Below are 230686 nucleotides of genomic sequence, written 5' to 3'. Positions count from 1 at the left end.
AACGTATCGATAACATTACCTACCGGTTACTAGGTATACCGATCATACTTCGAGGTAGATGCCCGCGCTTCAGACGAACAAGGGAGTCGACCGACATGGCGAATCACCGAGCCGACCGCGAGGCAGTGGTCGAAAAGGCATTGGCCACACTGGATCTGGATGCCCGTTGCCGACTGCTCGCCGGACAGGACATGTGGTCTCTGCCCGCGATTCCGGAGATCGGGTTGGCGTCCATCGTGATGTCCGATGGTCCGATCGGTGTGCGCGGTGTGCACTGGAGTCCGGAGGATCCCTCGATCGCCCTGCCGAGCCCGACCGCGCTAGCCGCCAGCTGGGATCCGAGCCTGGCCCGGCGAGCTGGGCAGCTGCTCGCGCAGGAGGCACGACGCAAGGGCGTGCACATACTGCTGGCTCCGACACTCAATCTGCATCGAAGCCCATTGGGCGGCAGGCATTTCGAGTGCTACTCCGAGGATCCGCTGCTGACCGGGGCAATCGGTGCGGCCTATGTGACCGGTGTGCAAGAGGGTGGTGTGGCCGCGACGCCGAAGCACTTCGTGGCCAATGATTCCGAGACCGACCGATTCACCGTTGACGTGCAAGTATCCCAGCGGGCATTGCACGAGCTGTATCTCGCGCCGTTCGAAACCGTGATCGAGCAGGCTTCCCCGTGGGCATTGATGGCGGCCTACAACAGCGTCAACGGAGTCACGATGACCGAGCACAATGCGTTGCAGAACGAAATCCTGCGGGCACGTTGGGGTTTCGACGGCGCCATTGTTTCGGACTGGACGGCGGCCCGCAATACTGTCGGCGCCGCGCGCGGCGGACTCGATATCGCGATGCCGGGACCACGGAGCGTCTTCGGACACGCGCTCGCCGAAGCGGTTCGCGCAGGTGATGTTCCGGCCGAGACGGTCGAGCAGATGGCACGGCATGTGCTTCGCCTCGCCGCTCGGGTCGGCGCGTTGGCCGGGGCACCACCAGAAGTCGCGACCGTACCTGCGTCGATCAACGGCGACGCACTGGCTCGCGAGATAGCGCAACGCTCGATTGTGCTGCTACGCAACGAGAACAACGTCCTGCCGCTCGGTAAGATCGGCCGAATCGCGCTGATCGGCCAGACCGCTGACCAGCCAAGGGCACTCGGCGGCGGGAGCGCCCAGGTGTTCCCGCCGCATACCGTCTCGCCACTGGAGGGCTTGCGGGCGGTACTCGATGCGGATACCGAATTGGTCTATGCCGTCGGTGCTGATCCCCGAGTCGAAATTCCCGCCGCCGAGGAGGGTTTCGATCTGCGGGTCCAGCTCTACGGCGCAGGTGACCAGCTGCTCGGCGAACATGCGCTGCCGCAGGCCGCGATCGAATGGATCGGTGAATTCCCGGACGGTATCGCGGTCGGGGAACTGCATCGGGTTGTTGTCACCGGCACCTTCACCCCGCGGGCGACGGGAACGCATACCTTGGCCATCGCGGGCATCGGGCCGTTCCGGCTGGCGGTCGGCGATACAACCTGTTTCGACGACACAATCATCCCGGAGGGCGATCCCCTGGCCGCCTTCCTGCACCCGCCGGAGACACTTTTCGAGGTCGAACTCTTTGCGGGACAGCGGGTTCCGGTACACCTGACGCATACCGTTACCAGGTTGCCCGAGATGCCCATCGCCTTCGAGAAGTTCTCGCTCGGCCATCAGGAGCCGAATATCGACCCCGATGCGCTCATCGAAGAAGCGGTCACCGCGGCGGCTTCGGCCGATGTGGCGGTGGTAGTCGTCGCCACTACTTCGGAGGTGGAGAGCGAAAGCTTCGACCGCACATCGCTTTCACTGCCCGGCCGACAGGATGAGCTCGTCGCACGGGTCGCCGCCGCCAATCCGCACACCGTGGTCGTGGTGAATACCGGCTCACCCGTGCACATGCCGTGGTGTGCGGATGTCGCGGCGGTCCTGCTCACCTGGTTTCCGGGGCAGGAAGGCGGTGCCGCACTCGCTGATGTGCTCATGGGCCGGGCCGAGCCGAGCGGGCGGCTGCCTACCACATGGCCCGCGCATCAGGACGATGCGCCGGTACTGAATGTCACGCCCACCGAAGGCGCCCTTGCCTACGAGGAGGACATTTACATCGGATACCGTGCGTGGCAGCGACTTTCGACCGCGCCGGCGTACTGGTTCGGGCACGGAATCGGTTACACCACCTGGGAATACGAGAGCGCTGCATTCGCTCCGGACCCGGTGTCCGGTCTCGGCACGCTAACCGTGACGGTTCGCAATACGGGCGATCGTCCCGGCCGCGAAACGATCCAGACGTATATCGCTCATTCATCCCAACCGGACCGCCGACTGGCCGCCTTCGCGGTCGTCGAATCCGAGCCGGGCCAGACGGCCGAGGTGGCGATCCCGATTCCCCGTCGAGCAGCCGAATCCTGGGATGCGGCAACCGAAACCTGGGTACTGCCCACCAACGGCTACGACCTGCTCACCGGTCGATCGGCTGCCGATATCCGGCTGACCACCTCCATTCAAGGCCCGAACGCATGAGATCACCCCGAATCACCCTGTCCCTCATCGGATTTACTCTATGCGCCACAACGATGCCGGTGGCCGTTGCCGAGCCGGGGCCCTATCCGACAGCTACCTGGGAGCAGGTGCAGGACGAGGAAACCCGCTGGGCACAGGAGGGCAAGGTCGAAGCGCCCACGCCGCCCGGAGTCAACCGGTACGATTGCGTGCCGACCGTGCCCGGCGCGGTTCCCGTTGTCGTACTCCATGGTTTCGCGGGCGACGAGTACCGGGCCTGGGGCTATCTCGGACCGACGCTAGCGAATGCGGGTCTGTGCGTCTATTCCTTCTCCTATGGCGGCAGCAATGCCATGCAGGGCGGCGGCAATGGTCCGCTCGCCGACTCGGCGGTCGAGGTCGAGCAGAAACTGACCGCGCTGACCGCCCGGCTCGGCGTCTCGAAGGTCGACCTGATCGGTCATTCCGAGGGCGGCATCATGGCGCAATATATCGTGAAAACCGACCCGGATATCGCCAGTGGCGTCCGTTCGGTCACCACCATCTCCTCGCCGACACACGGCACGCTGGGCGATCTCGGCGCGACCCTACTCGATACTGGTAACCTCCGCGACGAACTTCCGGTCCCGCCAGCGGTGAAGGATCTACTCGCCGGATCGGCCTTCCTGCAGGAACTGAACTCCGGCCCCATCACCGTCCCCGGCGTCGCCTACACCACCATCAGCAGCCGCTTCGACCCGATCTCGTCCTTCGGTCAGAACGAGGCCATACTCGCCGAACCCGGTGTCGACAACTACGTCCTCCAAAACCTCTGCCCCGGAAGCAAAGCCGGACACAACGGCACCGCCTTCTCACCCACCACTGCCGCACTCGTGCTCAATGCCCTCGATCGTTCGACAGTGCGCCCGATTCCATGCCAGGACGACTCAACCGGCTAGTTCACGAGTGACGCCTGTGCACCAACGGCATCCAGAGCGCTCGTATCGGCGGTGGCGAGCGCCGCCGGTGTCGGGAAAAGGTAGAAAAGGCCGAACTGCCGCAGACCGCCCATGGGCGTGCCATAGGCGGTGACGAGATCGTCGAGAACATCGCTGCCCACGATGCCACGTATGTCGTCCTCGAATGGATCCCACGGCTGGCCCGCGAGCAGCCGCTGGACCCTCGACACGAGGTGGATCAGTCCTTCGATATGCGGAACGTGCACGACGAGTCGCACGGCATCTGTTGTGGCCGAGTAGATTTCGATGACGCCCGGATCACCGTCCATGACAATTGTGCGCCGATAACAAGTCGGTGTGGCGCTTTCGACACCGGCGATCGCGGTCTGCGCGAGCTGCGCCAATCGCCGCTCGATATTCGTCCCCTCGGCCACCGGCACCCGCAGCGCGAGACCACCGTCGGCGACAAGGCGGTCCGCACGTCGCCGACGTTTGCGCAGCTCGCTGGGTGTTGCGCGAAATATCGCGACCATCACCCGGTTGAACTGACGCAGGCTGCCGAATCCAGCGGCAAAGGCGATATCGGTGACCGACAGATCGGTATCGTCGAGCAGTCGTCGCGCGAAATGCGCACGCCGCGAGCGCGCCAGCTGATCCGGCGTCGCACCGACTTGCTGATGGAACATCCGCCGCAGATGACGTTCCGAAACCGCGAGCCGCGCGGCGAGTTCCACCTCATCGCCGTCATCCAATGCCCCGCCCGCAATGAGATCGATAGCGCGACATACCAATTGGGATGCACTCGCGGGCTTTCGGTCACCGCGATATGGCCGACAGCGGTGACAAGCCCGAAATCCTGCCGCCTCGGCACCCGCAGCCGAGCTGAAGGTGATGACATTTTCCGCCCGCGGACGTCCAGGACACGGCGGCAGACAGTAGATGCCGGTCGTGACGACGCCTTGGAACGATCCCATACCCCGAGTCTGCGCGTCGAACCGAACCCCTACCAGCCATATCCGGACGCGACCTGTCCGGATATGGCGTGATCGGCGGCCGTGCCCCACCCCAGGATTGGCCGCATGGACGCACAGACGAGCAAAGATGTGATCATCCGGGCCTGGCGCGAATTCGCGACGCAGGATCCCGATCGCATCGCCGCAGTATTCACTCCGGACGCCGAATGGCTCGCGCCGCCACGAAACGCCACCGCCCGCGCCATCGACGGCACCCATCACCTCGTCGGCCGTGACCGCATCGTACGCTTCCTGGCCAGCGAGTTTCCGACCGTCTTCGTTTCGGATCGAAGCGTGGAGTTCATCGCCATCGTGGCCGAGGGCACGACGGTTGTCGTCGAGGAGCGGATGCGCGCGACATTGATGAATGGCAATCACTACGACAACGACTACTGCTTCGTCTTCGAATTGCGTGACGGCCTGATCCGCCGCGTGCGCGAGTATATGGACACCCGCCGCGCGGAGGAAATGTTCAGCGCCACCGACGGAGAGCGTCGCCTCAGCTGACGAATGAATTGACCGGAAACTGTTGCAGCGCAGTGGAAAATACACAGTACAGCTCGCTACGAGTTCCGCAGCCGGATGGTAGGAACCCGGATCCCTTCGGGTGGCAGCGGAACCGGTTGTCCCGCTGCCGGTTCCTCCGGCGGCTCGGCGACCGTGACCGCGGTCGTCGCGATCGGTGCGATGGCCGTGACTCCGGCCGAGAACATGATTCGCCGGGCACGACCCGGCAGTGGATTGATCGAACTCCAGCCCTTTCGCATACTGTGAGGCCCACTCCGTCTCACCTGCCGGGGGCTATGGCACAGACGTGATGTGCGGCGCAATAGCGGTCGCAGTAATGGGCAGAAATGGACCCGATTTGCCGACTCGATGTGCCGAGCGGCCGAAGATGCCGTAACTTTCGGTTCACCGAACCGGCCGGTTGGTGCCGGACAGCTTGCTGGGGAAGCTCCGAGGAAACATGCACGTGCTCAATGAACCGGTCTCGACGGTTCTGTATTACGCCTTCTTGCTCTTCTATGGCGCACAGGATGTGCTGGGCAGATCCTTCATCCTGGGCTGACCGAGTCGTCGTAGCACATCGAGCAGTCCGCTGCGGCTGCTCGGATACCGTGCTGCCTGTGATCGAGAGCAGGCAGTAGGTCGGCCGCGCGGAAGGCCGAACGACGGCAGCGCTTCCTGATAACCCGGCGGCAAGCGCACTCATCGGCGTCGCGCACGAATGGGTCCTGGCCGACCCGCGCCCGCCGATCACCCAACTGGTCGAGGTACTCGCCCCATCGCCACCTCGCTGATCGTCACCGAGGAATAGCGCGCCGGGCAGCGCCCACGTAGGTTCGGAGTATGCAACTCGGTCAGCCAAGTCGCACCGCCCTGGCCACCGCCTACGCGCGCGCTTACCACCAGACCGCGAGAGAGCCACGCATCTTCACCGATCCGCTGGCCGTGCGAATCGCGGGCGTCACACCGGATCAACTGGTCGATCTGGAGACCGCGACATTTCAGGACGACTCCGATATGCGCCGCCGACGCCGCCTGTTCCTGGCCGCCCGCGCGCGCTTCGCCGAGGACACCGTCGCCGACGCGGTGGCGACGGGCACCCGACAGGTGGTGATTCTCGGTGCCGGACTGGATACCTTCGCCTATCGCAACCCGCACCCGGATGTGCGGGTACTCGAGGTCGATCACCCCGATACCCAGGAGTGGAAGCGCCAGCGGCTCGATGCGGCGGGCATCGAACTTCCGGCGTCATTGACCTTCGCCCCCGTCGACTTCGAAAGCCAAACACTCGCAGCCGGATTGGCTGCCGCCGGATTCGATCGGACTCGACCGGCCGTATTCGTCTGGCTCGGCGTCATCATGTACCTGACCCGGGACACGATCCTGGACACCCTACGGTTCGTCGCGGGCCAAGCGACACCGGTGCGGATGGTATTCGACTACCTCTATCCCGCTTCGGCATCCACGTCCGAGGAGATGGACCAGCGCACCGCGCGAGCCGATCTGGTGGCGTCGATAGGCGAGCCCTGGCTGAGCTTCTTTACTGCCGATGAGGTCGCGAAACTCCTGCGGGACAAGGGATTCGATCAGATAGACGACCGCGCCGCACCGCACCTCATCAGCGGCTACCTCGGTGTCGCGCCGTTAAAGGTTTCCGCCGTTGCACCACATGTGCTGTGTGCCATGCGTACCGGGTAGATCAGCAGCCGAGTTGGTCTGCGAGATCGAGGAAGTCGGTGGCGTTGATGTCGAAATCTTCGTCGAAGGAAACGTCCACGTCACCACCTTTGCCGAACTCGAGCGGACGTGCGACGAAGGCAGTGCGGAAGCCCAGTGCGCCCGCCGCCTGAATGTCGTACTTGTGGCTGGCGACCATCATGATCTCGGACGGCTCCAGTCCCAGATACCGGGCGGCCATGCGATACACCGTGGGGTCGGGCTTGAACGCGCCCGCCATCTCGGCGGTGAACACCGCATCCCATGGCAGTGCGGCGCGCTTCGACATATTCACCACTGCGGCGACATCGGCGTTCGACAATGTCGCGATCGTGAATTTGCTTGCGAGCCTCTTCAATCCGGCGACGACATCGGGCCAGGGTTCGAGTCGCTGCCAGGCGAGGGTGAGATCGGCGCGTTGGTCGGGCAATAGGTCGATGCCGTAGTCACCCAATAGGCCGTCCAGCGCGTTGGCGTAGACCGAATGCACGGTGACCCAGTTGTCTCGGGCGGGCTTCGCCTTCCGCAGAATGGCGAAGTACTCAGCACGCCAGTGGTCTACGAAACCGGGCCAATCGATGTGGCGGTATCGAGTACCACCGATGCGTCGCGCTTCGGCGCAGACGGTCGAATGAAAGTCCGTCGCCGTACCCTGTACATCGAAAAGCAATGCTCGCAACACAATTCGCACCTTTCACACTTCCTACGCGCGCCGGACGATCAGGTAGCTGCGCCGACTCGGATGTTCGGTGTCCGGATGCGGTTCACGGTCCAGGCGCGCCTCCAAGACCAGACCAGTCCTCGCCAAGGCCTCGGATTCCTTCGCCGGGTCCAGGTAATGAAAGGTGAGGTCAACCTGGTGGCCCCACCAATCCGTCAGCGTCTTGGTTCCGCCAACCGGAATGTCCGCATCGCTGGTGTGGAATGCGATGAGCGCGTGACCACCCGGCCGCAACACCCGCGCGAACTCCGCATAGGCCGCCGCACGCTGCCGCTCATCCAAATGAATCACCGCATACAGACAAACCAACCCCGTCAACGATTCCGCCCGAACCGGCAGCGCAGTCATATCGCCCGCACCAACCGCCACCGAATTAGCCTGCCGCGCCACCCCGCACATCGCGGGCGAAAGATCCATCCCAATCACCCGCGCCCCACGACCCGCAAGATACGCGGTGATATGCCCAGGCCCACAACCGATATCCGCAACCACACCTTCGTTGGCGAGTTCGGCGACCACCTGCAACAGCCCCCGATCCAACGGCTTCCCCCGCAACTCATCGCCGAGTTCATCGGCATAACGCTCGGCCACCAGGTCGTAACTGTGTCGCGCGCCGATCATCCAGCCAGCGTAGTTCGGACCCGAACCCCGCGCCTGCCGTGAAGGTGGACTGCCGCAGTCCGCATCCACGGCGACGCCCACGGGCGGAGAACGCCACAACCACTGCGCAACACGATGCCCGACCAGCGGTGTGATCGTCGTGGCGGCACGCCGCGACCGGAGTCGCCGAGTATCCACCGCTCACACATTCGACAACTGGGTGTGGGCCGGTTTATGCACACTGGTAGGGCTTGAACAGGACCGCATCTTTTCCAGCGCTCACTCGAAGCTGCGCGCGGTCTCTACCAGAAGGCCGCCCGCATCGCCGATTCCGGCAACACCACGGCGACAAGCTGGGGCAGTTCCAGCAGTTGCGTGACGGAAGACCGACAGCTCCCGACAGCGCCGACGGCTCCCGCCGATTGGTGCGGGCGCCCTGATGCGCTACAGCCGCTGTCCAGTAGAGCTCGACGGTTGCGGCGGCTCCGGTTGCGTCATCACCGCCGCTCGCGCTATCACCACAGGCGCGGACAGCACAGTCGGGCCGGGCACAGACCGGGCCAGGTTGGTGAGACCGAGGTCTGCGCCAAGCCGACCCCCGTCGATTCACCGCACACACGACGCCAACCGCCACGGCCCACAGTGTGACGACCATGCATCACATTCCCGCACCCGCAAACAGCGAACCAGTACCACCGCCGCGCAGTCGCCCCGGCGTAGACACCACAGACATCCACAACGTCGGCTGTGCGGCAAGGCCCGCACAGCCGACCGGCTGAGCGTGCGCCGGATTCACCGCCACGGCCCACACCGTGACGGCCGCGCATCGGATTCACCGCACTCGAAAACGGCGAGCCAGCACCACCGCCACGCAGTCGCGCCGGCGCGGACAGACATCCACAACGTCGGCTGTGCGGCAAGGCCCGCACAGCAGACCACCTGAGCGCGCGTCGGATTCACCGCACGCCCACGACGCGCAGTCGCCACGCCGCACACCGTGACGACCGCGTGTCACATTCACCGCACCCGAAAAACAGTGAGCCGCCAGTCCGATGAACGGGTGCGGGCGATGCGGGCGGCGATGGCGAAGTGTTGGCGGCCGCGGTCGTAGGAGGCGAAGACTTCCGCGGTCGAGGCGTCGACCATCATGAGGCTCGCGCGGTATAGCACGGCAACGCCGAGCGTGCGGCCTGGTGCGAGGTCGGCTCGGACTATGGTCCGCACCGCGGAGACCACGGCGGGCGTGGCCATCCTGGTGAGTTGGGCGACAGGGCGGCGGTGGTCGAGTATCTCGAGTGCCAACCGCAGCGCTCGTTCGATGAACTGCTGTGCCGTCGAATCCAATTCGACGACCGGAGGCAACTCTGCATGCCCGGCACTGATCGCCCGCCGCACACCCGGCGGACCGGATCGTCCAGTCTGATCATTCCGCGGTAATGGCGTACGGCAAGGCGACGCACGCGGCGGATCATCGAATTCCGCGCGGCTCCCAGCCGGACGGTACGGCAACAACGGCGGCTCGGTCCTCGGCGCATACGAAAGCCCCGACGAATGCCTCTCCATACAACACCCCCATTGAATTCGAACTAACACCCCCAAGCTCGGACCCCGCCAGCATTCCACGAATATCACCCCAGGTAAACCACCCAAGCGACCGCTCCGCCGCAACGCACGATCAAGATCAGGTGGCATTGGTAGCGGAGGCTTCTCGGCCGATGCCTGCACAGTTTCCACTTGATCTTGATACGAGTCAGGGGGAGATGCGGGCTAGGGTTTGGAGGGGGTCGGTTAGGACGTCGGCGAAGGCTAGTTCGGCGGCGCCGATCAGGGGGGCGTCGTCGGCTAGGGCCGAGGTGCGCAGGCGGACCCGCTCGCGTACTGCGAGTAGGCCATTCACTGCGAGTCTGCTGCGGACCTGCGCCGCGGAAGCAAGATAGATCTCGCGGAGCACGCCACCGAACACGACCATCGTCGGATTGAAGATATTGACCAGGTTGGCGACGCCGTACCCGAGCCAATCCCCAACCTGGTGCAAGGCATCTCGGGCCGTGGCATCCCCGCGCGCGGCAGCATCCACGATCGCCTCCACCGCCGCACGCCCGGTGAGATCCGTCCGCCGGGCGGCCGCAATCAACGCGAGCTCGCCCGCCTCAGCCTCCAAACAGCCATGCGACCCGCAGGTACACGCCCGCCCACCCGGATTGACGATCATGTGCCCGACCTCGCCCCCATAACCACCCTCACCGCCGAGCAGCTTGCCGCCCATGATGATTCCGCCCCCGATACCGACCTCGCCATGCAGATAGATCATGTCCGCGACCCCGACGCCGACACCGCGCTCCCGTTCGGCAAGGGCACCGAGGTTGGCATTATTACCAACCACGACGCGCAACCCGAGACGCTCCGAAAGCAGCGCCCCGACCGGCACATCCACCCACCCGATATTCGGCCCGTACCGTACGACCCCGTCCTGCTCACGCACCATCCCGCAGAACGCGACCCCCACACCCACACATACGGTCTCGGGCCCGGATCCGCGAATCATGTTCTCCGCGAGGTCCACCAACGCGCCGATCACATCGTGCGGATCGAACGCGCCACTGGGACGGCGCGTCTCCCGCCGATCGAGAATCACGCCCCCCAAACCGACCCGAGCCACCGCGAGCCGATCCGCCCCGACATCCAGCGCCACCCCATAAACCCGCTCCGATTCCGGCCGCACTACCAGCGACGGCCGCCCCGCCTTCCCTGTCTGCCCCGGCAACTCCTCGCTGATCAGACCGGCCGCGGCGAGGTCGGCGGTCAGCGCCAGAATGGTGCTGCGATTGAGCCCCATCCGCTCGGCGAGCGTCGTCCGCGACATGGGTCCGCTCGAATGGACATGCCGCAGCAGCACGGCGAGATTCTGCCGCCGGATCTCGTCCGGGGAAGGTGCAGCTCTCATTCGGGCGAACCTCCTCCCGGTCGCTAGCGACTGCTTGCAGGTCGCTCGAAATAATCAGTTGGTCAACTTCCTGGCAACGCACGCTTGCGCGACAGTGCATCCACTCCCGCTGCCAACAACAGAACGAATCCTGTCACAACGAATTTTGTGCCCGCGCTGTAGCCCATCAGGCCCATTCCGTTATTGATCACCGCGACCACCGCCGCACCGAGCACCGCGTCGAGCATCCGACCGCGCCCGCCGAACAGACTCGTACCACCGATCACGGCCGCTCCGACAGCGGTCAGCAACACATCGCTGCCGCCGGTATTCGGATCGACGGAGTTGGCCCGCGATGCCGCGATCAGCCCACCCACCGCCGCCATTGTGGAACACAGTACGAAGGCACTGATTTTGATCCGATCGACCGGAATGCCAGCTCGCCGAGCCGCTTCGGCACTGCCACCAACCGCGTAGATATGTCGACCGAAGGAGGTGCGGTTGAGTACGAACGTCCACAGCAGCAGTAGCGCAACGATCAACGGAACCACGATCGGCATGCCCTCGAGCGAGTTGATCGCAGGGTTGCGGCTGCGCTCCTCATTGAGGATCAGCACCGCCGCACCCGCGACCACGGCGACCGCCACGATCCGCAGTGCGATCACCGGCGCGGTCTCACCGGTGAGCCCAAGCTTGGTGCGCGCCCGCAACTTTCGGTATTGGATTACCGCGAAGCCGGCCAGCAGCACCACGTACATGATCCAGCCGAGCCAAGGCGGCACATTCTTATTGGCGATCGCGACGATCGTCTCATCGTGGATCGAGATATTGCGCCCGTTATCCATGATCTTCAGCGCGACACCTTGCAAAGCCAGGAACGCCGCCAGTGTCACCACGAACGAAGGGATTCCGATCTTCACCACGATCGTGCCGATGGTCAGCCCGATCGCAACCCCGGTGAGCAGCGAAACTAGAACCGCTGCATACCAAGGCCATCCCTTATCGGTGAGCAATACCGCGAGCACCGCAGCACACACACCGCTGGCGAATCCGGCCGACAGATCGATCTCACCGAGTAGCAATACGAAGATCAGTCCCATGGCGATCACCGCAATGGCCGCGCCCTGGGTCAGGAGATTCGCGAAATTGCCCTGCGTCATGAATACCGGCCGCGCGATCCAGAACACCACCGACAGCACCGCAAGCGCGATAATCGATGGCAGCGCGCCCATATTCCCGCTGCGTACCCGTCCGACATACGAGTTGACCAGCTCGGTCACCGGCGAGGACGTGGCCTCGAACTTATCCGTAACCGCGGCGCTCATACACTTGCTCCATTTCCGAGGCCGAGACTTCCGCTGCGCCCTGCGGTGATCAATTCGACGACTTGCGCGTGCGTCACGTCGGCGGTAGGTACCTGCGCCGCCATCCGTCCGAGATACAGCGCGGCGATCCGATCAGAGACCGCGAAAACATCGTTCATATTGTGCGAAATCAGCACTACCGCAAGGCCTTTATCGGCAAGTCGACGAACCAACTCGAGCACCTGCTGCGTCTGCGCGACACCCAGCGCGGCCGTTGGCTCGTCCAGAATCACCACTTTGCTATTCCACAGCACGGCTTTCGCGATCGCGACCGTCTGACGCTGACCGCCGGACAAACTGGCGACCCGCTGTCGTACCGACTTGACCGTCCGAACCGATAAGCCCGCCAACGTCTTTCCGGCCAGCTCCTCCATCCCGTATTCGTCGAGGACCAGGCCGTGTTTCTTCTCCCGGCCGAGGAACATGTTCTGCACGATGTCGAGGTTGTCGCAGAGCGCGAGATCCTGATAAACGATCTCGATCCCGAGATCGGCGGCGTCGCGCGGACTGTGCACCCGCACCGGCTTGCCCTCGAACAGGAATTCACCCGAATCGATCGGATGGGTGCCGCCGATGCACTTGACCAGGGTGGACTTGCCCGCGCCGTTATCGCCGACCAGCGCCGTCACCTCACCCGAGTATGCGGAGAACGCGACCTCGTGCAAGACATGGACGGGACCGAAACTCTTGTCTATCCCGCGTAATTCGATGACCGGGTTATCCGGCATGGGTGCAGCTCCTCAAGTTGGGGCGCCCCTTCCGCGGTCCCCTCATCGAATCGCGGAAGGGGCGAGGTAACACGATCAGCGGACCCCGTTATCCGCGCAGAGCTTGGCGAATTCGCCGGTGCACAGCTCGGCCTTGGTGACATAGCCGTCCGCGACGACGTCGTTCACGTTCTCCTTGAAGATCGCCTTCGGTTCCAGCAGCACCGCAGGCACCTTCGCCTTGGCTTCGGGATCGTCGACGCTGCTGTTCGCCTCGCCCTTCTCGCCCTTCGCGAGTGCGATCGCCAACTTCGCGCCCGCATCGGCCTCCAACTCAATGGCCTTGTAGACGGTCATGCACTGATCGCCCGCGAGCACGTTCTGCAGGCCTTGGACCGTGGCATCCTGGCCGGTCACCGGGATCTGGCCGTTCAGCTTCTGCTTCTTCAGTACCGCGATCGCGGCGTTGCCGAGCCCGTCGTTGGCCGCGACCACGCCGCCGAGGTTCGGTGTGCCGGTAAGCATTTGCTCGAAAATGGTGCCCGCTTTGGTGTTATCCCACTCCGGCACCGCCTGATCCGGCCCCTTCGCATACTCACCGGAGTCGAACTTCGGCTTCAGCACGCTGTCGTAGCCGTTCTTGAACAGCGTCGCGTTGTTATCGGTCGGGCCACCATTCAGATACGCGACGATCGGATTGACCGCCTTCTTATCGGTGAGGCACTTGGCCAGCCCGTCGCCCATCAACTTGCCGACCTTGACATTGTCGAACGACACATAGAACGGTGCCCCGCCACCGAGAGTCAATCTGTCGTAATCGATTACGGTCACACCCTGCGACTTCGCCTTCTGGATCACCGCCTTGCCGGTCCCGCTGTCGAGGTTGGTGATCATGAGCACCGAGGCGCCATTGGTGATCATCTGATCCGCGATGGTCTGGAAGGCATTCTTATCCCCCTGCGCATTCTGGATATCCGCCTTGATCCCCGCCGCGTCGAACGCCGCCTGCAGATACTTCCGATCGGCGGTCTCCCACCGGGCCGACGTCTTACTGTCCGGCAGGATCACCCCGATCTTGGCGCCCCCACCCCCGGAGTCCTTGTTGTCGTCCCCGCAGGCAGTGAGCGAGGTGAGAAGCGCGACCGATACGGCCGCAATGCCGAGGATCCCCTTACGCATGAGGGTGAGCCTTTCGTCGAACCACCGCCCGATCAGACCGGGCAGTCGAGCAAGAGCGAATGTTGTTCGACACAACATATTGCACTGTGACCCGAAGCACAGCCGTTTCGCAAAGATATTTGTTGTTTGCGATAACAATCGGGTTTCGGCGGGCCACGCTTCGGCGCAGCGCCCCATGCACCACCGCCGCGAGACCCGCTCGCAGCGACCAGCAATCCCAAGGTCGGGCAGAAACCGCTGTATCTCATTGCGCTAGGGCCAGCGTCACCGGTCGGGTCGACCACACTGTCGCGGCGTTCCTCCGCGCACGCGGCTGACGCTTCGAAGGCATGCCGCTGGCGGCGGGAGCGCTACTTCATTACTTCAGGGAAGCGTTCGAGTGCACAGGGCTGCCGTTGGGACGCGGAATTGGCCACGCGTCACGCCGAATGCGGACGCGTTTGCCCAAGCCGTGCCGCAACGCGGGCCCAGCAACTGATCAGCAAGGCCGCCTCAAACGATGACTACACCATCCTTACCATCGCTTAATATTACAAACAATGGTAAGATTTTATATATCGACGTTTAATGGCCATAAGGAGCGCCATGAGGTGGCCCCAGCACCGACAAGAGGAGCGCGCCTGGAATCCCCGCCAGCGGCAGGGTTCACGGGCTGACCGCACCCTCGATCGCATTACGGTATCGATTCCGGCTCCGATCGCCGACCTGCAGTACGACACCATAGGCGCTGTCGCCCGCACCCATGAAGCCGCGGTGATCGCTATCGCCCGCCTCGAGGCCGGCTTCGGAGAACATCTCGCTCCCTTAGCTGATTTCCTGCTGCGCAGCGAGTCCGTCGCATCTTCGAAGATCGAGCACATCGATGCCGGTTGGCGGGCCTTCGGCAAAGCACTCGCCGGAGGCAAGGCGAGTGACGAAGCGAAGTCACAGTTGGCAGCGGTCAAGGCGCTGATCGCCATGGTCAATGCCGCCGGGACCGGACCGATCACCCTCGACAGCCTCCTCGCCGCGCACCGGCTGCTGATGGCGCCCGACTACTACAGCGCCCGCGACGCAGGGCATTTCCGTGATGTGCAGAACTGGATCGGCGGCAGCGACTACACGCCGATCGACGCGCTGTATGTCCCGCCACCGCCAGAACTCGTATCCGAATTAATGGATGACCTTCTGGTATTCGCCAACCGCACCGACCTGCCGATCCTCGCGCAAGCCGCGATCGCGCACGCACAATTCGAATCCATCCATCCGTACACCGACGGCAACGGCCGCATCGGCCGCGCGCTCATCAGCGCCATCCTGCGCCGCCGCGGCCTGACCCAGCGGGTCACGGTCCCCCTTGCGTCGGTCATGCTTGCCGACACCGGGCGCTACTTCGCACAACTGACCGGTTATCGAGAGGGGCGCGCGGACGAATTCGTCGAGTACGTCGCCATCGCCGCGATCCATTCCAGCGAAGCTGCAGCAGATTCCGCCCGAGCGCTGGCCGAACTGCCTGCGCACTGGCGCGCGGTCGCACGCCCGAGAGCGAATTCGGCAGACGAGTCGCTCATCGCCGCTCTACTCGACACTCCGATCTTCAACGCGGACACCGCACAACAGATCACCGGCACCACCGACACCAATGCCTACAAGGCACTGGCCCGCCTGACCGAGGTCGGCATTCTGGAAGTCCTGTCGGCCGGCAAGCGGGATCGGATTTGGGCCGCGACGGACGTGCTGGCCGAACTCGACGCCCTCAACGCCGCCATCGGCAAACGCACTGCTGAGCATCGGTGATCATCGGCAGTGCCGACACGCGGCCCGAACACTGTGGCGCGAACAGATACATCGCGCGCCGCGTCGGCGAGTAGCGTAATTCCATTCGATGCCGACGCGGAGGACACCACCGATGACCATCGGAATCACCAAGATCCGCCAAGTGAAGCTGCCCGTGACCGACCTCGAGAAGAGCGTCGCCTGGTACCGGGAACTCCTAGATCTGGTACCCGCCTTCGAGTTCTTCGAGAACGGCGCCGTGCGTGGTGTCGTCCTCCTCGAGCCGAATGCCGACCTGCACATAGCGTTACGTGAACGCCTCTACTGCGCCAGTCGCCCCCACTTGAACGACTTCGACGCCTTCGCCCTCCGAGTCGACTCACTCGTCTCCTTCACGAAGCTGATCGAACGTGCCGACCGCCTAGGCGCATCACATAGCGAGATCCACGACCGCGGTCCGTACGGCGCGGCACTCGACATCAGCGACCCGGACGGCACGGTGATCCGTTTCCTCTACGAACCCGATGACTACCCCACCGGCTTCGCCGGACTGGAATTCGGCCCCGATGGCACGCCGAGCGGATACCGGGAGCCGCGCCTCGGCAGCGATCCGTAATCAGCGATCGGGCAGGGACCGAACTCGCCGCTGCACAGACGATCAAAATTACCGGCGGAGAATCGCCTGGTGACATAGCCGGAGACGGGGGACGTTCCAGGCTTGTCCGACGCAATATCGTCGAACAGGTGGTAGGGAGGACACGTGGTGGATAAGTGTTCGGTTGGGACCTCTGGTCGAGCTCGGTGGCGGGAGCATGGCGAGTGGCGAGGGGTGGTTCGGAGGGAACTTCCTGGCGGGCAACCTGTTTGGGTGGTCAGTGGGTACGACGAGGTGGCGGGGCTGCTGGGGGATGCGCGGCTGAGTGTGGATAAGCGGTATTCGGGGGGTGGGTATTCGGGGTTTTCGTTGCCGCCGGTGTTGGATCGGAATCTGCTGAATTCGGATGGGTCCGAGCATGGGCGGCTGCGGCGGCTTGCGGCTCCTGCGTTTTCGCGGAGGTCATCCGATTCGCTTCGGAAGATGGTTCAGCGGATCAGTGCGGCCACGTTCCAGAAGTTGGACGAAAAGGCGGGTGGCACAGTCGATCTGTTGCAGCAGCTCTGTGTTCCGGTGCCCGCGCTTGTGATCGGTGAGTTGCTCGGTGTGCCCGCTGATCGGTATGGCGATTTGCGGGATGCCGCTACTGCGATGGTGACGTTCGATGCCTCGTCGAAGGAGTCCGCGGTTCGGCTGGCGGAGGCGGTCGAGTGGCTGGCGGGGACGTTCACGAGGGTGGTGCGCGCCAAGCGGGATGAGCCGGGGGATGATCTGATCAGTGGGTGGGTGCGGGCTCGGGATGACGCGGATCTGTTGTCCGAGGATGAGTTGGTTTCGCTGGCATTTTTGATGATGTTGGCGGGTCTCGAGAACGCGGTTCATTTGTGCGGCAACATATTTGCCGCACTGCTTGGAACGGATGATCCGTTGGCGATCTGGTCGGCGCGGCGGGCGGATACCATGGCGGCTGCCAATCCCCTGCCGTTCGCGATTCGGCGGTTCGCGGTAGAGGATCTGATGATCGGCGGCCGCTCGATTCCCAAGGGCGACACCGTGTTGCTGTCGCTGTTCGGGGCGGATTCGGATCCTGCCCGCGCAGGGCGGCCAACCCTGATGTTCGGGCGTGGGCCGCACTATTGCTTGGGCGCGCAGGTCAGCGACATGATCGTCGATGCCGTCGTACCGGGGTTGTTCAAAAGGTTTCCGCGAGCGCGGCTGGCGATTCCGGAGCCCGAGTTGGAGTATCGCGCGTCTTGGCGCTCGCATGGGCTGGTCGAGTTGCCTGTGCGGCTTCGGGATTGACGACGCGGAGCTGTCTGGACCAGTGCCGTGGACGATCTCATCGCGACCGTACTTACCGCTGGCGAGCGGGGCGCACTGGGCAGCGAAGCATCCGTGGCCGCATCAAGCTGTCGTGTCCGGAACAGCCACTGCGAGATCAGAAACTGCATCGCTGGAATGCGTGAATCAGCGTCCAGCGCTGGAACTTTCACACCGACCGGGCCCGATGTTCCGCGACATGAACCCGATTCGAACACCGCGTCGAGCAGAACCGACGTCGACCATTGCGTGACGTATCGACGAAAACCGAACCGCATCCCTCGCGAGCGCAGCGCCCGATGCGGCCGGGATCCTCACAGAAGAGCTCCGCGAGCCCGGCGGCGGTATACGCCTTGACGCGCTCGTCGATCGGGGCCTCCTCGCGGGCGTAGTGCAAGTGGGGCGCGCGGCCGTCGTGGGTGGAGATGTAGGGCTGGCTGGTGGTCTCGGCCAGTAAGGCGTTGAGCAGGTCGACGCTCGGTTCGGTGAAGACCTCGCCGAGCCGCACTATCCAGCGGCGCAGTTCGGTGGTCTGGCGGGCGTTGAGGGTGCCGAGTGGCTTGTATCCGGAATCGGCGAGCAACTGCAGCAGGTCGTGCCGCGGGTGCGCGTTGACCAGGCGTACGGCGAGTTCGGCCGCCGCGCCTCCGTAAGGGTTGAAATGCACTAAGTCATTACATCAGGCTGGATGCATGATCGCTACCTGCCCGTCTTGCTTCTGGTCGTCCCCTACCCTCGTGTCGTCGCACGGCGCGATCAGCTACCTGCGCTGCATCTGCGGGCGGTGGCTGATCAGTGAGAACGGGTCGGTGGTCGCACTGGCGGGGACCAGCACGATGGGCCTAGCTGCCCGCCCGCCACGCGGGGGCCAGCACTGACCAGACCTCCACATCGAGGCGCTGTCCCCGATGTGGGTAAAACTCCCGCAGCACACCGTCTTTGGTCATTCCCAACCGCCGCGCCACCGCGATGCTGGCGCGATTCGGCGACGCCACCAACCACTCCACGCGGTGGATGCCGCGCTCCTGGATTGCCCAGTCGATGATCACCCGGGCGGCCCGTGTGGCCAAGCCACGGCCCGCGGCCGAGGGCTCGAGCCAACAGCCCGCCTCGGCGACGCCGAGCGCGAGATCCATCGTCCGGAACAGGACGCTGCCGACCAACTCGCCGTCCAGCCGGATCCCAAGGATCCGGCCGGTGTCGGCCACCGCTTTCTCCGCATATTCGCGCAGGTAGGTGCGGCTCGATTCTAGATCCGTTACGGCGTCGGCAACTTTGATGTATTGCCCGATGGAGTCCCGCCCCCGGTCCATGTGTTCCAGGAACTCCGCGGCATGCCGCGGTTCGAGCGGTGCCAGTTCGGCGCCGTCCGCGCCGAGGGATATCGCGAACATCGTTGACCTTCCGTGGTAGCTAATGCCGGACCCGGCGCCCTCCCGTGGCTTTGTCGCGGTACATCGCGGTGTCGACGGCGTGCATCATTTCATCGATGTCGGTGGGGCGGTCTTCGGCGAAAACCATTCCGATGCTCGCGCCTACGACCACGGGCCGTCCGGACACCTGCATCGGCGTGGCGAGGCTGTCGCGCAAAAGCGTGGAAATTGTCTCCAATTGCTCTGTGCCAGTGCACTTCTCGACGAGCACGATGAACTCGTCGCCGCCGATTCGCGCGACCAATCCGCCAACGGGTTCGACGGATGCCCGAAGTCGATGGGCGACGTCGCGCAGCACCCGATCCCCTACCGTATGCCCCCACACATCGTTCACTTCTTTGAACCCGTCGAGGTCCAGATAGCAAACACCAACTGGCGGAATGGCATTGGCCAGTCGATTGAAGAACAGGACGCGGTTGGGTAAGCCGGTCAGGCTGTCGTGGTTGGCATCGTGCCACAGCCGGTCGGCCAGTTGTTTGCGTTCGGTGACGTCGACGGCGACACCGATCAGGAAGCGGACCTGCCCACTGCTGTCGCGGACCGCGGACATGGACAGGTCGATGCTGGTGATGGTGCCGTCGCGGCGGAGATGGTCGGTTTCGAGGCGAAATCTGTCCGTCCGACCGCTGAGCAGGTGCTCCAAATTTGCGTATGCGTCACCGATATTCGCGGGACCGAGCAATTCCGCGACCGACCGACCGGGCATCATCGCCGCGGGTAGTCCGAGCATATCGGCCATGGCCGCGTTCACCTCCAGTACCCGACCGGTGACGTCGACCGTCCCGATCCCCACCGACGCTCCCGCGAAGACCGCTTCGAACCTGGCCTCCGACAACTGCCTTCGCACCTCGGCCTCCTGCGCGGCCGAAAACGCCGCTGCGAGTGTGGTTTCCTGCTCCCCTAACGCCGCGTTCCGCAGCGCTGAGGTGAAGCCAGCGGCGAACTCGGCAGCGACAACTATTGCACGCTCGCGAACTACCAGGTAATCGGATTCGGTTCCGATTGGGCAGATTTCACGAACCATATCCCGGCAGATAACCAGAACCGAACGGCTGACAGCGATCTGATCACGATAGTTGGCCGCGACGAGCACCGCGGCGGCGTCCTGGGCAACCGTGATCTCCCGCACCCCACGCAGGGCCGCGACCAGCACATCGGCGAGTTCGGCTAGGAGAGTTTCGATTTGGCTTCGGGTGAGGATCGGAGCGACAGCGCCGTCGAGCGCATCCGCCCATCGCATTGCCAGCTCACGCGTCCCCACACCAACCCCCTGCCACGGCTCCGGTCAGACCTTCCGGCCGACGCCCGCCAGGCCGAGCGATCGGCCCGGCGTCTCGTATAGGTCGCGTTCGGATTCCGGTCGCCAGGCGGGTAGCTCGACGACGCCGGGCTCGACAAACTCCCACCCGTCGAACATCGCGGAGATGGCGTCCTTCGAGCGGAAGTGAATGCCGACGTGGGTCACATCGGCCGCATTGCGACCGAGCTTGCCCGCATCCTCGGGGCGCAGCTCCGATGTCAGGTGCGAGATCGCGACGTAGCTTCCGGCGGGGACGGCCGCATGCAGCGCGCGAACCTGCTCGACCGGCCGGTCCTCGTCGGATAGCAAGTGCAGCACCGCAATCAGCAACACCCCGACCGGTTGCTCGAAATCGATGAGGCCGGTCGCGCGGACGCGGGCGAGCAGCGTGTCGGGCTTGCGCAGGTCGGCTTCGATGGCGGCGGCCTTGTCGTTGTCCACCAGAATCGCGCGGGCGTGGGCGACCGCGACCGGATCGATATCGGCGTAGAGCACGCGGATCTCCGGATCCACCGACTGTGCGACCTCGTGCACATTGCCCGCGGTCGGAATGCCCGATCCGATATCGAGGAACTGCCGCACCCCGCGGTCTGCCAGGAAGCGGACCGCACGGCGCAGGAAGGCCCGGTTGCTCAGCGCCAGGCGGGGCAGGTCGGGCACCAGTTGTTTACCGGCCTCGGCGGCCTTGCGATCGATATCGAAGTTGTGTGAGCCGCCCAGCAAGGCGTCATACATCCGTGCCGGGCTCGCCTGTTTCATATCGACGCTTTCGGGCGCCCATGCCGGCCTGTCCATCGCATCCCCTCTGCACTCACCATCGGACCAACCCATCCAGGTCCGCACCGCCGGATACCGCGTTGTTGATCACCGAATGGTGCAGTCCGCATAGTAGTCGGGCCGGTCGGTCCGAATGATCACGAATTCGCCACTGTTGATCTGGGCCTACGACGGGTGAGCCATATTCACACATGCGCATGAGTGCAATATCGGCTACGCTGTCGAACGCCAGCAATATCAAGCGAAAGGGGCGTTCGACTATGGGCGAGCAGTGCGTGTCGCCGAAGCGGTCGGCAGCGGTGGTCAGCGAGGCTGAACCCATGGATCATGACCGCTCGCATGACCCCGCACACTCCGGCCATTCGGACAAACACGGCCACAGCCACGACCACGGCGTGGCGGCGGATTCGAATCCGCGCTGGCTGGCCATCGCACTCGGCTTGATTGTCGCGTTCATGGTGGCCGAGGTGGTCGTCGGCCTACTGGCGCAATCGCTCGCACTGATCTCCGATGCGGCGCACATGCTCACCGATGCCGCCTCCATCGTGCTCGCGATGATCGCGATCCGGCTGGCTCGACGTCCAGCGCAGGGACGATATACCTACGGGTTCAAGCGGGTCGAGATCCTTTCGGCGCAGGCCAATGGCATTACGTTGCTGCTGCTCGCGGCCTGGTTCGTATACGAGGGCATCAATCGGCTGATCAATCCGCCGGATGTCGAAGGGCCGCTGGTATTGCTCACGGCGCTGGTCGGGATCGTGGTGAATATCGCCGCCGCGTGGAGCATCAGCCGCGCCAACCGGACCAGCCTCAATGTCGAGGGCGCATTCCAGCACATCCTCAACGACCTCTACGCCTTCATCGGGACCGCCATCGCGGGCGCGGTGGTGTGGCTGGCCGGGTTCGCCCGCGCCGATGCAATCGCGGCGCTGGTGGTGGCGGCATTGATGATCAAGGCGGGCTGGTCGTTGGTTCGGGAATCGGGGCGGATATTCCTCGAGGCCGCGCCAGCCCATCTGAATCCAGATGCCATCGGAGCGCGCATCGTCGCGGTCCGGCAGGTGCGCGAGGTCCACGACCTGCACGTCTGGCAGATAACTTCCGGACAAGCCTCGCTGTCGGCGCATGTCCTCGTCGACGATGCCGCCGACTGCCATGCGATTCGTTCGACGATCGAGACCGTGCTGCACGACCAATTCGGGTTGGAACATACGACTTTGCAGGTGGATCACTCATCGGACCTGAAGGTTTCCGCCGATGATGCGCACTGCGCTGAAGCACATGGGCCGGTGCATCGGTCCTGATCGCCCGTTTGACCTTCGAGCTACCTGAGACTCCATGATGAGCGGGTGACAGGCGATGGGTTGATCACGATCGGCGGGTTGGCGCGAGCCTGTGGGCTAACGGCCAGTGCGCTGCGGTTTTATGACGATTGCGGGTTGCTGGTTCCGGTTCGGGTGGATGAGGTGACCGGATATCGCTACTACAGCGACGCGCAGATCGATCGCGGGGTGATGATTCGGCGGCTGCGGGGAATCGGGGTGCCGCTCGAGGTTGTTTCGGAGATTTTGAATGCCGACGGGGCGCGGGCCGAGCGGTTGCTCGACGAGCATGTGGCGGAGCTCGAGTGGCGGGCTCGGGAGGCGGCCGCGGTTGCGCGGGTGATCAAGGAGGAGATCGGGGCGGGCGTGGTGTTGTCGGCGGCAGTGTTGGCGGCGGCCATCGAGCAGGTGCGGTCGGCGGCGGCCTCGGATCGCGACATACCGGTGCTGGCTGGGATTTTGGTGGAGTCGGGTGCCGATTCGGTGACGTTGACGGCCACGGATCGGTATCGGCTGTCGACGCGGGCGATGGCGCCGGTGCGGCCGAGTGGTGGGGCGTGGTCGGTGGTTGCCGATGCGGCTGAGTTGGATGGAATCGGTTCCTGGCTGCGGGGATCGGATGAGGTCACCGTGCGTACTTTGGACGATGCGCTCGTCCTGACCGATGGTAGCTCCGAGCGTCGGTGCGGCACCATCGATGCGGCGTTTCCGGATTATCGGGCGATGTTGGCGGGGCTGGGTGCGGTTCGGACGCGGGTGGTGACGGGGCGGGATGCGTTGCTCGCAGTGCTCGAGGCGGCCGGTTCGGCGTCGGTGTTCTTCGCCGTCGATCAGTCCGGGCTCTTTGCGACCTGCGATGGACAGCTCAGTTCGGCCGGCTATCCCGAGCGACTTGCGCGCCTGCACATTCCGGCAACCGTTACCGGGCCGGGTATCGAACTTGCCTTTTCCCCCAGGACATTACGTCCCGCATTGGTGAGTGCGATCGGTCCGGAAATCATGGTCGATATCGTTGCGGCCGACGCACCCGTGGTCTTTCGTTCCGCGACGGACGGTGAGTTGACCACGCTCGTTATGCCGACTGCCATTACGAATTCGAAGGAGTACGGCGCATGAATGCCGCTGGTGCAACCATGGCCGCCATCACAGAGGCGGTCGAGCTCGGGCGAACAGGCTCGCCGGAGGTCGCACGGGAGGCGCTGCTCGGGATATGGGCGGCGCTCGGTCCGCAGGGTGATCCATTGCACCGGTGCATGTTGGCGCACTATCTCGCGGATCTGTATGACGATGCGGCACAAGCGCTTTGCTGGGATGTTCGGGCGCTGGACGCGGCCGACAGTCTGACCGATGAGCGGTTACGCCGCCACGATGCGAATCTGGACGTGCGGGGTTTCTACCCGTCGCTGCATTTGAATCTGGCGGACAACTATCGGCGGCTCGGGTCATTCGATGCGGCGCGGCGCGAGATCGACGCGGCGCGCGGGTGTGTGGATGCGCTCGGCGATGACGGTTACGGGGCAATGATCCGCGCCGCCATTGATGAAGTCGCCGAAGCGATTCGCATACGAACGACCGTTCGACGTCCCTCCGCTCCGAATGGACGTCGGTAGCAGGAACCGCCGGACTGAACGCCATGGGTACCGGTTTTCCGTGCCCGCAGCCGGGAGCATCGTGTCGTTTGCTGTGCAAGACTGCACTGGTGGCCGAGACCGCTGAACTAGTTACCAATGTTTCCGACACCGCCCGCTGGGTGGCCGCCTTCCGTGCCACCGAATCCGCGCGCCCGGACGCCCTCTTTCACGATCCCCTCGCCGACCGAGTCGCCGGGGAGAGGGGCCGCGCCATAGCCGCCCACACACCGCGCTTGATGCTCAATGGCTGGAACCTGGTCACCCGGACCAAACTCATCGACGACCTGATCCTGAAGACCATCGCGGAGGGCTGCGATCGGGTGGTCAATATGGCCGCGGGGATGGATACCCGCCCGTACCGTTTGGATCTGCCCAGCGAATTCCCTTGGATAGAGGCCGATCTCCCCGAGTTGGTCGCCGAGAAGAACGAGCTGCTGAACGGAGAGTCGCCGCGCTGCGCGCTCACCCGCAAGGCGGTGGACCTCGCCGATCCCGAGGTGCGGGGACAGTTCCTGGACGAGGCCCTCGCGGGCGCGCAGCGTGCGCTGGTGCTCACCGAGGGGCTGATCTACTACCTCTCCGACGACGATGTCGTCAGCTTGGCCGCCGCGCTGGCTCGTCCTGAAATCGCTTGGTGGGCATTGGATGTCAATAACCAGGCGATTGTGAAGCGGATGAGTAAAGCCACCACCAAACTGCTGGCCAATGCCCCTTGGCAGTTCGGTCCGGTCGACCCGCTTGGCTTCTTCGCCGACCTCGGCTGGACGGCCGACGAGGTGGAACCTCTGGCCTCGGCGGCACACCGGTTCCACCGGCTGCCCTGGTTCATGAAGCCGACCACACTCTTCCCGCAGCCGGATCCACGCAAGCCGCTCGAAAACTCCTGGAAGCCTTGGAGTTCGGTGGTGCGGCTAACCCATGGATAGTAGCTGGCTACGTCGCCTGTCCCCCGCGTCGGCGACTGAATCTCATAAACTGATTTGTTTTCCGCATGCCGGCGGCTCCGCCATATCGTTCGGCCCATTGGCCGAATGCGTCGGGCCGGAGTACGAGGTTTTCGCTGTCCAGTATCCGGGGCGACAGGACAGACGACGTGAACCGCTCGTGGGAAATATTCCGGACCTCGTCGACGGCCTGCTTCCCGGGCTGATAGCAACAGTCGGGGACGCCGAGGACTTTTCCTTGTTCGGGCACAGCATGGGGTCTGTCGTCGCTTTCGAGGCATGCCGGCGGATCGAGCACGAATCGGGAGCGAGCCCTCGGGTACTGTTCGCCTCCGGTCGGCGCGCGCCTTCGGCAGCGCAGCCCGAGCTACGGGTGCACCTGCTGAACGATCGGGAACTCGGTCAGCAGCTACTGCGGTTCGGCGGTACACCTGCGGCGTTGCTCGAGGATCCCGAATTCCGACAGCTGATCCTGTCGATCGTCAGGAACGACTATCGAGCCATCGAGACCTACGAGTGCGGTGCGGACGCGATGGTCAGCAGCCCTATCGTCGCGATTGCCGGCGACCGTGACCCCGATGCGAGTCTCGCGGAAATCGAGGTATGGGGCTCGCACACCACTGGAAGCTTCTTCGCGAAATCATTTCCAGGCGGTCATTTCTTCATCGATGCGAATCGCCACCCGATAGGACAGCTGATTCGCGATCATTGCGCCCGAACGCTCTCGAACTAGAGCCGCAACGACCGGGTGAGCGCTCGCCCACCCGGTCGTTGTTCCTAGCTCTCGAGCCAGCCCTCGATCGCTTCGGCAACATCGGCTGAACCGTCCTCCAGGATCGAGAAGTGGTTAGCCGGTACCGAAACAACGGTGTGCATCGAATCCCACGGTTCGGCCTGCCAGTCCACGCGATCCGATGAGCTCCCCAGGAAGCTCTCGGCGCACTGGATGAACAGCGTGGGCGTGGCGACGGAGCCGGGCATCATCTGCTGTAGCAGCTGCACGTACCGCGCCATACCCGTCAACCGATCCCGGTCGAAGCGACCAAATATGGCTTCGTTCGACACCATGTGGTCGGCCATCGCTCGCAGCAGCCATTCGCTGTCATCGTGCACCTTGTAGGTGTCCAGCATGACCACGCCGGCGGGCGCTGGGCCACCGGCCGCTTCCAGGTGCTCGGTGATGCGGTAGGCCAACAGGCCGCCCGAGGAGTAACCGAGCAGTACGAACGGATCGCCCTGCGCCGCCTCGAGGACGGAGCGCGCCAATGCTTCGGCGGCCGCCGTCGACGTCGCCGGAAGTGGCTCTCCCGTCCGGCAACCGATCGGAGTCAGCGCCGAAATGTCACGGGCGGTGCGCACATGCGAGGCGATCCGGGCGTACTGATGCGCGCCGCCGGTGGCCAGCGGCGGGGCGAGGCAAATAATGCGCGGCAGGGTGGGACCCGCGCCGAGTCGGGTGGGCACCGGCAGTCGGTCCAGTTCATGTGCCGAGGAGAATTGCTCGCGCAGCTCCGCCGCCGCACGCAACAAGGCGAAGCCCTTCCCGGACTGGCCGGCCGCTACCGCGCCACGGAACATGCCGTACAACGAATCATCCTCGCCGACTTGCTCGTTGCCGCTTCGTGAGCCTTCGCTGAGCTCCTTCCACAGGTATCGAGCCAGCGCCGCCGGCGTCTTGTGGTCGAAGATCGCGGCCGTCGGCAGCGTCAGACCGGTGGACGCGTTGAGCGTGGTCCGCAGCTCCATGGCTGCCAATGAGTCGAATCCCGATTCGAGGAAATCACGCTCCGGATCGAGAGCATCGACGCTCTCGTGACCCAGCAGCCTGGCCGCGGTCTCGAGAATGTGCTTGCGGAGCCACTCTTCCTGTTCGGACTCTGGCACCTGGGCCAGCTGCCGGCGCAGTGCGCCCGCGTCCTGGGCCCCGGCGCTCTGCCGCCGCCCGGCTCGCTTGGCCAGGTCGCGCAGTAGTGCGGGCACCGCGTCCCGAGCCCGGAGGGCGGGCAGGTCGATCTCGGTCAGGATGCTCGCCGGAGTCTCCGCAGCTACTGCGGCATCGAATAATTCGAGTGCCTTATCGGCGGCCAGTGGTGGCAGGCCCTGGCGGCGCATGCGCTGCCGGTCGGCCTCGCTGAGCCACTGCGACAGGCCCGTTTCGATATCCCACAGGCCGTAGGCGAGCGCGGTGGCCGGCAGACCTTCGGCGTGCCGGTGGGTGGCGAGGGCGTCTAGGAACACGTTGGCCGCCGCGTATCCGCCCTGGCCGGCGGGCAGGATGGACCCGGCCACCGAGGAGATCAGCACGAAGGCGGACAGCCCGGCGGCCCGGGTGAGCTCGTGCAGATACCAGGCCGCGTCGGCCTTGGCGCTGAGGGAGTAGTCGATCTGCTCCGGCGTCAGGGTCTCGACCATCCCGTTGTGGGCAACGCCCGCCACGTGCACGACCGCACCGAGCGGATGCTCGGCCGGAACCGAAGTGAGCAGTTCTCGCAACGCATTTCGGTCCGCGACGTCGCAGGCGGCCACGCGCACCCGGGCACCGAGGTCGGTCAATTCCGCGATGAGATCCGCGGCGGCATCCGGTCCGCGGCGGCCGGCCAGCAGCAGGTGCCGCACACCGTGCTCGCTCACCAGATGCCTGGCGAGGTGACGACCGATGCCGCCGGTGCCACCGGTGATCAGTACCGTCCGTTCCGGATCCCAGGGTGCCCGCGGGTCCGACTCGGGCAACGCGGCCCGCACGAGCCGCGGCACCTCTGTCCCGTCCGCCCGGACGGCCAGTTCCGGTTCACCCGACATCGCCGCGGCGGCAAGGTGATCCGGGGTGGACTCGGCCGCGGCCTCCACGAGCACGATCCGCCCGGGATGCTCCGACTGCGCCGCACGCACCAGGCCCCACACCGCAGCCGTGGCCGGGCCGGCCGCAGCGTCGGTGACCACAGCCAAAGTGCTCGCCGCGTAGCGATCCTCGCGCACGAACTCCTGGACGACGCCGAGCGTGCGGTGCAACGCGGTGCGCAACCGGACCGGCACGTTGTCGCCGTCGACCGGGACGCGGAACAGGACGACCGAGGCCGACTCGGCCGACCCCCATTCGGCCCACGAACCCGCCGAGCGCAGTTCCGGACCGAGCCGCCAGCTGAGCTCGTACCGCCCGTCCGGCGCGGATCGGGTCGCGGCCGAGAGCAGTTCGAGCGACATCGGGCGCAACGCGAGCGACCCGACGGACAACACTGGCGCCCCACCGGAATCGGTCATGGTTAGGGCAACCTCGCCCTGGTTCAGCCAGGACAACCGAACCCGAACCCGCCCTGCCCCGTCGGCGTGCACCCGCACCGACGACCAGGCGAACGGCACCAGGGTCGGCCGCTCGGCCTGCTCGTCCACGCCCTGCGGGAGACCGAAGGACAGCGCGTGCATGGCCGCGTCCAGCAACGCCGGATGCATGCCGTAGCCCTGGGCAGCGGTCGGCTCGGGCAGCGCCACCTCGGCGAAGAGGTCCTCACCGCGTCGCCACAGGGCTTCCAGTCCGCGGAAGGCGGGCCCGTAGTTGTAGCCGTGGTCGGCGAGTATGTCGTAGGCGCCGGCCAACTCGATGTCCGTGGCACCGGCCGGTGGCCACTGCGTGAAGTCCGTCCAGCCGTCCGGTGTTTCGGTGTCCCGGCTCGGGCTGACCGTGCCCTGCGCGTGGTGCGTCCACGGCACCGACGGATCGTCGTCGTCCCGCCGGGAGTAGATGTCGAGCCGTCGGCGACCGGTATCGTCACCGTCGCCGACGATCACCTGGACATCGATGCCGCCCTGCCCCTGGAACACAAGTGGCGCCAGCAGGGTGAGTTCCGCAAGCTCCGGGCAGTCGACCTGGTCGCCGGCGTGGGCGGCCAGTTCGACGAATCCGGTGCCCGGCAGCAGCACCGTGCCGAGCACGTCGTGATCGGCAAGCCAGGGATGGGTGTTCGTGGACAGGCGGCCGGTGAATCGGACGCCGCCGCTCTCCGGCTGTGCCACCACGGCACCCAGCATCGGGTGGTCAGTGGACCGCAGGCCGAGTGTGTGCGCCTCGCCGGTGTGCAGCGGGCCGGTGGACCAGAAGCGGCGGTGCTGGAAGCCGTAGGTCGGCAGGTCGATCCGCACGCCGCCGGTGCCGGTGTAGTAGGTCGTCCAATCCACCGTCGCACCCGAGACGTGCAGTCGGGCGAGGCCGGTCAGCACGATCTCGGAGTCCGCTGCGTTTCGTTTGGACAACACGATAGCCGTTGCGGTGTCCAGGGTTTGGGCGATCATCGGGGTCAGCACCGCGTCGGGGCCGACCTCGGCGAACCTGGCTACACCCAGGTCCGCCATTGCCGCGACGGCATCGGCGAACCGCACCGTGTCCCGAACCTGCCCCACCCAGTACGCCGGATCCGACATCTCGTCGGCGACCCGGACTCGGGTCACCGTCGAAACCAGTGGGATACGCGGGCGCGCGAACGTCAAACCTTCGATCGCCGTGGCGAATTCGGCCAACATCGGGTCCATCAGCGCCGAATGGAATGCGTGCGAGACCCGCAGTCGGTGTGTGCGCCAACCATGTTCGGCACAAGCCTCGGCGACAGCCACGACATCGGCTTCGACACCCGAGAGCACCACCGACGACGGGGCGTTCACCGCCGCGATCGAAACCGCGCCGGTCAGCAGCGGCCGCACATCGGCCTCGGAGGCACCCACGGCGACCATCGCGCCACCGGCAGGCAACGCCTGCATCAACCGACCACGCGCAGCCACCAACACACAGGCGTCCGCCAGCGACAGCACTCCGGCCACGTGCGCGGCAGCGACCTCACCGATCGAGTGACCGGCTACGACATCCGCGCGTACGCCCCACGATTCGAGCAGCCGGAACAGTGCCACCTCGAAGGCGAACAGACCCGCCTGCGCGAACACGGTCCGGTCGACCAGATCGTCGTTCGCCAATGCCGTGCTCAGCGAAACAGGCTGTTCCAGCAGCGGATCGAGCTCGGCGACGATCGCATCGAAATGGTTGCCGAAGACCGGGAAGGCCGCGCATAGTTGCGTGGCCATGCCGGCCCACTGGGCACCCTGACCCGAGAACACCACACCCGTCGAACCCGCCAGCACACGGCCGGTCAACACACCGGGTGCCGGCGCACCGGCCGCCAAGGTCCGGACGCCTGCCAGCAGCCCCGCACGGTCGCCGGCCAACACAACAGCACGATGTTCGAAGACACTGCGCGTCGATGCCAGCGAGAAGCCGACATCGATCGGATCGTGTTCGCCCACATGCGATGCCAGGCGGACGGCCTGAGCGGTGAGAGCCTCGGCGCTGCGGGCCGAGACCACCCATGGCAGCAACCCGCCCGCCGGCGCGGACTTGACCACCGGCTCCGGCTCCACCGTCGGCACCGGGGCCTGTTCGATGATGACGTGCGCATTCGTGCCGCTGATACCGAACGAGGACACACCCGCACGACGCGGCCGATCCACCTCCGGCCACGCCACCGCCTCGGTCAGCAAACGGATATGACCTTCGGACCAATCAACTTTCGTGCTGGGCGCATCGACATGCAGCGTCTTCGGCAACAGTCCTCGGCGCATCGCCATGACCATCTTGATCACACCACCGACACCAGCAGCGGCCTGAGCATGGCCGATATTCGACTTCAACGACCCCAACCACAGCGGACGATCCGCATCACGACCCTGCCCGTAAGTAGCCAAAAGGGCCTGGGCCTCAATCGGATCGCCCAGAGTCGTACCCGTGCCGTGGGCTTCCACCACATCGACATCGACCGGCGAAACCCCCGCATTCGCCAGCGCCTGGCGAATCACCCGCCGCTGCGACGGACCATTCGGCGCGGTCAAACCATTCGACGCGCCATCCTGATTCACCGCCGAACCAGCAATCACCGCAAGCACATCATGACCATTGCGACGCGCGTCGGACAACCGCTCCAGCACCAACATTCCGGCGCCCTCGGACCAGCCGACACCATCGGCCGCATCGGCGAACGACTTACACCGGCCATCCGGCGACAACCCGCGCTGCCGACTGAATTCCACCAGAGTTTCCGGAGTCGCCATCACCGTCACGCCACCGGCCAAGGCCAGATCGCACTCCCCGGACCGCAGCGACTGCGCCGCCAAATGCATTGTCACCAAGGACGACGAGCACGCCGTATCCACCGACACGGCCGGGCCCTCCAATCCGAGGGTGTAGGCGATGCGACCGGACACCAGGCTGCCGGCCGCGCTGTTACCGGTACCCTGGGCGTAGTCGTGGTACATGACGCCGGTGAAGACGCCGGTCGAACTACCGCGCAGCACCGCCGGATCCACACCTGCGCGCTCCAGCGCCTCCCACGTGGTTTCCAGCAGTTGCCGCTGCTGCGGATCCGTCATCACGGCTTCGTTGGGACTGATCCCGAAGAAGTCCGCGTCGAAATCGGCAGCCGTGTGCAGGAATCCGCCCTCTCGGGTGTAGGACCTACCCGCACGGCCGGGTTCCGGATCGTAAATGCCGTTGAGGTCCCAGCCGCGATCGACCGGGAACGTCGATACCGCGTCCCGGCCGGTGCGCACGAGTTCCCAGAGTTCTTCCGGGGACGTCACCCCTCCGGGGTAACGGCAGGCCATGCCGACCACGGCGATCGGGTCGTCATCGACAGCCTTGACGGCGGTGACCTCGACATCGCGGCTCGTCCCGGCGAACTCGTCGGCCAGATACCGCGCCAAAGCCTGGGGCGTGGGGTAGTCGAACACCAAGGTCGCGGGCAGCGGGAGACCGGTGGCGGCCTTCAGGGCATTACGGAATTCGACAGCGGTGATCGAATCGAAGCCCAGCTCGTTGAAGGCCCGGTCCGCTGTCACCGCGTTCGTGTTCTCGTGGCCGAGGACGGTGGCGATCTGACCGCGCACGATCTCCAGCAACACATCGAAACGCTCGCTGTCGGGAGTGCTCGACAGCCGAGCACGCAACGCCGCGGACGCACCGGAGGCCGCTCTGCGGCGCTGCGGGATCAGTGCGGAAAACAATGCGGGCGCGGCGAATCCCGCAGAACGCATGGCATCCAGATCCACCCGGGCGAGGACGAGGGCCGCCGTGTCCATTCCCGTCGCGGCGTCGAACAGGGCCAGACCCTGGTCCGCCGATAGCGGTAGCAGGCCCGACCGGGACATCCGACGCCGGTCGACGTCGCTGAGTTCCGCGGCCATACCCCCGTCCGTGCTCCACAGACCCCAGGCCAGAGATATACCGGGCAGCCCGGATGCGCTGCGGTGCGCGGCCAGCGCGTCGAGGCAGGCGTTGGCCGCGGCGTAGTTGCCCTGGCCGGGGCTACCGAACGCACCGGCGACCGAGCTGAACAGCACGAACGCCTTCAAAGGCAGGTCGGCGGTGAGCTCGTGCAGATGCAGCGCGGCGTCGACCTTCGGGGCCAGCACCGCGTCCATCCGCTCCGGACTCAGCGACGCGATCGCACCGTCATCGAGCACACCGGCGAGGTGGAAGACGCCCGTAAGCGGTTGTGCGGCAGGAATAGTGGCCAGCACCTCGGCCAGCGCGCCGCGGTCGGCGACATCGCATGCGACGAACTCGACCTCGGCACCGATCTGCTGCAACTCTTCTCGCAGTGCTGTTACGCCGGGGCCGGATTCACCGCGCCTACTGAGCAACAGCAGACGGCGCACGCCATGGGCGTTCACCAGGTGCCGGGCGAACAGCCCACCAAGGAAGCCGCTGGCACCGGTGATCAGAACCGTGTCGCCCGGATCGAAGGAACCGGTCGACGGAGCATCGGTGGAGACGACCCGGCCGAGTCGCGCTCTGTACACCTGCCCATCACGCACCGCCACCTGCGGTTCCTCTGACGCCAGAATCCCGCCCAGCAGAGCGTCGAGTCCGGAATCGGTATCCACCAACACGATCCGGCCGACACCCTCGGCCTGTGCCGAACGAACCAGACCGCCCACCGCGGCACCGGCCAAGTTCGAAATGTCCTCCCCGGCCACCGATACCGCACCACCGGTCCGAACCACCAGCACCGACTCACCGAACCGAGGCTCGCCGAACCAGGACTGCAACGCCTGCAACACACCGTGAGTAGCGGCACGAACAGTGACGGGATCATTGCCCGTCGGGCAATCCAGCACCACCACCTGCGGGACCCGCTCACCCATCTCACCGAGATCCGCCCACGCCACCGCGGCAACCTCGCCCTCGGTCACCGTGATCGGCGCCCAGCTCACATCGAACACAGCGGTACGAGAAATCGCAGTGCCTGCGGTGAGCTGCGCGGGATCGATCGGCCGGGAGGCCAAGTGCCGCACCGTCGCCACCGCGGCACCGGTCGAATCCGCCAGATCCAGCGCAACGCCACGCTCACCGATACGGGTCAGCCGAACCCGCAACGCATCAGCCCCCGCCGCATGCACAGTGACACCCGACCACTCGAACGGCAACGCCAGCCCAGCACCATCCGACGCAGCATCATCGGCAAAACGCAATGCATGCAACGCCGCATCCAGCAACGCCGGATGCACACCGAATCGCTCCGCCTCGCCTCGCGCCGCCTCGGGTAACTCGACCTCGGCATAGAGCCCATCCGATCCACGCCATGCCGCCCGCAATGCCTGGAAGACCGGACCATAGTGATAGCCCTGCGCATCGAGAGAGTCGTAGAGGCCCTCGACCGGGACCGCGGTGGCGTCGGCGGGCGGCCACTGCGCCAGGTCCGCCGGTGCGCCGTCGGTTCCCGGCACGAGGACGCCTTCGGCATGCAAAGTCCACGACGCCACCGAATCGGCATCGTCGTCGGGGCGGGAGAATATCCGCACCCCACGACGCCCCTCGTCCGCACCGCCGATCATGACCCGCACCGCGACACCACCGGACTCCGGCAACACCAGCGGGGCACGCAGAATCAGCTCCTCCAGGCTCGAACAGCCCACCCGCTCACCGGCGTGCAGGGCGAGTTCGACGAGACCGGTGCCGGGGAACAACACGGTGTCCATGACCCGGTGGTCGGCCAGCCAGGGCTGCGTCTGCACCGACAATCTGCCGCTGACGGCGACCACATCGGAATCCGGTTGCGACAGCACTGCCGACACCAGCGGGTGCCCGGTCGCGACGAGCCCCATCGACCGGGCGTCACCCTTGCCGGCGGAACCTTCGGGTATCCAATAGCGCCGGTGCTGGAAGGCATAGGTGGGCAGGTCGATTCGCCGCGCCCCCGTCCCGGCGTAGTAACCGGCCCAGTTCACCTCGGCACCGGCCACGAACAACCCGGCCACCCCACCCAGCACGGCGGACGCGTCGGCACGGTCACGACGCGCCAACGCCACCACCACCGCGGCCTCGTCGTCGAGAGTCTGCGCGATCATCGGGGTCACCACCGCATCGGGGCCGACTTCGGCGAATCGGGACACACCCAGATCTGCCATCGCCGCAATAGCATCCGCGAACCGGACGGTGTCCCGGACCTGACCGACCCAATACGACGGATCACCCATCTCGTCGACGACCTGGGCACCCGTCACCGTCGACACCAACGGGATGGTGGGCCGGCCGAAGGTCAAACCCTTCACCACCGAAGCGAACTCAGCCAACATCGGCTCCATCAGAGCCGAATGGAAAGCATGCGAAACCCGCAATCTGCGTGTACGCCAACCACGTTCGGTGCATTCCTCGACAAGAGCGGCGACTGCGTCCTCGACACCGGAGAGCACCACCGACGACGGACCGTTCACCGCCGCGACCGACACCCCATCGACCAGCAGCGACGTCACCTCGAGTTCAGAGGCACCCACAGCAACCATCGCCCCACCAGAAGGCAACGCCTGCATCAACCGACCACGCGCAGCCACCAACACACAAGCATCCGACAGCGACAACACACCAGCCACATGCGCAGCAGCGACCTCACCAATCGAATGACCAGCCACCACATCCACACCCACACCCCACGACTCGAGCAGCCGAAACAACGCCACCTCGAACGCGAACAAACCCGCCTGCGCAAACACCGTCCGATCCACCAGCTCACCATCCGCCAACGCCACGCTCAGCGAAACCGACTGCCCCAGCAGCGGATCCAACTCGGCGACGATCGCATCGAAGTGATCGGCGAACACCGGGAATGCCGCGCGCAGTTCCGTAGCCATACCAGCCCACTGCGCACCCTGACCCGAGAACACCACACCCGTCGACCCCGGGGCCACGCGGCCGGTCACTACACCCGGAATCGTTTCGCCGCGCCCGAGCGCCTGGATGCCGGCCCGCAGGGCGTCGTCCTCGGGCGAGAACGCCACGGCCCGATGCTCGAACAACGCTCGCGAGGTGGCGAGCGAGAATCCGATGTCGATCGAATCGTGGTCGCCGACACAGGAGGCCAGCCGCCGAGCCTGCTCGGCCAGTGCCTCGCCGCTCCGCGCAGAGACCACCCACGGCAACACCCCGCCCGCCGGAAGGGTTTTGGCCACCGGAGCCGGGTCCGCCGCGGGCGCCTGTTCGACGATCAGGTGAGCGTTCGTGCCGCTGAGGCCGAACGAGGAGACACCCGCACGACGCGGCCGATCCACGTCGGGCCACGCCACCGGTTCGGTCAGCAGGCGGATATGGCCTTCGGACCAATCAACTTTCGTGCTGGGCGCATCGACATGCAGTGTCTTGGGCAGCATGCCGTTCCGCATCGCCATGATCATCTTGATCACGCCACCGACACCGGCCGCCGCCTGGGCATGACCGATGTTGGACTTCAATGATCCGAGCCACAGCGGACGATCGGCATTCCGATCTTGGCCATAGGTCGCGAGCAGCGCCTGGGCTTCGATCGGATCGCCCAGCGTCGTACCCGTGCCGTGCGCCTCGACCACATCCACCTCGGTCGGCGACACACCAGCATTGGCCAACGCCTGCCGGATCACCCGCCGCTGCGACGGACCATTCGGCGCGGAGAAACCATTCGACGCACCATCCTGATTCACCGCCGAACCAGCAATCACCGCAAGCACGTCATGACCATTGCGACGGGCATCGGACAACCGCTCCAACACCAACATTCCGGCACCCTCGGACCAGCCCACCCCATCGGCCGCATCCGCGAACGACTTACACCGACCATCCGGCGACAAACCCCGCTGCCGACTGAACTCGACGAGCATCTCCGGGGTGGACATCACCGCCACACCACCGGCCAACGCCAGATCACATTCGCCCGACCGCAGCGACTGGGCGGCCAAGTGCATGGCCACCAGCGACGACGAACACGCCGTATCCACCGATACCGCAGGACCTTCCAAGCCCATCGTGTAGGCGATGCGACCGGAGACCAGGCTGCCGGCGACGCTGTTGCCGGTACCGGCGCCCAGCGCGTAGTCGTGGTACATCACGCCGGTGAAGACACCGGTCGAACTACCGCGCAGCACCGCCGGATCCACACCGGCCCGCTCCAGCGCCTCCCACGAGATCTCCAGCAACATCCGCTGCTGCGGATCCATCACCAAAGCCTCGTTGGGACTGATCCCGAAGAAATCCGCATCGAAATCGGCTGCGGAATACAGGAATCCACCCTGACGGGTGTAGGTCTTGCCCGCCTTACCGGGTTCCGGATCGTAGATGCCCTCGATATCCCAGCCACGGTCCGCGGGCAGATCACCTGTGGTGTCCATGCCGTCGGCAACCAGGTTCCACAGGTCTTCGGGAGAAGCGACACCACCCGGGTAGCGGCAACTCATCGCCACCACCACAATCGGATCGTCGCCGGCCACCCTACTGGCAGTGACCGCGACATCCTGGCTCGTGCCGGTGAGTTGGGAATCGATGAACTCGGCGACAACCTGCGCGTTCGGATAGTCGAAAACCAGCGTCGCCGGCAGCTGCAAACCCGTCGCGGCATTCAACTTGTTACGGAACTCGACCGCACTCAACGAATCGAAACCAAGCTGCTGAAAAGCCTGCTGCGGCTCAACAGCATCCACCGACACATGCCCAAGAGTCGCGGCAGCCACCGAACGAACGAGATCAAGCAGAGCACGCGCACGATCCGCATCCGACAAGCCGGCCAGCTTTCGGGCGAAAGCCTGACCTGCCGCGCTTCGGTTGGTGCGGCGCAAGGGGATCGGTGCGAGCGCACGGACCAGGGCCGGGATCAACTCGCCCCGCGTCCGGAGCACCGCCGGATCGACCCGCAACGCCACCAGCTGGGCCGAATCGGTGGCAATCGCCGCATCGAACAGCGCAAGACCCTCGGCCTCGGAGATCGGCGGGAAGCCCTGCCGGCGCAGCAGATCGAATTCGGCCTCGGACAGCTCGACACCGAGCCCGGTCGATCGTGCCCACAACCCGTAGTCGATAGCGGTTGCCGGCAATCCCAGGCTGTGACGATGCGCGGCAAGGGCATCGAGGAAGACGTTCGCCGCGGCGTAGTTCGCTTGACCGGCAGCCAGCACCAATCCGCCCGCCGAGGACACCAAGACGAACAACGACAACGAGGCATCACGAGTCAACTCATGCAAATGCCACGCCGCATCCACCTTGGGCCCGAACACATAATCGACTCGCTCGGCCGTAATCGATTCGACCAGACCGTTGTCCGCTGTTCCGGCCGCATGCACCACACCGACCAGCGGATGTTCAACCGAAATACCCTCCAGCAACGCCGCCAGCGCAGACCGATCCGACACATCACACGCGGCAACGGTCACCTCGGCGCCGAGCTCGGTCAGCTCCGCACGCAGTTCCGCCGCACCCGGAGCATCCGGGCCACGCCGAGACGTCAAAAGCAGATGGCGCACACCGTGTTCGGCCACCAAGTGCCGGGCTATCACGCCACCCAGACCGCCGGTCCCACCGGTCACCAGCACGGTGCCCGGCTCGGACAACCGAACGATCGAACCGAGGGCGTGACGACTCAATCGCGGCACGAGCAAGGTCGCACCGCGCAGCGCAGCCTCGGGTTCCAGCGCAGCGGTCGCGGCCGCAGCGGCGATAGCGAGCGCGTCACGATCCTCATCCTGATCCAGGTCGAGCAGCTGGAATCGGCCCGGGTGTTCGGCCTGCGCGGCGCGCAGCAGACCCCACACCGGCGCCTGTCCCAGGTCCACCTGCTCCGCATCGGCAACGGCCACCGCACGTCTGGTCAGCGCCACCAGACGTGAACCGGCGAAACGCGGTTCGGCCAGCCAGCCGCGCAGAGTGTCGAGCACACCGATCGCGATCCGGCGGGCGGCCTCCGGCGGCGCACCGTCGTGAACGGGGATTTCCCACAACACGATCTCCGGAACAACCGGATCCTGGGCCGCGTCCAACTCGATGATCAACGCCGCGAGATCACCATTCAGTACCGCCACCCGGCCCGGCTCGACGCTCTCCGCCGACGGCGCGGCAGCGACCCACTCCACGCCGAAGAGGGCGTCATCCACCCGATCCGACTGCAGGCGATCGGCCGACACCGGCCGAGAAACCAAGGCCCCCACCGACATCACCGGCCGACCCTGCTCGTCGGCCAGCTGGAGCGCGAACCGGGTGCCCTCGACCACGATGCGAACCCGGACGGCGCTCGCGCCGGCCGCGTGCAACACCACCCGGTTCCAGGTGAACGGCAGTGCCGGGAAACCCTCGACACCGCCACGCAGACCGTGCACGATCCCGGCGTGCAACGCCGCGTCGAACAGCGCCGGATGGATGCCGAATCCCTTGCCGTCCTGCGGATCCGGCAGGGCGACCTCGGCGAACAACTCGTCACCACGCCGCCACACCGCCTGCAAACCCTGGAAGAACGGGCCGTAGCCATACCCGATATCGAGCAGCTCGTCATAGACGCCGTCGATGTCCAAGGACTGGGCACCGGCCGGCGGCCACGCGGCGAGATCGAAATCGGCAACCACCTCATCGGGGACGAGCACACCTTCGGCGTGCAGCAACCACGGCCCCTCGGCGGTCCGCCGCGAATGCACACTCAACCGCCTGCGACCGGCCTCGTCTGCCGCGGTCACCACGACCTGTACCGCGACGCTGCCCTCGGCCGGCACGGTCAACGGGGCCTGCAGGACCAGCTCGTCCACCACGGCACAACCGAGCACACCACCGACGTAACTCGCCAGCTCCACGAACCCGGTGCCCGGCAGCAATACGGTGCCGAGCACGCTGTGGTCGGCCAGCCACTCGACCGACTCCACGGTCCACCGGCCGGTGAAACTCACGCCACCCGAATCCGGATGCGGCACCACCGCACCCAGCAGCGGATGCTCCACCACATCCAGCCCGAGCGAGCCGACCCCGCCCAATTCGGCGCCCAGCCACGACAGGGCCAACGCCTCCTTGGGATCCAGCCAGAAACGCTGATGCTGGAAGGCATAGGTGGGCAAGTCGATTCGCTGACCTCCAGCATGCAGACCGGCCCAGTTCACCTCGGCGCCTGCCACGAACAACCCGGCCACCCCGCCCAGCACGGCGGACGCGTCGGCATGGTCGCGACGCGCCAACGCCACCACCACCGCGGCCTCGTCGTCGAGAGTCTGGGCGACCATCGGGCTCAGGACCGCGGCCGGGCCGACCTCGGCGAACCGGGACACCCCCAGGTCCGCCATTGTGGCAACGGCATCCGCGAAACGGACGGTGTCCCGGACCTGACCGACCCAATACGACGGATCGGTCATCTCATCCGTGATCCGCGCACCGGTCACCGTCGACACCAACGGGATGCTCGAACGACCGAACACCAAACCCTCGATCACCGAGGCGAACTCGGCCAACATCGGCTCCATAAGAGCCGAATGGAAAGCATGCGAAACCCGCAACCGATGCGTCCGCCAACCACGCTCGGCGCACTTCGCGACGACCGCGAGCACATCGTCTTCGATGCCGGAGAGCACCACCGACGACGGACCGTTCACCGCCGCGACCGACACCCCATCGACCAGCAGCGACGTCACCTCGAGTTCAGAGGCACCCACAGCAACCATCGCCCCACCAGAAGGCAACGCCTGCATCAACCGACCACGCGCAGCCACCAACACACAAGCATCCGACAGCGACAACACACCAGCCACATGCGCGGCAGCGACCTCACCGATCGAATGACCAGCCACCACATCGGTCCGTACGCCCCACGATTCGAGCAGACGAAACAACGCCACCTCGAACGCGAACAACCCCGCCTGCGCAAACACCGTCCGATCCACCAGCTCATCGCTCACCAGCGCGGTGCCCAGCGAAACAGGCTGCCCCAGCAGCGGATCCAGCTCGGCGACGATCGCATCGAAGTGATCGGCGAACACCGGGAATGCCGCGCGCAGTTCCGTAGCCATACCGGCCCACTGCGCACCCTGACCCGAGAACACCACACCCGTCGACCCCGGCACTACCCGGCCGGACACCACACCCGGAAGGGATTCGGCCCGCCCCAACGCCCGCATACCCGCCAGCAACCCCTCACGGTCCCCGGCCAAGACGACCGCACGATGATCGAACACCGCACGCGTGGACGCCAATGAGAAACCGACATCCACCGGATCCAGGTCCTGATCAACGACACGAGACGCCAAGCGGACGGCCTGCGCGGCCAACGCCTCGCCACTGCGCGCCGAGACCGCCCACGGCAGCAACCCACCCGCCGGCACGATCTCGGGCGCCGGAGCTTGGTCCACCGCCGGTTCGGACACCGGAGCCTGCTCGATGATGACGTGCGCGTTCGTACCGCTGATACCGAACGAGGACACACCCGCACGACGCGGTCGATCCACCTCCGGCCACGACACCTGCTCGGTCAGCAGCCGGACCTGCCCTTCGGACCAATCCACCTTGGAACTGGGCGCATCGACATGCAGCGTCCGCGGCAGCACCCCGTGCCGCATCGCCATCACCATCTTGATCACACCACCAACACCAGCCGCCGCCTGAGCGTGACCGATATTGGACTTCAACGATCCGAGCCACAGCGGACGATCCGCAGCACGCTCTTGCCCGTAGGTGGCCAGCAGCGCCTGGGCTTCGATCGGATCACCCAACGTCGTACCCGTGCCGTGCGCCTCGACCACATCGACATCGACCGGCGAAACCCCCGCATTCGCCAGCGCCTGGCGAATCACCCGCCGCTGCGACGGACCATTCGGCGCGGTCAAACCATTCGACGCACCATCCTGATTCACCGCCGAACCGGTCAGCACCGCAAGCACCCGATGACCATTGCGCTGGGCGTCGGACAACCGCTCCAACACCAACATCCCGGCACCCTCGGACCAGCCGACACCATCGGCCGCATCGGCGAACGACTTACACCGGCCATCCGGCGACAAACCCCGCTGGCGACTGAATTCCACCAGCGTCTCCGGAGTCGCCATCACCGCTACACCACCGGCCAACGCCAGATCACACTCACCCGACCGCAGCGAGGCCGCGGCCGAATGCATGGCCACCAGCGACGACGAACACGCCGTATCCACCGTGACCGACGGCCCCTCCAGACCGAACACGTACGAAACCCGGCCCGAGGCAATAGATCCCGTATTCGCGTTCGCCGGATAGTCGTGATACATCATGCCGACCCACACACCGGTCCGGCTGCCCTTCAACGAACCCGGATCGACACCCGCCCGCTCGAACGCCTCCCACGAAGTCTCCAACAGCAGAAACTGCTGCGGATCCATCAGCGCGGCCTCATTGGGGCTGATATTGAAGAACGCCGGATCGAATTCACCTGCGGTATGGAGGAATCCACCCTCACGCGTATACGCGGAGTTCGGCGTCTCACCGGTCGGGTCATACAAGCGTTCGGTGTCCCAGCCGCGATTCGCCGGGAACTCCGACGCCGCGTCGGTCCCAGCGGAAACCAGGTTCCACAGCTCCTCCGGCGAACCGACTCCACCCGGATACCGGCACGCCATACCCACGATCGCAATCGGCTCACGAAGCGACGACTCGAGCTTGCGGTTGCGGGCACGCAACCGCTCGGTCTCCTTCAGCGAGACACGGAGGGCCTGAGCCAGCTTCTGAGTATTTTCATCGGGCTTGGTCATCAATCGGTCCTTCAGTCCTCGGAGGAGTTGTTGTAGGCGAGGTCGATCAAGCCGTCGATATCGAGCTCGTCGATCGACTCATCCGTGACGGTCTGATCGGTGTCGTCCTGGCCGTCCTGCCCGTTCGTGAGCCTCATGAGGGCCTCCAGCAGGCCCGCGTCGCGTAGACGGGCGAGCGGGATCGTCTGGAGGGCGTTGCGAATACTGTTCTCCGACAGATCCGTTGCCGGCTCCGCGTCCCCATGGCCGCCGAGCTGGCCGGCCAGATATTCCGCCAGCGCCTGCGGTGACGGATAGTCGAACACCGCGGTCGCCGGCAACCGCAGACCTGTCGCGGTCGCGAGAGCATTACGGAACTCGACAGCGGAGATCGAATCGAAGCCCAGCTCACTGAAAGGCCGGTCGGCTGCGATCACATTCGCATTCCGATGACCCAGAATCGCCGCGACCTGACCACGCACGATCTCCACCAGAACTCCGAGGCGTTCACCGTCGGGAGTGCTCGCCAACCGCGCTCGCAGCGCCGCCGACGCACCCGAGGCTGCCTTCCGGCGCTGCGGGACCAGCCCGGAAAGCAGTACGGGCACTGCGGATCCCGCCCGACGCATGGCATCGAGATCCAAGCGGGCGAGGACGGGGGCCGCCGTGTCCAGCCCGGTCGCCGCATCGAACAGCGCCAGGCCCTGCTCCTGCGACAGCGGCAGCATGCCCGACCGGGACATCCGGCGCCGCTCGGTGTCACCGAGCTCCGCCGCCATACCGCCGTCCATACTCCACAGACCCCAGGCCAGCGAGGTGCCGGGGAGCCCGGATGCCCTGCGGTGCGCCGTCAACGCGTCCAGGCAGGCGTTGGCCGCGGCATAGTTGCCCTGGCCAGCGTTGCCGAATGCACCTGCCGCCGAACTGAACACGACGAACGCCCGCAGCGGCAGCTCGGCGGTCAGTTCGTGCAGGTGCAGGGCGGCATCGACCTTCGGCCCGAACACCGCATCCATGCGAGCCGGAGTCAGCGAAGCGATCGCACCGTCATCGAGCACACCGGCCAGGTGGAACACGCCGGTCAGCGGGTGCGCGGCAGGCACGTCGGCCAGCACCTGCGCCAGCGCGGCACGATCGGCGGCGTCACACGCGACGAACTCGACCTCGGCACCGAGCTGCCGCAGCTGGTCCCGCAGTTCGGTTACGTCGGGGGCGGATTCACCGCGCCGGCTCAGCAACAACAGACGGCGGACGCCGCGCGTGGCCACCAGATGCCGGGCGAACAACCCACCGAGGAAGCCGCTGGCACCGGTGATCAGAACGGTGTCGCCCGGATCGAAGGAACCGGTCGACGGAGCGTCGGTGGAGACGACCCGGGCGAGTCGCGCGACATGTACCCGCCCGGCGCGGACGGCCACCTGTGGTTCCTCGGCAGCAAGAATCCCGCCCAGCAGACCGTCTATGCCGGAATCGCTATCGATCAGCACGATCCGGCCAGGATGCTCCGACTGTGCGGCCCGAACCAGGCCGCCGACAGCGGCACCGGCCAAGTTCGAAATGTCCTCCCCGGCCACCGATACCGCGCCACCGGTCCGAACCACCAGCACCGACTCACCGAACCGAGGTTCGGCAATCCAGGACTGCAGTGCCTCCAGCACACTATGAGTAGCGGCGCGAACGGACGCAGGATCATTGCCCGCCGGGCAGTCCAGCACCACCACCTGCGGGACCTGCCCACTCACGTCACCGAGATCCACCCATGCCACGCCGGCGACCTCGTTCTCGGACACCGTGATCGGTGTCCAGCGGACATCGAAGACAGCAGTGCGCGTAATGGGTGTGCCTGCGGTGAGCTGCGCGGGATCGATCGGCCGGGACGCCAAGTGCCGCACCGTCGCCACGGCCGCACCGGTCGAATCCGCCAGATCCAGTGCGACTCCGCGTTCACCGATGCGAGTGAGCCGAACCCGCAACGCATCGGCCCCCGCCGCATGCACAGTGACGCCGGACCATTCGAACGGCAACGCCAGCCCGGTTTCCTCCGACACGGTGTCATCGGCAAAACGCAAGGCGTGCAAAGCCGCATCCAGCAACGCCGGATGCATGCCGAACCGCTCCGCGTCCGCTCGCGCCGCCTCGGGCAACTCGACCTCGGCGTAGAGCCCGTCGGATCCACGCCAGACCGCGCGCAGTCCCTGGAACACCGGACCGTAGTGATAGCCCTGCGCATCGAGGGCGTCATAGACACCGTCGATATCCACCGCGACCGCGTCCGCGGGCGGCCAGGACACCAGATCCACTGCCGCGCTGTCGCCTTCCGGCGCAAGCCCGCCCTCGGCGTTCAACGTCCACGGCGCATCGACACCATCGTCGGAGCGGGAGAAGATCCGAACCCCGCGACGACCGGCCGCGTCCTCGGCATCGACCACGACCCGCACGGCGACCCCTGCCGAATCCGACAGCACAAGCGGCGCCCGCAGCACCAACTCCTCCAGCATCGTGCAGCCGAGCTGTTCTCCGGCGTGCAGGGCGAGTTCGACCAGACCGGTGCCGGGGACCAACACGGTGTCCATGACCGCATGGTCGGCCAGCCAGGGCTGCGTCCGCACCGACAATCGGCCGCTGAGCGCGATCGCGTCGGACTCCGGTTGCGACACCACGGCCGAGACCAGGGGGTGGCCAGTGGCCGCGAAACCCATCGACCTGGCGTCACCACCGGCGGCGGACCCGGCGGCCATCCAATAGCGCTGACGCTGGAAGGCATAGGTGGGCAGATCGATGCGCCGAGCTCCGGTACCGGCGTACAGGCGGGCCCAATCGACGTGAGCGCCGGTGACGAACAACCCGGCAGTTCCGGCCACCACGGCGGACGCGTCCGCCTGGCCCCGACGTGCCAGCGCCACCACCGTCGGGGCCGCGGTCACCGTCAGCTCCTCGACGATCTGGTCGACCATCGGGAAGAGCACGGCGTCCGGTCCGATCTCGGCGAACCGGGATACACCCAGATCTGCCATCGCCGCAACAGCATCCGCGAAACGGACGGTGTCCCGGACCTGACCGACCCAATACGCCGGATCCGACATCTCATCCGTGATCCGGGCACCGGTCACCGTCGACACTAACGGGATGCTTGGACGACCGAACACCAAACCCTCGATCACCGAAGCGAACTCGGCCAACATCGGCTCCATAAGAGCCGAATGGAAAGCATGCGAAACCCGCAATCTGTGTGTGCGCCAACCACGCTCGGCGCACTTCGCGACGACCGCGAGCACATCGTCTTCGATGCCGGAGAGCACCACCGACGACGGACCGTTCACCGCCGCGATCGACACCTCGCCGGGCAGCAACGACAGCACGTCGGCCTCGGCGGCGCCGACAGCGACCATCGCCCCACCGGAAGGCAACGCCTGCATCAACCGGCCACGCGCGGCCACCAGCACACACGCAACCTCGACCGACATCACCCCGGCGACATGCGCCGCGGCGATCTCACCGATCGAATGACCAGCCACCACATCCGCACGCACACCCCACGACTCGAGCAACCGGAACAACGCCACCTCGAACGCGAACAACCCCGCCTGCGCGAAGACCGTCCGATCGACCGAATCCTCATCCGACAGCGCCACATCCAGCGAAACCGGCTGCCCCAGCAGCGGATCCAGCTGCCCGACAATCGCATCGAAATGCTCGGCGAACACCGGATACACCGCACGCAACTCAGCCGCCATACCGGCCCACTGCGCACCCTGACCCGAGAACACCACACCCGTCGACCCCGGCACCACCCGGCCGGACACCACACCCGGAAGGGATTCGGCTCGGCTCAGCGCTTGTGTTCCGGCCCGCAGCGCGTCACGTTCGGTCGCGAACACCACGGCCCGGTAGTCGAACAGCATTCTCGAATCGACAAGTGAGAAGCCGACATCGATCGGGTCGTCCGCGTGGCCGCTCACCTGCGCTGCCAGGCGGGCGGCCTGGTCGGCGAGCGCCTCTGCACTGCGGGCGGAGAGCACCCAGGGCAGCACTCCGCCGACGGGAGCGGTCTTGATCTCCGGAGCCGGGTCCACTCCGGGCGCCTGTTCGACGATCATGTGCGCGTTGGTGCCGCTGAGGCCGAACGAGGACACCGCCGCACGACGCGGCCGATCCACCTCCGGCCACGACACCTGCTCGGTCAGCAGCCGGACCTGCCCCTCGGACCAATCCACCTTCGTAGAAGGCTGATCCACGTGCAGCGTCTGCGGCAGCAGCCCGTGCTGCATGGCCATGACCATCTTGATCACGCCACCCACACCGGCGGCGGCCTGAGCGTGACCGATGTTGGACTTCAACGACCCCAACCACAACGGCCGAGCGACATCCCGATCTCGGCCGTACGTGGCCATCAGTGCCTGCGCTTCGATCGGGTCACCCAGCGTCGTACCGGTGCCGTGCGCCTCCACCGCATCGACGTCGACCGGCGAGACCCCGGCATTCGCGAGGGCTTGGCGGATCACCCGCCGCTGCGACGGGCCGTTCGGCGCGGCGAAACCGTTCGACGCACCATCCTGATTCACCGCCGACCCCGCGATCACCGCGAGCACCCGATGACCGTTGCGCCGGGCATCGGACAACCGCTCGAGCACCAGCACACCCGCGCCCTCGGACCAGGCGACACCGTCGGCCGCGTCCGCGAAGGACTTACAGCGACCGTCCGGCGACAACCCCCGCTGGCGACTGAATTCGAGGAACATGTCCGGTGCCGACATCACGGCCACGCCACCGGCCAAGGCCAGATCGCACTCGCCCGACCGCAGCGACTGCGCGGCCAGATGCAGGGCGACCAGCGACGACGAGCACGCCGTATCCACCGACACCGCAGGACCTTCCAAGCCCAGCGTGTAGGCGATGCGACCGGAGACCAGACTGCCACCGGCGTTGTTACCGGTGCCGGCGCCCTGGGCGTAGTCGTGGTACATCACGCCGGTGAACACGCCGGTCGAGCTGCCCCGCAGCACCGCCGGGTCGACACCGGCGCGTTCCAGCGCCTCCCAGGAAACCTCCAGCAGCACCCGCTGCTGCGGATCCATCACCGTCGCCTCGTTCGGGCTGATCCCGAAGAAATCCGCATCGAAATCGGCTGCGGAGTAAAGGAATCCACCGTGGCGCGTGTAGGTCTTACCTGCCTTGCCGGGCTCAGGATCGTAGATACCGTCGATATCCCAGCCCCGATCGTCCGGCAGCTCTCCGGTGGTCTCCCCACCTGAGGTGACCAGCCGCCACAGATCCTCCGGCGACGCGATTCCACCCGGGTAGCGACAGCCCATCGCCACCACGGCGATCCGGTCGTCGCCGACGGCTGTGCCGGTGGTGATTTCGATGTCCTGGCTCGTGCTGGTGAACTGGGAATCGATGAAGTCGGCGACGAGCTGTGGGTTGGGGTAATCGAAGATCAGCGTGGCCGGCAGTTGCAGACCGGTCGCGGTATTGAGCTTGTTGCGGAACTCGATGGCGCTCAACGAGTCGAACCCGAGCTGCTGGAAAGCCTGCTGGGGTTCGACGGCAGCGCCGGAGGCGTGCCCGAGAGTGTCTGCGGCAGTGGCCCGGACGAGATCGAGCAGTGCGGCGGCACGATCGGTGTCGGAGAGCCCGGCCAGCCGCTGCGCGAATGCCTGCCCAGCCGCGGTCCGAGTCGCCCGGCGCACGGGAGCGGGTGCGATCGCCCGCAGCAGGGCGGGGATCTGCTCGCCCCGGGTGCGCAGCACGGCCGCGTCGACCCGCAGCGCCACTACCTGGGCCGTATCGGTGGCGATGGCCGCATCGAACGACGCCAGGCCTTCGGCCTCGGTGAACGGCGGGAAACCCAGCCTTCGCATCCGATCGAAGTCGTCCTCGGACAGCTCGGCGCCGAGTCCGCTCGATCGCGCCCACAGACCGTAATCAATTGCGGTAGCAGGCAATCCGAGTTCGCGACGATGCGCCGCGAGGGCGTCGAGGAAGACGTTCGCCGCAGCGTAGTTGGCCTGACCGGCAGCCAGGACCAGCCCGCCCGCCGAGGACAACAGTACGAACAGCGACAGCGCGGCGTCGCGGGTGAGCTCGTGCAGATGCCACGCGGCATCGGCCTTGGGCCCGAAGACATTCCCGAGCCGGTCCGGTGTCATCGACTCGATCACACCGTTGTCCGCGATTCCGGCCGCATGCACGACGCCCACGAGCGGATGCTCGGCCGAGATGCCGTCCAGCAGTGCGGCTACCGCGGCCCGATCCGACACATCGCAGACGGCGACCGCGACCTGCGCACCGAGCTCGACGAGCTCATCGCGCAGCTCGGCGGCGCCGGGCGCACCCAGACCCCGCCGGGACGTCAGGAGCAGGTGGCGCACACCGTGTTCGTTCACCAGATGCCGGGCGATCACCGCACCCAGCCCGCCGGTGCCACCGGTCACCAGGACGGTGCCCGGCTCGATCGGCCGAGCGATCACATCGGGTGTGTGGCGGCCGAAGCGCGGGACCAGCACCTCCTGCCCACGCAGAGCGGCTTCCGGTTCCGCAGCCATGGCCGCGGTCGCGATCGCGATCGGGTCATGGTCGCCGTCCAGGTCCAGGAGCTGGAATCGACCCGGGTGCTCCGCCTGCGCGGCGCGCACCAGCCCCCAGACGGGCGCCTGGTCCAGCCGCACCGAATCGGAATCGGCAACGGCCACAGCGTGTCTGGTCGACACCACCAAACGGGAACCGGCGAAACGGGTTTCAGCCAGCCAGCCCTGGACCGTGTCCAAGAGCCGGGTCACCACCCGGCGTGCGGCCTGCGGTGGCGCCGCGTCATCGAATGGGCTCTCCAGCAGCACCATCTCGGGAACGACCGCCTCCGGGTTCGCATCCAGATCGGCGATCAGCTCCGCGAGATCACCGAAGCCCCGTACCGCACCGGAACTTCGGCCCCAGCCGAGCGCAGCCAGCCGGCCGGGCTCCGTCGGCGCCGCAGGCGGGGCAACAGTGCTCCATTCCACGCGGAAGAGGGATTGCGCGGCATGGTCGGCGCCCAGGCGATCGGCCGACACCGGTCGGGACACCAGCGCACCGACCGACAGCACCGGGTGCCCCTGGTCATCGGCCAGCTGCACGGTGAACCTGGTGCCGTCGACCACGATTCGGACGCGCACCGCGGCGGCGCCTGCGGCGTGCAACACCACACGGTTCCAGGTGAACGGCAGGGCCGGGAAATCACCGACACCATCCCGAAGACCGTGCACGATACCGACATGCAGCGCCGCGTCGAGCAACGCCGGATGAACTCCGAAGCCGTTGCCGTCCTGCGGATCCGGCAGCGCGACCTCGGCGAACAACTCGTCACCCCGCCGCCACGCCACCTGCAAACCCTGGAAGAACGGGCCGTAGCCGTACCCGAGGTCGAACAACTCGTCGTAGATGCCCGCGAGGGGAGTCGGCTGTGCACCCGCAGGCGGCCACACGGCCAGATCGAAATCTGCCGCCGTCTCGCCCGGTGCGAGCACGCCTTCGGCGTGCAGCAACCACGGCCCCTCGGCGGTCTGCCGCGAATGCACAGTCAGCCGGCGGCGACCGGCTTCGTCGGCGCCGGCCACCACGACCTGTACCGCGACGCTGCCTTCGGCAGGCATCGTCAACGGGGTATGCAGGACAAGCTCATCCACTATCTCGCAGTCCAGGACGCCGCCGACGTAGCTCGCCAGCTCCACGAACCCGGTGCCCGGCAGCAATACGGTGCCGAGCACGCTGTGGTCGGCCAGCCACTCCATCGAGTCCACCGACCACCGGCCGGTGAAACTCACCTCACCCGACTCCGGATGCGACACCATCGCACCCAGCAGCGGATGCTCCACCGCGTCCAGCCCGGCCGAGCCGACTCCGCCCAGTTCGGCTCCCAGCCACGACTTCGCCAGCATCTGCCGGGGATCGAGCCAGAACCGCTCGTGCTGGAAGGCATAGGTGGGCAGGTCGATTCGCTGACCTCCGGCATGCAGGCCGGACCAGTCCACGTCGGCGCCAGACACGAACAAGGCGGCCACCCCACCCAACACCGTGGGCGCATCGGCCCGACCCCGACGCGCCAAGGGCACGATCGCCGGGGTCACGGGCAAGTGTCCGGAGTCGACGATCTGCGCGATCATCGGGGTCAACACCGCATCGGGGCCGACCTCCGCGAACCGGGACACACCCAGACCCGCCATCGCGACGACCGCGTCGGCGAACCGGACCGCGTCCCGGACCTGACCGACCCAATACGCCGGATCCGACATCTCATCGGTGATCCGCGCACCCGTCACCGTCGACACCAACGCGATGCCGGGCCGGCCGAAGGTCAAACCCTCCACCACCGAAGCGAACTCGGCCAACATCGGCTCCATCAGAGCCGAATGGAAAGCATGCGAAACCCGCAATCTGCGTGTACGCCAACCACGCTCCACACAGGTATCGACAACACTCTGCACCGCGTCCTCGACACCGGACAGCACCACCGACGACGGACCATTCACCGCCGCGACCGACACCCCATCGACCAGCAGCGACGTCACCTCGAGTTCAGAGGCACCCACAGCAACCATCGCCCCACCAGAAGGCAACGCCTGCATCAACCGACCACGCGCAGCCACCAACACACAAGCATCCGACAGCGACAACACACCAGCCACATGCGCAGCAGCGACCTCACCAATCGAATGACCAGCCACCACATCCACACCCACACCCCACGACTCGAGCAGCCGAAACAACGCCACCTCGAACGCGAACAAACCCGCCTGCGCAAACACCGTCCGATCGACAAGCTCACCATCCGCCAACGCCACGCTGAGCGAAACCGACTGCCCTAGTACAGGATCCAACTCGGCGACGATCGCATCGAAGTGCTCCGCGAACACCGGATACGCAGTCCACAGCTCGGCCGCCATACCGGCCCACTGCGCACCCTGACCCGAAAACACCACACCCGTCGAACCCGGCACCACCCGCCCGGACACCACACCCGGAAGGGATTCGGCCCGGCCCAACGCCCGCATACCCGCCAGCAGACCGTCACGGCCCTCAGCCAGGACCACCGCACGATGATCGAACACCGCACGCGTGGACGCCAATGAGAAACCGACATCCACCGGATCCAGATCCTGATCAACGACGTGGGATGCCAGCCGCTCGGCCTGACCGGCAAGAGCCTGCCCGCCGCGTGCCGAGACCGTCCACGGCAGCAATCCGCCGACCGGAACGGCCGCCACCGGCTCCGGCTCCGCAGCCGGGGCCTGTTCGATGATGATGTGCGCGTTGGTTCCGCTGATACCGAACGACGACACACCCGCACGACGCGGCCGATCCACCTCCGGCCACACCACCGAGTCGGTCAACAACCGCACATGCCCCTCGGACCAATCCACCTTGGTGCTCGGCGCATCGACATGCAGCGTCTTCGGCAGCACCCCATGGCGCATCGCCATCACCATCTTGATCACACCACCAACACCAGCCGCCGCCTGAGCATGACCGATATTCGACTTCAACGACCCCAGCCACAGCGGACGATCCGCAGCACGACCCTGCCCGTAAGTAGCCAAGACGGCCTGGGCCTCGATCGGATCACCCAACGTAGTACCGGTGCCGTGGGCTTCCACCACATCCACCTCGGTCGGCGCGATCCCGGCATTGGCCAGCGCCTGCCCGATCACCCGCCGCTGCGCGGGACCGTTCGGCGCGGTCAAACCATTCGACGCACCATCCTGATTCACCGCCGAACCGGTCAGCACCGCAAGCACCCGATGACCATTGCGCCGAGCATCCGACAACCGCTCCAACACCAGGATGCCGACACCTTCCGACCAGCCGACACCATCGGCGGTGTCGGAGAACGACTTACACCGGCCGTCCGCCGACAGCCCGCGCTGCCGGCTGAATTCCATGAACGTCTCCGGGGTGGCCATGACGGTGACACCACCGGCCAACGCCAGATCACATTCGCCCGACCGCAGCGAGCCCGCGGCCGAATGCATCGCCACCAGCGACGATGAACACGCCGTATCCACCGTGACCGACGGCCCCTCCAGACCGAACACGTACGAAACCCGGCCCGAGGCAATAGATCCCGCGTTCGCGTTCGCCGGATAGTCGTGATACATCATGCCGACCCACACACCGGTCCGGCTGCCCTTCAACGCGCCGGGGTCGACACCGGCCCGCTCGAACGCCTCCCATGAGGTCTCCAGCAGCAGGAACTGCTGCGGATCCATCACCGCGGCCTCGTTCGGGCTGATATTGAAGAACGCCGGATCGAATTCACCTGCGGCATGGAGGAATCCACCCTCACGGGTGTAGGTGCTGTTCGGCTTCTCCCCGGCCGCATCGTAGAGACGATCGACATCCCAACCACGATTCACGGGGAACTGCGACGCCGCATCCGTCCCCGTCGCAACCAGATTCCACAGCTCCTCGGGAGAACCGACTCCACCCGGATACCGGCACGCCATACCCACGATCGCGATGGGTTCGTCGAGCTGACGGTTGCGGGTCTGCAGCGCTGCGCGAACAGCTGTTGCCGAGCCCTGGTGGTCGACGAGCTCGCCGGCCAGGTATTCGGCCAGCGCCTGAGGCGACGGATAGTCGAACACCAAACTCGCCGGCAACCGCAGGCCCGTCACGGTCGCGAGAGCATTGCGGAACTCGACCGCGGAGATCGAATCGAAGCCCAGATCGCTGAATGCCCTGTCGGGTGTGATCGCATTCGCGTTCCGGTGGCCCAGAATCGTCGCGACCTGACCGCGAACGGTTTCCACGAGCACACCCAGGCGCTCGCTGTCGGGAGTAGCGGCCAAACGAGAACGCAGCGCCGTAGCGCCGCCCGAAGCCGTCCGACGGCGAGCGGGGAGCAGGGCGGACAGCAGGGCCGTGGCAGACCCCGCGGTGCGGATGCCGTCCAGATCGAGACGGGCCAGCACGGGCGCGGCCGCGTCGATTCCGGAAGCAGCGTCGAACAGCGCCAGACCCTGTTCTTCCGTCAGCGGCAGCATGCCCGATCGAGACATCCGGCGCCGCTCGGTGTCGCCGAGCTCCGCGCCCATCCCCCCGTCCGCGCCCCACAGACCCCACGCGAGCGACTGCCCGTTACGCCCGGATGCCTTGCGGTGCAACGCCACCGCATCCAAACAGGCGTTGGCCGCGGCATAGTTGCCCTGCCCTGGATTGCCGAAGGTGCCGGCCGCCGAACTGAACAGCACGAACGCCCGCAACGGCAGATCGGCGGTCAGCTCGTCCAGATGCAGGGCGGCATCGACCTTCGGCCGCAAGACCGCGTCCATCCGCTCCGGGGTGAGCGCGGCGATCGAACCGTCATCGAGCACACCAGCCGTATGGAACACACCGGCGAGCGGACGGTCCGCGGGGATAGCGGCCAGCACCTGCGCCAGCGCGGCACGGTCGGCGACGTCACACGCGACGAACTCGACCTCGGCACCGAGCTGCTGCAGCTCGTCCCGCAGTTCGGTTACACCGGGGGCGGATTCACCGCGCCGGCTCAGCAACAACAGACGGCGAACACCGCGCGCGGCCACCAGATGCCGGGCGAACAACCCACCGAGATAGCCGCTGGCACCGGTGATCAGGACCGTGTCGTCCGGAGCGAAGGGCGAGCCGGTGGCCGACGAGGGGGTCGCCCGGACCAGTCGCGCACCGAAGACCTGCCCGCCACGCACCGCCACCTGCGGTTCCTCGGCAGCCAGAATTCCGCCCAGCAGGCCGCCGATGTCGGAATCGCTGTCCACCACCACGATCCGGCTACGACTCTCCGCTTGGGCCGTACGGACCAGACCGGCCACGGCAGCACCGGCCAGATTCGTAATGTCTTCCCCAGCAACCGATACCGCACCGCTGGTCCGGACCACCAACGCCGACTCGCCGAACCGCTCAGCGGCAAGCCACGACTGCAGCACCCGCAGCACACCGTGAGTCGCGGCCCGAACCGTCTCCGGCTCATTACCCGCCGGACAGTCCAGCACCACCGCGGCGGGCACCTCGTCACCCAGATCCGCCCACGACACCGCATCGATTCCGGTGCCGGACACCGAGATCGGTGTCCACTCGACCTGGAATACGGCGCTGCGTGCAACGGACGCACCGGTGCTGAGCTGCGCGGGATCGATCGGCCGGGACGCGAGCTGCCGCACCGTCGCCACCGCGGCTCCGGTCGAATCCGCCAGATCCACCGCCACGGCATGGTCACCCACCCGGGTCAACCGCACCCGCAGCGCACCGGCCCCCGCCGCGTACACCGTGACACCCGACCACTCGAACGGCAACTCCGGGCCGGCGCCCTCTGCGCGCAGGTGGCCGGCCGGCCGCAGCGCATGCAGCGCGGCATCGAGCAGCGCCGGATGCAGCCCGAAACCCTGGCCGTCCTGCGGGTCCGGGAGGGTGACCTCGGCGAACACCTCGTCGCCGCGCTGCCACGCCGCCCGCAGGCCCTGGAAGACAGGGCCATACCCGTACCCGGCATCGAGCAGCTCGTCGTAGACACCATCGACGTTCAAAACCTGCGCGCCGACCGGCGGCCACGCCGCGAGATCCACGGCAGGCACGGCCGCGCTCGGGGCAAGCGCGCCTTCGGCATTCAGCAGCCACGACGACGCCGCATCGGCGTCCCCGTCCGGGCTGGAGAAGATCCGCACCCCGCGCCGGCCGGTCTCGTCCGCGGGATCGACCACGATTCGCACCGCGGCCCCGTCGGACTCCGACAACACCAGCGGGGCCCGCAGCACCAGATCGTCCAGCGTCGAGCAGCCGACCCGCTCCCCCGCGTACAGGGCCAGCTCGACGAATCCGGTGCCGGGGAACAATACGGTCCCCAGCACCAGGTGATCGGCCAACCACGGATGTGTCTGCACCGACAGGCGACCGGTCAGGATCATCGCCTCGGAGTCCGGCTGCGATACCACCACCGATACCAGCGGATGGGCGGTCGCCACCAGACCCATTGCCCGGGCATCGCCGCCGGCGGACCCCTCGGACATCCAGTACCGCCGACGCTGGAAAGCGTAGGTGGGCAGGTCGATTCGGCGGGCTCCGGTGCCGGCGTACAGATCCGCCCAGTCGACGTCAGCGCCCGCGATGAACAACCTGGCCAGGCCGGTCGGCACCGCGGCCACATCGGTTTGGTCCCGACGCGACAGCGCGGCCACGGTTGCGGCCACGCCTTCCCCGGTATCGAGGGTCTGCGCGATCATCGGGGTCAGCACAGCGTCGGGGCCGACCTCGGCGAACCTGGACACACCGGAACCAGCCATCGTGGCGACCGCGTCGGCGAACCGCACAGTGTCGCGGACCTGGCCGACCCAATACGCCGGATCCGACATCTCATCGGTGATCCGGGCCCCGGTCACCGTCGACACCAACGGGATGCTGGGTCGGCCGAAGGTCAAACCCTCGATCGCCGAGGCGAATTCGGCCAGCATCGGCTCCATCAAGGCCGAGTGGAAAGCGTGCGAGACCCGCAATCGGTATGTGCGCCATCCCTGTTCGGCGCACTGTTCAGCGACGGCGAGGACATCGGCTTCGACACCGGACAGCACCACCGACGACGGGCCGTTGACCGCCGCGATCGACACCGCACCGGCCACCAGCAGCGGCAGCACATCGAGCTCGGAGGCGCCCACGGCGACCATCGCGCCACCGGCGGGCAGCGCCTGCATCAACCGGCCACGCGCGGCCACCAGCACACAGGTATCCGCCAGGGACAACACTCCGCCCACATGCGCGGCAGCGATCTCACCGATCGAATGGCCGGCCAGGACATCCGCACGCACACCCCAAGATTCGAGCAGCCGGAACAGCGCCACCTCGAACGCGAACAAACCCGCCTGCGCGAACACGGTCCGGTCGACCAGGTCACCGTCCGCTAGCGCCACGCTGAGCGAAACCGACTGCCCCAGGAGCGGATCCAGCTCGGCGACGATCGCATCGAAGTGATCGGCGAACACCGGATATTCGGTCCGCAGCCCGGCGGCCATACCGGCCCACTGCGCACCCTGACCGGAGAAGACGAAACCTGTCGACCCCGTCACGACACGACCGGACACCACACCGGGTGCCTGCGTACCGGCGGCCAGCGCCCGGACGCCCGCGAGCAGACCGTCACGGTCCTCGGCCACGACAACCGCGCGGTGCTCGAACATCGCACGGGTGGAGGCCAGGGAGAAACCGACGTCGAGCGGATCGTGGTCGACCACATGCGATGCCAGGCGCGCCGCCTGAGCGGCGAGAGCCTCGCTACCGCGGGCCGAAATCACCCACGGCCGCGCAGCCGGTACCGAGGTCGGCTCCGGAGCCTGGGCCACCACCGGCGCGGTCACCGGGGCTTGCTCCACGATGAGGTGGGCATTCGTGCCGCTGATGCCGAACGAGGAGACGCCCGCACGACGCGGCCGATCCACCTCCGGCCACGCCACCGACTCGGTCAACAACCGGACATGCCCCTCGGACCAGTCCACCTTGGTGCTGGGACGATCAACGTGCAGCGTCCGCGGCAGCAGGCCGTGCCGCATCGCCATGACCATCTTGATCACACCACCGACACCCGCGGCGGCCTGGGCATGACCGATATTCGACTTCAACGACCCCAACCACAAAGGCCGATCCGCAGCACGCTCTCGGCCATACGTGGCAAGCAGCGCCTGCGCCTCGATCGGATCGCCCAAGGTCGTTCCGGTGCCGTGAGCTTCCACCACGTCCACCTCATCCGGCGATACACCGGCATTGGCCAACGCCTGCCGGATCACCCGCCGCTGCGACGGACCATTCGGTGCGGAGAAACCATTCGACGCGCCGTCCTGATTCACCGCCGAACCGGCGATCACCGCAAGCACGTCATGGCCATTGCGACGCGCGTCCGACAACCGCTCCAGCACCAGCACACCGGCGCCCTCGGACCAGGCGACACCATCAGCCGTGTCGGAGAACGACTTACACCGACCGTCCGGCGACAGCCCCCGCTGCCTGCCGAACTCGAGGAACATGTCCGGGGTCCCCATCACCGCCACGCCACCGGCCAGTGCCAGATCGCACTCACCGGACCGCAGCGACTGCGCGGCGAGATGCAGGGCGACCAGCGAGGACGAGCATGCGGTATCCACGGTGACCGACGGTCCTTCCAGACCGAACACATACGACACCCGGCCCGAAACCAAGCTGCCCGCGGCGCCGCTGCCGGTACCGGTGCGCTGGGCGTAGTCGTGGTACATCAGGCCGGTGAAGACACCGGTCGAACTACCGCGCAGCACCGCCGGATCCACACCTGCGCGCTCCAGCGCCTCCCACGAGATCTCCAGCAGCAGCCGCTGCTGCGGATCCATCATCGTGGCTTCGTTGGGGCTGATCCCGAAGAAATCCGCGTCGAAATCGGCTGCGGAGTACAGGAATCCACCCTGACGGGTGTAGGTCTTGCCCGCCTTGCCGGGTTCCGGATCGTAGATGCCCTCGATATCCCAGCCACGATCCGACGGCATCTCGCCGGTGGTGTCGGTGCCGGAAGTGACCAGGTCCCACAGGTCTTCCGGCGAGGCGACGCCACCGGGGTAGCGGCAGCTCATCGCCACCACCGCGATCGGGTCGTCGCCGGTGCGGACCCGGCTGATCACAGGCTTTTCGACCGCAGCGGCGCCGGTGAGTTGGGAATCGATGAATTCGGCGACAACCTGCGCGTTCGGATAGTCGAAAACCAGCGTCGCCGGCAGCTGCAAACCCGTCGCGGCATTCAACTTGTTACGGAACTCGACCGCACTCAACGAATCGAAACCAAGCTGCTGAAAAGCCTGCTGCGGCTCAACAGCATCCACCGACACATGCCCAAGAGTCGCGGCAGCCACCGAACGAACGAGATCAAGCAGAGCACGCGCACGATCCGCATCCGACAAGCCGGCCAGCTCGAGCGCAAAGGCCTGGCCCGCAGCGGTCCTGCTCTGCCGGCGGACCGGGGACGGTGCCAACGAGCGGACCAGAGCGGGGATCTGCTCGCCCCGCGTCCGGAGCACCGCCGGATCGACCCGCAGCGCCACCAGCTGCGCGGTATCGGTGGCGATCGCGGAATCGAACAGCGCCAGACCGTCTGCCTCGGTCAGCGGGGGGAAGCCCTGGCGGCGCATCCGATCGAAGTCATCTTCGGACAGCTCGACACCGAGCCCTGCGGATCGCGCCCACAATCCGTAATCCACAGCCGTCGCGGGCAATCCCAGACTCCGACGGTGTGCCGCGAGCGCATCCAAGAAGACGTTCGCCGCGGCGTAGTTCGCTTGACCGGCAGCCAGCACCAATCCGCCCGCCGAGGACACCAAGACGAACAACGACAACGAGGCATCACGAGTCAACTCATGCAAATGCCACGCCGCATCCACCTTGGGCCCGAACACATAATCGACCCGGTCCGCCGTAATCGACTCCACCAGACCGTTGTCCGAGGTCCCCGCCGCATGCACCACACCGACCAGCGGATGTTCAACCGAAATACCCTCCAGCAACGCCGCCAGCGCAGACCGATCCGACACATCACACGCGGCAACGGTCACCTCGGCGCCGAGCTCGGTCAGCTCCGCACGCAGTTCCGCCGCACCCGGAGCATCCGGGCCACGCCGAGACGTCAAAAGCAGATGGCGCACACCGTGTTCGGCCACCAAGTGCCGGGCTATCACGCCACCCAGACCACCCGTCCCACCGGTCACCAGCACGGTGCCCGGCTCGGACAACCGAACGATCGAACCGGGCGTGTGCCGGCGCAACCGCGGCACGTACGCGCTCGTACCCCGCAGCGCGGCCTCCGGCTCGGTCGCGACGGTGGCCGCCGCGGCGAGCGAATCACCGTCGGCGTCCAGATCGAGCAGCTGGAATCGGCCCGGGTGTTCCGCTTGCGCGGCGCGCAGCAGACCCCACACCGGCGCCTGTCCCAGATCCACCTGCTCCGCATCGGCAACGGCCACCGCACGTCTGGTCAGCACCACCAAACGCGAACCAGCGAAACGACTGTCGGCCAGCCAACGCTGGACGGTCTCGAGCACGCCCATCGCGACCCGGCGGGCGGCCTCCGGCGGCGCACCCTCGTGGGTGGGGCACTCGAGCAGCACGAGGTCGGGCACGATCGAGTCGGGGTTCGCGTCCAGGTCGGCGACCAATGCCGCGAGATCACCGTGGTGTCCGCCGAGTACCGCCACCCGGTCCGGCTCGACACTCGCCGTAGACGGCGCGGCAGCGACCCATTCCACGCCGAAGAGGGCATCCGATACCCCATCTGCGCTCAGGCGATCGGCCGACACCGGCCGAGAGATCAACGCGCCCACCGACAGTACGGGTTGCCCCTGCTCATCGGCCATCTGCACCGCGAACCGGTCGCCCTGCAGCACGATCCGCACCCGCACCGCGGCAGCGCCGGCCGCATGCAGCACCACGCGGTTCCAGCTGAACGGGAGCGCCGGGAAACCCTCGACGCCGCCACGCAGACCATGCACGATCGCGGCGTGCAGCGCCGCGTCGAATAGCGCGGGGTGGATCCCGAAACCCTTGGCGTCCTTCGGATCCGGTAGCGCGACCTCGGCGAACACCTCGTCGCCGCGCTGCCACGCGGCCTGCAGCCCCTGGAAGCAGGGGCCGTAGCCGTATCCGATATCGAGCAGCTCGTCGTACGCGCCGTCGACGTCCAGCGGTTGCGCGCCGGCCGGTGGCCACGCGACGAGGTCGAAGTCGGCCACCCCGTCGCCGGGGACGAGCACGCCTTCGGCATGGAGCACCCACGGACCCGCGGCCGTCTGCCGCGAATGCACGCTCAGTCGCCGTCGGCCGGCCTCGTCCGGGGCGGCCACCACGACCTGCACGGCGACATCGCCATCGGCCGTCAGGGTCAACGGAGTATGCAGAACGAGCTCGTCGACCACCTCGCAGCCCAGCAGGCCACCGACGTGACCGGCCAGTTCGACGAATCCGGTGCCCGGCAGCAACACGGTGCCCAGCACGCTGTGGTCCGCCAACCATTCCACCGAATCCAGCGCCCACCGGCCGGTGAAGCTCACCGCTCCCGAATCCGGGTGCGGCACAATGGCACCCAGCAGCGGATGCGTCGCCGCATCCAGCCCGAGCGCGGTGACGCCGCCCAGTTCGGCACCGAGCCACGACTGGGCCAGCATCTGCTTGGCGTCGAGCCAGAACCGTTCGTGCTGGAAAGCGTAGGTGGGCAGGTCGATTCGCCGCGCCCCCGTCCCGGCGTAGAAACCGGCCCAATTCACCTCGGCACCAGCCACGAACAACCCGGCCAGCGCACTGGTCACGGTCACCGCGTCCGCGTGGTCGCGTCTGGTCACCGCGACCGCCGTGGCGTCACCGAGAGTCTGGGCGACCATCGGGGTCAACACGGCGCCCGGCCCGACCTCGGCGAACCGCGAGACACCCGAACCGGCCATCGTGGCAACGGCATCGGCGAACCGGACCGTGTCCCGGACCTGACCGACCCAATACGACGGATCACCCATCTCGTCGACGACCTGGGCACCCGTCACCGTCGACACCAACGCGATGCCGGGCCGACCGAAAGTCAAACCCTCCACCACCGAAGCGAACTCAGCCAACATCGGCTCCATCAGAGCCGAATGGAAAGCATGCGAAACCCGCAATCTGCGTGTGCGCCAACCACGCTCCACGCAGGTATCGACAACCGCAGAGACTGCGTCCTCGACACCGGACAGCACCACCGACGACGGACCGTTCACCGCCGCGACCGACACCCCATCGACCAGCAGCGACGTCACCTCGAGTTCAGAGGCACCCACAGCAACCATCGCCCCACCAGAAGGCAACGCCTGCATCAACCGACCACGCGCAGCCACCAACACACAAGCATCCGACAGCGACAACACACCAGCCACATACGCGGCAGCGACCTCACCGATCGAATGACCAGCCACCACATCGGTCCGTACGCCCCACGATTCGAGCAGACGAAACAACGCCACCTCGAACGCGAACAACCCCGCCTGCGCAAACACCGTCCGATCCACCAGCTCATCGCTCACCAGCGCGGTGCCCAGCGAAACAGGCTGCCCCAGCAGCGGATCCAACTCGGCGACGATCGCATCGAAGTGATCGGCGAACACCGGGAATGCCGCGCGCAGTTCCGTAGCCATACCAGCCCACTGCGCACCCTGACCCGAGAACACCACACCCGTCGACCCCGGGGCCACGCGGCCGGTCACTACACCCGGAATCGTTTCGCCGCGCCCCAGCGCCCGCACGCCCGCGAGCAGCCCCACACGGTCCTCGGCCACCACCACGGCCCGATGCTCGAAGACACTGCGCGTCGACGCCAACGAGAAACCGACATCGATCGGATCATGGTCGACCACATGCGATGCCAGCCGCGCAGCGGCAGCGGCCAGAGCCTCGCCGCTGCGCGCCGACAGCATCCACGGCACCGCCGGGACGGTCCGGACCTCCGGGACCGACTCGACCGCCGATACCGGGGCCTGCTCGATAATGAGATGTGCATTGGTGCCGCTGATGCCGAACGAGGAGACACCCGCACGACGCGGCCGATCCGCCTCCGGCCACGCCATCGGTTCGGTCAGCAACCGGACGTGGCCCTCGGACCAGTCAATCTTCGTGGACGGCTGATCCACATGCAGGGTCTGCGGCAACAGTCCGTGCCGCATCGCCATGACCATCTTGATCACACCACCCACACCCGCCGCCGCCTGAGCGTGACCGATGTTGGACTTCAACGACCCCAACCACAGCGGCCGATCCGCAACACGCTCCTGGCCATACGTGGCGAGCAGTGCCTGTGCCTCGATCGGATCACCCAGCGTGGTACCGGTGCCGTGCGCCTCCACCACGTCGACATCGACCGGCGATATCCCGGCATTGGCCAAGGCCTGACGAATGACTCGCCGCTGTGAGGGGCCGTTCGGCGCGGTCAAACCATTGGACGCGCCATCCTGATTCACCGCCGAACCGGCGATCACCGCAAGCACGTCATGGCCATTGCGACGCGCGTCCGACAGCCGCTCCAGCACCAGCACACCGGCGCCCTCGGACCAGGCGACACCATCGGCCGTGTCGGAGAACGACTTACACCGGCCGTCCGGCGACAGCCCCCGCTGCCGGCTGAACTCCACAAAAGTCTCCGGAGTCGCCATCACCGTCACACCACCGGCCAAGGCCAGATCGCATTCACCCGACCGCAGCGACTGCGCCGCCAAATGCATTGTCACCAGCGACGACGAACACGCCGTGTCCACCGTGACCGACGGCCCCTCCAGACCGAACACGTACGAAATCCGGCCGGACGCAATGGATCCCGCGTTCGCGTTGACCGGATAGTCGTGGTACATCATGCCGGCGAAGACACCGGTCGCACTGCCGCGCAGCAGCGCGGGGTCGACGCCGGCCCGCTCGAACGCCTCCCACGAGGTCTCCAACAGCAGAAACTGCTGCGGATCCATCAGCGCGGCCTCATTCGGGCTGATATTGAAGAACGCCGGATCGAACTCACCTGCGGCATGCAGGAATCCGCCCGAACGCGTGTACGTGGTGTGCGGTGTTTCCCCGGTCGGGTCGTACAGCCGCTCGGTATCCCATCCGCGGTTCACCGGGAACTCCGACGTCGCGTCGGTCCCGGTCACGACCAGCTGCCACAGCTCCTCGGGCGATCGGACCCCGCCCGGGTACCGGCACGCCATGCCGACGATCGCGATCGGTTCGCCGTCGAAGGCTTTCGCGGCGGTGACCGCCACATTGTGCCCGGTGCCGGTGAGCTCGTCGGTCAGGTGTGCGGCCAGCGCCTGCGGTGTGGGGTAGTCGAAGACGACCGCGGCCGCCAGCGATAGGCCGGTGGCGGTCTTGAGCCGGTTACGCAGCTCGACCGCACCCAGGGAATCGAAACCCAGGTCCTGGAAGGCACGATCGGGATCGATCGCGGACGCACTGTCGTGGCCGAGAACGGCCGCGATGTGGGTGCGGACGGTATCGAGCACCGCCTGCCGCTGCCGACCGGCGTCCAGACCCGAAAGCCGTTGCCGCAGACTCGACCCCACCGTCGAGAGCGCCGCGGACCGCCGCACCGCCGGCGCCAGTGCGCGCAGCAGCGGGGGCAGCAGTCCGGCCTCGGCCTGGGCCCGAATCGTGGCGGTATCGATCGTGGCGATCACCGCATGCGCGTTGCCGCGTTCGAACACCGCATCCCAACCGGCCAACGCCGACTCGTCCGGGATCGCGGTGAATCCGGCCCGGCTCATCCGAGCCAGGTCGACCTCACCCAACTGCCCGGCCATACCGCCCGAGCGCGCCCACGGACCCCACGCCAGCGACTGACCGGCCAGTCCGCGGGCTCGCCGGTGGGCCACCAGCCCGTCCAGGAAGGCGTTCGCGGCCGCGTAGTTGCCCTGCCCGGGACCGCCCACGGTGCCCGATATCGACGAAAACACCACGAACGCGGCAAGATCCAGATCCGCGGTCGCCTGGTGCAGATGCCATGCGGCATCCACCTTCGGCGCCAGCACCGCATCCACCCGCTGGGTGGTCAAGGAGGCGATTACCCCGTCGTCGAGCACACCCGCGGCATGGATCACCCCGGTCAACGGCCACTGCGCGGGGATGCCGCCCAGCAGCTCGGCCACCGCGTCGGCGTCGGTGACATCACACGCCACCACCCGCACCCGCGCACCCAATTGCTCCAGCTCGGCGCACAACGCCGCGATGCCCTCGACCCGAGGACCACGGCGACTCACCAGCAACAACGACCGCACGCCGTGCTCGGCCACCACGTGCCGGGCCACCACCGCACCCAAACCACCTGTGCCACCGGTGATCAGCACGGTTCCCGCACCGAATGCGTCGTCGGCGGCCGATGCGGACGCGACGGGCGTAGGCCGGGTGAGCCGCGCGGTGTGGGTGATGCCGTCACGGAGGACCACCTGGGGTTCGCCCACGGCCACGACAGTGGCCGCGACGGACTGGTCGATGCCGGTGTCGGTGTCCACCAGGACGATTCGTCCCGGATCCTCGGTCTGCGCGGTCCGCACCAAGCCCCACACCGCGGCACCGGCGAGATCGGTGAGGTCCTCGTCGGCCACCGCGACCGCACCGCGGGTGGCGACCAGCAGTGTGCTCGCGGCGAACCGGTCCTCGGACAACCACGCCTGTACCACCGCGAGGACACGTGCGACCTCGGCATGGGTAGCGGCGACCACGTCGGTGCCGGAGGCTTCGCTCCACCCGGACCCGGCCTCGACCACCACGACCGGCGGCACCGCCGCTTCCGGATCCAGCCGGTCCCACCGGACCGAACCCGAATCCACTGCGGGCGAATCCGATTCGACCGGCGACCACACCACTTCCAGCAACGGATCGGCCGCGCCGCTCGCACCCGCGGCGAGCTGCTCCAGTCGCATGGGCCGGGGCGTCACCGATCCGGACAACACCGGCTGACCCTGCTCGTCCGCCGCGTGCAGCGACACCGACGATCCGGTGGTGGTCAACCGAACGCGCAGCACCGATGCCTCGGCCGCGTGCAGCGCGACCGACTCCCACGAGAAGGGCAGCACGACTTGCCCGGCCACCATCGTGAACGGTGAATCCGGCTGTCCCGCAGCATTATCGACGACGCCGGCCAACAGTCCGGCCTGCAGTGCGCCGTCCAGCAGTGCCGGATGAATCCCGAATCCTTCGGCGCGCGCACCACTATCGGCGTCGATGGCGATCTCGGCGAATACCTCGGCACCACGTCGCCACAGCGCCCGCACACTCTGGAACGCCGGACCGTACTCGTAGCCCCGTGCCGACAGGGCCGTGTACGCGACATCGAGATCGGTCGCCGCGGGCGGCGGCCAGGTCTCCGATGCGGGCGCGGCCGTGTCATCCAGGGTGGTCAGCTGCCCCCGCGCGTTGAGGACCCACTGACCGTCCGGGTCGTGCTCACTGCGCGAGTAGATCGAGATCGGCCGCTGCGCGAACTCCGGTCCGGGCCCGCCGACGACAACCTGGATCCGCACACCGCCCGAGGCGGGCAGCAGCAGCGGCGCCTGCAGCGTCAGGTCGTCGATCACGGGGTATCCGACTTCGGCACCGGCACGCAAGGCCAGCTCGACGAAGCCGGTCCCCGGCAGCAGGACCGACCCGGCGACCGCGTGGTCGGCCAGCCACGGCTGCGTCGCCACCGACAACCGGCCGGTCAGCAGCACGTCGCCGGACTTCGCTTCCGACACGACGGCACCCAGGAGCGGATGCCCCATCGCGCCAAGACCCACCGATTCGACACCGGCGGCACCGAGCGCGGGTTCGAGCCAGAAGCGACGGCGGTCGAAGGCATAGGTGGGCAGTTCCACCGATGCCGGGTTCGGGTCCGCGAGCACCGCGTTCCAGCGCACCGGCACCGCCCGCACGAACAACCGCGCGACCGCGGCGAGGATCTCGGCGGGTTCGTCACGCTCGGGATGCAGCACCGCCACCGCGGTCGCCGCCTCGGGCAGGCATTCGGCTGTCATCGCCGACAGCACCGAGTCGGGACCCACTTCCATGAAGGTGTCCACACCGTTGGCCCAGGCCGCGGCCACGGCGTCGGCGAACCGCACCGGCCGGCGCACCTGATCGACCCAGTACTGCGGCGAGCACCACAGGCCGGGATCCGCCACCGCACCGGTGACAGTCGAGATCACCGGAATCCGAGGCGGATCGAAGCGCAGTGTCGCGACCACCTCGGCGAACCGCGCCAGCATCGGTTCCATCAACGAGGAGTGGAAGGCATGGCTGACCCGCAACCGTTTGACGCGTCGCCCGCGCTCGCGCAGTTGCTCGGCGAGAACGTCCACGACCTCCGCACGACCGGAGATCACCACTGCCGCAGGGCCGTTGACCGCGGCCACGTCCACCCCGTCGACACCGTCCAGCAGTGCGGTGATCTCCTGCTCACCGGCCTGCACCGCGAGCATCGCTCCGCCGGTGGGCAATTCCTGCATCAACCGGCCCCGCGCCGCGACCAACGTGCACGCATCGGCAAGGCTCAGCACGTCGGCCACATGCGCGGCGGCGATCTCACCGATCGAATGCCCGAACACCACATCCGCGGTGACACCCCATGATTCGAGCAGGCGATACAGCGCCACCTCGACCGCGAACAGCGCCGGCTGGGTCAACCGGGTCTGCTCCAATTCGGTTCCGGAGCTGATCGCGTCGCGCAAGGAGAGCCCGAGCAGCGGATCCAGCTGCGCGCAGACCTGGTCGAATGCCTCGGCGAACACCGGGAACCGGCCATACAGCTGCTGACCCATGCCCGCCCGCTGGGAGCCCTGCCCGGCGAACATCACACCGACCCGCGACGCCGCGCCGGAACCGACGGCGACACCGGGACCCGGTGCGCCGGCCGCCACGCTGGCCAGTCGGCGCAGCAGCTCGGTCCGGTCGTCACCCACGACCACGGCCCGGTGCGCGAACAGCGTGCGAGTCGAGATCAGCGAATGCGCCACCTCGGACACCGACACCGCGGGATCGGCGGCCACGAACTCGTGCAACCGCGCGGCCTGCGCCCGCAGCGAGGCCTCCGACTTCGCCGACACCACCCACGGAACCGCAACCGCGACAGGGCTTCCCGAGCTGGCGGGGTTAGTGCCCGGCTCGGATTCGGCCGATTCGCCGGCGGGTACATATTCGAGGATGACGTGCGCGTTGGTGCCGCTGATGCCGAAGGAGGACACCGCGGCCCGGCGGGGCCGGTCCGCTTCCTCGGGCCAATCCCGCTTGCGGGTCAGCAGTTCGATCGCGCCGGTGGACCAGTCCACACGCGGAGTGGGCTCGTCGACATGCAGGGTCGGCGGCAGCACCCCGTGCCGCATCGCCATGATCATCTTGATCATGCCGCCGACGCCCGCCGCGGCCACCGAGTGACCGATATTGGATTTCAGCGACCCGAGCCACAGTGGCCGCTCCGGATCACGGTCCTGTCCGTAGGTAGCGAGCAGCGCGTGTGCTTCGATCGGATCCCCCAGCACCGTGCCGGTGCCGTGCGCCTCCACCACATCCACGTCGTCGGTCGAGAGCCGCCCGTTGGCCAGCGCGGCGCGGATCACCCGCTGCTGCGAGGGACCGTTCGGCACGGTCAAGCCGTTGGACGCGCCGTCCTGATTGATCGCCGTTCCGCGGATCACCGCCCACACTCGATGCCCGTGTCGCTGCGCGTCCGACAGCCGCTCCAGCACCAGCATGCCCGCGCCTTCGGACCAGCCCGTGCCGTCCGCCGACGCCGCGAACGACTTGCACCGGCCATCGGCCGCCAGCCCTCGCTGCCGGGAGAACTCCACGAACATCCCCGGCGAGCCCATGACCGTCACGCCGCCGGCCAACGCCATCGCGCATTCCCCCGAGCGCAGCGACTGCGCCGCCAGATGCACCGCCACCAGCGACGACGAGCACGCGGTGTCCACCGACACCGCCGGGCCCTCCAGTCCCAGCGCGTACGCCACCCGGCCCGACACCACGCTGCCGGTCGTACCGGTCAGCAGATAGCCCCGCAGATCCACCGGACCCGCGTGCAGCATATCGGCGTACTCCGCGTTCGACGCACCGGCGAAGACACCGGTATCGGACCCCCGCAATGTCGACGGGTCGATACCGGCTCGTTCCAGGGCTTCCCAAGCGGTTTCCAACAGGATCCGCTGCTGCGGGTCCATCGCCAGTGCCTCGCGCGGGCTGATCCCGAAGAACTCCGCGTCGAATTCCGCTGCGTCATAGAGGAACCCGCCCGAGCGCGTGTACGACTTCCCGCGCGCCTGCGGGTCCGGATCGTAGAGCCCGTCCACATCCCAACCGCGGTCGGCAGGGAACTCACCGATCGCGTCGACACCCTCCGACACCAGATTCCACAGATCCTCCGGAGAGGCCACCCCACCCGGGTAACGACACGCCACACCCACAACCGCAATGGGCTCGAATTTCTGATCCTCGACTTCCCGCAGCCGCCTGCGTGTTTGGCGCAGATCGACCGTCAGGCGCTTCAGGTAGTCAAGGTGCTTGTTGTCGTCGACCATCTAAGTTCCCGCAATCCTTCCGAACTCGAGCCAAGCTCGAGGAATTCAGTGCTCAGGCTTCTAGTTCGCTGTCGAGAATCGCGAAAAGCTCTGCTTCGTCGGCGTTTGCCACATCGTCGTCGCGATGGACACCAGCGGTGTCGATTCGAGCTGCCCAACTGGTCGCAATGGACTGCAACCGAGCCACGATCCGGCCGATTTCCTCCTCGCCCCGATTTCCGGTCGCGAGGGCGGATTCCAAATCCTCGAATACCGCGTCGATCGAACGAACGGGCTTTTCCCCGGGGCCGTCCGAGAGTTGTTCGCGGAGATACTCGGCCAGCGCGGCGGGTGTGGGGTAGTCGAAAACCACGGTGGCCGCCAGCGCCAGGCCGGTATCGGCTTTGACCCGGTTGCGCAACTCGACCGCACCCAATGAATCGAATCCCAGGTCCTGGAAGGTGCTGCGGTCGGCATCGAGCGCGGACACGGCGTCCCGGCCGAGCACGGCCGTCACGTGCGCACGGACCGCATCGAGCACGACCTGCCGCTGCCGATCGGCATCCAGGCCGGCAAGCCGTTGCCGCAGACCGGATATCACCATCGAGGTCGCCGCCGGACGGGTGGGCGCCGGTGGTACCAGCTCCCGCAGCAGGGGTGGCAGCAGTCCGGCATCGGCCTGGGCGCGGATCGCGGTGGTGTCCACGCCGGCGATCACCGCGTGGCCCGGACCCGTTTCGAGCACCGAATCCCATGCGGCCAAGGCCTGCTCGTCCGACAACGCGGTGAATCCGGCGCGCATCGTCCGGGCCGCATCGGCATCACTCAGGTGTCCGGTCATGCCGCTGGAGCGTGCCCACGGACCCCAGGCCAGTGACCGACCGGCCAGCCCTCGTGCTCGCCGGTGGGCCACCAGACCGTCGACGAAGGTGTTCGCCGCCGCGTAGTTGGCCTGCCCGGGGCCGCCGACCGTGCCCGACAACGACGAGAACACCACGAACGCGGCCAGATTCAGATCCGCGGTCGCCTCGTGCAGATACCAGGCGGCGTCGGCCTTCGGCGCCAGCACCGCATCCACCCGGGACGCGGTCAACGCCGCGATGACCCCGTCGTCGAGGACGCCCGCGGCATGGATCACCCCGGTCAACGGCCACGGCTCGGACACGTCGGCCACCAAGCGGCTCACCGCGCCGGGATCGGTGACATCACACGCCACCACCCGAACCTGCGCGCCCAGTTGCTCCAACTCGCCGGACAGAGCTGCGACACCGTCGGCTTGCGGGCCACGGCGGCTGACCAGCAGCAACGACCGCACCCCGTGCTCGACGACCACGTGCCGGGCGACCACCGCACCCAAACCACCGGTGCCACCGGTGATCAGCACCGTTCCCGTGCCGAAGATGGACGCTTCGCCGCTGGTCGTAGGTGACACCACGGTGGGTCGGCCGAGTCGAGCGGTGTGGGCGACACCGGCGCGCACCACCACCTGTGGTTCGGCCGCGGCCGCCGCCCCGAGCCGCTCGTCGATACGAGTGTCGGTGTCGACCAAGTGGATTCGGCCCGGATCCTCCGACTGCGCACTCCGCACCAAACCCCACACCGCGGCACCGGCGAAGTCGGTGACATCCTCACCGGGCAGGGCGACCGCGCCACGCGTCGCGACCACCAGCCGGCTCGACGCGAACCGGTCCTGCCCCAGCCACGCCTGCACCACCTCGAGCATCCGGGCGACCTCGGCGTGGGTCGTGCTCACCACATCGGCGCCGGTGTGATCGGTCCAGCCGGACCCGGCCTCGACCACGACCAGCGGGGGCACCGGCGACTCCGGACCCAGCCGATCCCACCGGCCCACTTCCGAATCCGCCACCGGGGACTCGGATTCGGTCGGCGACCACACCAGTTCCAGGACCGCAGCGGCCGCACCGCCCGCACCCGCGGCGGTCGCGGCCAGCTGCGCCACCGGCATCGGACGGGTCGTCATCTCGCCCGACAGCACCGGTTGTCCGTGCCCATCGGTCATCGACACCGACACCGACGAACGGGTCGCGGTCAGCCGCACCCGCAGCACCGATGCCTCGGCCGCATACAGTGCCACCGACTGCCACGCGAACGGCAAGACGACCTGACCCGGCGGGATCTCCTGCACGCCGGCCAGCAGTCCCGACTGCAGGGTCGCATCCAGCAGTGCCGGATGAATCCCGAATCCCACACCGTGCACGCCGGTGTCCGCGTCGACGGCGATCTCGGCGAACACCTCTTCGCCGCGGCGCCACAGCGCCCGCACACCTTGGAAGGCCGGTCCCAGGTCGTAACCGCGCGTCAGGAACTTCGTGTAGTCGATCTCGACAGCGGTGGCCGCAGCCGGCGGCCAGGCCTGCGGCTCGGGCATCGCGGTGTCGTCTCGGCTGGTCAGCAGGCCATGTGCGTGCAGTTCCCACTGGCCGTCGTGGTCGTGTGCGCCGCGGGAATAGATCGATAGCGACCGCTGCGCCGACTCCGGCTCGGGTCCGCCGACGACGACCTGAATCCGCACCCCGCCCGACGGGGGGAACATCAGCGGCGCCTGCAGCATCAACTCCTCGATGACCGGGCACCCGGCTTCACGACCGGCACGCAACGCCAACTCCACGAACCCGGTCCCGGGCAGCAACATGACCCCGCCGATGACGTGGTCGGCCAGCCACGGCTGCGACAGCGCAGACAGCTGCCCGGTCAGTACGACACCACCGGCAGCCATCGGCACGGCCGCGTCCAGCATGGGGTGAGCCACCAGCCGCAGCCCCAGGGAATCGGCGCCGACGATACCCGGTGTGGTCTCGAGCCAGTAGCGGCGACGCTGGAAGGCGTAGGTGGGCAACGACACTCGCGAGACCGGGCGGGCGGCGAAGAACGCCCGCCAGTCGACGTCGGCACCGGCCGCGTGCGCCCGCGCCAGACCGGTCACGAACTGCTCGACCTCGCCGTGCCCGCGGCGGGCTCCGGCGATCACCGATGACTGCGATTCGATGTCCTCCGGCAGGCTCTGCCGGGTCATGGCCGCCAGGACGGCGTCCGGACCGACCTCGAGGAATCGGCGCACTCCGGCGGCCGCCAGCGACTCGATCCCGGGCGCGAAACGCACGGCCGACCGCACCTGCCTGACCCAGTAGGCCGGGTCGAGCACTTCGTCGCCGGCGATCCGCCCGGACAGGTTCGACACCAGCGGCAGCTGCGGGCGGCGGTAACTGACATCCCTTGCGACAGTGGTGAATTCGGCCAGCATCGGGTCCATCTGGTGGGAATGGAACGCGTGCGATACCCGCAGCCGCGAGGTCTTGCGCCCGCGGTCGGCGAACTGCTGCTCGATCGCCGCCACCGCGTCCTCGTCACCGGACACCACCACGGCCTGCGGCGCATTCACCGCAGCGAGGGACACCCGGTCGGCCTGGCCGGCGAGTGCCTCGGAGACTTCGTGTTCGCTCGCCGCGACGGCCAGCATCACCCCCCCTTCGGGCAGCCGGCCCATCAGGCGGCCCCGCGCCGCGACCAGCCGACACGCGTCCGGAAGCGTCCAGACACCAGCGAGGTACGCGGCGGCCAACTCGCCGATCGAATGCCCGATCAGGTAATCCGGTGTGACACCGAACGAATCGAGGAGCCGGCATAGCGCGACCTCGTAGGCGAACAGGGCGGGCTGGGTGAAATCCGTTCGATCCAGCAGGCCGGCATTGTCCGGCCCGCCGCCGGTGAACATCACCTGCCGCAGCGAAACGCCCAGCAGTGGATCGAACTGTTCACACATCTCGTCCAGCGCCGCGACGAACACCGGAAACGCTTCGTAGAGTTCACGTCCCATGCCGGCCCGCTGTGCGCCCTGCCCGGTGCACAAGAAGGCGGTCGCGCGCGACATCGCCTGTGCCGCCGTCACGCCGGCGGCCGTGCACGCCGAGCCGTGCTCGGCGAGCGCCGCCAGTCCGGCCAGCAGTGTGTCGCGATCGCCGCCGACCACCGCGCCCCTCCAGTCCAAGCGGGCGCGAGTGGTCAGGAGTGAATAGCCGATATCGTCGACCGCCACGTCGGGGTGCTCGATCGCGAACTGCCGCAGCTTGGCCGCCTGCGCGCGTAGGCCGTCCTCGGTCTTCGCCGAGAGCAGCCAGATGGAGACGCCGGCCGCCAAGGCTTTCGCACCCTGATCGGGTTCCTCGTCCGCCGGCTCGGTCGAAGCCGCTTCGAGAGCAGGGGCTTCCTCCAGAATCACGTGCGCGTTGGTGCCACTGGCGCCGAAGGAGGACACACCGGCGCGCCGGACTCGCTCCCCCGCGGGCCAGGGTTCCGCCGTGGTGAGCAGCCGCACCGAGCCAGCGGACCAATCCACCTGCGGAGTCGGCGCATCGACGTGCAATGTCGCTGGCAGCATGTCGTGCCGCATCGCCTGCACCATCTTGATCACGCCGCCGACACCGGCCGCGGCGGAGGTGTGGCCGATGTTCGACTTGAGCGAGCCGATCCGCAGCGGCTCTCCGACGCGATCGCGTCCGTAGGCGGCGATCAGCGCCCGCGCCTCGATCGGGTCGCCGAGGGTGGTACCGGTGCCGTGCGCTTCGACCACATCGACGTCGGCCGGCGCGAGACCGGCATTGGCGAGCGCCTGCGCGATTACCTTCTCCTGCGACGGACCGTTCGGCGCGGTCAGCCGGTTGCTGGCGCCGTCCTGGTTGACCGCGCTGCCGCGGATGACCGCGAGCACCCGGTGGCCGTGCCTGCGCGCATCGGACAGCCGCTCGATCGCGAGCATGCCGAGGCCCTCGGAGAATCCCGTCCCGTTCGCCGCCGCCGCGAAGGCCTTGCACCGCGCGTCCGGGGACAGCGCATGCTGCCGGCCGAACGCGATCAGCAGGGCCGGATCCGACATCACGGTGACGCCACCGACCAGTGCCAGCGAGGTGTCTCCCTGTCGCAGCGCGTGGCAGGCCAGGTGCAGGGCGACCAGCGACGACGAGCACGCGGTATCCACCGACAGCGCCGGGCCCTTGAAGCCGAAGGTGAAGGCCACGCGGCCGGACAGGACGCTGTTCGAAACACCCAGGTAGGCGTGGCCTTCCGCCTCGGCGGTGAGGCCGGGTGAACCCACGCGCGGGCCGTAGTCCTGGTGGATCACGCCGGCGAACACGCTGGTGTCGCTGCCGCGCAGCGTCACCGGATCGATGCCGGCGTCCTCCAGTGCCTCCCAGGCCGTTTCCAGGAACAGCCGCTGCTGCGGATCCATCGCCAGGGCCGCACTCGGGCCGATCCCGAAGAAGCCGGCGTCGAAATCGCCCGCCGCGTCCAGGAATCCGCCTTCGCGGGTGTAGACGGTCCCGGGCGCGTCCGGATCGGTGTCGAACAGCCGCTTCAGGTCCCAGCCCCGGTCGACTGGAAAGGGGCCGACGGCGTCGGCGCCGGAAGCGACCAGATCCCACAGCTGCGCCGGAGTTTCGACACCGCCCGGATACCGACAGCTCATGCCGACGATCGCGATCGGTTCGCCGGCACGGTCCTCCAGGTGCTGGATGTGCTTCTTGGCGGCGCGGAGGTCTCCGGTGAGCTTGCGCAGATACCGGCTGAGCCGTTCCTCGTTGCTGGTGCCGGGATTGGTCATGCTGGACCGAACTCCTCGTCAATCAGATCCAAAAGCTCACTGTCGGAACGGAATTCGAGATCACCGAACTCACCGTCCGACCACGTTCCCGCCAGGTAGGTGCGGATGCGCTCGTTGACGCCCCGCAATCCGGCGACGGTCTCGTCGTTGTCGGTGCCGCCGGCGATGATCCGCTCGAGCAGCGCCTCGAGCCGCGCGATGTCGTCGGGCACCGCCGATGTCGGTTGCGCAGGCGCTGTGACCGCGGTCTGCGCCAGCAGGTAGTCGGCGACATCGCCCGCGGTCGGGTAGTCGAAGACCAAGGTCGAGGGCAGCGACAGCCCAGTCGCCTTCGAGAGCCGGTTCCGGAATTCGACTCCGCCGAGGGAATCGAAGCCGAGTTCGCTGAAGACGCGATCGGGTCCGATGTCGTCGGCCGACCCGTAACCCAGCACCGCCGCCACGTGTTCCCGCGTCAGATCCAGGACGACCCCACGTCGATTCGCGTCCGCCACACCGTGCAGACGCTCCCCGAGCGACAGTTCACCGCTTGATGTCGGGGCCGAGCGGCCGCGTGCGCGAACGAATCCGCGCAGCACCACCGGAATGGGACCGGTATGCGCTTCCAGGCGCAGTTTGTCGGTATCCAGATGCAACTGCGCTGACACGGGTTCGGCCGTAGTCAGCGATTCATCGAACAACCGCAGTCCGTCGGTGCGGTCCAGCGGAGCCAGGCCCAGTCGCTCCAACCGACTCATGGCGGTGCGATCCAGCGCGCCGGTCATGCCGATGTCCTGCTGCCACGGCCCCCAGGCGAGTGCGAGTGCCGGTAGTCCCGCGGCGCGGCGTTGCATCGCGAGGGCGTCCAGGAAGCTATTCGCCGCAGCGTAATTCGCTTGCCCGGCCGAACCGATCATTCCGGCGATCGACGAGAACATCACGAACGCCGACAGATTCATGTTCCGGGTGAGCTCGTGCAGATGCCACGCCGCATCGGCTTTGGGAGCGAACACCCGATCGACCTGGTCATCGGTGAGCGTGTGGAACGTGCCGTCGGCGAGCACACCTGCCGTGTGGACGACACCGGTGAGCGGGTGCTCCCCAGGCAGGCCCGACAGCAGATCTCGAAGCGCGTCGCGGTCGGTGACATCGCAGGTGGCGATCCGCACCTCGGCGCCGGATCGGGACAGTTCCGCCACGAGTTCCGTTGCACCGTCCGCACGCTCGCCACGGCGGGAAACCAGCAGTAGTCGCCGCACACCGTGCGTCGCGACCAGGTGCCGGGCCAACAGCGCGCCCAATCCTCCGGTCCCGCCGGTGATCAGAACGGTTCCGGACCCGAATGACACTTGTTCTGTGACATCTCCTGAGGTCAGTGCCTCCAGTCTCGGTATCAGCATGTTGTCGCCCCGCACCGCAACCTGCGGCTGCCCGGTCGCGAGCACGGCTCGGATCGAATCGGCCGAAATGTGCTGTGCACCAACGGATTCTTCCGCGTCGAGCAGCACGATCCGATCCGGGTATTCGGTCTGAGCGCTACGTATCAGCCCCCATACCGCAGCCGATGCGGTATCCGGCGTCTCATCGGGCAGGGCTGCCGCACGGCTGGTCAGCACAACCAGCCGTGACCGTGCGAATCGCTCGTCGGCCAACCAGTCTCGTACCGTGCGCAAGGCGGCATTGACCCGATCGCGCGCGGATTGCTTCGAATCACCGTGCAGTGCGGCGGCTTCGGACCACACTATGACGTCCGGAACGGTCGAAGCCGAGGCGAGCGTGGTCAGATCCGGGTACCGCTCGTCGATTCCGTCCACGTTCGCAGCTCCGAGCACGGCTGCGCTGCCGGTCGGGGTGTGTCCTTCGGGCATCTCCACCGTCGCCCAGCGCAACCCGTACCGTGCCGCGCGTCCACCCGGCAACGTGGCGCGGAACTGCTGGACGTCGTAGGAACGCATGACCGCTTCGTCGATGGTGACCACGGGACTTCCGTCCTGGTCGACGGCCACGACGGTGATCGCCTCACCGCTACGCCGGATGGCCATCACCCGCAACGTCCTGACCGTGGACGTGGTGTGGATTTGCGTTCCGCCCCAACGGAACAAGAGTTTGCCCTCGGCGGGATTGCCCTTGTGGTCGGGCCAGATCAAACAGGCGATTCCCGCATGCATCACCATGTCGAACAGCGCCGGATGCAGTTGGAACCGGTCGGCCGGGAATTCCTGGTTCAGGGTGACCTCGGAGAAAACCGTGTCACCGTTGCGCCATGCGGCGTCGACGCCGATGAACGAAGCACCGTATTCCAGTCCGGCGGCACGCGCCACCTGGGCCGGAATCCAGTCGGTATCCACCGGTTCGGCGTCGATGGGCGGCCACGGCGCGTTCCGCAACATATCCATCAGTCCGATGTCGCTCAGCTTTCGGCTGCTCAGCACGCCACTGGCGTTGCGCGTCCACTCGCTGTCGGCCGCGTCGCCGGTGCGGCGGTAGTGGAACGTGAACGATCGACGTCCCGCGGGATCGGATTCACGCACCAGTACCTGGAGTTCGACATCGCCATCCGCCGGCGGAAGGATCGGCGCCTCGAGTGTGAGCTCCTCCACGGCGCCGCATCCGATCCGCGGACCTGCGACCAGCAGCATCTCCATCAGCGCGGCACTCGGGACGAGCACAACACCGTAGGTGGTGTGGTCGGCGATCCATGGATGAGTGCGCAGCGAAAGCCGCCCCGTGAACAGCCACTCGTCGCGGTCGGCCACTCGAACCACGTCGGTGAGCAGCGGATGTTCCGAGGTGGCGGTCCGGGACTCGCCGTGGGTTGGCTCGAGCCAGTACCGCCGATGGTCGAAGGCATAGGTGGGCAAGCCGACTCGCGTCATCCGGCGGTCGGCGAACAGCCGATTCCAGTCCACAGCCAGCCCGGCGATGTGAACCTGGCCGAGCATCGTCTGGAACTGCTCGACCTCGTCGTGGTCCCGGCGGGCCGCCGGCGCGACCACTGATCGAGCCTCGACATCCGCGGGAAGCGTGTGCCGCGTCATCGCCGCCAGCACCGCGTCGGGTCCGACTTCGACGAACCGGCGCACGCCCGACGCCACCAGCGTCTCGACACCGGGCGCGAAACGCACTGCGGCGCGCACCTGCGACACCCAGTACCCCGGATCCAGGATCTCCTCGCCCGCGATCCGGCCGGAGACGTTCGACACCAATGGAATCCGCGGGGCGTTGCACGTCACTCCCGCCGCCACGGTCGCGAACTCGGCCAGCATGGGCTCCATCCGAGGGGAATGGAACGCATGCGATACCCGCAGTCGGCTCGTCTTGCGACCCCGCTCGGTGAACTGCCGATCGATCGCGTCGATGGCGTCCTCGTCACCCGAGACCACCACGGCCGCAGGCGCATTCATCGCTGCCACCGCCACCCGATCAGTGAATCCGGCGATCTCCGCGCTGATTTCGGTCTCGGACGCGGCGACCGCGAGCATCGCGCCGCCCGCCGGCAGCGCATCCATCAGCCGCCCTCGTGCCGCGACCAGCTCGCAGGCATCTTCCAGTGACCACACACCGGCCACATACGCCGCGGCCAGTTCACCGATCGAGTGCCCGATCACCATGTCCGGGAGGAGTCCGAACGACTCCAGCAGCCGATACAGCGCCACTTCGAACGCGAACAGCGCGGGCTGGGTCAGTCGTGTCCGATCCAGCAGCCCGGTGTCCGCTGACCCTTCCGTGCGACCTGACAAGCAGTCGCTAGAGGTGACTCCCTGATCGTCGATCAGGTGTCCGGTGAACATCGCTTGCTTCAAGGAACATCCGAGCAGTGGATCGAACCGGGCGCACACCTCGTCCAGCGCTGCGGCGAATACCGGGAAGGCCTCGGACAGGCCGGCGCCCATACCAACCCGCTGCGCGCCCTGACCGGTGAACAGGAACGCGGTCTTCCCGGAGGCCACCGTGCCGGAAACCACTCCGGCCGAGGTGGAACCCGCGGCCAGCTTCGCCAGCCGCGCCAGCAGTTCGTCGCGATCAGAGCCGAGGACCGCTGCCCGCCACTCGTGCTGCGCACGTGTCGTCGCGAGGGAATACGCCACATCCGCCGGATCGGCGTCAGGGTGATCGATCAGCCACTGCTGCAGTTTCGCCGCCTGTGCCCGCAGGGCGGTCTCACTCTTGGCCGACACCAGCCACGGCACCGCCGGGTGTGGGTGGTCGGTCGCCGGTGGCGAAACGACAGGCTGCGTGGCGGGCGCTTCCTCGATGATCACGTGCGCGTTGGTGCCGCTGACCCCGAAGGAGGACACACCGGCTCGGCGAACCGTTTCCCCCGCAAGCCACGGTTCCGGCTCGGTCAGCAGGCGCACCGCGCCGGTGGACCAATCCACATGCGGGGACGGCGTTTCCGCGTGCAAGGTCGGGGGCAAGGCTTCGTGACGCAACGCCTGCACCATCTTGATCACGCCACCGACACCGGCGGCCGCGACGGTGTGACCGATATTCGATTTAATCGATCCGATGCGCAACGGCTCCCGATCCCCACGATCCTGCCCGTATGCGGCGATCAACGCGTTGGCTTCGATGGGATCCCCCAGGGGAGTGCCGGTTCCGTGCGCTTCCACCGCATCCACGTCGGCGGGCGTGAGCCCGGCATTCGCGAGGGCCTGCGCGATTACTCGCTCCTGCGACGGACCGTTCGGCGCCGTCAGACCATTGCTCGCACCGTCCTGATTCACCGCGCTACCCCGGATGACGGCCAGGATGTCATGCCCGAGACGCTGCGCGTCCGACAGCCGCTCCAGGACCAGTACGCCCACGCCCTCGGCGAAGGCCACACCGTCGGCCGCGGCGGAGAACGCCTTGCATCGGCCATCCGGCGACAGGCCCCGTTGCCGCGCGAAATCCACTGAGAGATAAGGGGTTGCGGCTACCGTGACGCCACCGGCCAGTGCCAGCGAGGTTTCCCCCTGACGCAATGCCTGGCACGCCAGATGCATCGCCACCAGCGAGGACGAGCATGCGGTATCGATCGTGACCGCTGGTCCTTCGAGGCCGAAAACGTATGCCACGCGCCCGGATACGACGCTGGGGGTGGTGCCGGTCAGCCGGAAGCCTTCCAGGTCGCCGGTGACGCGATCGACATATCCGGAGGCGCATGCGCCCGCGAACACACCGGTGTCGCTGCCGCGCAACGTAGTCGGGTCGACTCCGGATTCCTCCAGTGCCTCCCATGCTGCTTCCAGCAGCAACCGCTGCTGCGGATCCATCGCCAAGGCCTCGCGCGGGCTGATTCCGAAGAAACCCGCGTCGAAATCACCGGCGTCGTCGAGGAAGCCGCCACCGCGGCTGTAGACCGTGCCGGGCTTATCCGGATCCGGATCGATCAGCTGCTCGATATCCCAGCCACGATCATTGGGGAATTCGGTGGTGGCATCGGTCCCTGAGCGCACCAGATCCCACAACTGCTCCGGAGTGCGGACGCCGCCGGGGAAGCGGCAGCTCATGCCGACGATCGCGATGGGCTCATCCACGCGGACGCGGCGCGACACCCGTGCGGTCCGTGGACCGGATTCTGTTCCCTCGATCTTGGAGTGCAAGAGGGTGGCCACCGCCGCGGCGGTGGGGTGGTCGAAGACCAGAGTGGACGGCAGCTGGACTCCGGTGGCCTTCGAGAGCCGGTTGCGGAATTCGACGCCGCCGAGTGAGTCGAATCCCAGTGCGTCGAATCGCTCGTCGGGGCTGATGTCTTCGGCGGAACCGTGGCCGAGCACGGCCGCCGCGTGCTCCCGGACCAGGTCGAGCACCACCTCGGCGCGTCGGGCCTGTGGTACCCGGCTCAGTCGTGTGCCCAGTGAACTCGACGTGACCCCGGTCCGGTCCGTGGCGCGGGGCAGGAAACCGCGGAACACCGTCGGCACCGCACCGTTGCGCGCTTCGCGCCGCAGCTGCGCCGGGTCGAATCCGATCACCGCCAGGTGCGCTGCGGCGCGGCCGGTGGCAGCGTCGAACAGGCGGAGACCTTCGTCGTTGCCGAGGGGGTGCAGACCGAGCCTCTCCCAGCGGGCGGCGGCGCTGCGGTCCAAGCCACCGGTCATACCGGCGACGGAATTCCAGGGCCCCCATGCCAGCGAAATCGCGGACAGCCCTTCGGCTCGGCGACGGTGCGCCAGCGCGTCGAGGAATGCGTTGGCTGCCGCGTAGTTACCCTGTCCGGGCGATCCGATCGTTGCCGCGATGGACGAGAACAGCACGAAGGCCGACAGGTCGCGGTCGCGAGTGAGCTCGTGCAGGTGCCATGCGGCGGTGGCTTTCGAGCCGAACACTCGCCGCAGTTGCTCGGCGGTCAGGCCGGCGAGGGTGCCGTCATCGAGGACACCTGCCGCATGGACGACACCGGTGAGCCGATGATCGGATTCGATCGAATCCAGCAGCGAACGCAGCGCTTCTCGATCGCCTACATCGCAGGCCGCCACCCTGACAGCAGCACCGGCTTCCGACAGCTCGGACACCAGTTCCGTCGCGCCATCGGCAGTTTCGCCACGCCTGGAGACCAGCAGCAAACGGCGGACTCCGTGTGCGGCGACCAGATGTCGAGCCACGAGTGCGCCGAGGCCACCTGTGCCGCCGGTGATCAGTACCGTACCGGCACCGAACGACGGCGTCGCATGGCGACTCGACGAGGGGTTGCGGTCGGGCGAGGAGTGGGCCCGTCCCGGCTCGGCCTCGTGCTCGGCTCGCGCTTTCGCCAGTCGCGGCACGAGCAATGCTCCGTCGCGTACGGCGGCCTGCGGCTCGTCTGCCGCGATCACCGCGCCGACCAGCGTCGGGTGAGCCATGGGCGCGGCCGACGGGTCGTCGTCGACGAGGATGAACCGGCCCGGATATTCGGATTGGGCGCTGCGCATCAGCCCCCAAACGGCTGCCGCGGCGAGATCCGGTGCCGCGCCAGGCAGCGCGGCACCGTTGGCCGTCACCACAACCAGCCGAGTGTCGGCCAGACGCTCTTCGGCCAGCCAGGCCTGCACCGTCGCCAGCACACTTTCCAGGTGGCCGCGAACGGCCGCAGGATCGTCGGCTGCGGCAGTGACCTCGGGATGCCAGCTCACGACATCCGGAATAACTTGTGCCGCAGCAAGTTCCGACGGGGTCGAATAGTAGGTGTCGATTCCGGCGACCGGCGCGGAACCGAGTACGGCCAGCCGGTCGGCGGACACACTCGGTGTCGTCGTCGGCGCAGGCGTCCACTGGATCTCGTAGAGGTCGGCGTCATCCCCGGCCAGTGTGGCGCGCATCTGTTTCACGTCGTAGGGCCGCATGACGACCGCATCGACGGAGACCACGGGCCGTCCCGAATCGTCAACGGTCGCAACGGAGACCGTCTCCGGGCCGCTCGCCACGGCGATGACCCGCAGCGTCGTCGCCTTGACCAGCGGCTGGTGCAGTCGCGCCCCGCCCCAGCGGAACAGCAACCGGCCGGTGTTCGGATCGCTGGCCTGATCGCGCCAGATGAGCCCGGCCAGCCCGGCGTGCATCACCAGGTCGAGCAGGGCGGGATGCAGATCGAACCGCTCCGGTTCGGAGGCGGCAGCGGTATCCAGGGTGATCTCGGAGAAGACGATCCCATCCCGCTGCCATGCGGCCTCGACACCGATGAACGCCGGACCGTATTCGAGCCCGGATTCCTTGGCGATCCGCTCGGGAATCCAGGAGGTGTCAAGAGTTTCGGCGTCGGCAGGCGGCCACGCCTCGTCCCGCAGCCGGTCCAGCAGAGCGTCGTCGCCGTCCCAGGAGGGGGCCAGTACGCCGCTGGCGTTGCGCACCCATTCACCCGCTCGGCGGCCTGCCTTACGGAAGTAGAAGGTGAACGCCCGGCGCCCGGTGCGGTCCGGCTCCTGCACCGATACCTGGAGTTCCACCTCGTCGTCCTCCGACGGCAGGATCGGAGCTTCCAGGGTCAGCTCCTCCAGGACGCCGCAATTGATCCTGCCGCCCGCGACGAGCAGGAACTCGACGAGGGTCGCGCTCGGCAGCACCACGGTGCCGTAGGTCATATGGTCGGCGACCCATGGGTCGGTCGACAGCGAGAACCGGCCGGTGAAAACGAACTCGTCCTTACCGGCCACCGGCACCACAGCGGTGAGCAGCGGATGGCCGACGGTATCGGCGGCGCCTTGGGCACGCGGTGGCAACCAGAATCGCTGGTGCTGGAAGGCGTAGGTGGGCAGAGGAACTCGTCGCACCGCCGGGCGACGCAACAGTGGCGTCCAATCCACGCTCGCCCCGGACGTGTGCGCGTGCGCCAGCATCGTCAGGAATTGCTGGGGTTCATCGTGATCCCGACGCGCGGCCGCGGCCACCACCGACGGCACGCCCTCTGGAAGGGTCTGCCGGGTCATCGCCGCCAACACCGCGTCGGGCCCGACTTCCAGGAATCGACGCACACCCGTGGCGATCAATGTCTCGATACCCGGCGCGAATCGCACCGCGGCCCGCACTTGCCGAACCCAGTAGGCAGGTTCGAGCACCTCGTCCCCGGCCAGCCGACCCGACACATTCGACACCACCGGTAGGCGCAGTCGGCGGTACGTCAAATCCTTTGCGATAGAATCGAATTCGGCCAGAATCGGCTCCATCCGATGCGAGTGGAAAGCGTGGCTGACCCGCAGCCGCGACGTCTTGCGGCCACGCTCGGCGAAGCTGGCCTCGATCTCGGCGACCGCGTCCTCGTCACCTGAAATCACCAGGGCCTCGGGTGCGTTCACCGCCGCGACCGACACACGGTCGGGGTATCGAGCGACAACCTCGTTCACCTCGGATTCGGACGCTGCGACCGCCAGCATCGCGCCGCCTTCGGGCAACGCACCCATGAGACGGCCGCGCGCCGCCACCAACCGGCACGCGTCCTCGAGCGACCACAGGCCCGCGAGATACGCGGCCGCGACTTCTCCGATCGAATGCCCGATCAACACATCCGGGGTGACGCCGAAGGATTCCAGCAAGCGGTACAGCGCCACCTCGAACGCGAACAACGCGGGCTGGGTGAACTCGGTCCGATCCAGAACCGCGGCACCGGTACGACCGAACATGATGTCTACGAGCGAGCACTCCAACACCGGATCGAACTGGGCGCATACCGAATCCAAGGCGTCCGCGAATACCGGGAACGCCTCATACAGGCCCGCGCCCATACCGATCCGCTGCGCACCCTGACCGGTGAACAAGAATGCCGTCGTCCCCGAGTCGATGACGCCGGTGACGACACCGGCGTCAGTCCCGGATTCGGCGAGGTTCGCCAGCCGCTCGAGCAGCTCGTCGCGGTCGCGGCCGAGAACCACACTGCGCGAATCCAACTGCGCCCGTGACGTCGCAAGCGAATAAGCCGCATCCGCGACGTCGATCTCCGGCCGCTGCGACAACCAGGTACGCAGCCGGGCGGCCTGCGCGCGCAGACCTGCCTCGTCCTTGGCCGACACCAGCAGTGGGGTGACCGGCGTATTCGACTGCCGATCCGCATCGTCTTCGTTGCCGCCCTCGGCGGCCGCGAGCAGTGTGGCTGGTGCTTCTTCGAGGATCACATGCGCGTTGGTGCCGCTGATCCCGAACGACGACACACCGGCCCGGCGCACTCGATCGCCCGCGGCCCACGGTTCGGCGTCGGTCAGCAGGCGCACCGCGCCCGCAGCCCAATCCACGTGCGGCGTCGGCGTTTCAGCGTGCAGCGTCCGCGGCAGCCGCTCGTGCCGCATCGCCTGCACCATCTTGATCACACCGGCCACACCGGCGGCGGCCACGGCATGGCCGATATTCGATTTCAAGGAGCCGATGCGCAACGGTTCCCGATCGCCGCGATCCTGTCCGTAGGCGGCGATCAAGGCCTGTGCTTCGATCGGATCACCCAGCGTCGTGCCGGTCCCGTGCGCCTCTACGGCGTCCACGTCCACCGCGGAGATCCCCGCATTCGCGAGGGCCTGCGCGATCACCCGCTCCTGCGACGGACCATTCGGTGCGGTCAAACCGTTGCTCGCGCCGTCTTGGTTCACCGCACTACCGCGTACGACGGCCAGGATATTGTGGCCGAGCCGCTGGGCATCCGAAAGTCGTTCCAGTACCAGAACACCCGCACCCTCCGACCACGCCACACCGTCGGCGGCGGCCGAGAACGCCTTGCAGCGGCCGTCCGGTGCCAGACCGCGCTGGCGGGAGAAATCCACGTACAGATACGGGCTGGCCGCGACGGTCACACCGCCGGCGAGCACCAGCGAGCTGTCGCCCTGGCGCAGCGCCTGGCACGCCAGGTGCACTGCCACCAGCGACGACGAGCACGCGGTATCCACCGTTACCGCCGGCCCTTCCAGGCCGAACGCGTACGCGACGCGGCCCGAGATGACGCTGTGCGATGTGCCGGTGAGCCGGAATCCCTCGAGATCACCGGTCACCCGCCCGGAGTACCCCGAGGTGCAGGCGCCAGCGAAGACGCCGGTGTCGCTGCCCCGCAACGACACCGGATCGATGCCCGCGTCTTCCAGGGCCTCCCATGCTGTTTCGAGCAGCAGCCGCTGCTGCGGATCCATCGCCAATGCCTCGCGAGGGCTGATGCCGAAAAAACCAGGATCGAAATCGCCTGCACTGCTGAGGAATCCGCCATGGCGCGTGTAAACCTTGCCCGGTTTGTCGGGGTCGGGGTCGAACAGCCGGTCCAGGTCCCAACCGCGGTCGGCAGGGAATTCGCCGATCGCGTCCTGGCCCGCCGCGACCAGGTCCCACAGGTCCTCGGCGCACCGCACACCGCCCGGGAACCGGGCGCTCATGCCAACGATCGCGATCGGTTCGTCCGATATCGGGGATGGTCGGCCGGCGGGGCGGGCGGGCTCAGCGCGCCGCGCTATCCGTCCCTGCCCGCGATCGGTTCCCGTAACCTGCGCCCGTAGCAGCGCCGCGACCGCACCCGCGGTCGGATGGTCGAAGATGAGCGTCTTCGGCAGCGGCACACCGGTGGCCCGTATCAGCCGGTTCCGCAGCTCCACTCCGCTGACGGAGTCGAAGCCGAACTCGGTGAACGGCAGCTCGGGGTGAATCGACGGGGCCGACTCGTGGCCCAGTACGGCAGCGGCATGCGCACGAACAATGTCGAGAACCACTGTGTCGCGTTGGTATTCGGGGGTGGCCAGCAGCGTGCGCGCCAGCGCGCTGTCGTCCCCCGCTCCGGCCGGTACACCGCTATCGGAAACGGGTCCCTCGGAAATGTGATCGTCGCCCGCCGCGACGACATCGGTGACACGCGTGCCGCCACCGACAGTGACCGGCGCATCCGCCCAGAAGTTACGGCGCTGGAACGCATATGGCGGCAGGTCGACCCGCGCCCCACCGGAGACCAGCGCACGTGGATCCACCTGCACACCGGCGCAATGGGCTTGCGCCAGCGATGCCAAGAACCGTTCCGGTCCGCCGGCACCACGCCGCAGCGACCCGACAACGGATACGCTCTCGGCTGCCCCGGCAGCCTCGGCGGTGACACCGATCCCCATCGTGAGCACCGGATGCGGACTCGCCTCGATGAATCCGTTGATACCGTCCGCGATGAGCGCCGTAACGGCATCGGCGAATCGAACCGGTTCCCGCAACGACCGATACCAGTATTCGGCGTCCAGTTCCGCCGTATCCAACCGATCGGCGAATACGGTGGAAAAGAACGGGACCGACCCGGATTGCGGGCGGATCGGCTCCAACTCCACGAGCAACCGATCACGGAGCAGCTCGACCGCTGTCGAATGTGACGCGTAATCCACCGGAATCCGACGGGCCCACACACCGTCGCGGGCGCAGGCGGCGAGAAATTCCGCCATCGCCGGGACGTCACCGGCGATCACACTTTGCGCCGGCCCGTTCACCGCTGCCAGCGACAGCCGATCCCCATATGCCGACAATCGTTCCCGGACCACATCCGCGCCGAGTCCGATCGAGGCCATGCCGCCCTGTCCGGCCAGCTCTTCGGCGACCGCCCGCGACCGGAGCGCCACCACACGCGCCGCATCGGACAGCGAAAGTCCACCGGCGATGTAGGCGGCGGCGATCTCGCCCTGGGAATGGCCGATCACCACGTCCGGTTCCACCCCGGCCGCGCGCCACATCCGGGCCAGTGAAACCATCACCGCGAACAGCACCGGCTGCACGACATCGACGCGATCCAGCGGGGGCGCGTCACTTTCGCGACGCAGCACCGCCGTCAGTGACCAGTCCACGTACGGAGCAAGTGCCGCCTCACATTCCGCGATCGACTCCGCGAACGCCCCACCCGAATCGAGCAGGCCCAGCGCCATGCCCTCCCACTGACTGCCCTGTCCCGGGAAGACGAAAGCGATCCGCCGCTGCCCAGCCCGCTCGGTTGTCGGCTCGATCGCCACGCCGGACGCGGTCGCGTCGGCCAGGGCTGCCAAGCCTGCCAGCAGCTCGCCTCGATCCCGCCCGACGACGCTGCCGCGCCACTCCATCTGGGCTCGCGTGGCCAGCAGCGAGTAGGCCACATCAGCCACATCCGGTTCCGGATGGCGCAGCAGCCACTCCCGCAGTCTGGCTGCTTGCGCCCGCACACCTTCCTCGCTACGGGCCGATACCACCCACGGCACCGCACCGGCCGCAAGGTCCACCGTGGACGCGGTGGATCCGACGGCAGGCGCCTCCTCCACGATCACGTGGGCATTGGAACCTCCCATACCGAACGAGGACACACCTGCCATGCGCACGGTGGCCACGGGCCAATTCTCTGTGCCCGTCACTACTCGTAAACCCAAGTCCTCGAATGGAATCCGTGGATTCGGCCTCTCGAAGTTCAGGCTGGGAACCAGTTTCCGGTGGGTCAGCGAGAGCACGGTCTTGATGAGACCCGCGATACCGGACGCACCTTCCAGATGCCCGATATTCGTTTTGACCGATCCGACGGCCAGTGGCGCATCCTGGGCCCGATTCTCGCCGTAGGTTTCGCCGAGCGCGGCGGCTTCCACCGGATCACCGGCGGGTGTTCCGGTGCCGTGCAATTCGATGTACTGCACCGACCTCGCCTCGACACCGGCCGCGGTCAGCGCGGAATGGATCGCCGCCGCCTGTGCGTCCCGGCTCGGGGCGGTCAATACTCGACGTTCGTTGCCGGTGTTGACCGCACTGCCACGGATGACGGCATGGATCCGGTCGCCATCGGCGACCGCCCGCGCCAAGGGTTTCAGTACAACCATGCCGCCACCCTCGCCGCGCACGAACCCGTCGGCCCGCGCGTCGAAGGTGTAGCAGGCACCGAGCGCCGACTGCGCGCCGAACTGCTCGATACGCTCACCACTGCTCGGCGACAGGATCAGGTTCAGGCCGCCGGCCAGGGCAACGTCGCTCTCACCGCTACGCAGGCTCGCACAGGCCAGATGCACAGCGACCAGCGAGGATGCCTGAGCGCTGTCGACCAGCATGCTCGGGCCGCTGAAACCGAAGTAGTTCGAGATGCGGTTCGCGATGATGCCGCGTCCGACACCCCATAGGGAGTGGCGGCTGACACCTGGGCCGCCTCGGGAGGCCAGGATTTCGGCGAAATCACTTCCGGTACTGCCGAGGAACACACCGCACCGCCGGGGATCGCGCGCCGTGGCGGCCAAGCCCGCGTCCTCGAGTGCCTCCCAGCTCAGCTCGAGTGCCAGCAGCTGTTGCGGATCGATCGCCCGCGCCTCGTTGGGCGAGACCCCGAAGAAGTCCGCGTCGAACTCCCCTACGGTATCGATGAATCCCGCGCGCTCGGTGATGCTCTCCCGCCCCTGGGGAGCTGCGCCGATCGTGGTGCGCCCCTCGCTGAGCAGCTGCCAGTAACTGTCGAGATCGGCCGCCCCCGGCAGTCTGCAGGACATGCCGACGATAGCGACCTCGAACGCCGATCCGGTCACCTCTGAACATCCTTCCCAAGGCAGCTGGGACCCGCCCTGAAACCTGGACGAGTGTGTTTGTTGTCTGCAGCAAAGGAATCAGGCGATTCCTGCTCCGGACATAACGGTGTCGACGCGGTCGAGGCTCAGCGAAGAGCCTTGGAGATGCGGAGCGTCTTCCGCAAGCGACTTGGGCCGGCGAGGAGATGGCGCAGGCTAGGCCAGGCTGGACATGGTGTGCCGCCGGGCAGGTTAGAGCAAATTATTGGCAAATAATGCCGACGACTGAAGCGCTACGTGAGCACACCGGAAGACCTGGGCGCACATAAGAACGCGTTGTGCCCGAAATATCTGCCGCGAGGTGCATGCATAGCGCCTACGCGACAGCGATGTGGATCAGCGCAATGATCCCTGAGATTTTCGACCAGTAGAACACGATTCATCGTACTGAACAGTAATTTGGCGCTCTTGACCTTGTCAACCGGCCAGTAGCTTCCCAATGGTTACCGCGACCGGGGACGAGCCACCGGCTCGATCGAGGCGGTGATCACCAGTCGGCCCCGGCGGGATTGTGCGGTGTAAAGCATTGGTCTCCTCATGGCGTCGCTACACCAGAAATAGCAGACCTCGTCGGAGAGAATTTTCCAAACATGGGAAGTCCAGCCACTCCGCGTGCGGATCGTTTGCCACACGGACCAAGACCTTTGCCCAAGATGCTGTCTACTGAATCGAAAAACAAATCCAAGGTTGAACAACCCAGGATTTGCTGGCACCACCGCCCAAGTGGACATGTGCCGCCTGGATGCACCACGCCGCACTGGTCAGCGGTGCGGATTATCGACTGGACGATGTCCACGCGAGCCCTTACTCGGAGGCGGAAACGAAAAATGGCCCGGAACAATGTGTTCCGGGCCATTTCCCTTTGTAGCGGGGACAGGATTTGAACCTGCGACCTCTGGGTTATGAGCCCAGCGAGCTACCGAGCTGCTCCACCCCGCGTCGGTAGGGATAACGCTACAGCATGGGGCGGGTGGTTACCTAAACCGCTGGTGGGAGCCGATAACCGGCGGGTAATCGGAAGTAGATGCGAGCATGGTGGTATGCCGATTGCCACTAGTGCCATTGCCCATGTGCGACTGACGGTTTGCGATATCGATCGGTCGCGGGCGTTCTACGAAAAGGTGTTCGGATGGCCGGTTGCGCTGGAGGTGCCCGCCGATGCGGACGAGGCGACGCGGGAGCAGCTCGGGTTCCTGTTCGGCGGGGTGATCTATCGGATGGAGCACGGGATGATCGGGTTGCGGCCGGTTGGCACCGATAGCTTCGACGAAAACCGGGTGGGGCTCGATCATCTCGCCTTCCCGCTGAACTCACTGGCCGAATTGGAAGCGGCCGCAGCGCATCTCGACGCCTGCGGGGTCGCGCACGAAGATATCAAGGACATCGGGTTCAGCTATATCCTCGAGTTCCGGGATCCGGACAATATCGCGTTGGAACTGATCGTCCGCAAGTAGGCTAGGCCGCCTTCAGCACCTTCTGCACAGCGGCGACGAAGAATTGATCGAAGGCCGCCTGGTCGAGCGAATCATCCAGCGCGGCAACGCGAACCGCGACCGTAACACCGCGAACTTCGGCGTAACCGAGGTATGCGTTCTGGGTCAGCGGCTTGTCGCTGGCGTCGGTTTTCGCGGTGCTGGTCGCGTGGTAGGCGATCGCGTTCGCGCCCTTCAGTTCCTGCGGCACAGCCTGATCCGTAACGCGCTCGCTCGCGGTGACCTGATGGCCATCGTAGGTCGCGACCACCTCGACCGAACCGCAGCGCTTGTTGCCCTCGGCAATCCGTTGCAGATCGCCGGTCCGCCCGGAAACGAATTCGACAAAGATTTGCCCCGACTTACCGGTCGCCGCGGAGATGGATGATTGCGCGAGCAGTTCTTTGGTCGCCGCGCCGAGATCCTGCTGGGTGGAACCACATTCCGCCGGTGTGAAGGTGGCGTTCTGCTGGGTCGCGGTGAGGTCGCCGACTGTGGACTGCAGCTGCTCCGGTGGCAGGTCGAGTTTCTTTGTGCCCGCGGGGAATTCCTCTTGGCTCAGCACCAACTGGTCGCGGGGTGTGGTGGGCGCCGCGGAATTCGAGTGATCCGACGAGTGGTCCTTGCTGCTGCCACAGCCCGCGACGAGCACCGCCCCGGCCGCCATCGCCACTGCCCATCGCGCGTTACGCAAATCGATCATGGGGTGATCATGTCAGCTGTCGCCGTGAGCACCCACTTTCGGAACGTATTTCAGAGCTCAGCGATCCGGGTGCGGTGGCGCTCCTGCAGCTCACGTGAGCGACGCAGATAGTCGAGGACGAGGCGCAGTTCCGCCGCACTGTAGCGCGATACCTCGGCGGCACCCTCCTCGGCGATCGGCCCGTAGATCCGCATGACCTTGGTCATCGCGGTGTCGGTGATGCGGATGACGACCTTGCGGCGGTCCCCCGGTTCTGGATGGCGGACGACGTAGTCGAGTCTGGCTAGGCGGTCCAGCATGGTGGTCACGCTGCCGCTGGTCAGACCCAGTTCGGCGGCGAGCGCGCCGGGGGTGGATTCGCCGTGCCACAGGATTTCCAGACAGCGCAGATCGGTGCGGTTGACGCCGAGGTTGGTCGCAGCCGCTTGGTCCACGGCATCGACCGCGGCTTGGAGCGCCTGCGCTTGCCCGCCGACCTCGGCGCGCAGTTCTGTCAGCTCAGAATTTTCTCTTGACATTCAAGCCTCTCGATTATCAAACTACTTATGTCTTGATAATCAAGATACAGCAGAGCCAAGGCAGGAGACACCATGAAGAAGGCACTGGTCATCGGCGGCGGGATCGCCGGACCGGTCACCGCGATGGCATTGCAGCAGGCGGGACTGGAGCCGATTGTGTGCGAGGCATACGCGGAGGCGGCTGCCGAGCAGATCGGCGCGTATCTGACGGTGGCGGTCAACGGACTGTCGGCGCTGGCGCTGCTGGACGCACATCATGTGGTGACCGAGATCGGGCACCCGACGGCCACGCTGTCGTTCGCGACCAGCGGCGGCAAGCACATCACCGATATGCCGATCGGCGGCACATTGCCCGACGGCACCGTCACGCACAGCATCAAGCGGCGCGATATGTATCGAGCGCTGAATGCCGAGGCGACGCGGCGGGGTGTGCGGTTCGAGTACAACAAGCGACTGGTGGACGCGAGATCAACGGCAGATGGCGTCCGTGCGACCTTCGCCGACGGCACCACAATGGACGCCGACGTCCTGATCGGTGCCGATGGAATCCGTTCCCGCACCAGGGAAATCATCGACCCGGCGGCACCGAAGGCGCATTTTCTCGGCATCTACGGCCTCGGCGGCTTCGTCACCGATCGGGCGCTGCACAGCGAACTCGGGTTGCGGCCCGGTGTGTACAGCATGCTTTTCGGCAAGAAGGCATTCTTCGGCTATTTCGTCGCACCGGACGGTGAGATCTGGTGGTTCGCCAATTTGCCCCGGACACAGGAGCTTTCACCGGCCGAGTCAGTGGACTGGCGTGCGCGGCTCATCGAATTGCTGGCGGTGGATCGCGGCCCCGCCGCCCGGATCGTCGCGGCCACCCCGGATAACACCTTCGTCCCCGCCTTCAACCAGTACGACCTGCCGACCGTCACCAAGTGGCACAACGACAATATGGTCATTGTCGGCGACGCCGCGCACGCCGTGGCGTCCTCCGCCGGCCAGGGCGTGTCCATGGCGGTGGAAGATGCCGTGACGCTGGCGATTTGCCTGCGCGATATTCCGGATACCGGCGCGGCCTTGGCCGCCTTCGAGGACCGCCGCCGCGAGCGCGTCGAGAAGGTGGTCGCCTATGGTGCGCAGACCACCAGCGACAAGGCATCCAACGGACTCACCCGGCTACTGGTCCGCCTGCTCACCCCGTACTTCCTACGCAAAGCGGCCAAAGCCGGTGTCGCCCCGCTGAACTGGATGTTCGACTACCGGATCGACTGGACACCCCAGCAGGTGCCCTGCTGACGCAAACCCCGCGAGCACCCCGCACAGGTGCACGTTTTACGAGGGGTCCACTGGAGATGACGCGGTTCAGTGGGTAACCGAGAGACGGACGGCCGAGCGCGGGATCGGAGCCAGCGTCTTGTGCAGACTGGTGCGCATGGTCGTGGCCGAGTCCAGCAGATAGTTCTGCCGCACCTTCCACGGATGCCGATCCCCCTGCCGCGGGAACTCGCCGATCGAGCGCTGAATATAGCCGGAGGCCAGATCGAGCAGCGGACGCTCGTCGAGCTTGCCCTCCGGCTTCGGCACCACGGCCGCGTAGTCATTGCGGTCCAGGTGGTTGATGACCTTGCAAACCAATCGCGAGGTCAGGTCGGCACGCAACGTCCATGAGGCATTCGTGTAGCCGATGCAGACCGCGAAATTCGGGACGCCGGTGAGCATCGCACCCTGCCAGACGAATTGCTCCGACAGGTTCACCGTCTCCGCATCGACCCGCGGCGCGATACCGCCGAAGGCCAGCAACTGTAGCCCGGTCGCGGTAACCACGATGTCCGCCGCCAGGATGCGACCGGACTTCAGCCGAATCCCGTCGGGCACAAAGCTTTCGATGTGATCGGTGACGACCTGCGCCTTACCCTTCTTCATCGCCTTGAAGAAATCGGCATCGGGTACGGCGCACAGCCGCTGATCCCACGGGTCGTACTCGGGCGTGAAGTGTTCGGCAACGGCCTGCTGGTCCTTCAGGATTCGCGTGGTCAAGCCGGTGAGCAGCTTGCGCGCGGCCTCCGGGCGGCGGCGGCAATACTGATAGAAACCAATGTTGAACAGGATGTTCTTGGTGCGGATCACGCGGTGCGCCAACTGCGGCGACAGCTTCTCGCGGATCTTGTCGGCCAGCTTGTCGCGGCCGGGAACGGCGCTGATCCAGGTCGGTGAGCGCTGCAACATCGTCACGGACTCGGCTCGGTCGGCCATGGCCGGCACCAGTGTGACCGCCGTCGCACCACTGCCGATGACCACGACACGCTTGCCCGCGTAGTCGAGATCCTCGGGCCAGAACTGCGGATGCACGACCTGTCCGGCAAATGAGTCGATGCCAGGAAACTCCGGGGAATGGCCTTGATCGTAGTTGTAGTACCCGGCGCAGGCGTAAAGGAAATCGCAGGTCAGCGTGCGTTGAGTGGTGCCACCGGCAGCATCGCGCTGCTCCAGGGTGAGCGTCCAGCGCGCCGTTGCGGTGGACCAGTCGGCCCCGACCACCTTGGTGCCGTAGCGGATGTGCCGGTCGATGCCGAACTCCGCGGCCGTCTCCTCGACGTAGCGCAGGATGGACGGCCCATCGGCAATCGACTTCGCGTCCCGCCACGGCTTGAAGGGATAGCCGAGGGTGAACATATCCGAATCCGAGCGAATTCCGGGGTAGCGGAACAGATCCCACGTCCCACCCAGCGATTCGCGCGCCTCCAGCACGGCATAGGTTTTGCCCTGGCATTCGGTCTGCAGCCGATACGCTGCGCCGATGCCGGATAACCCGGCGCCGACGATTACGACATCGAGGTGGTCCGCAACTACAGCGGTCTCGGGCCCACCCGTCACTCGACCACCATCCCTTATCGAATCGCCGCGCGATGCTGACCTCATCGTTCCAGTCTGCGAGGGCAATGGACCGGATTCTTGACTTTGCGCGACAAGTATTTGATTCTGAGCGACATGTCGGTGATTCGATCCGCGGGGTTGCGCGGATTTCGCGCGACGGTGGCCGAGCTGGGCGGGAATGCGGAGGAATTCGCCACCGCCGTCGGGCTGCCGATCCCCGCCCTGGACGCCGATGACCTGCTGGTACCGGATCATGCGGTCGCCGCGGCGCTGGAGCTGGCCGCGCAGCGGCTCGACTGCCCCGATCTCGGCCTGCGCATTTCGCATCGACAAGATCTGGATATGCTCGGCCCGCTGGCCCTGGCCATCCGCAATTCGCCGACGCTCGCCGATGCCCTCGAATGCTGTTCGCGCTATCTGTTCCTGCACGCGCGCTCGCTCAGCCTGACGCTCGCACCCGACCCGTATGGCGATCGCAGCGTGACCGCCCTGCGCTATGGCGTTCACCCCGGCGGGCCGACACCGGTCCAAGGCACCGATCTCGGACTCGCGTTCGTGCACCGCACATTTCAACGCCTGGTGGATGTGCGCTACGGGCTGCGCTCGGTCGAACTGCCGTACCGACCCCCCGCCCCGATCCGGGTCTATGAGGAGTTCTTCGGCGCACCCGTGCGGATCGAGCGTGCCGCGGCGGTGTTGCGAGTGCCGATCAGCCTGGCGACCCGGCCGCTGAGCGGCGGCGACGAGAATCTGCATCGTTTGGCCATGGCATTCCTGGCCGAACAGTCCGGCGGCGCGGATGCCGCCATCGAAACCGAGGTCCGCGCCGCGGTACAACAACTACTGGGGACTTCTCCACCGGAGATCACCGCCGTGGCAAGGCTTTTGACAATCCATCCACGGACCTTGCAGCGCCGCCTGGCCGCCGAGGACACGTCGTTCGCCATTATCCTGGATACGGTCCGCCGTGACGAGGCCCGCCGCTACCTGACCACCACCGATATGCCGATGAGTCAGGTCGCCTCGCTCATCGGACTGTCCGAACAGGCCACCTTCACCCGATGCTGCCGAAGATGGTGGGGCGCAACGCCTACCGCTGTTCGCCGAGACGGCGCGCAACACCGGCTACCGCAGTAGCGCGACCGCCTCTTCGGCTGCCGCCGCGACCAATGCGTTGTCCGCCTGGGAATCCGGGCTGGAATGGGTGGTCAGTACCGCGATCACGATCGGCGCGGCGCCACCGGCAGGCCAGGTGACGGCGACGTCGTTGGCCGAGCCGTAGTCACCGGTGCCGGTCTTGTCGCCGGTCTTCCAATCATCAGGCAGGCCAGCGCGGATGCGAGCGCCACCGGTGGTGGTGGCGATCAGCCAAGCCGTCAACTGTGCACGCTCGGGCGCGGCAAGCGCGTCGCCGATCGTCAGTGCCCGATAGTCGGCCGCGATCGCGGCGGGTGTGGTGGTGTCGCGCTCGTCGCCGGGGATGGCGGTATTGAGCGTCGGCTCAGTGCGGTCCAGGTGGGAGACCTGATCGCCGATGGACCGCAGGAACTGTGTCAGCGCCTGCGGGCCGCCGAGCAGTTTCAGCAACTCATTGCCCGCGGCATTATCGCTGCGGGTAATCGCCGCATCGCACAGTTCCGATACCGACATACCGCTGTCGATCCGGGCGCCGGTAACCGCCGAACCGCCCGCGGCCGCCACATCCGCCGGGGTGAAGTGGATGATCTGATCGAAATACCCTGTGGCAAGCGGATGTTCGCGCAAAAGCGCGGCACACGCGAGCGTCTTGAATGTCGACATCATCGCGAACCGCTCGTCCTGGCGGAAGCCGACAGTCCTCCCCGAACCGGTATCGACGGCGAAGACCCCGAGCCTGGCCTGATGCTGCTGCTCGATACCCGCCAACTGACCCATCGGGGCGGGCGCCGGGTCCGGATCCTTCGATTCGTTCCCACATGCGCCGAGCAACACCGTTGTCGCCAGGACGAGGCCCATGCGAACCCCGCGTCTATCGATCTTTGTCATGGCGACACGACAGCACAGTGCCGATCCGCCTGTCCAAGACCGACGTGGCCGATAGCCGATATCGAAATCGATATCGCCGCAGCGTAGCGGTCCGACAGCGGCTCGCCATGCCGCGCGAATCAGGTCACCCGCGGCAGATCGTCGGTCAGCCGCAATCCGCGGCGAGCGGCCGGATCTGTGCTGAAATCTCGCCTGATCGGCCACCTATCGGCCAGCGATCGCACCAGCAGGGATCGATGAACATCGAATAGTCAAGGAATGAACGAGCCGTTCGCCGGATGCGCGCGTATGCTTCCTGGTCCGGGAGGTCGGGTCAGTGCAGTTTTCCGTTCTGGGTGAGGTCTGCGGGTGGCGTGGGGAGACGCCGCTCGAATTGGGACCTCCGCAACGTCGCGCGGTACTGGCCGTGCTATTGCTGCGTGCCGGAAAGTCGGTCACCGCAGCGGAATTGGTGGAAGGCATCTGGGGCGAGGATCCGGTGCCCCGCGCCATTGCCGCACTGCGCACCCATGTCGCGCAATTGCGTCGGGTGCTGGAACCGGATCGGATTTCGCGCGCGCCGTCGACGGTGCTGGTTTCGGTCGGTGACGGTTACGCATTGCGGATCCCGCCGGGCTCGACCGATATCGAGGAGGTCGAGGCCCTGGTGGCAACGGCCGAACGAGTGCGCGGCGAGTCACCGCATGCGGCACGCGAGGCATTGATCGACGCACTCGCCCGCTGGCGTGGCCCCGCGCTGAGCGGCTTGGCCGGACCTTTCGTCGAACGCCACCGCATCCGCCTCGAGCAATGGCGCTTGGCGATTCTCGAGGACCGGTTCGCCCTCGATATCGAGGTCGGCCGTGCTGGCGACGCGGTCGCCGAACTGGGTCCGCTGATCGATGAGCATCCACTGCGCGAACGGTTCCGGGCGTTGCTCATGGCGGCGCTGTATCACTGCGGCCGCCAAGCCGAGGCGCTCGAAGTGTTCGCGCGCGCCCGTCGCGATCTGATCGACGGAATCGGAGTCGAACCCGGACCGGAGTTGACCGCGATGCACGAACGCATCCTGCGTGCCGAAATGCCGACACCGCGACACAACGGCTATGGCCCGGAGCCGGTCGTGCCCGCGCAACTGCCGCCGGATATCGCCGATTTCACCGGTCGCGAGCAACTCGTGCAGCGCATTGCCGAACAGTTGACCGGCGGCGCCAGCGCGGTCGCCATTTCGGCGGTCGGTGGCATGGGCGGCGTCGGCAAGACCACGTTGGCCCTGCATGTGGCCCATCATGTGCGCGACCACTTCCCGGACGGACAGCTGTATGTGAACCTGCGCGGCGTCGATCCGGTGCCGACCTCACCCGGTGACGCGCTCGGTGGATTCCTGCGTGCGCTCGGCATCGCGGAGGGCGAGATCCCGCGCACCGTCGATGATCGCGCGGCCGAACTGCGCACCCGCCTGTCGGGCAAGCGCATGCTGATAGTGCTCGACAATGCGCGTGGCAGTGCGCAATTGACGCCGCTGCTGGCCGGAACACCCGGCACCGCGGTGCTGATCACCAGTCGTTCGGCGCTGACCGAGATGCCCGCGGTGCGCCGCACCCGCCTCGACGTGCTCGAGCGCGATGAGGCCATGGCGATGCTGATCCGCATCGTCGGCGCGCAACGCGTCGCCGCCGAGGAGCAAGCGGCACGGGAGGTCGTCGCGCTGTGCGGTTGCCTGCCGTTGGCGGTGCGCATTGTCGGCGCGCGACTAGCGGTGCGGCCGCGGTGGACGATCGAATCGTTCGCGGCGCGACTTGCCGATGAAAAGGGTCGGCTGGCGGTGCTGGAGACCGGCGAACTCGGCGTCGAGGCCGCATTCCGACTCGGGTACGGGCAACTGAACGAGCAGCAGGCCAAGGCTTTTCGCACGCTCGCACTGGTCGACTTCCCGGATCTGCCGATCGACGGCGTGGCCGCGGTGCTCGGCATCGCGGAGTCCGAGGCCGAGCGGATATGCGAATCGCTGGTCGATGTGAGCCTGCTCGAGACGACGGTGCCCGGCCGCTACCGGTTCCACGATCTGCTGCGGCTCTTCGCCCAGAGCGTCGCAGCAGAGGACGAGTCGGCGGTGTTGGTCCGGCTACTGGACTACTACCTCGCGGGTGCGAAGAACCTGTTGAGCGCCATCGACTACAGCAACACCACGCGCCTGCTCGTCCCGACCACAGTGCCAGGTCGGCAGTTCGCCACCGGTTCCGAGGGACAGGTCTGGAACGACGTCGAACGCCCCGTGGTGATCGCGCTGCACCGACAGGCCGCCCGGGTCGGTGGCCGCGCACTGCGGGTGGCTGCGGATCTGGCCTGGGTAATGGCCGAACTGATGGACGCCGGCACCCGCGCCAGGGAACTGGCCGAGGCGCTGACTGCCTTACTGGACACCGCGATTCGCGAATCGCACGCGAGCGAACGCCGCATCCGGGTCGCGCTCGGCGCGCTGCTGCAGGTCGGACTCGGTGAGGTCGAGGCGAGTCTGAAATATCTCGACGCCGCGGCCGGTCCACCAACCGACGATGCCGACCGCAGGATCTCGGTGCTCTCGGAGGTACTGCTCGGCATTGCCGATCGACGACTCGGCGATGTCGAAGCATCGCGTCGGCATTTCGAGAGTGCGATGCGCTTCGCTCACGAACTCGGCGACCGATCGATGCAGGCTTGGTGTCTGGCCTTGGTCACCCGGACCTATTGCGAAGCAGGGCGATACGACGAAGCGGTCGATATCGCGGACCGCGCCATCACGCTGGCGCAGGCGGCCTCGAATCCGGTCGCACTCGGTTGGGCCACCCACGAATTGGCGGCCACGCTTTCGATGCGCGACGAGCACGAGCGGGCACTCGAACTCGGCCACGATGCCGTAGGGATCGCGCAGCGCAATGGCGTGCGGCTCTGGGAGGGTTGGGCGCGAACCAGATTGGCGCAGATTCAGCTGCGCGCTGGCTATCTGGTCGAGGCGGAAAGCCAAGCGGCAGCAGCGGTTCGGTTGCTCACCAAGGCGGCCGATCCGATTGATCGGGCACGTGCGCTGGCGCTGCACGCGAGCGCGTTGGCCGCACAGGGATACACCGGTCCGGCCACGGCCGAGTTCGGCGAAGCCGCCGAGATCTTCCGGCGTGCGGGGCTGGCACCGCCCACCATGGACCGGCTCTTCAGCGCCGCGCCGACCGCCGATATCGCCGATTAGGCGGCGTTTATCCCTCGTTTATCGGTCACTGATGGTTGCCTGGGATTCTCTGGGTCGATGCGATCGCCGTCGTGAGTGTCACCGTGCGGGCGCTTGTGTGCGAGGGGTACGCAAGGCGTATCGACTTTCCAACCGCGGTGTCCTGATCGATTCGCGGGCGTCGCATCGACAGCGGCTGCTGGCCCGCCGGGTCGGTCCACGTAGTCCGCGCACGCCGTGGTCGCCCCGGCAGCACCGGTTGCCGGTGCGCCCGGTCCATCGCCATCTGAAGGAACCTCGAGTCGCAATCTGACGAGTCCGCCACGCCGGTCGAATCTTGTGCACTGGTGTCGGCCGGACGGATCTGGCTCGGCGACAACAGTTCGGTGATCGAGCGATCGGATCCCAACGAGCGCGCCTACATGGCCGCCGGAAATCCGCAAGCCGTGACCAGATTCGCGCCACCGAAAACGGCAATGCGGGCGATCGCACGGTCGGTTGTGGTGAGCACCGCGAGTCCGAAAGCCCGGTAACCGCCACCTGTTTCGCGACGGTACGCAACGGCGGCAGGTTGCCCGTTGGCTGTCGTCGGCAACATGAGCCAGTCCCCCGGCGTGCCGAGTACCTGCGTGGCGAGGTAGCCGACGCAGGTGCGTTTGCCCGCGAACCACGTTGTGGCAGGGGGCATTTCGAGAATCGCATCGCGGTGCAGTAGACGCTCGATGGCGGCGGCGTCGGCATTCTGGAATGCGGACATATATGCGTCGAGCAGCGCCCGCTGCTCGGGTTCGGTCGGACTATTCGCATCGACCGCGCCGAGTTGATCGAGCCGGGCCCGCGCACGCTGCAGCGAACTCTTGACTGCGGCAGTGGTCGTGTCGAGTACCTCGGCCACCTCGGCAGCCGAAAAATCGAGGATGTCGCGCAGCAGCAGCACCGCACGCTGTTTGCCGGACAGCTGTTGCAGACAGGCGATCAGCGCGAGCCGCAAGCTGTCGCGGGCGGCGACAACGCTGGCCGGATCGTCGGATTCATCGGTCACCAGTGCGTCCGGCAGCGGACCGAGCCATTGCACCTCGAGGTCCACGGCCACAGGGCCGGACGGGTCGGCTGTGGGCGCACCCAGTCCGGATGGCAGTACGCGACGGCTGTGATGCCGCAATGCGGACAGGCAGGCATTGGTGGCGATCTGATAGAGCCATGTCCGTATCGATGAACGGCCTTCGAAGCCCTCGAAGGCGCGCCAGGCGCGCAAGTAGGTCTCCTGGACCAGGTCTTCGGCGTCTTCGGGTGAGCCGAGCATCCGATAGCAGTGCGCGAGCAATTCGCGTCGATACGGCCGCGTGCGGCGATCGAATTCGGCATGCGCGGTGCTCGCCTGCGTCATGGGCACGTCCTTCCTGTCTCGAGGCCTCGTAGAGATAGACCGACCGAGCGCCCAAAAAGAATCGCCGCAGCCGATTCCTTCGGGCAATCGCCAGGGTCTACCTATCCGACCACTCGCAAAGGAGATCCCCGATGAAACTCGATGACAATGTCCGCACGCTGATCGACGAACCGCATGCCGCGATCCTCTCGACCCCCAATGCCGACGGCCGGCCGCAATCGTCGGTGATCTTCGTGAAGTACGAGGACGACACGGTGGTGTTCAGCACCATCAAGGGTCGGCTCAAGACCCGGAATATGCTGCGCGATCCGCGGGTGAGTCTGCTGGTACTGAGCCGGACCAACGGTCGCTACGTGGAGATCCGCGGACGGGTGGATATCACCGAGGATCCGGATAAGACGCTGCTGTACGAGATGTACGGCCGGTACATGAACGGGGCGACCCCGCCGCCGGAACCGGAGGCCGAGCGGCTGATCGTGCGGATCACGCCCGAGAAGCTGTATACCTTCCCGCCGTCCTGATCATCCTGTGCCACACCGGGATTCGAGTGTGAACCGCCTCGGGTCAGGTCCAGGTGGATTCGGCTGTCGACGCAACGGTGCCCGGCCTACGACGAGCTGGTTTGCTTTTCGGTGTACTGCTCGCCTTGGTCGCCGTCCTCGGTGTGGCGGAACTGCCGGTGTATGTGCATCCGCAGACGGACCCAGCTGATACTTTGCGGACTTTCGCATAGTCTGCGGCTCATGGATGAGACGCTCGGTTCGCCGCACCCGCACGAACCACATCGTGAGGGTATGGCGTCGCGGCTGAACTGGTTGCGCGCGGGCGTACTGGGGGCGAACGACGGCATCGTCTCGACCGCGGGTCTGGTTGTGGGTGTCGCCGCGGCGACGACCAGCACCTCGGCCATTTTCACCGCGGGCATCGCCGGACTAACCGCGGGTGCGATCTCCATGGCCGTCGGCGAATACGTTTCGGTGAGTGCACAGCGGGATTCCGAGCGGGCGCTGCTGGCCAAGGAACGCGCGGAACTCAAGGAAGAACCGGAATACGAGCTGGCAGAACTGGCCGATATCTATCAGTCGAAGGGGCTGACACCGGAGACGGCGCGCAAGGTGGCCGAGGAGTTGACCGCACACGACGCCTTCCTCGCCCACGCCGAGGCCGAACTGGGTCTGGATCCGCACGAGTTGACCAATCCGTGGGCCGCCGCCGTCTCCTCGGCGGTCTCGTTCACCCTGGGTGCGCTGCTGCCGCTGTTGGCGATCATCCTGCCGCCGACCACAGCGCGCATTCCGGTCACATTCGCAGCGGTGTTGATCGCGCTGGCGATCACCGGGTCGGTCAGCGCGCGGCTCGGCGGTAGTAAGCGCGGACGCGCGGTGTTGCGGGTGGTGATCGGTGGTGCGCTGGGGATGGCGGTCACCTACGGCATCGGACAATTGGCGGGTATTTCGGGAGCGTGAAGCGGGCCGAGGAAACCCTCGGCCCGCTCGGTGCTCAGTGCGTCGACGTCAGTAATAGTGCCGCCGACCGCCCACCGGGTGCCGTCCCACCGACCCGACGAGGGCGAGTACCGCACCGATGATCAGCAATATGATCCCGGCCGTGGTGAGCAGACCGATGCCGAGTAACCAACCGACAATGAGAAGTATCAAGCCGAGGATAATCATCGTTCTTTCCTTTACTTGGTCGTCTTGACCGTTGTGCGGTCGGATGTTTCGACCGGCGCCGACCCGCCGGATTGGCGCATGAACCGATTCCAGCTCCCCACCGGCTTACCGCCTTGCGGCGGCGTGACCTGCGCGGCGGGTTTGGTCGCGGGTGGTGTCGGGGCGGGCGGTGGTGCCGCCGCCGGCGGTGTGCTTCGACGCTGCTCGGCCGCCTTTGCCTGGGCCTTTTCCTGGGCCGCCAACTCTCGGCGCGACTGCCGCAGATCGCGCCGTGCGGCGCTGTTGCGGCGGGAACTACGCCAGAGACCTGCCAGCAGCAGGCTCAGACCGAGCATCCCGATCGCCCCGATCGCGATCCCGTAGAGGAAAAGTTCCCCCGCCGAGACGCTGAAGTGATAGTCGAATACCCCGAAATCGCCGGGTGACGTACGAACTTCGCCCGTATTGGCCGCCACTCCGGCAACGCCGATAATTACCGCGCCGATGAGAACGACGAGCCCGATGATAATGATCATGACAATCCCGTTGCGCTGGTTGATATTACTTTCTGGCTATGCCCGGTAATTCCGAAATCAAACACCCCACCGGCGCGGCGTTTGAAACCCGCCGATCGGGTTATCCGCCGAATCGAAGACCGCGTCTACCAGGAGGTCGTGATGACCTATACCTTCGATATGACCGATTACTCGGACGAACGCGCTGTCGTCGCCGAACGCGCGCTCTACAACCTCGGCGGCGTGCAGTCAGTCGATGTCGACCGCACTTCGGAAACCATCACCGTAAATTCCACTCTTTCCTACGGTGAAGTACTCGACGCCATCCGCTCCGCGGGGGTCGGTGCGAAGTAGCCGGACCAGCCGTCGCCCGTATCATCCAGTACGACACCGAGTTTCAGTCGATCAACCCAAAGTTGAACCGGTGATCAGCATTTCGAGGATCCAGTCGGGCGGCACATTGCCCCGAGGAACCGCGGGGTATCAACGCGAGCGACCGCGCCCATACGGCACTGTGGGTTTCCGGCGTTCCACTCGCGTCAGGCGGTTCGGCACCAGTCGCCACCAGGTCACACACCGCCACCCCCATTCCAGCGGGCCGTAGCGGAACCAGCGCAACCAGTAGTAGCTCCACAGCGCCTGCACCGCGATAATCGCTACGGCCGAGCCGAGCAGTGCGCCGTAGCGATTGGAATCGGAGAGGCCGAGCCACGGGTCGGCGGCCAGGATAAGTCCGGTTGCCGAAACGTAATTGGTCAGCGCCATCCGCCCCATCGGCTCGAGCACCTCCGCGAACACCTCGCCGGTCTCGGTGCGCAGGAAGAGCAGGAAACCGGTGAAATAGGCGAGCGAGCCGAGCAATCCGGCCACCGGAGCCGCACTGCCTGTCCACAGATCGGAATATGGCGTGCGGTACTCCCATACCCCGGCCGCCACCGCCGCAGGCACGGCCAGAACGAATACCACCGCGATCCGCCAGCCACGATCGCGCAGGTTTTCCGCGAGGCCGAAACGGTCGGCAGCCATACCGAGCAAGAACAGGCCCGGCACCAACCCGAGTCCACCGCCGATCGTGACCGGAACCCCGATCGTGGCAACCAGCCCCGCGAGCAATATCACCCAGCGCGTTAGCCCAGCGGCAGGCAGCAGCACCACCAGCCCGACAATCGCATACGGCAGCAACACCTCATCCGGCTGGAATACATGGTGGATCAAGCCGAGCAGACCGAGCGCGCCGAGCCGCCGCGCAAGTACCAGCCGCGGACGGTCTCCGCCCTCGGCGACGCGGTCGAGGAACAGCGAAAAGCTCAGCCCGAACAGGAACGAGAAGATCGGGAAGAACCGTCCCTCGAACAGCACGGACAGCACATGTCGTACCGGATCAACGATGCCTGCCCCGATGGTCGCCCGCATATCGGTGAGCTGCCAGATATCGACCACCAGAATCCCGCACAGCGCAAAACCACGCACGGCGTCGAGCTCGTGGATGCGCGGTCGCACACCGGCAGGATCCATACCCTTACGCTATCGAGACCGACCCTGAATTCTGGTCTCGGACATGCATGTCTTGTTCACAGCTCAGTTCCACACCGAGGCGATCGCGAACGCGCCTAATGGCAACTTGGACCGGACGTTCTGGCCCGCAACCGATCCCAGCGCCGAGCGAAGGCTACGTCCTGCCCGCTTTCGCGGTTCACCAGTAGCGACGACGCGCGGAACGGCGCGCGGTCGAGTTGGGCGGCCTGGTCTCGGTTGCCCTGGCACGTCGACGGTTTCGCCAAGGGGCGTCGGCGGGGCGGGTGGCGTGGAGTCGTTTCTTTCGCATAGCCGAGAGGTCAGCGCAGGGGCGCGCCGGCGAACCGAGGCTCCCAGCGCTGAGCGTGCCGAGCCGCGAGTTCGGGCAGACCGTCCAGCCAGACCCGGCCCGCGGGCTCCGTCTCGTCGAGACAATCGGCGAAGAATTCGGGGACAACGATCACCTATCGAGCATCTCAGCCGTGTCGAACGAATTTCGTCATCGCCTCGGCTACGGCAGTCCGGGCAGCGGGGGCAGCGGCGGCAGGAAGGGGAACGGATTCACCGGCATCGGGTTCGGGAGCGGATTGGGAACCGGGTTCTCCGGGACCGGGTTGGGACTCGGGTTATCCGGGACCGGATTGGGGTTCGGATTCTGCGGCACCGGATTGGGGTTCGGATTCTGCGGCACCGGATTGGGGTTCGGATCGGCAGGGACCTGGAGCGGACGCTGCGGGACCGGCGGCGGTTCCGCGACGCCCTGACCTTGCGGTATGCAGTTCCAGCGGCCGTCGGGGCCGAGCCCCCACTGCGCGAAGATCCCGTCGTGCGAGCAGTCGTCGCCGACCTGATGTTCGGCGCGGCCCTGCGCATCCCGGGTCTGTTCCTGCGGCGCGCAGACCCACAAACCGTTGCGCTTATCCCATTTGGCGACGATCCCTTCGTGCGAGCAATCATCACCGGGCTTGCGCGCCGGTTGCCCCGCGGAGGTCGTCGCGCGATTCGGGGGCGCGGGGACGGGACGGCCGGAGGTCACTTTCCCGATCGACGTCACCGATGGCGGTGCGTCGTTGTTCGCATCCTGATTCGATCGCATCAGCAGTGCGATCGCGACCACCAGTGCGAGCGCGGCGGCGATAACTGCCGCGATGGCCATAACGCGCCCATTGTCGGTTCCGCGATCACCGCCGGGTGTCGTGCCGGGTTCCACCATCGCACCGCCTTCGTGCCGAGTAGGGACTACCTTCACGAAAAGCTCTGCTGGCAGGCTACCGAAGATCGCCGCGCGAAAGATCAACTTTGGCGACCTGTGTTCGCGCAGGTAATGCCCTATTTGATGCCGACACGCACCTTGACGGCGTCATCGCCGGTTTCGTGCAACGCCTGACTGATCGATGCTCGCCATGGCGGACCCGAGACTGATCCGCACCTGATCGCGACGCGCGGCACGCACGGCCACGATAGTTTCCGGCAGTAGGACGAGCAGCGTGATGACCACCCCGACCGCAGACTGCCGCACCGCCACCAGCACCCGCCGATCACCACATCAATGGCGATGCAGGGCAGCGATCGTCCCCAGGTGACGGCCAGGGTGATCACGGCCGGGACGGATGAAACGGTCCAGCGGGAAGTCAGCGCCCGGAGCGTAACTTCCATCGTGTCAGCAAATCGTGCGCACTCGATCGCGCGTGAACGAGCGCATGTGCTGGGTCAGTCGTCGAGATCGATCCGGACGGTCAGCAAGTCGGTGCCGAGCAATCGAACACCCGCACTGTTGGCCTTGGGCAGCGATTGCAACCGGGCGCGCGGATCGTCATCCGGCAGTAGATGTGCGGTACCGGTGTGCCAATGTCCGTGCAGCCGTACCCGAACTTGGTTGTCGGCCTTAATGTTTCGAATGTACTGCGACTTGTCACCGAATTCGGAGACGAGCCAGAACTGCTTGCCTACTCGTCGACCGCCGATCGGCGTGATCCGCGGCTGCCCACTCGTGCGCCCGACGGTCTCCAGCAACTGCTGCGTCGGCAATCTGCGCAAAATCGGATTCCCCAACCGCCGCTGAAGTGTCGTCACGACTCGGTGCTGAACATCACGCAAGTTCGCCATCTCCCGACGCTAGCACCGGCCGATCGCATTCAGCGCTGTGTCGAGTCCCGACGGCGTGGTGTGGCCAATCGACTCGCCGCGGGCACCTTCTCAGGTATTCCAGCATCGCGGCGATGGAGTCGAGATTCTTCTATGGGACGGAGCGGCGATAAGCGACAATGTGCGGAGTGCGGACCCAATTCACTCGCGAGCTCATCGCGTTGACCAACGATTTGACGCTCATGTGTCGGCTCGCCCACGATGCCGCCGAGCGTGTCACGGCCGCGCTCGGCGACGCCGATCTCGCCGCCACCTATGAAGCCTTCGCACTCGACGAGCAGTTACAGAAGATGTACGCCGCCTGCGAGGCCAGAACCGTGGTGCTGCTGGCACTGCAGGCGCCGGTCGCGCGCGATCTGCGGCATGTGGTCACCGCCATCCAGATCGCCGGTGAACTGTCCAGGATCGGTTCGCTGATCAGCCGCGTCGCCGATCAGGTCTACAAATACCATCCGGAATCAGTTGCCCCCCAACCTCTTATGGATATCCTGACCGCCATGGGTCGGCTGGCCGCGCACCACACCGCCCTCGCGGGTGAATCGGTCGCCACCGGCCGCCAACCCGTCACTCCCGAAGCCGGTACTCCCGCAATGGAGCAACTCCACCAACGACTCCACTCGGCGCTGGCCGACCGAACCGCCACCGAAGCCGCCATCGATATCGCCCTGGTGGGCAATAACCTCGAACGCTGTATCGACCACACCACGCGCATCGATCGCCTGATCTGCTTCCTGGACACCGGAATTCCGCCGACGGCCCAAACCTCCGAGGCCAGCTAGTCCCGCGTCCAGACCGTAGCGTGCCTTGGTTCGAGGGTTCCGTCGAACGCAGTGGAACGGTGGTCACCCACGCCGCATTCGACCGCCCGATCACTGCGCTCGGCGAGCAGCCGGAGCTGAGGGTGCTCCAGTGCGGCGGGCGATGGTGTAGAGGTCGCGGGCGGGGCCGGTGAGGCGGTGGCCCGCGGGCCAGACGGCACGCAGGGCCCGAGTCAGGTCGAGGCCGTTGACGGTCGGGGAAACGAGGGTGCCCGCGGCGATTTCGGGGGCTACCGCCAGGGAGCTCAGGACGGCGGGACCGACACCGGAGGCGACCGCGGTTTTGATCGCGGTGGTGGAGGAAAGTTCCAGCGCAACGGTGGGCTCCCAGCCCGGAATGGCCCGCGCGACAGCATTTTCGAACCAGGTCCGGGTGCCGGATCCGAGTTCGCGCTGGATGAGCGCGGTTCGAGCGAGTTCGGCCAGGTCGACCGAGCCCTGGCGGGCCCAGCGGTGTTGCGGGTCGACCACGACGACCAGTTGATCGCGGGCCACGATATGACTCTCCAACCCACGGAAATTCCGCGGGCTCTCGATGAAGCCGATGGCGTCCTTGCCGTCGAGTACCGCCTGTGCCACCTCGACGGAATTGCCGGACTGCAATGCGATCGCGGTATCGGGTGCCCTGGTGCGCAGCGTCATGAGCCAGCCGGGGAACAGGTATTCGGCAATGGTCTGACTCGCCGCCACCCGCAGCTGCGAATCACGCTCGACGCGCAAGGTGTCGATGCCCGCATCCAACTGCTGGGCCGCATCGACAACTCCGCGTGCCCATTCGGCGATCAATGCCCCGGCGGGGGTGGGTCGGGAACCGAGGGTGGTGCGCTCCAGCACCGGCATCCCGACCAACTTCTCCAGATAGCGGATGCGGGAGGACGCCGAGGGCTGGCTGATGCCGTGCGCCTGTGCCGCACGTCCGAGACTGCCCAGTTCGATGACCGAAACCAGCAGGTCGAGCGCGGCCAGATCGGGGACACGCGGCGACAGGGGCATAGAACGAGTCTATGCATCCATAGGTACGCGGTGGCTACTCGACACCACCGACGCAGACGAATCTGGACATATGACCGCCATAGCAACCTTCCGCCCCGCATCCCGACGGCATCTGCTCGGCGAGCTCGGACAGACTGCGCCCCAGCGCCGCTCGCTGCGGCACTTCGCACCCAATTGGTTCGCCGCCGTCATGGGCACCGGCATTGTCGCCAATGCCGCCGCCACGCTCCCGCTACAGTTGCCCGGACTGCGCGGCGCGGCGACGGTTGTCTGGGCGCTGGCCGCACTGCTGCTGGTGGTTGTGAGCATCGCCTGGGTCGTGCACTGGATGCGCTATCGAGAGCAAGCCCGTAGCCACAAGCACCACCCGATCATGATGCATTTCTACGGCGCGCCACCGATGGCATTGGTGACCGTCGGCGGGGGCACCCTGGTACTCGGCCGCGAGGTGATCGGCCTCGACGCCGCACTAACCACCGCCTGGGTGTTGTGGTCGTTCGGCACCGCGCTCGGCCTGCTGACCGCCGTCGCCATTCCCTACCGGATGTTCACCCAGCACCGCATCGAGCCCGATGCCGCCTTCGGTGGCTGGCTGATGCCGGTGGTGCCGCCAATGGTGTCGGCCGCCATGGGGGCACTACTGGTCCCATATCTGCCGGAAGGCCAATCGCGGCTCACCATGATCCTGCTGTGCCTGGCCATGTTCGGTGTGAGCCTGATCGCGGCGCTGGTCACCACCACCATGATCTGGTCACGCCTGGTGCATTTCGGCGTCCCGCAATCGGCGATGGTGGCGACCCTCTGGCTCGTGCTCGGCCCGCTCGGCCAATCCGTCACTGCCGCAGGCCTGCTCGCCAATGCCGGTCCCTCGGCACTGCCCGAGCTCTACACCGAAGGACTGACCGTCTTCTCAGTCATCTTCGGCGTCCTGACCTGGGGTTTCGCAATGCTTTGGCTGGCGCTGGCCGCCGCTGTCACCGTAAAGACGGCTCGCGCGGGCGAATTGGGATTCAACCTGACCTGGTGGGGCTTCACCTTCCCGCTCGGCACCTGCATTACCGGCAGCAGTGTGCTCTACGGGCACACCGGCGCCGAAATCTTCGCCGTCGCCGCGGTCGTGTTGTATGTCGGATTGGTCGGCGCCTGGGCAGGTGTCGCCGCCAAGACCATCCGCGGTGTTGTTATCGGGCCGCTGCTCCGGCCAGTCATGCCTTGAAGTACACCAGCTGATGGCTGGTCGCGAGCAACCCACCGTCATGCGCCCAGAGTTCGGCCGACTGATCGAAGAAGCCCTTGCCGAAATGCTGGGAGCGCGCGGTCGCCAGCAACGGCTGATCGGATTGGGCGGCGAGGCGGTCGGTGTCGGCGTGGAAATACACGGTCAGCGTGACGGTTCCGGCGGGGACGACACGGCCGAGTCGCAGCATCACCCGCGGAAAGAACACATCGCTCAGCGCGGTCAGGGCCGGATAGTCCAACGGGCGGGCAGGCCGGTCGCGGACCCAGAGTGTGGTGGTGGAAGTCGGTTGCGCCGCAGCGCCATCGAGTTGGGTGATACCGCCCTCGATGAAGCGCATTTCGTAATTGTCCACCCAGGCAATGAATTCGGGCAGCGCGTCCGGTTCGATGGTGTCCGGCGGCGGTGCGGTAGGTGCGGTGGCTTCGGTCGCGGTCCAGGTCTCGCGGCGGGTGCCGAAAACCGCGGTGGCCGTGGTGGTCACGATGCGGCCCTGACTCATCGACAGCGTCCAGTGCTGAGTGGTGCGGTTGGTCCGCACCGGTTGCGCCGCAATAGTGAAGGGCCCCTCGGCAATCGGGCCCGCGAAGTTGACGGTCAGCGAGATGGGATCACCGAGGCAATGCGGATGTTGTTGCACCGCACGCAATAAGGTTGCCGCGGTGATGCCGCCGAATGGGCCGACCATATTGCCGTACTCGGGAGTCGTTCGACCGTTGAAGTTTCCGGTGCCGCCCGGCGTCAGCGTGACCGCGCTGTCGAAGGCGTGGCGTGCCGTGACGGCCGAGTTCATCGATTCTCCTCGGGTAGGTGCAGGTCAGTCGCGGGGGCGCAGACCATAGGTCAGCTGGGTAATCGTTTCGGTCAATGCCGCTTCCACGTTCTCGGCCTCGACGAACCCGGACCCGACAAAGGTGGCCAACCCCTGCAGTGCGGCAATGGCGGCAATACCGATCCGCATCGGATCACCCGTAACGACTTCGCCACGCGCCTGCCCCTCGGCGATCAAGGCGATGGGCACGGTGAATGCCCGCCCCACCGCCGCCAGCATTTCCTCGCCCGAGGTCGGACTGTGTTTGCGCGCGAACATCAGCGCGAGCAGCGCCGGATTGTCGATCGCGAAATCCAGATAGGCACGCGCCACGGCGTGCAGCCGCTCGGAGAATGAGCCGGTCGGTTCGACCTGGCCGTACAGCCCGGCGAGCCGGTCGAAGCCGACCAGTGCGAGCGCGTCGAGCAGCGCCTGCTTATCCCGGAAGTGCCTGCTCGGCGCGGCATGGCTGACCCCGAGGTCGCGGGCCAGCTGACGTAGCGAAAGCCCGTCCACACCGGAATCGCGCAACGTCGCCTCGGCGCGCTGAAGCAGCTCGGCGCGCAAGTCACCGTGGTGATAGGAGCGGGAGCGGATGGCAATCGGATCCTGCACGAGGTCATGCGGGTAGGCAATAAACTGCTCGCCCAGGATGCGAGCTTCGGTGCGCTGCCCACCCTGTTCGCCGCCAGCCAGGAGTTGCCGCCGGGAAGCTATGTCGGCCCGGACAGCTGGTTCGAATTCCGCGGTCACCCGAAGGTCGTGGGCCGTAGCACGGCCGCCGCGAATGCCGACCTCGCCACCGCATTGTGGACCAAATCCGAAGAACTGACCGATGTGCGCTTTCCGGCCAACGCGTAGTCAGTCGAGCAGCGGGAACCTGCCCGAATGCAGTAATCCGGCGATCGCATCCATTTTCGCCTGCGGCGCAGCGTAATCGGGGTGCAGCCGGATTACCGCGGCGGCGTCGTGCAGTCGGATCATCTGCTGTTCGACCTCGGCGACGCTGCGACCGCCCGCACTCACCGCGTGGCCGGCGAATACCGGCCGCCTCGGATCAACGCGGCTGAGCGCCAATGCCTTGTCCACCCGACGGGAGCAGCGACAGAACGCCTCGGGATTGGCCACCCCGCAGGTCGAATTCAGGAATGTGCCGATGCGTTTCTTGGCTCGCTCCAGCCGCTTTCGAAAGGCGGATGCGGTGATACCCAGAATCCAGGCCGCATCGGCGGAGCCGAGTTCGAAAACTTCACCGAGCACAAAGGCGACCCGCTCGTCGCGGACCAGGCACTGCAGCATTGCTTGGCTGCAAGTCAGCCGTACCTCATGGGACAGCAGCTCGGCCTCGGGTCCGCGATAGTCGTCGGCGGCGAGCCCGTCCGCCAATCCCTCGCGGTATGTGTCGAGGCTGAGCTGCGCCGCCTCTTGGGGCGTCTTTCGTTCGAGATTCAGCAGATAGTTGACACCGATGCGGTAGGCCCAGGTCAGCAGCTTGGCCTCACCCCGCCATGTCGCGAGATTGCCGACCACGCGCAGCAGGATCTCCTGCGTCGCATCCTCGGCCTCGGCGGGCCGCCACACCATGCGCAGCGCCAGCCGGTACAGCGGATCCTGTAGCTGCCGCACCACATCCGAGATGGCGGCCGCCTCACCGGCAATCGCCCTGTCTACCAGCCACCGCTCCCGAGCGATGTCGTCGCCATTTTCCGTCGTGGGCGGGTCGGGGTGCGCTAGCTCGGGTTCCACCGCACAATCCTTCGGCGGTATCCGGCGTTACGCAAGTCCTATCTGCCGCGCGGGTGCCCCGCACCCGCGCGGCGCACCGGAGTCATGCACTCGCGGTCGCCGTGGTCAACGAGTGCGCGCGCAACCACGTCGCGACCGCGGTCCCGATGGCATCGGGTTGATCCTCCGGTGCGTGATGTCCCGCCGCGCCGACCGAGACGACCTCGGCGCCGGCGAACGTCTCGGCGGCCCAGGCGATAACCTCCGGCGAACCGAGGCCGACACCATTGTCGAGCGCCATGATGAGCTTGGGCACCTCCGGCGAATCCGCCGCCCACCGGTCGTAGTTCTGCACCAGCGCAACCACATCGGCAGGCTCGCCTTCCACCGGAAATTCGCGCGTCCAGGCCAGCATGGGCTTACGCGATTCCGGCGTCGGGAAGGGCGCGCGATACACGTCGTGATCTTCCTGCGACAGGTCGGTGATGCCCCTCGGCAGGTTGAACTCGATGAACGTATTCTCAACCAGCACCATTCGCTCGCCCTCGGCCGTCCGGAATTTCCGGAAAAGTTCGGCGCCGAGCGGCGGGAGTTCGTCCCATCGCATCGGCCGCAGAAACGTCTCGATCAGCGCGATGCCCCGGATGCGTTCGGGATGCCGTGCCGCCCAGTGCATACCGAGCGCACCACCCCAGTCGTGGCCGACGATGACGACCTGGTCGAGGCCGAGCGCGTCGAACCAGGCATCCAGATAGCGGGCGTGGTCGGCGAGACGGTAGGCGCTGTTCGGCTTTCCGGACGCACCCATTCCGATCAGATCCGGTGCGAGCACCCGGTTTTGATCGGCGACATGCGGGATCACATTGCGCCACAGGTGCGATGAGGTCGGGTTGCCGTGCAGGAACACCACCGGTACCGAACCGGCACCGAGATCGGTGTAGTTGATGAACGAGTCGAGAACGTCGACGGTAGCCATGATGTGGGTCCTTCCTGAATCCTGCTTTGCTGCCTGCACCCGTTTCGACACACGTTTTGGCCTCGTTGTGACCGCCGTCGAATGTGATGCTCGTCACCTATCTGGCAGGGGCAGGCACGGCCCCGCTTATCGCAACCGCAGGTAAACCTAACTTCCGTATGTGAGCAGTACATGTTTCAACTGGCCGATGCGCCATTCAGGAGATTTTCAGACTTAAGTAAAGCGATTGCAAAGGAATCTATAATAATCTACTATCTTTCTACGTAAGAACAATGGAGTTCACACAGACCGTCACGAGGAGTTATCCGCAGTACGAAGCGGCACGACGAGACTTCCCTCATCAGCCTCGTGGCGTCGCGAGAACGGATCACCCGGCCTGGACAACCGGCCCGTTCATTCGGCCGCGCACGAGCTCATTCGTGACACGACCACCCCTGGATCAGCGCCGGCACGCCGAGTCAGGGGTGGTTCCGTGTCTATCGTCGAGTCCCCCTGTCGAGCTCTTCGACTAGCTGTACAGAACGTCATACGCGACAATCACTTACGGGATGATCAGGCGCAGGTAGCTTGACGCCCGACAAATTCATCGGTGCGAGACTAGGAAGTTCGATCTTTGTGAAGTGGTTGTCGTCCCGCACCGCCCGTCGCGTACTCGCTGTTTGCGCACCCGTTGCCTTGGCTGTCGTTGTCGCCGTTGGCTATTCCTTTTTCGACGAGTGGACCGGTAAGACCGGCAAGGGGTCCGGATCGGCGAATGTCACAACGGCGTCCGGCAAGGACATCAACGATCTGCTCGGCCAACTCGTCGATGCGCCGGAAGAGTCGATGGAAGGCTACAGCCGGGAGAAGTTCCCGCACTGGGATACCAATAAGCCCGAGCACGGCTTCGGCGCCGACTTCACGCAGTACAGCAAGTGCACCAGCCGTGACGTGATGATGCTCCGCGATGCGACGGGCTCGGTGAAACTCGACCCGAAAACCTGCGAGCTCACCGTCGGCCGTGGCGGCGGCTGGCAGGACCAGTACGGCGTACTGGATTCCAAGACCGGAAAACTCAAGCCGTACAAGTTCATCACCGACCCGGCCGGTGTCGATGCCGAACACATCGTGCCGCTGGCCGAGGCATGGCGTTCGGGTGCGAATAAGCGTGATGAAGATACCCGTCGCCGGATCGCCAACGACGCCGTCAATCTGATCGCCTCCGATCCCTCGGCCAACAGGTCCAAGGGTGACCAGGACGCCGCCAACTATCTGCCGCCGGGAAAATTCCGGTGTGGCTATCTCGAGCATTACGTCAAGATCAAAGTAAAATATGCGCTGAACGTTGATCCCGCCGAACACACCGCACTGCGCAACGCAGTCGCCGACTGCGTCAGTCGAGGAGAGTTCAAATAAGCGACATCATCGAGATTTCCGCCAAGGCGGCCGTCATGACCGAAGAGGAAGGGACGGTCTCCGGCGAGCTCGATGTGACCGTCGACGCGACGGGTAAAGGTCTGGTCCGCTATCGCGAAACCGAGACCTGGTACACCATCGGCAATCTCGAAGCGGATCCGCCGCGCACCTGGGCCACCGTCGCCGAGTTGGCCGCCGCCATCGAAGCCACCGTCGGAACCCGCGATGCGGCCGGCAATATCGTGCCCTTCGAGGCCTGATCCGCACGCCTACGGCATGGTGATGACGACCTTGCCGAACGGATTGTCCTCCCGGAAGTAGCGGTATGCCTGCACTGCCTGATCGAGCGGAAAAGTCCGATCGATGACCGGGCGCATGCGATGGGCGGTGATGGCGCGGTTCATCGCCTCGAAATCGTCCCGGCTGCCGACCGCAATCCGGCGGATGGCGAGATACCGTCCGACGAACGGATTCTCGAATGCTTGTCCCAGCGGCAGCTGGGACGCGCCGATCATGGTGATCATCGCGTTGTAGCCCGCGGAGCGCACCGATTTCGACAGGGTGGGCAATCCGACAGCCTCCACCACATGTTCGACACCGTGGCCGTCGGTGAGGTCGAGTACCTGCTGGTCCCAGTCCGGCGTGGCATTGCGGTCGATGGTCTCGTCCGCGCCGAGTTTGTGCAGCCGCTGCGCCTTCTCCGGGCCGGAGGTAATCGAAATGACCCTGGCACCGAGCATTTTCGCGTGCTGTACGGCGAATAACGCGACGGTACCGCTACCGACGGTCAGCACCGTCTGGTCCGAAGACACCGGTACCGGTGTGGTCAGCGCCGCCCATGCGACGACTCCCACGCAGGTCAGCGTGGCCGCCTCGACATCGGTGAGATGTTCGGGCACGTGCACCACCGAATCCTCTTCGAGAACCGCATAGGTAGCGAGCATGCCGTTGTAGTTGGCGCCGTACTGTTCGGCGACCTGCGCCAGCCGCTGCGGGCCATTGACGAAGCGCACGAAGTACGACGCGGTCACCCGGTCGCCGAGTGTGGCGCGAGTCACATTCGCGCCCACGGCGATAACCTCACCGACACCATCGGACAGCGGGATGATGTCCGGGGTCGCGGGCAGCGGATAGCTGCCGTCCATCAACATCAGATCCCGCCGGTTGAGCGAGGCCGCGCGCAGCCTGATGACCACCTGATTCGACCCCGGCGCCGGCAACTCCTGGTCCCGGACGGTCAAACCGGCGAGGCCATGTAGTGGATCGAGGTGGTAGGCAATGGCATTCATGATCCGCTTTCTGTGGTCGGCACGAACAGCGCCTCGAACGGCGCTTCTCCGACACCGGTGGTGATGTGGCCGCGGCCGTCGGTGTCCTCGACATGGACGAGGTCGCCTGGGCCGAATCTGCGCTGAACGCCGTCGCTCGTGGTCACTTCGATTACGCCGCGCAGCATCACGACCCATTGGCGCGCCGGAGCGGGATGCGGTTCGCTGTCGAATCGCGAACTGCGCAAGTAGGTTACGGTCGCCGCCGCCGACATTCCGGCGACGGCCATTGCGGGTACGCCCGCGGCAACGGTTCGACCGGCCAGCGCGAGTTCCGCATCGACGAATCGGGAGCCGCCGTCGGCGGTGCGCACTATCCGGCTGAACCGTAAGGTCGTCGCTTCGGTCATCGCACGCCTTCGATGAATTGGTGGTCGGAGGTGATCCGACCATCCGAGTCGAGCCCGATCACCTCGTAACCGCCGCCCGCGACGGACCCGTCGGCGCGCGAGACCATCGACCATGGCAAGCCGATCAGTCCGGTGGGCAGCAGGGTGGCCGCACCCACCTCGAAGATGTATTCGCCGGGAGCCACGAACATCTCGTAGGCGCGCGATACCCGGGCTTCCATCGCGTCGTGGCCGCGCACTAGCAGGACGGGTACGGCGAAGTTCAGGTTCGCCGCCGCCTCGCGGATCTCCACCGGCGGGTCGACCAGGGTCTGGGTGCCTTCGGGTGCCCAGATCTCGTGGATCAGCTTGCGGCGGATCTCCGGATCGGATTCGTTCCACTGGGACATGTAGCGCTCGGCGAAACGGGTCAGGTCTTGGTTGCTCATGGCACCGAGTTTTGCGGGCGCGGCGTTGTGTCGCGATTCCCTCCAGGGAATGACACCTGATGCGGGTTCGGTGATTCCCTCCAGGGAATGGCGCGGATACCGCGGGTCGGATATCACTGAATTCATGACGACAGTGGTGGAGCCGAATCCGTTCGCTCAGCAGTTGCGGCACTGGCGCACGCAGCGGCATGTGAGCCAGCTCGACCTGGCCATTCGCGCGGACACCAGCCAGCGCTATCTGAGCTTCCTGGAGCAGGGGCGCTCGCGCCCGGGACGCACCATGGTGGTGCGGCTGGCCGAATCGCTGGAATTGTCGCTGCGCGAGCGCAATGCCCTACTGCTCGCTGCGGGTTATGCCCCGATCTTCCCCGAATCCGATTTGAACACACCGGAATTGGGCCCGGTGCGAGTCGCGTTGGAGCGCATTCTGGAAGGGCACCTACCCTACCCCGCTGTGGTGACCCGCCCTTACGGCCAACTGGTCGCCGCCAATGCCGCCTTCGACATCCTCACCGAAGGCGCCGCGGCGGAACTGATCACCGCGCCGATCAACGTCCTTCGCCTCGCCCTACACCCCGACGGTCTGGCACGACGCGTGCTGAACCTTCCCGAGTGGGGCCGCCACGTCACCGAAAGCCTGCGCGGCAAGGCCCTACGCAGCCCCGACCCGAGCCTCGACGACTTCATAGCCGAACTCGAAAGCTACCTCCCCGCCACCACCCCGGGCCCCGACCACCTCGGCTTCGCCGTTCCCCTGCGCCTGACCACCCCCGACGGCGAACTCCGCCTCATCACCACCATCACCAGCTTCGCCACCGCCGTAGACATAACCCTCTCCGAACTCCATCTGGAAGCCTTCCTGCCCGCCGACGACCGAACCGCCGAATACCTCCGCCGCCGCTCCGCACAGCGTCGGACGCAAGCCAACTGACGTTTCGCCCAGCATCAACGCGGCCGCACAGCCGCAAGAACTTCTGGTCCACGGGCGGACAACCGTTCTTCGGCGAGACGTGCACCGAGCACAGCTCCGGTGATCCCGATCGCGATCCCGACCGGCAGGGCCAGCCACAGTACGGCGGTGAGGTCGAGGGTAAGGCCGATGATCAGCACGATCAGGACCGGGAGCAACGCGATCAGTTGGCCCAAGCTGATGGCGACTTGAACCAAAGCCTTTGAGCAGCCAGGGTTTCCGGAGGAAGCGAAGGGATTTCCGGTGCGCGGTGGCAGCGAGTACGGCGCGGTTACCGATAGGAATACGGCCGAACCCGCGCCGACGCCGAGTACAGCGAACAGTAACGACAGCGTCCACGGGTACATCGACCAGCTGCCGAGTGCACCCGGCAGCACGACCGCGAGCAGCACAGACGGCAATCCGATCACCAACAGCAGAGCCAGCAGGCGTCCGCGCACATCGGCGCGTACCGCGTCGGGTGTCACCAGTGTCTGCCAGAGTGCGGTGCCGTCGTAGCCATAGAGGTTATTGGCGGCCAGGCCCGCGAACCATGCGGCGCTCACACCCGCGAACACCACGCCGCCCGAACTGTCGCCCTGTATTGCCGGAAATACCGGAAGCAGGGCTCCCACCAGCAGCACAGGCAATAGCGCCGCCCGGCGTCGGCTATCGCGCGACCAGGTTCGCAACTCCTTGACCACCACCGCACCCACCGGCCCAGACGTCCGTACCCGGCCCAGCAGCATCCCACTCCCGCCCCCGCCGGTTACCGAATCCAGCGGCGCGGTCAACCGCCTCCGCAACAGCACAGACCATGTCTGCCCCAGCGCCGCTGTCAAGACCGACAACGCGACCAGCGCGCCCATCGCCGACAACCAATCACCGCACGCCGCCGCACCCACCGCAACAGGCGCCCACCCGGAAGGGAGCGCACGCAGCAGATGCGCCAACCACGGTGCCGATTCCCGCACCGCATCCACGTGATTCAGCAGATAACTCATCGGGTAGTAGGCCAGACCGGCGAGACCGGCGAGCAGCACCCCGAGATCGCGTCCGCGCCGCGAACGCATCGCGGCACCGATCCACGCCAGCACCACCCGGGAAAGCACCACCACGAATATCAACTGCAGCACCACACCGACCAGCGCCACCGCGGCCGCGCCCCAACTCAGTTGCGCCGCAAGCAGAATCAATCCGGAGAAGGCCAGCAGATTGATCACCGGCGCGGGCCCGACGAAGGCCGCCGCCAATAACCCGGTGGCCAACTGCCGATGACTCAGCGGCAATAACCGCAGATGTTCGGGCTGCACGGTCTCATCGCTGGTGCCCATCAATATCGGACCGCACAGCCAGCCGAGCGTCCATATCCCGTACCACGCGACGGCCACCGTAATACCACCGGCCACATCACCGTCCCGGACCCCGAATCCGATGAGACCCGCTGTGCCGAGGGCGAATACGACACCGATGAGCACACCGCTGACGAACGTGACACCCTGCCAGCCATTGCCCAGCGCACGCTTGGTCAGCAGCAACCGCATCCGAATCAGGACGCCAACCACGACAGCCCGTCCTCCCCGCCGACCCGGCCGCCGACCAGATGTAGGAACGCCGCCTCCAAGGTGCTGTCCCCGCGCACCTCGTCGAGCGTGCCCGCGGCCACCACCCGCCCGGCGGTAATCACCGCGACCCGATCGCACAGGTTCTCCACCAGCGCCATCACATGACTCGAAAGCACCACCGCACCGCCCGCCGCGACGAACCGCTGCAGAATTGTGCGAATCGTGCTCGCCGACACCGGATCCACCGCCTCGAATGGTTCATCGAGCACCAGTAGTTTCGGCGCGTGCAGCAGCGCTGTCGCCAGCCCGATCTTCTTGCGCATGCCCGCGGAGTAATCGACGACGAGAGTCCTTTCGGCACTGGTCAATTCGAAGACGCCGAGCAACTCCTCGGCACGTTCGGCCACCGTATTCGCGGGCAGTCCACGCAATAAACCGGTGTAGGTCAACAGTTCTCGGCCGGTCAGGCGCTCCGGTAACGCAAGTCCATCCGGCAGCACACCCGCCAAAGTCTTCGCCGCGATCGGATCGGCCCAGACATCGACGTCGAAGATCCGCGCCTGTCCGGCGTCCGGCCGTAACAGCCCGCAGGCCATCGACAAGGTGGTCGTCTTGCCCGCACCGTTCGGGCCGACCAGCCCGAAGAACGAGCCCGGCGGCACCGTGAGCCCGACATCGTCGACCACCCACGGACCACCGAATCGCTTATAAAGCCCGGTCAGCTGCAACGCAGGATGCACTATCATCCCCCCTGGTCTTCGGTTCCCATCTCCTACGGTACGGACGAACCGGCTCTCGGGTTCGAAATCATGCTGCCTGCCCCGGAAGAGGCAGGCAGCATCAGCACTACGCCTTCGCAGTCACCAACTCCTGCTGCACCGGTGCATCCCAATCGATCCGATACCGCTGTTCGACACCCATGGTCTTCTCCGGGTTCATGCCCTTGATCAGCAGCGGCATCAGCATGGACATCATCCGGCGCGCCACCGGTCCCGGCGTCTTGGTGTGGTTGATCTTGCGCGCCCGAGCCGCGACACTCTCCACGCGCGGCCGCCGCACCCCTTCATAGGCGGCGAAGGCCGAGGTGTGATCCGGCAGGTCCCGCAGACAGCGCGCCAACTGCACCGCACTCTCGATGGCCAGCGACGCCCCCTGACCCGAACTGTTGGACGGCGCGTGCACCGAATCCCCGACCAACACCATGCGTCCCCGATACCAAGTCGGCACCGGCGGCATAATATGCAGGGCCCCAGTCGTTTCCAGGTTCGCGGCGGTAGTCCTGCGAGCGAATTCACCGCCCGGGGTGTCCTCGGCATAGGTCTCCCGCAGGATGGCCAACCATTGCTCGGCCGGAATCGCGCGCGCCTCGGTCAGCGACAGATACTCCTTGTGCGGCAGATTGGCACCCCACATGACCTTGTTGTCGTCGACGGTTCCGTAGAGGTAGTACGCCTTCTTCCCGAATGCGAAAACCATTGTCTCCGGGGCAATTCCGTAATCATTGTCGAGCATCGCGCCGAATCCGATCATCCCGGTGTACTCCGGTCCCGGATTATTCGGGTCGATGAGGCCGCGCACCGTCGAGCGAATACCGTCCGCGCCGATCAATACATCGGCGGTTGCGCTACTGCCATCGGCGAAATGCGCGGTGATACCGTCCGCGTCCTCCTCGACGCGCACGAGTCGCTTGTTGTACTCGAAGGAAACGCCCGCGGCGACCGCGTGATCGTGCAGCGTCCGGTGCAATTCGTTGCGGTCGACCATTTTCAACGACGGCACGTCGGGCATTTCCGGCATCTGCAGCACTTTGCCGCCGACCGACATCTGCATATGCGATACCGGACTCGCGATCTCGCGAATGCGGTCACCGGCACCGACAATATCAAGGGCAGCAACACCATTCGGTGCCAATGCCAGCCCGCTGCCGATCCCGTACGTAGGACCCGGATAGGCCTCGTAGACGCGAGCGGCGATGCCCGCTTTGTGCAATGCGGTCGCGGTGACGGGTCCGGCGATGCCACCGCCGATAACAATGGCCGCTTCTGTTGTGGACATGGGTGTACTCCAGTTATGTGCGATACGGGTTCTTCGAAGCCCGAACCGACCGCCCCATCGCACACCCAGTTATCCTGTGGTCGCCAGCCTTGTAGCCGGGTGCGCGCATGCGGACGCGGTTCGAGACGGTTACATCGGACTCGGCGGCGGTGTTGCCGCACCCCGCCGGGCCCGGTCTCGGCAATTCACTCCGCCCGGTATAGACCGGGTCGTTATTCCGTCATCCCCCTTTCCACCAGCTCGGTGACCTCGGCGGGCGTCATGCCGACGGCATGCATATGCCGCCAAAGATCGACGCCAGGGAAGGTGCCCGCGCCGATCTCGTCACGCAGCGATGCGGCCCACGCCACCTCGGCCTCCAGCATCGCCACGCCGTATTCGGCTTCGACAATGAAGAGTCGGGGCAGATTGGCGGCCGCTAGTTGATCGAGTTCTCGGCGCGCAGCCTCGATGATGCGACCCAGCGCGTCGATGCGCCGGCCGAGCAACTCGACGACTTCATCCGGCGGCAGTGCCGCCACGACGGAGAGTCCGGCCGTGAACCGGTGCTGTTCCGGCTCCGGCTCGGCAATCAATTCCCTTGTCCAGTCGGCCATTTCGGCGCGACCGGCATCGGTGATCGCATAGATCGTGCGTTCCGGCCGAGCGCCGTCGCGCTCACTGCCGACTACTTCGAGGAAGCCCGCTTTCTCCATGTTCTGCACGACGGTATACAGCGAGCCCCATTTGATGTCCATATCGCGGTCCTTGCCGCGCTCACGCATCTGCGAGGCGATTTCGTAGCGATGCATCGGCCGTTCGATGACGGTCGCGAGGACTGCCAGCGCCAGCAGATTGTTCACCTTGCGCTTCGTTGCCATGGACATCTCCTTACTCGCATACGAATATACGCCAGCGAGTATTCGGACACAAGTACTAGGCGGTGACCGGCTCATGTCTCTTCGTCGAGCAGCTCGGTCCAGCTCGCGTGTCGCTCTTCCGCTGGAACTTACTCCGAAGTAAGGTCGGCTCATGGCGTGGAACCCCAAAGATATGCCCGACCAGAGTGGGCGCACCTTCATCGTCACCGGAGCCAATGGCGGTCTCGGTGTCGAGACGACCTCGGCGCTGGCGAGCAAGGGCGGCACCGTGATCATGGCCTGCCGCAATGTCGCCAAGGCGCAGCCGATCGCTGACCGTATCGATGGTGACGTCCGGGTGGCGCAGCTGGATTTGGCCGATCTGGCATCGGTGCGCGCATTCGTCGACAAGACCGGCGAATTCGATGTGCTCATCAATAACGCCGGGCTGATGAACATCCCGTTCTCACGCACCAAGGACGGGTTCGAAACCCAGTTCGGCGTCAACCACCTCGGACATTTCGCGCTGACCGGACTCCTGCTGGATCGCCTTCGGGATCGGGTGGTCAGCTTGGCGAGCATCGCGCACAAGCAGACCCCGAAGCTGTGGATCGACGATCTCAACTACGAGAAGCGCCGCTACCAGCGCAACCTCGCTTACGCCCAGTCCAAGCTGGCCAACCTCATGTTCGCTCGCGAACTACAACGGCGGCTGACCGAAGCCGGCTCCGATAAGCGCTCCTACGCAGTCCACCCGGGCGTCTCGGCGACCGACCTGTTCGCCAGGACCGAAACCCCACTCGACCGGATCAGCAAACCCTTCATCCGCATCATCGGCCACTCCCCCGCCAAGGCCGCCCATTCCACCCTGTTCGCGGCCACCATGCCCGATGCCGACCCCACCACCTACTGGGGTCCGAACCGGCTGTTCCAGAGCCAGGGGCCGGTCGAGCCCTCGCCGTCGAGCAAGCTGTCGAACAATCCGGAACTGCTGCGCCGCCTGTGGGAGGAATCCGAGCGCATGACCGGAATCACCTACAAGTTCTGAGTCCCGACCTCCTCCTACGTACCGTGTAGTAGACGGGTACCGTGGTATGCGTGTCCGCTCCACCTCGCCGCTCGGCACACAATCGCCCGGCCCTCATCGTGCTGGTGATCATTGCCGCCCTCGCCTGCTTGGCATTGGGATGGTGGCAGTGGGAGCGGTTCGAATCCGCGAGCGGCACCGGCCAGAATCTCGGCTACGCATTACAGTGGCCGCTGTTCGCCGGATTCGCGGTGTTCGCCTACTTCCGGTTCGTGCGGCTGGAATCCGAAGCGGATAAGGAGCCGGAAGCTGATTCGGCTCCCGCGAAGCCACGCCGAGCCGCGAAAGTCGTTGCGCCGCGCGAGATTCCGGCCGGACTGCTGCCCGAGCGGCCCAAGGCTGCCCGCGACGATGACCCGGTGCTCGCCGAATACAACAAATATCTGGCCGAGCTGCACGCACAAGATATCGACCAACACGTCCGGGACGCGGGCCTCGCCCACGACACACAGAGGAGCGCCGGTTGACCACCAGCGAGAACTCGACCGAATCCGCCACGACGCTCACCCCCGAGCCGACGGCCCCCAACGTCGCGAAGATCAAGCCCGCACTGCTGCGCTACCGGGTACTCGCCTGGACGACGGGTCTGTGGCTGCTGCTGCTCACCGGCGAAATGATCGCCAAATATGGCTTCGACGTGCACACTCCCAACTGGATCGCGGTCGTGCACGGCTGGGTCTACTTCGTCTACCTGCTGGTCACCGCCGACCTCGCGGTAAAGGTGCGCTGGCCGATCCCGCGCACCGTCGGCACCCTCATCGCAGGCACGATCCCCCTGCTGTCCTTCTTCGTCGAACACGTCAACGCGAACAAGGTCAAACAGGACTTCAACCTCTGACCCACCCCGAACACCCCCACGCGAACTCTGGCCCATCCCGGGGTCCGAACCCATCGAGGGCTCCGCACCGGTCCCAGGTTTCGCAGCCATCGCGGGCTCCACGCCATGGGCTCCACACCCAACTGAAGTTGCGCACCGTCGCTGGCCCGGACCCGACCCAGCTTCCACACCGGTGCGTGCCCCGAACCCGTCCCAGGTTCCACACCCGTCGCGGACTCCGCACCCATCCGAGGTTCCACACCCGTCGCGGGCTCACACCCTTGCGGACTTCCCCATCCGAGGTTCCGCACCCGGCGCGGGAACAGCGCCCGTCCAAGGTTCCACACCCGTGCGAACCCCGCCCCGAGGTTCCGCACCCCTTGCGGACACAGCGCCCATCTCAGGTTCCACACCCATCGCGGGGCTCGCACCCATTGCCGGGATCAGCACCGCCGCACTGCCGCTGCACATTCCCGAGTCCAGGCATGACACCTGCACCAGCCCCTTCCTCAGGAATGCGGCGAATCAGCTCTGGCGCGCCACCCGCATCCCAAAGCTGAATCGGCACCGTCTCGCGGCGGCACACATGCGTCGCCGGGATCCGCGCTGATTGCGGCGCCTCGAGCGATGCGCTGATTCAGGACTCGGCGAGGGCCGCCAGGGCAGGGAGAAGCTGGGTGAGCGCGCGACCGCGATGGGATACGGCGTCCTTCTCGGCGGGCGTCAGCTGAGCAGCAGTGATATCGCTGCCGGTCGGGATGAACAGCGGGTCGTAGCCGAATCCACCGTCGCCTGCCGGCTTCCGGCCGATCGTGCCCGGCCATTCACCGCGCACCACGGTTTCGGTGCCGCCAGGCACCACCAGCGCGCAGGTGGAGACGAACTGCGCGCCACGCCGCTCGTCCGGGACATCGCCGAGTTGGGCGAGCAGCAGGGCGTTATTGGCCGCGTCATCACCGTGCACCCCGGACCAGCGCGCGGACAGCACGCCGGGCATACCGTTCAATGCGTCCACCGCGATCCCGGAATCGTCTGCGACACAGGGCAATCCGGTGGCGGCGGCACCATCGCGCGCCTTCGCCAGCGCATTCTCCTCGAAGGTCGCGCCGGTCTCGGGCGCCTCGTCGTAGGCCGGCACATCGCCGAGTCCGACGATCTCGATGCCCGCGATACCCGCGTCGGCGAGGATCCGCCGCAGCTCGTTCAACTTCTTGGCATTGCGACTGGCGACCAGAACGCGGCGCGACATCACTTCTTCTTCGACTCGGCAGGCTGCGGCAGCACCCCCGGATACGGCAGTGCCAGCGCCTCTTTCTGGATAGCGAACAGCCGCTCACATCCGGCGAGTGCGGAGTCGAGCAACTTGTCCAGGGTGGAACGCGGGAAGGTGGCGCCCTCACCGGTGCCCTGGATCTCCACCAGGGTGCCGGTATCGGTGGCGACCACATTCATATCGACCTCGGCGCGCGAATCCTCTTCATACGGCAGGTCCAATCGCACCCGGCCGTCGACGACACCGACGCTCACCGCGGCGATCGCACACGAGATCGGCTGCGGGTCGGCCAATCCGCCCGCCGCACCGAGGTAGGTGACCGCATCCGAGAGCGCGACATACGCGCCGGTGATTGCCGCGGTCCGGGTGCCACCGTCGGCCTGCAGCACATCGCAGTCGATGGCAATGGTGTTCTCGCCGATGGCCGCCAGGTCGATGCATGCCCGCAGCGACCGGCCGACCAACCGGCTGATCTCCTGGGTGCGGCCGCCGACCCTACCCTTCACCGATTCCCGCCCGCTGCGGGTATGCGTCGCCGCAGGCAGCATCGCGTATTCGGCGGTGAGCCAGCCGAGGCCGGAATCGCGCCGCCACGGGGGCACGCCCTCGGTGACGCTCGCGGTGCACATCACCCGGGTCTGCCCGAACTCCACCAGCACCGAACCGGCTGGATGCGTGGTGAAGCCACGGGTGATCCGTACCTCGCGGAGCTCATCGTCCGCCCTGCCATCGGCTCGTCTCGACACGCGCCAAGCCTAGTCACATGGCCTACCGCGCTCGGCAGCCGGTCAGATGTCGAAGGTTTCGCCCGGTGCGACGGCGTGCACCGGTCCGGAGAACTGCGCCTTCGCCTCGGCGATCACATCCTCGCGCGAGGTCCACGGCGGAATGTGGGTGAGCAGCAGCTCTTTCACACCCGCGCGCGCGGCGATAATGCCCGCCTCGGTGCCGGAAAGATGAATGCCCGGCGGTCGGTTGGCCGGATCGTGCGTCCACGACGCCTCCGACATGAGAATGTCGGCGCCCTGTGCGAGTTCGAGTACCGCATCGCACATCGCGGTGTCGCCGGTGTAGACGAAGGTCCGCCCGGCCGCCGTGTCGATACGCAGCCCGTACGACTCGGGCGGGTGATACATCCGGCGCGCGAGCACCGTATGGCCCGGCCCGAATTCGACCGCCTCACCTTCCACCCACGTCTGGTGATCGATGACGTCGGACCAGTCGTCGCATTCGCCGCCGATCTCGGCGGAGGCATTGCCGATGCGCGCCGCGCTATCGGAGGGGCCGCGTACGATCGCCCGCCCCACGGGGGGTGTCGGATGGTAGCGCCGCCAGACCAGCAGCCCGGGCAGATCCAGGCAGTGATCGGCATGCAGATGCGTGAGGAAGATATCGACTTCACCGGGATCGGCGTAGCGCTGCAATGCGCCCAGGACGCCGGGTCCGAAATCGATGACCACCGGCGACATATCCGGCCCGGTCAGTAGGTACCCCGACGCTGGGGAGTCCGGGCCGGACACACTGCCCGAGCACCCGAGGACGGTAAGGCGCATTCCCCCATGCTCCCACGACGAATTCACACTCATGACATCGCCTCGCTAACGCGCGGCGCTGTCACGAGCGAGAGCCCGGCAGTGCCTATTACTCGCTCGCTCAAGAACCGATCCCCCACACTCCGCTGCGAACCGCGCGATTACCGCGGTTACGCACTGACTCCGGCTCGATCCCCGCGACGGTGTCGACGTTCATCACCAGAGAGTACCCAGCCGGCCAGCACTCCACCCATTGCCCCGAAAAGATGCCCCTGCCAAGAGATTCCGGGCTGTCCGGGCAGCACACCCAACAGCACCGAGCCGTAAATCGCCAGCACAACCAGGCCGATGCCGATCTGCACCAGATTGCGGGCGAACCAACCGCGCGAGATCAGAAAGGTCAACCAGCCGAAGATCAGCGAGGACGCGCCGAGATGCACTGATCCGGTGGCGCCGGTGAGCCAGACGCCGACTCCGGCCACGATCCAGATGATCGCGGTGGCGGTGAGTCCGCGGGCGATGCCCGCGAGCAGCGTGATGAAGCCGAGGACGATAACCGGAAGCGTATTGGCGAACAGATGGTCCCAGCCGTGGTGCAGGACCGGCGCCCAGAGAATGCCCCACAGGCCGTCCGCGTCGCGCGGTTCGATGCCGTTGTAATCGAGTTGGTTGTGGTCGAGGTTGTCGACACCTTCGACTCCGTAGAGCAGAGCGACGAAGGCGGTGATGATGACGCCCGCGCGCAGCCAGAGCTGTTTGAGGCTGTTCGGTTCGGCGGACGGACCGGAAGGCACTCTCGACTGCCCGAGTTGGGCGCGTAGTGCGGCGATCCGTTCCGGATCGAACGACGAACCGATTCCCGAACCACCGGTCATCGCAACCTCCTCGTCGAGCGAGGCCCGAACGCCGACGATACGCGACAAGGGACTCGCTCTTTCGAGGGTACCGGGACGAATCGCGACCAAACGGCGAGTAAAAATTCAGGCCCAGAGCTGGCCGTCGAGGCGTTCCTCGGCCTCTTCGAGCGTCCCGTCGTACGCGCCGGTGGACAGGTACTTCCACCCGCCATCGGCAACCACGAATGCGATATCCGCCCGGGTGCCGGCGCGCACGCATTTGCGCGCGACACCGAGCGCCGCATGCAGAATCGCACCGGTCGAAATACCCGCGAAAATGCCCTCTTCCAACACCAGCTCACGCGTGCGCTTCACCGCGTCGAATGGACCGACCGAAAAACGAGTGGTCAGCACCGACTCGTCGTAGAGCTCGGGAATGAAGCCCTCATCGATATTGCGCAGTCCGTACACGAGTTCGCCGTAGCGCGGTTCGGCCGCGACGATTTCGATGCCGGGCACCTTCTCGCGCAGGAAACGGCCGGTCCCCATGAGCGTGCCGGTGGTGCCGAGACCTGCGACGAAATGGGTGATCTCGGGCAAGTCGGCGAGGATTTCCGGACCGGTGGTCTCGTAGTGCGCCAAGGCATTGGCCGGATTGCCGTACTGGTACAGCATCACCCAGTCCGGATTCTGCGCGGCGATCTGCTTAGCCAGCGCGACCGCCTGATTCGAACCGCCCGCGGCCGGGGAATCGATGATCTCCGCGCCGAACATGGTCAGCAGCTGACGGCGCTCGACCGAGGTGTTCTCCGGCATCACGCAGACCAGCCGGTAGCCCTTGAGTTTGGCCGCCATCGCCAGCGATATGCCGGTATTTCCGCTGGTCGGCTCCAGGATCGTGCAGCCGGGGGTCAGCAGGCCGTCGGCCTCGGCCTGTTCGATCATCCGCAGAGCGGGCCGGTCCTTGATGGAACCGGTCGGGTTGCGGTCCTCGAGCTTGGCCCATAACCGCACCGGATTTTCGCCGTCCCACTGCGGGGAGAGGTTGCGCAGACCGACCAGCGGGGTGTTTCCGAGGGTCGCGATCAGCGATTCATAGCGCGCCACGGGGTTGATCAGCCTCCGGCGACGGCGGGCAGGATGGTGACGCTCGCGCCCTCGGGCACGTCCGCGTCGAGCCCGCCCGCGAAGCGAACATCCTCGTCGTCGACGTAGATGTTGACGTAGCGGTTCAGCTTGCCGTCCTTGAGCAGCCGCTCCGCGAGGCCGGGATGGTTGGCGTCGAGGTTCTCGATCAGCGCGGACAGGGTCGAGCCCTGCGCGTCGACGCGCTTCTCGCCTCCGGTAAGGCCACGCATGATGGTCGGGATGGACACGGTTACCGGCATGGGGACTCCTCGAATTCGACGAACATAGGGCTACTAAACGGTCTCGTACGCATCAACGATCTGGACCGGCTCCTCGGTGACCGCACCGTCCACGATCCGGTAGCTGCGCAGTTCGTGCTGCTCGGGATCGCGGGTGGAGATCAACACGTAATGCGCGAACGGCTCGGACGCATAGGAGATATCGGTGCGGCTCGGATAGGCCTCGGTGGCGGTATGGGAGTGGTAAATCACGACCGGGGTCTCGTCGGCATCATCCATCGCCCGCCACACCTTCAGCTGTTCACCGGAATCGAACCGGTAGAAGGTCGGCGAGCGCTCGGCGTTGACCATGGCGATGAACCGCTCAGGTCGATCCGAACCCTCCGGACCGGCGATGACTCCGCAGGCCTCGTCCGGGTGATCGGCGCGCGCGTGCGCCACCATCGCCTCCACCAGGTCGGTCCTGATCACCAGCACGAGTCACCCTTCCGCATTCGGCACATCCGCCGCCGACATATCGCACCCGACAACGACCCAGAATATTCGGCTATTCCCACCCACCTCTCGGCCGGTACCCTCCCCGACGCTGTTGCCATGGCTGCCGCACACTTTCGCGAAACCCGCCCGGCATGTCGAGCGGCGAGTCGATGTGCGAGGCCGCCCGAAACTCTGCGGCACCCGCCCCGAGCGCGACAAGCCGATAGCCGAGACCGTCCGAAGCTATGCGGGCCCGCTAGGAGCGCGAGAAGAGATCGGAGTACGCGGGAATGCCCGCCACGGAGTGGGCGGACAGGATCGCGTCGACGATGGCGCGCTCGACGCAGACGGCCGCCGCTGTACAGATCTCGTCGAGGGCCAGGAGGACGGATGGGAACGCAGGCGGCAGCGGGGCCTCGGTGATTTCGGCGGTGCCGGTGGACAGGGCGAAGAGGGTATCGCCGTCGAGGGGTGAGTGGGCGGGCCGGATGGCGCGAGCGAGCCCGTCGTGGGCTGTGGTCGCTAGGCGCTGACAGCTGGCCGGGTCCAGGGGCGCGTCAGTGGCGACCACGCCGATGGTCGTGTTGAGAACGGTGCCCTTGACCGGGAGGGTGTTGGCCACGGCCAGTTGCTCGGCCGTAGCGGGAGACAGGCCGAATGCGTCGGGTCCCTCGGTGCCGATGCCCCATGGCAGGCCGGTGCGCGGGTCGAAAACCGAGCCGACCGGGTTGGCGACCACCAGCGCCGCCACGGTGACGCCCGCGGCGGCACCCGCGCCGAGCAAAACGCTGGCCGTTCCCACCCCACCCTTGATCGAACCCGCCCGCGCACCGACGCCAGCGCCGACGCATCCGCGCTCGAACTCCTCCGCGGCGGCCTCGGCCGCAAGGAAGCCGAAATCAGCGGTCGGTCGAATTCGCCAGTCCCCCACCGGAAGATCGAAGATCACCGCGGCAGGAACGATGGGCACCACTCGACTCGGATCGGCCGGATCCATCGGAATGCCCTCGTGATGTTCCTCGAGCCAACGCATTACGCCGTCCGCTGCCGCGAGCCCGTAAGCGCTGCCGCCGGTGAGTAGGATCGAATTCACTTGGCGCACAGTATTACCCGGGTCGAGTAGATCGGTTTCCCTGGTGCCCGGCCCGCCGCCGCGCACATCGACCGCGGCGATCGCACCGCCGGGCACGCGCACGACGGTGCAGCCGGTCGCCGCACCGGAACCCAGCGTCGCGTCCGGATCGAGCATATGGTGGTGCCCGACGAGCAGGCTGGGGACATCGGTGAGCGAATTCCGTGGTCCCGCTTGCGCATTCACAGCACACACTCCTCGAGCATCACGGCCCGACGCCGTCAGGGCGCGAGGGCTTGCAGCAGGGAATCCTGCATCCAGGTCAGCCAGTGGTACACATCCAGATGCGGCCCGCGCGGATCATCCGGTTCGAGGTGATCCGGTGTCTCGGCATCGATTCCGAGCACCGTGCCCAAAGCCAGCCGCACATCGGTCAGGGCGGTCAACCACGCGTCGGCCTGCTCGGGTGTCAGCACGATCTTCCCGCCGTCGGTCGGCACCGTATTCAGCACCACCGATCCGGCAGCCAACTTGGCGTCGATGATCTCCGGTTCGTGCAGTCCGCGCAGCGCGCTGTTGAGGTCGGCGCGATCGGCGTCGGGCGAGCCCGGTTCGCTCCGGTGGAAGTCCGGCAGTAGCCGGTGCAGCCGGGGATCGTCGGGCGGTGTCGTATTGCCGCTGCGCAGCCCGGTGAGCTCGGCGAGCTCATCGTCGGGTGCGGATTCGGCCCGCTCGGTCAGCAGGCCGGAAACGGCGCCGACCAGGGAACGCAGCACGCTCGCCTCACGCGCGTCCATTTCGGATCGCAGTTTGAGGCCGCTCAGCGAGTTCTTCCGGCTCCACTTACGCACTGACGTCAGGGTAGTCGTACCGGTCAGTCGTCCCGCTGCATGGTCGCCCAGAGCCCTGCGGCATGCAGCCGTCGTACGTCCTGTTCCATTTTGTCCCGCGAGCCCGACGACACCACTGCCTTGCCCTCGTTGTGCACCTTGAGCATCAATTCGGTCGCCTTCGCTTTGCTGTAGCCGAACAGCTTCTGGAAGATGTAGGCGACGTAGTGCATGAGGTTGACCGGGTCATCCCAGACGACCGTCACCCACGGACGATCCTCGGCCTCCAGGATCTCGGTGTATTCGACCGCCTCCGGAGTCGCCTGTGCCGCCGACAGTGTCGCGTTCACTTCGCACAAGGCCATAACACTCAGGGTACGACGCGACTCCGGATACACAACACCCGCGCACCACGAATTGACAGACACCCCGGCCACACCGGCCTATCATGCCCGCCACGGCTGTCTACAGTGGCTTGGGTGGAGATGCGCAGCACCGCACTGCTGACCGATCAGTACGAACTGACCATGCTCGCGGCCGCCCTCGGCGACGGCTCGGCGCACCGCCGCTGCACCTTCGAGGTGTTTGCGCGGCGCTTGCCGAATGGTCGCCGCTACGGCCTGGTCGCAGGTACCGGCCGACTGATCGAAGCGCTGGCGCATTTCCGTTTCGAGGAGCCCGAGCTCGATATCGCGGCCGGTTTCCTGGACTCGAAGACCATCGATTGGCTGCGCGAATACCGCTTCACCGGCGATATCGACGGCTATCCGGAGGGCGAACTGTATTTCCCGGGCTCCCCGATTCTTTCGGTGCGCGGCAGCTTCGCCGAATGCGTCCTGCTGGAGACTCTCGCCCTGTCGATCCTCAATCACGACAGCGCGATCGCCTCGGCCGCCGCCCGCATGGTGAGCGCCGCAGACGGCCGTCGGATCATCGAGATGGGCTCGCGCCGCGCCCACGAACTCGCGGCGCCGTCCTGCGCGCGCGCGGCATATCTGGCGGGCTTCGACGCCACCTCCAATCTGGAGGCCGTGCGCCGCTTCGGCGTGCCCGGTGCGGGCACCAGCGCGCATGCGTTCACTCTCTTGCACAGCAGCGAGGACGGGGCGCATGAGGCGGCGGCGTTTCGGAGTCAGATCGAGGCGCTCGGCGTCGGCACCACACTGCTGGTCGACACTTTCGATATCACCCAGGGGGTGGCGACCGCCATCGAGGTCGCTGGACCCGAATTGGGCGGTGTACGTATTGATTCGGGTGATCTCGGCGTCATGGCCAGGCAGGTGCGCGAGCAACTCGACGGACTCCGCGCGACCAAGACCCGCATCGTGGTCTCCGGCGATCTGGACGAGTACGCGATCGCCGCATTGCGCGCCGAACCGGTGGACGCCTATGGGGTCGGGACATCGCTCGTCACCGGGTCCGGCGCGCCCACGGCCGGAATGGTCTACAAATTGGTCGAGGTGGACGGGCTGCCGGTCGCCAAACGCAGCAGCCACAAGGAGTCGCGCGGCGGCACCAAGAAGGCGATTCGGCTGTCGCGCCGGACCGGTACCGTGATCGAGGAGATCATCTATCCGGCCGCCGGAATCCGGCCCGCCGCAAACGGATTCGAGGTTCACGAGCTGCTGACACCGCTGGTTCGCGACGGCGAACCGGTGGATGAGCTGCCCACGCTGGCGGACAGCCGCAAGTTGGTGGCGCGCGGTTTGGTCAGCCTGCCGTGGGAGGGCCTGAAACTGTCGGCTGGGGAACCTGCGATTCCGACGACATTTGTGACCTGATCCGGACGGCTTCGGCGTGTCCTCGCTTGGCCAGCCATTCCACAAACGAGATCGCTACCAGGACGATCAGGAATCCCTTGATCAGCAGCGGCACCCAGTCACCGACCCCATCGGGTCGGTCACCGAGCAGAACAGCGGTGACGAGATAGGCCGTGTAACCGATCAAGAGTGCGATCGGAATTCTGACGGTACTGCGCACGTGGACCTCCGTGTGTTCGTGGCCCGCCCGATCGATCAGGCGGCACAATGTAATCCACAGACAGGGGCCCGAGTGTTTACACATTCGGTCTTAGATCCTGGGAAAGTGAGGTCGACATGAACCGAGCCTTGATCATCGTCGACGTGCAGAACGATTTCTGCGAGGGCGGATCACTTGCCGTCACCGGCGGGGCGACGGTCGCCCGGCGCATCACCGGCTACCTGGACTCCGCGCATTACAGTGCGGTCGTCGCCACCCGCGACTATCACATTGATCCAGGCGGCCATTTCTCCGAACATCCGGATTACGTGGACACCTGGCCGCCGCACTGCCGGGTCGGCACATCCGGCGCGGATTTCCACCCCGCCCTGAATACCGAACAGATCCAGGAGATCTTCTCGAAGGGCCAATACAGCGCCGCCTATTCGGGTTTCGAGGGCGCCACCGAGGACGGCACCACCCTGGCGGACTGGCTGCGTGAGCGCGCCATCGATGAACTCGACATCGTCGGCATCGCCACCGACCACTGCGTCCGCGCCACCGCGCTGGACGCCCGCATCGAAGGTTTCGACACCCGAGTACTACTGGACTTCACCGCGGGCGTAGCCCCCCACACAACCGCCGCCGCACTAGATCGCATGCGCGCGGCAGGCGTGGACATCGAAGGTTCGGTCGTTCGCTAGCGCAGAGCGTCCACCCCGACCTGCCGCAGGACACGCCGGGTGCGCGTTTGGAAGGTGTGCGAAGCAGGGCGAGGATCCGATCGGGCGGTGATTGGTGTCGGTATGAAGCAGTAGGCTCGTCGGGTGCCTGAACTGCCGCCCGTCTCCGAGCTTTTGGCCACCGCCGTGCGCGCGCTCGGTGGGAAAGAGCGCGTCGGGCAGGTGACGATGGCGGCTGCGGTGGATCACGCCATCGATACCAAGGAGCACCTCGCGGTGCAGGCAGGCACCGGGACCGGGAAGTCGCTGGCATATCTGGTGCCGAGTCTGCGTCATGCGGTGCGCACCGGCCGGACCGTGGTGGTGTCGACCGCGACGATCGCGCTGCAGCGGCAGCTCGTCGACCGGGACCTGCCGCGACTGGCCCAAGCGCTGAGCAAGCCGCTCGGTCGGGAAGCGAAGTTCGCGATCCTCAAGGGGCGCAACAACTATCTGTGCCTGAACAAGATCAACAGCGTGATTCCGGACGAACCCGCGGAGGCCGAACTCTTCGACGCATTCGCCATCTCACGCTTGGGCCGGGAGGTGCAGCGGCTCAACGAATGGGCCTCGAATACCGAAACCGGCGATCGGGACGAGCTCGCTCCCGGCGTCACCGATCGGGCCTGGCGGCAGGTCAGCGTGTCGTCGCGGGAATGCCTCGGCAAGTCGCGCTGCCCGTTCGGCCAGGACTGCTTCGCCGAACTCGCCAGGGCCGAATCGGCGCAGGCCGATGTGGTGGTGACCAATCACGCCCTGCTCGCCATCGACGCGATCAGCGGCATCCAGGTGCTGCCCGAACACGATGTGGTCATCATTGATGAGGCGCACGAATTGGTCGATAGGGTCACCGGCGTTGCCACCGCCGAACTGGCCGCATCGGCGATCAGCGCCGCGGCCCGGCGCTGCGCCAAACTCATCGATCAGCAGGAAGTGGACCGGCTGGAGGAGGCCGCGGAGGCCTGGCACACGGTGCTCGACGAACTGCCCACCGCCCGCTGGGACGCACTGCCCGATGGTATCGCGCCGGTGCTCGCACTGGTCCGCGACGCCGCCTGGAATGCCCGCACTGCGCTCGCGCCACAGGGCGGCACCACCGCATCGGGCGATCCGGAGAGCGCCGCCGCCCGCACCCAGGCGCTGGCCGCCATCGATGAGGTGCACGACAGCGCGGTGCGCGCGTTGACCGCGTTCGACGAATCCGATCCCGCCAAGCGTCACGATGTCATCTGGCTCGCGGCCGACGAGATGCGCGGCGTCACCCGACGCACGCTGCGAATGGCGCCGCTGTCGGTGGGCGGACTTCTGCGCAGCCGACTTTTCGGCACCGCCACCGTTGTGCTGACCTCGGCCACACTCCAGATCGGCGGCTCCTTCGACGGCCTCGCTATCACCTGGGGGTTGCCCGCACAATCGACCAACCGCAGCGATACCGCGACCGCCAACGGCGCCGAAGCGCCCTCGGACACGGAGACCGTCCGCTGGAGTTCGCTCGATGTCGGTTCGCCGTTCGATCATGCCAAGTCGGGAATCCTGTACGTCGCGAAGCATCTGCCCGCCCCCGGCCGCGACGGTCTGGCACCGGCCTACCTCGATGAGATCGAGCGGCTGATCAGTGCCGCTGGTGGGCGCACGCTCGGGCTGTTCTCCTCGATGCGCGCCGCACGCGCGGCCACCGACGCGCTGCGCGAGCGGCTCGATACGCCAGTTCTGTGTCAGGGCGACGATGCGACCGGCGCGCTGGTGCGCAAGTTCGCCGACGACCCGGAGACCTCACTTTTCGGCACACTGTCGCTGTGGCAGGGCGTCGATGTGCCGGGCCCGTCGCTGAGTCTGGTGATCCTGGATCGGATTCCGTTCCCACGCCCCGACGATCCGCTGCTGACCGCGCGACAGCGAGCCGTCGAGTCGCGCGGTGGCAATGGCTTCATGACCGTCGCGGCCAATCACGCCGCACTGCTGCTGGCACAGGGCACCGGCAGGCTCTTGCGCAGCGTCGATGACCGCGGTGTGGTCGCAATCCTCGATTCCCGTTTGGCGACCGCGCGCTACGGCGGCTATCTGCGGGCCTCACTCCCGCCGTACTGGGAGACCGCCGATCCCGAAGTCGTCACCAAAGCGCTGCGGCGACTCGCCGCCGCAAGCGCCTGAGCTGCACAAACTGTGAAGACACTCACAAAGGCTGCCGATATTTCCAGGCAGAAGTAAATTGAGAAATCGATACTTCGGTGCAACCCCAATTCCCGCACCGGATGTATCGGCGGTCCCCGCGCCAAGCCCTGCACGCGGCGCGGGGACACCACGCATCCCTGTCACGGCTGGTCCACACCTGAGACCATTTCCGCAATGGCGCACTAGCCAGATATCGACACCCTCGGCGAATTCTTGGTCAGCGCAAGATCTATGGATGATTGCCGGGCGATCTTCGCACGCATCGAAGCCGACCTCAGCGGACGCCTCCTCGACTGCCCTGGCGGCGCAGTAAGTTTCACCGCAGAGCGAGTCAGCCAAGACGATCTGGTCACACATCCGCGAACAGAACTGCACGACAAGGGCATCCGCTCATAGCTGCGGGAAACCGTCTCCGCGGTGCAAGGCCCCTCCTCGGTCACCGCGCCGCGATCTGTTACGAGATCAGAGCGTCCACTTGAGGATCAAGGTGATGACAGCAGCGATCACGGCCACCGCGATGGCGGCCCCACCCCACACAATGCCCTGACGCTGCCACGGACGGCCGTGGTCGAGGGCGAACTTGCCGGGGCCGGTGAAAGCGACAGCCGCACCGACGGCGGCGAACAGCACGGGCATTTCGTAGCCCTTACCGGTCAGCAGGCCGCCACCCCAGGTGGCATTTATCGCATTGATCATGGTGCCGAGCACAATCGCCGAGGCCAGCGGCGTCAGCAGGCCGAGCAGCAGCAGAATGCCACCGGTGAATTCGCTGAGTCCGGCGAGGGTGCCGAACACTTTTCCGGGGTTGTAGCCCATGGAATCGAAGGCGGCGGCGTTGGCGCTCCAACCCATGCCGCTGAACCAGCCGAATAGTTTTTGAGCACCGTGGGCCGCGAGCAGGCCGCCGAAGACGACGCGCAGCACCAGGAGGCCGATATCGGCGGCGGAGTTGTCGAGGGTGGTGGTACTCGGATCGGTGGGGCGCCCGAGTGTGCGGTTGGTATTCATGCTGGTCCTCATCCGTGCATCGGTTATGAACACATGACTTGCTTAGCCTCGGCAATGAATCGGACTGCGGTCCGATTATCGCACAGAGCGACCCCACCGCGCGATAGGTGCGACTTATTCCGCGAGGAAGAAAAAATACCCGAGGAACATCACCATCAGCGCCCACATCGCCGGATGCACCTCTTTGATGCGTCCCTTCGCGACCATGACGATCGGATAGAACAACATGCCCATCGCGAGTCCATTCGCGATCGAGTAGGTCAACGGCATCATGACGACGGTGATGAAAGCCGGAATCGAGTACTCCAGCCGATTCCAGTCGATCTCGCCGAGCGCGCGGGCCATGAGCACGCCGACCACGATCAACGCGGGCGCGGTAATGGCCGCCGAACCAGCGACCACGGCGAAGATCGGGTAGCAGAACATGGCGACCAGGAACCAGCCCGCGGTAGTCACTGCGGTCATGCCGGTCCGTCCGCCAGCGGAAACGCCTGCGGTCGATTCGACATAGGCGGTGGTGGTCGAGGTGCCGATGACCGCGCCCGCCATGGTGCCCACCGAGTCCGCGGCAAGTGCGCTGGCCGCGCGCGGCAGTTTGCCGTCCTTGTCGAGCAGTCCGGCCTGGTTCGCGACGCCGATCAGGGTGCCGGAACAGTCGAAGAAGTCGACGAAGAGCATGGTGAGAATTACGACCGCCATCTGGCCAGTAAACGCATCGGGCAGGTGGATGATCGCTTGGCCGAAGGTGTGCTCGAGTCCCTTCGGCATCGCGACAACGCCCTTGGGCAGATCGACCAGACCGCTGATGACGCCCACGATGGCCGTGAGCACGATGCCGTAGAGCACCGCCCCGTGCCAACCGATGACCAGAAACACCACAGTCATCACGAGACCGAACAGTGCCAGCAGCGTGGTGCCCTTGGTGAAGTCGCCGAGCGTGACAAGAGTGGCCTCGCTATTGACCACGATGCCCGCGTTCTTCAGGCCGAGGAATGCCACGAACATGCCGATGCCCGCACCGACCGCCAGCTTCATCTGCATCGGAATCGCATTGAGGATGCGTTCACGCACCTTGGTGATCGCGAGTACGAAGAAGATCACCCCGGACAGGAAGGTCCCCGATAGCGCCACCTGCCACGGGATCCCCATTCCGAGCACGACCGAATAAGCGAAGAAGGCATTCAGGCCCATACCCGGTGCGAGCGCGATCGGATATTTGGCCCACACCCCCATGACCAATGTGCCGAAGACCGCGGCGACGGCCGTCGCGGTGAAGACCGCCTGCATGGGAATGCCCCTGGCGCCGAGCGCGCCCTCGTCGCCGAGCACCGATGGATTCACGGCGAGGACATAGGACATGGCGAGGAAGGTGATGGTTCCGGCCATCAGCTCGCGTTTCATGGTCGAACCGTTCGAACTGATGCCGAAGTACGCGTCCAGGCGTCCTCGGGTTCGCGTCAGCACGTCGGTGACCATGGGGCTCTCCAGTCGAAAAAGAGTACGGGGTGCCAGGGCACGGTAGCCGACAATTCACTGGTCACCCATGGTCAGGTGTCGGTTTCCATGAGCAGCGTCACGGAAGCCATCTCGGAAAGATCGATTGCCGCGCACCGAACTGACAGTCCAGATACCGAACGAATTCACCATGAAGGTCGAGCAATTCTTCGACCGCACCGGCGGCATATTCGGTACCCGCAGCTTCGTCGCCGAAACCACGCTCGGGGCCCGCGAGAGTCCTGGTTCAACCCCGAGCTCAGCGTAGGTCCCGGCCTCGCGTCACCCGTTCGGAGCGATTACCAGGCCCAGTTCGGAATCGCTGGCAAGCAATTCGTTGTGCGGGAGGACGCGGACCGTGTAGCCGACGGCACCGGACAGGGGGACCGGGGTTTCGACGGTGAAAAGGTCGACGCCGGACTCGGATCCGGTGTGGGTCATCGGGAAGGTGGCGGTGTCGGAGAGGTCGTCGGTCGGTGAGACTCGGCCGAGTACCGCTTGGACGGACACGTCGGAAGGGGTCAGGCCACCGAGGTCGATGCGGGCGGCGAGGGACAGTTCGGCGCCGATGATCGGAGTGTCGGGCAGGCCCGCACTGTCGACCTGGATGATCTTGACCGAGGACCAAGCCGCCTCGACTCGACGGCGGTACTCCGAAACCGCTCCGGCACCAGCGAATTCGTCGGCGGCCGCACGTCGACCGGCGGATGCGGCGGGGGCGTAGTACCCGACGGCATAGTCGCGAACCATACGCGAGGCCAGCACCTTCGGGCCGAGTGTTTGCAGCGTGTGACGCACCATCTCCACCCAGCGCACCGGCATATCCGAGCCATCGCGATCGTAGAAGCGCGGCGCGACGGTGCGTTCGAACAGATCGTAGAGGGCGGCGGCCTCGAGGTCGTCGCGGCGATGTTCATCGGAGACGCCGTCGGCGGTCGGTATAGCCCAACCGTTTTCGCCGTCGTACATCTCATCCCACCAGCCGTCGCGGATGGAGAGGTTGAGCCCGCCGTTGAGCGCGGACTTCATACCCGAGGTGCCGCAGGCCTCCAGCGGACGCAGCGGGTTGTTCAGCCAGACATCACAGCCCCAGTACAGGTAGCGGGCCATGGAGATGTCGTAGTCGGGCAGGAAGACGATGCGATGACGCACTTCCGGATCGTCGGCGAACCGCACGACCTGCTGAATCAGTGTCTTGCCGCCATCGTCGGCAGGGTGACTCTTACCCGCGACGACCAATTGCATCGGCCGATCAGGATCCAGCAGCAGCGCACGCAAGCGCTGCGGATCACGCAGCATCAGGGTCAGCCGCTTGTAGGTCGGCACCCGGCGCGCAAAGCCAACGGTCAATACATTCGGATCGAAAACGCTGTCGACCCAACCCAATTCAGCCGAGGCCGCACCGCGCTCCAGCCAAGACGCGCGCACTCGGCGGCGCACCTCGGCAACGAGGGTGGCGCGCAGGGTATTCCGGGTCGACCACAATTCACCCAGGTCGAAGTCGCGCAGCTTCTCCCAGCCACGCGCCTCCTCGACCAGCTCGGGTCCGATGTGTTCGCGTGCCTTGTCGAACCATTCACGTGCGGCCCAGGTCGGGGCGTGCACACCGTTGGTGACCGAACCGATCGGTACCTCGGTCGCGTCGAAGCCCGGCCACAGCGGCGCGAACATGGCGCGACTCACCTCGCCGTGCAGTTTGGAAACACCATTGGCGCGCTGGGCGAGTCGCAAGCCCATATGCGCCATATTGAACACCGATGGATCGGCTTCGCGACCGAGCGCGACAATGCGGTCGACGGAAAGCCCTGGCAGCATTGCGGATTCGGATTCGCCGTGACCACCGCCGAAATACCTGCGCACCAACGGCATCGGGAACCGGTCGATACCAGCTGGCACCGGCGTATGCGTGGTGAACACGGTCGCCGCCCGCACCGCGGTGAGTGCGGTATCGAAATCCAATCCGGCCGAGACGAATTCACGGATCCGCTCGACACCGAGGAATCCGGCGTGGCCCTCGTTCATATGGAACACATCGGGATCCGGCACCCCGGCGGCTCGCGTATAGGCGCGCACCGCCCGCACCCCACCGATACCGGCGAGGATCTCCTGCTTGATTCGATGGTCCTGATCACCGCCGTAGAGCCGGTCGGTGACCGCGCGCAGTTCCGGACCGTTTTCGGCGATATCGGAATCCAACAGCAGCAAAGGCACCCGCCCGACCTGCGCGATCCATACCCGCGCCCGCAGCACCCGCTGATCGGGCATGGCCACATGGATCAGCACCGGCGAACCTTCGGTGGTCAGCAGCCGCAATGGCAGCCCCTGCGGATCCAGCGCCGGATAGTGCTCGGACTGCCAACCGTCCGCGGTCAGCGACTGCCGGAAGTAGCCGGACCGGTAGAGCAATCCGACGCCGATCAGCGGCAGCCCCAGATCCGATGCGGACTTCAGATGATCACCGGCGAGAATCCCGAGGCCACCCGAATAGTTCGGCAGGACCTCGGTGACTCCGAATTCCATCGAGAAATAGGCGATACCGCGCACGGGCTCGTCGGTCTGCCGCTGGAACCAGCCCGGCCGCGTCAGGTAATCGCGCAGATCCGCGGCCGCGGCATCCACTCGCCCGACGTAGTCCGCATCGGCGGCGAGCTCGTCCAGCCGCGCCGCGGGCACCTCGCCCAGCATCCGCACCGGATCGTGGCCGAGTTCGCGCCACAGCGCAGGATCGAGCTCCGCGAACAGATCCTGGGTAGGCCAATGCCACGACCAACGCAGATTCGTGGAAAGTTCGCCCAGGGCCGCCAAACGCTCGGGCAGATGGGCACGGACGGTGAAACGACGGAGTGCCTTCACGTGCCGAACCCTACCGAATGCCGCACCCCCGGTCGCTCCAGCCGCCCAGGTCACTTGACCAAATGCGCCGCATCCGCGATCAGGGTCGACGGAAGAGCGGCAGACCCCGACCATCAGACCACATGCAGCCGCACCGCAGGGTCGAGGGCGGCGAGGTCGTCGGGGTCGGAGGTGACGACCATGATCGACTGCACAGCATGAGCAAGCACGATCACTTGTGCATCGACCACATCAGCGGTGCCAGTGGCGGCCAGCAAGGCGCCGACCGCGATGGCATGGGTCTCGCTGAGTTCGGCGACGGTGACCGTATGCGCTTTCAAAAGCCGCGAAATCGCATGCAGACGTGGACTGTTCCGCCATGTCTGTGCCAGAACTGTTGCAGGGATGAGGATTTGGTAATTCCGTCGGGTTGCTTCATGCAACACCGCGACGGCGCGGGAGTTGCGTTTTTCGAGGCCGATCAGTGCTCCGGAGTCGAGCACAATCATGCGGCACCGCCGAGGTGGTCCGCCGCTGCGGCCGCCTCGGCAGCGTCGAGAGCGACGCCGGCCTCTTCTCGGTCGACGGCGGTGACCCCAGCCTCGGTAGCGAGTTCGGTGAGGACTGCCTCAGCGGCGGCCCAATCGGGTTCACGGCGGGCCAGCGCGGCGAACCAGGACAATACGGAGGACGCTAGTCCTGCCTCGACGGCGCGATCCGCTTTGGCGGCAAGGTCGTCGGGGATCGAAATGGTAATACGTGCCAAGACCAGCACGATACTCAAAAGTATGAACTTTTCATACCGTTGAGTATCCGGCGGACGCAATGCCGTTGGCCGCTGCGACGCCCAGTCCGAATAATGGCTCGCGACCAACCGGAGCGGATGAGAGCATCAGCTGATGCCGCACTGGATCGATGTGCTCCCCCAGTTCCTGTTGGCCTGCCTCATCCTGGCCGCCCTGCCGGGACCGGCGACGGCGTTGTTCCTCCAACGCGCGGTGCGGGACGGTCGCACGGCAGGCCTGGCGGCGGTGGCCGGGAACGAGATCGGGGTTTTCGGGTGGACGCTCGCCGGTGGCGCAGGTCTGTCGGTGCTGCTGGTCGCGAACCGGTTCATGAACACCGCGGTGCACGTCATCGGGGCGTTGGTGTTGATCTGGCTCGGCGTGCAGGCCTGGCGCGGCGCCCGCGGTGACGACGAATTCGGCAGCACGATGACCAAGCTGTTGCCGACCGGGCGCACCCCGGGTTCGGCCTTCCGCGCCTCGCTGATCTCGATCGCGGCGAATCCGAAGGCGGCCGTCTTCGGCCTGACGATCCTGCCGCAGTTCCTGCCATCGAGCGGTCCAGTACTACCGACCGTGCTGATCCTGGCAGGTATCCAACTGGTCATCGATACGGCCTGGTGCATCGGCATCGTGCTTGCCGCGGACCGGGCCGGGACCTGGCTGCGACGAACCGGAATCCGCCAGCGCGTGGAGCGCGCGCTCGGCGCGATCTTGGTCGCACTCGGTCTCGGTCTGGCGGCCGACGCACGCTGATCCCGTCCAACCGCCCCGCAACCGGTAGGTTGGTCGACGTGACCGGCCGCATCGCAATCGATGACACCGCCCCCGCGATATGGCTGTGCGACAGCTCGGCCAAGGCCGTGGTCGGCGAGGTCTTTCCGGTGCGCACCGTGGTCTGGCGCGAGGGCCATGACGCCGTCTCCGCCACGCTCGCGGTGCGCGGCCCCGGCTCGTCGCGGATCACCCGCATTCGCATGACGCCGGACTATGAACCGGATGTCTTCAACGCCACCTTCGTACCCAACCTGCCCGGCACGTGGACCTACCGCATCGAGGGCTGGAGCGATCCGATCGCCACTTGGCGGGCGGCGGTGGAAGCCAAGCTGGCAGTCGGACAGAGCGCCGCCGACCTCGCCAACGACCTCGAACTCGGCGCCCGGCTGTTCGAGCGGGCCGCGCAGGCGGTGCCCAAGAAGCAGTTCGAGCGCTTGCGCGCGGCAGCGACGGCATTGCGCGCCGATGCACAGCTACCCGCTCGGGTCGCCCCCGCCTTCAGCGCTGAGGTCGCTCAGATTCTGCGCGATACGCCCTTGCGGGACTTTGTCACTCGCGGCCCGCAGCATTCGGTGCTGGTGGAACGTCAACGCGCACTGTACGGCTCGTGGTACGAATTCTTCCCGCGCTCGACCGGCGGCCGCGATGCCGAGGGCAACCCGATCCACGGTAACTTCGCCACCGCCGCAAAAGAATTGCCGCGTATCGCGGGCATGGGCTTCGATGTGGTCTATCTGCCGCCGATCCACCCGATCGGTGAGATCAACCGCAAGGGCCGCAATAACGCGCTCGCCGCCGAACCCGGTGACGTCGGATCCCCGTGGGCGATCGGGTCGAAGCAGGGCGGGCACGACGCAATCCATCCCGAACTCGGCAGCACCGCCGACTTCGCCGAATTCGTCGCCACCGCAACCCGACTCGGCCTGGAGGTCGCCCTCGACCTGGCGCTGCAGTGCGCACCGGATCATCCCTGGGTCGGCGCGCATCCGGAGTGGTTCACCACCCTCCCGGACGGCACCATCGCCTACGCCGAGAATCCGCCGAAGAAGTACCAGGACATCTACCCGGTCAACTTCGACAACGATCCGGACGGGCTCTACGCGGAAGTACTTCGCGTCGTCCGGCACTGGATCAGCTTGGGCGTCAAAATCTTCCGTGTCGACAACCCGCACACCAAGCCAGCCGATTTCTGGGAATGGCTGATCGCGACGGTGCGGCGCAGCGATCCGGACGTGATCTTCCTGTCCGAGGCATTCACCCGACCGGCCCGGCTCTACGGACTGGCCCGCCGCGGATTCAGCCAGTCCTATACGTATTTCACCTGGCGCGTCGCCAAATGGGAGCTGACCGAATTCGGCAACGAACTGGCCGCCAAGGCCGACGAGGCCAGACCGAACCTGTTCGTCAACACTCCCGACATCCTGCACGAAAGCCTGCAGCACGGCGGGCCAGGCATGTTCGCCATCCGCGCGGTGCTGGCCGCGACCATGGGCCCGACCTGGGGTGTCTACTCCGGATTCGAACTTTTCGAGCATCAGGCGGTGCGCCCGGGAAGCGAGGAATACCTGGACTCGGAGAAGTACGAGCTGCGCCCGCGCCCGTTCGCCGAGGCGCTCGCGCGCGGAGAATCCTTGGAGCCGTGGATTACTCGACTCAACGAGATCCGCCGTGCACATCCGGCACTGCAGCAGTTGCGCTGCATCCACTTCCACCACATCGACAACGACGCACTGCTGGCCTATTCCAAGGTCGATCCGGTCAGCGGTGATGCGGTGCTGGTCGTGGTGAATCTGAATCCCTATGGGGCCGAATGGGGCATGATCTCGCTCGACCTGCCCGCCATCGGCCGCGAATGGCACGACCATCCGGTGGTGTTCGACGAGGTCAGCGGCGAGGAATACCACTGGGCGCAGACCAATTACGTGCGCCTGGATCCGGCACGCGCGGTAGCCCACATTCTCACGCTGCCCGCGGTACCACAGCAGGCGCGCGCGGAACTGGCCTTCCGGAGGACATTTCGATGAAACGTCGCGATCTCATGCTGCTCGCGGCGGGCACCCACACCGATCCGCATACCGTGCTCGGCGCGCACCCGCATCCCGACGGCACGATCGTCCGGGTATTGCGCCCGCATGCCGATACGGTGTTCGCCAGGGTCGGTGGCGTCGACCATCCGCTGAAGTCGTTGGGGCACGGCATTTTCGCCGGTATCGTACCGCATCCGGACCTGATGGACTACCGCATCGTCACCAATTACCAAGGCGGACAGACGATCATCAGCGCGGACGGCTACCGATTTCTGCCCACGGTCGGTGAGCTGGATCTGCATCTCATCGGCGAGGGCCGCCACGAACACCTGTGGGCGGTCCTCGGCGCGCACCCGCGCCACTACACCACCCTCGACGGCGAGGTGGACGGGACTTCGTTCGCCGTCTGGGCACCGAATGCCCGGGGTGTCACCGTGATCGGCGATTTCGACGAGTGGAGCGGGAATACCGCACCGATGCGTTCGCTCGGATCCTCGGGAGTCTGGGAAGTTTTCGTGCCGGGGGTCGGTGTCGGCACCAAGTACAAGTTTCGGGTGCACGGCGCTGACGGACGCACCGTCGATCATGCCGATCCGCTGGCCTTCGCGACGGAGTTGCCCCCGGCGACGGCATCGGTGGTCACCGAAAGCAATTACGTCTGGTCCGACGCTGATTGGGTCGCGACGCGCGAACGCACCGACCCGACCCGCGCCCCGATGAGTGTCTACGAAGTGCACCTGGACTCCTGGCGTCCTGGCCTCGGCTACCGCGAATTGGCCGATCAGCTCGCGGATTACGTGCGCGCGGCCGGATTCACCCATATCGAACTGCTGCCGATCGCCGAGCACCCGTTCGGCGGCTCCTGGGGATACCAGGTCACCTCGTATTACGCGCCCACCGCCCGCTTCGGCGCCCCCGACGATTTCCGGGCCTTCGTCGACCGCATGCACGCGGCAGGCATCGGCGTTCTGCTCGACTGGGTGCCCGCCCACTTCCCCCGTGACGAATGGGCACTCGCACGGTTCGACGGCACCGCGCTCTACGAGCACGCCGATCCACGCCGCGGCGAGCAACTCGACTGGGGGACCTATATTTTCGATTTCGGCCGCAATGAGGTGCGCAACTTTCTAGTGGCCAATGCGCGGTACTGGATCGAAGAATTCCATATCGACGGACTGCGCGTCGACGCGGTCGCCTCCATGCTGTACCTGGATTACTCACGCGCCGAAGGCGAATGGGAACCCAATGTGCACGGCGGTCGGGAGAATCTGGAGGCCGTCGACTTCCTCCAAGACCTCAACGAAACCGTGCACCGCCACCATCCCGGCGTCGTCACCATCGCCGAGGAATCCACCACCTGGCCCAGTGTCACCCGCGGTGCCGATGTCGGCGGTCTCGGCTTCACCATGAAGTGGAATATGGGCTGGATGCACGACACCCTGGGCTATCTGGGACGCGATCCGATCCACCGATCCTGGCACCACAACGAGATCACCTTCTCGCTGGTGTACGCGTGGAGCGAGAACTATGTGCTGCCGATCAGCCACGACGAGGTCGTGCACGGTAAGGGCACGCTCTGGACCAGAATGCCCGGCGACGATTTCGCCAAGGCGGCGGGGGTGCGCGCACTGCTGGCCTACATGTGGTCGCATCCCGGTAAGCAATTGCTGTTCATGGGCCAGGATTTCGGTCAGTTCCGGGAATGGTCACACGATCGCGGCCTGGACTGGCACGAACTGGAAAACCCACTGCACCAAGGAATTACCGCCGCTGTCCGGGATCTGAACGCGGTCTACCGCGCCCGGCCCGCGCTATGGAGCCAGGACACCAGCCCCGGCGGCTACTCCTGGGTCCAGGCCGACGATCGCGAAAACAATGTGATCGCCTTCCTGCGCTACGGCTCCGACGGTTCGGTCATCGCCTGCATCTTCAACTTCTCCGGCTCGATGCACGGCGAATACCGCGTCGGCCTGCCGACGGCGGGCACCTGGCGCGAAATCCTCAATACCGACGCCGCCGAATACGGCGGCTCCGGCATCGGAAACCTGGGCGGCGTCAAGGCGACCGATGAGCCATGGCACGACCGACCCGCTTCGGCCACCGTGGCGCTGGCCCCGAACACCGCAATCTGGCTCGCACCAGAGCCATAAGCCACCACGCGGCTAAGGCGGTGGGTCGAGCCGCAGCGCTCAGCCCGGGATTCGACCCCGTCGCGCTGCCCCCGAACACCGGGATCCAGCCCGCGCCAGAGCCATAAGCCACCACACGAGTAGGTCGAGCAAGCCGAGCCGCAGCGCCCAGCCCGACCTCGGCCACAGTAGCGCAGCCCCGAACCAAGATTTGGGCCGAGCCGAAGACAGACACCGCTACGTAGGTAGGTCGAGCACAGCGCTCTAGCCGGGCTTCGGCCACCATGGCGGCCACAAACACCGCACTCTGGCCGCGCCCGAGATACAAGACACCAGCTGGACGAGCCGCAGGCCCCCGCGGTGTTCAGCTGCGCCGGTCCCATAGCGCTCGGTACTCAGCTGCGCCATTGCGTTGCCGATGACCGCGCCCGGCGATAGACCGCGCCGATGTGATCGGCGGATAGGGCCCGGCGATCGCATCGGCGCACACTATCCGCCCATGCCATGCGCGCCGCAGCGGCAGGTCAGTACAGCGCAGCAGCCAACTTGCGGCGGGCCGCAATCACGAAAGGCTCTGCCGGGTCGAACAATTCGAAGAGTTCGAGCAGCCGAGTGCGCGCCCTGGTGCGATCATCGCCCGCCGTCTTCTTGATCACGGCGATCAACCGGTCGAACGAGGCCTCCGGCTGCTGGCTCAACATTTCGACGTCGGCGGCGTCCATGGCCGCGTCGACATTGGCCGGATCGGCATCAGCAGTGGCGATCGCGGAATCCGAAACGGCCTGGGCACGGGACAGGAAGCGCAATTGACGCAGCGCGCTCTTAGCCTCCTCATTGCCCGGCTCCGCGGCGATGATGGCCTCATAGGCCGCTTCGGCACCGGCTATATCGCCGCGCTCTAGCGCGGCCTCCGCGGCCGTGAAACGCGGGTCCTCGACCGCCTGAGGCTGCTCACCGCCCTCGAGCTGGCCGCCGACCGCCTCGACGACCGCGCTCAGCCACTGCCGGACCTGCGGCTCCGGCTGGGCGCCCTCGAAATCCGCGAGCGGTCGGCCACCGGCCACCGCGATCACCGTCGGGATGCCCTTCACACCGAACGCCTGCGCGATCCGCATATTGGCCTCGGCCTCGACCGTCGCCAGATCCCACGCGCCCGCGCCCTCCTGGACGAGCCGCTCCAGCGTCCGGACGAGTTCGACGCTGCCCGGGCTGCGCTGCGAATACAGCGCGACGACCACCGGCACTTGGGTGGACCGGCGCAGCACCTTGGTTTCGAAATCCGCCTCGGAGACGGCGTAGGCGCCGCCTCCCGCTCCCGACGTACCGGCCGGGGGCTGCTTCAGGCTGGACAAATCCACCGCACCGGACATAGCGGCGGCGACGGCTGGCGAAGGGCGGCGGGCAGCAGGTCGAGTCACAGTTTCCAGTTTGTCACGGCGTGACCGACGCCTGGGCTCCGGAGTCGACAGAACCGACCTCGCTCAGCTCACCGAGCTTGCCCGCGCGCACCGCCCACACCTCGAAGAGCACGGTGAAGAACGGCGGAATGCTGGACAGCAGCGCGAGCACCGTGGTCTTGGTGTTCCAGGCCAACTCGCGAGCCGCGAGGATCGCGGTTATGACGAACAGGATGAAGATGATGCCGTGCGTCATCCCGAACACCTTGACCGGCCACAGCACCGGGTCGGGGAGTCGCTTGAACACCATGCCGACGATCAGGAAGACCCAGGAGATCGCCTCCAGCACGGCGATGAAGCGGAACCGCTTGGCCACGGTGCTCAAGTCGAAGAAATTGCCCATGGCCACCATTGTGCCGGACTGCTACGACGGGCCGTAGTTGAACCGGTCACACCTGACCTCCGCCGACCCGGTATACGCCGGGCCGACGGAGGCGAGGATTACACCTTGATGATCAGCGCGTCACCCTGACCGCCACCGCCGCAGAGCGCGGCCGCACCGATACCGCCGCCGCGCCGCTTCAACTCCAGCGCCAGATGCAGCAGGATGCGTGCACCGGACATGCCGAGCGGGTGCCCGATGGCGATCGCGCCACCGTTGACATTCACCTTCTCCGGATCGATGCCCAGCTTGCGGGTGGATGCGATGCCGACCGCCGCGAACGCCTCGTTGATCTCCACCAGATCCAGCTCGGCGGGCGAAATGCCTTCGCGCGCGCAGGCCTTGGCGATCGCATTGGCGGGCTGATCCTGCAACGTCGAATCCGGACCCGCCACCACGCCAGCGGCGCCGATCTCGGCGATCCAGCTCAGGCCGAGCGACTGCGCCTTCTCCTTGCTCATCACGACCACCGCGGCCGCGCCGTCGGAAATCTGTGAGGCGGTGCCGGCGGTAATGCTGCCGTCCTTGCGGAAGGCCGGACGCAGCTTGCCCAGTGACTCCGCGGTGGTGTCGGCGCGGATGCCCTCGTCGGCGCTCACCACGATTGGGTCGCCCTTGCGCTGCGGCACCGAGACCGGGACCACCTCGTCATCGAAGACGCCGTTCTTCCACGCCGCCGCCGCACGCTGGTGCGAGGCCGCCGCGAACGCGTCCTGATCCTCCCGGCTGACCGGCTCGGCGTCATTGCGCTGTTCGGTCAGCGCACCCATCGGCTGGTCGGTGAAGATGTCGTGCAAACCGTCGTATGCCATGCTGTCGCGCAGCGTCACATCGCCGTATTTGTAACCCTCCCTGCTCTTTTCGAGCAGATGCGGGGCCTGGCTCATGGATTCCTGACCGCCAGCGACGACGATCTCGTACTCACCCGCGCGGATGAGCTGATCCGCGAGCGCGATCGCATTGATACCGGACAGGCACACCTTGTTCACCGTCAGTGCGGGCACATCCATCGGAATGCCCGCGGCCACGGCCGCCTGCCGGGCCGGGATCTGTCCCGCACCCGCGGTGAGCACCTGACCCATGATCACGTAGTCGACCTGCTCCGGTGCGACGCCGCCCTTGTCCAGCGCGGCCTTGATAGCGAAACCGCCCAGCTCGGAACCAGTGAAGTCCTTGAGACCTCCGAGCAGCCGACCGACCGGGGTACGCGCACCGGAAAGGATCACGGTTGTGGTCACGACGAGCCTCGCATTCATTGATTCGGAACAGCGTCGCGCACCTGACACCCGCGACGTCAACCTCTGTACTCAAAGGTAGCTTGTCCTAGTCGAACGCCCTCTACCAGGTACGCGCTACGTTCGAAGGGTGAGCAACGTTATCGACCCGTCGAACTTCATCCCCGGTGACTACATCATCGCCGTCGACCATGTCGGCATCGCCGTACCCGACCTGGATGCCGCGATTGCCTGGTATGCCGACAATCTCGGCATGATCGAGACCCATCGCGAGGTGAACGAGGCCCAAGGTGTGCACGAGGCGATGCTGTCTTTGCCCGGTGCACCGGACAGCGCGACTGCCCTGCAGTTGCTGGCGCCGCTCAACGCGGAGTCCACGATCGCGAAATTCATCGACCGCAGCGGTCCGGGCCTGCAGCAACTCGCGTATCGTGTCACCGATATCGAGGCCGTTTCCACATACCTTCGTGATCGAGGTCTGCGTTTGCTGTACGACGCCCCCCGTCACGGAACCGCCGATTCTCGCATCAATTTCATTCACCCGAAGGATGCTGGCGGTGTGCTGATCGAGTTGGTCGAGCCGAACGCGAATGTTACGCACTAGTATCAAGATCGGGCCTGAAAAACTCGTCTGGATCACATTCGCGGTCGAGTCACCATGAGGTGCAAGTAGGCTGTAGTTTGTGTGCCATGTCGTCACCTGAGTCCGATCGCAATCGCTTCGTTGCACTGCCCTTCACCGTTGTGCGCAAGGGTTATGCGCAAGACGAGGTACGCAACTACTTCGACCGTTTCGATGCCGAGTTAAGGGTCACCGCCACAGATCGGGATGCCGCTGCGGCGCAAGCCCGTAACCTTGCCAGCCAGCTGGAGGACGCGCGGGACGAGATCGACGAACTTCGTAAGGAAGTCGATCGCCTTTCGGTTCCGCCAACCACTGCGGAAGGCATGTCCGACCGCATCTCTCGGATGCTGCGACTGGCTTCCGACGAGGCTTCCGAGGTCCGCGCGCTCGCGCAGGCCGAGGCGGCGGAAATGGTGTCGATCGCCGAGCAGCAGGCCACCGAAATGCGTGGCAAGTACGAATCGCTGCTCGCCGAGACCAAGGAGAAGCGCGAGGCGCTCGAGATCGAATTCGAGCAGACCCTGGCGAATGCGCGTACCGAGTCCGCCAAGATCATCGAGGCCGCTCAGGCCGAGGCCGACCGCCTCGGCAAGGAAGCCGATGCCAAGCGCAAGGCGACCCAGCAGGACTTCGAGGCCACCATGGCGGAGCGTCGCACCAAGCTCACCCGCGCCATGGAGGAGCTCGAGGCCACCAGCCGCGCCGAGGCCGCCCAGCGGATCAAGGACGCGACCGACGAGTCCAACCGCCTCATCACCTCCGCCACCCAGACCTCCGAGCGCAAGATCGCGCACGCCAAGGAACTCGCCGAGGAAATGCGTGTACTGCGCGGCCGGGTGCTCGCCCAGCTGCTCGGCATCCGCGGCCAGCTCGACTCCGTACCCGCCATGCTCGCTGCCGTCAACCGGGAAAGCGAACTGCTGGACGGTGTTCCGGATCAGCGCAAGTCCATCGGCGGTGGCACCAAGTCGGTGACCGGCGGTTCACGCGCCAAGGCAATCCCTGAGGTCTCGGCCGAGGAAGACGACATCGACGCCGACGAGCGCGAGAACGCCGAAATCAGCAACTGACAACGGCGGGCTGAGCGGCGACAAACGCAACACCCCAACCGAATTCACACCAAGGCCGCCCCACACCTGGGGCGGCCTTCCTAATGTCCGGACATCGCCCGTATTGGACATACGCCGCCACAACAATATTCCGCCCCACCGAAACACCCAGCGTCCCTGGCGCATTCGTCACGAACTCCGCGTCTACCCCAGAGATCCTCGGCCGCAGACGAACTGATAGATATTGCGGGTCAGCAACATTTGAGTGATAGCACCATCAGTGTTTTTGGCCACCACCGTCACATCGGTGAGATCGGGTTGTTCGAGAAACGCGGCAATGAGGTTGGCGACACCAACTGGTGTCAGACGCCCGGTACCTCTCGACGTGGGAGTGTTTCGACCTCCGCACTTCCGTTTTGGTCCCGCCCGCTGTCTGTCAGGCGCACCCTTGATCCATCGGGGGCCCGTCTGAAACGCACCGTTTGCGGTAGCCGCACACCGTCTGCGCGAGTGCGTACCGGCGGGGCGGTCGGATGCAGGGCAGGATTGCTCAGGGCTGCAGGGGGATTCAGGACCAGCGGCGGGTGATTCGGCGGGTGCGACGACCGTTCCAGCAGCCGCGGTGCCAGTGCCTGCGATCGTCTTCGCCATCATCGACCGCCCACGCGACGATATGGGCAACCCCTGGCAGGATTTCGTGATCGCAGCCGGGGCAGCGATACATTTTGGTCGCCCGGCTACCCGGGATGGTTCGCACGATATACATATCGTCGCTGTCCGGCCCGGCCTCCCGCCGACCGAAGACATCGCCGATCGGCACAGCATCCTCCTGCGAGCCGCCCACCTGGCGTTCCATCCGCGGTTTCCGTCGAGGCATCTCATGAGCCTAGGTCGTAGCCGAGTTCACGCCGCGCCTGCGGTCCATCCCACCCGCACCGCACACGTTTGCCCGCCGAACCCATCCGCCACCAGCAAACCCATGCCCGACCAGCCAAACCTGAGCCCCCGCGAACAAAGCCAAACACCCGGCCGGCGAGCCCTACCGCGCAGCCGGACACGCACCCTTGCGGTCTTCTGGCATGTCTTCTCGGTCAAACCCCAGCCGCTAGCAACGTACACGGCCATCGAACATAAGCACCGAAGGCAACCTCACGCACCGCCGCCACCGACGACCTCACATACCCCGAGAACACTGTCCGTCACTCCCACACCGCGCACGCTTGCGCACCGAATCCAACCGCAGCGCACACCCTCGACGGGCAAATCTATGCGCAGCGAGCGAACCGTGCATGGCGAACGAACCACGCGCAGCCAACGATGCGCAGCGACGAACCATGCGCAACGGACCATGTGCCACGAGCAAACGATGCGGCGAACGAACCATGCCCAGCCAACGACCTGCGCAACGAACCATGCGCAGCGACAACTACGCGCAGCCAACCAACTACGCGCTGCCGACGATGCGCACACCATGGAGCCGCACAATGACTCGCCCCGGCCAGATCCGTCGCGCCACCCCTGCCGATGTACCCGCCATGGTAGGCCTGGTCGAAGATCTCGCCGAGTACGAGAAGTCCCGCGCGCAGTGCACACTCACGGCCGAGCAGCTGGGCGCCGCGCTGTTCGGGCCGTCACCCGCGGTTTTCGCCCATGCCGTCGAGGACGAGACCGGTGTGGTCGGCTGTGCGATCTGGTTCCTGAACTACTCCACCTGGACCGGCGTACCCGACAACCATGCGCAGCGAGCGAACGATGCGCGGCGAACGAATTCATGCGCAGCAGACGAAACCATTCGCCATGGCAGCGGCAGATGCTAGAAGAGACGGAATTCGTTGCTCTCGGTGCCACGTAGGGCGTCATAATCGAGGGTCAGGCAGCGGATGCCGCGGTCCTCGGCGAGAGTGCGGGCTTGGGGTTTGATCTGTTGGGCGGCGAAGACGCCAGCGACCGGGGCGAGGAGTGGGTCGCGGTTCAGGAGTTCGAGGTAGCGGGTGAGCTGTTCGACGCCGTCGATTTCACCGCGACGCTTGATCTCGACGGCCACGGTTGCGCCGTCTGCGTTGCGGCAGAGCAGATCTACCGGGCCGATAGCGGTCATGTACTCGCGGCGGATCAGCGTGTAGCCGGGGCCGAGGGTCTGTACGTGTTCGGCGAGCAGTTCCTGAAGATGGGCTTCAACACCGTCTTTCACCAGACCCGGGTCCACGCCCAGCTCATGCGAGGAGTCGTGCTCGATCTCCTCGATGGTGATGCGCAGTTCCTCACCCGCCTTATTGGTGACCACCCAGAAGGCCTTTGCGCCCTCGGGCACCGCATCACCATCGCGCTCCTCTAACCAGCACGGCGGACTCATCCAGTTCAGCGGCTTATACGAGCCGCCGTCGGAATGTACGAGAACCGAACCGTCCGCTTTGATCAGCAGTAACCGGCGGGCCATTGCGAGATGGGCGGTGAGTCGCCCTACGTAGTCGACCTGACAGCGAGCAATCACTAGGCGCACCCAAGCACTGTAGGTGAGCGCCCGGTCCCGCCCGGCGTCGCCCCTGCCGCGTCTGCGCTCAGCCCATGAGCAGAATTGCCGCGAGGAACGCGCTCATGGCGAGCAGGCCGGATTCGACGCGGGTGAGGCGACGGGTAGACGCCGCTTTCGCACGCAGCATGCCGAAGCCGACCGCGGTTCCGATGACGAACGCCAACAGGTGACCGACATTGGTGAAGGTTCGTTCGATCAGCACACCCTCGGCGGCGACGATGAACCACACAGTGGACCAAGCGATTCGCCAACGGTGTGGAATGGCGACCACGATCGCCCCGACCAACGCCATGGCGCCGTAGCTGACGCCGACGTCCTGGGCCCAGCGGATGCTGGCGGGCAACCAGTCGGCCTCGATCGCGATCCACAGCCCGGCCGCGACAAGCAGCGTGGCGCCGATATGGCCGGCCATGAACACGCGCACCATATGCACCGCACCGAAACGCAGCTCGGCAAGTGCCAGCAGACAACCGAGCAACGGAATCAGCACCCAGGCGGCACTGACATCGCCGATCACCAGTGCACTCGACAGCATCGTGCCCACTCGGCCATCCAGCAGATTGTGCAGGTTCGTGCTCGCATGCAGTACCACCCGCGCCTGCGCCGACTCGCTCAGCGCCGAGAAGACCGCGGTAACAGCGACAAGGGCCGCCAGATATCCGAACGTCGCAGGGAGCCTCAGCTCCCGCCAGCGCGAGTCAAGCGGCCTGAGGGGTTCGACCGGCGCGCGGCCGGCGGTTGTCGTCGCTGCGACCATCAACACCTCCATACGCATCGACAGCTCCACGCGGAATCTGCCGATGCTGATTACTGCATTCTGTCATTCTCCATCATGGCCACCGGAGCGCCGCTTAGGGTAGCTGTTCCCTGTGAGGTTGCTACGAAACCTCTCGTCTCCGACGGGTAGCCCGGTCTCTTCGCTCGACAGCCGCCCGTCTGCACAATGGCCGAGTCGCTTCGGCGGCACGAACTATCTGTAGCTCACTCTGATTTTGATGAAGTCGAGCTACGAGCTCCGACACAAGTCTATCTCCGCAGCATAATCATCAGGCGCCGCGGTGTCGCTTACCTTCGCCTCCCGCTACCCCAGTCGGCCTTGATCGAATCGGGCATCATCCCCCCGTACACCTCGGATCATATTTCGGTGCCGGGAGGTTAGGAGGAAAGGTTAGCGTTCTTCGGACGCGAAGCTATAGCGGGGCGACCTTCGTATAACAGTTGCTCACGATCAGGTTGGGCGCGACATAGAGTGCGCGACCGAAATCACCATTGTGCGAACTTGAATTGTCATCAGAACCAGCGGGGCGGTGCAGTCGCTCTGTTGTCGGTTGAGTGGAATTCACCGATACCACGTGGCCGGGTGGTCGCGGAAACGCAGAAAGGCCCCCAACAATGTTGGGGGCCTTCCGCAAGGATGTTCCGGCGGTGTCCTACTCTCCCACACCCTGTCGAGTGCAGTACCATCGGCGCTGGTGGCCTTAGCTTCCGGGTTCGGAATGGGACCGGGCGTTTCCCCACCGCTATAGCCGCCGTAACTCTATGAAACTATCCACAAACAGCGCGACAATCCCAGGGGAACAAAATAACCCCTGTCGTTGTCTGCTGCAGTGTCTGTGTGTTGTTTCAGATACCGCACAGTGGACGCGTAGCTTCTTCGTTGGTAAGTCCTCGGCCGATTAGTACCAGTCACCTCCACCCGTTACCGGGCTTCCAGTTCTGGCCTATCAACCCCATGGTCTGTAGGGGGCCTTAACCACTCGAAGGTGGTGAGAAACCTCATCTTGGAACAGGCTTCCCGCTTAGATGCTTTCAGCGGTTATCCCTTCCGAACGTAGCTAACCAGCAGTGCCCTTGGCAGGACAACTGGCACACCAGAGGTTCGTCCGTCCCGGTCCTCTCGTACTAGGGACAGCCTTCCTCAAGTTTCTGACGCGCGCGGCGGATAGAGACCGAACTGTCTCACGACGTTCTAAACCCAGCTCGCGTGCCGCTTTAATGGGCGAACAGCCCAACCCTTGGGACCTACTCCAGCCCCAGGATGCGACGAGCCGACATCGAGGTGCCAAACCATCCCGTCGATATGGACTCTTGGGGAAGATCAGCCTGTTATCCCCGGGGTACCTTTTATCCGTTGAGCGACACCGCTTCCACTTGCCGGTGCCGGATCACTAGTCCCGACTTTCGTCCCTGCTCGAGCTGTCACTCTCACAGTCAAGCTCCCTTGTGCACTTGCACTCGACACCTGATTGCCAACCAGGCTGAGGGAACCTTTGGGCGCCTCCGTTACATTTTAGGAGGCAACCGCCCCAGTTAAACTACCCACCAGGCACTGTCCCTGAACCAGATCATGGCCCGAGGTTAGAGGTCCAATACGATCAGAGTGGTATTTCAACGACGACTCCACCAACACTAGCGTGCCAGCTTCACAGTCTCCCACCTATCCTACACAAACCGTACCGAACACCAATACCAAGCTATAGTGAAGGTCCCGGGGTCTTTTCGTCCTGCCGCGCGTAACGAGCATCTTTACTCGTAATGCAATTTCGCCGAGTCTGTGGTTGAGACAGCAGAGAAGTCGTTACGCCATTCGTGCAGGTCGGAACTTACCCGACAAGGAATTTCGCTACCTTAGGATGGTTATAGTTACCACCGCCGTTTACCGGGGCTTAAATTCTCAGCTTCGCCACCGAAGTAGCTAACCGGTCCTCTTAACCTTCCGGCACCGGGCAGGCGTCAGTCCGTATACATCGTCTTACGACTTCGCACGGACCTGTGTTTTTAGTAAACAGTCGCTTCTCTCTGGTCTCTGCGACCCAACCCAGCTCACGGTGCAAAACCGGTCACCAGATCGGGTCCCCCTTCTCCCGAAGTTACGGGGGCATTTTGCCGAGTTCCTTAACCACAGTTCTCTCGATCGCCTCAGTATTCTCTACCTGACCACCTGTGTCGGTTTGGGGTACGGGCCGTGTACCAACTCACTAGAGGCTTTTCTCGGCAGCATAGGATCACTGAATTCACCTCAATCGGCTACGCATCACCTCTCAGGCACAAGAGACACGGATTTGCCTATGTCTCGCCCTACAGGCTTACACCAGTACAACCACTGACTGGCCCAGCTACCTTCCTGCGTCACCCCATCGCTTGACTACTACAGCAAGGGTCGTATGCAGCCACTTCCGGCTCCCCGAAGGGAGTCCATCCGCTTTTGGATACTTAGCACCACTGATTCGCCATTGGGCGCGGATACACGGGTACGGGAATATCAACCCGTTGTCCATCGACTACGCCTGTCGGCCTCGCCTTAGGTCCCGACTCACCCTGGGCGGATTAACCTGGCCCAGGAACCCTTGGTCATTCGGCGGACGAGTTTCTCACTCGTCTTTCGCTACTCATGCCTGCATTCTCACTCCCACAGCCTCCACAACTAGCTCACGCTGCTGCTTCCATGGCTGCAGGACGCTCCCCTACCCATCCACACCACTGCACAACCCCCCGCAGGAGGAAGTGAATGTCATGTGTGAATGCCGCGGCTTCGGCGGTGTACTTGAGCCCCGCTACATTGTCGGCGCAGAATCACTTGACCAGTGAGCTATTACGCACTCTTTCAAGGATGGCTGCTTCTAAGCCAACCTCCTGGTTGTCTTCGCGACTCCACATCCTTTTCCACTTAGTACACGCTTAGGGGCCTTAGCCGGCGATCTGGGCTGTTTCCCTCTCGACTACGAAGCTTATCCCCCGCAGTCTCACTGCCACGCTCTCACACACCGGCATTCGGAGTTTGGCTGATTTCGGTAAGCTTGTAGGCCCCCTAGACCATCCAGTAGCTCTACCTCCGGCGTGAAACACGTGACGCTGCACCTAAATGCATTTCGGGGAGAACCAGCTATCACGGAGTTTGATTGGCCTTTCACCCCTACCCACAGCTCATCCCCTCAGTTTTCAACCTAAGTGGGTTCGGGCCTCCACGACGTCTTACCGTCGCTTCACCCTGGCCATGGGTAGATCACTCCGCTTCGGGTCTAGAACACGCGACTCACAACGCCCTATTCGGACTCGCTTTCGCTACGGCTACCCCACACGGGTTAACCTCGCCACATGCCACTAACTCGCAGGCTCATTCTTCAAAAGGCACGCCATCACCCACCCTAGCAAAGCTAAGCGCAGGCCCTGACGGATTGTAAGCGCACGGTTTCAGGTACTATTTCACTCCCCTCCCGGGGTACTTTTCACCTTTCCCTCACGGTACTAGTCCGCTATCGGTCACCAGGGAGTATTCAGGCTTACCGGGTGGTCCCGGCAGATTCACAGCAGATTTCACGGGCCCGCTGCTACTCGGGTACCCACTACAACAGAGCACGCATTTTCACCTACCGGACTATCACCGTCTATGGCGGGCCGTTCCAGACCACTTCGACTAACACGCACTTTTCTGACTGTCGCTCGACTCGGCAGAATCGAGAAAGTGAGCCCCACAACCCCAAGAACACAACGACTGCCGTCTATCACATGCTCCTGGTTTAGCCTCATCCGCTTTCGCTCGCCACTACTCACGGAATCACTATTGTTTTCTCTTCCTGTGGGTACTGAGATGTTTCACTTCCCCACGTTCCCTCCACACACCCTATATATTCAGATGCGGGTAACACGACATCACTCGTGCTGGGTTTCCCCATTCGGAAATCCTCGGATCTCAGCTCGGTTGACAGCTCCCCGAGGCTTATCGCAGCCTCCTACGTCCTTCATCGGCTCCTGGTGCCAAGGCATCCACCGTACGCTCTTAAACACTTACAAACAAAGATGCTCGCGTCCACTGTGCAGTTCTCAAACAACACACCCGAACGAATCCAATTCCGACACCAGCACCCCAGCCAAAAACTGGGGTCGGTATGACCGAGAACCCGATCGGATCGTCTATTTGCCTAGAAAGAAACACTCGCGTGTTCTCTCAGGACCCAACAGTGTGCCGATATATCCACCGCAACCGAAGACTGAGCTCCGATCAAACGCGAGAGAGATTGTCAGTGTTCCACCCATGAGCGTCCGCCGGACTACATGTGAGTCCGAAACGGTCTCTGGCATCAACGTTTACCATCCCCGACTCTTCGGGGTGCGATGCAGAAGTGCTCCTTAGAAAGGAGGTGATCCAGCCGCACCTTCCGGTACGGCTACCTTGTTACGACTTCGTCCCAATCGCCAATCCCACCTTCGACGGCTCCCTCCCACAAGGGGTTAGGCCACCGGCTTCGGGTGTTACCGACTTTCATGACGTGACGGGCGGTGTGTACAAGGCCCGGGAACGTATTCACCGCAGCGTTGCTGATCTGCGATTACTAGCGACTCCAACTTCACGGGGTCGAGTTGCAGACCCCGATCCGAACTGAGACCGGCTTTAAGGGATTCGCTCCACCTCACGGTATCGCAGCCCTCTGTACCGGCCATTGTAGCATGTGTGAAGCCCTGGACATAAGGGGCATGATGACTTGACGTCGTCCCCACCTTCCTCCGAGTTGACCCCGGCAGTCTCTCACGAGTCCCCGCCATAACGCGCTGGCAACATAAGATAAGGGTTGCGCTCGTTGCGGGACTTAACCCAACATCTCACGACACGAGCTGACGACAGCCATGCACCACCTGTACACCAACCACAAGGGGGGCGACATCTCTGCCGCTTTCTGGTGTATGTCAAACCCAGGTAAGGTTCTTCGCGTTGCATCGAATTAATCCACATGCTCCGCCGCTTGTGCGGGCCCCCGTCAATTCCTTTGAGTTTTAGCCTTGCGGCCGTACTCCCCAGGCGGGGTACTTAATGCGTTAGCTACGGCACGGATCCCGTGGAAGGAAACCCACACCTAGTACCCACCGTTTACGGCGTGGACTACCAGGGTATCTAATCCTGTTCGCTACCCACGCTTTCGCTTCTCAGCGTCAGTTACTTCCCAGAGACCCGCCTTCGCCACCGGTGTTCCTCCTGATATCTGCGCATTTCACCGCTACACCAGGAATTCCAGTCTCCCCTGAAGTACTCTAGTCCGCCCGTATCGACCGCAAGCCCACCGTTGAGCGGTAGGTTTTCACGATCGACGCGACGAACCGCCTACAAGCTCTTTACGCCCAGTAATTCCGGACAACGCTCGCACCCTACGTATTACCGCGGCTGCTGGCACGTAGTTGGCCGGTGCTTCTTCTACAGGTACCGTCACTCACGCTTCGTCCCTGTCGAAAGAGGTTTACAACCCGAAGGCCGTCATCCCTCACGCGGCGTCGCTGCATCAGGCTTCCGCCCATTGTGCAATATTCCCCACTGCTGCCTCCCGTAGGAGTCTGGGCCGTGTCTCAGTCCCAGTGTGGCCGGTCACCCTCTCAGGTCGGCTACCCGTCGTCGCCTTGGTAGGCCATTACCCCACCAACAAGCTGATAGGCCGCGGGCCCATCCTGCACCGATAAATCTTTCCACCACAAGACATGCATCTCGTAGTCATATCCGGTATTAGACCCAGTTTCCCAGGCTTATCCCGAAGTACAGGGCAGATCACCCACGTGTTACTCACCCGTTCGCCGCTCGTGTACCCCGAAGGGCCTTACCGCTCGACTTGCATGTGTTAAGCACGCCGCCAGCGTTCGTCCTGAGCCAGGATCAAACTCTCCGTTGAAGACTCTCAACCACACCCTCAAAAAGGGCGCAATCAGAAGAATTAACCAGAGTCCGAAAACCATGGCAAAAATCAAACACCAGCAAAAGTATTTGCTGACAAAAATGCCCGACCCACCCAAACGGGGGTTTGGAAGAGCCGGAACCAAAAAATATTTGGCACTGACATTCATCGACACACTATTGAGTTCTCAAAGAACACACGCACACACCATCTAACGGGTTCGACCCCGGTCGATCGGTGAGGCAACTTATCAAGCTTAGCTCAGCTGTGAACCCGATTCAAAATCGGGGTCTCGTTCGAGCTAGTGTGATCGCCAGGCGCTCAACGTCCTACCTCGTTTCCCTGGTCCTTCGCTCAGCCTTTCGGCTCAGCGCGTGGGCCCCGGGTCGGTGTCCGTGTCGCTCTGACTCGAATAAAGTTACGTGTCGGTGTGCACGATGTCAAATCGCCTGGTCAGGAACGCTTTTCGCCGCGAGCATATCGACGCCTTGCGTTCACATGATCAATCCGCCGCGCCGACTCGCTCCACCTGACCGCCCAACGCCTGCAGCTGCTCGACGAAATTCGGATAGCCGCGGTCGATATGGAAGACGTCGTGCACCTCAGTGGTGCCATCGGCAACCAGACCGGCAAGTACCAACCCGGCGCCGGCCCGAATATCCGACGACCACACCGGCGCGCTGGACAGGCGCGGAATTCCGCGCACCACCGCATGATGTCCATCGGTCCGCGCGTCGGCGCCCAGCCGGATCATCTCCTCCACAAAACGGAAGCGCGCCTCGAAGATGTTCTCAGTGATCATCGATGTGCCGTCCGCAATCGCCGCCAGGCCGATGGCCATCGGCTGCAGATCGGTCGGGAATCCGGGGAAAGGCAGAGTCGAGAAATTCACCGCGCGCGGCCGATCGGCCTGGATCACCCGGAAACCGTCCGGTTCGAACGAAATGCGCGCACCAGCGGAGCGCAGCTTGTCCAGCACGAGGGACAGGTGCTTGGGGTTGACGCCGGTGACCCGCACATCTCCCATGGTCATCACCGCAGCGATCCCCCAGGTGGCGGCAACGATCCGGTCACCGATCACCTGGTGCGTAGTCGGTGCGAGGCGCTCGACCCCCTGAATGGTGAGCACCGACGTGCCCGCCCCACTGATCCGCGCCCCCATCCGAACGAGCATGTTGCACAGATCGACGATGTCGGGTTCACGGGCCGCGTTATCGATGACCGTCTCCCCCTCGGCCAGCACGGCCGCCATGAGGATGTTCTCGGTCGCGCCCACCGAAGGAAAATCCAGCCGGATCCGCGCGCCCTGTAGTTCGTCCGCGCGCGCGACCACACAACCGTGCTCGATTTCGCTGGTCGCGCCGAGCAGACGCAGACCCGCCTGATGCATATCCAACGGCCGCGAGCCGATCGCGTCACCGCCGGGCAGCGCGACAACGGCTCGCTTACACCGCGCCATCAGCGGACCGAGCACACATACCGAAGCGCGGAACTGTGTCACCGCAGGAAAATCCGCATGGTACTTGGGTTCGGCGGGCGTGTTGATCGTGACGACCGACCCGTCGATTGCGACGTCGCAGCCGAGGCCGCGCAGCACATCACCCATCAACGGCACATCGAGGATGTCCGGGCAGTTCGTAATGGTGGTCGTGCCTTCGGCCAGCAATGCAGCCGCCATCAGCTTGAGGACGCTGTTCTTCGCACCCCCGACCGCGACCTCACCGACGAGTCGATTCCCGCCAGTAACCAAAAACCGTTCCATGCCGCCTCTCCGCGTATTCGGCGCACTGTTGGTGCAAAGGATAGTTGCGTTGCGGGCCGGTGGTAGCAGTGCCGGGGTTATATCCAGGTAGCTGGGACACATTTCAGGTTCTCCAGCAACTTTTTGCGTGTGTCGGTGCGGATCGGACGGTTCACGAACCACCTTGTTCGCCACCAGGCTTCCACAACACGTCACCGCCCGGGTTGGCGACACGGCTGAGGATGAACAGCAGGTCGGAGAGGCGGTTCAGGTACTTCGCCGGAAGGACATTCGTATCGTCCGGGTGCGCCTGCACCGCCGACCATGCCGAACGCTCCGCTCGCCGCGCCACCGTGCGGGCCGTGTGCAGCAGGGCGGCCAGCGGTGTGCCACCGGGCAGAATGAACGAATTCAGCGCGGGCAGTTCGGCATTGAACTCATCGCACCAGGCTTCGAGGCGATCGATATACGGCTGGGTGATTCGCAGCGGCGGATACTTCGGCTCCGGGACCACCGGGGTGGAGAGATCCGCGCCCGCATCGAACAGATCGTTCTGCACTTGGCGCAATACCTTCAGCAACTCCGGAGCCGGGTCACCGAGCGCGACGGCCACACCGATGGCGGCATTCGTTTCGTCACAGTCGGCATAAGCGACCAGCCGCGGATCGGTTTTGGCCACCCGCGAGAAATCGCTGAGACTAGTCGTCCCATCGTCGCCGGTCCGCGTATAGATCCGCGTCAGATGCACACTCACACGCCCACCCTATCGCTACACACGCCACAACTGATTTGGTAAGTACATGGGTAACTCGTCGGGGACGGGCTAAGTTGCCCACAGCCCTACCGCCGCCCGCAAACGCCACAGTTGCCGCGACTGAGTCTGGCGCCTAAAGGTTCGGGGAGGCGGACGAGCCTAGAGTCCGGGCAGCCGACGGGTGCGATCCGAGGGGCGAGATTCGACCCAGGAGAGGAAGGCTGCCAGTGAGCCGCGGTCCAGGGCCAATTCGTAATTGCCGTCGTTATCGGAAACCGCGGTTACCGCGATCTCGTCGGTCATGATGTCGTATTCGTCGCCACGCGGGCCGCGCCGATCACCGATCTCGATGCCCTGGCGTCGGATGGTGGAATCGGGACCGAGTTTCAGACTGGAGAGTTTGTAGAAGACGAGGCGATCCTCGTCATATCGAATCAGGCCGTGCCGCCACCCCTGGCCGCCGCGTGCGGGCAGCACCCGAAGAATCGCTGCGGTGCCGCCGCGGCGCAACATGATCAGCCGGTAGGTGGAGGCCAACGCCAAGAGAACGAGCGTGAGTACCAGAATGATCAGGAGAACCATCCCGGTCTGCAATGCCGTTCGTCCCTTCGTTCAGCCGCCGTGTCGACGACACGGCATTCGATCGGCGGTGTTCGCAGGCCCTTCGTGGCCCCCGCAGGCTACTGCTTCCGGGCCGGATGCTCACACCGCGTCCGGCCATTCAACCACGGCACCGAGTTTACAAATGGCGGGGCCTTGTCTTTGAACGTTCGAAGCCGGAAACGGCGCTGTCGGCGGCGATTACATTCGCCGCCGACAGCGCCGTGCTATCGGGTCGTACCCAATCCTGGTGCGGTACTACGCCTTCGCCTCTTCGACCGCGCGCACCTGGCCCTGGGCCGCGATCTTGGCTTCTTCGGAGGCATCGGCGTCGGCCAGCACACGACGGGCTGCCTCGACGTCGATCTCATCGGCGAATTCCGCGGATTCGGCCAGCACCCGGACCGAGGTCGCGGTTACCGAGAAGAACCCACCGTGCACCGCAGCGGTGATCCGCTCACCCTCGGTGGGCACGATGCTCACGATCCCGCCCTCGACGAGCTGACCGAGCAGCGGCTCGTGACCCGCCATGATGCCGATCTGACCTTCGGTGGTCTGCGCGCTGACGAACGTCGCCTGGCCGGACCAGAGCAGACGTTCGACGGCGACCAGATCAACTGACATCTCCGCCATGGGTGACTACTTTCCGGCGATCTTCTTCGCGGCCGCCTCGACGTCGTCGAGACCACCGCAGGAGTTGAACGCCTGCTCCGGGAAGTGGTCGAACTCGCCCTTGCAGACGCGGTCGAACGCCTCGATGGTGTCGGTCAGGGGCACCACCGAACCCGGCTGGCTGGTGAACTTCTCGGCCACGATGAAGTTCTGGCCGAGGAACTTCTCCAGACGGCGGGCCCGGCCGACGAGAACCTTGTCCTCTTCGGAGAGCTCGTCCATGCCGAGGATGGCGATGATGTCCTGCAGTTCCTTGTACTTCTGCAGGATCCGCTTGACCTCGTTGGCGACCCGGAAGTGCTCCGCACCGACGATCGAGGCCTCCAGGATGCGGGAGGTCGAGGTCAGCGGGTCGACGGCCGGGTAGATGCCCTTCTGCGAGATCGGGCGGGAGAGCTCGGTCGTCGCATCGAGGTGGGCGAAGGTGGTCGCCGGGGCCGGGTCGGTGTAGTCGTCGGCGGGCACGTAGATGGCCTGCAGCGAGGTAATGGACCGACCACGGGTCGAGGTGATGCGCTCCTGCAGCTCACCCATCTCGTCGGCCAGCGTCGGCTGGTAACCGACCGCCGAGGGCATGCGGCCGAGCAGGGTCGACACCTCGGAACCGGCCTGGGTGAACCGGAAGATATTGTCGATGAACAGCAGCACGTCCTGATGCTGCACGTCGCGGAAGTACTCGGCCATGGTCAGGGCCGAGAGGGCGACGCGCATACGTGTGCCCGGCGGCTCGTCCATCTGACCGAAGACGAGGGCGGTGTCCTGGAGGACGCCCATCTCTTCCATTTCCAGGTGCAGGTCGGTGCCCTCACGGGTGCGCTCACCGACGCCGGCGAATACCGAGGTGCCGGAGAACTCACGCGCGATACGCGTGATCATCTCCTGGATCAGAACGGTCTTGCCGACACCGGCACCACCGAACAGACCGATCTTGCCGCCCTTCACGTACGGGGTCAGCAGGTCGATGACCTTGATGCCCGTTTCCAGGATCTCGGTCTTACCCTCGAGCTGGTCGAATGACGGAGGCTTGCGGTGGATGCCCCACTGCTCGCCGTCGCGACCGGTGCCCGGCGCGTCGAGGCAGTCGCCGAGGGCGTTGAAGACATGGCCCTTGACGACGTCACCGACGGGCACCGAAATCGGCTTGCCGCTGTCGGTGACGGCGATGCCACGGACCAGACCGTCGGTGGGCTGCATCGAGATGGTGCGCACGATGTTGTCACCGAGGTGCTGGGCGACCTCGAGGGTCAGGGTCTTGGCCACCGAGGGCAGAGTGATCTCGGCGTGCAGAGCGTTGAACAGCTCAGGGATGGAACCCCGTGGAAACTCGACGTCCACGACGGGGCCGATGACGCGGACGACGCGACCTGTTTTCGCGCCGGTCCGGCTCTCTTGTGTGACTGCTGCGGTCATTTTTCTCTTCCGTGTCCTATTCGCGGCCTTCGGAGGCCCTCCGTGGTTACGCTGCGCTTCCGCCTCCGGCCCCTGATCTCAGGCCGCGGGCAGCCTTCAGTCGCGGTCCGAGCTCGAAGCCAGCGCGTTCACGCCGCCGACGATTTCGCTGATTTCCTGCGTGATCTGGGCCTGCCGCACCGAATTCGCCTGCCGGGTAAGCACATTGGCCAGTTCGTTGGCGTTGTCGGTGGCTGCCTTCATTGCGGTGCGCCGAGCCGCGGACTCGGATGCCGCTGCCTCGAGCAACGATGAGTAGATGCGGGTGTTGATGTACTTGGGCAGCAGCGCCGCCAACAGCACATCCGCATCGGGCTCGAACTCGTACTGCGCGGTGAGTTCCGCGGTCGGCGAGTCGGTGAAGCTGTCCTCACCCATGTCGTAGTCTTCGTCGACATAGCTGACCTGTATCGGCGCCAGGCGACGAACCTCGGGGGTCTGGGTCAGCATCGAGACGAAACGGGTGTACACGATGTGCAACTCGTCGACGCCCTCGATATTGCCCACCCCGTTCGGAGCCGGAATCTCCGCCTCGGAGCCTGCCATGAACGCGTCCACCAGGTGGTGGCATGCGGCTGTGGCATCGCTGTACTTCGGCTGCTGGGAGAATCCGGTCCACGCGCTGACTACGGGCCGGTTGCGGAAGGTGTAGTACGTAAGGCCTTTATTGCCCATCACGTACAGCACCGGCTCTTTGCCCTCGCCACGCAGGGTGACCATGAGCTCCTCGGCCCGCTTGAGCACATTGGAGTTATAGCCACCGCACATGCCGCTGTCACTGGTGATCACCAGGACGGCGGCCCGGCGCGGATTGGAGCGCTCGGTCAGCAGCGGGTGCGACAGACTCGTCGACGCACTCGCCAGTTCACCGAGGACCTTGGTGATCTCTTCGGCGAACGGCTTCGCGGCCGCAACCCTGGCCTGAGCCTTGGAGATTCGCGAAGTCGCGATCAGCTCCTGGGCCTTGGTGATCTTCTTGATCGAACTCACACCACGAATGCGGGAGCGCAATTCACGCAAACTTGCCATCAGCGGTTCACACTCCCTTCATTCGCCTGTACCGGATTGCAGCATTCCCGGGGCACTGCGCGGTCACGCAAGCTACCGCCTCCGTGCCCGTCGCTCATGCTGCGGATCGAATAGCGCATCAGCGTGCTCGATTACTTCTCGACGTGCTTGCGGGTCACCGACAGCGATTCGACCTCTTCGTGATCGAGCTCACCAGCGGCGGCCTCGTTCACGACGCGCGAGCCGTCGGAAGCGAGGAAGCCCTGCTTGAACTTGTCGGTGGCCGCCTTGATGGCATCGCCGTTCTCGTTGTCGAGGACCTTGCCGCCCTCGATCGACTTGAAGGCGTCGGCCGCGCTGCGGTGCAGATCCTCGAGCAGTTCGGCGTTGAAGCGACGGATGTCGGCAACCGGAACCGAGTCGAAGTAGCCGGCATCGACCAGGAAGATCGAGACGATCTGGTCCTCCACCGGAACCGGCGAGTACTGGTCCTGCTTGAGCAGCTCGACCCAGCGAGCGCCGCGTTCCAGCTGTGCCAGCGAGGCGGCGTCGAGGTCGGAGGCGAAGGCGGAGAACGCCTCCAGCTCGCGGTACTGCGCCATTTCCAGACGCAGCGAACCGGCGACCTTCTTCATGCCCTTGGTCTGGGCGGCACCACCGACACGGGAGACCGAGGTACCCACGTTGATCGCCGGACGGACACCCTTGTTGAACAGGTCGGACTCGAGGAAGACCTGGCCGTCGGTGATGGAGATGACATTGGTCGGGATGAACGCCGAGATGTCGTTGGCCTTGGTCTCGATGATCGGCAGACCCGTCATCGAGCCAGCGCCCATCTCGTCGGACAGCTTCGCGCAACGCTCCAGCAGACGCGAGTGCAGGTAGAAGACGTCACCCGGGTACGCCTCGCGGCCCGGCGGGCGACGCAGCAGCAGCGAGATGGCGCGGTAGGCCTCGGCCTGCTTGGTCAGGTCGTCGAACACGATCAGGACGTGCTTGCCCTGGTACATCCAGTGCTGGCCGATCGCCGAACCGGTGTAGGGCGCAAGCCATTTGAAGCCGGCCGAGTCGGAAGCGGGGGCCGCGACGATGGTGGTGTACTCCATCGCACCGTGCGATTCCAGCGCGGTCTTCACGCCCGCGATGGTGGAACCCTTCTGGCCGATCGCGACGTAGATGCAGCGGACCTGCTTCTTCGGGTCGCCGGTCTCCCAGTTCGCCTTCTGCGCCAGGATCGCGTCGATGCAGACCGCGGTCTTACCGGTCTTGCGGTCGCCGATGATCAGCTGACGCTGACCACGACCGATGGCGGTCAGTGCGTCGATGGCGGTGATACCAGTGGCCAGCGGCTCCTCGACCGGCTGACGCTGCAGCACGGACGCGGCCTGCAGCTCCAGCACACGCTGCTCTTCGGACTCGATCTCGCCGAGGCCGTCGATCGGCTGGCCGAGCGGGTTGACCACGCGGCCGAGGAACTTGTCACCGACGGGGACCGAGAGCACGTCGCCGGTGCGGCGAACCTGCTGGCCCTCTTCGATTTCCGCGAACTCGCCGAGGATGACCGCACCGATCTCGCGGTCCTCGAGGTTCAGCGCGACGCCGAGCACACCGCCGGGGAACTCGAGCAATTCATTGGCCATCGCCGAGGGCAGGCCGCTGACGTGCGCGATGCCGTCGCTGGTGTCGGTGACGACACCGACTTCTTCGATGGAGGTTTCCGGGGTGTAGCTCTGGGTGTAGCTCTCGATCGCGCTACGGATCTCATCGGTGGAGATCGTCAGCTCCGCCATAGTCTTCCTGCTCTCGCTGTCTGGTCTGAATGTCGGGGGGGTGGTGGGTCGTCAGGCCAGAGCCCGACGCAGCCGTTCCAAGCGGCCGGTGGCGCTGCCGTCGATCAGGTCGTCGCCGACCCGCACCACGACGCCGGTCAGCAGACTCGAATCGACCTGCACGTGCACCGTGACCGGCTTGCCGTAGATGCGCTGCAACGACGCCCCGAGATGGTCACGTTGCTGGTCGGTCAACGCGACCGCGGCACGCACATGCGCGACGATCTGATCGCGCCGCGCGGCCGCGAGATCGGAGAGCTCGCCGAACGCGCCGCCGATATTCGCCGACCGGGTGACCACCTGATCCGCCAGGGTCTGGGTGATGGTCTCGGTCTTGCCCGCGAGCAGCCGGTCGATCAGTTCGCGCTTGGCCGCGGCGGGCTTCGCACGATCCGAAAGTGCCTGCTCCAGTTCGGGATTGTCGCCGATGATCCGGCCGAGCCGGAACAATTCGTCCTCGACCGCCCCGAGTCGTCCGCTGTCGGCGGCGGACTCCAGCAACGCCTCTTGGCCGAGCAACACCAGGGTGTCGACCAAATCGGCGGTGCGCGACCAGTTCTGGGCCACCGCGGTGGTCAGCACCGCCAGGGTGGCGGGGCTGACCTTGCCGCTGAAGACCCGCTCGCTGAGTTCGGCGCGCACCGAGCCGGGCACCGACACGTCCGCGAGCGCAACACGCAGCGAACGCTGGTCGTCCAGCACGGCGACAACGGCGAACAGTTCCGACCCCGTCGTGGCCGCAACACTGTCGCTTCCGGTCAGAGCGGCCCGAAGTGCCTCCCGTGCCCGGGAGCTTGCCTCGCGGCTCGCTGCGTACATGCTTCTCACTTTCGCGTCGCTACCTTCCGACCCCGATGCCGGCTTCCGACTGATCGAGTTCGGACAGGAACCGGTCGATCGAGGCCGCTTGCTTAGCTTCGTCCGAAACCGACTGCCCGATAATCTTTTCGGCCAAATCGACGGCAGTTTTGCCGACTTCGGCGCGCAGCTCGGTCAGGATCTGCTGGCGCTGAGCTTCCAGCTGGCTGTGACCGGCAGCGACGATGCGGTCGCTTTCGGCCTGTGCTTCCGCGCGCATCTGCGCGAGGATCTGCTGGCCCTGGGTGCGTGCATCCTCACGGATGCGCGCGGCCTCGAGCCGGGCGTCGGCCAACTGCTGCTGGTACCGCTGCAGCGTCAGCTGGGCTTCTTCCTGCGCGGCCTCGGCCCGCTGGATTCCACCCTCGATCCTGTCCGCACGTTCATCCAACACCTTTATGAGGCGCGGGATGACGTACTTGTAGAAAACGACGCCGACGATCGCAATGCAGACCACCGACCAGACGATGTCGTAGGTCTCGGGGATGAGGGGATTGATGTCCTCCCCTGTCTCCGCCGCGAGCAAAGAAAGCGTGCTCATAGCAATCTCAGAAGATGAAGCCGGCCACAAGGCCGATCAGGGCGAGGGCCTCGGTGAACGCGATACCGAGGAACATGTTGGTGCGGATGGTGCCCTGCAGCTCGGGCTGACGGGCAATACCCTCGATGGCCTTACCGACGACGATGCCTACGCCGATGCCCGGGCCGATGGCGGCCAGGCCGTAGCCGATGGCGCCGAAGCCCTTGAACTTCTCCGACGTGGTCGCGGCTTCCTGGGCCAGGTACGCGAGGCTCATGAGTCTTCCATTCCCTTTCTTTTGCTCACCCGCCGGTCGGCGTGGTGTAGCAGCTATCCGGTATTTGTTCGGTCAGTGCGAATCGGCGTGTTGTGCGAGTCCGATGTAAACGGCGGTCAGCAGGGCGAAAACGTAGGCCTGCAGGAAGATGACCAGCATTTCGAACAGCGTGAACCCGAGTCCGGCCAGCAGCGAGAACGGCGAGAACACCTTCATCCAGGCTGCGGCGTCGAAGAGGAAGAACCAGGTGGCGCTGAAGAACAGCACCAGCATGATGTGGCCGGCCAGCATATTCGCCATGAGTCGGACGGTCAGCGTGAACGGACGCAGGATGAACGTCGAGACGAACTCGATCGGAATCAGCAACACGTGCAATGCGGGCGGAACATTCGGAACGACGATGCTGCTGCGCATGTAGGTGACGAACCCGTACTTCTTGATACCCACGAAGTTGAACGCGAGGTACGCGATGAGGGCCAGCACCAGCGGCATGCCGATTCGGGCGTTCGACGAGATGTTCAGCCCCGGAATGATGCCGGAGAAGTTGAGAAAGAGAACCGCGAAGAAGATCGTCGCGATCAATGGGAAGTACTTGCGACCGGATTCCTTGCCGAGCACCTCGTCACAGATCTGATCCTTGACGAAGACCAAACCGGTTTCGGTGATGTTCTGCAGACCGCGCGGGACGATGCGAGGATTGCGGAATGCCAGCACCATGACGAGCACCAGCACGGCGGTCATCAACAGCCGGATCAGCATCAAACGATCGAGTTCGAACGGCGTACCCTCGAACAGCACTGCTGGAGGGAAGAAGTCGGACAGCGATGGCGCGTGGAACTCGCCCGCCAAAGTGGTGACGCTCAGCGTTCTCTCCCGTGTTCGGGCCGCGGGTACGGTCATTCCCGCGGTTCGATCGGACATTGACGATCAATTGGGTCGACTAGGTCGGCTCGAAAATTCGTCAGCAGCTGTGCGGCAATCCGCATGGGCGTCTGTACGTAGTGTCGGCGACATTCGTCGACATGCAGAACCGGAACCCCTCGGAGCCCGGCACGGCAGTTAGCATAACGGCAGCTGGCAGGATCTCGGTGATCCCCCCTACTGCTTGGTCGCTTGCTTACCAACACTTTACCAAGTTATCTACGACAGCGTGTAGGTGGGGGCGATTATTGCTGCGCAGAGGGCAAATCGGACTCACCGGTCGGTACGTTTACATACGGAACCTTCTGCCGCAGAACGCCATACGTCTCCGCGCCGAGCACGATGAGCAAGGAACCGACCACGGTCAGGAACAGTGCCATCCGATCGTAGAAGTCGAACCGCTGCAGCACCGCGATCACGATCATCGCGACGAGCAGCTTGCCCACCCAACTCACCAGCATGACCAGGCCCGCGGTACTCGGCGGCAGCTTCGCGCCGAACAGCACTACGGCCGCCGTGGTGAGAATGAAACCGCCGCCGATAGCCGCGCCGATCAGCGCGCCCCAGAGTCCGGACAGGCCCGCCACGGCCGAGGCGATGGCCACCGAAACCACCACCAACACGGCCAAACCGATCACGCCGTAGCGCAGCGCCGCCTTCAGCGGGGCGTCGGGACCGGGAACGGGGTTAGTGAGACTCACGACTGCGCCTCGCTGACGCTCGGCTCCGTCGTTCCTCTGGACGCTGTGTTTATGGTTCGCTCGCTTCGCTCGCTTCGCTCGCTCACAATCCAAACTTTACCTGGGCCTTGCTTTACGAATCCGCGGGCTCCTTGCGCCGCAGGCCCGGTATGGCGGTCACCACAAGCGCGAAAACCAGGCCGCCCGCCATCATCAACACCACAATCCGGCGATCATGGATCAGCGAAGTGCCGACAGCACCGAAGGCGAGCACGCCGACCCATAAATAGATCACCAGCACAACGCGCCGGTGCGAATGTCCGATCTGCAACAGCCGGTGATGCAAGTGCATTTTGTCCGGCGTCGAGAAACTCACACCCGCGCGCACCCGACGCACGATCGCCAACAGCAGATCCAATACCGGAATGAACATCACCGCACCGACAAGCAGTAGCGGCGAAAGCAGACCGACGATGTCGCGAGGTCCGTAGCCCGCCAAATTGATGCGGCCCGAGGCACCCGTCGACACTGCGGCCAACATGAGCCCGATCAACATCGAACCGGAATCGCCCATGAATATCCGGGCCGGGGAAAAGTTGTGTGGCAGAAATCCCATACAGGCGCCCGCGAGCGCGGCGGCGAGCAGGGCGGGCGGGTAGGTGTCGACCGAACCGCCCTGGCTGTAGAGCAGGCCGACGGTGAATACGAAGACCGCGCCCGCGCAGATCAGACCCAATCCGGCCGCGAGACCATCGAGTCCGTCGACGAAATTCATCGCGTTGACGAGTGTCACTGTGATGCCGACGGTGACCAGGCCGCCCTGCAGCGCGTCCAGCACCACCGTCGTGTCGTTGAACGGGTTGTAGATCACGTACCAGCTCAGGCCCATCACCGCCATCACACCGGCGGCGGTGACCTGACCCGCGAATTTGGTCAGCGCGTCCAGGCCCCAGCGATCGTCGACGATGCCGACGAGCACGATGAGCGTGGCCGCGACCAGCACCGCTGGAATATCCGGCGCGTAATCGAAACCCCGTCGCAGCGCGGGCAATTGGTGCGCGAACAGCACCGCCGCCACCACTCCGACATACATGCCGACGCCACCCATCCGCGGAATCGGCTTGACGTGCACATCGCGCTCGCGCGGCACTGCCACCGCGCCGAAGGCAATGGCGAGCACCCGAATTCCACCGGTGGCCAGGAAGGTCACCGTGCCCGAGATGAGAAGCACGAGCAGCAGCTCGCGCAAAGGAACTACCGCACCCGAACCGATCATCCGTTTATCTGATCCGCCATACGATCACTGCGTCCCGAGATCACCGCGTCGCGACGCTGGTCAGCGCCTCCGGCGACATCCCGAGCACATCGGCGATATCGCCGACCGGTACCGCGCCGGCGCGCAGGATCCGCGGCTGATCCGCGGTGAGGTCGACGATGGTAGACGCGATCGCGTGTTCGGCCGGGCCGCCGTCGAGATAGACGCCGACCAGATCGCCGAGCTGATCGCGCGCCTCGGCGGCGGTCTTGGCGGGCGGCTGTCCGGAGACATTGGCACTCGAGACCGCGAGTGGGCCCACCTCGCGCAGCAGTTCCAGCGCGACCGGGTGCAGCGGCATCCGCAGCATGACCGTGCCTCGGGTGTCACCGAGGTCCCACGCGAGCGAAGGTGCCTGCTGCACAACAAGACTCAGCCCACCGGGCCAGAAGGCCCGAATCAGCTCGCGGGCCTGCGGACGCACCGAGAACACCAGACCGTCGATGGTGTGCCAGGAGCCGACCAGCACCGGTACCGGCATATCGCGACCACGCCGCTTGGCGGCGAGCAGATCGCTCACCGCGGTGGAATCGAACGCGTCGGCGGCCAAGCCGTACAGGGTATCGGTCGGCAGTACGACCAGCCGACCGGATTTCAGGGCACTGGTGGCCGCGGTCAGTCCGGCGGCGCGCGAGTCGGGATCCGCGCAGTCGTAGACGGTACTCACGGCCACCATCCTGTCACGCGTGCCACTCGATGCCACCATCGGCGGGGTTGGTTGCCTCCGGTGATCGCTACGGCGAGTCGAATGGACGCTCGGCAGCACCCGAGAACCACCATTCCGGCCCGCCTCGACGAGTTGGTCGGCGCACCGGGGCTGGCGTCGGAACGCGAGCCGGATCAGCTCCGGGCCGCGGCGACGAAGCGGGGCTTTCCCGCAAGGTCGGGATGCTCGACGATATCGGTGAAGTCACCCTGTTCGGCCAGCAGAGCGGCGAGCTCGGAGCCGTTGGTGTCGTCGTGCTCGACGGCGCAGGAGCCGCCCGAACGCAGCAGGCGGGTGATGGTGGGGATCATCCGACGGATCACGTCGAGTCCGTCCGGGCCGCCGAAGAGGGCCAGATGCGGATCGTGATCGGCGACCTCGGGATCGAGTTCGGCGCCTTCGGGAATGTACGGCGGATTGGCGACGACGAGATCGACCTCGCCGTTCAGTTCGGTGAGCAGATTCGGGTCGGTGACATCGTCGGCGTAGAGGGTGATCGGGGTGTCGCCCTCGGCAATGCGCAGATCAGCATTGCGGCGTGCCCATTGCAGGGCCTCGGGATCGATGTCGATCGCGTGCACGTCCGCATCCGGTCGGGCCCGGGCAATCGCAAGCGCCAAGGCACCGGAGCCGGTACACAGATCGACGACGACCGGCGTGTGATCGTGCGGCAGCGCTTCCAGTTGCGCCAATGCCCAGGCGAATAGCAATTCGGTCTCAGGACGCGGCACGAAGACGCCGGGCCCGACCGCGAGTTCGATCTCGCCGATCGCCGCGGTACCGGTCAAATGCTGCAGGGGAATTCGCTGCGCACGCCGTGCCACCAGGGCTCGATACTCGTCGAGCAACGCCGGCGCGACTAGCGGGGTCAGCGACAGTCTGGTCCGCTCGACACCGAGCAGATGCGCGGCCAACTGCTCGGCGTCGGACTGCGGACTGGGCACACCCGCCGCCCGCAGGGTTTCCACCGCCAGGTTGATTGCCGGGCGCAACGCCACACGCGTCATGGGCTCGTCCGCCTCTTCCTTTGCCGGTCGTCAGTGTTCGCATCGCGGGCCGCAGATCGGATGACCGGGATGGGCGTACCCGGCGAGTTGGCCATGTTCTTACCAAATCACTTGACCTGAATTCGCAGGATCCAGGGGTCAGGACCGGATTTACTCCGCGGCCATTCGGGCTTCGCGATCCGCCTTGCCCAGGGCATCCAGGAGTGTGTCCATATCGCCGTCGAGTACGGCGTCGAGGTTGTGCGCCTTGAAGCCGATACGGTGATCGGTGATGCGGTTCTCCGGGAAGTTGTAGGTGCGGATGCGCTCGGAGCGGTCCACGGTGCGGATCTGGGAGGCGCGACCCGCGGCTGCTTCCTGATCGGCCTGCTCCTCGGCGAGCGCCTGCAGTCGGGCCGCGAGCACCTGCATGGCGCGGGCCTTGTTCTGCAGCTGGGAGCGCTCGTTCTGGCAGGTCACCACGATGCCCGAGGGCAGATGGGTGATGCGGACCGCGGAGTCGGTGGTGTTGACGCCCTGCCCGCCCTTCCCTGAGGAACGGTAGACATCGATGCGCAGATCCGATTCGTCGATCTGCACCTGTTCGACCTCGTCCGGCTCCGGGTAGATCAGCACACCGGCGGCCGAGGTGTGGATGCGGCCCTGTGATTCGGTCACCGGAACCCGCTGAACGCGGTGCACGCCGCCCTCGAATTTGAAGCGGGACCAGACACCGTCGCGCGCGGCGTCGCGGCTCTTGATGGAGATGGTCGCGTCCTTGTAACCGCCAAGGTCGGAGATGTTCACATCGAGAATCTCGACCTTCCAGCCGTGCCGCTCGGCGTAGCGGACGTACATGCGGGCCAGATCCGAGGCGAACAGCGCCGATTCCTCACCGCCCTCACCGGATTTCACCTCGAGCACCACGTCGTCGCCGTCGTGCGGGTCACGCGGAGCGAGCAGATCCGCGAGGGTCTGCTCCAGCTCGACGACCTGTTGTTCCAGACCGGGCACCTCGGCGGCGAAGGACGCGTCATCGGCCGCGAGTTCCTGCGCGGCGGCCAGATCCTCGGTGGCGGACTTCAGTTTGTTGTAGGTGGCCATGATCGGGGCCAGCTCGGCGAACCGCTTGCCGACCCGGCGCGCGGCACCCGGATCGTTGTGCAGCGCCGGATCGGCGAGCTGCGTCTCCAGGCCCGCGTGCTCGGCCAGAATGTCATCGATCGCGGACGGTTGTGTCACGGTGCTTCCTCTCTTTTCCGTACTGGCCACACAAAAGCGCCGACGCCCGGCCTGCAGTGCAGGACCGGGCGTCGGCGGGGAAGCTACTTTGCGTCGGCCTTCTTGCCGGCACGCTTGCCGTAGCGAGCCTCGAAGCGGGCCACGCGACCACCGGTGTCGAGGATCTTCTGCTTGCCGGTGTAGAAGGGGTGGCACTGCGAGCAGACCTCGACGGTGATGTGTCCCGACTCCTTGGTGCTGCGAGTCTGGAAGGTGTTGCCGCAACCACAGACGACCGTGGTCTCGACATACGCCGGGTGAATTCCTGCCTTCATGGGTGTCCTCTCGATATTGGCCGCCGGGTCGCCCACGCAGATCGCGAGGACGTGAACCGGAGCCGACTTTAGGCGGGAGGCCTGCTCAGCGGAGCAGACGCAACGACCGCTCAGTATGCCAGAACGGTGGTTACCCTCCCAAAACGCCTCCGATCCCCGCTTTTGTTCCCACCATGAGCCCCCGATCCCCCGGTTTGTTCCCGCCCCAAGTAGGTACCCAAGGCTCTGTTGCCAATTGAACTACCGGCACGCGGTGATCGTGTTCTTACGGAACCCTTAATACAGGTAGTCAACTACTCGTGGATACGAACATCAATGTTCATAGAGTTTAGGCCTGATGCACATCGGCGTGCCGAGACAGAAGGGAGAACACTGTGAACAGCCGCATTGCACTGGCGGTCTTCGTTTCGCTGATTCTCACTGTCGCGGTCGGCTGGTTAACCACTCCGGATCGCCCGGACACCTACGCGTACACGAAACCCACTGCCGCACAGTACGATTCGGCCAACAACGCGATAAGCACCGCAACCCCGGCGACCACGGCGACCATTCTTGCGTTCATGATCGTCGGCGCGGCAGGCATCGGACTCGCATTCTTCAGCCCACGTCCGCCGAAAGGGCGCTCCCCGGCCTCCCCGCGCCTTTTGCCGGACGTCGTGTGCGCGGAGACCACCCCTGCGGACCGGCGGCAGGCAGTGGACTCCAGTTCTGGGCGTACCCGACGAGTTACCCATGTGCGCACGAAATCGTTCGTGGCGTATGCGCAAAAAGTACGGGGACTCCGCCTGAGCGGAGCCCCCGTTCATTCACTCGTCGAGCGCACCCGGCGCGGTCTTGCTGACCTGCATCAGGAACTCGAGGTTGTTCTTGGACTTCTTCAGGCGGTCGATCAGCAGGTCGATCGCCTGGTGCGAGTCCAGGCCGGACAGTACGCGGCGCAGCTTGTGCAACACGGCCGCCTCGTCGGGGCTGAGCAGTAGCTCATCCTTACGAGTGCCGGACGGGTTGACGTCGACGGCCGGGAATACGCGCCGTTCCGCGATCTTGCGGTCCAGCTTGAGCTCGGCGTTACCGGTGCCCTTGAACTCCTCGAAGATCACCGTGTCACCGGTGGAACCGGTCTCGACCATGGCGGTCGCGATGATGGTGAGCGAGCCGCCGTTCTCGATATTGCGCGCCGCGCCGAGGAACCGCTTGGGCGGGTACAGCGCGGTCGAGTCGACACCACCGGAGAGGATGCGGCCCGAGGCCGGCGAGGAGTTGTTGTACGCGCGGCCCAATCGGGTGATCGAGTCGAGCAGCACCACAACGTCCTTGCCCATTTCCACCAGGCGCTTGGCGCGTTCGATGGCGAGTTCGGCGACCGAGGTGTGATCTGACGGCGGACGGTCGAAGGTCGAGGCGATGACCTCGCCCTTCACCGAACGCTGCATATCGGTGACCTCTTCCGGACGCTCGTCGACCAGCACAACCATGAGGTAGACCTCGGGGTTGTTGATGGCGATAGCGTTCGCGATGTCCTGCATGATCGTCGTCTTACCGGCCTTGGGCGGAGAGACGATCAGGGCGCGCTGCCCCTTACCGATCGGCATGATCAGGTCGATGACGCGGGTGGTCAGCTTGTTCGGCTGAGTCTCCAGGCGCAGGCGCTGGTTCGGGTACAGCGGGGTGAGCTTGGCGAATTCGGGACGCCGCTTGGCCGCGTCGACCTCACCGCCGTTGACCGTGTCCAAGCGCACCAGCGGATCGAACTTCTGGCGCTGGTTGCTCTGCTCACCGTCGCGCGGGGCGCGCACCGCACCGGTGATCGCATCACCGCGGCGCAGGCCGTTCTTGCGGACGAGGTTCATCGAGACGTAGACGTCGTTCGGTCCGGCCAGGTAGCCGGACGTGCGCACGAAGGCGTAGTTGTCCAGCACATCGAGGATGCCCGCCACCGGCTGCAGGACATCGTCCTCGCGGATCTCGAGCTCGCGGGCCTCACCGCCACCGGCGCTACCTTCGCGGTCGCGACCACGACGACGTTCCCGGAACCGGCGTCCACGCCGCCCGCGACCGCCCTCGTCCTCGTCACCGCCGCGGCTGGCATCACCACGGCCGCCGCCCTCGCCACCACGGCCAGCGTTGGCACTGCCGTTGCGCTCACCCTGGTTGCGGTCGCGGCGACGTTCGCCCTGCTCTTGCTCCTGCTTGGGCTCCTCACCACCGGCGGTCTCACCACCTGCGCGACCACGTGCCTCGCCACCGCCGGTCTCACCACCTGCGCGCGCCTGGTCGCGACCGCGACGCTGCCTGCCGCGACCGCGCTGACCACCCTCGCGACCGGAATCCTCGGTGCTCTCCGTCGGCGCGGCAGCCTCGGCCTGCGCCGGATCGGACTTCGAATCGGCTGACTTCTCGGCGGCCTTCGGCGCTGCGGAATCGGCGACGGCCTCCTTCGCGACAGCCTGTTTCGCCGGAGCGTCCTTGGTCTGCGCGTTCTTGGTCTGCGCGTCCTTGGTCTGAGCTTCCTTCGCCGGGGCGGAAGTGGCGGGCGTCACGTCGAGGGTGCCCTGCTCGGCCTTGGCCCGTGCTGTCTTGGCGGCGTCCACATCGGACTTCACCTCGCCACGCGCGGACTTTTCCGCCTTCGCCGACTTTCCGGCCTGATTTTCCTTGATGGCGGCGATCAAATCGCCTTTGCGCATTCCAGAGGTGCCTCGGATACCGAGCTCCCCCGCGAGCGCGCGCAATTGCGGCAACAGCATTCCAGTCAGCCCCGATCGTGCGACGTCGGTTTGTTCGCTCATCTTCGAAATCTGTCCGGAGTCACTTTCGCGGTCCCCTGCCGGGCTGGAATCCACCCCGGGTGTCGCGAGCAGGTCCGTATCTGTCACGGAAATCCTTTCCTTCCCTCGATTGCCGTGTGCTGTTTCGAGGGTTTCGTCCCGCAGTCCGGGCGTTCTGCCGGACTCGGATGCGAGGGCCGAACACACAGCTCGGACCGGCGCTTTTGCCGTATCACCTGCCCCGCCGGACCGGCGGCTTCGCCACCAGTTCCCGAAAGGTGGGAGAGATCATTCCAGTTGCGCAGCTACGCAGCACCCCCATGGCCTGGAGGCTCGAGCCTGGAGCCTGCTGGAGCGATTGCCCTGATGAAGCACCGGCGTCTGATGCGCACGATGTACGGACGTGCTCAGGATAGCTGGCAACCTGGAACATCGGCAAGGCAGACTCGCCGCCGCGGTGCGAGCGGCGGGCCGCCGCCGATCAGACACCGTCGATCTGGACGCCTTCCGCGAGTCCTGGCTCGACCAGGCGGAGCCCGTCGATGGCCGCGAGCGCACGGAGTTCGGCGGGGAATTCGCTGGTACCCAAGGCCAGTACGGTCGGTCCCGCACCGGATACCGTGGCCGCGATCCCGGCCGCGCGCAGCCGGGCGATCCATTCGGTGGTCAGCGGCAGCGCGGGGGCGCGCTGGGTCTGATGCAGACGATCGGCCGTCGCGGGCAGCAGTAAGTCGGTACGTTGCGTGAGGGCGACCACCGCGAGTGCGGCGCGGCTGACATTGAACGCGGCATCGCCATGCGCCACGACCTCGGGCAACAGGCCACGGGTATGGGCGGTCGATGAGCGCTCTTCCGGAATCAGTACCACCGGGCGCAACGTCGGATGCGGCTCGAGGCGCACCGCACGGTAGACGCGGCCGTGATCGGGTGCCGTAGCACCGTCGGTGGCGGTTTCGGTCCAGGACACTACGATTCCACCGAGCACACTGGCCGCGGCATTGTCCGGATGACCTTCGAATTCCGATGCGAGCTGGACCAATTGCTCACTCCCGATGGCCAATGCCGGATCCAATTTCGCGGCGAGACCGCCGCCCGCGGCCAGACCGCCGACCACCGCCGAGGCCGACGAGCCGAGACCGCGAGAATGCGGAATCACGTTGCGGCACACCACATCGAGACCATCGGCCCACACCCCCGCCGCCTCCAGGCCGCGCTCGATCGCGCGTACCACAAGATGCGAAGGGCCCCATGGCACATCGTCGGCGCCCTCACCCTCGACTCGGATAGCAAGACCGGAATCGGTAGTGCACACCTCGATCTCGTCGTAGATGCCCAAAGCCATACCGAGCGAATCGAATCCGGGGCCGAGATTGGCACTGGACGCGGGCACCCGCGCGGTCACCGAAAGACCGGCGGGCAGCGTCCTTGTCATCAGTTGGCTTTCGCGCGAATTCAACTCAGGCCAGTTCTAGTTCGTGGGCGACCGCGATCGGGTCGACCGGAATCGCCTGTACCTGTGGCATTCCCGCGAGCGCGTTATCCGGATCCTTCAGGCCGTTGCCGGTCACCGTGCACACCACGGTGAGCCCGGAATCCAGCCAACCCTCCTTGCGCGCGGCGAGCAGGCCCGCGATGCTGGCCGCCGACGCGGGCTCGACGAAAACGCCCTCGGTCGCGGCGACCAGCCGGTAAGCCTGCAGGATCTCCTCGTCGGTGGCTGCGCGGAAGGCGCCACCGGACTGTTCCTTGGCCTCCACCGCGCCGTTCCAGGACGCGGGCGCGCCGATGCGGATGGCGGTGGCGATTGTTTCGGGTTCCTTGACCGGGGCACCGTTGACCAGCGGCGCGGCGCCCGCTGCCTGCACACCGAGCATGCGTGGGAGGGCGGTGGTGATGCCGTCGGCGTAGTACTCGCGGTAACCACGCCAGTAGGCGGTGATGTTGCCGGCGTTGCCCACCGGAAGAGCGTGCACGTCGGGTGCCTTGCCGAGCACGTCGCAGATCTCGAACGAAGCGGTCTTCTGGCCCTCGATGCGAGCCGGATTCACCGAATTCACCAAACCGACGGTCGGGAATTCCGCGGTGACCTTGCGCGCCAGCTCTAGACAGTCGTCGAAATTGCCGTCGACCTGGATGATCTTCGCACCGAGCATGACGGCCTGGGCCAGCTTGCCCATGGCGATCTTGCCCTGCGGAATCAGCACCGCACAGCTCATCCCGGCCCGAGTGGCGTAGGCGGCTGCCGATGCCGAGGTGTTGCCGGTGGACGCGCACAGCACCGCTTTTTGCCCGCGGTACTTCGCGTCGGTGATGGCCATCGTCATGCCGCGGTCCTTGAAGGAGCCGGTCGGATTCAGGCCCTCGACCTTGAGATAGACATCACATCCGGTCAGCTCGGACAGGTGCGGTGCGGGCACCAGTGGGGTGCCACCCTCGTACAGGGTGACCGGATCCCAGTCCGCGGCGCCCGCGAGGCGATCGCGGTATGCGGCGATCAGTCCAGGCCACCGCGAGTGCACTCCCGCCTGCGGCGCGACGGCTGTACCACCCCCCATGGAATCGCTACGCGATGCAGTTGTCATTCGTTGGTGCCTTCCAATCTCAGAACGCTGGTCACGGATGTGACGGATTCCATTTCCGCCAGGGCGGCGACGGTGTCCGCGAGCGCCGACTCGGCAGCGTGGTGGGTGACCACGACCAGGCGTGCACCCTCGCCGTGTCCTTCCTGCCGGACCGTGGAAATGCTCACCTCGTGGTTGGCGAATTCGCCCGCCACCTTGGCCAGCACCCCGGGACGGTCGGCGACCTGCAGGTTCACGTGGTAGCGCGTGGGCGTATCGCCGATCGGCGCGATCGGTAGCTCAGCATAAACCGACTCGCCCGGAGCGCGGCCACCGAAGAACTTATTGCGCGCCGCCATGACCAGATCACCGAGCACCGCGGAGGCGGTCGGCGCACCGCCCGCGCCCTGCCCGTAGAACATCAGCCGACCGGCGTTCTCCGCCTCGACCACCACCGCGTTGAACGCGCCGGTGACCGCGGCCAAAGGGTGCTTGCGCGGAATGAGGGCCGGATAGACGCGCACCGAAACGCGCTCCTTGCCACCCTCGGCCGGGCCCGGTTCGCCCGGACCGGCGGCGACCCGCTCGCAGATGGCGAGCAGTTTGACCGTGCAGTCCAGTGCGGATGCGGTCTCGAGATCCTCGGCGGTGATCTTGGAAATGCCCTCGCGGTACACATCGGCCGCGGTCACCCGGGTGTGGAAGGCCAACGAGGCCAGGATCGCGGCCTTGGCGGCGGCGTCGTAGCCCTCGACGTCGGCGGTCGGATCGGCCTCCGCGTAACCGAGGCGGGTGGCCTCTTTGAGGGTGATCCCGTAGTCGGCACCGGTCTCGTCCATCGCGGAGAGGATGAAGTTGGTGGTGCCGTTGACGATGCCGACGACCTTGTTCACCCGGTCACCCGAGAGCGACTGGATCAGCGGGCGCACAACCGGGATCGCGCCGGCGACGGCGGCCTCGAAATACAGGTCGGCGCGGTGGTGCTCGGCGGCGGCGGCGAGCTCGCCGGTGTAGTCGGCCAGCAGTGCCTTATTGGCGGTCACCACGGATTTGCCAGCGTTCAGCGCGGCAAGGATGAGGCGGCGAGCCGGATCGATGCCGCCGATGACCTCGACCACCAGATCGACATCGTCACGAGCGACCAACGCATCCGCGTCGGTGGTGAGCAGTTCGGCCGGGATACCGCGGTCGGTGTCCAGGTTGCGCACCGCGACACCGCGTAGCAGCAACGGCGCGCCAACGCGCGCACGCAGGTCATCGGCGTGGTCACGCAGAATGCGCACCACCTCGGTGCCGACATTGCCCATTCCGAGGACCGCGACTCCGATCGGACGATCGGTTCCCCATACGCCGAGCTTCGCAGCATCGCGCCCACCCGTCACCTGATCACCACCCTCGATGGAATCGCTACGCGACACTGAGTTCATTGCACCTCCAGGCTGAGCAGATCCGCCACCGTTTCCCGGCGCAGAATGAGTCGCGGCACACCGTCGCGCACCGCGACGACCGCCGGACGAGTCAGCTGGTTGTACCGGCTGGACATCGAATAGCAGTAGGCGCCGGTCGCGGCGACGGCGACCAGATCGCCCGGACCGACATCGGCGGGCATCCAGGTATCGCGGATGACAATATCTCCACTCTCGCAATGCTTTCCGACGACCCGAGCGACCACGGGGGCGGCGTCGGAGGAGCGCGAAACCAAGCGGCAGTCGTAGTCGGCCTGATACAGCGCGGGACGGATGTTGTCGCTCATGCCGCCGTCGACGCTGACATAGCGCCTGCGCAGTCCGCCGTCGAGCGATACGTCCTTAACGGTGCCGACCTCGTAGAGGGTGACGGTGCCCGGTCCCGCGATGGCGCGGCCCGGTTCGACGGCGATCTTCGGCTCGGGCAGTCCGGCGCGGCTCGCCTCCGTGGCGACCAGCTTGCGCAGGCTTGCCGCGAAATCGTCCAGTGGCGGCGGATCGTCATTGGGCAGATACGAAATACCAAGTCCGCCACCGAGATCCAATGTGGCGATCTGCGCGGTGCGCTCTATGCCGAACTTGTCGATGGCCTCGCGCAGCAAGCCGAGCATGCGACGCGCGGCGATCTCGAAGCCATCGATTTCGAAGATCTGCGAGCCGATGTGACTGTGCAGACCGACGAGGCGGAGGTTATCGGTCTCGAAGACCCGAGCCAGCGCCTCCATCGCATCGCCGCCAGCGATCGAGAAGCCGAACTTCTGATCCTCGTGTGCGGTCGAAATGTATTCGTGGGTATGGGCTTCCACGCCAACGGTGACGCGGACGAGCACGTCCTGAACGACACCGGCGCGGCCCGCGATGGCCTCCAAGCGCTCGATCTCGATCAGCGAATCGACCACCACATGAGCGACGCCCGCCTCAACGGCCGCCGCCAGCTCCGCGGTGGACTTGTTGTTGCCGTGCAATGCGATTCGACTCGCCGGGAACCCGGCGTGCAGTGCGACGGCGAGTTCGCCACCGGAGCAGACATCGAGGGAAAGACCCTCATCGCGGATCCAGCGGGCGATCTCACCGCACAGGAATGCCTTGGAAGCGTAGTGAACTCGGGCGTCCGGGCCGAAGGCGGCGACCATATCGCGGCAGCGAGAACGGAAGTCGTCCTCGTCGATCACGAACAGCGGGGTGCCGAACTGTTCGGCAAGTTCGTGCACCGGCACACCGGCGAGGTGCACGACGCCTGCCACATCGCGAGATGCGTTGCGCGGCCAGACATTCTCGGGCAGATCGATCATCTGCTTGGGGTCGCTCGGGCGCTCCGCCAGGCTGGGTGCGTGCGGAATTTCGGCGTGCCGAGGGCCGGCAGGGTGAGCACTCACGACTCCACCTCGCTGACGCTCGACTCCGCCGTGGCCGCTCGAGGCGCTGTATCTATGGTTCGCTCGCTGCGCTCGCTCACTACATTCGCTCCGGTGCACTAACGCCGAGCAGCTCGAGGCCGTTGCTCAGCACCTGACGGGTGGCATTGGCCAGGGCAAGCCTGGCGGCATTGGTCGGCGTGACGGGTTCGTCGCCGAGGGGCAGTACACGCAGGTTCTTATTGGTCTGGAACCGGTGGTAGGCACCGGCCAGTTCCTCCAGATAGCGTGCGACGCGGTGCGGTTCGCGCAGGCTCGCGGCACTGGCAACGGCGCGCGGGTATTCGCCGATGGTGCGGATGAGTTCGCCCTCTTCATCGGCGGTGAGCAGACCGAAATCCGGTGTCACCGTGTCGTATTCGAACTCGGCGGCATTGCGCGCGATGGACGCGGTCCTGGCGTGCGCGTATTGCACGTAGTAGACCGGGTTTTCATTGCTCTGGCTGGTCCACAGGTTCAGATCGATATCGATGCTCGAGTTCGCCGAACTGCGCACCAGCGAGTACCGGGAGGCATCAACGCCGATCGCCTCGACCAGGTCGTCGAGGGTCACCACGGTGCCCGCACGCTTGGACATCCGCACGGCCACACCGTCTTTGACGAGATTCACCATCTGCCCGATGAGCACCTCGACGGTGGCCGGATCGTCGCCGAAGGCGGCCGCGGCGGCCTTCAACCGGCCGATGTAGCCGTGATGGTCCGCACCGAGCATGTAGATGCACAGATCGAAGCCACGCGCGCGCTTGTTCTGGAAATAGGCGATATCGCCGGCGATATAGGCGGCATTGCCGTCGCTCTTGAGAACGACGCGGTCCTGATCGTCACCGTATTCGGAGCTGGCGATCCACCAGGCCCCGTCCTTTTCGTAGAGGTCCCCGGAATCCTTGAGTTTGGTGACAGCCGCTTCGACCGCACCGGATTCGAAGAGTGAACTCTCGTTGAAATACACGTCGAAATCGGTGCCGAATTGGTGCAGCGATTCCTTGATATGGGCGAACATCAACTCGACGCCCTCGGCACGGAACAGTTCGAGCTGCTCGCTTTCCGGCATGGTCAGCGCCTCGGGGTGTGCGGCCACGATCTTGGCGGCGATCTCGCCGATGTATTCGCCCGCGTAGCCGTTCTCCGGGGTCGGCGCGCCGTTGGCGGCCGCGGCCAACGATGTGGCGAAGCGGTCGATCTGCGCGCCGTGGTCGTTGAAGTAGTACTCGCGGGTCACGTCGGCGCCCTGCGCGGCCAGAATGCGGCCGAGCGCATCACCGACGGAGGCCCAGCGGGTGCCGCCGAGATGTACCGGACCGGTCGGATTGGCCGACACGAATTCCAGATTGATCCGGGTGCCCTTCAGGGTGTCCGAGGTGCCGTAGGCCGCGCCCGCGGTCAAGACCTGTTGCAGGATCGCGCCCTGTGCCGAGGCGGCGAGGCGGATATTGAGGAAGCCCGGACCGGCGACCTCGGCGGTGTCGATGGCGTCCGCGGTGGCCAGCGCCTCGGCCAGCCAGGTCGCCAATGCGCGCGGATTCGTTCCGGCCTTCTTACCTACCTGCATGGCCACATTCGTGGCATAGTCGCCATGTTCCGGATTACGGGGGCGCTCCACGTTGACCTCGTCGGGCAGGACCGTCGGGTCCAGTCCGCGTTCGACAAGCACCTTCGCCGCGGTCGCGCGAAGGAGATCTGCAAGGTCAGCTGGAGTCACGAGTCTCTATCCTATGGTCTTGGCAGGTGTACGCCTCGAGTGGGCACCTCGGCGGAGCCCTCCGCAATCAACCAGCACCGTGGATCAATACGTGGAAAGAGCACAGCGAGCTATGCCGAGCAGCACGAGCGCCAAATCGGCCAAGGCCGTCCGGGCCGCGGGGAAGGTCGCACCGTCGCGGAAAAAGGGCGGCGGCAAGGTTCCGATGGGCAAAGGCCCATTGAAGAAGCGCCAGATCCCATGGTTGGTCATCGGAGCCGCCGTGGCGATCGTCGCATTGATCGGTGCGCTCGCGTTCAGCCTGGTGCCGAAGTATCGGGACAAGGCCGAACTCGAGAAGTACACACCGAGCGCGCAGAAGAAGGATCCGTCGGATCAGATCGCCGGGGTCACCAAGAAGGACTATCCGGCGGGACTGCACGTCTCGGGTACGCAGCGCGTCGCCTACGACCAGGCCCCACCGTTCGGTGGTCCGCACGATCAGGTCTGGGCGAACTGCATGGGGGTGGTCTACAGTAAGCCGATCCGGGTGGAGAACGCGGTGCATTCGCTCGAGCACGGCGCGGTGTGGATCGCCTACAACCCCGACAAGGTCGACGCGGCGGGCATCGACACGCTGAAGCAGAAGGTCGAAGGTAAGCCGTTCACGTTGATGTCGCCGTTCCCCGGTCTGGCCTCGGCGATAACACTGCAATCCTGGGGACATCAGCTGAAGCTGGACAGTGCCGACGACAAGCGGGTCAACCAGTTCATCACCGCCCTGCGTGAGAACCAATACGCCTACCCCGAGGTGGGCGCGAGCTGCTCGAACCCCGCCTTCGACGCGAACAACCCGACACCGTACGACCCGACGCCACCCGGACCCGATGCGGTGCCGATGGACGGCAAGGGCCTGTCGCAGGACCAGACCGAACTCGGCGGCGCCGCGGGTGGTCTGCCCGGCATGCCGAATATTCCGGGTGTACCGAATATCCCCGGCATACCCACGGGAATTCCGACCCAGCCGACGGAAGGTCAGTAGATGCCAGTGGATACCGAAAGCGAGCCGGACGTGGCGAGCGATTCGGGTTTGGCCGCGCAGGCTCGGCGGCAGCGCACTCCGCTGCTGGTACTCGGTGCGATCGGCATCCTGCTGATCGGGTTCGCGGTCGGCGTGCTGGCCCGACTGCCACTGGACGGCAATAGCGAACCCGATCCCGGCGCTGTCGATATCGGATTCAGCCAGGACATGTCGGCACACCACGCGCAGGCCGTCGAAATGGCCGGGATCGCGCTCATCGGTTCCACCGATAACGATGTGCGCAGGCTGGCCTACGACATTCTGACCACCCAGCAGGGGCAGATCGGCCGGATGCAAGGCTGGCTGCAGATGTGGGGTAAGCCGAATCAGAACGTGGACGGCTATATGGGCTGGATGACCGAACAGTCGGGCCATTCGCATTCCGGTGCTACCACCGATCACGCGATGTCGGGACCATCGGCTGCCATGCCGGGTATGGCGACCACCGCTGAGATAACCGCGCTGCGCCAGGCCACCGGTCCTACGCTCGACACGATGTTCCTGCAGCTGATGCTGCGCCACCATCAGGGCGGACTCTCGATGACCGAATACGCCGCCCAGCACGCCGAAACCACCGCGGTGCGCACACTCGCGGCCGCTATGGCGACCACCCAGCAGGGCGAAGCACAACTCATCACCACCATGCTGAGCGCCCGCAACGCGACACCACTGCCGCAGCACTGATCGATCGTGGCGGGCCGGGGAACCGTAACTCCCAGGCCCGACACACTTTTTGGCGGACGCCCCGCAATGCGATACGCTTGGCCCCGCCCGAACGGCCGCCCACCGGCACCGTTCGAAAACTATCCCGCCCTCGTAGCTCAGGGGATAGAGCGTCTGCCTCCGGAGCAGAAGGCCGCAGGTTCGAATCCTGCCGAGGGCACCGACATTCGACTGCGTTTGCGCAGGCCAGGATGATTTTTGAGCGTCGCAGGCCCGATTCCTCGAGGGCACCATTTCACCGTTCAGCTGCGATTTCGCCCATGCGCGCAGGTCAAACGGATATCCGATATCCGCGACAACGGGATTCGGGAACACCAGGAACCAAGACCACAAATCGTAGTCACGGGGTCGAGTTCCAGCGGTGCGGGCCAGCGTCGGCATGATATCGGCGATTCACTCGCCGCCGCAGGTCGTTCCCGATCCCATGTTCGACGCGACCGCCGGGGCCCGTAGAACATGGAACGCCGGCAGCGATCCCACGTTCACGGCGTTGCTGTTGTGTGCGAATGATCGCAGCACGGGCGGTGCGCCGCGCGGCGGCCAGGGTCAGCAGCCAGTGGTGTGCGTATTGTGCGGCGAAACGCCAGGCTCCCAACGGTATTCGAATGCGATAGATTTCATGCTGTATCGGTGTCACGGCGCCATTGCGCGACGGCCGCGACGGCTGAAACGACCGAGATTGCCCCGGCGAGAAGCGCCTGTGTTGTGAAGTTCGCTGTGCTGTAGGAAACTGCGCGGAGCCCGGGAACTGGGTACACGCCGTTACCCGCGGCCGCGCGGATGATCAAGCCGATCTGGGTGCCAGGATCGCGCGGCGACCCCGCACCGGCCATGGCGCGCAGCGCGGGCCCTTGCCCGTGGAGATAGATCAGGCAGACCAGGACGAATGCTGCGGTCGCGACCGATGCCGCGACCGCGAGATATCCCAGCGCGCGGTTGCGGCGGCGGAAGTTGATTGCGATGGCAGACACGGTCACGACGGCCGCGGCGCTAGCCAGCAGGCCCCACAATCCGCTGACCGGCACGATGGAAGGGGGCGTCGACGACCAGAGCCCCGCCATCGAACTGGTGGCCGAAATCCGACCGAAAGCATTGGTGCGGGTAGTACCGTCTGGGCCGTTTGCCACCAGCCACGGATCGAACAAAAGCGCCAGTGTGGCCGTACTGCCTATCGCAGCGCACAAATAGCCCGCGTTATCGCGGCCCGAAGCTACCGAGACGCGAATACCGCGGCGGATTCGCTTGCCTGCCGCTTCCCCCCGACCGGACAGGCGACCAGGCAACCGGTCCGGTATCTTCCGCGCGCTCCACGGGGTCGTCTGCACCATGCCACGGACATTAGGGCGCCTGGACCAATTCACTGCCCGGCGACAGGTTGGTTAACAACACCTCTTCGTCGTCACACCAGGCACATGCCGCGAAGTGTGGGATTTCAATCTGGCCAGAGCAAATGCCCCCACCTCCGTCGATCGGTGTTGGGCTGTCGCGGTCGGTGTCCGGTCGGGTGGCGCGAGTTGCCGTAATCTCACACACGGATGGGGTGAGCGGGAGGACGGGACATGACATATCCGCCGGGTGGGCAACCGCCGTTCGGGGAGCCGCAGTGGCAGCCGCAGCAGCCGTATGGCTCTCCCTCTCCGCAGCAGGGTGGGTCGGGGTACCCGCAGCAAGGGGGTTATCCGCCGCCTGGTGGTCAGGGGTATGGACCGCAGCAGGGGTATCCGCCGCCCGGTGGTTATCAACAGCCGGGGTATCCGCCGCCGAAGAAGCGCAGGACCGGGCTGATCATCGGCCTGTTGGTGCTGGTACTCGTCATCGCGGGTGCGGTCGCCGCGGGCGTGGTGCTGACCGTGCAGGGCAAGACGCCGCTGGCATCGGACGAGAAAAAGGTGCAGGTGGCCATCCAGGACTTCTACGACACGCTCGAGTCGCACGGTTTCGCCGCGGCGGCGGGCAAGGCATGCGCGGCCGACCGTGCCGAGTTCGACACGCTGAGCGACGAGCAGAAGAAGGAATTCGATACCGCCAAGATCGAGGTCAGCATCGACAAGATCGATGACATCGTCGTCACCGGTGACCGCGCGACCGCCCGGATCACCGGCAAGCTCACGCTGACCGTCCCTGGCGAGACCCCGGATACCGATACGGGCACCACCGAACACCTGCGTAAGGAAGACGGGAAGTGGAAGGTCTGCTCGGCGGAGTCGGGTAAGAACTGACGTAACCTCGTCGGATGAGCTGCTGCGGACCGTCGCGCCGGACCTTCCTCAGCGCCATCGGGATGACCGCCCTGGCCAGTCTCGCGGATCCGGGTTCGGTTCGCGCCCAACCGAATCCGCTTTTCGCGACTGACCTGGAGGTCGTCACGGTCACCGATCGATCGGTGATTCTGACCTGGACGACGGTGACTCCGGATCCGAGCGGTCGACTGCTGCCGGTCGATACGGATGCCGAAGTGCGCCTCGGTCCGGTAGATGCGGCGCTGGCCACCGCCTATGCCGATGACGAGCACACCCCGTTCCACTATGCGGAAATCGACGGTCTCGAACCGGGCCGTCCCTACCGATTCGAGGCATGGTCGAACGGCGTCCGAGCCGTGCCCGCGCTTTCACTCACCACCCGATCCCCCGGAAGTCCGGAATCCACCGGCGAATTCACCACCCTGACACCGCCGCCCGGCCGCCCGCTGCGCACCCTCGCACTCGCCAATGACGTGCACTATGGCGAGCAGGTCAGCGGTCTCGTCGTCGATAACCTGCCGCCGGGTTTCCGGCAGGAGCCGGGCCTGCCACCCTATCCCCAGGTAATGCTGGCTGCCCTGCTCGATGATCTGCGCCGCCCCGATCGCGGCGCCGACCTACTTCTCATCGCGGGCGATCTCACCGCCGAGGCGAAGCCGGAGCAGACGCGCTCGGTTCGCGGACACCTGGACTCCTGGGGCGCACAGGGCCGCGACTACCTCGCTGTGCGCGGTAACCACGACCGTCCGCATATGGGCCCGGCATACCAGGGCTGCATTCCGGCAGCCGCGGACCATTTCGACTGCTGGGCCGAGGAATTCGATCCGCGCCAGCAGCTGATCGAGCACGAGTCGGGTGGCCTGCGGCTGCTCGGCCTGGATACCAGCGAACTCGACGGTTCGGGCGGCAGCATCGAACGCCCGCAGTGCGACCGACTCGGCGAACTGCTGCGCGAAGATCCGGATCGTCCGACGCTGGTCTTCGGACATCATCCGGTGACGGTCGAATCCGGGCTGACCAATACCGCTGGACCAGGTTTCGTCCTCAATCGCCCCGACAGCATCGAACTCCAGACACTCTACGAACGCGCACCCGGGGTATTCCTGCAGCACAGCGGCCATACCCACCGCAACCGCCGCACCCGTCCCGACACCGGTGCCGCGGTGGAATTCCTGGAAGTGGCCGCGGTCAAGGAGTATCCGGGCGGCTACAGCCTGCTGCGGCTGTACGAGGGCGGGTACATGATCAACTTCTACAAGACCCGCGCCGCGGCCGCGCGCCGCTGGAGTGCGACCACTCGAGGCGAATACTTCGGCGTGCTGCCGGATTACACGCTCGGCACCTTCTCCGACCGCAATCACGTTGTGCTGCGGGACTTCTCGGGCCTGTCCTGACCGACCCGCCATCGCCGCCGTACCGATACCATCGCCGCAGTTCGGACGCGGTATCTTGCTTAGGTAAGCCTCATCATATGAAGTGGAACCTTGCACGTCGGAAGGACTCGAACATGTCGATCAGATGGAAAGCGATTTCCGCAGCGCTGGCCGTCGCTGTCGCGGCGCTCGGCGTGACGGCCTGTTCGAATTCCTCGGACGACAAGAACGAGATCACCGTCTACAACGCCCAGCACGAATCGCTGACCAAGGAATGGGTGGACGCGTTCACCAAGGAGACCGGCATCAAGGTCACCCTGCGCCAGGGCGGTGATACGGCCCTGGGCAACCAGCTGGTCGCCGAGGGCGCGGCCTCCCCTGCCGATGTCTTCCTCACCGAGAACTCCCCCGCCATGGCGCTGGTGGAGCACGCCGGACTCTTCGCCGATGTCGATAAGAAGACAGTGGACCAGGTGCCAGCGCAGTTCCGTCCGTCCACCGGCAAGTGGGCCGGAATCGCCGCCCGCTCAACCGTTTTCGTCTACAACAAGGACAAGATCGCGGCAGATCAGCTGCCCGCCTCACTGCTCGATCTGGCGCAGCCGCAGTGGAAGGGCCGCTGGGGCGCGGGCGTTTCCGGGGCCGACTTCCAGGCCATCGTGGCGGCCCTGCTCGCACTCAAAGGTGAGGACGCCACCAAGGCCTGGCTGAAGGGCATGAAGGACAACGCCACCGCATTCCCGAACAATGTGGCCACCATGAAGGCGGTCGACTCCGGCCAGCCCGACGGCGGCGTGATCTACCACTACTACTGGTACCGCGATCAGGCCAACACCAAGGAGAGCAGCAGCCACACCGGGCTGCACTACTTCAAGAACCAGGATCCGGGCGCGTTCGTCTCGGTTTCCGGTGGCGGCGTGCTGAAGTCGAGCAAGAAGCAGGAGTCGGCACAGAAGTTCTTGGCGTTCATCACCTCCAAGGCTGGGCAGGAGATCCTGCGCGACGGCACCTCGTTGGAGTACCCGGTCGCCAGTGATGTCGCGGCCAATCCGGCGCTGCCGTCGCTGGCCTCGCTGCAAGCGCCGGCCGTCGACCCGAGCAAGCTCGATGCCAAGAAGGTGACGGCGCTGATGACCGAGGCGGGTCTGCTCTAGTCATGGCCGTACGGACCGCTGTCGCCGCGCCCCGGGTCGGAAGACCCGGGCCACTCGTCACGACCGTCGCGCTGCTCTTGGTGGCCGCGACCTTCGTGCCGCTCGGCTACATCGTGTCCACGGTTTTCTCCACCGGACTACCCGAAGCGGCGGAGCTGGTGTTCCGCCCGAGAGTCGGTGACCTCCTGCGCAATACGGTCGGGCTGGTGATCGTCACCGTCCCGATCTGTGTGATGCTCGGGGTGGGCCTCGCGTGGGTGGTCGAGCGGACCAATGTGCCGGGCGCGGCATGGTGGGGGCCGGTATTCGCGGCACCACTGGCCGTGCCAGCGTTCGTGAACAGCTACGGCTGGGTCAGCGTATTTCCGACCATGCACGGGCTGTGGGCGGGTGTGGTGATCTCCACCATGTCGTATTTCCCGCTGGTGTATCTGCCCGCGGCAGCCACACTGCGTCGGCTGGATCCGGCGGTGGAGGAATCGGCGCGTGCGCTCGGTTCCGGTCCGGTCGCGGTATTCACCCGAATCGTCTTGCCACAGTTGCGATTGGCGATTCTCGGCGGTGGACTGCTCATTTCGCTGCATCTGCTCGCCGAATACGGCGCGTTCGTGATGATCCGGTTCGATACGTTCACGACCGCGATCTTCGAGCAGTACCAATCCAGTTTCGCCGGTCCGGCGGGCAGCATGTTGGCCGGTGTGCTCGTGCTGTGCTGTCTGGTGTTGCTCGCGGCCGAGGCGGGGGCACGCGGTAAGGCGCGTTACGCGCGGATCGGCAGTGGTGCACCGCGGGCCGCTGCCCGGGTCGGGTTGGGGGCCAGCACGATGCCGGTTCTGCTCGCTTTGGCGGCGGTAGTTGTCGGCTCGATCGGCGTGCCGCTGTGGACAATCGTGCGCTGGCTGCGCATCGGTGGTGCCCAGGTCTGGGACTTCTCCGAAATCGGTACGGCGCTCGGGCAGACCATCGCGCTTGCGGGGATGGCCGCACTGCTCACCACGCTGTGCGCATTCCCGGTGGCCTGGATCGCGGTGCGCTCCACCTCGGCGTTCGCTCGAATGGTTGAGGGGGCCAACTACATTACGAGTTCGCTGCCCGGCATCGTGATCGCGCTGGCCATGGTGACGGTCACGATTCGGTGGGCGCCGCCGCTCTATCAGACGGTGACCATGGTCGTGGTCGCCTATGTGTTGATGTTTCTGCCGCGAGCGCTGGTCAGCGTGCGGGCCGGATTGGCGCAGGTGCCGGTCGGGCTGGAGGAAGTATCGCGCTCGCTCGGTCAGTCGGGGCCGGTCACCTTTCTGCGCGTCACGCTGCGGTTGACCGCGCCCGCCGCGGCATCCGCCGGTGCGCTGGTATTCGTCGCGGTGGCGACCGAATTGACCGCGACATTGCTCTTGGCACCCAGCGGAACCCGCACGCTGGCAATGCGATTCTGGTCGTTGTCGGGCGAATTGGACTATGCCGCGGCCGCACCCTATGCACTCATCATGATCGTCGCGGCGGTGCCCGTGACGTATCTGCTGTTCACCCAATCCAGGAAGGCGGCCGGGTTATGAGTCGGCTTGTCGTGGCGGATGTTTCGAAGACGTTCGGCCACCACCGGGTACTCGGCGGGATCAATCTCGAAGTGCCGAACGGTAGTTCGACCGCGGTGGTCGGCTCGTCCGGATGTGGAAAGACCACGCTATTGCGGGTCATCGCCGGATTCGAGGCTCCGGACACGGGTTCGGTCGCCATCGGCACGGAAACCGTGACCCGCGACCGGTTTTCGGTGCCACCCCAGCGACGCAATGTCGGTTACGTCGCACAGGATGGCGCGCTGTTCCCGCATCTGACCGTCGGCGAGAACATCGCCTACGGCCTGCGCAGCGGATTCTGCGGGCTGCGACGCGGTCGGAATCGGGTGAACGAGCTGCTGGAGATGGTCTCACTCGATCCGTCGTATGCCGACCGTCGCCCGCATCAGCTCTCCGGTGGCCAGCAGCAGCGCGTCGCGCTCGCACGTGCGCTCGCCCGCAAACCCGATGTGATGCTGCTCGACGAGCCGTTCAGCGCACTCGATGCCGGGTTGCGGGCCACCACCAGACAGGCCGTTGCCGAGACACTGCGGGCGGCGGGCATGACAAGCATCCTGGTTACCCACGACCAGGAGGAGGCGCTGTGCTTCGCCGAACAGGTCGCGGTCATGCGCGAGGGGGTATTCACCCAGGTCGGCGCGCCGGAAGAGGTCTACGCCGCGCCCACCGATCTGTTCACCGCCAAATTCCTCGGTGATTGTGTGCTGCTCGATGCGGTGGTCGACGGCGATGTGGCCAAATGTGCGCTCGGCCGGGTACCGGTGCAGAAGTCCGCGCCGACCGGGTCGGCGACCATCATGTTCCGTCCGGAACAGCTCGTGGCGCAGGTGGTTTCGGGTAGCGAACCGAGTAGTGGAACCGTACGCGATGTGGAGTTCCGTGGGGCCGATGTGATGCTGACCATCGCACTGGACGGCGATGTCGATCCGGTGCGGGTGCGCCGTGCCAGCGTTGCGGCGCCGAGCGCGGGCGAGCGCGTCCGTCTCGAGGTGCTCGGCAACGCCGTGGCGTTCGACGCGGCCTGAACCACGGGCACCCGGCCCGGCAGTGGCGTGTCACCGGGCCGGGCACCCATGGCTGACCATTTCGAGCGACCCGCTAGCAGTCGCTAGCGAGGGCACTCCTTTTGGAGCGAGCGGCGGGAATTGAACCCGCGTAAACGGCTTTGCAGACCGTTGCCTCAACCACTCAGCCACGCCCGCCTCGCCATGAATAGTGCCGTCGCCGCATCGAAATGCCCACGGTTGCACTCAGTGTGATCCGAACCCGGGATGCCCGGATCGCGGCCACCGGTCCGGAATGCGACTATTGCCGCGCTCACCGATCGGGAGAAGATCCGGAGCGGCGGCCGAACGTGGAATGATCAAGACCATGTCGCGGCCACGTCCACTTCCGGTTGATCCGATCGAGGAGGCCCATCGCCAATGGGTCGGCCACGGCTGGGGCGATTTCGCCGACGGAATGGCGGCGGTGACCTCACTGGTTCGCGCCCAGCAAATCGTGATGGCGCGAGTGGACGAGGCTCTGAAACCGACCGGTCTAACGTTCTCTCGATATGAACTTCTCATGCTGCTTGCTTTCAGCAAGACGGGTGCGCTGCCCATGGCGAAGGCCAGTGCGCGCCTACAGGTGCACCCGACCAGCGTGACGAATACCGTCGATCGACTCGAGGCCGCCAAGCTCGTCGAACGGGTGCCCCATCCCAGCGATAGGCGTGCCACCTTGATCGAAATCACCTCTGCTGGAAGGGAATTAGTTGCTCAGGCGACCGAGGAACTCAACGCGAAAGTCTTCGCGATTCCCGGTCTTCCGCCGGACCGGCTGCATACTCTTTTGCAGTTGCTCGCGGAATTTCGCCATGCCGCAGGCGACTTCGCCACCGGCGAGGAACCGGCCCGATGGTCGGCACACGAGCAGTGACCAAACACCCAGACCGGTCGGTCTTTACGCTGCCCGAACCACCGCGCGATAACGGTCTGGCATCCAACTAGCGAATTCCCCGCCCCGTTGTCTTGGCACCGGAGGCGAAAGGGTCCACCATGGATTCCATGGTGCTGGTCTTGGGGGTTTCGGCGGGCGCTGGCGGTGCCCGCGCGATGCTGACGCATTCCGATCAGCCACATCTCCCCCCGATCGATCGATGCCAGGTGCCACGTCGGGCGGGCGGTGGGGTCGAGGAACCGGTCTTCGAGGCGATCCGCCAGATGCGCGCCGCCGCCGACCGGCGCGACGAGCTGATAACCGGAACCGCCGTTACCTGTCGCTGTCCGCTGCACGCCGACGCCATCCGCACCAGCGCTGGCCGTACCCGGCTAACCATCGTCGACGAACCGCTGGCCCAGCTGCGCTACCTGCGCTTCACCGGCCGCCTGCCTACCGCCGGCTCGGTCATCCTCTACGACCTAGGCAGCTCGGGCCTGACCATCACCCACGCCGACTGCCGCACCGACACCATCCTGTCCAGCAAGCGCAGCACGGTCCTCGGCGGCGACGGCTACGACGCACTGCTGCGCTGGCAATTGGCACGCGGCGGCGTATTCACCGACAAACCGACCAGCCGTAGGCACCGCGAAGAACTCAGCAGCGCCCGGGTGATCACCGCGACGGACACCGGCTCCGGCGGGCGCGCCGTGGTCACCCGCAGCGACCTCGCCGAACTGTGCGCCGCGGGCATCCACCACTCCGCCTCGTTCATCCGGCAACTCATCGAGGTAACCGGCGTCCAACCGGAGGCACTGGTCCTGCTCGGCGGCTGCACGCGCAACCCCGATATCCGCGAAGAGCTTTCCCAAATGATCGAACTGCCGGTCATCTACGATTCCGAGCCCGAATATGTTTCGGCCCGCGGCGCGGTATTGCTCGCAGCGGAACGCCCGACCGGCGATGTGCGCATGGCGCGCTTACGCAGCGGAGCACTGACCGGTTCACTGGTGCCGACCACCCCCGGTCGCCGCAAACTCATTGCCGCCATTGCGGTCACGGTCGGATTAGGTGCGACCATCGCCGGACTGCTCGCCATGGACCACACCGCCGCTGCGCCGCCGGATGGCGTCAACGCTCCGACTCCCGTCGAGGTCGCGGGTATCCCAGCGAAGTCCTTCAACTGAACCGGTTGCGCATGCCCTGTCGGCCGCGACCACGTCCTGCTCGCTGCTCGACGGCCGCTGACAGTCACGCATATCCAGAAATGTTGTTGCGGCGGTCAAGGGTTCACCGACGGCGTTGATATCAGCCGAAACGACCGTGCCCGGCCGAATCTCGGCCGGGCACAGGGGATGGCAGCCGACGGAGTCGGCGGGTGGGTAATTCGCGTCTCAGCGGTTGGTGAACTTGGCCGGGCGCTTCTCGACGAAGGCGCTCATACCTTCCTTCTGATCGTCGATCGCGAAGAGCGAGTGGAAGACTCGGCGTTCGAAACGCAGGCCCTCGGCGAGGGTGGTTTCGAAGGAGCGGTCCACGGCCTCCTTGGCGATCATGGTGACCGGCAGCGACATCGAGGCGATGGTTTCGGCGACCTCGAGTGCGGTGTCGAGCAGTTCGGCGGCGGGCACGATCCGGGACACGAGACCGGCGCGCTCGGCCTCCTCGGCATCCATATTGCGGCCGGTGAGCACCAGATCCATGGCCTTGGCCTTGCCGATGGCCCGGGTCAGGCGCTGCGAACCGCCGATGCCCGGAATGACGCCGAGCTTGATCTCGGGCTGACCGAATTTCGCATTGTCGGCGGCGAGCAGGATGTCGCAGATCATGGCAAGCTCACAGCCACCGCCGAGGGCGTAACCGGCGACGGCGGCAATGGTGGGTTTGCGGAACTGCGCCAGCCGATCCCAGCGGGCGAAGTAGTCGTTCATGAACATGTCCATGTACGACTTGGGCTGCATCTCCTTGATATCGGCGCCGGCCGCGAAGGCCCGCTCCGAACCGGTGATGACAATGGCGCCGATCGCGTCATCGTGCTCGAGTTCGTCGAGCGCGGCAATGACATCGTCGAGAACCTGCGCGTTCAGCGCGTTCAGCGCCTTCGGGCGGTTCAGCGTGATCCAGCCGACCCGGCCCTTGCGCTCCAGCAGAATCGTCTCGAAGTCGGGCCCTCCCGTCGCCCGACCACCATCCCCCACGGAATCGCTTCGCGATGCATCCATCTTCAGGCACCCTCTTGATCGGAACGGTCACGGATATCGGTGACGATAGCCGAGAAGTCCTTACTGCCCTGCGACTGGTTGAACCGGGTATAGATCTCGGCGGCGAGCAAGCCGAGTCGGCCGTCGACGTCGTTATCGCGCAGGGCATTCGCGGCCAGACCCAGATCCTTCGTCATCAATGCGGTGGCGAAACCGGGCTGATAGTTGTTGTTGGCCGGGCTGGTCGGCACGGGTCCGGGGACCGGACAGTAGCTGGTCAGCGCCCAACTCTGGCCGGATGCGGTCGAAACCACATCGAAGAACGACTGGTGGCTCAGGCCCAGCTTCTCGCCGAGCACCAAGGCCTCGGACAGGCCGATCATCGAAATGCCGAGCAGCATGTTGTTGCAGATCTTCGCGGCTTGGCCGACACCGGAGCCGCCGCAGTGCACAACCTTGCCGCCCATTACCTCGAGCATGTCGAGTGCATCGGCGAAGTCGGCCTCGGTGCCGCCGACCATGAAGGTCAGCGTGCCCGCGGCGGCACCGGCGACTCCACCGGAGACCGGCGCGTCCAGTGCGCGGTGGCCCGCATCGACCGCGCGGGCGGCTGCCGCCTTGGCGTCGGCGACATCGATGGTGGAGCAGTCGATGAACAGCGTGTCCGGACTCGCGGCGGGGAGTAGATCGGCGTAGACGTCGAGGACGAGCTTGCCATTGGGCAGCATGGTGATCACGACATCACGGCCCGCGGCGGCCGCGGCGGCCGAATCAGCGACGGTGGCACCGTCTTTACGTGCCTGCTCCTGCGCGGCGGGAACCGGATCGAAGGCGAGCACGTCATATCCGGCCTTGACCAAGTTGGCGGCCATTGGACCGCCCATATGGCCGAGGCCGAGGAAACCGATCTTCTTCGTCACTTGCCTGCCTCCAAACCCAGTTCCCTATCGCCCAATCCGGCGAAGTACGCGTCGACCTGTTCCGCGGTGACATCGGCGAGCGTCGCGGGTGACCACTGCGGGTTGCGGTCCTTATCGATTACCTGCGCGCGGATGCCTTCGACCAGATCGTGCGAGGCCAACGCGGCGATGGACACCCGGTACTCCTCGTTCAGCACCGCCTCGAGACTCGCCGCGGCACGGGCGGCACGCAACGAACGCAACGTCACCTTCAATGCCACAGGTGATTTCGCGAGCAGTTCGGTCGCGGCCTTGGCGGCCTCCGGCGAACCGTGCGTCCGCAGCCGATCGACGATCTCCTCGACGGTATCGGCGCTGTAGCAGGCATCGATCCAGTCCTGCTTGGCCACCAGATCGGATTCCGGTGCGTCCGTCGCGAATTTGGCGATGGCGATATCGACGGTCTCGGTCCGCAGCGTTTCCAGCAGTGCCGGAATATGTTCCGAGGCCACGTAGTAATCGGCGAAACCCGCGGCGATGGCGTCACCGGCGCTCATCCGCGCGGTGGTCAGTGCGACGTGCGTGCCGATTTCGCCCGGCGTGCGGGCGAGCAGATAGGTGCCGCCGACGTCCGGAACGAAGCCGATGCCGACCTCCGGCATGCCGATCTTGGAGCGCTCGGTGGCGATGCGGTGGCTGCCGTGTCCGGAGAGCCCGACGCCGCCTCCCATCACGATGCCGTCCATAACCACCACATACGGCTTCGGATAGCGGCCGATCATGGCATTGAGGATGTACTCGTCGCGCCAGAAAAGGCCGGTGGCCGAATCCGCGTTGGCGGCACCGGCGCGGTGATCATTCAAGGCGGCTGCGTCGCGGTGGATGGCGACGATATCGCCGCCCGCGCACAGCCCGCGCTCTCCCGCGCCGGTGACGACGACGGTGCGCACCTCGTCGTCATCCGCCCATACCTGCAGTGCGGCGGAGATGGCCAGCGCCATCGGATGATTCAGCGCATTGATGGCCTTGGGCCGGTTCAGCGTGATCAGACCGAGTCCGTCGCGCTTATCGATGAGAACTTCGGATTCGGTCATGCTGCTCCTACCACCGAGCGGGCGACGACCACCCGCATGATTTCATTGGTGCCCTCCAGAATCTGGTGCACCCGCAGATCGCGGACGATCTTCTCCACGCCGTATTCGGCCAGGTAGCCGTAACCGCCGTGCATCTGCAGCGCCTTATTCGCGACTTCGAATCCGGCGTCGGTCGTGAATCGCTTTGCCATGGCGCATAATTCGACCTTGTCATCGGCATCCGCATCCAGCGCGGCCGCGGCCCGCCACAGCAGGGTCCGCGCCGCCTCCAGCGACGTGCGCATATCCGCGAGCTGGAATTGCAATGCCGGGTTGTCCAGCAGTCGGCTGTTGAATGCCTTGCGCTGGGCCAGGTACGCGACGGATTTTTCGAGCGCTGCCTGACCGCCGCCCAGTGAGCAGGCCGCGATATTGAGTCGACCGCCATTGAGCCCGTTCATGGCGATGCGGAAACCATTGCCCTCTATGCCGAGCATATCGGCGGCGGGCACCCGGACATCGTCCAGCATCACCTGACGAGTGGGCTGGGCATTCCAACCCATCTTCTTCTCGTTGGCGCCGAAGGAAATTCCCGGGGTATCGGCCGGAACGATGAATGCGGAAATCCCGCGCGCGCCCGTATCGCCGGTGCGCGCCATGATGACGTACACATCCGTGCTGCCCGCACCGGAGATGAATTGCTTCACCCCGCTGAGCAGGTAATCGTCACCATCACGAACGGCCTTGGTGCTCAATGCCGCCGCATCCGATCCGACGCCCGGCTCGGTGAGCGCATAGCTGCCGAGCCATTCCATCGAGGTCAGCCGGGGCAGCCAGCGGTTGCGCTGCTCGGCATTGCCGTAGTTGTCGATCATCCACGAAACCATGTTGTGGATGGAGATATACGCCGCGATGGCCGGACAGCCGGTGGCCAGTTGTTCGAAGATGCGCACAGCATCGAGCCTGCGCAGTCCCGAGCCGCCGACATCCTCGCCGATGTAGATACCACCCATGCCGAGCGAACCCGCCTTGCGCAGGACATCCACTGGAAAGTGCTTCTGCTCATCCCATTCCAGGGCGTTCGGGGCGAGGTATTCGTCGGCGAAGTCACGCGCCATTTCGGAAATGGCGCGCTCGTCGTCATTCAGTGCGAACACGATCGTCGACCTCCCGTCCGTGGGTTGTTCAGTCCATCGTCGGAATGACGAAGTGGTTGCTGTCCTTGAGCCCGGAAGGCCAGCGCTGGGTGACGGTCTTGGTCTTGGTGTAGAAACGAATGGAATCCGGACCGTGCTGGTTCAGATCGCCGAATCCGGAACGCTTCCAACCGCCGAAGGTGTGGTACGCGATCGGCACCGGGATCGGCACATTGATGCCGACCATGCCGACCTGCACCCGGGCGGCGAAATCCCGAGCGGTATCGCCGTCGCGGGTGAAGATCGCGACGCCGTTGCCGTATTCGTGCTCGTTGGGCAGCGCGAGCGCTTCGTCGTAATCCTCGGCCCGCACGATCGACAGCACCGGGCCGAAGATCTCTTCGGTGTAGATCCGCATTTCCCGCGTGACATTGTCGAAAAGCGTCGCACCGGTGAAGTACCCGCCCGCACCGCCGTCGACCGCGAGCCCGCGGCCGTCGATCACCAGCTCGGCCCCCTCATCGACGCCGAGCTGGACGTAGTTCTCGACCCGGCTGAGGGCATCCTTGGTCACCAGCGGGCCAAAATCGGCACCGGCATCATCGGAGCGTCCGACATTCAACTTGGCGATCCGCTCGATCAGCTTCTCGCGCAGGCGATCTGCGGTCTCCTGCCCCACCGGGACAGCGACCGAGATGGCCATACAGCGCTCACCCGCCGAGCCGTAGCCCGCGCCGATGAGCTGGTCGGCGACATCGTCGAGGTCGGCGTCCGGCATGACGATCGCGTGGTTCTTGGCGCCGCCGAAGCACTGTGCGCGTTTACCATTCGCGGTCGCGGTCTCGTAGATGTACTGCGCGATCGGAGTCGAACCGACAAAGCCGACGGCCTTTACGGTCGGCGAATGCAGGATCGCATCAACGGCTTCCTTATCGCCGTTGACCACGTTGAAGACACCCGCGGGCAAACCTGCTTCCAGGAACAACTCGGCCAAGCGCAGCGGCACCGAAGGATCGCGCTCGGATGGCTTGAGCACGAAGGCATTTCCACAAGCCAAAGCCGGACCCGCCTTCCACAGCGGGATCATGGCCGGGAAGTTGAACGGGGTAATGCCCGCGACCACTCCGAGCGGCTGACGCATGGAGTAGACGTCGATGCCGGTGCCCGCGCTCTCGGTGTACTCGCCCTTGAGCAGATGCGGGATCCCCGCGGCGAATTCGATGACCTCGATGCCGCGCTGGATATCACCCTTGGCATCGGGGATGGTCTTGCCGTGTTCGGCGGAGAGCAGCGCCGCGAGGGAATCCATCTCGTCCTGCACGAGCGTCAGGAACTTCATCAGCACCCGGGCCCGCTTCTGCGGGTTGAACGCGGCCCACACCTGCTGGGCCTCGGCCGCATTCGCGATGACCGCATCGACCTCGGCCTTACTCGCCAGCGGCACCCGTGCCTGCACCTGGCCGGTATTCGGGTCGAAGACATCGGCGAAGTTGCCCGAGGCCCCGGCGACGCGCTGGCCGCCGATGTAATGAGTGAGTTCGCGAACCATGCCAGTCCTGTTCTCGTAGTGGACGCCGCGCAGTGCGCGATTTACGGTCATCCTATAGTTGGAAGTCCAAGTAAATACAGGCGCGCGGACAGACTGTGATTCATCCCACCGGCAACTATCGAGCGATCGGCGGCGTCAGGGGATCTCCCCGACGAGCGGACTCGCTCAGTCGGTTAGGCGGAGGACTTCGATGAGCGGGCGAGCAGCCAAGCGCCGAGGGCGAGGACCACTGTGCCGATGAGCAGGATCGCGACCATGGCACCGACCGCGCCATCGAACCAATGCGCGACCGCCAAGCCCACAGCCAGCGCGATCATCGCGGCACCGCCGATCATGAGCACCGCCGAGCGCTGTGTGGCGTGCAGTACGAAGCAAACGAGAGCCACCGCCACAGCCAGTACGAAGCCTTCTCGCCTGTCGACATCGACGGTCACTATGCCCGCCGCCGAGACGAGGAGCGCGACGAGATAGCCCGCCCAGGTCTCGACGAACGCGCCCAACCTGGTGAGCGCGAACCAGACCGCGCCGAGCGCGAGCAACCCGAGGCCGACCCAGACTTCTTCGACCCCGAACACCTCGTCGAGTACCCCCGGGACCAGGACAACGCTGTACCCGGCGACGGCGAAGAGGCCGATTATCGACGGCAGCGCCGAATAGCCGAGTGCGGCCACCACCAAGCCCGCGACGCAGGCGTAGACCCAGGTGTTGTCGGCATCAATGGCCGAACCGACCGTCACGGCAGCCGCTCCGGATGTGAGCGCGAAGAGCACGGTCGCGAGCCGCACGCGAGAACTATGCGGGAGCGCCGTACGCGCGAACAGTGCGCTGACACCGCCAGCGAGCGCGATCGCGCCGAGGGCAAGGCCGAGCGATACCAGCCCGAAGATGAGGACGCGTCCGGCCCGCTGCAGGTCGTTCCAGGACGAGGCGACCAACAAAACGAGGGCACCGAGCATCAACCCCGCGCCGATGTACGCTGCGATCTCGGCGAGCAACTTGCCCGGAGAATCGGGCTTCGTCTTCTCCGCCACCAGCGCCCGCACGACCGCATCGCGCTGCGCTTCGGTCAGTACACCTTCGTCGACCAGCCGCCCTAAGGCCGCCCCCGACCGATCTCGGATCCCCATACATCGAGTATGGCCGGTGCCGCAGCAATCGTTGACTGCTCCACGGCGACTCAGCGCTGCGAGCCGAGATCCACCACCGAGCCAGGGTGTGCGAGTGAGGCGACCTGAATCGCACCACCCGGAGCCATCCGAAAAGCTGCACCGGGTCCCGGCTGACTTCGCGGTATCACCGTCGCAGTAGCCCGATAGCACGGTCAAACGTCGCGAATACGGCCGCGATGATCGTCGCGCGCCTTCACGGCCAGCGACCGCCTGCCCTATTCGGACTACTCGGCGAACCGAATTCGGTGACAGCCGCGACCATCACCGCATCGCGCATCCCGGTCGCGACCGTCGGCGCTTCGACCGCCGTCCAGAACCCAGCACTGAGTTCGACCACCGCGAGATCCGATCGACACCTGCGGTGCACCACTGTCGGACAGCCTGCGGGTTCATGTCGACTCACCACCCATCGCATTCGTGCGGTTTGCGGGATCCCTACCCGGCCGCGGGATGCCGATCCCCGCGAAGATCAGGTTCTGCCAGCGGAAAGGTTCACTACTCGGCAGTTGCCTCCATCGGAACTCGAGTCGGGGGTGGATGTCGCGGGTTGCGGTCACGGTGAGTGGAATCAGCTGGCCATTACCGAAACCGGTTTCACCTGGCGCTGTGACTGCCGCCACCGTAAGATTAGTTTGACGTCCTAGTATTGGGCGCCAAACAGGATCTCCCCCGGAGGACCCCCGTGGCCGACAGCACCGCGATCCACACGCCCATTCATCCCGTCCGATTCGTGACCTCGGCCGCGCTATTCGACGGGCACGATGCCGCGATCAACATCATGCGGCGGATCCTGCAGGCGCAGGGCGCCGAGGTCATTCACCTCGGGCACAATCGCGCCGTCAGCGAGGTCGTGGACGCGGTGCTCACCGAGGACGCCCAGGGCGTCGCGGTGAGTTCGTATCAGGGCGGACATGTCGAGTACTTCGAATATCTCGCCGACGCGCTGAAGAAGGCCGGTGCCGACCATGTCCGGATCTTCGGCGGTGGCGGCGGGGTGATCGTTCCCGAGGAGATCGCGCGCCTGGCCGAGTCCGGGGTGACCATCTTCTCCCCCGAGGACGGTCAGCGACTCGGCCTGCCGGGCATGATCAATCAACTGATCCGCACCTGCGATTTCGATCTCGCCGTCGAGCCGCCGGTGCTGGACGCGGTACTGGCCGGCGAGCGGGCCGCACTCGCCCGCGCGATTACCTGCCTGCAGCAGGACACAGTGTCGGAGCCCGATCGGCAGACCCTGGCTTCGGCAGCTGCCGCGCGTACGGTGCCGGTGCTCGGCATCACCGGCACCGGCGGTTCCGGAAAGTCCTCGCTCACCGATGAATTGGTGCGTCGGCTGCGCTCCGATCAGCAGGACAAGTTGCGCGTGGCGATTCTCGCGGTGGATCCGACCCGGCGACGCGGCGGCGGTGCACTGCTCGGCGACCGCATCCGGATGAATGCCCTCGACGGCGATCACATCTTCTTCCGCTCCCTTGCCACCCGCGGTGGCCACGAACTGCCGCAGAATATCGACGCCATCGTGAACGCCTGCAAGGCGGCGGGATACGACCTGGTGATTCTGGAAACCCCCGGCATCGGCCAGGGCGATGCCGCGATCACCGACCACGTCGACGTGTCGATGTATGTGATGACACCGGAATTCGGCGCTGCCTCCCAGCTGGAGAAGATCGACATGCTGGATTTCGCGGATGTGGTGGCAATCAATAAGTTCGAGCGTCGCGGCGCCGAGGACGCGCTGCGTGATGTCTCGCGCCAGTTGATTCGCAATCGCGAGGAATTCAGCAAGACGCCCGAGGAAATGCCGGTATTCGGTACCAGCGCAGCCACTTTCAACGATGATGGGGTGACCGCCCTCTACCAGCACCTCACCGGACTACTCGCCGAGCGCGGTCTGCAACTGGAGCCCGGCGTACTTCCGAAGGTGGATACCCGATCCTCCACCAGGTTCGCCCAGATCATCTCGCCCGCCCGGGTGCGCTATCTCGCCGAGATCGCCGATACGGTCCGTGATTACCACGCCGATACGGCCGCGCAAATCCTTGCGGCGCAACGTGTGCAGCGGCTCGAGCAGGTGGCGGCCGAGCTGCCCGATGACATCGCGGTGGCCGAGCTCGCCGAGAAGGCCCGCGAAGCACTGCATACCGACAATGCCGAACTGCTCGCGGGTTGGTCCGAACTGGCCGAATCCTATCGGGGAGACGAGCAGGTGGTTCGGGTTCGTGATCGCGAGATCCGTACCCCGCTGCGCCGGGAGACGCTGTCCGGCAACTCCATTCCGCGCGTTGCGCTGCCACGCTTCACCGATCACGGTGAGCTGCTTCGGTTCCTGCGTTCGGAGAATCTGCCCGGACGGTTCCCGTTCACCGCGGGCGTCTTCGCGTTCAAGCGCGATAACGAGGACCCGGCGCGGATGTTCGCCGGTGAGGGTGATCCGTTCCGGACGAACCGGCGCTTCAAGGTACTCAGCGAACATGCCGAGGCGACACGACTTTCCACGGCCTTCGATTCGGTGACGCTCTATGGTCACGATCCCGCCGAACGCCCGGACATCTACGGCAAGGTCGGCACCTCCGGCGTCTCGATCGCCTCGCTCGACGATATGAAGGCGCTCTACGACGGCTTCGACCTGACCGCGCCGACCACCTCGGTATCGATGACCATCAACGGCCCGGCCCCCACCATCCTGGCCTACTTCCTGAATACCGCCATCGACCGAGCGCTGGAACGCTTCTCGGCCGCCGAGGGCCGCGAACCCACCGCCGAGGAGACCGCGGAAATCAAGGCGCGCACCCTGGCGACGGTGCGCGGCACCGTACAGGCCGACATCCTCAAGGAGGACCAGGGCCAGAACACCTGCATCTTCTCCACCGAATTCAGCCTGCGCATGATGGCCGATATCCAGGAATGGTTCGTGCGCAACGGTGTTCGCAACTTCTACTCGGTCTCGATCTCCGGCTATCACATCGCCGAGGCCGGGGCGAACCCGATCAGCCAACTGGCCTTCACCCTGGCCAACGGATTCACCTATGTCGAGGCATATCTCGCGCGCGGCATGCACATCGACGACTTCGCGCCGAATCTGTCGTTCTTCTTCTCCAATGGAATGGATCCGGAATATTCGGTGATCGGCCGGGTGGCGCGGCGCATCTGGGCCATTGCCATGCGAGATCGCTACGGCGCCAACGAACGCTCGCAGAAGTTGAAGTACCACGTCCAGACCTCGGGCCGATCACTGCACGCACAGGAGATGAGCTTCAACGACATTCGCACCACCCTGCAGGCACTCATCGCCATCTACGACAACTGCAATAGCCTGCACACCAATGCCTATGACGAAGCAGTGACCACCCCCACCGAGGAATCGGTGCGCCGCGCACTGGCCATTCAGCTCATCATCAATCGCGAGTGGGGCGTCGCGATGAATGAAAACCCGCTCCAGGGCAGCTTTCTCATCGATGAGCTCACCGATCTCGTCGAGGAGGCCGTGCTCGCCGAATTCGATCGCATCAGCGAGCGCGGCGGAGTCCTCGGAGCCATGGAGACCGGCTACCAGCGGGGGAAGATCCAAGACGAATCGATGCGGTACGAGCACCGCAAACACGATGGTTCGCTGCCGATCATCGGCGTCAATACCTTCCGCAATCCACACGGTGAACCGCACCGGGTCATCGAATTGGCTCGCGGCACCGAAGCGGAGAAGCAGTCACAGCTGCGGCGCGTGCGGCAATTCCAGAACGACCATCGCGATGCGGCACATACCGCCCTCGCCCGTCTGGACACTGTTGCCCGCACCGACGACAACATCTTCGAGGTGCTGATGGACGCCGCCCGGGTCTGCACCCTGCAACAGATCACCGACACCTTCTTCACGGTCGGCGGACAGTACCGCCGCAACGTGTGAAATAGGTTGGGCTGTCAGAAGATTCGCACCTCCGGAATCGTCTCCATCTGACGTGCCCACTCCGGGTACTTCGCCAGCTTGGCGTTGTGCAGTGCCATGATTTTGTCGCGCAACTCCGGATCCGGTTCATCGGATATGTCCGGTCCGATCGCGATTTTCTGGAAGTGCGGGACGATCTGCGGATCACCGGCCAGGTGGACCGGATCGTGCATATAGCGCTCCATCGCGTCCAGATCCTCGATGCCGACGCAATAGGCGTGGGTGAACCCTTCGCTCACGTCGCCGAGATTCTGGCCGACGGTTGCGAAGGACACCGATTCGACCGACGCGGTGCGCTTCATCAGCGCGAGCACCTCGGCCTTCTGCGCATCGGTGGTCTCTTCGCGGAAGCCGAAGCGCAACATATGAACGATCATGGGATACCTCCTCGTTTTGAACCAGCTAGTTCAATCTAGTTAACTGACTGGTAGATACACAAGAGTGAACCCTCGAGTTCACTTGGCGCTAATATGCAGGGGTGACGGGTACAACGACGGAGCGCGGCCGCATCGATAAGCGGCAGGCGATCCTGGACGTCGCATTCACCGTCTTCGCGCGACGCGGCTACGACAAGGCGTGCGTGCAGGAGATCGCGGATGAGGCGGGCGTCGCCAAGCCGACGGTCTACAACCATCTCAATGACAAGCAGAGCCTCTTCCGACACGCCGTGCTGGCCGCCGCCGACGCCGTGGCCACCGAAACCCTCGCGATCGTCGACAGCCTGCGCGAGCCGGGCGAGGATCTGTCGGCCGCCCTCACCGCGACGGCACGCGCATTGCTCGCCGAATGCTCCAGCGAGCGCGCCCGTTCGCTACGCGCGCTGACCTATGCGCAGCTCACCGCCTTTCCGGACCTGGCCGACACCGTGCTGGAGCGCACCTCGCGGCGCATTGCCGAGGCGCTGGCCGATCGACTCGCGCGACTCGCTCTCTCGGGTCGGCTGCAGACCAAAGACCCGGCGCAGGCCGCCGAACAACTACTCGCGCTGCTCACCGCGCCACTGGAGGCGCGGTCCCGGCTCGGCACCCGCGAGGTGAGCGAGGCCGAGCAACGCGATATCGCCGATGCGGCGGTGCGGACGTTCCTGTCCGCTTACGGTTCCCGCTGATCCGGAACGCACCCGACTACGCGCGTGTGACAATCGCGAGGTCAGGGTCTTCAGCTTATTGGGATGGCGGACATGGATCTCTCGGATATCCGCGTTATCGATAGCCATATTCATCAATGGGACCCGTTCCGCACGCCGCGCGAATTCAGCCGGACGGCGAAGTTGCTCCGGATGCTGCCCATTCCGATCGATGGGGCCAAGCGGGTGGCGCCGCGCCGGGATCGGGAGTTCGTCGGAGATCCGACCGCCTATGCGAATCCGTATCTGCCCGCGAATTACCGCGCGGATGCTGACGGCGTGCCCGTCGAATCGATCGTGCATATCGAGGTCGGGTGGACCGGAAAAGGGACGCTGGCCAGGGCTGATGAGACGAAGTGGGTAGCCGGGCTGCCATTCGGCGGCGACAATCCTGCCCTCGGCGCAATCATCGGCAGCGCCGACCCGGCGGCACCGGATTTCGCGCTGCTGCTCGATGCCCATAGGGCCGCATCGACATTGCTGCGCGGCATTCGTGCGCATGTGGCACACCATCCGGATTCGGATGTCCGGCCCTATGCCTCGCACGAGGGCGCGCTCGCCACCAAAGAATTCCTCGACGGCTTCGCGGCACTGGCCGAGCGTGGGCTGTCTTTCGAGGCCTGGGTGTATTCACACGCGCTCCCCGATGTGACGGCGCTTGCCGAACGCTATCCCGAAGTCCCGATAGTGCTCGACCATCTCGCCACACCCGCAGGGATTTTCGGTCCGGTCGGCAAACGCACCGGAACGAATCCGAGTCTGCGCCGGGAACTATTCATCCGATGGCGCGACGATCTCACCGCACTCGCCGAAAAGCCCAATGTGGTTGCGAAGGTCAGCGGCCTGATGATGCCGATCCTCGGCCACCAGGTACCACCGCGTGGCACGCCGACACCGGTTCCGGTGCTGTTGGACCGGATCAGCCCGCTCATCACCCACGCCTACGATGTCTTCGGCGCGGACCGGCTGCTGTGGGGGTCCAATTTCCCAGTGGATAAACCGATTACGACTATCGCCGACAGCGCCGAGGTAATCGCCGCCGCGATCAACAACCACGGCGGCGGCCACGACGAGCTCGAAAAGATCTTCCGAACCAATGCCCAGCGGACCTACCGAATCGAATCCTGATGCGATGCGGCTCGAGCGGACGGCAAACGATCGGATAGCCATCACAAAGTACGCAGAGGCGCTCGACGGCGTCGAGTCCGGGCATTTCGACCCCGCCAACGACCGGATTCGCTGCACAGCGAGATCAGGCGACGAATGAATCCGCGATTTGGCGGGTCAGGACCGCGCGGGCGGTGGCCAGCGATGGACCGTACCAGGTGAGGCTGCGGCCTTCGACCAAGGCCACAGCCAGGCCCGGAAAGGCTTCGGGTCCATCGGATCTGGTGAATACGTATGGCTCGTCGGGAAGCAGGACCAGTTCGACATCGCGGGTCAGCTCGTCCGCGGAGACGTGCGGATAGCGCTCCCCCCGCTCGGCGTGCACGAGTCGCAGGCCGAGGTGCGCTGCCAGGTCCCCGGTGAAGGTGTTGTGGCCGACCACCATCCAGGGATTGCGCCAGATGGGGATGACTGAATTGCGCGGCGTCCCGGACGGCGGCACCGCCCAGGAAGTTTCGGCCTCGATGAGCCAGTCCGGCACCGACCCGTCCAGTGCTTCGGTGAAAAGTCGGCGCAGCGAGGCGAAACTCGCGTCCAGCGTTTCGATTCTGGTGACCCACACCGGGATGCCCGCGTCCCGCAGTCGCTCCACATCGATGCGGCGATTCTCTTCCTGATTGCACAGCACCAGATCCGGCGCGAGCTCGATGATCCGGCGCGCATTCGGATTCTTGGTGCCCCGAACCCGCTCGACGTCGAGGTCAGCGGGATGCGTGCACCAATCCGTCGCCGCGACAAGGACTTCGGGGCGACTGACCGCGACGGCCTCGGTCAGCGACGGAACCAGCGACACCACCCGACGCACCGGGCGGTCAATGCGGACGACCGCACCCAGATCGTCGATCATGACAGATCGTCCAGCGCCCTGGCCCGCACGGCCACCTCGATGCTGGCGGGACCATCGTCCGCGAGCACCGAATCGATGAGCAGGTCGAGTCGACCGCGCGGATCGAGGTCGGCGGCCTCGATCTCGCGCAGGCACCGCGTGGTACGCATCTCCTCGACGTGGGCGAGCAACGCGGATTTGTAGCCGGACATGTCAGCGATCCATGGCTTCGTAGAGTGCGCGGAGATCGCGCAGCCCGGCCGCGGCCGTCGGTTCGTCCTCGGCGATCATGCGCAGTGCCCGGCGTAGCAGGGTCGGATCCAGATCATCGATGGCGGGGCGGAATTCGAGCTTCGGGAGGTCGGGCAGTCGGGTGCGGTCGCCATAGGGATCGTCGGAAACCGTTGGCGCGGTGTCGCGTTCGATGCCGACGATGAGGGTGTCCAGATCGAGGCCGCGCAGGGTGAGGATTTCGCGAGGGCGCTCGTCCAGACGTTCGGCGAGCAGGTAGCAGACCGCGGCCACATGTTTGCACGGCCAACCGGGATCCGGGCAGGTGCAGGAGAAGTCGAGATCGGCGGCCGTTGTCGGGAGCAGATGCTCGCCGAGGCTCGTCGGCAGGGCGCCGGAGGCGATTTCGGCCAGTACGCCCGGCGTTGTCCGTATGGTCTCGATGAGCAGTTCCAGTTCCTCGTCGCGCAGCTGTCGGATGGCGAATACCGAGGTGAACGGGCGCGGCTGACTCCCTTGCACTTCCGCGGTGACCGCACCGGGTTCGATCCGATAGTTCACGACCTGTCCGGCCCTGGCATAGGTGCGCCCGCGCGCGAGTCGACCGGGTTCGGCCATCTGCTCGACCGCCTCGATCAGGGCCTTGCCCCACCAGGTACGTCCGAATCCGCCGCGGCGGCTGCGTGCTTCGACCCCGCCACGCACCGGTCGACGCTTGCCGTACTTGCTGTAGTCCTCGAAGGGACTCAATCGCCCACCGCCTCCGCGCCGAGGGCGAAGAGCCGATGCAGTTCGTCCGTACTCAATTCGGTGATCCAGTTCTCGCCCGCACCGATGGCCAGATCTGCGAGTTGGCGTTTGCCGCTGATCATTTCGTCGATCTTCTCCTCGATGGTGTCGACGCAGATCAGTTTGCGTACCTGCACATTGCGCTGCTGACCGATCCGGAAGGCTCGGTCGGTGGCCTGGTTCTCGACGGCCGGATTCCACCAACGATCCAGGTGCACAACATGGTTGGCGGCGGTGAGGTTCAAGCCGGTGCCACCGGCCTTCAGCGATAACAACATCAGCGGCGGACCAGCAGGTTCCTGGAATCGCTCGACCATGCTGTCGCGTTGCTTCTTCGGCACTCCACCGTGCAGAAACGGGATCGCCGTACCGAAGCGCTCGATCAAATAGGGCGCGATGAGCTCGCCGAATTCGCGGAACTGGGTGAACAGCAAAGCCTTCTCCCCATCCGCGAGCACCGCATCGAGCACGTCCTCCACCAGGGCGAGCTTGCCGGAGCGGTGGCTGCCGCGGTGCAGCACACCCGAGGCGTCACCGAGAAAATGCGCGGGATGGTTGCAGACTTGTTTTAGCCGGGTCAGCGCGCCCAATACCGCCCCCTTGCGCGCCATCCCCTTCGCATCCTTCAGCTTGGCCATCATGTCATCGACGACCGCCTGGTACAGCGCCGCCTGCTCCACGGTCAGGTTGGCGCGCACCGTCATCTCCAGTTTCTCCGGCAGATCACTGATGACGGCGGGATCGGTTTTCACCCGGCGCAGCACGAACGGCTGGGTGACGGTGCGCAGTCGACTGATGGCGTTCTCGTCTCGATCGCGTTCGATCGGCACGGCGAACCGGGCACGGAAAGTCTTCGCGCTACCGAGCACCTTCGGCATCGTGAAGTCCAGAAGCGAGCGCAATTCTTCGAGCCGGTTCTCCACCGGAGTTCCAGTGAGCGCCAACCGGTGTCGGGCAGGTAATGCCCGAGCCGCCTTCGCCTGTCGGGTTCCCGCGTTCTTGATGTGCTGCGCTTCGTCGAGCACCACCCGGTCCCACTGCTGTCGCGCCAATTCGGCAGCGTCCCTTGCCAAGAGCGAATAGGTGGTGATCACCAGATCCGCGTCCGCGACGGCCTCGTCCAGTTCCGCGCCGGACTTGCGCCCGACGCCGTGATGCACCATTACCCGCAGATCAGGGGCGAATCGCTGCGCCTCACGCTGCCAGTTGCCGACTACCGACATCGGGCTCACAAGTAGTGTCGGTGCGGTTGCATCGGTCCCCTGGCGCTCGTGCACGAGCAGGGCCAAGACCTGCACGGTCTTTCCCAGACCCATGTCATCGGCCAGGATTCCACCGATGCCGTAGCGGCTCATGGTGGCCAGCCACGCCAACCCGCGCTCCTGATACGGCCGCAACTGCGCCTTCAGGCCGACCGGCGCACTCACCGGTACGGGTTCGCGGGTCTGGTCCAAAAGGTCTGCGGCCCAGCCGGTTGCGCTGACCTCGGTAATCGGGACCTTCTCGACATGGCCGGTGACGAGTTCACCAACCAGATCGGCGAAGGTGATCTCGGTGTCGTCGAGATGGGCGGCGACATAGCGCGCGGCGGCAGCCAACATCTTGTGATCGGCCTGCACCCATTCGCCGCGCAGCTGCACCAGATCCGATTTCGAGCGGACCAACCGTTCCATCTCGGCCTTGGTCAGCACGGTATCGCCGAGCGCGAGTTCCCATCGGTAGGAGACGAGTCCGCGCATACCGACGGTGCTCTCGGCAGCGGGGACGGCGCTCTCCACACGTAGCCGCATGGTCGGAGCGCTGATATTCCACGCCCGCGGCAGCAACAGCCGCACACCTGCCGCCTGCAGCGCATGGGCGCCGTGTTCGACCAGATCCGCGACCACCTCGGTCGGCAACAGCAGGTCCATCGACTGCGGATCGCTCGGCAGATCGCGCAGGCGCGGATAGGCCCGCGCCGCCTCGCCCAGCTTCTCGATCGCGGTCCGCACCAGCACCGGATCACCGAGCAGCGGAACCGGATTCGGCGCTTCACCCGCGGCGCGCAGGCAGACCTGCAGTCGCCACAGCGCCACCGCGTCATCGGCATCGGGATCGGGATCGGCCGCACCGAGCGCGATATCGCCCTCCGGCTCCAGCAACCGCAGTACCAACTCGGGCTCGTCCCCGGTCAGACTCGCCCGCCAGCGTTCCAGCACCTGCGCCAGCTGATGGCTGCCGCCATCCAAGGCAACGTCATCGACGAGCGCGGCCACCAGTGGATGCGTCGAAGGCGACCGATCCAGCAGCTCCCGGACGATCGGGTCGGTGAGTTCGGCGACCATATCCTCGAGCAGCATCCCCGGCTTCCCCGCGACGCGCAGTGCGGGCGGCATCGCCACCGCCAACTCCGCCAGCCAGGCGCGCTGCCGCTCGCCGCCGACCAATCGCCAGCGCACCCACCACTGCCCGTCGTCGCGGCGCAGCTCGGGCACCACCCGCCCAGCCCGCACCCATCGCTCGACACCGTGCGCCACATGCGCGAGAAACCGCAGATCCCCCGAAACCGTATCGACCGGCAGCCGCTGGCGCAGCGCGACCGCGGCCGCCGCGGGCACCATGGCATGCGCCCTGACCTGCTCGGTCGCTCCCTGCGCTCCGCTGGCCAGCACCTCTGCCCGATGCCGGAACTTCGACGCCGCCAGCACCGCACCCAACGGTTCGGGTAGCGCGACCGGGGCCTCCTGCCAGAGCAGCAAGCCCGATCCCGGCGACCACAGACCGTGCAGCATCACCCCATCCAATCAGGCGGGTCCGACAGGCGCCGCGGCCATCCTCGCCCCGCTGCTCAGTCGAGTTCGTAATCGAACCAGATGTGGTGCACACCGTCGGTGTCAACGGTGAGACCACCGGTGCCGGTGATACCAGCCAGCGCGCCGGTGCCGCTGGTCGCCACGATGGTGAAGAACTCGGCAGTGCGGTCGGTGCCGAGTGTGGTCGCCGAATGCGCGAAGTTGAAGCTGCCCGCGCGATCGTGCAGTGCGCCCTCGAAGGACTCCATCGCGACATACGTCCCCGCACCCGTCGCCTGATCGAACGCGGAGGTGAACAGGGTCGCGGACCGTCCGGTGATCTCGCCCGCGAACTCCTTCTCGATCTGCGCGATGCCGACCGGCAGCGCGGTGATGACGGCCGGATCCGGCACGACATCGGTCGGGGTAAAGGAAGCGACGGAGAACGTGCCGATTGCTTTCATGCGCCGCAGCGTAATGACGGGTACCGACAACCTCTCATGAGTCTTGGCGGTAGGCGAGGACCTTGCGCACGACAAGACCGACGACCAGTGCCCAGAAGGCCGCACCGATGCCGAGGAACCCGACGCCGGACGCGGCGATCAGGAAGGTGACAACGCCCGCCTCGCGGTGCTGTTCGGATTTCAGGGCACCGGCGAGAGCGGCCGCGAGAGTCGCCAGCAGGGCCAGGCCCGCAACGGTTTCCAGCGTGCCCTTCGGCGCGGTGGCGATCAACGTGACCAGCGCCGCCGATCCCAGGGCCAGCATCAGATAGCAGACACCCGTGGTGAAGGCCGCGATCCAGCGGCGCTTCGGATCCGGGTGCGCGGCGGGCGCGGCCGAGAGCGCGGCACTGATCGCGGCCAGATTGATGGCGTGCCCACCTGCCGGTGCACCGAGGACGGTCCCGATGCCGGTGACGGACATCGCGGCGCGCCAAGGGATTTGGTAATCAAAGGACTTCATCACGGCGGTGCCCGGAATGTTCTGGGATGCCATGGTGACGATGTAGAGCGGAACGGCGATACCGATCATCGCCTGCCAAGTCCACTGCGGCACAGTCAGTTCGAGCGATGGCCGCATCGCCGCGAAGTCGAGATGCTTGTGCTGTAGCGCGATACTGAGCCCCGCCCCGATCGCCGCGGTCACGAAGGCCGCGATCACCGCCCAGCGCTTGGCGAATCGCTGCAGCACCAGCCACACCACGATCACCGGCACCACCACCGCCGGACTGGCCTGCACGGCCTTCACCGGCGCGAGACACAGCGGCAGCAGCACACCGGCGAGCATGGCCTGCGCGATCTCCACCGGGATCGCGGCAACGAGATTGCCGAGCCGCTGCCACAGTCCGGTGATCACGATCAGCACACCGGTGATCGCGAACGCCCCGACAGCCGCCGCCCAGCCACCGGCGACCGCGCCGGTGCTGGCGAGTAATGCCGCACCCGGTGTCGACCAGGCCAGTGTGATCGGCAATCGATACCGATAGCTGAGCAGCATCATCCCGACGGACTGGGTGAGGCAGAGCGCGAGCAGTCCCGACGCAGCCTGTGCCGAGGTGGCCCCGACCGCCGTCAAACCGCTCAGCACCACCGCGAATGAGCTGGTGAAGCCGACGAGTGCGGTGACTACCCCGGCCCCGACCGGCTGCGCGAGCCGCGCCTCGGGGTGGACCGATGTCGGGGTATCGGCGAGCGACAGGGAAAGCCTGGACATTTCTGGAATCCTCCCCGGTCATCAGTCCAGTTGTCAGAGCCAGTCGATGGAAACTGGACTGAATTGCGCGGCATCCGGCTAGGGTGAAGCGCTGAACCCGCGTCCGAATTCGAACGCGGAGGTGCCATGAGTACATGGCTACCGCACCGGGTACGCCCAATACTGGTGCGGCACATGACGTAGCACCCGCACCCAGGCATAGTGGCTCTTACCAGTATGGCCTGAATATTCGGAGAGGCGGAACAGAGCTTTGTTGAGCGCGGTACTGATCTCGGCGGACGAACTTCGGGAAGTATTGGCGGACAAGCGGGTTCATCTACTCGATGTGCGATGGGCGCTCGGTGATCCGGAGGGCCCGCAGCACTATCTGGACGGACATATTCCGGGCGCGGTCTTCGTCGATCTGGAGACCGAACTGGCCGCACCACCATCCCCCGAGCGCGGGCGGCACCCGCTGCCCGATCCCGCGCAGCTCGAGAAGTGCGCGCGCAGCTGGGGTCTGCGGACCGGCGATCCGGTGGTCGTCTATGACGCGACGGGCGGCATGGCGGCGGCAAGGGCGTGGTGGCTGCTGCGCTGGGCCGGGATCGCTGACGTGCGGATTCTCGACGGCGGCCTGCCCGCATGGACGAGTTCGGGTGGTGCGATCGCCGCCGGGGCGGAGGCCGATCCCGAACTCGGCGACATCGAGGTGAATCCGGGGCAGCTGCCCGTCGTCGATGCGGACGCGGTCGCCAAATGGGCCGGCGTCCTGCTCGACGCACGCGCGGGCGAGCGCTACCGCGGCGAGGTGGAGCCCGTCGATCCGCAGGCGGGCCACATCCCGGGCGCGATCAGCGCACCCACCGCGGAGAACCTCGACGCCGACGGCCGTTTCCACAGCGTGGACACCCTGCGAGACCGCTTCGCCGCATTCGGGTCCGGGCCGGTGGCGGTCTATTGCGGATCCGGTGTGACCGCAGCCCACCAGGTCGCCGCACTCGCCGCCGCGGGCATCGAAGCGGCCCTGTACCCGGGCTCGTGGTCGCAGTGGTCGAACGATCCGAAACGCCCGGTCGCCACCGGGGCGTAGACGCTACGGGCAGGAATGGGCGATGTCGTTGAGCACGGCCTTGTCAGCGGCGGTGACCGGTAGGTCGTACTGGACCGCGACCGTGAGGTATTTGCCCGCATAGAAGCAATGGTTCGCGCGAGCGGGCGGGTCGGACTGTCAGACCTGGGTGAGCGACATGGTCAGGAGAGGGCAGGGGCGGGAGACTGCGGCGGGGTGTGACTTCTATCAGGCAGGTGAGCTCGATTGGGGCAATCCGGCTGGCTATGGGGGTGGCGTCCGTTACGCCCCCCGATGACGTTCACTGCGGGCGACTTGTGCGGGGGACGTTGCAGGCACCAACGTCGATGATGGGGGCCAGCGTGACGATCGAATACTGTGTCGAACTCTTCACAGTTTGGTCTGCTGTGTAGCCATCTTGTCAAATATACGAATGCGGTCCTGGCTGGCTTCGTGGTCGGGACCGCATTCGGCACTGCCCGGGGTGATTCCCTAAGGTATTGAGAAGGCATAGGATTCGCGTCGCCGCTGACACCAGCGGCGGCGCGGGTTTACAAATGAGAGAGTATCTCCAGGCTCACAAAGCGGCATGGGCATGGGGTGGCTCGCTGATCGGTTCCACCACCATTTTGTCTGCGCTGGCGGCTGGCGGCGGCGATGAAGGTGCTGAGCGCTCAATTCTGTGAGGCGACAGGCGATTTCGAGGGCGAGGGATCCGCGGCGACGCCGTCGTGGGCGACCATGGCGTCTGCGCGGGCCAGGCTCGGACCCGCCGCGAGCAGGCCGACGATCGGCCACGGCGCGGGTTCGGCCTTGGTGCCCGAATCGGTGTCCATACCGAGCGCCTTCTCGGCATCGGAGTCCTTGACGCCGTAGCGGACACCGGTGTCGGCGATGTAGAACTTGCTGTCCTTGCGGAGACTGTCGATTTCGATGCCGGTGGTCTGCACGAACGCGCCCGTGCCCGGCGGAATGTAGACCGAATCGGCATTGGCACCGGAACCGTCCGCCTGGGCCAGCGGCACCAGTTTGGCCTTATCCGGAATCGGCAGTGCCACACCGGTCAACACCGACAGCTCGGCACGCTTGCCGCCGTCCTTGTTGTCCGCGGCGGCTAGCGGCTTCCACGACAGACAGCTGACCGGATCATCCTTGGCCTGGACGAGCGACGGAGCGGACTGCGGATAGTCACCGACCGGCAGCGCCTGCGAGATGTCCGCGTGGGTGCGCTCGATGTGTTCGATCCAGCTGCTGGTGGCCGTGGTCGGGTTGCTATTGCGGATGATTTCGGCGGTCACCCGAGAGATCGGCTGTAGACCGTCTTGCAGCACCACATAGTTCACGTCGGGCTCGGTGGGCACCTGCACCACGTCGCCGATGCGGTGGCCGCTGATCGAGTAGGCCACCGAGCCACCCGGGTCATTGATCGTCGGCCGCTTGATCGGCAGCACTTCGGGAATCGTATTGAGCAGGCCCTCGCCGATCGGCCGCGCGGTGGCTCCGGTGATCTTCAGTGCGTCGGTGACGGCGCGTTCTTTGAGGTCGATGCGGGCGCGCTTGCCGTCGTAGATCAGATAAGCCGAGTCCTTGCCCTGGACCAGCAGCGCCCGGTCTTTACCCATGACCGAGGCCTTCTCGCCCAGCGTGAGGCTTCCGGCGAGCACCGCGGTGGTGAGGTCCTTGCTGCCGTCGACCTTCACCTGGTCGCAGACGGTCCAGATCCGGCCCTTGCCGTCTTTGTCGAAGCGCAGCGAGGAGGGTGCGCCCGGAATGCCGATCAGCTGGCCGCGCGCCTTCTTGCCGATCTCGGATTCCTTGACGATGACGGCCTTGTCCGGCGATCCCGCGGCCAGCCGGGCCGATGCGAGGTTCAGCGTCGGATGCACCACATCGTTGATCACCACGTAGACGGCGCCGGATTCCTTGCCGATCAGGATCTTGTTGCTGCCGATCTTGTCCTGCGGGCGCAGCAGTGCGAGCACGCCGCAACCGGCCAGCACCACGATCGCCATGATCAATCCCGATGCGTAGGCACGGGACTGGGATCGCATCGGATCGTGCAGCATGCGCACGTCCCGGCGCACCAGCGCGTGTTCCATCCGCCGGACCAGAAAGCGGTAACCGCTCACCTGCCAGCGGGTAGTGGGTTTTGAAGGCATGTTTCCCTCCCCGAACAATGCTCGCGTTCGCCGAACACAGTACAGTTCCCTGCAAGCAGCCTCCATCTGGGGAGCCTCCACACTTCGAGGGGATTGACAGTGCGACGAGGCGGTGGAATGGCTGATCGCTGCCACGCGACCCTTGTTCAGTTGGTCGTCGAGGGCGGATCGAGGTTGGTTTGGTGTTCGTCAATTCGATTGCGGCACTTGGGCTCCGCCAGGCAGGGTCGTGCCCTGCGGTGAGGTGTAGCCGACCTGCGCTTTGTAGTATCGCTCGCTGAGGCCGTAGGCGATGTCGACGGTGGCCCGTGTGGGCCGGGGGCCCGCGACCGGGGCTCCGACGACGAATTGCGACAGCATCGGATCGAGATCACCCTCACGTCGGACGAAACTCGCGCGGTCAATTTGGAAATCGCCTCGAATGCCCTTGAGTTCACATACGAAGAACCCGCCCGCGACATCACCGCGCACATGACACTGCCGCCTCTTCCGCCCTTCGAGCGATCCACCGCGTCCAATTTCTGGGAAGTAATGCTTCCACCACCTGGTCGATGGGCACGCCGGGCTAACGCGCCGGACTGGCGGCTCCAACGCTGGACCACCACCAGCTAGCCCCGCACAGGGATCTCGCCGACAAGGCCACCGGCCTTCAGCGGTGCTGTCTGAAATGGGACGATTGGATCATGACCGATCCATGGGAGCGCGCGCTCGACGAAGCAGCCCGGGATCCGCAGGCGTTTCTCAGCAGCCTGATCTTCACCGACGAACCACTGGCACCGGAAGAAGTCCCGCCGCCGATCGCGAAAGACAACGCCGAGCGGCTACTGCGCGAAGCTGAGCAATGGCGGCTACGCAACCAGCACCAGCCCGGCGAACAGTGAACGGCACCGAGCGATCCGGCACCGTCGCGCCCGCTACTGTGTGACGCCGTTGCACGTCGCCGGATTCCAGAGCCCGAGCTGGTTGTCTCGCGCATGCCGTTCAGCTGCGCGGAACTCACGTTGATACTGGTAAGGGGTCTGATAGGTGTATGCGTGGCCGAAGCCCTGAGCGATCTGGTCGAGATTGAACAGCGCCCCGTCCACCCAGACGTACGCCAGGAGCCGGCCGTATTTATCGGTGCTGTCCTGCGACGAATCCGGCTTCACCAGCACCTGTTTCCCGGTCAGCACCTGCTTGGCATGGTTCGACGCCTCCACGCCGAAACACTGCGCCGCCTTGTGCGGATCCCAGGTCTCAGGAGTGTCCAAACCCACCATCCGGACCTTCACCTGCTTGCCGTCCTTCTGGATCGACACCGTGTCGCCGTCGACCACCCGCGACACCGGAAACGGACCCTCGGCATCAGCCGGAACGGGAATCGGGCTCGGCGCCGCGGCCGCCGGTGACGCCGACCCGACCCCCGGCGCCTGACCACAGCCCGCAGTCAGCGGAACCACCACCACGGCGCAGACCACCGCCACCCCGTGACTCACGTCCCTCACCCCACGAAGTCCCGCAAACCGCTGCACTACCAGGGAAATCATGCCGCCCCTCCCTGAACAGTGCAGATAATGCGGGTATCGCAGCCGTCGTGCCCGCCGGGACCGTCGTGGTCAGCGGTCCACGACTGTCCGAATACGCACCGCTGCCCTTCCTTGCATCCGCGCTCATAACCGCCGGGATGTCCCCACGCCGCAACGACCCGCACGGCGGCGAGCAACTGTTCGAGCTGGACCCGGGTAGGACTGAGTGCACCCGCCCTGTGGGGTGCGGCCTGTCCACCACCCACCTCGGCGCACCCGGGCAGCGCGGTCAGGGCCCCCGCGATCAGAGCAGGCAGCCATCGTCGGATGTCGGCACGCACGGAACCAGATGTACCCGTATGCACCGACATTCGTAGAACTCAGCCGGAGCGCCTCGGAGCCGGTCAGGGCTCAAAGCCAAGCGCGAGCCAGCAGATCATCATTGGCGACTTCACTGGCCCGGGGTGGGAATCTGGTGGCCACGATGGACTCGGTGTGCGCGCCGTCGTGTCCGATCAGCCACGAACCACCGCGTTCCTCACACTCCGCGATTTTCGCGAAGGTGGTGAGCAGGAACGTGACAGCGTCACGCGGGTCCAGTGTTCGGGCCAGGCGCTGTGATTCACCGGGGCGCGACAGGTCCAGCCAGACGCCGGACTGTCCGTCCAGCCGCATGCCGACGATCTTGTCGGCATTGACAAAGGTGAATTTGCGCCGTTCCCACGGCGTAGTCGGCGTGAAGCTCTGCTCTAGCACCTGGAGCAGAATCGTCATGCTTTGCCCTCCGCTTCCGTTGACGCCCAACTGCGGTTCTCATGCGATGACCAGCGGATATACCAGTATGTTCCGAAAGTGGTGCCAAGGGGTAGTAACGGCTCCATCTCGGCGAGTTCAGGGAGCTTCCCGCGCGGCGATGAGTTCGGTGACCGCGTGGCGTCTATATCTGCAAACGCAACCCGATCAGGGAGGAACCTCATGAATGCTCTGCCGCCCGTCGTCGATGCCGACACCTGGCAGCACCAACTCGATGAGCTGCGCATCCGGGAGAAGGCAGCGACCCGAGAACTCGATGCCATCGCCGCGCAGCGACGCCGCCTGCCGATGGTCGAAATGCCCGAATACACCCTGGAGGGCGAGCAGGGGCCGGTCCGGCTGGCCGATGTCTTCGACGGTAAGCCACAGCTGATCGTTTACAACCACATGTGGTTCCCCGGCGAGAAGTGGCAGTGCGGTGGCTGCACCGGGTTCACCTCGCAGTTCACCCGGTTGGAGTTCCTGGACAATTACGATGCCCGGTTCGTCATCGTCACCCAGGGGCCAATCGACGAGGCCCTCGAATACAAGCGACGGGTCGGGAACACAATGGCCTGGTATTCCACGGCGAATAGCTCGTTCGGCAGCGACGTCGGCGCGCCGCCCGGCGGCGGATTCGCGGTGAATGTCTTCCTGCGCGACGCCGACAAGGTCTATCGCACCTGGCACACCAACGGCCGTGGCACCGAGCAGCTCAGTCACACTTTCGCGCTGATCGACGTGTTGCCCTACGGTCGGCAGGAGCAGTGGCAGGACTCGCCCGATGGTTGGCCACAGTCGCCGACCTACAGCCGATGGAGCGGTTCCGAAGACATCGCGGCCCACTACGGCGACCCGGGAGCGTGATTACATCCGGCTCAATAGGGTGAGCGGGTCCTCGAGCAATCCCGCGACAGTCGCGAGGAAGCGCGATGCCAATTCACCGTCGATCATCCGATGGTCGAAGCTGATGCCGATGGTGGTGACCCAGCGGATGGCCAGTTCGTCTCGAAATACCCACGGACGCTTGCGAATCGAGCCGAGACACAGGATCGCCGCCTCACCCGGATTGACCAGCGGAACACCGGCATCGACACCGAAGACACCGACATTGGTGATGGTGAGGGTGCCGCCGCGCAGGTCGGTCGGGGTGGCGCGGCCCGAACGCGCCGTTTCGGCGAGCCAGCTGATCTCCCGGCACAGCTCGCGCAGGCTCGAGGCCTGGGCTTCCTTGAGATTGGGCACGAGCAGGCCGCGTTCGGTGGCGACCGCGATGCCGAGATTCACATAGTGCTTGGTGACGATCTCCTGATTCGCCTCGTCCCAGAATGCGTTGATGCCGGGATACTCCGCGAGCGCGACTAGTGCGGATTTGGCGACAAGGGCCAGGGGTGTCAAGGTCAGCCCCTCGAAGGATTTGGTCGTGCGCAGGTGGTCGAGCAGTTCCATCGATGCGGTGAAGTCGATGGTGACAAAGGTGCTGGCCTGCGGGATGGTGCGCGCGCTCGCGACCATGGCGGCCGCGGTGCGTTTACGGATGCCGCTGATCGGCGTGCGTTCCTCGCGGGATACGGGGCGGGGGACGCCCGCGTTCGGATCGGTGACCGATGGCGTCACCGGTGTGGTCGGGCCATCGGTGTTGGTCGGCACGGAGCGCGGCTGCGATACCGGGACCGCGCTGCGGACATCTTCGACCGTCACCGCACCGTCGGGGCCCGAACCAGCGACGTACCAGAGGTCGATGCCGAGTTCCTTGGCCAGTTTGCGCGCCCCAGGTGTCGCCGCGGCCCGACTCATTCCCGACTCGACCAGCGCAGCTGTCGAACTCGGTGCACTGGATTCGGCAGCGTTTCCGCGCCGCCGGGACACCGTCTCACCTTCGGGCCCGTAGCCGACCAGCACCGCGGTCCGCCCGTTCGCCGCCTCCGGTGCGACCGCCAGATCATTGCGCACCCGGATCAGCGGCGTCCCCACCGCGACCGTCTCACCGGGCTGAGCGAGCAATTCGATCACCGTGCCCGAGAACGGCGACGGCAGCGATACCACCGCCTTGGCCGTCTCCACATCGGCGATCGTCTGATTCAGCTGCACGGTGTCGCCGACGCCCACCGACCACGACACCAATTCCGCATCGGCCAGTCCCTCGCCGAGATCGGGTAGCCGGAATTCCAGGATATTGCCCTGATCTTCCTCGGGGGCACGATCTACCACTTGGGCACCTCTCATGAGTCAGGCGGCGAGTGAGCGATCGACCGCCGCGAGAATGCGGTCCGGATCGGGCAGGTGGTGCTTTTCGAGCTTAGCCGGAGGGTAGGGGATGTCGAAGCCACCGACGCGCAGCACTGGCGCCTCCAGGTAGTAGAAACAGCGTTCGGTGATCCGCGCGGCGATCTCGGCGCCGAGGCCGCCGAAAACCGGCGCTTCGTGCGTCACGATCAGCCTGCCGGTCTTGGATACCGAGGCCTCGATGGTGTCGAAATCGATCGGCGACAAACTGCGCAGATCGACCACCTCGAGCGAATGTCCTTCCTCGGCCGCGATTTTCGCGGCGGTCATGGCGGAGGCCACGGTGCCGCCGTAGGCGACGACGGTGGCATCGGTACCGCTGACGCAGATGCGGGCCTGATCCAGCGGCATGGCCTCGGCGTCGAAATCCACCTCGGCCTTATCCCAGTAGCGTCGCTTGGGTTCGAAGAAGATCACCGGATCATCGAGCGCGATGGCCTGGCGGATCATGAAATATGCGTCAACGGGGTTGCTCGGCGTCACGACGCGCAGTCCCGCGGTATGGGCGAAATACGCTTCCGGTGATTCCGAGTGGTGTTCCACCGAACCGATTCCGCCGCCGAAAGGAATGCGAATCGTGATGGGCACGACCACCTTTCCCTGCGTCCGGTAGTGGATCTTGGCGACGTGCGAGACGATCTGATCGAAGGCCGGATAGACGAAGCCGTCGAATTGAATTTCGCAGACCGGCCGGTAGCCGCGCAGCGCCATGCCGAATGCCGTTCCGACAATGCCGGATTCGGCCAGCGGAGTATCGATGACGCGGTTGTTCCCGAAATCCTTTTGCAGGGTATCGGTTACCCGGAATACGCCGCCGAGGCGACCGATATCCTCGCCCATCAGTACGACTTTCGGATCGTCGTCCATGGCCCGCCGCAGCCCGGCGTTGAGCGCTGCGGCGAAGGTCGTGATCATCTGGGGACTCCTTCCGGTCGCGCGGTGGTCTCGCCGGGATCACCGGCCAGATACTCCGCGTATTCGTTCCGCTCCTGGGTGATCAGCGGATGCGGGGTGGCATAGACGTGATCGAACAGCTGTGTCGGCGCCGGATCCGGCATATCGATGGTCGCGCTACGGATCTGTTGCGCGACTTCATCGGCACGCGCATCGACGTGGCGTTCGAATGCCTTGTCCCACAGCGACTCTCGTTCCAGCAGCTTGCGCAGCCTGGCGATCGGATCGCGGCGCGCCCACTCCTCGGTTTCGGCGGCGGAGCGGTAGCGCGTCGGATCGTCGGCGGTGGTGTGCGGACCCATCCGATAGGTGAGCGCCTCGATGAACGACGGTCCACCGCCGGTGCGGGCGCGCGTGGCGGCCTGCCTGGTGACCGCGAGGACGGCGAGCACATCATTGCCGTCGACCTGGAGTCCAGGAATTCCGTATCCGTAGGCGCGACGCGCGATCGGAGTCGCACTCTGGATCCGGACGGGGGAACTGATCGCCCAGTGGTTGTTCTGGCAGAAGAATACGACCGGTGCGCCCCAGGTCGCGGCGAAGCCCAATGCCTCGGCGAGATCGCCCTGACTCGAGGCGCCGTCACCGAAGTAGGCGATGGTCGCGATCTCAGCGCCGTCGAGGTGGGCGGCGTAGGCGTAACCGGTCGCATGCAGGCCTTGCGAGCCGACGATGATATTCGGGTTGGTCATATTGACCGCGTCGGGATCCCAGCAGGAGTGCGCCACACCGCGCCACATCCGGGTGAGTTCGGTGGTACGGACGCCGCGGCAGTAGGCGACGGCGTGCTCGCGGTAGCTGCAGAAGACGTAGTCGTCGGGGCGCAGCGCGTAGGCCGAGCCGACTTGCGCGGCCTCTTGCCCGATCATCGGCGCCCACAGCCCGAGCTGGCCCTGCCGTTGCAGGGCGGTTGCCTCGGTGTCGATCCGGCGGGTCACGACCAGGTCTGTGTACATCGCGCGCAGCTGCGCAGCTCCGATGTCGGCGACCAGGGCGGCGTGTTCCCGGTCGAATACGCGGCGGCCGTCGGGTTGCACTAATTGAACCGGATAGTCGGTTTTGTTCGTCATTCGGGATCGCCTCCTGACCACGAGCACAGGGCGGGTGTGCCCTATATCACATAGCATCCACGACTAGGCGAAGTGCGCAAGTGACCGACGTGCGGGTAAGCAGAATGCCCAAATATGACCCGACAAAGGATGTCATACTGCGTTGTATGACCAGTAGAGAACCCGCCGACGTGACCTTGGACGCCACCGACGCGCGGCTATTGCTCGAGCTGGTCGCCAACCCACGCGCGACCGGTGTCGAGCTGGCGACCCGGCTCGGGTTGTCCCGCAATACCGTCCAGGCGCGGTTGGCGCGCTGGGAGGCGAACGGTGTGCTCGCCAGCTTCGAACGGCGAGTGCAACCGCAGGCACTGGGCTACCCGCTGGCGGCTTTCGTCGCCGTCGTCGTCGATCAACATCGATTGGATTCGGTGGTCGCCGAACTCGCCCGGGTCCCTGAGGTGACCGAAGTGTGCGGCATGACCGGGCTGACCGATCTCACCGTACGAGTGGTGGCGAAAGATGCGGACGATCTGTACCGGATCGCCGGACAGATATTGAAAATTCCCGGCGTCGAACGCACCAATATGGCATTGGTGATGCAGCAATTCGTCGGACCGCGCACGGCACCGCTGCTGAATCGACTGGCCGGATCCGCCGACCGCTCGCTACGGCCGTGAACTGGCGGAGCGGTCGGCGAGTTCCCCGACCACGGTGAAGGACTTACAGCAGGGTCAGGAATTCGGTGGCTGTCATTCCGGCCTGCCGGAGGATCGAGGCGAGCGTGTCGCGCTTGACCGTGCCATGCAGCGGGACGACCACGGTCCTGCCGTCTTCGCACCGATAGACCGCATGACTACCTGCCGTACGGACGTGTTCGAACCCGACTGATTCCAAGACGCACCGGAAGGTCCGACAGCGCCGGGCTCACGCCGCCGTGCCGGGAATCTGGAACGAAGTCACCAATGGAGTCGCGGTTAGTTGGGGCTCGGGCGCCTCGGCCAGATAGAGGGCGACCGCTTCGCGGAGATTGGTCAGAGCCTCCTCGATCGTCTGGCCCTGACTGGCTACATCGACCTCGAGGCACTGCGCGACGTACCAGTGTTCTTCCTGGTGCACCGCAGCCGTCAATACTCGCTGATCAGCCATGGAGACAATGTCCCACAATGTCTTCGGCCTGCCGCAGGTTCGATCGGCGACCAGCGTGGTGGCGGCGATTCGGAGCCGTCACCGACGAAACTAATATGCTTTCGTCAGCGCAAGTGTCGCTCGCGTTCCTCGATCGCGTCTTTGGCCTCCCGCAGGCCGTGGCCCGTCAGAGTGCGATACAGCTTGATGGCGTGGATCTTCTTGCCCTGCCGAATGAGTTCGTCGATTTCGTCATAGGGCATCGCCGGGTCCTGGCTGGGGAGGCCGAGGTGCTTGATGATCATGTCGAGCTTTCGTTCGAGCTGATCGATCCGGCGCTCGAGCCTGTTGTTGTCGAACATCTTTCGAACTTACCGACATCATCCGGTTGGACTACGCAAGGCATCCGTGACAAGCCGCAGCAGGCGGTCCGGTTGCTCCGTATCGGTGCCGTGCCGCGCCGCGAGGGCTATGCCCGCGACCAGTTGGATCACATCGTCGATGCCTACCTCCGCGCGGATGCCGCCATCCTGTTGCGCCCTGGTGAGCAGAGTGGCACCCGCCTGGCGAATGGCCAGCTGACAATCGAAACCCAGGTCGATCGGTCCAGCCAGGACGGCGCCGCCCAAGCCGTGGTCGGTACGGGCATGCACGAGTAGGGCGCGCAGCCACTCGATGAGTGCCGTGCTCGGCTCCCCCGCCTGCAGCTCTTCGGCTCGACCGCAGAGCGTTTCGATCCGGTCGCTCAGCACGGCGGCCTGCAGTGCTTGCCGGTTGGGGAAGTGCCGGTAGAGGGTGCCCGCGCCGACGCCCGCGCGGCGGGCGATGTCATTGAGTGAGGCCTCCGGGCCCTCCTCGGCGAATGCCGCTGTCGCCGCCTCGAGTACGCGTTCATAGTTCCGCTGAGCATCGACCCGCATACACATCCCTTGTTAACCGGAGAGGTTCTCCGCTATCGTACCGCCAGGTAATCGGAGAACCTCTCCGTTTTAGTGTTGGGAGCGCGATGATGGTGAAGCACCAACTCGGCGGCGTCGGCATCTGGACCTTCGCATTCGACGGACAACCGGTCGATCGGGTGCGCGCGGCGGCCGCCGAGATCGAGGAATTGGGGTACGGCGCACTATGGTTCGGTGAGGCGTTCGGACGCGATACGGTCGGGCAGGCGTGGCTATTGCTCGGGGCGACCGAGCGGCTGGTGGTCGCCGCGGGCATTGCCAATGCGGCACTGCGTGATCCGATGGCCATGGCCACCGCCGAGCGCGCGCTCGGCGAGGCGTTCCCGGGTCGCTATCTGCTCGGACTCGGCGGTCAGCGAGTCGGTGGTCGATCCGTCGAGGCCGGGGGCTACATGATTCCTTCCGGCGGCAAGCCGCTGGCGCTGATGCGCGGCTATCTCGATGCGATGGATGCTGTTCCGCAGTACGGCCCGCGGCCGGACCCGGCGCCACGTCGGGTACTCGCCGCACTCGGACCCAAAATGTTGGCATTGGCCGCCGAGCGGACCTGGGGTGCGCATCCCTATCACGCGCCGGTCGAGCACACCGCCGAGGCGCGGCGGATCATGGGGCCGGAGGCATTTCTCGGAGTCGAGCAGGTCGTCGTCCTCGATGCCGATCGGGCGCGCGCCCGCGAGGTGGCCACGGCGCATGTCGGGGGCTATCTCGAATCCGCGCCGCATCAGGTGGCCAATGTGCGCCGCTTCGGTTTCGGTGACGAAGATATCGCGGGTGGCCCGAGTTCACGGCTGGTGGATTCGGTTGTGGCATACGGGGATATCGAGATGATCGGCGAGCGCGTTCGGCAGCATTTGGATGCCGGTGCCGATCATGTTTGTCTACAGGTACTCACCGCTGATCCGGCTGCGCTGCCGCTGCCACAATGGCGTGAGCTTGCCGCGCTTGCCCGGGATTCGTCATTCGCATCAGCCGCTATCCGGTGACTTGCGGTGGGGCGACCGCACCCGCGTAGCGACAGCAGATCAGGACGGCGATGAGGGGGACGAACAGTGCGGCGGTGAGTGGGACCAGCGCGGTCAGCCAGCCGATGATGGAGGGTCCGGCGAGCAGGCCGAGGTAACCGAGGCTGAACACCCGCGACATATCGGTAGCCGCGGTGGTCGATCCGAGATTGCCTGCGGCGGTGAAGATTTGAGGTATGCCGCCGGAGAGGCCGAGGCCGCACATCGCCCAGCCGAGCAATGTCAGTGGCACCCAACCCGAAGCCATGATCAGGACCAATCCGAATGCGGCGATCAATGTGCCATAGCGGACGACGGCGACGCGGCCGAAGGCGCCCGCAACACGGTCGGCGGCGAATCGGCCCACGGTCATGGTGCAGGAGAATGCGCCGAATGCCAATGCGGCGGTGGCATCGTCGACATCGAGGTGGTCGCGGACCTGCAGCGCGCTCCAATCGGCGGCGACACCCTCGGTAAGCAGTAGGGCGAACGCGATTGCGGCCAGCGCCAAGACTTTTCGGGAGCGATTCGGTGTGGTCGCCGACCGCACTGTCGCGGCATCGTACGTGGCGTCAACGCGCGGGTTCTGTGGAACGTTGTCCGCGCTTTCCGGAATGTGGTCGTGCAGGACGTTCTCGCGGAGTGCGTCCGAATTCGCTTCTCGCGCCGAAACTCCGGTGTCCCGCAACAGACGAGGCACCAGCACGGCGGTAATCGCCAAACCCGCCAGAGCGGCGAGCGACAAGCTGAGACGCACATCCCATCCAGCGCCCTGAGCGACCGCACCCAATAACGAGCCGAGAAACCCACCACCGGAGAACAATGCGTGGAACGCCGACATGATCGGTCGCTGATAAGCCCGCTCGACATGCACCGCTTGGGTATTCATCGAAACGTCGAGCGCGCCATTGCCGAAACCGAAGCAGGCCAAGGCGATCGCCAGGCTGACCGGTCCGCTCGCGAGTCCCGGACCGAGCACGGATATCGA

The 230686-nt window shown here is 65.7% G+C and carries 163 protein-coding genes, 3 tRNA genes, 3 rRNA genes and 4 pseudogenes (1 of these 173 only partly in view); 55 read left to right on the top strand and 118 right to left on the bottom strand.

Features of this window, described 5'->3' with window-relative positions; translation table 11 throughout:
• Positions 1-95: 95 nt before the first annotated feature.
• Together ACQP2U_RS06625 and ACQP2U_RS06620 are read left to right on the top strand one after the other, a co-directional pair.
• The gene (locus tag ACQP2U_RS06625; RefSeq protein ID WP_433713857.1) at positions 96-2537 is read left to right on the top strand and encodes a beta-glucosidase H; all 2442 of its coding nucleotides are present in this window, start codon (positions 96-98) and stop codon (positions 2535-2537) included.
• Positions 2538-2590: 53 nt separating this feature from the next.
• Positions 2591-3454: an esterase/lipase family protein gene (locus tag ACQP2U_RS06620; RefSeq protein WP_433713856.1), complete on the top strand. Its 864-nt coding sequence runs from the start codon at positions 2591-2593 to the stop codon at positions 3452-3454.
• Here the strand turns inward: ACQP2U_RS06620 and ACQP2U_RS06615 are convergent.
• The gene (locus tag ACQP2U_RS06615; RefSeq protein WP_433713855.1) at positions 3451-4428 is read right to left on the bottom strand and encodes a helix-turn-helix domain-containing protein; all 978 of its coding nucleotides are present in this window, start codon (positions 4426-4428) and stop codon (positions 3451-3453) included. The two genes, ACQP2U_RS06620 and ACQP2U_RS06615, sit on opposite strands and share 4 nt — an antisense overlap.
• Before the next feature lie 105 nt (positions 4429-4533).
• On the opposite strand from ACQP2U_RS06615, the gene ACQP2U_RS06610 reads away from it, so the two are divergent.
• Both ACQP2U_RS06610 and ACQP2U_RS06605 read left to right on the top strand, forming a co-directional pair.
• Positions 4534-4974 carry a nuclear transport factor 2 family protein gene (locus ACQP2U_RS06610; RefSeq protein ID WP_433713854.1) on the top strand — a complete coding sequence of 147 codons (441 nt, stop codon included), beginning with the start codon at positions 4534-4536 and terminating at the stop codon, positions 4972-4974.
• 843 nt (positions 4975-5817) lie between these two features.
• Positions 5818-6672 carry a class I SAM-dependent methyltransferase gene (locus ACQP2U_RS06605; protein ID WP_433713853.1) on the top strand — a complete coding sequence of 285 codons (855 nt, stop codon included), beginning with the start codon at positions 5818-5820 and terminating at the stop codon, positions 6670-6672.
• A gap of 1 nt (position 6673) precedes the next feature.
• Here the strand turns inward: ACQP2U_RS06605 and ACQP2U_RS06600 are convergent, their stop codons facing one another.
• From ACQP2U_RS06600 to ACQP2U_RS06570, 7 genes are all read right to left on the bottom strand, one after another.
• Complete coding sequence (locus ACQP2U_RS06600; protein ID WP_433713852.1) at positions 6674-7381, bottom strand: haloacid dehalogenase type II; 708 nt, start codon at positions 7379-7381, stop codon at positions 6674-6676.
• A gap of 12 nt (positions 7382-7393) precedes the next feature.
• Entirely contained in the window at positions 7394-8032 is a 639-nt protein-coding gene (locus ACQP2U_RS06595; protein ID WP_433713851.1) for a class I SAM-dependent methyltransferase, read from the bottom strand.
• Positions 8033-9028: 996 nt separating this feature from the next.
• Positions 9029-9373, bottom strand: a complete 345-nt coding sequence (locus ACQP2U_RS06590) for an Rv3235 family protein (protein WP_433713850.1) — start codon at positions 9371-9373, stop codon at positions 9029-9031.
• Positions 9374-9761: 388 nt separating this feature from the next.
• The gene (locus ACQP2U_RS06585) at positions 9762-10955 is read right to left on the bottom strand and encodes an ROK family protein (protein WP_433713849.1); all 1194 of its coding nucleotides are present in this window, start codon (positions 10953-10955) and stop codon (positions 9762-9764) included.
• 62 nt (positions 10956-11017) lie between these two features.
• Positions 11018-12259, bottom strand: coding sequence for a sugar ABC transporter permease (locus ACQP2U_RS06580; RefSeq protein WP_433713848.1), 1242 nt, complete (start codon positions 12257-12259; stop codon positions 11018-11020).
• Positions 12256-13026, bottom strand: coding sequence for an ATP-binding cassette domain-containing protein (locus ACQP2U_RS06575; protein ID WP_397035130.1), 771 nt, complete (start codon positions 13024-13026; stop codon positions 12256-12258). The genes ACQP2U_RS06580 and ACQP2U_RS06575 overlap by 4 nt, the downstream gene beginning before the upstream one ends.
• A gap of 75 nt (positions 13027-13101) precedes the next feature.
• The gene (locus ACQP2U_RS06570; protein ID WP_433713847.1) at positions 13102-14184 is read right to left on the bottom strand and encodes a sugar ABC transporter substrate-binding protein; all 1083 of its coding nucleotides are present in this window, start codon (positions 14182-14184) and stop codon (positions 13102-13104) included.
• 585 nt (positions 14185-14769) lie between these two features.
• Between ACQP2U_RS06570 and ACQP2U_RS06565 the strand changes: the two genes are divergently transcribed.
• From ACQP2U_RS06565 to ACQP2U_RS06555, 3 genes are all read left to right on the top strand, one after another.
• Positions 14770-15960: a Fic family protein gene (locus ACQP2U_RS06565; RefSeq protein ID WP_433713846.1), complete on the top strand. Its 1191-nt coding sequence runs from the start codon at positions 14770-14772 to the stop codon at positions 15958-15960.
• A gap of 112 nt (positions 15961-16072) precedes the next feature.
• A complete protein-coding gene (locus tag ACQP2U_RS06560) occupies positions 16073-16555 on the top strand; it encodes a VOC family protein (protein ID WP_433713845.1) in 483 nt (160 codons plus the stop codon).
• A gap of 462 nt (positions 16556-17017) precedes the next feature.
• Entirely contained in the window at positions 17018-17836 is an 819-nt protein-coding gene (locus tag ACQP2U_RS06555) for a cytochrome P450 (protein WP_433713844.1), read from the top strand.
• A gap of 187 nt (positions 17837-18023) precedes the next feature.
• Here the strand turns inward: ACQP2U_RS06555 and ACQP2U_RS06550 are convergent, their stop codons facing one another.
• From ACQP2U_RS06550 to ACQP2U_RS06535, 4 genes are all read right to left on the bottom strand, one after another.
• Positions 18024-18521, bottom strand: a complete 498-nt coding sequence (locus ACQP2U_RS06550; protein ID WP_433713843.1) for a CGNR zinc finger domain-containing protein — start codon at positions 18519-18521, stop codon at positions 18024-18026.
• 175 nt (positions 18522-18696) lie between these two features.
• On the bottom strand, positions 18697-19248 hold the full coding sequence (locus ACQP2U_RS06545; RefSeq protein WP_433713842.1) for a GNAT family N-acetyltransferase: 552 nt from the start codon (positions 19246-19248) through the stop codon (positions 18697-18699).
• 19 nt (positions 19249-19267) lie between these two features.
• The gene (locus tag ACQP2U_RS06540) at positions 19268-20548 is read right to left on the bottom strand and encodes a diguanylate cyclase domain-containing protein (RefSeq protein WP_433713841.1); all 1281 of its coding nucleotides are present in this window, start codon (positions 20546-20548) and stop codon (positions 19268-19270) included.
• Between the two features lie 24 nt (positions 20549-20572).
• Positions 20573-21382, bottom strand: coding sequence for an SAM-dependent methyltransferase (locus tag ACQP2U_RS06535; protein ID WP_433713840.1), 810 nt, complete (start codon positions 21380-21382; stop codon positions 20573-20575).
• Positions 21383-21684: 302 nt separating this feature from the next.
• On the opposite strand from ACQP2U_RS06535, the gene ACQP2U_RS06530 reads away from it, so the two are divergent.
• The 5 genes from ACQP2U_RS06530 (at position 21685) to ACQP2U_RS06510 (ending at position 25994) form a co-directional block, all read left to right on the top strand.
• Positions 21685-22668, top strand: coding sequence for a cation diffusion facilitator family transporter (locus ACQP2U_RS06530; protein ID WP_433713839.1), 984 nt, complete (start codon positions 21685-21687; stop codon positions 22666-22668).
• Positions 22669-22713: 45 nt separating this feature from the next.
• Entirely contained in the window at positions 22714-23802 is a 1089-nt protein-coding gene (locus tag ACQP2U_RS06525; RefSeq protein ID WP_433713838.1) for a MerR family transcriptional regulator, read from the top strand.
• The gene (locus tag ACQP2U_RS06520) at positions 23799-24296 is read left to right on the top strand and encodes a hypothetical protein (protein ID WP_433713837.1); all 498 of its coding nucleotides are present in this window, start codon (positions 23799-23801) and stop codon (positions 24294-24296) included. The genes ACQP2U_RS06525 and ACQP2U_RS06520 overlap by 4 nt, the downstream gene beginning before the upstream one ends.
• Before the next feature lie 89 nt (positions 24297-24385).
• Positions 24386-25243, top strand: coding sequence for a class I SAM-dependent methyltransferase (locus tag ACQP2U_RS06515; RefSeq protein WP_433713836.1), 858 nt, complete (start codon positions 24386-24388; stop codon positions 25241-25243).
• The gene (locus ACQP2U_RS06510; protein ID WP_433713835.1) at positions 25236-25994 is read left to right on the top strand and encodes a thioesterase II family protein; all 759 of its coding nucleotides are present in this window, start codon (positions 25236-25238) and stop codon (positions 25992-25994) included. Before ACQP2U_RS06515 ends, ACQP2U_RS06510 begins: the two co-directional genes overlap by 8 nt.
• Positions 25995-26038: 44 nt before the next feature.
• On the opposite strand, the gene ACQP2U_RS06505 is transcribed toward ACQP2U_RS06510, so the two are convergent.
• The 5 genes and pseudogenes from ACQP2U_RS06505 to ACQP2U_RS06485 all read right to left on the bottom strand — a co-directional run bounded on the left by ACQP2U_RS06505 (position 26039) and on the right by ACQP2U_RS06485 (position 88761).
• The gene (locus ACQP2U_RS06505; RefSeq protein ID WP_433713834.1) at positions 26039-42274 is read right to left on the bottom strand and encodes a type I polyketide synthase; all 16236 of its coding nucleotides are present in this window, start codon (positions 42272-42274) and stop codon (positions 26039-26041) included.
• A gap of 11 nt (positions 42275-42285) precedes the next feature.
• Positions 42286-68301, bottom strand: coding sequence for an SDR family NAD(P)-dependent oxidoreductase (locus ACQP2U_RS06500; RefSeq protein ID WP_433713833.1), 26016 nt, complete (start codon positions 68299-68301; stop codon positions 42286-42288).
• A gap of 52 nt (positions 68302-68353) precedes the next feature.
• Positions 68354-73897, bottom strand: a complete 5544-nt coding sequence (locus ACQP2U_RS06495) for an SDR family NAD(P)-dependent oxidoreductase (RefSeq protein WP_433713832.1) — start codon at positions 73895-73897, stop codon at positions 68354-68356.
• Positions 73894-87753: pseudogene (locus tag ACQP2U_RS06490) on the bottom strand (type I polyketide synthase); the annotation flags it as partial. The pseudogene ACQP2U_RS06490 and the gene ACQP2U_RS06495, both read right to left, overlap by 4 nt.
• Before the next feature lie 934 nt (positions 87754-88687).
• A tRNA-Met gene (locus ACQP2U_RS06485) sits at positions 88688-88761 on the bottom strand.
• Positions 88762-88862: 101 nt separating this feature from the next.
• Between ACQP2U_RS06485 and ACQP2U_RS06480 the strand changes: the two genes are divergently transcribed.
• Positions 88863-89276, top strand: a complete 414-nt coding sequence (locus ACQP2U_RS06480) for a VOC family protein (protein ID WP_397035149.1) — start codon at positions 88863-88865, stop codon at positions 89274-89276.
• A gap of 1 nt (position 89277) precedes the next feature.
• On the opposite strand, the gene ACQP2U_RS06475 is transcribed toward ACQP2U_RS06480, so the two are convergent.
• Positions 89278-89997, bottom strand: a complete 720-nt coding sequence (locus tag ACQP2U_RS06475; protein ID WP_433713831.1) for a hypothetical protein — start codon at positions 89995-89997, stop codon at positions 89278-89280.
• 50 nt (positions 89998-90047) lie between these two features.
• A complete protein-coding gene (locus tag ACQP2U_RS06470; protein ID WP_433713830.1) occupies positions 90048-90515 on the bottom strand; it encodes a MarR family winged helix-turn-helix transcriptional regulator in 468 nt (155 codons plus the stop codon).
• A 72-nt stretch (positions 90516-90587) separates the two neighbouring features.
• On the opposite strand from ACQP2U_RS06470, the gene ACQP2U_RS06465 reads away from it, so the two are divergent.
• Positions 90588-91796, top strand: a complete 1209-nt coding sequence (locus ACQP2U_RS06465; protein ID WP_433713829.1) for an FAD-dependent oxidoreductase — start codon at positions 90588-90590, stop codon at positions 91794-91796.
• Between the two features lie 66 nt (positions 91797-91862).
• Here the strand turns inward: ACQP2U_RS06465 and ACQP2U_RS06460 are convergent, their stop codons facing one another.
• Positions 91863-93374 (bottom strand): flavin-containing monooxygenase, encoded by a 1512-nt coding sequence (locus ACQP2U_RS06460; RefSeq protein ID WP_433713828.1) that lies wholly within the window; start codon positions 93372-93374, stop codon positions 91863-91865.
• A gap of 114 nt (positions 93375-93488) precedes the next feature.
• Here ACQP2U_RS06460 and ACQP2U_RS06455 point away from each other — a divergent pair, with 114 nt between their 5' ends.
• Positions 93489-94511: an AraC family transcriptional regulator gene (locus tag ACQP2U_RS06455; RefSeq protein WP_433713827.1), complete on the top strand. Its 1023-nt coding sequence runs from the start codon at positions 93489-93491 to the stop codon at positions 94509-94511.
• On the opposite strand, the gene bla is transcribed toward ACQP2U_RS06455, so the two are convergent.
• Positions 94500-95399 (bottom strand): class A beta-lactamase, encoded by a 900-nt coding sequence (gene bla / locus ACQP2U_RS06450; protein WP_433713826.1) that lies wholly within the window; start codon positions 95397-95399, stop codon positions 94500-94502. The two genes, ACQP2U_RS06455 and bla, sit on opposite strands and share 12 nt — an antisense overlap.
• Positions 95400-95715: 316 nt before the next feature.
• Here bla and ACQP2U_RS06445 point away from each other — a divergent pair, with 316 nt between their 5' ends.
• Positions 95716-98601: a BTAD domain-containing putative transcriptional regulator gene (locus ACQP2U_RS06445; protein WP_433713825.1), complete on the top strand. Its 2886-nt coding sequence runs from the start codon at positions 95716-95718 to the stop codon at positions 98599-98601.
• A gap of 397 nt (positions 98602-98998) precedes the next feature.
• Here ACQP2U_RS06445 and ACQP2U_RS06440 read toward each other — a convergent pair whose 3' ends face one another.
• Positions 98999-99967: a sigma-70 family RNA polymerase sigma factor gene (locus ACQP2U_RS06440; RefSeq protein ID WP_433713824.1), complete on the bottom strand. Its 969-nt coding sequence runs from the start codon at positions 99965-99967 to the stop codon at positions 98999-99001.
• Positions 99968-100098: 131 nt separating this feature from the next.
• Between ACQP2U_RS06440 and ACQP2U_RS06435 the strand changes: the two genes are divergently transcribed.
• Positions 100099-100488 carry a PPOX class F420-dependent oxidoreductase gene (locus ACQP2U_RS06435; RefSeq protein WP_433713823.1) on the top strand — a complete coding sequence of 130 codons (390 nt, stop codon included), beginning with the start codon at positions 100099-100101 and terminating at the stop codon, positions 100486-100488.
• A gap of 222 nt (positions 100489-100710) precedes the next feature.
• A complete protein-coding gene (locus ACQP2U_RS06430) occupies positions 100711-101433 on the top strand; it encodes a VIT1/CCC1 transporter family protein (protein ID WP_433713822.1) in 723 nt (240 codons plus the stop codon).
• 48 nt (positions 101434-101481) lie between these two features.
• Here ACQP2U_RS06430 and ACQP2U_RS06425 read toward each other — a convergent pair whose 3' ends face one another.
• Both ACQP2U_RS06425 and ACQP2U_RS06420 read right to left on the bottom strand, forming a co-directional pair.
• A complete protein-coding gene (locus tag ACQP2U_RS06425) occupies positions 101482-101640 on the bottom strand; it encodes a hypothetical protein (protein WP_364355800.1) in 159 nt (52 codons plus the stop codon).
• Between the two features lie 11 nt (positions 101641-101651).
• Positions 101652-102155, bottom strand: coding sequence for a hypothetical protein (locus ACQP2U_RS06420; RefSeq protein WP_433713821.1), 504 nt, complete (start codon positions 102153-102155; stop codon positions 101652-101654).
• A 141-nt stretch (positions 102156-102296) separates the two neighbouring features.
• Between ACQP2U_RS06420 and ACQP2U_RS06415 the strand changes: the two genes are divergently transcribed.
• The gene (locus ACQP2U_RS06415; RefSeq protein ID WP_062990687.1) at positions 102297-102488 is read left to right on the top strand and encodes a heavy-metal-associated domain-containing protein; all 192 of its coding nucleotides are present in this window, start codon (positions 102297-102299) and stop codon (positions 102486-102488) included.
• A gap of 129 nt (positions 102489-102617) precedes the next feature.
• Here the strand turns inward: ACQP2U_RS06415 and ACQP2U_RS06410 are convergent, their stop codons facing one another.
• The 5 genes and pseudogenes from ACQP2U_RS06410 to ACQP2U_RS06390 all read right to left on the bottom strand — a co-directional run bounded on the left by ACQP2U_RS06410 (position 102618) and on the right by ACQP2U_RS06390 (position 105755).
• The gene (locus ACQP2U_RS06410; RefSeq protein ID WP_433713820.1) at positions 102618-103649 is read right to left on the bottom strand and encodes a DUF418 domain-containing protein; all 1032 of its coding nucleotides are present in this window, start codon (positions 103647-103649) and stop codon (positions 102618-102620) included.
• 320 nt (positions 103650-103969) lie between these two features.
• Positions 103970-104113 (bottom strand): hypothetical protein, encoded by a 144-nt coding sequence (locus tag ACQP2U_RS06405; protein ID WP_433713819.1) that lies wholly within the window; start codon positions 104111-104113, stop codon positions 103970-103972.
• Positions 104114-104160: 47 nt separating this feature from the next.
• A complete protein-coding gene (locus tag ACQP2U_RS06400) occupies positions 104161-104862 on the bottom strand; it encodes a hypothetical protein (protein ID WP_433713818.1) in 702 nt (233 codons plus the stop codon).
• A 180-nt stretch (positions 104863-105042) separates the two neighbouring features.
• Positions 105043-105162: pseudogene (locus tag ACQP2U_RS06395) on the bottom strand (ionic transporter y4hA); the annotation flags it as partial.
• Between the two features lie 197 nt (positions 105163-105359).
• Positions 105360-105755 carry a nitroreductase/quinone reductase family protein gene (locus tag ACQP2U_RS06390; protein WP_433713817.1) on the bottom strand — a complete coding sequence of 132 codons (396 nt, stop codon included), beginning with the start codon at positions 105753-105755 and terminating at the stop codon, positions 105360-105362.
• Between the two features lie 167 nt (positions 105756-105922).
• Here ACQP2U_RS06390 and ACQP2U_RS06385 point away from each other — a divergent pair, with 167 nt between their 5' ends.
• The gene (locus tag ACQP2U_RS06385) at positions 105923-106573 is read left to right on the top strand and encodes a phosphate signaling complex PhoU family protein (RefSeq protein ID WP_433713816.1); all 651 of its coding nucleotides are present in this window, start codon (positions 105923-105925) and stop codon (positions 106571-106573) included.
• Positions 106574-106663: 90 nt separating this feature from the next.
• Here ACQP2U_RS06385 and ACQP2U_RS06380 read toward each other — a convergent pair whose 3' ends face one another.
• A complete protein-coding gene (locus ACQP2U_RS06380) occupies positions 106664-107605 on the bottom strand; it encodes a LysR family transcriptional regulator (RefSeq protein WP_433713815.1) in 942 nt (313 codons plus the stop codon).
• 70 nt (positions 107606-107675) lie between these two features.
• Between ACQP2U_RS06380 and ACQP2U_RS06375 the strand changes: the two genes are divergently transcribed.
• The gene (locus ACQP2U_RS06375) at positions 107676-108821 is read left to right on the top strand and encodes a TDT family transporter (protein ID WP_433713814.1); all 1146 of its coding nucleotides are present in this window, start codon (positions 107676-107678) and stop codon (positions 108819-108821) included.
• Here ACQP2U_RS06375 and ACQP2U_RS06370 read toward each other — a convergent pair.
• The gene (locus ACQP2U_RS06370) at positions 108811-109635 is read right to left on the bottom strand and encodes an acyl-CoA thioesterase (protein WP_433713813.1); all 825 of its coding nucleotides are present in this window, start codon (positions 109633-109635) and stop codon (positions 108811-108813) included. The genes ACQP2U_RS06375 and ACQP2U_RS06370 overlap by 11 nt on opposite strands.
• A 24-nt stretch (positions 109636-109659) precedes the next feature.
• A complete protein-coding gene (locus ACQP2U_RS06365) occupies positions 109660-110268 on the bottom strand; it encodes a TetR/AcrR family transcriptional regulator (protein WP_433713812.1) in 609 nt (202 codons plus the stop codon).
• 6 nt (positions 110269-110274) lie between these two features.
• On the opposite strand from ACQP2U_RS06365, the gene ACQP2U_RS06360 reads away from it, so the two are divergent.
• Entirely contained in the window at positions 110275-110514 is a 240-nt protein-coding gene (locus tag ACQP2U_RS06360; protein WP_433713811.1) for a hypothetical protein, read from the top strand.
• Here ACQP2U_RS06360 and ACQP2U_RS06355 read toward each other — a convergent pair whose 3' ends face one another.
• Both ACQP2U_RS06355 and ACQP2U_RS06350 read right to left on the bottom strand, forming a co-directional pair.
• Entirely contained in the window at positions 110515-111399 is an 885-nt protein-coding gene (locus ACQP2U_RS06355; protein WP_433713810.1) for an RNA polymerase sigma factor, read from the bottom strand. It lies immediately after the preceding gene.
• An 82-nt stretch (positions 111400-111481) separates the two neighbouring features.
• Positions 111482-112354, bottom strand: a complete 873-nt coding sequence (locus ACQP2U_RS06350) for a haloalkane dehalogenase (RefSeq protein WP_433713809.1) — start codon at positions 112352-112354, stop codon at positions 111482-111484.
• A gap of 615 nt (positions 112355-112969) precedes the next feature.
• On the opposite strand from ACQP2U_RS06350, the gene ACQP2U_RS06345 reads away from it, so the two are divergent.
• Positions 112970-113749 carry an HNH endonuclease family protein gene (locus ACQP2U_RS06345; RefSeq protein ID WP_433713808.1) on the top strand — a complete coding sequence of 260 codons (780 nt, stop codon included), beginning with the start codon at positions 112970-112972 and terminating at the stop codon, positions 113747-113749.
• 35 nt (positions 113750-113784) lie between these two features.
• Positions 113785-114009, top strand: coding sequence for a hypothetical protein (locus tag ACQP2U_RS06340; protein ID WP_433713807.1), 225 nt, complete (start codon positions 113785-113787; stop codon positions 114007-114009).
• 9 nt (positions 114010-114018) lie between these two features.
• On the opposite strand, the gene ACQP2U_RS06335 is transcribed toward ACQP2U_RS06340, so the two are convergent.
• Genes ACQP2U_RS06335 through ACQP2U_RS06325 form a run of 3 tightly spaced genes read right to left on the bottom strand, consistent with a single transcriptional unit; the run spans position 114019 to position 115855 of the window.
• Positions 114019-115038, bottom strand: a complete 1020-nt coding sequence (locus ACQP2U_RS06335; RefSeq protein WP_433713806.1) for a zinc-dependent alcohol dehydrogenase family protein — start codon at positions 115036-115038, stop codon at positions 114019-114021.
• A complete protein-coding gene (locus ACQP2U_RS06330) occupies positions 115035-115427 on the bottom strand; it encodes a hypothetical protein (protein WP_433713805.1) in 393 nt (130 codons plus the stop codon). Before ACQP2U_RS06330 ends, ACQP2U_RS06335 begins: the two co-directional genes overlap by 4 nt.
• On the bottom strand, positions 115424-115855 hold the full coding sequence (locus ACQP2U_RS06325) for a hypothetical protein (RefSeq protein WP_433713804.1): 432 nt from the start codon (positions 115853-115855) through the stop codon (positions 115424-115426). The genes ACQP2U_RS06330 and ACQP2U_RS06325 overlap by 4 nt, the downstream gene beginning before the upstream one ends.
• A 124-nt stretch (positions 115856-115979) precedes the next feature.
• Between ACQP2U_RS06325 and ACQP2U_RS06320 the strand changes: the two genes are divergently transcribed.
• The gene (locus tag ACQP2U_RS06320; protein WP_433713803.1) at positions 115980-116786 is read left to right on the top strand and encodes a helix-turn-helix domain-containing protein; all 807 of its coding nucleotides are present in this window, start codon (positions 115980-115982) and stop codon (positions 116784-116786) included.
• Positions 116787-116800: 14 nt separating this feature from the next.
• On the opposite strand, the gene ACQP2U_RS06315 is transcribed toward ACQP2U_RS06320, so the two are convergent.
• From ACQP2U_RS06315 to ACQP2U_RS06300, 4 genes are all read right to left on the bottom strand, one after another.
• Positions 116801-118369, bottom strand: a complete 1569-nt coding sequence (locus tag ACQP2U_RS06315) for a hypothetical protein (protein ID WP_433713802.1) — start codon at positions 118367-118369, stop codon at positions 116801-116803.
• The gene (locus ACQP2U_RS06310; protein ID WP_433713801.1) at positions 118354-119115 is read right to left on the bottom strand and encodes an ABC transporter ATP-binding protein; all 762 of its coding nucleotides are present in this window, start codon (positions 119113-119115) and stop codon (positions 118354-118356) included. Before ACQP2U_RS06310 ends, ACQP2U_RS06315 begins: the two co-directional genes overlap by 16 nt.
• 100 nt (positions 119116-119215) lie before the next feature.
• Complete coding sequence (locus ACQP2U_RS06305; RefSeq protein ID WP_433713800.1) at positions 119216-120424, bottom strand: FAD-dependent oxidoreductase; 1209 nt, start codon at positions 120422-120424, stop codon at positions 119216-119218.
• A gap of 212 nt (positions 120425-120636) precedes the next feature.
• A complete protein-coding gene (locus tag ACQP2U_RS06300) occupies positions 120637-121284 on the bottom strand; it encodes a PadR family transcriptional regulator (RefSeq protein WP_433713799.1) in 648 nt (215 codons plus the stop codon).
• Between the two features lie 151 nt (positions 121285-121435).
• On the opposite strand from ACQP2U_RS06300, the gene ACQP2U_RS06295 reads away from it, so the two are divergent.
• The 3 genes from ACQP2U_RS06295 to ACQP2U_RS06285 all read left to right on the top strand — a co-directional run bounded on the left by ACQP2U_RS06295 (position 121436) and on the right by ACQP2U_RS06285 (position 123188).
• Positions 121436-122311 carry an oxidoreductase gene (locus ACQP2U_RS06295; RefSeq protein WP_433713798.1) on the top strand — a complete coding sequence of 292 codons (876 nt, stop codon included), beginning with the start codon at positions 121436-121438 and terminating at the stop codon, positions 122309-122311.
• Between the two features lie 50 nt (positions 122312-122361).
• Complete coding sequence (locus ACQP2U_RS06290) at positions 122362-122817, top strand: transcriptional regulator (RefSeq protein ID WP_433713797.1); 456 nt, start codon at positions 122362-122364, stop codon at positions 122815-122817.
• A gap of 71 nt (positions 122818-122888) precedes the next feature.
• Entirely contained in the window at positions 122889-123188 is a 300-nt protein-coding gene (locus ACQP2U_RS06285) for a DUF3817 domain-containing protein (protein WP_245567036.1), read from the top strand.
• Positions 123189-123804: 616 nt separating this feature from the next.
• On the opposite strand, the gene rdgB is transcribed toward ACQP2U_RS06285, so the two are convergent.
• The 10 genes from rdgB to clpS all read right to left on the bottom strand — a co-directional run bounded on the left by rdgB (position 123805) and on the right by clpS (position 130919).
• Positions 123805-124416, bottom strand: a complete 612-nt coding sequence (gene rdgB / locus ACQP2U_RS06280; protein ID WP_433713796.1) for an RdgB/HAM1 family non-canonical purine NTP pyrophosphatase — start codon at positions 124414-124416, stop codon at positions 123805-123807.
• Positions 124416-125186 carry a ribonuclease PH gene (rph, locus tag ACQP2U_RS06275; RefSeq protein WP_433713795.1) on the bottom strand — a complete coding sequence of 257 codons (771 nt, stop codon included), beginning with the start codon at positions 125184-125186 and terminating at the stop codon, positions 124416-124418. Before rph ends, rdgB begins: the two co-directional genes overlap by 1 nt.
• Positions 125187-125228: 42 nt before the next feature.
• Positions 125229-125993 (bottom strand): cyclic nucleotide-degrading phosphodiesterase, encoded by a 765-nt coding sequence (locus tag ACQP2U_RS06270; RefSeq protein WP_433716384.1) that lies wholly within the window; start codon positions 125991-125993, stop codon positions 125229-125231.
• A 149-nt stretch (positions 125994-126142) separates the two neighbouring features.
• Positions 126143-126847 carry a rhomboid family intramembrane serine protease gene (locus ACQP2U_RS06265; RefSeq protein WP_433713794.1) on the bottom strand — a complete coding sequence of 235 codons (705 nt, stop codon included), beginning with the start codon at positions 126845-126847 and terminating at the stop codon, positions 126143-126145.
• Positions 126848-126952: 105 nt separating this feature from the next.
• Positions 126953-127915 (bottom strand): PLP-dependent cysteine synthase family protein, encoded by a 963-nt coding sequence (locus ACQP2U_RS06260; protein WP_433713793.1) that lies wholly within the window; start codon positions 127913-127915, stop codon positions 126953-126955.
• A gap of 8 nt (positions 127916-127923) precedes the next feature.
• Positions 127924-128196: a MoaD/ThiS family protein gene (locus ACQP2U_RS06255; RefSeq protein ID WP_397035190.1), complete on the bottom strand. Its 273-nt coding sequence runs from the start codon at positions 128194-128196 to the stop codon at positions 127924-127926.
• Between the two features lie 33 nt (positions 128197-128229).
• Positions 128230-128652: a Mov34/MPN/PAD-1 family protein gene (locus ACQP2U_RS06250; RefSeq protein WP_433713792.1), complete on the bottom strand. Its 423-nt coding sequence runs from the start codon at positions 128650-128652 to the stop codon at positions 128230-128232.
• A 256-nt stretch (positions 128653-128908) separates the two neighbouring features.
• Positions 128909-129970: a P1 family peptidase gene (locus ACQP2U_RS06245; protein ID WP_433713791.1), complete on the bottom strand. Its 1062-nt coding sequence runs from the start codon at positions 129968-129970 to the stop codon at positions 128909-128911.
• 35 nt (positions 129971-130005) lie between these two features.
• The gene (locus ACQP2U_RS06240; RefSeq protein WP_364355678.1) at positions 130006-130575 is read right to left on the bottom strand and encodes a DUF2017 domain-containing protein; all 570 of its coding nucleotides are present in this window, start codon (positions 130573-130575) and stop codon (positions 130006-130008) included.
• Between the two features lie 23 nt (positions 130576-130598).
• Positions 130599-130919, bottom strand: a complete 321-nt coding sequence (clpS, locus tag ACQP2U_RS06235) for an ATP-dependent Clp protease adapter ClpS (RefSeq protein ID WP_040687186.1) — start codon at positions 130917-130919, stop codon at positions 130599-130601.
• 120 nt (positions 130920-131039) lie between these two features.
• Here clpS and ACQP2U_RS06230 point away from each other — a divergent pair, with 120 nt between their 5' ends.
• The 3 genes from ACQP2U_RS06230 (at position 131040) to ACQP2U_RS06220 (ending at position 135386) form a co-directional block, all read left to right on the top strand.
• Positions 131040-132335, top strand: a complete 1296-nt coding sequence (locus ACQP2U_RS06230) for a nicotinate phosphoribosyltransferase (protein ID WP_433716383.1) — start codon at positions 131040-131042, stop codon at positions 132333-132335.
• A gap of 315 nt (positions 132336-132650) precedes the next feature.
• Positions 132651-133217 carry a nicotinamidase gene (locus ACQP2U_RS06225; protein ID WP_433713790.1) on the top strand — a complete coding sequence of 189 codons (567 nt, stop codon included), beginning with the start codon at positions 132651-132653 and terminating at the stop codon, positions 133215-133217.
• A 123-nt stretch (positions 133218-133340) separates the two neighbouring features.
• Positions 133341-135386, top strand: a complete 2046-nt coding sequence (locus ACQP2U_RS06220) for an ATP-dependent DNA helicase (RefSeq protein WP_433713789.1) — start codon at positions 133341-133343, stop codon at positions 135384-135386.
• A gap of 483 nt (positions 135387-135869) precedes the next feature.
• Here the strand turns inward: ACQP2U_RS06220 and ACQP2U_RS06215 are convergent, their stop codons facing one another.
• From ACQP2U_RS06215 to ACQP2U_RS06195, 5 genes are all read right to left on the bottom strand, one after another.
• Complete coding sequence (locus ACQP2U_RS06215) at positions 135870-136415, bottom strand: DoxX family protein (protein WP_433713788.1); 546 nt, start codon at positions 136413-136415, stop codon at positions 135870-135872.
• 114 nt (positions 136416-136529) lie between these two features.
• Complete coding sequence (locus ACQP2U_RS06210) at positions 136530-137891, bottom strand: NCS2 family permease (protein WP_433713787.1); 1362 nt, start codon at positions 137889-137891, stop codon at positions 136530-136532.
• A 300-nt stretch (positions 137892-138191) separates the two neighbouring features.
• Positions 138192-140762 (bottom strand): alpha-glucan family phosphorylase, encoded by a 2571-nt coding sequence (glgP, locus tag ACQP2U_RS06205; RefSeq protein WP_433713786.1) that lies wholly within the window; start codon positions 140760-140762, stop codon positions 138192-138194.
• 113 nt (positions 140763-140875) lie between these two features.
• A complete protein-coding gene (locus ACQP2U_RS06200; RefSeq protein ID WP_433713785.1) occupies positions 140876-141250 on the bottom strand; it encodes a hypothetical protein in 375 nt (124 codons plus the stop codon).
• Complete coding sequence (locus tag ACQP2U_RS06195; protein ID WP_433713784.1) at positions 141247-141507, bottom strand: hypothetical protein; 261 nt, start codon at positions 141505-141507, stop codon at positions 141247-141249. Before ACQP2U_RS06195 ends, ACQP2U_RS06200 begins: the two co-directional genes overlap by 4 nt.
• Positions 141508-141640: 133 nt before the next feature.
• Between ACQP2U_RS06195 and ACQP2U_RS06190 the strand changes: the two genes are divergently transcribed.
• Genes ACQP2U_RS06190 through glgB form a run of 3 tightly spaced genes read left to right on the top strand, consistent with a single transcriptional unit; the run spans position 141641 to position 146480 of the window.
• Positions 141641-142282, top strand: a complete 642-nt coding sequence (locus ACQP2U_RS06190) for a LysE family translocator (RefSeq protein ID WP_433713783.1) — start codon at positions 141641-141643, stop codon at positions 142280-142282.
• A 38-nt stretch (positions 142283-142320) separates the two neighbouring features.
• Positions 142321-144327 (top strand): maltotransferase domain-containing protein, encoded by a 2007-nt coding sequence (locus ACQP2U_RS06185; RefSeq protein ID WP_433713782.1) that lies wholly within the window; start codon positions 142321-142323, stop codon positions 144325-144327.
• Positions 144324-146480 (top strand): 1,4-alpha-glucan branching protein GlgB, encoded by a 2157-nt coding sequence (gene glgB, locus ACQP2U_RS06180; RefSeq protein WP_433713781.1) that lies wholly within the window; start codon positions 144324-144326, stop codon positions 146478-146480. Before ACQP2U_RS06185 ends, glgB begins: the two co-directional genes overlap by 4 nt.
• Positions 146481-146983: 503 nt before the next feature.
• On the opposite strand, the gene ACQP2U_RS06175 is transcribed toward glgB, so the two are convergent.
• From ACQP2U_RS06175 to ACQP2U_RS06165, 3 genes are all read right to left on the bottom strand, one after another.
• Complete coding sequence (locus ACQP2U_RS06175) at positions 146984-147829, bottom strand: tetratricopeptide repeat protein (RefSeq protein WP_433716382.1); 846 nt, start codon at positions 147827-147829, stop codon at positions 146984-146986.
• A 61-nt stretch (positions 147830-147890) separates the two neighbouring features.
• Positions 147891-148268: a DUF3817 domain-containing protein gene (locus ACQP2U_RS06170; RefSeq protein ID WP_433713780.1), complete on the bottom strand. Its 378-nt coding sequence runs from the start codon at positions 148266-148268 to the stop codon at positions 147891-147893.
• Between the two features lie 89 nt (positions 148269-148357).
• A complete protein-coding gene (locus ACQP2U_RS06165) occupies positions 148358-149536 on the bottom strand; it encodes an acetyl-CoA C-acetyltransferase (RefSeq protein ID WP_433713779.1) in 1179 nt (392 codons plus the stop codon).
• 127 nt (positions 149537-149663) lie between these two features.
• Here ACQP2U_RS06165 and mce point away from each other — a divergent pair, with 127 nt between their 5' ends.
• Together mce and ACQP2U_RS06155 are read left to right on the top strand one after the other, a co-directional pair.
• Complete coding sequence (gene mce / locus ACQP2U_RS06160) at positions 149664-150137, top strand: methylmalonyl-CoA epimerase (protein ID WP_433713778.1); 474 nt, start codon at positions 149664-149666, stop codon at positions 150135-150137.
• Between the two features lie 86 nt (positions 150138-150223).
• Entirely contained in the window at positions 150224-151228 is a 1005-nt protein-coding gene (locus ACQP2U_RS06155) for a hypothetical protein (protein WP_397035204.1), read from the top strand.
• 547 nt (positions 151229-151775) lie between these two features.
• Here the strand turns inward: ACQP2U_RS06155 and ACQP2U_RS06150 are convergent.
• On the bottom strand, positions 151776-152084 hold the full coding sequence (locus ACQP2U_RS06150; protein ID WP_433713777.1) for an ATP/GTP-binding protein: 309 nt from the start codon (positions 152082-152084) through the stop codon (positions 151776-151778).
• 607 nt (positions 152085-152691) lie between these two features.
• Here ACQP2U_RS06150 and ACQP2U_RS06145 point away from each other — a divergent pair.
• A pseudogene (locus ACQP2U_RS06145) lies at positions 152692-152928 on the top strand (GNAT family N-acetyltransferase); the annotation flags it as partial.
• Between the two features lie 92 nt (positions 152929-153020).
• Here ACQP2U_RS06145 and nucS read toward each other — a convergent pair.
• The 28 genes from nucS to argS form a co-directional block, all read right to left on the bottom strand.
• Entirely contained in the window at positions 153021-153707 is a 687-nt protein-coding gene (gene nucS, locus ACQP2U_RS06140; RefSeq protein ID WP_397035207.1) for an endonuclease NucS, read from the bottom strand.
• Between the two features lie 58 nt (positions 153708-153765).
• Complete coding sequence (locus tag ACQP2U_RS06135; protein ID WP_433713776.1) at positions 153766-154515, bottom strand: rhomboid-like protein; 750 nt, start codon at positions 154513-154515, stop codon at positions 153766-153768.
• A gap of 642 nt (positions 154516-155157) precedes the next feature.
• Positions 155158-155274 (bottom strand): 5S ribosomal RNA (gene rrf / locus ACQP2U_RS06130).
• A gap of 122 nt (positions 155275-155396) precedes the next feature.
• Positions 155397-158531: ribosomal RNA gene (locus tag ACQP2U_RS06125) — 23S ribosomal RNA — on the bottom strand.
• Between the two features lie 340 nt (positions 158532-158871).
• Positions 158872-160390 (bottom strand): 16S ribosomal RNA (locus tag ACQP2U_RS06120).
• Together the 16S, 23S and 5S rRNA genes form the textbook arrangement of a ribosomal RNA operon.
• 505 nt (positions 160391-160895) lie before the next feature.
• Positions 160896-162155 (bottom strand): UDP-N-acetylglucosamine 1-carboxyvinyltransferase, encoded by a 1260-nt coding sequence (gene murA / locus ACQP2U_RS06115; protein ID WP_397031967.1) that lies wholly within the window; start codon positions 162153-162155, stop codon positions 160896-160898.
• A gap of 151 nt (positions 162156-162306) precedes the next feature.
• Positions 162307-162888 carry a cob(I)yrinic acid a,c-diamide adenosyltransferase gene (locus ACQP2U_RS06110; protein WP_433713775.1) on the bottom strand — a complete coding sequence of 194 codons (582 nt, stop codon included), beginning with the start codon at positions 162886-162888 and terminating at the stop codon, positions 162307-162309.
• A 159-nt stretch (positions 162889-163047) separates the two neighbouring features.
• Positions 163048-163470, bottom strand: coding sequence for a DUF2550 domain-containing protein (locus ACQP2U_RS06105; RefSeq protein ID WP_040687141.1), 423 nt, complete (start codon positions 163468-163470; stop codon positions 163048-163050).
• Between the two features lie 276 nt (positions 163471-163746).
• A complete protein-coding gene (locus ACQP2U_RS06100) occupies positions 163747-164121 on the bottom strand; it encodes a F0F1 ATP synthase subunit epsilon (protein WP_040687139.1) in 375 nt (124 codons plus the stop codon).
• 6 nt (positions 164122-164127) lie between these two features.
• Entirely contained in the window at positions 164128-165570 is a 1443-nt protein-coding gene (atpD, locus tag ACQP2U_RS06095) for a F0F1 ATP synthase subunit beta (RefSeq protein ID WP_433713774.1), read from the bottom strand.
• 96 nt (positions 165571-165666) lie between these two features.
• Positions 165667-166638 (bottom strand): F0F1 ATP synthase subunit gamma, encoded by a 972-nt coding sequence (locus ACQP2U_RS06090; protein ID WP_433713773.1) that lies wholly within the window; start codon positions 166636-166638, stop codon positions 165667-165669.
• Between the two features lie 131 nt (positions 166639-166769).
• Positions 166770-168407: a F0F1 ATP synthase subunit alpha gene (atpA, locus tag ACQP2U_RS06085; protein WP_397031960.1), complete on the bottom strand. Its 1638-nt coding sequence runs from the start codon at positions 168405-168407 to the stop codon at positions 166770-166772.
• Between the two features lie 51 nt (positions 168408-168458).
• Positions 168459-169265 carry a F0F1 ATP synthase subunit delta gene (locus ACQP2U_RS06080; RefSeq protein WP_433713772.1) on the bottom strand — a complete coding sequence of 269 codons (807 nt, stop codon included), beginning with the start codon at positions 169263-169265 and terminating at the stop codon, positions 168459-168461.
• Positions 169266-169284: 19 nt separating this feature from the next.
• Positions 169285-169845, bottom strand: coding sequence for a F0F1 ATP synthase subunit B (locus ACQP2U_RS06075; RefSeq protein WP_433713771.1), 561 nt, complete (start codon positions 169843-169845; stop codon positions 169285-169287).
• Between the two features lie 7 nt (positions 169846-169852).
• Positions 169853-170101 (bottom strand): ATP synthase F0 subunit C, encoded by a 249-nt coding sequence (locus ACQP2U_RS06070; protein WP_040687112.1) that lies wholly within the window; start codon positions 170099-170101, stop codon positions 169853-169855.
• Between the two features lie 72 nt (positions 170102-170173).
• Complete coding sequence (gene atpB, locus ACQP2U_RS06065; protein WP_397031954.1) at positions 170174-171022, bottom strand: F0F1 ATP synthase subunit A; 849 nt, start codon at positions 171020-171022, stop codon at positions 170174-170176.
• A gap of 245 nt (positions 171023-171267) precedes the next feature.
• Positions 171268-171723 (bottom strand): hypothetical protein, encoded by a 456-nt coding sequence (locus ACQP2U_RS06060; protein ID WP_433713770.1) that lies wholly within the window; start codon positions 171721-171723, stop codon positions 171268-171270.
• A 112-nt stretch (positions 171724-171835) separates the two neighbouring features.
• Complete coding sequence (locus tag ACQP2U_RS06055) at positions 171836-172978, bottom strand: glycosyltransferase family 4 protein (RefSeq protein ID WP_040687108.1); 1143 nt, start codon at positions 172976-172978, stop codon at positions 171836-171838.
• A 40-nt stretch (positions 172979-173018) separates the two neighbouring features.
• Positions 173019-173684 (bottom strand): L-threonylcarbamoyladenylate synthase, encoded by a 666-nt coding sequence (locus ACQP2U_RS06050; RefSeq protein ID WP_040687133.1) that lies wholly within the window; start codon positions 173682-173684, stop codon positions 173019-173021.
• 173 nt (positions 173685-173857) lie between these two features.
• Positions 173858-174730 carry a peptide chain release factor N(5)-glutamine methyltransferase gene (gene prmC, locus ACQP2U_RS06045; protein WP_433713769.1) on the bottom strand — a complete coding sequence of 291 codons (873 nt, stop codon included), beginning with the start codon at positions 174728-174730 and terminating at the stop codon, positions 173858-173860.
• Positions 174731-174880: 150 nt separating this feature from the next.
• Complete coding sequence (gene prfA / locus ACQP2U_RS06040) at positions 174881-175951, bottom strand: peptide chain release factor 1 (RefSeq protein WP_433713768.1); 1071 nt, start codon at positions 175949-175951, stop codon at positions 174881-174883.
• An 83-nt stretch (positions 175952-176034) separates the two neighbouring features.
• Positions 176035-176265 (bottom strand): 50S ribosomal protein L31, encoded by a 231-nt coding sequence (rpmE, locus tag ACQP2U_RS06035; protein ID WP_062982643.1) that lies wholly within the window; start codon positions 176263-176265, stop codon positions 176035-176037.
• A gap of 806 nt (positions 176266-177071) precedes the next feature.
• Positions 177072-179012, bottom strand: a complete 1941-nt coding sequence (gene rho / locus ACQP2U_RS06030; RefSeq protein WP_433716381.1) for a transcription termination factor Rho — start codon at positions 179010-179012, stop codon at positions 177072-177074.
• Between the two features lie 502 nt (positions 179013-179514).
• Positions 179515-180465: a homoserine kinase gene (gene thrB, locus ACQP2U_RS06025; RefSeq protein WP_433713767.1), complete on the bottom strand. Its 951-nt coding sequence runs from the start codon at positions 180463-180465 to the stop codon at positions 179515-179517.
• 25 nt (positions 180466-180490) lie between these two features.
• A complete protein-coding gene (thrC, locus tag ACQP2U_RS06020) occupies positions 180491-181588 on the bottom strand; it encodes a threonine synthase (RefSeq protein ID WP_433716380.1) in 1098 nt (365 codons plus the stop codon).
• A 23-nt stretch (positions 181589-181611) separates the two neighbouring features.
• The gene (locus tag ACQP2U_RS06015; RefSeq protein WP_433713766.1) at positions 181612-183021 is read right to left on the bottom strand and encodes a homoserine dehydrogenase; all 1410 of its coding nucleotides are present in this window, start codon (positions 183019-183021) and stop codon (positions 181612-181614) included.
• Positions 183018-184436, bottom strand: coding sequence for a diaminopimelate decarboxylase (gene lysA, locus ACQP2U_RS06010; protein ID WP_433713765.1), 1419 nt, complete (start codon positions 184434-184436; stop codon positions 183018-183020). The genes ACQP2U_RS06015 and lysA overlap by 4 nt, the downstream gene beginning before the upstream one ends.
• Before the next feature lie 79 nt (positions 184437-184515).
• Positions 184516-186174, bottom strand: coding sequence for an arginine--tRNA ligase (gene argS, locus ACQP2U_RS06005; RefSeq protein ID WP_433713764.1), 1659 nt, complete (start codon positions 186172-186174; stop codon positions 184516-184518).
• Positions 186175-186286: 112 nt separating this feature from the next.
• Between argS and ACQP2U_RS06000 the strand changes: the two genes are divergently transcribed.
• The 3 genes from ACQP2U_RS06000 (at position 186287) to ACQP2U_RS05990 (ending at position 188117) form a co-directional block, all read left to right on the top strand.
• Entirely contained in the window at positions 186287-187195 is a 909-nt protein-coding gene (locus ACQP2U_RS06000) for a DUF3105 domain-containing protein (protein WP_433713763.1), read from the top strand.
• The gene (locus ACQP2U_RS05995; RefSeq protein WP_433713762.1) at positions 187196-187918 is read left to right on the top strand and encodes a DUF305 domain-containing protein; all 723 of its coding nucleotides are present in this window, start codon (positions 187196-187198) and stop codon (positions 187916-187918) included.
• 126 nt (positions 187919-188044) lie between these two features.
• Positions 188045-188117: transfer RNA gene (locus ACQP2U_RS05990), tRNA-Arg, on the top strand.
• 457 nt (positions 188118-188574) lie between these two features.
• Here ACQP2U_RS05990 and ACQP2U_RS05985 read toward each other — a convergent pair.
• Complete coding sequence (locus tag ACQP2U_RS05985; protein ID WP_433713761.1) at positions 188575-189285, bottom strand: hypothetical protein; 711 nt, start codon at positions 189283-189285, stop codon at positions 188575-188577.
• A 231-nt stretch (positions 189286-189516) separates the two neighbouring features.
• Between ACQP2U_RS05985 and ACQP2U_RS05980 the strand changes: the two genes are divergently transcribed.
• The 5 genes from ACQP2U_RS05980 (at position 189517) to ACQP2U_RS05960 (ending at position 195326) form a co-directional block, all read left to right on the top strand.
• On the top strand, positions 189517-190176 hold the full coding sequence (locus tag ACQP2U_RS05980; RefSeq protein ID WP_433713760.1) for an Rv0361 family membrane protein: 660 nt from the start codon (positions 189517-189519) through the stop codon (positions 190174-190176).
• A gap of 14 nt (positions 190177-190190) precedes the next feature.
• Positions 190191-191591, top strand: coding sequence for a metallophosphoesterase (locus tag ACQP2U_RS05975; protein WP_433713759.1), 1401 nt, complete (start codon positions 190191-190193; stop codon positions 191589-191591).
• A 113-nt stretch (positions 191592-191704) separates the two neighbouring features.
• Positions 191705-192724 carry an iron ABC transporter substrate-binding protein gene (locus ACQP2U_RS05970; RefSeq protein WP_433713758.1) on the top strand — a complete coding sequence of 340 codons (1020 nt, stop codon included), beginning with the start codon at positions 191705-191707 and terminating at the stop codon, positions 192722-192724.
• A gap of 2 nt (positions 192725-192726) precedes the next feature.
• On the top strand, positions 192727-194280 hold the full coding sequence (locus tag ACQP2U_RS05965; RefSeq protein ID WP_433713757.1) for an ABC transporter permease: 1554 nt from the start codon (positions 192727-192729) through the stop codon (positions 194278-194280).
• On the top strand, positions 194277-195326 hold the full coding sequence (locus ACQP2U_RS05960) for an ABC transporter ATP-binding protein (RefSeq protein WP_433713756.1): 1050 nt from the start codon (positions 194277-194279) through the stop codon (positions 195324-195326). Before ACQP2U_RS05965 ends, ACQP2U_RS05960 begins: the two co-directional genes overlap by 4 nt.
• A 102-nt stretch (positions 195327-195428) precedes the next feature.
• On the opposite strand, the gene ACQP2U_RS05955 is transcribed toward ACQP2U_RS05960, so the two are convergent.
• Positions 195429-195503, bottom strand: a tRNA-Cys gene (locus ACQP2U_RS05955).
• A 169-nt stretch (positions 195504-195672) separates the two neighbouring features.
• On the opposite strand from ACQP2U_RS05955, the gene ACQP2U_RS05950 reads away from it, so the two are divergent.
• Complete coding sequence (locus ACQP2U_RS05950; RefSeq protein ID WP_397031925.1) at positions 195673-196221, top strand: MarR family winged helix-turn-helix transcriptional regulator; 549 nt, start codon at positions 195673-195675, stop codon at positions 196219-196221.
• A gap of 119 nt (positions 196222-196340) precedes the next feature.
• Positions 196341-197408 carry an Hsp70 family protein gene (locus ACQP2U_RS05945; protein ID WP_433713755.1) on the top strand — a complete coding sequence of 356 codons (1068 nt, stop codon included), beginning with the start codon at positions 196341-196343 and terminating at the stop codon, positions 197406-197408.
• A 207-nt stretch (positions 197409-197615) separates the two neighbouring features.
• Here ACQP2U_RS05945 and ACQP2U_RS05940 read toward each other — a convergent pair whose 3' ends face one another.
• The 7 genes from ACQP2U_RS05940 to ACQP2U_RS05910 all read right to left on the bottom strand — a co-directional run bounded on the left by ACQP2U_RS05940 (position 197616) and on the right by ACQP2U_RS05910 (position 204585).
• Positions 197616-198443 carry an enoyl-CoA hydratase gene (locus ACQP2U_RS05940; protein ID WP_433713754.1) on the bottom strand — a complete coding sequence of 276 codons (828 nt, stop codon included), beginning with the start codon at positions 198441-198443 and terminating at the stop codon, positions 197616-197618.
• A 2-nt stretch (positions 198444-198445) separates the two neighbouring features.
• Positions 198446-199342, bottom strand: coding sequence for a 3-hydroxyisobutyrate dehydrogenase (gene mmsB, locus ACQP2U_RS05935; RefSeq protein WP_433713753.1), 897 nt, complete (start codon positions 199340-199342; stop codon positions 198446-198448).
• A complete protein-coding gene (locus tag ACQP2U_RS05930) occupies positions 199339-200415 on the bottom strand; it encodes an enoyl-CoA hydratase/isomerase family protein (protein ID WP_433713752.1) in 1077 nt (358 codons plus the stop codon). Before ACQP2U_RS05930 ends, mmsB begins: the two co-directional genes overlap by 4 nt.
• A complete protein-coding gene (locus tag ACQP2U_RS05925) occupies positions 200412-201551 on the bottom strand; it encodes an acyl-CoA dehydrogenase family protein (protein ID WP_433713751.1) in 1140 nt (379 codons plus the stop codon). Before ACQP2U_RS05925 ends, ACQP2U_RS05930 begins: the two co-directional genes overlap by 4 nt.
• Before the next feature lie 28 nt (positions 201552-201579).
• The gene (locus ACQP2U_RS05920; protein ID WP_433716379.1) at positions 201580-203079 is read right to left on the bottom strand and encodes a CoA-acylating methylmalonate-semialdehyde dehydrogenase; all 1500 of its coding nucleotides are present in this window, start codon (positions 203077-203079) and stop codon (positions 201580-201582) included.
• Positions 203080-203252: 173 nt separating this feature from the next.
• Positions 203253-204206, bottom strand: a complete 954-nt coding sequence (locus ACQP2U_RS05915) for a DUF2157 domain-containing protein (RefSeq protein ID WP_433713750.1) — start codon at positions 204204-204206, stop codon at positions 203253-203255.
• A gap of 235 nt (positions 204207-204441) precedes the next feature.
• The gene (locus ACQP2U_RS05910; RefSeq protein WP_433713749.1) at positions 204442-204585 is read right to left on the bottom strand and encodes a hypothetical protein; all 144 of its coding nucleotides are present in this window, start codon (positions 204583-204585) and stop codon (positions 204442-204444) included.
• Positions 204586-204930: 345 nt separating this feature from the next.
• Here ACQP2U_RS05910 and icmF point away from each other — a divergent pair, with 345 nt between their 5' ends.
• Complete coding sequence (gene icmF / locus ACQP2U_RS05905; RefSeq protein WP_433713748.1) at positions 204931-208149, top strand: fused isobutyryl-CoA mutase/GTPase IcmF; 3219 nt, start codon at positions 204931-204933, stop codon at positions 208147-208149.
• A 14-nt stretch (positions 208150-208163) separates the two neighbouring features.
• Here icmF and ACQP2U_RS05900 read toward each other — a convergent pair whose 3' ends face one another.
• Complete coding sequence (locus ACQP2U_RS05900; protein ID WP_433713747.1) at positions 208164-208565, bottom strand: Dabb family protein; 402 nt, start codon at positions 208563-208565, stop codon at positions 208164-208166.
• Between the two features lie 101 nt (positions 208566-208666).
• On the opposite strand from ACQP2U_RS05900, the gene ACQP2U_RS05895 reads away from it, so the two are divergent.
• Positions 208667-209296: a TetR/AcrR family transcriptional regulator gene (locus tag ACQP2U_RS05895; RefSeq protein ID WP_433713746.1), complete on the top strand. Its 630-nt coding sequence runs from the start codon at positions 208667-208669 to the stop codon at positions 209294-209296.
• Positions 209297-209359: 63 nt separating this feature from the next.
• Entirely contained in the window at positions 209360-210442 is a 1083-nt protein-coding gene (locus ACQP2U_RS05890; protein WP_433713745.1) for an amidohydrolase family protein, read from the top strand.
• A gap of 124 nt (positions 210443-210566) precedes the next feature.
• Here ACQP2U_RS05890 and ACQP2U_RS05885 read toward each other — a convergent pair whose 3' ends face one another.
• From ACQP2U_RS05885 to ACQP2U_RS05860, 6 genes are read right to left on the bottom strand one after another with little or no spacing between them, the layout of a single operon-like run.
• A complete protein-coding gene (locus ACQP2U_RS05885; RefSeq protein WP_433713744.1) occupies positions 210567-211328 on the bottom strand; it encodes a helical backbone metal receptor in 762 nt (253 codons plus the stop codon).
• Positions 211325-211519 (bottom strand): hypothetical protein, encoded by a 195-nt coding sequence (locus tag ACQP2U_RS05880; protein WP_433713743.1) that lies wholly within the window; start codon positions 211517-211519, stop codon positions 211325-211327. Before ACQP2U_RS05880 ends, ACQP2U_RS05885 begins: the two co-directional genes overlap by 4 nt.
• 1 nt (position 211520) lies before the next feature.
• Complete coding sequence (locus ACQP2U_RS05875) at positions 211521-212288, bottom strand: SWIM zinc finger family protein (RefSeq protein WP_433713742.1); 768 nt, start codon at positions 212286-212288, stop codon at positions 211521-211523.
• Positions 212285-215098, bottom strand: a complete 2814-nt coding sequence (locus tag ACQP2U_RS05870; RefSeq protein WP_433713741.1) for a DEAD/DEAH box helicase — start codon at positions 215096-215098, stop codon at positions 212285-212287. Before ACQP2U_RS05870 ends, ACQP2U_RS05875 begins: the two co-directional genes overlap by 4 nt.
• Positions 215099-215154: 56 nt before the next feature.
• A complete protein-coding gene (locus ACQP2U_RS05865; protein WP_433713740.1) occupies positions 215155-215562 on the bottom strand; it encodes a DUF3224 domain-containing protein in 408 nt (135 codons plus the stop codon).
• A gap of 34 nt (positions 215563-215596) precedes the next feature.
• Positions 215597-216814 (bottom strand): benzoate/H(+) symporter BenE family transporter, encoded by a 1218-nt coding sequence (locus ACQP2U_RS05860; protein WP_433713739.1) that lies wholly within the window; start codon positions 216812-216814, stop codon positions 215597-215599.
• A gap of 265 nt (positions 216815-217079) precedes the next feature.
• Between ACQP2U_RS05860 and ACQP2U_RS05855 the strand changes: the two genes are divergently transcribed.
• A complete protein-coding gene (locus ACQP2U_RS05855; RefSeq protein ID WP_433716378.1) occupies positions 217080-217886 on the top strand; it encodes a sulfurtransferase in 807 nt (268 codons plus the stop codon).
• Between the two features lie 3 nt (positions 217887-217889).
• Here ACQP2U_RS05855 and ACQP2U_RS05850 read toward each other — a convergent pair.
• From ACQP2U_RS05850 to ACQP2U_RS05840, 3 genes and pseudogenes are all read right to left on the bottom strand, one after another.
• A pseudogene (locus ACQP2U_RS05850) lies at positions 217890-218015 on the bottom strand (deoxyribonuclease); the annotation flags it as partial.
• 524 nt (positions 218016-218539) lie between these two features.
• Entirely contained in the window at positions 218540-220024 is a 1485-nt protein-coding gene (gene eccB, locus ACQP2U_RS05845; protein WP_433713738.1) for a type VII secretion protein EccB, read from the bottom strand.
• A gap of 189 nt (positions 220025-220213) precedes the next feature.
• Complete coding sequence (locus ACQP2U_RS05840) at positions 220214-220495, bottom strand: hypothetical protein (RefSeq protein ID WP_433713737.1); 282 nt, start codon at positions 220493-220495, stop codon at positions 220214-220216.
• A gap of 212 nt (positions 220496-220707) precedes the next feature.
• Here ACQP2U_RS05840 and ACQP2U_RS05835 point away from each other — a divergent pair, with 212 nt between their 5' ends.
• The gene (locus ACQP2U_RS05835; RefSeq protein ID WP_433713736.1) at positions 220708-220905 is read left to right on the top strand and encodes a hypothetical protein; all 198 of its coding nucleotides are present in this window, start codon (positions 220708-220710) and stop codon (positions 220903-220905) included.
• Between the two features lie 33 nt (positions 220906-220938).
• Here ACQP2U_RS05835 and ACQP2U_RS05830 read toward each other — a convergent pair whose 3' ends face one another.
• The 3 genes from ACQP2U_RS05830 to ACQP2U_RS05820 form a co-directional block, all read right to left on the bottom strand.
• Positions 220939-221469: a thermonuclease family protein gene (locus ACQP2U_RS05830; RefSeq protein ID WP_433713735.1), complete on the bottom strand. Its 531-nt coding sequence runs from the start codon at positions 221467-221469 to the stop codon at positions 220939-220941.
• 77 nt (positions 221470-221546) lie between these two features.
• On the bottom strand, positions 221547-221870 hold the full coding sequence (locus ACQP2U_RS05825) for a hypothetical protein (protein WP_433713734.1): 324 nt from the start codon (positions 221868-221870) through the stop codon (positions 221547-221549).
• Positions 221871-221940: 70 nt separating this feature from the next.
• The gene (locus tag ACQP2U_RS05820) at positions 221941-222303 is read right to left on the bottom strand and encodes a hypothetical protein (protein WP_062982690.1); all 363 of its coding nucleotides are present in this window, start codon (positions 222301-222303) and stop codon (positions 221941-221943) included.
• 201 nt (positions 222304-222504) lie between these two features.
• Here ACQP2U_RS05820 and ACQP2U_RS05815 point away from each other — a divergent pair, with 201 nt between their 5' ends.
• On the top strand, positions 222505-223188 hold the full coding sequence (locus ACQP2U_RS05815) for a DUF899 domain-containing protein (RefSeq protein WP_433713733.1): 684 nt from the start codon (positions 222505-222507) through the stop codon (positions 223186-223188).
• On the opposite strand, the gene ACQP2U_RS05810 is transcribed toward ACQP2U_RS05815, so the two are convergent.
• The 3 genes from ACQP2U_RS05810 to pdhA are packed head-to-tail and all read right to left on the bottom strand — an operon-like array spanning position 223189 to position 226631.
• The gene (locus ACQP2U_RS05810; RefSeq protein ID WP_433713732.1) at positions 223189-224547 is read right to left on the bottom strand and encodes a dihydrolipoamide acetyltransferase family protein; all 1359 of its coding nucleotides are present in this window, start codon (positions 224545-224547) and stop codon (positions 223189-223191) included.
• 3 nt (positions 224548-224550) lie between these two features.
• Positions 224551-225522, bottom strand: coding sequence for an alpha-ketoacid dehydrogenase subunit beta (locus ACQP2U_RS05805; RefSeq protein ID WP_433713731.1), 972 nt, complete (start codon positions 225520-225522; stop codon positions 224551-224553).
• Positions 225519-226631, bottom strand: a complete 1113-nt coding sequence (gene pdhA / locus ACQP2U_RS05800; RefSeq protein ID WP_433713730.1) for a pyruvate dehydrogenase (acetyl-transferring) E1 component subunit alpha — start codon at positions 226629-226631, stop codon at positions 225519-225521. The genes ACQP2U_RS05805 and pdhA overlap by 4 nt, the downstream gene beginning before the upstream one ends.
• 146 nt (positions 226632-226777) lie before the next feature.
• Between pdhA and ACQP2U_RS05795 the strand changes: the two genes are divergently transcribed.
• Positions 226778-227290, top strand: coding sequence for an Lrp/AsnC family transcriptional regulator (locus ACQP2U_RS05795; protein ID WP_433713729.1), 513 nt, complete (start codon positions 226778-226780; stop codon positions 227288-227290).
• Between the two features lie 43 nt (positions 227291-227333).
• On the opposite strand, the gene ACQP2U_RS05790 is transcribed toward ACQP2U_RS05795, so the two are convergent.
• The 4 genes from ACQP2U_RS05790 to ACQP2U_RS05775 all read right to left on the bottom strand — a co-directional run bounded on the left by ACQP2U_RS05790 (position 227334) and on the right by ACQP2U_RS05775 (position 228658).
• Positions 227334-227507, bottom strand: a complete 174-nt coding sequence (locus ACQP2U_RS05790; RefSeq protein WP_433713728.1) for a type II toxin-antitoxin system HicA family toxin — start codon at positions 227505-227507, stop codon at positions 227334-227336.
• A gap of 30 nt (positions 227508-227537) precedes the next feature.
• Positions 227538-227759: a type II toxin-antitoxin system HicB family antitoxin gene (locus tag ACQP2U_RS05785; RefSeq protein WP_433713727.1), complete on the bottom strand. Its 222-nt coding sequence runs from the start codon at positions 227757-227759 to the stop codon at positions 227538-227540.
• Between the two features lie 104 nt (positions 227760-227863).
• On the bottom strand, positions 227864-228100 hold the full coding sequence (locus ACQP2U_RS05780) for a ribosomal protein L7/L12 (RefSeq protein WP_433713726.1): 237 nt from the start codon (positions 228098-228100) through the stop codon (positions 227864-227866).
• Positions 228101-228118: 18 nt separating this feature from the next.
• Positions 228119-228658 (bottom strand): TetR/AcrR family transcriptional regulator, encoded by a 540-nt coding sequence (locus ACQP2U_RS05775; RefSeq protein WP_433713725.1) that lies wholly within the window; start codon positions 228656-228658, stop codon positions 228119-228121.
• Positions 228659-228744: 86 nt separating this feature from the next.
• On the opposite strand from ACQP2U_RS05775, the gene ACQP2U_RS05770 reads away from it, so the two are divergent.
• Positions 228745-229680, top strand: coding sequence for a TIGR03620 family F420-dependent LLM class oxidoreductase (locus ACQP2U_RS05770; RefSeq protein WP_433713724.1), 936 nt, complete (start codon positions 228745-228747; stop codon positions 229678-229680).
• On the opposite strand, the gene ACQP2U_RS05765 is transcribed toward ACQP2U_RS05770, so the two are convergent.
• Positions 229670-230686 carry the 3' portion of an MFS transporter gene (locus ACQP2U_RS05765; RefSeq protein ID WP_433713723.1) on the bottom strand. Its footprint extends 261 nt past the window's final position, so the window shows 1017 of its 1278 coding nt (coding positions 262-1278); the start codon falls outside the window, past its right edge; the stop codon is at positions 229670-229672. The genes ACQP2U_RS05770 and ACQP2U_RS05765 overlap by 11 nt on opposite strands.

The organism is Nocardia sp. CA-084685, assembly GCF_050955785.1.
Lineage (GTDB): Bacteria > Actinomycetota > Actinomycetes > Mycobacteriales > Mycobacteriaceae > Nocardia.
Note: the sequence above shows the minus strand (reverse complement) of the source record. Positions and strands in the feature narration are given on the sequence as shown.

Coding starts and splice junctions, on each gene's coding strand:
- ACQP2U_RS05965 (WP_433713757.1), top strand. CDS start 192,727: ATGGCCGTACGGACCGCTGTCGCCGCGCCCCGGGTCGGAAGACCCGGG.
- ACQP2U_RS05970 (WP_433713758.1), top strand. CDS start 191,705: ATGTCGATCAGATGGAAAGCGATTTCCGCAGCGCTGGCCGTCGCTGTC.
- ACQP2U_RS06225 (WP_433713790.1), top strand. CDS start 132,651: ATGAACCGAGCCTTGATCATCGTCGACGTGCAGAACGATTTCTGCGAG.
- ACQP2U_RS06575 (WP_397035130.1), bottom strand. CDS start 13,026: ATGCCGGATAACCCGGTCATCGAATTACGCGGGATAGACAAGAGTTTC.
- ACQP2U_RS05945 (WP_433713755.1), top strand. CDS start 196,341: ATGGATTCCATGGTGCTGGTCTTGGGGGTTTCGGCGGGCGCTGGCGGT.
- ACQP2U_RS06425 (WP_364355800.1), bottom strand. CDS start 101,640: ATGATTATCCTCGGCTTGATACTTCTCATTGTCGGTTGGTTACTCGGC.
- ACQP2U_RS06300 (WP_433713799.1), bottom strand. CDS start 121,284: ATGGCAACGAAGCGCAAGGTGAACAATCTGCTGGCGCTGGCAGTCCTC.
- ACQP2U_RS05980 (WP_433713760.1), top strand. CDS start 189,517: ATGACATATCCGCCGGGTGGGCAACCGCCGTTCGGGGAGCCGCAGTGG.
- ACQP2U_RS06545 (WP_433713842.1), bottom strand. CDS start 19,248: ATGTTCGCGATATCCCTCGGCGCGGACGGCGCCGAACTGGCACCGCTC.
- ACQP2U_RS06570 (WP_433713847.1), bottom strand. CDS start 14,184: ATGCGTAAGGGGATCCTCGGCATTGCGGCCGTATCGGTCGCGCTTCTC.
- ACQP2U_RS06310 (WP_433713801.1), bottom strand. CDS start 119,115: ATGATAGTGCATCCTGCGTTGCAGCTGACCGGGCTTTATAAGCGATTC.
- thrB (WP_433713767.1), bottom strand. CDS start 180,465: ATGACAAGGACGCTGCCCGCCGGTCTTTCGGTGACCGCGCGGGTGCCC.
- atpA (WP_397031960.1), bottom strand. CDS start 168,407: ATGGCGGAGCTGACGATCTCCACCGATGAGATCCGTAGCGCGATCGAG.
- ACQP2U_RS05920 (WP_433716379.1), bottom strand. CDS start 203,079: ATGGTTCGCGAACTCACTCATTACATCGGCGGCCAGCGCGTCGCCGGG.
- ACQP2U_RS06560 (WP_433713845.1), top strand. CDS start 16,073: ATGACCATCGGAATCACCAAGATCCGCCAAGTGAAGCTGCCCGTGACC.
- ACQP2U_RS06595 (WP_433713851.1), bottom strand. CDS start 8,032: ATGATCGGCGCGCGACACAGTTACGACCTGGTGGCCGAGCGTTATGCC.
- ACQP2U_RS06210 (WP_433713787.1), bottom strand. CDS start 137,891: ATGGTCACCGACGTGCTGACGCGAACCCGAGGACGCCTGGACGCGTAC.
- ACQP2U_RS05930 (WP_433713752.1), bottom strand. CDS start 200,415: ATGACCGAATCCGAAGTTCTCATCGATAAGCGCGACGGACTCGGTCTG.
- ACQP2U_RS06200 (WP_433713785.1), bottom strand. CDS start 141,250: ATGATTGTGCTCGACTCCGGAGCACTGATCGGCCTCGAAAAACGCAAC.
- ACQP2U_RS06055 (WP_040687108.1), bottom strand. CDS start 172,978: ATGATCGGTTCGGGTGCGGTAGTTCCTTTGCGCGAGCTGCTGCTCGTG.
- ACQP2U_RS06305 (WP_433713800.1), bottom strand. CDS start 120,424: ATGTCCACAACAGAAGCGGCCATTGTTATCGGCGGTGGCATCGCCGGA.
- ACQP2U_RS05880 (WP_433713743.1), bottom strand. CDS start 211,519: ATGTCCGGCTACAAATCCGCGTTGCTCGCCCACGTCGAGGAGATGCGT.
- ACQP2U_RS06135 (WP_433713776.1), bottom strand. CDS start 154,515: ATGCGTATGGAGGTGTTGATGGTCGCAGCGACGACAACCGCCGGCCGC.
- ACQP2U_RS06350 (WP_433713809.1), bottom strand. CDS start 112,354: ATGGCTACCGTCGACGTTCTCGACTCGTTCATCAACTACACCGATCTC.
- ACQP2U_RS06555 (WP_433713844.1), top strand. CDS start 17,018: ATGGTTCAGCGGATCAGTGCGGCCACGTTCCAGAAGTTGGACGAAAAG.
- thrC (WP_433716380.1), bottom strand. CDS start 181,588: ATGGGGGGTGGTACAGCCGTCGCGCCGCAGGCGGGAGTGCACTCGCGG.
- rho (WP_433716381.1), bottom strand. CDS start 179,012: ATGCTGTTGCCGCAATTGCGCGCGCTCGCGGGGGAGCTCGGTATCCGA.
- ACQP2U_RS06150 (WP_433713777.1), bottom strand. CDS start 152,084: ATGCCTCGACGGAAACCGCGGATGGAACGCCAGGTGGGCGGCTCGCAG.
- ACQP2U_RS06335 (WP_433713806.1), bottom strand. CDS start 115,038: ATGAATGCCATTGCCTACCACCTCGATCCACTACATGGCCTCGCCGGT.
- ACQP2U_RS06510 (WP_433713835.1), top strand. CDS start 25,236: ATGGATAGTAGCTGGCTACGTCGCCTGTCCCCCGCGTCGGCGACTGAA.
- bla (WP_433713826.1), bottom strand. CDS start 95,399: ATGACAAAGATCGATAGACGCGGGGTTCGCATGGGCCTCGTCCTGGCG.
- ACQP2U_RS06265 (WP_433713794.1), bottom strand. CDS start 126,847: ATGACCGGTGGTTCGGGAATCGGTTCGTCGTTCGATCCGGAACGGATC.
- ACQP2U_RS06505 (WP_433713834.1), bottom strand. CDS start 42,274: ATGACCAAGCCCGATGAAAATACTCAGAAGCTGGCTCAGGCCCTCCGT.
- ACQP2U_RS06480 (WP_397035149.1), top strand. CDS start 88,863: ATGCCGATTGCCACTAGTGCCATTGCCCATGTGCGACTGACGGTTTGC.
- ACQP2U_RS05915 (WP_433713750.1), bottom strand. CDS start 204,206: ATGGGGATCCGAGATCGGTCGGGGGCGGCCTTAGGGCGGCTGGTCGAC.
- ACQP2U_RS06535 (WP_433713840.1), bottom strand. CDS start 21,382: ATGGACAGGCCGGCATGGGCGCCCGAAAGCGTCGATATGAAACAGGCG.
- ACQP2U_RS06000 (WP_433713763.1), top strand. CDS start 186,287: ATGCCGAGCAGCACGAGCGCCAAATCGGCCAAGGCCGTCCGGGCCGCG.
- ACQP2U_RS06080 (WP_433713772.1), bottom strand. CDS start 169,265: ATGTACGCAGCGAGCCGCGAGGCAAGCTCCCGGGCACGGGAGGCACTT.
- ACQP2U_RS06170 (WP_433713780.1), bottom strand. CDS start 148,268: ATGGTGGCCATGGGCAATTTCTTCGACTTGAGCACCGTGGCCAAGCGG.
- ACQP2U_RS05870 (WP_433713741.1), bottom strand. CDS start 215,098: ATGCTGCACGGTCTGTGGTCGCCGGGATCGGGCTTGCTGCTCTGGCAG.
- ACQP2U_RS06215 (WP_433713788.1), bottom strand. CDS start 136,415: ATGAATACCAACCGCACACTCGGGCGCCCCACCGATCCGAGTACCACC.
- ACQP2U_RS05785 (WP_433713727.1), bottom strand. CDS start 227,759: ATGGCTGATCAGCGAGTATTGACGGCTGCGGTGCACCAGGAAGAACAC.
- ACQP2U_RS06620 (WP_433713856.1), top strand. CDS start 2,591: ATGCCGGTGGCCGTTGCCGAGCCGGGGCCCTATCCGACAGCTACCTGG.
- rpmE (WP_062982643.1), bottom strand. CDS start 176,265: ATGAAGGCAGGAATTCACCCGGCGTATGTCGAGACCACGGTCGTCTGT.
- ACQP2U_RS05940 (WP_433713754.1), bottom strand. CDS start 198,443: ATGGATGCATCGCGAAGCGATTCCGTGGGGGATGGTGGTCGGGCGACG.
- ACQP2U_RS06380 (WP_433713815.1), bottom strand. CDS start 107,605: ATGCCCCTGTCGCCGCGTGTCCCCGATCTGGCCGCGCTCGACCTGCTG.
- ACQP2U_RS06495 (WP_433713832.1), bottom strand. CDS start 73,897: ATGACCAATCCCGGCACCAGCAACGAGGAACGGCTCAGCCGGTATCTG.
- ACQP2U_RS05810 (WP_433713732.1), bottom strand. CDS start 224,547: ATGAGAGGTGCCCAAGTGGTAGATCGTGCCCCCGAGGAAGATCAGGGC.
- ACQP2U_RS06015 (WP_433713766.1), bottom strand. CDS start 183,021: ATGAACTCAGTGTCGCGTAGCGATTCCATCGAGGGTGGTGATCAGGTG.
- ACQP2U_RS05780 (WP_433713726.1), bottom strand. CDS start 228,100: ATGTTCGACAACAACAGGCTCGAGCGCCGGATCGATCAGCTCGAACGA.
- rdgB (WP_433713796.1), bottom strand. CDS start 124,416: ATGTCGCGCCGCGTTCTGGTCGCCAGTCGCAATGCCAAGAAGTTGAAC.
- ACQP2U_RS06435 (WP_433713823.1), top strand. CDS start 100,099: ATGAAACTCGATGACAATGTCCGCACGCTGATCGACGAACCGCATGCC.
- ACQP2U_RS06625 (WP_433713857.1), top strand. CDS start 96: ATGGCGAATCACCGAGCCGACCGCGAGGCAGTGGTCGAAAAGGCATTG.
- ACQP2U_RS06105 (WP_040687141.1), bottom strand. CDS start 163,470: ATGGTTCTCCTGATCATTCTGGTACTCACGCTCGTTCTCTTGGCGTTG.
- ACQP2U_RS06255 (WP_397035190.1), bottom strand. CDS start 128,196: ATGCCGGTAACCGTGTCCATCCCGACCATCATGCGTGGCCTTACCGGA.
- ACQP2U_RS06155 (WP_397035204.1), top strand. CDS start 150,224: ATGTCGTCACCTGAGTCCGATCGCAATCGCTTCGTTGCACTGCCCTTC.
- ACQP2U_RS05820 (WP_062982690.1), bottom strand. CDS start 222,303: ATGACGATTCTGCTCCAGGTGCTAGAGCAGAGCTTCACGCCGACTACG.
- ACQP2U_RS06330 (WP_433713805.1), bottom strand. CDS start 115,427: ATGACCGAAGCGACGACCTTACGGTTCAGCCGGATAGTGCGCACCGCC.
- ACQP2U_RS05770 (WP_433713724.1), top strand. CDS start 228,745: ATGATGGTGAAGCACCAACTCGGCGGCGTCGGCATCTGGACCTTCGCA.
- ACQP2U_RS06610 (WP_433713854.1), top strand. CDS start 4,534: ATGGACGCACAGACGAGCAAAGATGTGATCATCCGGGCCTGGCGCGAA.
- ACQP2U_RS06585 (WP_433713849.1), bottom strand. CDS start 10,955: ATGAGAGCTGCACCTTCCCCGGACGAGATCCGGCGGCAGAATCTCGCC.
- ACQP2U_RS05860 (WP_433713739.1), bottom strand. CDS start 216,814: ATGTCCAGGCTTTCCCTGTCGCTCGCCGATACCCCGACATCGGTCCAC.
- ACQP2U_RS05795 (WP_433713729.1), top strand. CDS start 226,778: ATGACCAGTAGAGAACCCGCCGACGTGACCTTGGACGCCACCGACGCG.
- ACQP2U_RS06605 (WP_433713853.1), top strand. CDS start 5,818: ATGCAACTCGGTCAGCCAAGTCGCACCGCCCTGGCCACCGCCTACGCG.
- ACQP2U_RS05975 (WP_433713759.1), top strand. CDS start 190,191: ATGAGCTGCTGCGGACCGTCGCGCCGGACCTTCCTCAGCGCCATCGGG.
- murA (WP_397031967.1), bottom strand. CDS start 162,155: ATGGAACGGTTTTTGGTTACTGGCGGGAATCGACTCGTCGGTGAGGTC.
- ACQP2U_RS06190 (WP_433713783.1), top strand. CDS start 141,641: ATGCCGCACTGGATCGATGTGCTCCCCCAGTTCCTGTTGGCCTGCCTC.
- ACQP2U_RS05865 (WP_433713740.1), bottom strand. CDS start 215,562: ATGAAAGCAATCGGCACGTTCTCCGTCGCTTCCTTTACCCCGACCGAT.
- ACQP2U_RS06340 (WP_433713807.1), top strand. CDS start 113,785: ATGACCGAAGAGGAAGGGACGGTCTCCGGCGAGCTCGATGTGACCGTC.
- ACQP2U_RS05900 (WP_433713747.1), bottom strand. CDS start 208,565: ATGATCGTTCATATGTTGCGCTTCGGCTTCCGCGAAGAGACCACCGAT.
- ACQP2U_RS05985 (WP_433713761.1), bottom strand. CDS start 189,285: ATGGTGCAGACGACCCCGTGGAGCGCGCGGAAGATACCGGACCGGTTG.
- ACQP2U_RS05885 (WP_433713744.1), bottom strand. CDS start 211,328: ATGATCGACGATCTGGGTGCGGTCGTCCGCATTGACCGCCCGGTGCGT.
- ACQP2U_RS06455 (WP_433713827.1), top strand. CDS start 93,489: ATGTCGGTGATTCGATCCGCGGGGTTGCGCGGATTTCGCGCGACGGTG.
- atpD (WP_433713774.1), bottom strand. CDS start 165,570: ATGACCGCAGCAGTCACACAAGAGAGCCGGACCGGCGCGAAAACAGGT.
- ACQP2U_RS06090 (WP_433713773.1), bottom strand. CDS start 166,638: ATGGCAAGTTTGCGTGAATTGCGCTCCCGCATTCGTGGTGTGAGTTCG.
- ACQP2U_RS06390 (WP_433713817.1), bottom strand. CDS start 105,755: ATGGCGAACTTGCGTGATGTTCAGCACCGAGTCGTGACGACACTTCAG.
- ACQP2U_RS06230 (WP_433716383.1), top strand. CDS start 131,040: ATGCGCAGCACCGCACTGCTGACCGATCAGTACGAACTGACCATGCTC.
- eccB (WP_433713738.1), bottom strand. CDS start 220,024: ATGCCTTCAAAACCCACTACCCGCTGGCAGGTGAGCGGTTACCGCTTT.
- ACQP2U_RS05805 (WP_433713731.1), bottom strand. CDS start 225,522: ATGATCACGACCTTCGCCGCAGCGCTCAACGCCGGGCTGCGGCGGGCC.
- ACQP2U_RS06465 (WP_433713829.1), top strand. CDS start 90,588: ATGAAGAAGGCACTGGTCATCGGCGGCGGGATCGCCGGACCGGTCACC.
- ACQP2U_RS06100 (WP_040687139.1), bottom strand. CDS start 164,121: ATGGCGGAGATGTCAGTTGATCTGGTCGCCGTCGAACGTCTGCTCTGG.
- clpS (WP_040687186.1), bottom strand. CDS start 130,919: ATGGCCTTGTGCGAAGTGAACGCGACACTGTCGGCGGCACAGGCGACT.
- ACQP2U_RS06175 (WP_433716382.1), bottom strand. CDS start 147,829: ATGTCCGGTGCGGTGGATTTGTCCAGCCTGAAGCAGCCCCCGGCCGGT.
- ACQP2U_RS06320 (WP_433713803.1), top strand. CDS start 115,980: ATGACGACAGTGGTGGAGCCGAATCCGTTCGCTCAGCAGTTGCGGCAC.
- ACQP2U_RS06370 (WP_433713813.1), bottom strand. CDS start 109,635: ATGAACTCGGCCGTCACGGCACGCCACGCCTTCGACAGCGCGGTCACG.
- ACQP2U_RS05890 (WP_433713745.1), top strand. CDS start 209,360: ATGGCGGACATGGATCTCTCGGATATCCGCGTTATCGATAGCCATATT.
- ACQP2U_RS06580 (WP_433713848.1), bottom strand. CDS start 12,259: ATGAGCGCCGCGGTTACGGATAAGTTCGAGGCCACGTCCTCGCCGGTG.
- ACQP2U_RS06410 (WP_433713820.1), bottom strand. CDS start 103,649: ATGGATCCTGCCGGTGTGCGACCGCGCATCCACGAGCTCGACGCCGTG.
- ACQP2U_RS06375 (WP_433713814.1), top strand. CDS start 107,676: ATGACCGCCATAGCAACCTTCCGCCCCGCATCCCGACGGCATCTGCTC.
- ACQP2U_RS06520 (WP_433713837.1), top strand. CDS start 23,799: ATGAATGCCGCTGGTGCAACCATGGCCGCCATCACAGAGGCGGTCGAG.
- ACQP2U_RS06475 (WP_433713831.1), bottom strand. CDS start 89,997: ATGATCGATTTGCGTAACGCGCGATGGGCAGTGGCGATGGCGGCCGGG.
- ACQP2U_RS06075 (WP_433713771.1), bottom strand. CDS start 169,845: ATGAGCACGCTTTCTTTGCTCGCGGCGGAGACAGGGGAGGACATCAAT.
- ACQP2U_RS06530 (WP_433713839.1), top strand. CDS start 21,685: ATGGATCATGACCGCTCGCATGACCCCGCACACTCCGGCCATTCGGAC.
- ACQP2U_RS06470 (WP_433713830.1), bottom strand. CDS start 90,515: ATGTCAAGAGAAAATTCTGAGCTGACAGAACTGCGCGCCGAGGTCGGC.
- ACQP2U_RS06400 (WP_433713818.1), bottom strand. CDS start 104,862: ATGGTGGAACCCGGCACGACACCCGGCGGTGATCGCGGAACCGACAAT.
- ACQP2U_RS05995 (WP_433713762.1), top strand. CDS start 187,196: ATGCCAGTGGATACCGAAAGCGAGCCGGACGTGGCGAGCGATTCGGGT.
- glgB (WP_433713781.1), top strand. CDS start 144,324: ATGAAACGTCGCGATCTCATGCTGCTCGCGGCGGGCACCCACACCGAT.
- ACQP2U_RS05775 (WP_433713725.1), bottom strand. CDS start 228,658: ATGCGGGTCGATGCTCAGCGGAACTATGAACGCGTACTCGAGGCGGCG.
- ACQP2U_RS05835 (WP_433713736.1), top strand. CDS start 220,708: ATGACCGATCCATGGGAGCGCGCGCTCGACGAAGCAGCCCGGGATCCG.
- ACQP2U_RS05950 (WP_397031925.1), top strand. CDS start 195,673: ATGTCGCGGCCACGTCCACTTCCGGTTGATCCGATCGAGGAGGCCCAT.
- ACQP2U_RS06270 (WP_433716384.1), bottom strand. CDS start 125,993: ATGCGCCTTACCGTCCTCGGGTGCTCGGGCAGTGTGTCCGGCCCGGAC.
- ACQP2U_RS05960 (WP_433713756.1), top strand. CDS start 194,277: ATGAGTCGGCTTGTCGTGGCGGATGTTTCGAAGACGTTCGGCCACCAC.
- atpB (WP_397031954.1), bottom strand. CDS start 171,022: ATGTCCGATCGAACCGCGGGAATGACCGTACCCGCGGCCCGAACACGG.
- ACQP2U_RS06070 (WP_040687112.1), bottom strand. CDS start 170,101: ATGAGCCTCGCGTACCTGGCCCAGGAAGCCGCGACCACGTCGGAGAAG.
- ACQP2U_RS05815 (WP_433713733.1), top strand. CDS start 222,505: ATGAATGCTCTGCCGCCCGTCGTCGATGCCGACACCTGGCAGCACCAA.
- ACQP2U_RS06430 (WP_433713822.1), top strand. CDS start 100,711: ATGGATGAGACGCTCGGTTCGCCGCACCCGCACGAACCACATCGTGAG.
- ACQP2U_RS06325 (WP_433713804.1), bottom strand. CDS start 115,855: ATGAGCAACCAAGACCTGACCCGTTTCGCCGAGCGCTACATGTCCCAG.
- ACQP2U_RS06565 (WP_433713846.1), top strand. CDS start 14,770: ATGAGGTGGCCCCAGCACCGACAAGAGGAGCGCGCCTGGAATCCCCGC.
- ACQP2U_RS06415 (WP_062990687.1), top strand. CDS start 102,297: ATGACCTATACCTTCGATATGACCGATTACTCGGACGAACGCGCTGTC.
- pdhA (WP_433713730.1), bottom strand. CDS start 226,631: ATGACGAACAAAACCGACTATCCGGTTCAATTAGTGCAACCCGACGGC.
- ACQP2U_RS06295 (WP_433713798.1), top strand. CDS start 121,436: ATGGCGTGGAACCCCAAAGATATGCCCGACCAGAGTGGGCGCACCTTC.
- ACQP2U_RS06420 (WP_433713821.1), bottom strand. CDS start 102,155: ATGATCATTATCATCGGGCTCGTCGTTCTCATCGGCGCGGTAATTATC.
- prmC (WP_433713769.1), bottom strand. CDS start 174,730: ATGACGCGTGTGGCGTTGCGCCCGGCAATCAACCTGGCGGTGGAAACC.
- ACQP2U_RS06360 (WP_433713811.1), top strand. CDS start 110,275: ATGCGGGTAGGCAATAAACTGCTCGCCCAGGATGCGAGCTTCGGTGCG.
- ACQP2U_RS06615 (WP_433713855.1), bottom strand. CDS start 4,428: ATGGGATCGTTCCAAGGCGTCGTCACGACCGGCATCTACTGTCTGCCG.
- ACQP2U_RS06440 (WP_433713824.1), bottom strand. CDS start 99,967: ATGACGCAGGCGAGCACCGCGCATGCCGAATTCGATCGCCGCACGCGG.
- ACQP2U_RS06500 (WP_433713833.1), bottom strand. CDS start 68,301: ATGGTCGACGACAACAAGCACCTTGACTACCTGAAGCGCCTGACGGTC.